Annotated in this window: 206 protein-coding genes, 3 tRNA genes, 7 pseudogenes and 1 other annotated feature (2 of these 217 cut by a window edge); of the genes and pseudogenes, 132 read left to right on the top strand and 84 right to left on the bottom strand. The window is 52.1% G+C overall.

The genetic code is table 11. The features are described 5' to 3' along the window. Both OGV93_RS15515 and OGV93_RS15510 read left to right on the top strand, forming a co-directional pair. Positions 1–460, top strand: the final stretch of a protein-coding gene (locus tag OGV93_RS15515) for a hydroxyacid dehydrogenase (RefSeq protein WP_287109692.1). The gene continues 506 nt to the left of window position 1, outside the view; the window shows 460 of its 966 coding nt (coding positions 507–966); its start codon lies off the left edge, out of view; it ends in the stop codon at positions 458–460. Positions 461–669: 209 nt separating this feature from the next. Further along, a complete protein-coding gene (locus OGV93_RS15510; RefSeq protein ID WP_287109690.1) occupies positions 670–1,368 on the top strand; it encodes an oligogalacturonate-specific porin KdgM family protein in 699 nt (232 codons plus the stop codon). A gap of 39 nt (positions 1,369–1,407) precedes the next feature. Here the strand turns inward: OGV93_RS15510 and OGV93_RS15505 are convergent, their stop codons facing one another. Next, on the bottom strand, positions 1,408–2,919 hold the full coding sequence (locus OGV93_RS15505; RefSeq protein ID WP_287109688.1) for a glycoside hydrolase family 43 protein: 1,512 nt from the start codon (positions 2,917–2,919) through the stop codon (positions 1,408–1,410). Positions 2,920–3,230: 311 nt separating this feature from the next. Further along, positions 3,231–3,809, bottom strand: a complete 579-nt coding sequence (locus OGV93_RS15500; RefSeq protein ID WP_287109686.1) for a DJ-1/PfpI family protein — start codon at positions 3,807–3,809, stop codon at positions 3,231–3,233. A gap of 458 nt (positions 3,810–4,267) precedes the next feature. On the opposite strand from OGV93_RS15500, the pseudogene OGV93_RS15495 reads away from it, so the two are divergent. From OGV93_RS15495 to OGV93_RS15465, 7 genes and pseudogenes are all read left to right on the top strand, one after another. Then, positions 4,268–4,465, top strand: a pseudogene (locus OGV93_RS15495) (GTPase); the annotation flags it as partial. A gap of 201 nt (positions 4,466–4,666) precedes the next feature. Beyond that, positions 4,667–5,131 (top strand): antirestriction protein, encoded by a 465-nt coding sequence (locus OGV93_RS15490; protein ID WP_502873837.1) that lies wholly within the window; start codon positions 4,667–4,669, stop codon positions 5,129–5,131. A gap of 11 nt (positions 5,132–5,142) precedes the next feature. Next, complete coding sequence (radC, locus tag OGV93_RS15485; protein WP_287109685.1) at positions 5,143–5,622, top strand: RadC family protein; 480 nt, start codon at positions 5,143–5,145, stop codon at positions 5,620–5,622. Between the two features lie 8 nt (positions 5,623–5,630). Further along, positions 5,631–5,852: a DUF987 domain-containing protein gene (locus OGV93_RS15480; RefSeq protein WP_000691995.1), complete on the top strand. Its 222-nt coding sequence runs from the start codon at positions 5,631–5,633 to the stop codon at positions 5,850–5,852. 18 nt (positions 5,853–5,870) lie between these two features. Continuing rightward, on the top strand, positions 5,871–6,188 hold the full coding sequence (locus OGV93_RS15475; protein WP_287109683.1) for a type IV toxin-antitoxin system YeeU family antitoxin: 318 nt from the start codon (positions 5,871–5,873) through the stop codon (positions 6,186–6,188). A 20-nt stretch (positions 6,189–6,208) separates the two neighbouring features. Further along, positions 6,209–6,550 carry a TA system toxin CbtA family protein gene (locus OGV93_RS15470; protein WP_024360470.1) on the top strand — a complete coding sequence of 114 codons (342 nt, stop codon included), beginning with the start codon at positions 6,209–6,211 and terminating at the stop codon, positions 6,548–6,550. Between the two features lie 281 nt (positions 6,551–6,831). Beyond that, positions 6,832–7,821, top strand: coding sequence for a restriction endonuclease (locus OGV93_RS15465; protein ID WP_491018513.1), 990 nt, complete (start codon positions 6,832–6,834; stop codon positions 7,819–7,821). A 186-nt stretch (positions 7,822–8,007) separates the two neighbouring features. On the opposite strand, the gene OGV93_RS15460 is transcribed toward OGV93_RS15465, so the two are convergent. Continuing rightward, positions 8,008–8,880 carry a phosphorothioated DNA-binding restriction endonuclease gene (locus OGV93_RS15460; RefSeq protein WP_103928875.1) on the bottom strand — a complete coding sequence of 291 codons (873 nt, stop codon included), beginning with the start codon at positions 8,878–8,880 and terminating at the stop codon, positions 8,008–8,010. A 258-nt stretch (positions 8,881–9,138) separates the two neighbouring features. On the opposite strand from OGV93_RS15460, the gene OGV93_RS15455 reads away from it, so the two are divergent. The 3 genes from OGV93_RS15455 to OGV93_RS15445 are packed head-to-tail and all read left to right on the top strand — an operon-like array spanning position 9,139 to position 10,412. Next, positions 9,139–9,588: an STM2901 family protein gene (locus OGV93_RS15455; RefSeq protein WP_094169251.1), complete on the top strand. Its 450-nt coding sequence runs from the start codon at positions 9,139–9,141 to the stop codon at positions 9,586–9,588. Further along, on the top strand, positions 9,582–9,908 hold the full coding sequence (locus OGV93_RS15450; protein ID WP_016155588.1) for a DUF1493 family protein: 327 nt from the start codon (positions 9,582–9,584) through the stop codon (positions 9,906–9,908). The genes OGV93_RS15455 and OGV93_RS15450 overlap by 7 nt, the downstream gene beginning before the upstream one ends. Before the next feature lie 18 nt (positions 9,909–9,926). Next, the gene (locus OGV93_RS15445) at positions 9,927–10,412 is read left to right on the top strand and encodes an Hcp family type VI secretion system effector (RefSeq protein ID WP_016151545.1); all 486 of its coding nucleotides are present in this window, start codon (positions 9,927–9,929) and stop codon (positions 10,410–10,412) included. A gap of 62 nt (positions 10,413–10,474) precedes the next feature. Here OGV93_RS15445 and symE read toward each other — a convergent pair whose 3' ends face one another. After that, the gene (gene symE, locus OGV93_RS15440; protein ID WP_016155589.1) at positions 10,475–10,837 is read right to left on the bottom strand and encodes an endoribonuclease SymE; all 363 of its coding nucleotides are present in this window, start codon (positions 10,835–10,837) and stop codon (positions 10,475–10,477) included. A 778-nt stretch (positions 10,838–11,615) separates the two neighbouring features. On the opposite strand from symE, the gene OGV93_RS15435 reads away from it, so the two are divergent. The 3 genes from OGV93_RS15435 to pdxY all read left to right on the top strand — a co-directional run bounded on the left by OGV93_RS15435 (position 11,616) and on the right by pdxY (position 15,309). After that, complete coding sequence (locus OGV93_RS15435; RefSeq protein ID WP_016155590.1) at positions 11,616–12,986, top strand: tyrosine phenol-lyase; 1,371 nt, start codon at positions 11,616–11,618, stop codon at positions 12,984–12,986. A 188-nt stretch (positions 12,987–13,174) separates the two neighbouring features. Next, positions 13,175–14,440, top strand: coding sequence for an aromatic amino acid transporter (locus tag OGV93_RS15430; RefSeq protein WP_016151548.1), 1,266 nt, complete (start codon positions 13,175–13,177; stop codon positions 14,438–14,440). 11 nt (positions 14,441–14,451) lie between these two features. Further along, complete coding sequence (gene pdxY, locus OGV93_RS15425) at positions 14,452–15,309, top strand: pyridoxal kinase PdxY (RefSeq protein WP_016151549.1); 858 nt, start codon at positions 14,452–14,454, stop codon at positions 15,307–15,309. Positions 15,310–15,780: 471 nt separating this feature from the next. Here pdxY and OGV93_RS15420 read toward each other — a convergent pair whose 3' ends face one another. Beyond that, positions 15,781–17,334, bottom strand: a complete 1,554-nt coding sequence (locus OGV93_RS15420; RefSeq protein WP_141875865.1) for an L-lactate permease — start codon at positions 17,332–17,334, stop codon at positions 15,781–15,783. A gap of 580 nt (positions 17,335–17,914) precedes the next feature. On the opposite strand from OGV93_RS15420, the gene OGV93_RS15415 reads away from it, so the two are divergent. Genes OGV93_RS15415 through OGV93_RS15405 form a run of 3 tightly spaced genes read left to right on the top strand, consistent with a single transcriptional unit; the run spans position 17,915 to position 20,757 of the window. Beyond that, on the top strand, positions 17,915–18,634 hold the full coding sequence (locus tag OGV93_RS15415; protein WP_016155592.1) for a (Fe-S)-binding protein: 720 nt from the start codon (positions 17,915–17,917) through the stop codon (positions 18,632–18,634). Positions 18,635–18,644: 10 nt separating this feature from the next. Beyond that, positions 18,645–20,072, top strand: coding sequence for a LutB/LldF family L-lactate oxidation iron-sulfur protein (locus OGV93_RS15410; protein ID WP_016151552.1), 1,428 nt, complete (start codon positions 18,645–18,647; stop codon positions 20,070–20,072). Further along, positions 20,065–20,757, top strand: coding sequence for a LutC/YkgG family protein (locus OGV93_RS15405; RefSeq protein ID WP_016151553.1), 693 nt, complete (start codon positions 20,065–20,067; stop codon positions 20,755–20,757). The genes OGV93_RS15410 and OGV93_RS15405 overlap by 8 nt, the downstream gene beginning before the upstream one ends. A 51-nt stretch (positions 20,758–20,808) precedes the next feature. On the opposite strand, the pseudogene gntP reads toward OGV93_RS15405, so the two are convergent. Further along, positions 20,809–22,149, bottom strand: a pseudogene (gene gntP / locus OGV93_RS15400) (gluconate permease GntP); the annotation flags it as partial. Positions 22,150–22,409: 260 nt separating this feature from the next. On the opposite strand from gntP, the gene uxuA reads away from it, so the two are divergent. The 5 genes from uxuA (at position 22,410) to OGV93_RS15375 (ending at position 28,184) form a co-directional block, all read left to right on the top strand. Next, positions 22,410–23,594, top strand: a complete 1,185-nt coding sequence (uxuA, locus tag OGV93_RS15395) for a mannonate dehydratase (RefSeq protein WP_016151555.1) — start codon at positions 22,410–22,412, stop codon at positions 23,592–23,594. A gap of 78 nt (positions 23,595–23,672) precedes the next feature. After that, a complete protein-coding gene (locus tag OGV93_RS15390) occupies positions 23,673–25,148 on the top strand; it encodes a fructuronate reductase (protein WP_200084266.1) in 1,476 nt (491 codons plus the stop codon). 221 nt (positions 25,149–25,369) lie between these two features. Continuing rightward, positions 25,370–26,143 (top strand): Uxu operon transcriptional regulator, encoded by a 774-nt coding sequence (gene uxuR, locus OGV93_RS15385; RefSeq protein WP_029139754.1) that lies wholly within the window; start codon positions 25,370–25,372, stop codon positions 26,141–26,143. 647 nt (positions 26,144–26,790) lie between these two features. Then, the gene (locus OGV93_RS15380; protein ID WP_016151558.1) at positions 26,791–27,000 is read left to right on the top strand and encodes a hypothetical protein; all 210 of its coding nucleotides are present in this window, start codon (positions 26,791–26,793) and stop codon (positions 26,998–27,000) included. A gap of 176 nt (positions 27,001–27,176) precedes the next feature. After that, on the top strand, positions 27,177–28,184 hold the full coding sequence (locus OGV93_RS15375) for a porin (protein ID WP_287109676.1): 1,008 nt from the start codon (positions 27,177–27,179) through the stop codon (positions 28,182–28,184). A gap of 61 nt (positions 28,185–28,245) precedes the next feature. Here the strand turns inward: OGV93_RS15375 and OGV93_RS15370 are convergent, their stop codons facing one another. From OGV93_RS15370 to OGV93_RS15355, 4 genes are all read right to left on the bottom strand, one after another. Further along, positions 28,246–28,647 (bottom strand): hypothetical protein, encoded by a 402-nt coding sequence (locus OGV93_RS15370; protein WP_016155598.1) that lies wholly within the window; start codon positions 28,645–28,647, stop codon positions 28,246–28,248. A gap of 190 nt (positions 28,648–28,837) precedes the next feature. Beyond that, positions 28,838–30,025 carry an MFS transporter gene (locus OGV93_RS15365; protein ID WP_206165042.1) on the bottom strand — a complete coding sequence of 396 codons (1,188 nt, stop codon included), beginning with the start codon at positions 30,023–30,025 and terminating at the stop codon, positions 28,838–28,840. Positions 30,026–30,122: 97 nt separating this feature from the next. Continuing rightward, positions 30,123–31,403 carry a DUF445 domain-containing protein gene (locus OGV93_RS15360; RefSeq protein WP_287109675.1) on the bottom strand — a complete coding sequence of 427 codons (1,281 nt, stop codon included), beginning with the start codon at positions 31,401–31,403 and terminating at the stop codon, positions 30,123–30,125. A gap of 75 nt (positions 31,404–31,478) precedes the next feature. Next, positions 31,479–32,405: a LysR family transcriptional regulator gene (locus OGV93_RS15355; RefSeq protein WP_131405570.1), complete on the bottom strand. Its 927-nt coding sequence runs from the start codon at positions 32,403–32,405 to the stop codon at positions 31,479–31,481. Positions 32,406–32,624: 219 nt separating this feature from the next. On the opposite strand from OGV93_RS15355, the gene OGV93_RS15350 reads away from it, so the two are divergent. Beyond that, on the top strand, positions 32,625–33,857 hold the full coding sequence (locus OGV93_RS15350; protein WP_003019196.1) for a dicarboxylate/amino acid:cation symporter: 1,233 nt from the start codon (positions 32,625–32,627) through the stop codon (positions 33,855–33,857). 30 nt (positions 33,858–33,887) lie between these two features. Next, the gene (gene metC, locus OGV93_RS15345; RefSeq protein ID WP_016155600.1) at positions 33,888–35,078 is read left to right on the top strand and encodes a cystathionine beta-lyase; all 1,191 of its coding nucleotides are present in this window, start codon (positions 33,888–33,890) and stop codon (positions 35,076–35,078) included. Positions 35,079–35,170: 92 nt separating this feature from the next. On the opposite strand, the gene mdtM is transcribed toward metC, so the two are convergent. From mdtM to OGV93_RS15330, 3 genes are all read right to left on the bottom strand, one after another. After that, a complete protein-coding gene (gene mdtM / locus OGV93_RS15340; protein WP_016151565.1) occupies positions 35,171–36,412 on the bottom strand; it encodes a multidrug efflux MFS transporter MdtM in 1,242 nt (413 codons plus the stop codon). Between the two features lie 323 nt (positions 36,413–36,735). Then, positions 36,736–37,386: a LysE family translocator gene (locus tag OGV93_RS15335; protein WP_047358393.1), complete on the bottom strand. Its 651-nt coding sequence runs from the start codon at positions 37,384–37,386 to the stop codon at positions 36,736–36,738. Positions 37,387–37,434: 48 nt separating this feature from the next. Next, positions 37,435–38,250 (bottom strand): helix-turn-helix transcriptional regulator, encoded by an 816-nt coding sequence (locus OGV93_RS15330; RefSeq protein WP_046275091.1) that lies wholly within the window; start codon positions 38,248–38,250, stop codon positions 37,435–37,437. A gap of 230 nt (positions 38,251–38,480) precedes the next feature. Between OGV93_RS15330 and OGV93_RS15325 the strand changes: the two genes are divergently transcribed. Continuing rightward, a complete protein-coding gene (locus tag OGV93_RS15325) occupies positions 38,481–38,972 on the top strand; it encodes an Rpn/YhgA-type helix-turn-helix domain-containing protein (protein WP_103928879.1) in 492 nt (163 codons plus the stop codon). Between the two features lie 51 nt (positions 38,973–39,023). Here the strand turns inward: OGV93_RS15325 and OGV93_RS15320 are convergent, their stop codons facing one another. After that, complete coding sequence (locus tag OGV93_RS15320; protein WP_287109673.1) at positions 39,024–40,436, bottom strand: aminotransferase-like domain-containing protein; 1,413 nt, start codon at positions 40,434–40,436, stop codon at positions 39,024–39,026. Between the two features lie 177 nt (positions 40,437–40,613). Between OGV93_RS15320 and OGV93_RS15315 the strand changes: the two genes are divergently transcribed. The 7 genes and pseudogenes from OGV93_RS15315 to tssD all read left to right on the top strand — a co-directional run bounded on the left by OGV93_RS15315 (position 40,614) and on the right by tssD (position 45,151). Continuing rightward, on the top strand, positions 40,614–40,778 hold the full coding sequence (locus OGV93_RS15315; RefSeq protein WP_064484482.1) for a DUF1127 domain-containing protein: 165 nt from the start codon (positions 40,614–40,616) through the stop codon (positions 40,776–40,778). Between the two features lie 147 nt (positions 40,779–40,925). After that, positions 40,926–41,390, top strand: a complete 465-nt coding sequence (locus OGV93_RS15310; protein ID WP_287109671.1) for a MarR family winged helix-turn-helix transcriptional regulator — start codon at positions 40,926–40,928, stop codon at positions 41,388–41,390. A 5-nt stretch (positions 41,391–41,395) separates the two neighbouring features. Continuing rightward, positions 41,396–42,463, top strand: coding sequence for an HlyD family secretion protein (locus OGV93_RS15305; RefSeq protein ID WP_103928881.1), 1,068 nt, complete (start codon positions 41,396–41,398; stop codon positions 42,461–42,463). Beyond that, a complete protein-coding gene (locus OGV93_RS15300; protein ID WP_049041982.1) occupies positions 42,453–43,517 on the top strand; it encodes a DUF2955 domain-containing protein in 1,065 nt (354 codons plus the stop codon). The genes OGV93_RS15305 and OGV93_RS15300 overlap by 11 nt, the downstream gene beginning before the upstream one ends. A 205-nt stretch (positions 43,518–43,722) precedes the next feature. Beyond that, positions 43,723–44,154, top strand: coding sequence for a tlde1 domain-containing protein (locus OGV93_RS15295; protein WP_223952673.1), 432 nt, complete (start codon positions 43,723–43,725; stop codon positions 44,152–44,154). After that, positions 44,154–44,660: a hypothetical protein gene (locus tag OGV93_RS15290; RefSeq protein WP_046275904.1), complete on the top strand. Its 507-nt coding sequence runs from the start codon at positions 44,154–44,156 to the stop codon at positions 44,658–44,660. The genes OGV93_RS15295 and OGV93_RS15290 overlap by 1 nt, the downstream gene beginning before the upstream one ends. Further along, positions 44,661–45,151, top strand: a pseudogene (tssD, locus tag OGV93_RS15285) (type VI secretion system tube protein TssD). A gap of 94 nt (positions 45,152–45,245) precedes the next feature. Here the strand turns inward: tssD and OGV93_RS15280 are convergent. The 3 genes and pseudogenes from OGV93_RS15280 to OGV93_RS15270 all read right to left on the bottom strand — a co-directional run. Further along, positions 45,246–45,529 (bottom strand): annotated as a pseudogene (locus OGV93_RS15280) (SymE family type I addiction module toxin); the annotation flags it as partial. Then, positions 45,510–45,665, bottom strand: a pseudogene (locus OGV93_RS15275) (type I restriction endonuclease); the annotation flags it as partial. The pseudogenes OGV93_RS15275 and OGV93_RS15280, both read right to left, overlap by 20 nt. Positions 45,666–45,760: 95 nt before the next feature. Next, the gene (locus OGV93_RS15270; RefSeq protein WP_103928883.1) at positions 45,761–46,927 is read right to left on the bottom strand and encodes a restriction endonuclease; all 1,167 of its coding nucleotides are present in this window, start codon (positions 46,925–46,927) and stop codon (positions 45,761–45,763) included. Positions 46,928–47,160: 233 nt separating this feature from the next. On the opposite strand from OGV93_RS15270, the gene OGV93_RS15265 reads away from it, so the two are divergent. Together OGV93_RS15265 and OGV93_RS15260 are read left to right on the top strand one after the other, a co-directional pair. Continuing rightward, positions 47,161–47,448: a BrnT family toxin gene (locus OGV93_RS15265; protein ID WP_047414533.1), complete on the top strand. Its 288-nt coding sequence runs from the start codon at positions 47,161–47,163 to the stop codon at positions 47,446–47,448. Beyond that, positions 47,435–47,737, top strand: a complete 303-nt coding sequence (locus tag OGV93_RS15260) for a BrnA antitoxin family protein (RefSeq protein WP_047414530.1) — start codon at positions 47,435–47,437, stop codon at positions 47,735–47,737. Before OGV93_RS15265 ends, OGV93_RS15260 begins: the two co-directional genes overlap by 14 nt. 307 nt (positions 47,738–48,044) lie before the next feature. On the opposite strand, the gene OGV93_RS15255 is transcribed toward OGV93_RS15260, so the two are convergent. The 4 genes from OGV93_RS15255 to btsT all read right to left on the bottom strand — a co-directional run bounded on the left by OGV93_RS15255 (position 48,045) and on the right by btsT (position 53,442). Then, positions 48,045–49,892: a UvrD-helicase domain-containing protein gene (locus tag OGV93_RS15255; RefSeq protein WP_046275899.1), complete on the bottom strand. Its 1,848-nt coding sequence runs from the start codon at positions 49,890–49,892 to the stop codon at positions 48,045–48,047. A 186-nt stretch (positions 49,893–50,078) separates the two neighbouring features. Beyond that, positions 50,079–51,035: a GTPase gene (yjiA, locus tag OGV93_RS15250; protein WP_206165038.1), complete on the bottom strand. Its 957-nt coding sequence runs from the start codon at positions 51,033–51,035 to the stop codon at positions 50,079–50,081. A gap of 12 nt (positions 51,036–51,047) precedes the next feature. Continuing rightward, the gene (locus tag OGV93_RS15245) at positions 51,048–51,242 is read right to left on the bottom strand and encodes a YbdD/YjiX family protein (RefSeq protein ID WP_003830038.1); all 195 of its coding nucleotides are present in this window, start codon (positions 51,240–51,242) and stop codon (positions 51,048–51,050) included. A gap of 49 nt (positions 51,243–51,291) precedes the next feature. Beyond that, positions 51,292–53,442, bottom strand: coding sequence for a pyruvate/proton symporter BtsT (gene btsT, locus OGV93_RS15240; protein ID WP_003830033.1), 2,151 nt, complete (start codon positions 53,440–53,442; stop codon positions 51,292–51,294). Positions 53,443–53,807: 365 nt separating this feature from the next. On the opposite strand from btsT, the gene tsr reads away from it, so the two are divergent. Continuing rightward, positions 53,808–55,469, top strand: coding sequence for a methyl-accepting chemotaxis protein (gene tsr / locus OGV93_RS15235; RefSeq protein WP_016155617.1), 1,662 nt, complete (start codon positions 53,808–53,810; stop codon positions 55,467–55,469). 39 nt (positions 55,470–55,508) lie between these two features. Here the strand turns inward: tsr and OGV93_RS15230 are convergent, their stop codons facing one another. The 3 genes from OGV93_RS15230 to OGV93_RS15220 form a co-directional block, all read right to left on the bottom strand. Then, complete coding sequence (locus tag OGV93_RS15230; RefSeq protein ID WP_047358387.1) at positions 55,509–56,024, bottom strand: GNAT family N-acetyltransferase; 516 nt, start codon at positions 56,022–56,024, stop codon at positions 55,509–55,511. Between the two features lie 52 nt (positions 56,025–56,076). Further along, positions 56,077–57,438, bottom strand: a complete 1,362-nt coding sequence (locus OGV93_RS15225; protein WP_016155619.1) for an MFS transporter — start codon at positions 57,436–57,438, stop codon at positions 56,077–56,079. A 211-nt stretch (positions 57,439–57,649) separates the two neighbouring features. Then, a complete protein-coding gene (locus OGV93_RS15220) occupies positions 57,650–58,564 on the bottom strand; it encodes a GntR family transcriptional regulator (protein WP_016151582.1) in 915 nt (304 codons plus the stop codon). Positions 58,565–58,701: 137 nt separating this feature from the next. Between OGV93_RS15220 and OGV93_RS15215 the strand changes: the two genes are divergently transcribed. Together OGV93_RS15215 and OGV93_RS15210 are read left to right on the top strand one after the other, a co-directional pair. Further along, positions 58,702–59,724 (top strand): zinc-binding alcohol dehydrogenase family protein, encoded by a 1,023-nt coding sequence (locus OGV93_RS15215; protein ID WP_019078308.1) that lies wholly within the window; start codon positions 58,702–58,704, stop codon positions 59,722–59,724. Positions 59,725–59,737: 13 nt separating this feature from the next. After that, positions 59,738–61,183, top strand: coding sequence for a tagaturonate reductase (locus OGV93_RS15210; protein WP_200084280.1), 1,446 nt, complete (start codon positions 59,738–59,740; stop codon positions 61,181–61,183). A 106-nt stretch (positions 61,184–61,289) separates the two neighbouring features. On the opposite strand, the gene opgB is transcribed toward OGV93_RS15210, so the two are convergent. The 6 genes from opgB to OGV93_RS15180 all read right to left on the bottom strand — a co-directional run bounded on the left by opgB (position 61,290) and on the right by OGV93_RS15180 (position 67,016). Next, on the bottom strand, positions 61,290–63,581 hold the full coding sequence (opgB, locus tag OGV93_RS15205; protein ID WP_287109668.1) for a phosphatidylglycerol--membrane-oligosaccharide glycerophosphotransferase: 2,292 nt from the start codon (positions 63,579–63,581) through the stop codon (positions 61,290–61,292). 229 nt (positions 63,582–63,810) lie between these two features. Further along, on the bottom strand, positions 63,811–64,302 hold the full coding sequence (locus OGV93_RS15200) for a YjjA family protein (RefSeq protein ID WP_287109666.1): 492 nt from the start codon (positions 64,300–64,302) through the stop codon (positions 63,811–63,813). Between the two features lie 70 nt (positions 64,303–64,372). Beyond that, positions 64,373–65,110 (bottom strand): replicative helicase loader DnaC, encoded by a 738-nt coding sequence (gene dnaC, locus OGV93_RS15195; protein ID WP_101700348.1) that lies wholly within the window; start codon positions 65,108–65,110, stop codon positions 64,373–64,375. Positions 65,111–65,112: 2 nt separating this feature from the next. Then, on the bottom strand, positions 65,113–65,652 hold the full coding sequence (gene dnaT / locus OGV93_RS15190; protein ID WP_016151588.1) for a primosomal protein DnaT: 540 nt from the start codon (positions 65,650–65,652) through the stop codon (positions 65,113–65,115). 123 nt (positions 65,653–65,775) lie between these two features. Further along, entirely contained in the window at positions 65,776–66,249 is a 474-nt protein-coding gene (locus tag OGV93_RS15185) for a threonine/serine exporter (RefSeq protein ID WP_016151589.1), read from the bottom strand. After that, positions 66,240–67,016, bottom strand: coding sequence for a threonine/serine exporter family protein (locus tag OGV93_RS15180; RefSeq protein ID WP_016155624.1), 777 nt, complete (start codon positions 67,014–67,016; stop codon positions 66,240–66,242). The genes OGV93_RS15185 and OGV93_RS15180 overlap by 10 nt, the downstream gene beginning before the upstream one ends. 458 nt (positions 67,017–67,474) lie before the next feature. Here OGV93_RS15180 and OGV93_RS15175 point away from each other — a divergent pair, with 458 nt between their 5' ends. Next, positions 67,475–68,200, top strand: coding sequence for a helix-turn-helix transcriptional regulator (locus OGV93_RS15175; protein ID WP_016151591.1), 726 nt, complete (start codon positions 67,475–67,477; stop codon positions 68,198–68,200). Beyond that, positions 68,161–68,838: a DNA-binding transcriptional activator BglJ gene (gene bglJ, locus OGV93_RS15170; protein WP_287109664.1), complete on the top strand. Its 678-nt coding sequence runs from the start codon at positions 68,161–68,163 to the stop codon at positions 68,836–68,838. Before OGV93_RS15175 ends, bglJ begins: the two co-directional genes overlap by 40 nt. 54 nt (positions 68,839–68,892) lie before the next feature. On the opposite strand, the gene OGV93_RS15165 is transcribed toward bglJ, so the two are convergent. Further along, complete coding sequence (locus OGV93_RS15165; RefSeq protein WP_016151593.1) at positions 68,893–69,354, bottom strand: YbaK/EbsC family protein; 462 nt, start codon at positions 69,352–69,354, stop codon at positions 68,893–68,895. Positions 69,355–69,719: 365 nt separating this feature from the next. Here OGV93_RS15165 and OGV93_RS15160 point away from each other — a divergent pair, with 365 nt between their 5' ends. Next, the gene (locus OGV93_RS15160) at positions 69,720–71,063 is read left to right on the top strand and encodes a PTS sugar transporter subunit IIC (RefSeq protein WP_094760803.1); all 1,344 of its coding nucleotides are present in this window, start codon (positions 69,720–69,722) and stop codon (positions 71,061–71,063) included. A 29-nt stretch (positions 71,064–71,092) separates the two neighbouring features. On the opposite strand, the gene fhuF is transcribed toward OGV93_RS15160, so the two are convergent. Together fhuF and OGV93_RS15150 are read right to left on the bottom strand one after the other, a co-directional pair. Continuing rightward, positions 71,093–71,881: a siderophore-iron reductase FhuF gene (fhuF, locus tag OGV93_RS15155; protein ID WP_047414505.1), complete on the bottom strand. Its 789-nt coding sequence runs from the start codon at positions 71,879–71,881 to the stop codon at positions 71,093–71,095. 108 nt (positions 71,882–71,989) lie between these two features. After that, positions 71,990–73,066, bottom strand: a complete 1,077-nt coding sequence (locus OGV93_RS15150; protein ID WP_287109662.1) for a GGDEF domain-containing protein — start codon at positions 73,064–73,066, stop codon at positions 71,990–71,992. A gap of 216 nt (positions 73,067–73,282) precedes the next feature. On the opposite strand from OGV93_RS15150, the gene OGV93_RS15145 reads away from it, so the two are divergent. Then, complete coding sequence (locus OGV93_RS15145; protein ID WP_019078313.1) at positions 73,283–73,558, top strand: DUF1435 domain-containing protein; 276 nt, start codon at positions 73,283–73,285, stop codon at positions 73,556–73,558. A 39-nt stretch (positions 73,559–73,597) separates the two neighbouring features. Here OGV93_RS15145 and OGV93_RS15140 read toward each other — a convergent pair. From OGV93_RS15140 to rsmC, 4 genes are all read right to left on the bottom strand, one after another. Continuing rightward, a tRNA-Leu gene (locus OGV93_RS15140) sits at positions 73,598–73,683 on the bottom strand. Positions 73,684–73,714: 31 nt separating this feature from the next. Further along, positions 73,715–73,800 (bottom strand) — tRNA-Leu (locus OGV93_RS15135). Between the two features lie 28 nt (positions 73,801–73,828). Then, positions 73,829–73,915 (bottom strand) — tRNA-Leu (locus OGV93_RS15130). Between the two features lie 209 nt (positions 73,916–74,124). Then, the gene (gene rsmC, locus OGV93_RS15125) at positions 74,125–75,153 is read right to left on the bottom strand and encodes a 16S rRNA (guanine(1207)-N(2))-methyltransferase RsmC (RefSeq protein ID WP_016151599.1); all 1,029 of its coding nucleotides are present in this window, start codon (positions 75,151–75,153) and stop codon (positions 74,125–74,127) included. A gap of 103 nt (positions 75,154–75,256) precedes the next feature. On the opposite strand from rsmC, the gene holD reads away from it, so the two are divergent. The 8 genes from holD to OGV93_RS15085 all read left to right on the top strand — a co-directional run bounded on the left by holD (position 75,257) and on the right by OGV93_RS15085 (position 81,767). Continuing rightward, the gene (holD, locus tag OGV93_RS15120; RefSeq protein ID WP_003837254.1) at positions 75,257–75,670 is read left to right on the top strand and encodes a DNA polymerase III subunit psi; all 414 of its coding nucleotides are present in this window, start codon (positions 75,257–75,259) and stop codon (positions 75,668–75,670) included. After that, positions 75,639–76,085 (top strand): ribosomal protein S18-alanine N-acetyltransferase, encoded by a 447-nt coding sequence (gene rimI / locus OGV93_RS15115; RefSeq protein WP_005123887.1) that lies wholly within the window; start codon positions 75,639–75,641, stop codon positions 76,083–76,085. The genes holD and rimI overlap by 32 nt, the downstream gene beginning before the upstream one ends. Positions 76,086–76,099: 14 nt before the next feature. Continuing rightward, positions 76,100–76,780, top strand: a complete 681-nt coding sequence (yjjG, locus tag OGV93_RS15110) for a pyrimidine 5'-nucleotidase (protein WP_016151600.1) — start codon at positions 76,100–76,102, stop codon at positions 76,778–76,780. A 92-nt stretch (positions 76,781–76,872) separates the two neighbouring features. Beyond that, positions 76,873–78,462: a peptide chain release factor 3 gene (gene prfC / locus OGV93_RS15105; protein ID WP_287109660.1), complete on the top strand. Its 1,590-nt coding sequence runs from the start codon at positions 76,873–76,875 to the stop codon at positions 78,460–78,462. Between the two features lie 306 nt (positions 78,463–78,768). Continuing rightward, on the top strand, positions 78,769–79,386 hold the full coding sequence (gene osmY, locus OGV93_RS15100) for a molecular chaperone OsmY (protein WP_016151602.1): 618 nt from the start codon (positions 78,769–78,771) through the stop codon (positions 79,384–79,386). A 127-nt stretch (positions 79,387–79,513) separates the two neighbouring features. Then, on the top strand, positions 79,514–79,675 hold the full coding sequence (locus OGV93_RS15095) for a DUF1328 domain-containing protein (protein WP_003019081.1): 162 nt from the start codon (positions 79,514–79,516) through the stop codon (positions 79,673–79,675). Between the two features lie 245 nt (positions 79,676–79,920). Then, positions 79,921–80,994 carry a patatin-like phospholipase family protein gene (locus OGV93_RS15090; protein WP_019078315.1) on the top strand — a complete coding sequence of 358 codons (1,074 nt, stop codon included), beginning with the start codon at positions 79,921–79,923 and terminating at the stop codon, positions 80,992–80,994. Continuing rightward, positions 80,991–81,767, top strand: a complete 777-nt coding sequence (locus OGV93_RS15085; RefSeq protein ID WP_287109658.1) for a metal-dependent hydrolase — start codon at positions 80,991–80,993, stop codon at positions 81,765–81,767. The genes OGV93_RS15090 and OGV93_RS15085 overlap by 4 nt, the downstream gene beginning before the upstream one ends. 32 nt (positions 81,768–81,799) lie before the next feature. Here OGV93_RS15085 and OGV93_RS15080 read toward each other — a convergent pair whose 3' ends face one another. Both OGV93_RS15080 and OGV93_RS15075 read right to left on the bottom strand, forming a co-directional pair. Continuing rightward, positions 81,800–82,663 carry a YjjW family glycine radical enzyme activase gene (locus OGV93_RS15080; protein WP_047358375.1) on the bottom strand — a complete coding sequence of 288 codons (864 nt, stop codon included), beginning with the start codon at positions 82,661–82,663 and terminating at the stop codon, positions 81,800–81,802. Next, on the bottom strand, positions 82,635–84,185 hold the full coding sequence (locus OGV93_RS15075; protein WP_204552689.1) for a YjjI family glycine radical enzyme: 1,551 nt from the start codon (positions 84,183–84,185) through the stop codon (positions 82,635–82,637). Before OGV93_RS15075 ends, OGV93_RS15080 begins: the two co-directional genes overlap by 29 nt. 261 nt (positions 84,186–84,446) lie before the next feature. Here OGV93_RS15075 and deoC point away from each other — a divergent pair, with 261 nt between their 5' ends. The 4 genes from deoC (at position 84,447) to deoD (ending at position 88,921) form a co-directional block, all read left to right on the top strand. Then, positions 84,447–85,226, top strand: a complete 780-nt coding sequence (gene deoC / locus OGV93_RS15070; protein ID WP_016155634.1) for a deoxyribose-phosphate aldolase — start codon at positions 84,447–84,449, stop codon at positions 85,224–85,226. A gap of 179 nt (positions 85,227–85,405) precedes the next feature. Beyond that, complete coding sequence (gene deoA, locus OGV93_RS15065; RefSeq protein ID WP_016151609.1) at positions 85,406–86,728, top strand: thymidine phosphorylase; 1,323 nt, start codon at positions 85,406–85,408, stop codon at positions 86,726–86,728. A 50-nt stretch (positions 86,729–86,778) separates the two neighbouring features. Next, complete coding sequence (gene deoB / locus OGV93_RS15060) at positions 86,779–88,002, top strand: phosphopentomutase (RefSeq protein WP_287109656.1); 1,224 nt, start codon at positions 86,779–86,781, stop codon at positions 88,000–88,002. Positions 88,003–88,201: 199 nt separating this feature from the next. Continuing rightward, the gene (deoD, locus tag OGV93_RS15055) at positions 88,202–88,921 is read left to right on the top strand and encodes a purine-nucleoside phosphorylase (RefSeq protein ID WP_000224864.1); all 720 of its coding nucleotides are present in this window, start codon (positions 88,202–88,204) and stop codon (positions 88,919–88,921) included. Positions 88,922–89,005: 84 nt separating this feature from the next. Here the strand turns inward: deoD and lplA are convergent, their stop codons facing one another. Next, the gene (gene lplA, locus OGV93_RS15050; RefSeq protein WP_287109654.1) at positions 89,006–90,022 is read right to left on the bottom strand and encodes a lipoate--protein ligase; all 1,017 of its coding nucleotides are present in this window, start codon (positions 90,020–90,022) and stop codon (positions 89,006–89,008) included. A gap of 20 nt (positions 90,023–90,042) precedes the next feature. Continuing rightward, complete coding sequence (locus OGV93_RS15045; protein WP_016155636.1) at positions 90,043–90,684, bottom strand: YtjB family periplasmic protein; 642 nt, start codon at positions 90,682–90,684, stop codon at positions 90,043–90,045. Between the two features lie 115 nt (positions 90,685–90,799). Between OGV93_RS15045 and serB the strand changes: the two genes are divergently transcribed. The 3 genes from serB (at position 90,800) to nadR (ending at position 94,529) form a co-directional block, all read left to right on the top strand. Then, positions 90,800–91,768, top strand: a complete 969-nt coding sequence (gene serB / locus OGV93_RS15040; protein ID WP_003829946.1) for a phosphoserine phosphatase — start codon at positions 90,800–90,802, stop codon at positions 91,766–91,768. Between the two features lie 83 nt (positions 91,769–91,851). Continuing rightward, entirely contained in the window at positions 91,852–93,234 is a 1,383-nt protein-coding gene (radA, locus tag OGV93_RS15035; protein WP_053389006.1) for a DNA repair protein RadA, read from the top strand. Positions 93,235–93,299: 65 nt separating this feature from the next. After that, positions 93,300–94,529, top strand: a complete 1,230-nt coding sequence (nadR, locus tag OGV93_RS15030) for a multifunctional transcriptional regulator/nicotinamide-nucleotide adenylyltransferase/ribosylnicotinamide kinase NadR (protein WP_016151614.1) — start codon at positions 93,300–93,302, stop codon at positions 94,527–94,529. Positions 94,530–94,628: 99 nt separating this feature from the next. On the opposite strand, the gene ettA is transcribed toward nadR, so the two are convergent. Further along, complete coding sequence (ettA, locus tag OGV93_RS15025; RefSeq protein WP_003019019.1) at positions 94,629–96,296, bottom strand: energy-dependent translational throttle protein EttA; 1,668 nt, start codon at positions 96,294–96,296, stop codon at positions 94,629–94,631. Between the two features lie 408 nt (positions 96,297–96,704). On the opposite strand from ettA, the gene sltY reads away from it, so the two are divergent. Both sltY and trpR read left to right on the top strand, forming a co-directional pair. Next, entirely contained in the window at positions 96,705–98,642 is a 1,938-nt protein-coding gene (gene sltY, locus OGV93_RS15020) for a murein transglycosylase (RefSeq protein WP_047358370.1), read from the top strand. Between the two features lie 89 nt (positions 98,643–98,731). Next, positions 98,732–99,058 (top strand): trp operon repressor, encoded by a 327-nt coding sequence (trpR, locus tag OGV93_RS15015; protein ID WP_019078321.1) that lies wholly within the window; start codon positions 98,732–98,734, stop codon positions 99,056–99,058. Between the two features lie 76 nt (positions 99,059–99,134). Here the strand turns inward: trpR and yjjX are convergent, their stop codons facing one another. Continuing rightward, on the bottom strand, positions 99,135–99,650 hold the full coding sequence (gene yjjX, locus OGV93_RS15010) for an inosine/xanthosine triphosphatase (RefSeq protein ID WP_016151618.1): 516 nt from the start codon (positions 99,648–99,650) through the stop codon (positions 99,135–99,137). A gap of 52 nt (positions 99,651–99,702) precedes the next feature. Here yjjX and gpmB point away from each other — a divergent pair, with 52 nt between their 5' ends. Then, on the top strand, positions 99,703–100,350 hold the full coding sequence (gene gpmB / locus OGV93_RS15005; protein ID WP_016151619.1) for a 2,3-diphosphoglycerate-dependent phosphoglycerate mutase GpmB: 648 nt from the start codon (positions 99,703–99,705) through the stop codon (positions 100,348–100,350). On the opposite strand, the gene robA is transcribed toward gpmB, so the two are convergent. After that, positions 100,347–101,216: an MDR efflux pump AcrAB transcriptional activator RobA gene (robA, locus tag OGV93_RS15000; protein WP_003837295.1), complete on the bottom strand. Its 870-nt coding sequence runs from the start codon at positions 101,214–101,216 to the stop codon at positions 100,347–100,349. The two genes, gpmB and robA, sit on opposite strands and share 4 nt — an antisense overlap. A 211-nt stretch (positions 101,217–101,427) precedes the next feature. Here robA and creA point away from each other — a divergent pair, with 211 nt between their 5' ends. From creA to creD, 4 genes are read left to right on the top strand one after another with little or no spacing between them, the layout of a single operon-like run. Then, a complete protein-coding gene (gene creA, locus OGV93_RS14995; RefSeq protein ID WP_016151621.1) occupies positions 101,428–101,901 on the top strand; it encodes a protein CreA in 474 nt (157 codons plus the stop codon). Between the two features lie 12 nt (positions 101,902–101,913). Further along, on the top strand, positions 101,914–102,603 hold the full coding sequence (gene creB, locus OGV93_RS14990) for a two-component system response regulator CreB (protein ID WP_016151622.1): 690 nt from the start codon (positions 101,914–101,916) through the stop codon (positions 102,601–102,603). Beyond that, a complete protein-coding gene (gene creC, locus OGV93_RS14985) occupies positions 102,603–104,027 on the top strand; it encodes a two-component system sensor histidine kinase CreC (protein WP_046275504.1) in 1,425 nt (474 codons plus the stop codon). Before creB ends, creC begins: the two co-directional genes overlap by 1 nt. Before the next feature lie 57 nt (positions 104,028–104,084). After that, positions 104,085–105,452, top strand: coding sequence for a cell envelope integrity protein CreD (gene creD, locus OGV93_RS14980; protein WP_103928887.1), 1,368 nt, complete (start codon positions 104,085–104,087; stop codon positions 105,450–105,452). A 61-nt stretch (positions 105,453–105,513) separates the two neighbouring features. Here the strand turns inward: creD and arcA are convergent, their stop codons facing one another. Then, positions 105,514–106,230, bottom strand: a complete 717-nt coding sequence (gene arcA / locus OGV93_RS14975; RefSeq protein ID WP_001194359.1) for a two-component system response regulator ArcA — start codon at positions 106,228–106,230, stop codon at positions 105,514–105,516. A 95-nt stretch (positions 106,231–106,325) separates the two neighbouring features. On the opposite strand from arcA, the gene yjjY reads away from it, so the two are divergent. The 6 genes from yjjY (at position 106,326) to thrC (ending at position 112,592) form a co-directional block, all read left to right on the top strand. Next, positions 106,326–106,466 carry a YjjY family protein gene (gene yjjY, locus OGV93_RS14970; RefSeq protein ID WP_042998021.1) on the top strand — a complete coding sequence of 47 codons (141 nt, stop codon included), beginning with the start codon at positions 106,326–106,328 and terminating at the stop codon, positions 106,464–106,466. A gap of 399 nt (positions 106,467–106,865) precedes the next feature. Continuing rightward, positions 106,866–107,552: a tRNA/rRNA methyltransferase gene (locus OGV93_RS14965; RefSeq protein ID WP_016155643.1), complete on the top strand. Its 687-nt coding sequence runs from the start codon at positions 106,866–106,868 to the stop codon at positions 107,550–107,552. Positions 107,553–107,758: 206 nt separating this feature from the next. Beyond that, positions 107,759–107,885 (top strand) — a sequence feature (Thr leader region). Further along, complete coding sequence (thrL, locus tag OGV93_RS14960) at positions 107,764–107,829, top strand: thr operon leader peptide (protein WP_032337689.1); 66 nt, start codon at positions 107,764–107,766, stop codon at positions 107,827–107,829. It overlaps the preceding feature by 66 nt. A 23-nt stretch (positions 107,886–107,908) precedes the next feature. Next, positions 107,909–110,371: a bifunctional aspartate kinase/homoserine dehydrogenase I gene (gene thrA / locus OGV93_RS14955; protein WP_047414492.1), complete on the top strand. Its 2,463-nt coding sequence runs from the start codon at positions 107,909–107,911 to the stop codon at positions 110,369–110,371. A 1-nt stretch (position 110,372) separates the two neighbouring features. Next, the gene (thrB, locus tag OGV93_RS14950; protein ID WP_016155645.1) at positions 110,373–111,302 is read left to right on the top strand and encodes a homoserine kinase; all 930 of its coding nucleotides are present in this window, start codon (positions 110,373–110,375) and stop codon (positions 111,300–111,302) included. Positions 111,303–111,305: 3 nt separating this feature from the next. After that, entirely contained in the window at positions 111,306–112,592 is a 1,287-nt protein-coding gene (gene thrC / locus OGV93_RS14945; protein ID WP_019078326.1) for a threonine synthase, read from the top strand. 84 nt (positions 112,593–112,676) lie between these two features. On the opposite strand, the gene yaaA is transcribed toward thrC, so the two are convergent. Both yaaA and OGV93_RS14935 read right to left on the bottom strand, forming a co-directional pair. Beyond that, positions 112,677–113,450 (bottom strand): peroxide stress protein YaaA, encoded by a 774-nt coding sequence (gene yaaA / locus OGV93_RS14940; RefSeq protein ID WP_016155647.1) that lies wholly within the window; start codon positions 113,448–113,450, stop codon positions 112,677–112,679. A 77-nt stretch (positions 113,451–113,527) separates the two neighbouring features. After that, the gene (locus tag OGV93_RS14935) at positions 113,528–114,958 is read right to left on the bottom strand and encodes an alanine/glycine:cation symporter family protein (RefSeq protein WP_137379948.1); all 1,431 of its coding nucleotides are present in this window, start codon (positions 114,956–114,958) and stop codon (positions 113,528–113,530) included. 274 nt (positions 114,959–115,232) lie between these two features. Between OGV93_RS14935 and tal the strand changes: the two genes are divergently transcribed. The 3 genes from tal (at position 115,233) to OGV93_RS14920 (ending at position 118,316) form a co-directional block, all read left to right on the top strand. Continuing rightward, entirely contained in the window at positions 115,233–116,186 is a 954-nt protein-coding gene (gene tal, locus OGV93_RS14930) for a transaldolase (RefSeq protein ID WP_016151631.1), read from the top strand. 110 nt (positions 116,187–116,296) lie between these two features. Next, positions 116,297–116,884: a molybdopterin adenylyltransferase gene (gene mog, locus OGV93_RS14925; RefSeq protein ID WP_047414486.1), complete on the top strand. Its 588-nt coding sequence runs from the start codon at positions 116,297–116,299 to the stop codon at positions 116,882–116,884. A 124-nt stretch (positions 116,885–117,008) separates the two neighbouring features. Further along, a complete protein-coding gene (locus tag OGV93_RS14920) occupies positions 117,009–118,316 on the top strand; it encodes an MFS transporter (protein ID WP_047500141.1) in 1,308 nt (435 codons plus the stop codon). A 34-nt stretch (positions 118,317–118,350) separates the two neighbouring features. On the opposite strand, the gene satP is transcribed toward OGV93_RS14920, so the two are convergent. Further along, positions 118,351–118,917: an acetate uptake transporter gene (satP, locus tag OGV93_RS14915; RefSeq protein ID WP_047358362.1), complete on the bottom strand. Its 567-nt coding sequence runs from the start codon at positions 118,915–118,917 to the stop codon at positions 118,351–118,353. A 611-nt stretch (positions 118,918–119,528) separates the two neighbouring features. Here satP and dnaK point away from each other — a divergent pair. From dnaK to OGV93_RS14890, 5 genes are all read left to right on the top strand, one after another. Then, entirely contained in the window at positions 119,529–121,451 is a 1,923-nt protein-coding gene (gene dnaK, locus OGV93_RS14910) for a molecular chaperone DnaK (protein ID WP_016151634.1), read from the top strand. 85 nt (positions 121,452–121,536) lie between these two features. After that, complete coding sequence (gene dnaJ / locus OGV93_RS14905; RefSeq protein ID WP_008786151.1) at positions 121,537–122,670, top strand: molecular chaperone DnaJ; 1,134 nt, start codon at positions 121,537–121,539, stop codon at positions 122,668–122,670. Positions 122,671–122,860: 190 nt separating this feature from the next. Continuing rightward, positions 122,861–123,814, top strand: a complete 954-nt coding sequence (locus tag OGV93_RS14900) for a LysR family transcriptional regulator (RefSeq protein WP_065554595.1) — start codon at positions 122,861–122,863, stop codon at positions 123,812–123,814. After that, positions 123,805–124,128, top strand: coding sequence for a phage holin family protein (locus OGV93_RS14895; protein ID WP_046275510.1), 324 nt, complete (start codon positions 123,805–123,807; stop codon positions 124,126–124,128). Before OGV93_RS14900 ends, OGV93_RS14895 begins: the two co-directional genes overlap by 10 nt. Before the next feature lie 902 nt (positions 124,129–125,030). Then, on the top strand, positions 125,031–126,743 hold the full coding sequence (locus OGV93_RS14890) for an aryl-sulfate sulfotransferase (RefSeq protein WP_287109649.1): 1,713 nt from the start codon (positions 125,031–125,033) through the stop codon (positions 126,741–126,743). Between the two features lie 64 nt (positions 126,744–126,807). Here OGV93_RS14890 and OGV93_RS14885 read toward each other — a convergent pair whose 3' ends face one another. Together OGV93_RS14885 and OGV93_RS14880 are read right to left on the bottom strand one after the other, a co-directional pair. Then, positions 126,808–128,379, bottom strand: coding sequence for a bifunctional metallophosphatase/5'-nucleotidase (locus OGV93_RS14885; protein ID WP_103928890.1), 1,572 nt, complete (start codon positions 128,377–128,379; stop codon positions 126,808–126,810). Positions 128,380–128,489: 110 nt separating this feature from the next. Continuing rightward, positions 128,490–129,248: an outer membrane protein OmpK gene (locus tag OGV93_RS14880; protein ID WP_047414475.1), complete on the bottom strand. Its 759-nt coding sequence runs from the start codon at positions 129,246–129,248 to the stop codon at positions 128,490–128,492. Positions 129,249–129,821: 573 nt separating this feature from the next. Here OGV93_RS14880 and OGV93_RS14875 point away from each other — a divergent pair. The 6 genes from OGV93_RS14875 to nhaR all read left to right on the top strand — a co-directional run bounded on the left by OGV93_RS14875 (position 129,822) and on the right by nhaR (position 137,984). Continuing rightward, the gene (locus OGV93_RS14875) at positions 129,822–131,315 is read left to right on the top strand and encodes a sulfatase family protein (RefSeq protein ID WP_080859392.1); all 1,494 of its coding nucleotides are present in this window, start codon (positions 129,822–129,824) and stop codon (positions 131,313–131,315) included. 98 nt (positions 131,316–131,413) lie between these two features. Then, the gene (locus OGV93_RS14870; protein ID WP_181626537.1) at positions 131,414–132,613 is read left to right on the top strand and encodes an anaerobic sulfatase maturase; all 1,200 of its coding nucleotides are present in this window, start codon (positions 131,414–131,416) and stop codon (positions 132,611–132,613) included. Between the two features lie 24 nt (positions 132,614–132,637). Continuing rightward, entirely contained in the window at positions 132,638–133,888 is a 1,251-nt protein-coding gene (locus OGV93_RS14865; RefSeq protein ID WP_103928891.1) for an IS1/IS1595 family N-terminal zinc-binding domain-containing protein, read from the top strand. Positions 133,889–134,006: 118 nt separating this feature from the next. After that, positions 134,007–135,722, top strand: a complete 1,716-nt coding sequence (locus OGV93_RS14860; RefSeq protein ID WP_046274470.1) for an aryl-sulfate sulfotransferase — start codon at positions 134,007–134,009, stop codon at positions 135,720–135,722. A gap of 157 nt (positions 135,723–135,879) precedes the next feature. After that, positions 135,880–137,046 carry a Na+/H+ antiporter NhaA gene (gene nhaA / locus OGV93_RS14855; protein ID WP_016151635.1) on the top strand — a complete coding sequence of 389 codons (1,167 nt, stop codon included), beginning with the start codon at positions 135,880–135,882 and terminating at the stop codon, positions 137,044–137,046. Between the two features lie 38 nt (positions 137,047–137,084). Next, the gene (gene nhaR, locus OGV93_RS14850; RefSeq protein ID WP_016151636.1) at positions 137,085–137,984 is read left to right on the top strand and encodes a transcriptional activator NhaR; all 900 of its coding nucleotides are present in this window, start codon (positions 137,085–137,087) and stop codon (positions 137,982–137,984) included. Positions 137,985–138,098: 114 nt separating this feature from the next. Here nhaR and OGV93_RS23925 read toward each other — a convergent pair. Together OGV93_RS23925 and rpsT are read right to left on the bottom strand one after the other, a co-directional pair. Next, positions 138,099–138,185: pseudogene (locus OGV93_RS23925) on the bottom strand (hypothetical protein); the annotation flags it as partial. A gap of 91 nt (positions 138,186–138,276) precedes the next feature. Continuing rightward, the gene (gene rpsT / locus OGV93_RS14845; RefSeq protein ID WP_003018940.1) at positions 138,277–138,540 is read right to left on the bottom strand and encodes a 30S ribosomal protein S20; all 264 of its coding nucleotides are present in this window, start codon (positions 138,538–138,540) and stop codon (positions 138,277–138,279) included. Between the two features lie 105 nt (positions 138,541–138,645). On the opposite strand from rpsT, the pseudogene OGV93_RS14840 reads away from it, so the two are divergent. From OGV93_RS14840 to OGV93_RS14800, 9 genes and pseudogenes are all read left to right on the top strand, one after another. Further along, positions 138,646–138,861: pseudogene (locus OGV93_RS14840) on the top strand (DUF2575 domain-containing protein). 7 nt (positions 138,862–138,868) lie between these two features. Continuing rightward, the gene (ribF, locus tag OGV93_RS14835; protein WP_287109648.1) at positions 138,869–139,807 is read left to right on the top strand and encodes a bifunctional riboflavin kinase/FAD synthetase; all 939 of its coding nucleotides are present in this window, start codon (positions 138,869–138,871) and stop codon (positions 139,805–139,807) included. A gap of 37 nt (positions 139,808–139,844) precedes the next feature. Beyond that, on the top strand, positions 139,845–142,661 hold the full coding sequence (ileS, locus tag OGV93_RS14830) for an isoleucine--tRNA ligase (RefSeq protein ID WP_101700363.1): 2,817 nt from the start codon (positions 139,845–139,847) through the stop codon (positions 142,659–142,661). Then, positions 142,661–143,158: a signal peptidase II gene (lspA, locus tag OGV93_RS14825; RefSeq protein WP_003018932.1), complete on the top strand. Its 498-nt coding sequence runs from the start codon at positions 142,661–142,663 to the stop codon at positions 143,156–143,158. Before ileS ends, lspA begins: the two co-directional genes overlap by 1 nt. Positions 143,159–143,275: 117 nt before the next feature. Further along, positions 143,276–143,725: an FKBP-type peptidyl-prolyl cis-trans isomerase gene (fkpB, locus tag OGV93_RS14820; protein WP_003018929.1), complete on the top strand. Its 450-nt coding sequence runs from the start codon at positions 143,276–143,278 to the stop codon at positions 143,723–143,725. Between the two features lies 1 nt (position 143,726). Further along, entirely contained in the window at positions 143,727–144,677 is a 951-nt protein-coding gene (gene ispH, locus OGV93_RS14815; RefSeq protein WP_103928894.1) for a 4-hydroxy-3-methylbut-2-enyl diphosphate reductase, read from the top strand. A gap of 66 nt (positions 144,678–144,743) precedes the next feature. After that, positions 144,744–145,658, top strand: a complete 915-nt coding sequence (gene rihC, locus OGV93_RS14810) for a ribonucleoside hydrolase RihC (protein WP_016155659.1) — start codon at positions 144,744–144,746, stop codon at positions 145,656–145,658. Positions 145,659–145,755: 97 nt separating this feature from the next. Further along, positions 145,756–146,319 (top strand): glucose-6-phosphate isomerase family protein, encoded by a 564-nt coding sequence (locus OGV93_RS14805; protein WP_016155660.1) that lies wholly within the window; start codon positions 145,756–145,758, stop codon positions 146,317–146,319. Then, the gene (locus OGV93_RS14800; protein ID WP_103928895.1) at positions 146,312–147,094 is read left to right on the top strand and encodes a glucose-6-phosphate isomerase family protein; all 783 of its coding nucleotides are present in this window, start codon (positions 146,312–146,314) and stop codon (positions 147,092–147,094) included. The genes OGV93_RS14805 and OGV93_RS14800 overlap by 8 nt, the downstream gene beginning before the upstream one ends. A gap of 755 nt (positions 147,095–147,849) precedes the next feature. On the opposite strand, the gene OGV93_RS14795 is transcribed toward OGV93_RS14800, so the two are convergent. Genes OGV93_RS14795 through OGV93_RS14775 form a run of 5 tightly spaced genes read right to left on the bottom strand, consistent with a single transcriptional unit; the run spans position 147,850 to position 152,163 of the window. Beyond that, positions 147,850–148,668 (bottom strand): PTS system mannose/fructose/sorbose family transporter subunit IID, encoded by an 819-nt coding sequence (locus tag OGV93_RS14795; RefSeq protein ID WP_016151643.1) that lies wholly within the window; start codon positions 148,666–148,668, stop codon positions 147,850–147,852. Continuing rightward, positions 148,668–149,468, bottom strand: coding sequence for a PTS mannose/fructose/sorbose/N-acetylgalactosamine transporter subunit IIC (locus tag OGV93_RS14790; RefSeq protein ID WP_103928896.1), 801 nt, complete (start codon positions 149,466–149,468; stop codon positions 148,668–148,670). The genes OGV93_RS14795 and OGV93_RS14790 overlap by 1 nt, the downstream gene beginning before the upstream one ends. Before the next feature lie 10 nt (positions 149,469–149,478). Then, positions 149,479–149,973: a PTS sugar transporter subunit IIB gene (locus OGV93_RS14785; RefSeq protein ID WP_003837349.1), complete on the bottom strand. Its 495-nt coding sequence runs from the start codon at positions 149,971–149,973 to the stop codon at positions 149,479–149,481. Positions 149,974–149,984: 11 nt separating this feature from the next. Then, entirely contained in the window at positions 149,985–150,413 is a 429-nt protein-coding gene (locus OGV93_RS14780; RefSeq protein WP_047358350.1) for a PTS sugar transporter subunit IIA, read from the bottom strand. A 4-nt stretch (positions 150,414–150,417) separates the two neighbouring features. Next, on the bottom strand, positions 150,418–152,163 hold the full coding sequence (locus tag OGV93_RS14775) for a class I mannose-6-phosphate isomerase (protein WP_016155664.1): 1,746 nt from the start codon (positions 152,161–152,163) through the stop codon (positions 150,418–150,420). Between the two features lie 187 nt (positions 152,164–152,350). Between OGV93_RS14775 and OGV93_RS14770 the strand changes: the two genes are divergently transcribed. The 5 genes from OGV93_RS14770 to caiF all read left to right on the top strand — a co-directional run bounded on the left by OGV93_RS14770 (position 152,351) and on the right by caiF (position 159,832). After that, on the top strand, positions 152,351–153,358 hold the full coding sequence (locus OGV93_RS14770; RefSeq protein WP_046276033.1) for a LacI family DNA-binding transcriptional regulator: 1,008 nt from the start codon (positions 152,351–152,353) through the stop codon (positions 153,356–153,358). A gap of 133 nt (positions 153,359–153,491) precedes the next feature. Further along, the gene (gene dapB / locus OGV93_RS14765; protein WP_287109645.1) at positions 153,492–154,313 is read left to right on the top strand and encodes a 4-hydroxy-tetrahydrodipicolinate reductase; all 822 of its coding nucleotides are present in this window, start codon (positions 153,492–153,494) and stop codon (positions 154,311–154,313) included. 456 nt (positions 154,314–154,769) lie between these two features. Further along, positions 154,770–155,918: a glutamine-hydrolyzing carbamoyl-phosphate synthase small subunit gene (gene carA / locus OGV93_RS14760; protein WP_095715619.1), complete on the top strand. Its 1,149-nt coding sequence runs from the start codon at positions 154,770–154,772 to the stop codon at positions 155,916–155,918. A 17-nt stretch (positions 155,919–155,935) separates the two neighbouring features. Continuing rightward, positions 155,936–159,163, top strand: a complete 3,228-nt coding sequence (carB, locus tag OGV93_RS14755) for a carbamoyl-phosphate synthase large subunit (RefSeq protein WP_016151650.1) — start codon at positions 155,936–155,938, stop codon at positions 159,161–159,163. Between the two features lie 273 nt (positions 159,164–159,436). After that, entirely contained in the window at positions 159,437–159,832 is a 396-nt protein-coding gene (caiF, locus tag OGV93_RS14750; RefSeq protein ID WP_016151651.1) for a carnitine metabolism transcriptional regulator CaiF, read from the top strand. 42 nt (positions 159,833–159,874) lie between these two features. On the opposite strand, the gene caiE is transcribed toward caiF, so the two are convergent. From caiE to caiT, 6 genes are all read right to left on the bottom strand, one after another. Beyond that, positions 159,875–160,471, bottom strand: a complete 597-nt coding sequence (gene caiE, locus OGV93_RS14745) for a carnitine operon protein CaiE (protein ID WP_284201930.1) — start codon at positions 160,469–160,471, stop codon at positions 159,875–159,877. A gap of 60 nt (positions 160,472–160,531) precedes the next feature. Next, positions 160,532–161,317, bottom strand: coding sequence for a crotonobetainyl-CoA hydratase (gene caiD, locus OGV93_RS14740; RefSeq protein WP_000004376.1), 786 nt, complete (start codon positions 161,315–161,317; stop codon positions 160,532–160,534). Between the two features lie 54 nt (positions 161,318–161,371). Continuing rightward, positions 161,372–162,925 carry a crotonobetaine/carnitine-CoA ligase gene (gene caiC, locus OGV93_RS14735; protein WP_094760785.1) on the bottom strand — a complete coding sequence of 518 codons (1,554 nt, stop codon included), beginning with the start codon at positions 162,923–162,925 and terminating at the stop codon, positions 161,372–161,374. A 62-nt stretch (positions 162,926–162,987) separates the two neighbouring features. Then, positions 162,988–164,205: an L-carnitine CoA-transferase gene (caiB, locus tag OGV93_RS14730; protein WP_016155668.1), complete on the bottom strand. Its 1,218-nt coding sequence runs from the start codon at positions 164,203–164,205 to the stop codon at positions 162,988–162,990. A gap of 105 nt (positions 164,206–164,310) precedes the next feature. Continuing rightward, positions 164,311–165,453, bottom strand: a complete 1,143-nt coding sequence (gene caiA, locus OGV93_RS14725) for a crotonobetainyl-CoA dehydrogenase (protein ID WP_003018898.1) — start codon at positions 165,451–165,453, stop codon at positions 164,311–164,313. A gap of 34 nt (positions 165,454–165,487) precedes the next feature. Then, positions 165,488–167,005, bottom strand: a complete 1,518-nt coding sequence (caiT, locus tag OGV93_RS14720; RefSeq protein ID WP_016151655.1) for an L-carnitine/gamma-butyrobetaine antiporter — start codon at positions 167,003–167,005, stop codon at positions 165,488–165,490. Between the two features lie 480 nt (positions 167,006–167,485). Here caiT and OGV93_RS14715 point away from each other — a divergent pair, with 480 nt between their 5' ends. The 9 genes from OGV93_RS14715 to folA all read left to right on the top strand — a co-directional run bounded on the left by OGV93_RS14715 (position 167,486) and on the right by folA (position 175,777). Continuing rightward, positions 167,486–168,256: an electron transfer flavoprotein FixA gene (locus OGV93_RS14715; protein WP_103766841.1), complete on the top strand. Its 771-nt coding sequence runs from the start codon at positions 167,486–167,488 to the stop codon at positions 168,254–168,256. 15 nt (positions 168,257–168,271) lie between these two features. Continuing rightward, positions 168,272–169,213 (top strand): electron transfer flavoprotein subunit alpha/FixB family protein, encoded by a 942-nt coding sequence (locus OGV93_RS14710; RefSeq protein WP_047498330.1) that lies wholly within the window; start codon positions 168,272–168,274, stop codon positions 169,211–169,213. Positions 169,214–169,262: 49 nt separating this feature from the next. Beyond that, positions 169,263–170,549 (top strand): FAD-dependent oxidoreductase, encoded by a 1,287-nt coding sequence (locus OGV93_RS14705; RefSeq protein WP_016151658.1) that lies wholly within the window; start codon positions 169,263–169,265, stop codon positions 170,547–170,549. After that, complete coding sequence (gene fixX, locus OGV93_RS14700; RefSeq protein ID WP_000203736.1) at positions 170,546–170,833, top strand: ferredoxin-like protein FixX; 288 nt, start codon at positions 170,546–170,548, stop codon at positions 170,831–170,833. Before OGV93_RS14705 ends, fixX begins: the two co-directional genes overlap by 4 nt. 109 nt (positions 170,834–170,942) lie before the next feature. Further along, a complete protein-coding gene (locus tag OGV93_RS14695; RefSeq protein ID WP_019078353.1) occupies positions 170,943–172,286 on the top strand; it encodes an MFS transporter in 1,344 nt (447 codons plus the stop codon). A gap of 90 nt (positions 172,287–172,376) precedes the next feature. Next, positions 172,377–172,610 (top strand): YgdI/YgdR family lipoprotein, encoded by a 234-nt coding sequence (locus OGV93_RS14690; protein WP_003018880.1) that lies wholly within the window; start codon positions 172,377–172,379, stop codon positions 172,608–172,610. A 103-nt stretch (positions 172,611–172,713) separates the two neighbouring features. Beyond that, a complete protein-coding gene (gene kefF / locus OGV93_RS14685; RefSeq protein ID WP_016151660.1) occupies positions 172,714–173,244 on the top strand; it encodes a glutathione-regulated potassium-efflux system oxidoreductase KefF in 531 nt (176 codons plus the stop codon). Next, positions 173,237–175,099 carry a glutathione-regulated potassium-efflux system protein KefC gene (gene kefC / locus OGV93_RS14680; protein WP_094760780.1) on the top strand — a complete coding sequence of 621 codons (1,863 nt, stop codon included), beginning with the start codon at positions 173,237–173,239 and terminating at the stop codon, positions 175,097–175,099. The genes kefF and kefC overlap by 8 nt, the downstream gene beginning before the upstream one ends. A gap of 198 nt (positions 175,100–175,297) precedes the next feature. Next, positions 175,298–175,777, top strand: coding sequence for a type 3 dihydrofolate reductase (gene folA / locus OGV93_RS14675; RefSeq protein WP_016151662.1), 480 nt, complete (start codon positions 175,298–175,300; stop codon positions 175,775–175,777). Between the two features lie 94 nt (positions 175,778–175,871). Here folA and apaH read toward each other — a convergent pair whose 3' ends face one another. The 6 genes from apaH to lptD are packed head-to-tail and all read right to left on the bottom strand — an operon-like array spanning position 175,872 to position 182,665. Further along, positions 175,872–176,720, bottom strand: coding sequence for a bis(5'-nucleosyl)-tetraphosphatase (symmetrical) ApaH (gene apaH / locus OGV93_RS14670; protein WP_016151663.1), 849 nt, complete (start codon positions 176,718–176,720; stop codon positions 175,872–175,874). A gap of 10 nt (positions 176,721–176,730) precedes the next feature. Further along, positions 176,731–177,108, bottom strand: coding sequence for a Co2+/Mg2+ efflux facilitator ApaG/CorD (gene apaG / locus OGV93_RS14665; RefSeq protein WP_003018867.1), 378 nt, complete (start codon positions 177,106–177,108; stop codon positions 176,731–176,733). A 2-nt stretch (positions 177,109–177,110) separates the two neighbouring features. Continuing rightward, positions 177,111–177,932, bottom strand: a complete 822-nt coding sequence (gene rsmA, locus OGV93_RS14660; RefSeq protein ID WP_101700370.1) for a 16S rRNA (adenine(1518)-N(6)/adenine(1519)-N(6))-dimethyltransferase RsmA — start codon at positions 177,930–177,932, stop codon at positions 177,111–177,113. Further along, the gene (pdxA, locus tag OGV93_RS14655; protein ID WP_200101199.1) at positions 177,925–178,917 is read right to left on the bottom strand and encodes a 4-hydroxythreonine-4-phosphate dehydrogenase PdxA; all 993 of its coding nucleotides are present in this window, start codon (positions 178,915–178,917) and stop codon (positions 177,925–177,927) included. The genes rsmA and pdxA overlap by 8 nt, the downstream gene beginning before the upstream one ends. Further along, positions 178,917–180,203 (bottom strand): peptidylprolyl isomerase SurA, encoded by a 1,287-nt coding sequence (surA, locus tag OGV93_RS14650; RefSeq protein WP_016155672.1) that lies wholly within the window; start codon positions 180,201–180,203, stop codon positions 178,917–178,919. Before surA ends, pdxA begins: the two co-directional genes overlap by 1 nt. Positions 180,204–180,256: 53 nt before the next feature. After that, on the bottom strand, positions 180,257–182,665 hold the full coding sequence (lptD, locus tag OGV93_RS14645) for an LPS assembly protein LptD (RefSeq protein ID WP_287109642.1): 2,409 nt from the start codon (positions 182,663–182,665) through the stop codon (positions 180,257–180,259). Positions 182,666–183,008: 343 nt separating this feature from the next. Between lptD and djlA the strand changes: the two genes are divergently transcribed. Further along, positions 183,009–183,824, top strand: coding sequence for a co-chaperone DjlA (djlA, locus tag OGV93_RS14640; RefSeq protein ID WP_287109640.1), 816 nt, complete (start codon positions 183,009–183,011; stop codon positions 183,822–183,824). Between the two features lie 94 nt (positions 183,825–183,918). Here djlA and rluA read toward each other — a convergent pair whose 3' ends face one another. The 3 genes from rluA to polB all read right to left on the bottom strand — a co-directional run bounded on the left by rluA (position 183,919) and on the right by polB (position 190,025). Next, positions 183,919–184,578, bottom strand: coding sequence for a bifunctional tRNA pseudouridine(32) synthase/23S rRNA pseudouridine(746) synthase RluA (gene rluA, locus OGV93_RS14635; protein WP_016151668.1), 660 nt, complete (start codon positions 184,576–184,578; stop codon positions 183,919–183,921). An 11-nt stretch (positions 184,579–184,589) separates the two neighbouring features. Beyond that, positions 184,590–187,496: an RNA polymerase-associated protein RapA gene (rapA, locus tag OGV93_RS14630; RefSeq protein ID WP_047498352.1), complete on the bottom strand. Its 2,907-nt coding sequence runs from the start codon at positions 187,494–187,496 to the stop codon at positions 184,590–184,592. A 177-nt stretch (positions 187,497–187,673) separates the two neighbouring features. Beyond that, the gene (gene polB / locus OGV93_RS14625; RefSeq protein WP_049042519.1) at positions 187,674–190,025 is read right to left on the bottom strand and encodes a DNA polymerase II; all 2,352 of its coding nucleotides are present in this window, start codon (positions 190,023–190,025) and stop codon (positions 187,674–187,676) included. 599 nt (positions 190,026–190,624) lie between these two features. Here polB and OGV93_RS14620 point away from each other — a divergent pair. Further along, positions 190,625–191,008 (top strand): DUF4751 family protein, encoded by a 384-nt coding sequence (locus tag OGV93_RS14620; protein WP_016155677.1) that lies wholly within the window; start codon positions 190,625–190,627, stop codon positions 191,006–191,008. Positions 191,009–191,052: 44 nt separating this feature from the next. Here OGV93_RS14620 and araD read toward each other — a convergent pair whose 3' ends face one another. From araD to araB, 3 genes are read right to left on the bottom strand one after another with little or no spacing between them, the layout of a single operon-like run. Beyond that, a complete protein-coding gene (gene araD, locus OGV93_RS14615) occupies positions 191,053–191,748 on the bottom strand; it encodes an L-ribulose-5-phosphate 4-epimerase (RefSeq protein WP_016151673.1) in 696 nt (231 codons plus the stop codon). Between the two features lie 57 nt (positions 191,749–191,805). Then, complete coding sequence (gene araA / locus OGV93_RS14610) at positions 191,806–193,308, bottom strand: L-arabinose isomerase (protein WP_103928900.1); 1,503 nt, start codon at positions 193,306–193,308, stop codon at positions 191,806–191,808. Between the two features lie 10 nt (positions 193,309–193,318). Then, complete coding sequence (gene araB / locus OGV93_RS14605) at positions 193,319–195,028, bottom strand: ribulokinase (RefSeq protein ID WP_287109638.1); 1,710 nt, start codon at positions 195,026–195,028, stop codon at positions 193,319–193,321. Between the two features lie 339 nt (positions 195,029–195,367). On the opposite strand from araB, the gene araC reads away from it, so the two are divergent. Together araC and OGV93_RS14595 are read left to right on the top strand one after the other, a co-directional pair. Further along, positions 195,368–196,213: an arabinose operon transcriptional regulator AraC gene (gene araC / locus OGV93_RS14600; RefSeq protein WP_003018834.1), complete on the top strand. Its 846-nt coding sequence runs from the start codon at positions 195,368–195,370 to the stop codon at positions 196,211–196,213. 119 nt (positions 196,214–196,332) lie between these two features. Beyond that, positions 196,333–197,100, top strand: a complete 768-nt coding sequence (locus OGV93_RS14595) for a DedA family protein (protein ID WP_016151676.1) — start codon at positions 196,333–196,335, stop codon at positions 197,098–197,100. Positions 197,101–197,149: 49 nt separating this feature from the next. Here OGV93_RS14595 and thiQ read toward each other — a convergent pair whose 3' ends face one another. The 4 genes from thiQ to sgrR form a co-directional block, all read right to left on the bottom strand. Then, positions 197,150–197,851, bottom strand: coding sequence for a thiamine ABC transporter ATP-binding protein ThiQ (gene thiQ, locus OGV93_RS14590; RefSeq protein ID WP_016151677.1), 702 nt, complete (start codon positions 197,849–197,851; stop codon positions 197,150–197,152). After that, positions 197,835–199,445 (bottom strand): thiamine/thiamine pyrophosphate ABC transporter permease ThiP, encoded by a 1,611-nt coding sequence (gene thiP / locus OGV93_RS14585; RefSeq protein WP_287109637.1) that lies wholly within the window; start codon positions 199,443–199,445, stop codon positions 197,835–197,837. The genes thiQ and thiP overlap by 17 nt, the downstream gene beginning before the upstream one ends. After that, complete coding sequence (gene thiB, locus OGV93_RS14580) at positions 199,421–200,404, bottom strand: thiamine ABC transporter substrate binding subunit (RefSeq protein WP_287109636.1); 984 nt, start codon at positions 200,402–200,404, stop codon at positions 199,421–199,423. Before thiB ends, thiP begins: the two co-directional genes overlap by 25 nt. A 375-nt stretch (positions 200,405–200,779) precedes the next feature. Then, entirely contained in the window at positions 200,780–202,435 is a 1,656-nt protein-coding gene (gene sgrR / locus OGV93_RS14575) for an HTH-type transcriptional regulator SgrR (protein ID WP_181221200.1), read from the bottom strand. 99 nt (positions 202,436–202,534) lie between these two features. On the opposite strand from sgrR, the gene sgrT reads away from it, so the two are divergent. Then, positions 202,535–202,657: a glucose uptake inhibitor SgrT gene (gene sgrT / locus OGV93_RS14570; protein ID WP_016151681.1), complete on the top strand. Its 123-nt coding sequence runs from the start codon at positions 202,535–202,537 to the stop codon at positions 202,655–202,657. A 115-nt stretch (positions 202,658–202,772) separates the two neighbouring features. Continuing rightward, a complete protein-coding gene (locus OGV93_RS14565) occupies positions 202,773–203,951 on the top strand; it encodes a sugar efflux transporter (RefSeq protein WP_019078362.1) in 1,179 nt (392 codons plus the stop codon). Between the two features lie 45 nt (positions 203,952–203,996). On the opposite strand, the gene leuD is transcribed toward OGV93_RS14565, so the two are convergent. The 5 genes from leuD to leuL form a co-directional block, all read right to left on the bottom strand. After that, complete coding sequence (gene leuD / locus OGV93_RS14560; RefSeq protein ID WP_016155684.1) at positions 203,997–204,602, bottom strand: 3-isopropylmalate dehydratase small subunit; 606 nt, start codon at positions 204,600–204,602, stop codon at positions 203,997–203,999. 10 nt (positions 204,603–204,612) lie between these two features. Further along, complete coding sequence (leuC, locus tag OGV93_RS14555; RefSeq protein ID WP_016155685.1) at positions 204,613–206,013, bottom strand: 3-isopropylmalate dehydratase large subunit; 1,401 nt, start codon at positions 206,011–206,013, stop codon at positions 204,613–204,615. Between the two features lie 2 nt (positions 206,014–206,015). Then, complete coding sequence (gene leuB / locus OGV93_RS14550) at positions 206,016–207,107, bottom strand: 3-isopropylmalate dehydrogenase (protein ID WP_016155686.1); 1,092 nt, start codon at positions 207,105–207,107, stop codon at positions 206,016–206,018. Then, positions 207,107–208,678, bottom strand: coding sequence for a 2-isopropylmalate synthase (gene leuA, locus OGV93_RS14545; protein ID WP_016151686.1), 1,572 nt, complete (start codon positions 208,676–208,678; stop codon positions 207,107–207,109). The genes leuB and leuA overlap by 1 nt, the downstream gene beginning before the upstream one ends. A 90-nt stretch (positions 208,679–208,768) precedes the next feature. Next, positions 208,769–208,855: a leu operon leader peptide gene (gene leuL / locus OGV93_RS23850; RefSeq protein ID WP_049269161.1), complete on the bottom strand. Its 87-nt coding sequence runs from the start codon at positions 208,853–208,855 to the stop codon at positions 208,769–208,771. Between the two features lie 654 nt (positions 208,856–209,509). On the opposite strand from leuL, the gene leuO reads away from it, so the two are divergent. From leuO to ftsZ, 19 genes are all read left to right on the top strand, one after another. Next, entirely contained in the window at positions 209,510–210,457 is a 948-nt protein-coding gene (leuO, locus tag OGV93_RS14540; protein WP_016151687.1) for a transcriptional regulator LeuO, read from the top strand. A gap of 318 nt (positions 210,458–210,775) precedes the next feature. After that, positions 210,776–212,500 carry an acetolactate synthase 3 large subunit gene (ilvI, locus tag OGV93_RS14535; RefSeq protein WP_016151688.1) on the top strand — a complete coding sequence of 575 codons (1,725 nt, stop codon included), beginning with the start codon at positions 210,776–210,778 and terminating at the stop codon, positions 212,498–212,500. Between the two features lie 2 nt (positions 212,501–212,502). Further along, positions 212,503–212,994, top strand: a complete 492-nt coding sequence (gene ilvN, locus OGV93_RS14530) for an acetolactate synthase small subunit (RefSeq protein WP_003829566.1) — start codon at positions 212,503–212,505, stop codon at positions 212,992–212,994. A 175-nt stretch (positions 212,995–213,169) separates the two neighbouring features. Then, positions 213,170–214,174: a catabolite repressor/activator gene (cra, locus tag OGV93_RS14525; RefSeq protein WP_016151689.1), complete on the top strand. Its 1,005-nt coding sequence runs from the start codon at positions 213,170–213,172 to the stop codon at positions 214,172–214,174. A gap of 613 nt (positions 214,175–214,787) precedes the next feature. Continuing rightward, complete coding sequence (mraZ, locus tag OGV93_RS14520; protein ID WP_005124560.1) at positions 214,788–215,246, top strand: division/cell wall cluster transcriptional repressor MraZ; 459 nt, start codon at positions 214,788–214,790, stop codon at positions 215,244–215,246. Between the two features lies 1 nt (position 215,247). Beyond that, the gene (gene rsmH, locus OGV93_RS14515; protein ID WP_016155687.1) at positions 215,248–216,189 is read left to right on the top strand and encodes a 16S rRNA (cytosine(1402)-N(4))-methyltransferase RsmH; all 942 of its coding nucleotides are present in this window, start codon (positions 215,248–215,250) and stop codon (positions 216,187–216,189) included. Further along, positions 216,186–216,551, top strand: a complete 366-nt coding sequence (ftsL, locus tag OGV93_RS14510; RefSeq protein ID WP_006686695.1) for a cell division protein FtsL — start codon at positions 216,186–216,188, stop codon at positions 216,549–216,551. Before rsmH ends, ftsL begins: the two co-directional genes overlap by 4 nt. A gap of 15 nt (positions 216,552–216,566) precedes the next feature. After that, a complete protein-coding gene (ftsI, locus tag OGV93_RS14505) occupies positions 216,567–218,333 on the top strand; it encodes a peptidoglycan glycosyltransferase FtsI (RefSeq protein ID WP_016151691.1) in 1,767 nt (588 codons plus the stop codon). Continuing rightward, positions 218,320–219,807, top strand: coding sequence for a UDP-N-acetylmuramoyl-L-alanyl-D-glutamate--2,6-diaminopimelate ligase (murE, locus tag OGV93_RS14500; RefSeq protein ID WP_287109635.1), 1,488 nt, complete (start codon positions 218,320–218,322; stop codon positions 219,805–219,807). The genes ftsI and murE overlap by 14 nt, the downstream gene beginning before the upstream one ends. Further along, positions 219,804–221,162: a UDP-N-acetylmuramoyl-tripeptide--D-alanyl-D-alanine ligase gene (murF, locus tag OGV93_RS14495; RefSeq protein ID WP_080859372.1), complete on the top strand. Its 1,359-nt coding sequence runs from the start codon at positions 219,804–219,806 to the stop codon at positions 221,160–221,162. Before murE ends, murF begins: the two co-directional genes overlap by 4 nt. Next, positions 221,156–222,238 (top strand): phospho-N-acetylmuramoyl-pentapeptide-transferase, encoded by a 1,083-nt coding sequence (gene mraY, locus OGV93_RS14490; protein WP_016151694.1) that lies wholly within the window; start codon positions 221,156–221,158, stop codon positions 222,236–222,238. Before murF ends, mraY begins: the two co-directional genes overlap by 7 nt. Positions 222,239–222,240: 2 nt before the next feature. After that, complete coding sequence (gene murD, locus OGV93_RS14485) at positions 222,241–223,557, top strand: UDP-N-acetylmuramoyl-L-alanine--D-glutamate ligase (protein WP_016151695.1); 1,317 nt, start codon at positions 222,241–222,243, stop codon at positions 223,555–223,557. Further along, on the top strand, positions 223,557–224,801 hold the full coding sequence (gene ftsW / locus OGV93_RS14480; protein ID WP_016151696.1) for a cell division protein FtsW: 1,245 nt from the start codon (positions 223,557–223,559) through the stop codon (positions 224,799–224,801). Before murD ends, ftsW begins: the two co-directional genes overlap by 1 nt. After that, the gene (gene murG, locus OGV93_RS14475; RefSeq protein WP_019078373.1) at positions 224,798–225,865 is read left to right on the top strand and encodes an undecaprenyldiphospho-muramoylpentapeptide beta-N-acetylglucosaminyltransferase; all 1,068 of its coding nucleotides are present in this window, start codon (positions 224,798–224,800) and stop codon (positions 225,863–225,865) included. Before ftsW ends, murG begins: the two co-directional genes overlap by 4 nt. Before the next feature lie 51 nt (positions 225,866–225,916). Then, positions 225,917–227,392: a UDP-N-acetylmuramate--L-alanine ligase gene (gene murC, locus OGV93_RS14470; RefSeq protein WP_016151698.1), complete on the top strand. Its 1,476-nt coding sequence runs from the start codon at positions 225,917–225,919 to the stop codon at positions 227,390–227,392. Next, positions 227,385–228,305 (top strand): D-alanine--D-alanine ligase, encoded by a 921-nt coding sequence (locus OGV93_RS14465; protein WP_016151699.1) that lies wholly within the window; start codon positions 227,385–227,387, stop codon positions 228,303–228,305. Before murC ends, OGV93_RS14465 begins: the two co-directional genes overlap by 8 nt. Position 228,306: 1 nt before the next feature. Then, positions 228,307–229,140 carry a cell division protein FtsQ gene (gene ftsQ, locus OGV93_RS14460; protein WP_003018758.1) on the top strand — a complete coding sequence of 278 codons (834 nt, stop codon included), beginning with the start codon at positions 228,307–228,309 and terminating at the stop codon, positions 229,138–229,140. Continuing rightward, positions 229,137–230,399, top strand: a complete 1,263-nt coding sequence (ftsA, locus tag OGV93_RS14455) for a cell division protein FtsA (RefSeq protein ID WP_003018755.1) — start codon at positions 229,137–229,139, stop codon at positions 230,397–230,399. The genes ftsQ and ftsA overlap by 4 nt, the downstream gene beginning before the upstream one ends. A gap of 186 nt (positions 230,400–230,585) precedes the next feature. Further along, positions 230,586–230,686, top strand: the beginning of a protein-coding gene (gene ftsZ, locus OGV93_RS14450; protein ID WP_003018753.1) for a cell division protein FtsZ. The gene runs 1,051 nt beyond the window's last position; only the first 101 of its 1,152 coding nucleotides appear in the window; it begins with the start codon at positions 230,586–230,588; the stop codon falls past the right edge of the window.

The raw sequence follows: 230,686 nt of genomic DNA, 5'->3' as shown, positions 1-230,686 counted from the left end.
GCATTTGTTACAACCATTTAATCTTGATGTCATGGTGGTTCCTTCCCGCAGTGCAAAACGTCTTATTTCCCTTGAACAGGAATTTTCCCACGCATATGTTATCAGTAATCATCTTCCTGACCGGGAAGATAATATTGGTATTCTTGATGGTGATCTTTTCCGTCGCATGCGTCCAGGCGCCGTATTTATTAATACAGGAAGAGGGTCACAGGTTAACGAAGAGGAACTTATTACCGTATTACAGGAGCGACCGGATCTAACCGCAGTACTGGACGTCACTAAACCCGAGCCACCAGCAGCCTGTTCGCCGCTGTATACTTTACCGAATGTAAGGTTATCCAGCCATATTGCCGGTGCCCTGAATAATGAAACGCGTCGCCTCGCAGATTGCGTATTTGAAGAATTTCAACGCTGGTCAAGAGGTGAACCGTTAGTGTACGAAATTTCTCGCAAGATGTGATGAATACCCTGAATAGTGTTTATATTAACCTCTCAAACGATATTAATACCAACCTTTCAAGTTAAGTGTCTAAATACTTTTGCACACTTACATATAACTCCATGTAATTATTTGATTTTATTTTTTGGCACAGGAATTGCTTTGTTAATTATGTCTTTTTTCACATCAAAACATTAACAAAAATCATATCAAGATCTACAGGAATAAAAATGAAAAAATTACATGCAATTATTATAGGATTACCATTGTCTTGCTTATCCCTCAATGCACTGGCTGCTGCGACATGGGTTGATAATCGCTATGCTCATACATGGGGTCCTGAAAAAAATCAGTATAAAATTGGTGGGGGGCATATTTTTGATAATGGTGCAGGGGTACTTGTGTCTGCCATGTATGATCTGGGCCATAATTTTGACCAGATGAAAAGTTCCTTTCAGGAGTTCGAGGGCTGGTATCCGGTTCCGCTAAATGACAAATGGAGTATTACCCCAGGAGGATTGAGTGATATTGACTCAGCAGGGACGAAAATTGCCCCCTACATTAGCCTTGATTATAAATTAAACAAGGTACTGAGTTTTAGCACACGTTATCGCTATAATCATATGACGCATAAAGAAACCGATTACAACGGATATATGGATTATAACGACACTCACCAAATTGACTTATTTCTAAACTATCAGGCTACAGATAAATTATGGCTTCAGCTAAACCCAGAATTTTTTGTTAATACGGGTGATTATTATGCATCTAACGGAAAGAAAACACACTGGGAACCCAGTATTGTTGCCCGTTATCGTATGAATAAAAACTGGATGCCCTATACAGAAATCGCATGGTTAGACAAAGATCAGAATAATGATAACCAGGTACGTCTCCGTGTAGGTATCCGTTACTATTTCGATTGATGTTTTACCCAGCAGGGCAGTCTGACTGCCCTGCTGTTATTACTCGGTTATGATACGGAATGATTTGAAAAGGAAAGCCCCTTCACCGCCGGTTAACGCTCCGCGTGCGTAAATCCCCATCCTCGCTCCAATCCATTTACCGGCTCCGGCTGAAAACCCTGGCTCTACCTGCTGCCATGTTCTACCTGGTGAACACCAGGTAAATCTGACCAAACCACCATAATCTACATGATAACTAAGCTCTACCTGCTCCAGCTCCGTAACATCGGCCAATGTCAACGATGTTTCATCAAGATAACCGTTATCATTTATCCAGCCATGACGAAATATGAGTTGCCGACGACCAGTAGAGCACTTTACGCAAAGCGCAGCAAAACGCTGACCGTATATCACCACACCACCTTCATCGCCCTCAAGGCTTAACGACAGGTCTATCAAAGTGCTTACGGTAAACCGTTCTGCAGGAAATTTTTGCAGCAACAGATGTGGTAAATGATAAATACTGAGATCGGCAACGGCAGGAACACTGCGTAAATGCAAACCCTGCGCTCCAGGGCGCAACCAGTTTTGCTGGGGGTTTGACTGCCATTGCCACTGCAACCCTGGGATACCGTCCAGGAAATTGTCGCTGGTCTGTAACTCGCAGGGCGTCAAAGGAAGCGTAGGCAACGATTGTACCAAGACAGGTTGCCCCTTCCCATGTTCATCAAGTTTCTCGCCAATGCATGGCCAGCCATCTTCTGACCAGCACATTGGCTGGAGATGAACGATGCGACCATATACGCCCTTATCCTGAAAGTGGAAAAACCAGCTCTGCCCGTTCATAAGTTCAACCCATGCGCCTTGGTGCGGACCATTTACGATAGAGCTACCCTGATGGAGAGCATCACGATACTGCCACGGCCCTGTCAATTCTTGAGAACGCATGACCGTTTGCCACCCCCTTTTTACTCCACCTGCTGGGGCGAATATCCAGTATTCCCCGTTTCGTTTATACAGCTTAGGGCCCTCCAGCGTGGGATGTGACGGTGTACCATCAAAAATCACGCATCCCTCACCCAACAAACGGGAGGCATCTGGTGCCATTTCAGTGAGTTGTAGTTTGTTTTTGATACCACTTCTGCTAAATGCAAACGCGTTAACCAACCATGCTCTTCCATCATCATCCCAGAGTGGGCAAGGATCAATCCAACCAGGGGCAGCTTTCAGGCAATGGGGTTCACTCCATTCCCCCATAGGATCATAGGCATGAGTCACAAATATTCCATCGTCAGGCAGGCTGTAAAAAACCCAGAACCGATTGTTGTGGAAACGAATAGAAGGTGCCCAGACCCCCTTTCCAGGCTGAGGAATATCGTATTCAGGTGAGGGAAGTCGCTTTACAATATAATTAACAATACGCCAATGAATCAGATCACGAGAATGCAGCAGTGGCAGACCTGGAAGTTGGTTAAAACTGGACGCAACCATCCAGAAATCATCACCAGTACGGATAACATCAGGATCGGCATAATCGGCATGTATAATAGGGTTTTGATAAAGTAATGTCATATTCAGTGCCTTGATTAGTTATCTGAATACATTTATGCAAAAAACAGACCATCAATTAAACCGTAACAATAACAATAACAATAACAATAACAATAACAATGATATGGATAGGTATGGTTTATGATCAATATGTGATTTTATATTCACTTTCGACACTAACTGGTTGTTTGCTCAATCCTCCCTAGACAACTTGCCAAGTTCCTGGTGCTTTAGTCGCTGTTCATGTCCTTCCGAATTTATTTCAGTTGTGAATATAAGGGTAATATGAAGCCGAATACTTTGGTTATTAAATTGGCAGTCTCTATGGTTTGTTAGCTATTTTCAATCAGAGTCAACTTGTAGTTAATATGTTCGGCCTGACGAAAAGTACGCTCATAATCCAGGGTAAGTATACCTGCGAGATTGAATGCGAAATCAAAAGCAGCTCCTAATCCTTGTCCACTTATCAGATTTCCATCCCGAACAACTGGGGCATCGACATAGATTCCGTCTGTAACTCCTTCAGAAAGAGTCCCGGAGCAAACATACCTCCTTCCTTTAAGTAAACCATGAGGTGCGAGCACTTTCGCAGCCGCTGAACATATAGGGCATATTAATTTTCCGAGGCGATCATGTTTTTCTATGAAATCAATAACCAATGTATTTTCTGAAAGGTTTACTGTCCCCTTTGGGCCACCGGGTATGATGACTGCGTCAAAGTAATTATCGAATTGTTCGCGAAGCAAAGTATCTGCCACAATACCTACATCATGATAGCTTTGGATATGCTTCTCATCACTACACGATATTTTCTTTACGCTAATCCCCAGTCGTTCGAGAATATCAAGAACAATAATCGCTTCAGCTTCTTCAAAACCCGGCGCAAGTAACAATGCAGCATTTTTGGTCATATATACACCTGTCTTTTATTTTCTAACCACTAGTTTCAGGGTTAAATATCGGATTTATTTCTACATTCGTAGTTCTTAACCCACTATCGAAAAAGTAAACGAATGTTATAAGTGTTTAATTAGCTTTGATTAATAAAACAAAGCAAATTACATGCCAGGTTTTTATTTACTTTTATTTCAAATGCATACATTAAAAATCAAAACTAAACAGACACTATTTCGTCTATGTGTCTAAAGTAATGGCAGTCGTTGATCTCATGTTTTGCTACCAGCTTTTTACTGGATAGGCCTTGGAGTTAGCCTTGCGGTATAGACATCCTGACCTTGACTCTTGGTCGCATAATCTGACACTTAATCTTAAATAAATTTAGATATATATCATAAGCTTGAACGAACCATCATGACGGCGAATCCATCAAGGATTCGCCGTTTTTGTTTTCTTTGTCTAAGGAGATGTCATGAGAAATCAGGAGGACCAGCAGAACTCACTTACGGAATTACCGCAATGGGCCTCAGAGCGGCTCATGCAGCGAATACGTCAGCTTACAAATTACGAACCGATTGGTATCACGGGCAAAACAGGTGCGGGTAAATCATCACTCTGCAACGCCCTGTTTCAGGGCGAAGTTTCACCCGTCAGCGATGTTATGGTCTGTAAAGAACGCTGCAAACTCTGCGGGGGCTGCGTACGCGACACTCAGTGAGTACCCGTATCAGCGGTAACAGTGCTACTTGCTACAACGGTCAGGCAGTGCCGAAAGCCGCATTCTGATAATTCACCCGCCCCGGCGGCGGGCATCCCATAATCACTTCAGGCCAGCCCTTACCGGCTGGCTTTTTTATTACGGAGCAAAACCATGACCACACAAACTGACACCGCCCACTCACAGATTAGTGATTCACACATGTCTACCCTCATTACAACCAGCCTGGTACCCGATGAACAGCGCCTGGATTTCTGGCCGCTGCACTTCGGGCGTATCCCACAGTGGATTTTTATCGAGACCCGTATCTTTGGCTGGATGGACCGCTTCTGTGAAGACTACAGCGGCGGTATCTGGCAGTTTTACACCCTCAGTAACGGCGGCGCGTTTATGGCCCCCGAAGCTGACATTGATGAGAAATGGGCGCTGTTTAACAACATGAATGGCAACAGTGCGGAAATGAGCGTTGAGGCGGCGGGTATTGCGGTGTGTCTGATTGAGTACAGCCATCACGCCTGTCGTACGGAGTGCGATGCCATGACAGAGCATTATTACCGACTGCGTGATTACGCTCTGCAGCACCCTGAATCCCATGCCATTCTTGCCATCATTGATTAAGGAGTTTTGTCATGGAGAAACAACTGACTCTGTTTGCACCGGAACTGCCGTTGACCTCACAGCGCACCATTAAACGAGCCCTGAGTCTGCTTGACCACCATCTGCATGAACCTGGGGTAGCGTTCACCTCCACACAGGCGGCTCGCGACTGGCTCAGGCTGAAGATGGGAACCCTTGAGCGCGAGGAATTTATCGTGCTGTACCTCAATAACCAGAACCAGCTGCTTGCCCACGAAACGCTCTTTACCGGCACCATCAGTCACACTGAAGTCCATCCCCGCGAAGTGGTGAAACGCGCCCTGTATTTCAATGCAGCAGCAGTGATCCTGGCGCATAACCACCCCTCCGGCGACACCACACCCAGCCAGGCAGATAAGACCATCACGCAGCGTCTGGTGCAGGCGCTTCAGCTCGTTGATATCCGTGTGCCTGACCATCTCATCGTCGGTGGCACGCAGATATTGTCGTTCGCAGAACACGGTCTGCTGTGAGGTATTACATGAAAATTATCAGTAAACGCCGGGCAATGACGATATACCGCCAGCATCCTGAGTCCCGAATCTTTCGCTACTGCACCGGAAAATATCAGTGGCACGGTAGCGTCTGTCATTACACCGGCAGGGATGTTCCGGATATCACAGGAGTCCTGGCTGTGTACGCCGAACGCCGCCAGGACCGCAACGGGCCTTATGCCTGCCTGATGAGCATCACCCTGAACTGACAATAGTGGAGAACTGTAATGAGCAACATCACTTGGGGCCTGCATCGCGATGTCACGCCGCGCCTGGGAACACGTCTGGTGCAGGAGGGCAACCAGCTGCACTACCTGGCTGACCGGGCCAGTATCACAGGTAGGTTCAGCGAAGCAGAATGTCTTAAGCTGGATGTGGCATTCCCGCATTTTATCAGCCAGATGGAATCGATGCTGACTACTGGTGAAATGAATCCTCGCCATGCCCACCGCGCCACCCTGTACCACAATGGTTTCACCTGCGAAGCCGATACCCTTGGCAGTTGCGGCTACGTATACATCGCCGTTTACCCCACTCATCGTTAACTACTTTCACAAGAGCAAATATGAAAACTCTACCTGCAACAAATCCGCAGGCGGCGACGCTATATCTGTCGCCTGTGGCAGTCTGGCAAATGCTGCTTGCACGCCTGCTGGAACAACATTATGGCCTGACACTCAACGACACACCATTCAGTGATGAAACGGTAATTCAGGAGCATATCGATGCCGGTATATCTTTGGCCGATGCCGTTAATTTTCTGGTGGAAAAGTACGGGCTGGTTCGTATTGATCGCAGGGGATTCGACTGGCAAGAACAGTCCCCATATCTGCGGGCAGTCGATATTCTGCGGGCGCGACAGGCAACTGGTTTATTGAAAAGAAATCGTATTAGCGCGGCACGGTGAATATTGGGAATAGCCTTCCTGATTCACACTGCAGCTTTCCTTACTTATTTAATTTACTCATTCCAAAAAGCACCTGCCGATGCTGGTTGGTGCTTTTACTTATATGGACGAAATATCATGCAAATAGAAACTGTAATTTTAACTGGGCACATTATCGCAAGTACAATCCGGGAATGCTGGGCCGTCGTTGTTGATGGTTTTGACGCATGCGGCGAACAAGCTTATGATCCAGCTTAATTTCTTTTCCTCATGAAGGGACGGGTATGGGCAACAGAATGTGGATGATTCGCGGTGACGGCGGCAAGCTCTATGACGATTTTCGCGATAAGCAAATTGTAGGCATCGGTTGGTCTCAGCTGGCTCCATTAGTCAAACCCGGCCTGTCCCGAGCCCAGTTGCTCGCCTTATACCAGGAGGCAGATCCCTTAACAAAGCTGGGAACTGCGCGTTCTGGTGCATCGCAGGTCTGGCGTTTTGTGAATGAGATCCAAAAGGGTGATTGGGTTATTACTTATTCGCCAGCCAACCGTACTTATTTGCTAGGCAAAGTCACATCCGACTTCCAATATCATCCTGAATGGGTGGAAGAGGGGATGGGTATTGCTCGGCAGGTCAAGTGGAATACTCAAGAAATCGATCGCGATCGATTGTCTGTTGCTACCAAAAACACATTGGGCTCTACGCTGACGGTTTTCCAGCTTCCGGAATATGCATCAGAAGAGCTTTTACAGGATAAGAAACCCACTGTAGACGCTATTACTCATAATCCAACAGCGACAGATGAAGATGAGGTCGTTTCTGATCCGCTTCGCGATGTGGAGTCGTTGGCGCGTGAAGGTATTAAAGATCGAGTTAATGGGCTCGATCCGAAGGAGATGGAGTATCTGGTTGCAGGAGTTTTACGCAGCATGGGATATAAAACACAGGTGTCTCCTGTGGGTCCAGATCGTGGGAAGGATATCATCGCATCACCTGATGGATTTGGATTTGAGAATCCACGTATCGTCGTTGAGGTAAAACATCGCAGGGAGCAAATGGGGAGTCAGCAGATTCGCAGCTTTATCGGCGGTCGCCATAAAGACGATCGCGGGCTTTATGTCAGTACGGGGGGCTTTACGAAAGATGCTCGCTATGAAGCCGACCGTTCGACGATACCTCTGACGCTCTGGACGCTTGATGATCTCGTCCGTGCGCTTATTGAGAACTATGAGCAAGTCGATATCGAGACCAAACTTTTGGTGCCTCTGAAGAAAACTTTCCTTCCTGCCTGAATCTTGCTTTGATAGCCATATCGGTGTTCTTCTGGTATGGCTTTATACCCACTTGCAATGTCTATTTTTTGTACGGATTTTAACTTGTGGGTACAAGTTCGGGTATAACTATTCATTCCTGTTTATAAACAATATTGATATCAGTCTATTAGGTGTGAAATTCGAGTCCGGCCTTCGCACTCACCCTCACCCTCTAAACACCTCCTTCCTGTGCCACTCTACAAAACCTTCTTTTGGATAATTCTCGCGCATCATAGGCAGCGCTATCGATTTACCGTCGAAATCCCAGAACAGTCTGCCCACCATGCCGCTGCCATTCACTGCGGGTGACACCTGAACTCGCATACTCTCATCCAGCCCAATCGAACCTTTATCAAAGGCTTTATGGTGGATTGCACACAGCGCCAGTCCGTTTGAAATCTCGCACGGGCCGCCATGCTGTTTCCATTTGATATGGGCCGCTTCAAGCGCAACTGAAGTGCTGTCGTGGCGCATATTGAAGCCACAAATGGCGCATTCATAGTTATAAGCACGCAGAACCTGCTGGCGGAACAACGGGTCCCGCTGTTTGCGGATTTGCAGGATATCAAACCCCAGTTCATCCGCGATTTCTTCCTGAATGCTTTCGGTGAAGTGCGCTTCGAGGATTTGCTGGGCCAGGGCGTTGATGAGGTTCTTGTTCTTTTTCAGCAGGGCAAAATGTTGTTCATCAAAGCCTCCGGCAACGTTATGCGTCACCAGTTCTCCGGCAGGGGGCTGTTTACTGCTGCCGGATGTTGAGCACTGCTCGGCGTTTTGTAGCTCCCAGAACCCATCGCTCTGTAAGCGCCAGAAGGGCATATCCGGGCGGTACTGCGCGCGCTGTGGTCCAAATCGCTCCAGCAGGCTACGCAACGGGTCGCGAACCTCCGAACCGTAGTCAAACAGGCGACCGTGACCCTGCAGATAACCCGCCAGCACATGTAGCAGCAGCAAAGGTTTGTGCGGCGCACGCTGCTCGCCTTTACGCCAGATGGTGATGTCGGCAATTGCCTGCTGCAGGGTTTTACTGGAAGTCATTGATTTCATTATCAGGTAAATAATTGCGATGATGCTCGCAAAATATCACCTGATCAAGCAAAGACGGGTTGATGCGCTATCGACGTCACTTATTGGTATCAATTTGATAAAGCACTATGCGTGGCATGTTGTCTGACATCAACGACATCACTTTTATGTTTTCTGAAAAACACATACGCCACGGCAGTTACCGTTCCCCCACCAGGGTACGCAGGAGTACGATAAGCATGCAAATTATTGCATATCGAAGGATCTCTGATGGACACAGTAGAGGAACTCAACGGAACATACTTTTATAAAGGGGTCTGTAACATTTCTGCAGGTGAGCTATTTTTCTGGATTTTTCTCGACAAAATTGATGAACAATTTGGGGGAATTAAAGATGTGGTAACAATGTCATGTATCATTCTTGGGTTACCATTGCTGAAAACACGGGGTAAACCATATGGGGCAACACAAGGCACATCAATTGCCTCCAAATATTCTCGTGAGTTTCTTAACGTAACATTGTCCGTCAGGCTTCCTACCATCACCAATGCCAGTATCAAATATTTAAAACCAATGATGACTAACAATCTGGGGGCATTCGTTGGACGAACAATTCCTGTGATTGGTTGGGTATTACTCGCAAATGATGTCGCCCAAATTGTTTATAAAACGGTGAATACCTACAACACCATTGCCAGAGAGGAAGATCGCGTATGGTGACGGATAATGAGGTATTAGAATTTTTTCGGGGGGAGTTATCTCTCGCGGTAACGTTTACTTTCAAGCCTATCCCGATTGAACTTGATACGCCGCTGCAAGGTTACGCTGAATGGGATGAATTACCGTATGCCATTGATGATTTTGGAGAGAAATATAACGTTGATGTTTCTGTGATTGATTTCGAGGCCTATTACCCGTGGGAAAGAGAATCGGTCTATCGAAAATGGTTTACCAAAGAACCCATCAAGCAAGTGTCAAAACCGCTTACTGTGCGTATGTTCGCAGAATCAGCCAGAGCAGGCCGCTGGTTATATGATTGATTACAAGGAGTGTTGAAAATGGCTGTACCCGTTCATTTATTTTTAAAAGACGATGGTGGCGCGATGATTCGTGGAGGCTCGGATGTCCAGGGACGTGAAGGCAGTATTGAGTTACGTGGTTTAACACATAACCTTAGCATTCCAACCGATGGTGCCACTGGAAAGCTAACCGGCACACGCCAACATGGCCCATTTCTTTTTGACAAAGAGATCGATTCCTCCAGCCCATACCTTTACAAAGCAGTTGCGACAGGTCAGACACTTCAAAGTGCGGAACTAAAGTTCTATCACATAAACGACGCAGGCCAGGAAGTGGAATACTTTAATACCCTGCTTGAAGGTGTAAAAGTTGTATCAGTGACACCAATCGTGCATGACACACGTACGGTAACGGGAACTGGACATTTGGAAAGCGTACAACTGCGCTATGAAAAAATCACCTGGTGTATTGTAGATGGCAATATTCAATATACCGACGCCTGGAACGAACGCACTACGGCATAAAGCAAAAGTGGCGTAATACCCCAAAAAAGGCGCCCTTCGGCGCCTCAATTACCATCACGCTCTCACCCCTTCGACCCTTTCCCCGCAATCACCCCGATAAACTCCAGCACCTGCTTTTGCTTACGCGCGGAGAGCTTTTCCACGGCGCGCAGGGATTTCATCAGTTCTGACTCTTCGGGTTCGGGCGTGCGGGCGGTTAACACAATGCAGCCTTGCATTACGCGCACATCGACGCGGGTGCCGGTGTCGAATCCGGCGGCTTTAAGCCACTGGCCCTTCATCACGATGGACGGAAACTGGACATACTTCACCGGCAAACGGCTGTAATCAGGATAACCGCTCGCATAACCCACCTTCAGGCAACGGTTATCTGCGACGTACACTTCTGGATCAAATGAAACTGCAATACAATGCGTATCAGTCATGATGGCTATTCTCGTGAAATAGTTACTGTGATTAGCGATGCGGAGGTGTTGGCGCACCTTCGCATCGCGCTAATAAAACCCCTGTAAATTACCCCAGTAATTGGCGGGAAGTCCAGATGTAAATAAGATGAAATAAGCGCGATTAGCACGCTTTCGGAATAAATAGAAATCCTCTCTATCCCAATAAACATAGTATTATTCACCGTATAAATTCATTCCTGTCCCATCCTCCTGATACCTGCCATTTCCAGAAAATAACGCCCATCTGTATCAGACCAAAAATGCGATCTAACTCACTGAAGCAAATAGTAAACTCTGAAACAACGCCGTTTTGTACACTTTGCTTTACACTTTTAGTGATGTGAATCACAAATATAAACCCGTGAAGTGATCCGACTCTCACAAAATGGGGTGTACTCATTCAGCAATACAGTATGAGCACAGACTGGAAAGTTAAGTTTTCAGTATTTCCCCTCTCCACGGGGGCACCATCGCAAATGGCAAATCAACACGCAAAAAAAAACTTGTTGAATATGAACGGGTAAAAAAATGACGTGTGATTTGCATCACCTACATTTACAGCTTTTTAAATTATTGCCAGTGATTAATGTTGACCAGGCTATTTCCATAATCAATTAAATCTTGCATAGTGCCTCCACATTATTTCTCCCCCTGACTCAGGAGGCGAATAGTTATATTTCATCAGACTTTATTGATGAACCAGGTATGCTTTACTTCACATTAATACGTACATGACCACTGTTACTGGAGAAACAAAATGAATTATCCGGCAGAACCCTTCCGTATTAAAAGCGTTGAAACTGTATCTATGATCCCGCGTGATGAACGCCTTAAGAAAATGCAAGAAGCGGGATACAATACTTTCCTGTTAAATTCGAAAGATATTTATATTGACCTGCTGACAGACAGTGGCACCAACGCAATGAGCGACAAGCAGTGGGCCGGCATGATGATGGGTGATGAAGCCTACGCGGGCAGCGAAAACTTCTATCATCTGGAAAGAACCGTGCAGGAACTGTTTGGCTTTAAACATATTGTTCCTACTCACCAGGGGCGCGGCGCAGAAAACCTGTTATCGCAGCTGGCAATTAAACCGGGGCAATATGTTGCCGGGAATATGTATTTCACTACTACCCGTTATCACCAGGAAAAAAATGGTGCGGTGTTTGTCGATATCGTTCGTGACGAAGCGCACGATGCCGGTCTGAATATTGCTTTTAAAGGTGATATCGATCTTAAAAAATTACAAAAACTGATTGATGAAAAAGGCGCCGAGAATATTGCCTATATTTGCCTGGCAGTCACGGTTAACCTCGCAGGCGGGCAGCCGGTCTCCATGGCTAACATGCGCGCGGTGCGTGAACTGACTGCAGCACACGGCATTAAAGTGTTCTACGACGCTACCCGCTGCGTAGAAAACGCCTACTTTATCAAAGAGCAAGAGCAGGGCTTTGAGAACAAGAGCATCGCAGAGATCGTGCATGAGATGTTCAGCTACGCCGACGGTTGTACCATGAGTGGTAAAAAAGATTGTCTGGTGAATATCGGCGGCTTCCTGTGCATGAACGATGACGAAATGTTCTCTTCTGCCAAAGAGTTAGTCGTTGTCTACGAAGGCATGCCATCCTACGGCGGCCTGGCCGGACGCGACATGGAAGCCATGGCGATTGGTCTGCGCGAAGCCATGCAGTATGAGTACATCGAGCACCGCGTGAAGCAGGTTCGCTATCTGGGCGACAAGCTGAAAGCCGCGGGTGTACCGATTGTTGAACCGGTGGGCGGTCACGCGGTATTCCTTGATGCGCGTCGCTTCTGCGAGCATCTGACGCAGGACGAGTTCCCGGCGCAAAGCCTGGCTGCCAGTATCTATGTGGAAACCGGCGTACGTAGTATGGAGCGCGGAATTATCTCTGCGGGCCGTAATAACGTGACCGGTGAACACCACAGGCCGAAACTGGAAACCGTGCGTCTGACTATTCCACGCCGCGTTTATACTTACGCGCATATGGATGTAGTGGCTGACGGTATTATTAAACTTTACCAGCACAAAGAAGATATTCGCGGGCTGAAGTTTATTTACGAGCCGAAGCAGCTCCGTTTCTTTACTGCACGCTTTGACTATATCTAAATAATAATTATGGCCCCATCTCAGGATGGGGCTTTTTTGTATTTCTTTTCCATGAACAGGAAGCCTTTGCGGTGCCCGTTACCGTGACATAACTACAAAAGTAAACCCTGACTCCGACATTTTTATTATCCGCATGATGTACAAATGACAGCTGTAATTATAACGAATAGTCTACAGGAACATTTATCATGGATATTAATGCCATTGAGCGACAGAGTAGTACCCCCGGACTGATTAGCGGAACCATGTTGGTTATCGCGACCGTAGTGGGTGGAGGGATGTTTTCCCTGCCGATTGCGATGGCTGGCGTATGGTTCCCCGGTGCGTCAGTTATTCTTCTGTTTATCGCCATCATGATGTTATTAACCGGTCTGATGCTGGTCGAAGTTAACCTGCATTATGGCGCCGGTGCCAGTTTTAATACCTTTACTCAGGATTTATTAGGCCGAAAGTGGAATATTGTGGTCGGTATCGCTTTCGGCTTTGTGCTGTATATTCTGACCTATGCCTATATCTCTGGTTCGTCGGCGGTGATGGCGCAAACCGTGTTCAAATACAGCGGCGTGCGCTTTCCGGCGAATATCTCGGTGGTGATCGTTAGTATGCTGGTCGGGGCGATTGCCTGGTACAGCTCCTTGTTGGTTGGACGTATTACTACCGTGTTGATCATCGGTAAGTTTATCGCGTTCTTTGCCACCTTTTCTGGCCTGGTGGGTCATATCGAAGTGGCGAAACTCGTCGACAGCGTGGCGGTGGCGCTGCCCAATTCGCAGTACCTGCCGTATATCCTGATGACGCTGCCATTCTGCATTATCTCGTTTGGTTTTCACGGTAACGTGCCGAGCCTGGTGAAGCTGTATGGCACGAGCGGGATCTCAAATATTACGCGTTCGATTATCATCGGCACGCTGTTTGCCCTGCTGCTGTATATCTTCTGGCTGGGCGTCACGATGGGCAACATCAGCCGTTCCTCGTTCCCGCCAATTATCGCCAAAGGCGGCAATATCGACGTGTTTGTCGAGGCTATCAGCGGGCTGTTCACCAGCCGTTATATGGATCTGATCCTGACCTTCTTCGGCAACTTTGCGGTAGCCAGTTCCCTGCTGGCGGCGACGCTTGGCCTGTTCGATTACATCGCCGACCTGTTTCACTTCCCGGATGACGGCATGGGGCGCCTGAAAACCGCGCTGGTGACCTACTTCCCGCCAGCCGCCGTGTGCTTCTTCTTCCCGAACGGGTTTGTCCACGCCATTGGTTACGCCGGTCTGGCCTTTACCATCTGGAGCGTGATCCTGCCGCCGTTCCTGGTGAAAGCGGCGCGGAAACGTTTTCCGACCGCCAGCTATACCGCGCCGTGTAATAACACCGTGCTCAATCTGGTCATTGTCTGTGGGGCGGTTGTCTATCTGACGGTTGTTCTGGACGTATTTGGTCTGCTGCCAACGTTTCGCTAGACGGAGTCAAAATGAAAAACGTGTTGTCTGTTCAGTCGTCAGTCGTTTATGGCTATGCCGGAAATAAAGCCGCCGTGTTGCCGATGCAGCTCTCGGGGATCGATGTCTGGCCGTTTTACACCGTACAGTTTTCCAACCACACCCAGTACGGGATGTGGCAGGGCATGGCGATGCCGCACGGCGAGCTGAGCGCCATCATCAGCGGGCTGGATGATCTGCAAAAACTGGCGCAATGCGATGCCGTGCTGTCCGGGTATCTCGGGGACAAACGCCATTGCGAAGAGGTGAAGCTCGCGGTCACCACCATTCGCCAGCGTAATCCGCAGGCGCTCTATTTTTGCGATCCGGTAATGGGCGACCCGCAAAAAGGCTGCATCGTCGCGCAGGGCGTGGAGTCCTTTTTTGTCGATGACGCCATTCAACTGGCCGATGTGATGGGGCCGAATCTCTATGAGCTGGGCGTGCTGACGGGCAGACAACTACGTAGTTTTGACGAGGTGGTGGAAGCGGCGCAGCAGTTGGTGGCGTGGGGCGTGAAGAAGGTGCTGGTGAAACATCTCGGCGACTGCTCGCGCGACAAACAGGCGTTTGAAATGCTGCTGGTGACGGCGGAACAGACGTTACACATCGCCCGGCCGCTGTATACCTTTGCCAAAATGCCGGTGGGCGTTGGGGATCTGATTTGCAGCGTGATGCTGGCCTCACTGCTCAACGGTTATGAGGACAAGCAGGCGCTGGAGCGGACCACCAGTGTCGTCGACGCGGTGATGCGGCTGACGAAAGAGCACGATTCGTATGAACTGCGGCTGATAGACGCGCGTCACCAGATAATGGAGCCGCAAATTCGCTATCAGGCAACGGTGCTGTAGCGCCGCAAGGAGGCTCTATGTTTCTGACACTGCTACGATTTCAGCATCCGCTGATCTACCGTTTTGCATGGCTTCGTCTGTGGGTCAGGGTGTTAAGAGCGTGCGGGCTGCGTAAGTGAAAGGGGAGAACATTTTTCTCTGCTGCCGGATGCGGCGCTTGCGCCTTATCCGGCCTACAAATGAGCGTGAAACGTAGGCCCGATAAGCGAAGCGCCATCAGGCATTAGCGCCAGGCATTACACGCGGAAGTAGCGTGGTGGGATCAACGCGGAAAAGGCGTCGAACTTCTTCACCATCTTTTTCCAGAACAACATAACAACAATCCTCGATTTGAAACATCGGCGCTATTTTAGTCAGCGCCGACAAATCGTAAAGCCAGTCGCTTCGTTTCGATCCTGAAGCGGTGTAAACCTTTTTGGTCACCGCGTCGTCAAATACGGTTGCCGTGAATTTGACGGGGTTGACAATGGATTACGCCATAAACCAGTAATAAAAGAGACCGACTTTCAGGCCGAGGATCACAATATAGGCGCAGCAGTATTTCATGGTGCCAGACATTATCTGGTTGGCCTGTCCGTCCATTTTGGTGGCTGAAACCGCAATGGCGATACTCTGCGGCGAAATCATTTTCCCCCCCGTTGCACCAGAAGTATTCGCCGCCGCGAGCCAGTTGGGATCGATATGCAGTTTACTGGCGGCAATGGTTTGCAGTTTGCCGAACAAAATATTCGAGTTGGTATCGCTGCCGGTAACAAACGTGCCCAGCGCGCCAATCACCGGGGCGAGGAAGACGTAGGAACTGCCGGTCAGATCGACAATCGACTGGGCCAGCGTGGAGATAATCCCGCTGAGATCCATTACCGTGGCCAGCGCGACAATCGCCATAATCGCCACAATGGAATTTTTAAGCTGGAAAATGGTTTTGATAAACACTTCCAGCATCCCGCGCGCGGACGCTCCCTGAATAAAACCGCCGATAAGGGTCGCAAAGATGATCAGCATCCCCGGCGTGGTCACCCATTCAACTTTCAGCGCCAGCGTGTTGCCGTCGGCGAGCGTGAAATGCAGCACCGAGGCCAGTTGGGACGCCGCGCCTTTGATCGTCGGGAACAGCGGTGAGCACAGTAGGATAAAAACAAAAATAAACAGATAGATAGAGCCTACGCGGAACAACACTTTTGCCGAGCGCGGCGTGGTTTCGCGGGTATGGCTGACCTCAATGCGCCACTCGGGATCGGTTTTCCCTTTGCGCAGGCGGCTGACCATCGCCACGGCAAACAGGCTGACCAGGCTACCGGCAAAGGCGGGCAATTCCGCGCCAAGATGAATGGCGACAAAATATTGCGGAACCAGCGTGGTGATGCCGCAAACCAGCGTGATCAGAAATACGCCACGAATGGCTTTCAGGCCGCCGCCAATAATGCAGACAATGACAAACGGCAGCAGGATATTAAACAGCGCGAGCTGCAGAATAATGGTTCCGCCTAAGGTATACACCGGCAGATTAACCTGTTCCGCCAGAATAGAAACCGGGATCCCGACCGCGCCGAACGCGGTGGGAACGGTATTCGCCACGAGGGAAGCGATCGCCGCCTTCAGCGGGTTGAATCCCAGCGCAATAAGAATGCCGATCGGAATGGCGACCGCAGTGCCATAACCTGCCGCGGCTTCAAGGAATCCGCCGAAGCACCATGAAATCAGTAGCACCTGAATACGCTTATCTTCGCTAATGCTGGCGAGAATATCGCGCAGAATATCCAGCGCCTTGGTCGCCTGCATGACGTTATAACTGAAGATGGCGCCGAGGATCACAATCACAATCGGCCATAATCCCTTCAGGGCGCCATAGCCTATCGCGGCTTTCAGATTCTGTACGGGCATTTCCCAGAATATGGCCGACAACGCGGCAGTGAATACCAAAGAGATCAACACGGAATAATGGATGGGCATTTTCAATTTCAATATTAAAAATACCATCAGTAGTAAAGGAGAGAGTGCCAGGGCAAACATAAAATATTCGTTCATTGCTATTCCTGATTGGTTCATTAAACCTGATTTATATTTATGGTGGGGAGGCTACATTGCTGGGTTAATAAAGTATGTAAACTGAATCGCTTCAGTGAATAAAGTAATTATGATTTGTAGTTTTGTAACTATTGTAATCTTTTAATTAAAATCCAATGCCAGGTAAATATACTTAAGAGTAAGTTGAATACCTATAAATAGTTATATGATAACCTTTTTAATAATGCTGGTGATGAGAATAGTAAGCACCTGAAACTGTTATTAAGGTGTTCATAACGCTGTGGTTTTAAATATAAAAATGTGAGCGAGACCGAAAGAAATAAACCTGGTTGTTGCATATGGGGGTTGATTAGGGGATTATTTGGTTTTGTCATACAAATGAAAATACAGACATATGCGACTGTCCTGACTTAAGAAGCGGAGAGTCGGCATCAAAGGAAAACGACCCGAGCATCACCATGAACCCAGGTATTAGTAAAAACAGCAAACAGAAAAACTGGGCGTGAAATACGGCTGAACCTTTGCTTGATATCGCGATATCAAGCGCAATAAACAGAAATGAAGCAATGGAGTAGTTATTGTGAATGTAAATTTCTTTGTTACCTGCATTGGTGACGCACTGAAATCACGGATGGCACGAGACTCCGTATTGCTGCTGGAAAAACTGGGTTGTCGCGTTAATTTCCCCGAGAAGCAAGGGTGTTGCGGTCAGCCAGCCATCAACAGCGGTTACATCAAAGAGGCGATCCCCGGGATGAAAAACCTGATCGCCGCCCTGGAAGACAACGACGATCCGATTATCTCGCCAGCAGGCTCCTGTACCTACGCGGTAAAAAGCTATCCGACGTATCTGGCCGATGAACCGGAATGGGCGCTGCGTGCCGAAAAAGTCGCCGCGCGTATGCAGGATCTCACCTCCTTTATCGTCAACAAGCTGGGCGTGGTGGACGTCGGCGCGAGCCTGCAGGGCCGCGCTGTCTATCATCCCTCTTGTAGCCTGACTCGAAAGCTGGGGGTGAAGGAAGAGCCGCTCACGCTGCTGAAAAACGTTCGCGGGCTGGAGCTGCTGACGTTTGCCGATCAGGATACCTGCTGCGGCTTTGGCGGGACGTTCTCTGTCAAAATGGCCGAGATATCCGGCGAGATGGTGAAAGAGAAAGTCTTACATTTGATGGATGCGCAGCCGGAATATTTGATTGGCGCAGACGTCAGTTGCCTGCTGAACATTGGCGGTCGACTGCAACGGGAAGGCCAGCCGGTCAAAGTGATGCATATTGCTGAAGTGCTGATGAGCCGCTGAGGGGAAAGAGATGTCGATAAAAACCAGCGATGTAGAATTTAAACTGCGCATTCGTCAGCAGATAGAAGATCCGATCATGCGTAAAGCCGTGGCCAATGCGCAGGAACGTATTGGCGCAAATCGACAAAAAATGGTCGATGAGTTAGGCCACTGGGAAGACTGGCGCGATCGTGCCAGCCAGATCCGCGATCACGTGCTGAGCAACCTCGACGCTTATCTGTATCAACTCTCCGAGAAAGTGACGCAAAACGGCGGCCACGTCTATTTCGCCAAAACCAAAGAAGAGGCCACCGCCTACATTCTGCAGGTCGCGCGAAGCAAAAACGCGAAGAAGGTGGTGAAGTCCAAGTCGATGGTGACCGAGGAGATCGGCGTCAACCATGTCCTGCAGGATGCGGGAATCCAGGTGATCGAAACCGATCTCGGGGAATACATCCTGCAATTGGATCAGGATCCACCTTCGCACGTCGTGGTCCCGGCTATTCATAAAGATCGCTATCAGATCCGCCGCGTGCTGAACGAGCGTCTGGGGTATGACGGCCCGGAAACCCCGGAAGCCATGACCTTGTTCATTCGCCAGAAGATCCGCGAGGATTTCCTGAGTGCCGAAATCGGTATTACCGGCTGTAACTTTGCCGTGGCGGAAACCGGTTCAGTATGCCTGGTGACCAACGAAGGCAACGCGCGCATGTGCACCACGCTGCCGAAAACGCACATTGCGGTGATGGGCATGGAGCGTATCGCGCCGACCTTTGCCGATGTGGATGTGCTGATCACCATGCTGGCGCGCAGCGCCGTGGGCGCTCGTCTGACGGGCTATAACACCTGGCTGACCGGCCCGCGTGAGGCGGATAACGTGGACGGACCGGAAGAGTTCCATCTGGTGATTGTCGATAACGGTCGCTCGCAGGTGCTGGGCTCTGAGTTTCGCGATGTGCTGCGCTGCATCCGCTGCGGGGCCTGTATGAACACCTGCCCGGCGTATCGCCACATCGGCGGACACGGCTATGGCTCGATCTATCCCGGCCCTATTGGCGCGGTGATTTCTCCACTGCTCGGCGGCTATAAAGATTTTAAAGACCTGCCGTACGCCTGTTCCTTATGCACGGCCTGCGACAGCGTCTGCCCGGTGCGTATTCCGCTGTCAAAACTGATCCTGCGTCATCGTCGGGTGATGGCCGAGGAGGGCATTACCCCGAAAGCCGAGCGACGTGCGATCAAAATGTTCGCTTATGCCAATAGCCATCCGGGGCTGTGGAAAGTGGGGATGATGGCGGGCGCGCATGCGGCAAGCTGGTTTATCAATGGCGGGAAAACCCCGCTCAAGGTTGGCGCGATTGGTGACTGGATGGAGGCGCGCGATCTGCCTGATGCTGACGGCGAGAGCTTCCGCAGCTGGTTTAAGAAACATCAGGCGCAGGAGAAAAAGAATGGATAACCGTACCGCGTTTTTAAACACCATCGCCCAGGCGCTGGGTCGCCCGCCGCGTTTCGAACCGCAAGCGGATGCCGCGCCGGTTAACAATTATGCCAACGAGCGCCTGACCGAACTTAGCCCGCAGCAGCGCTGCGATGCGTTTATCCAGTTCGCCAGCGAAGTGATGCTGGCCCGCTGTGAACTGACTCGCGAGGACCAGGCCGCAGAAGCAGCGCTACGTCTGTGTGAAGAATTGGGTCAGCCGGTAGTGCTGAGCGGCGACAGCCGACTGGTGGCGCTGGGCATCACCGAACGCTTGCAGCAGGAATGCAACGCCGTGGTCTGGGATCCGGCGCGAGGCAGCGAAAATATTACCGAGGCCGAGCAGGCGAAAGTCGGCGTGGTGTATGCCGAGTATGGCCTGACTGAGTCCGGCGGCGTGGTGCTGTTTTCCGCGCCGGAGCGCGGGCGTTCTTTGAGCCTGTTGCCGGAGTCCTCGATTTTCGTGCTGCGTAAAAGCACCATCCTGCCGCGAGTGGCGCAACTGGCAGAAAAACTGCATCAGAAAGCGCAGGCCGGTGAGCGTATGCCGTCGTGCATTAACATTATCAGTGGACCCAGCTCGACGGCGGATATTGAGCTTATCAAGGTGGTTGGGGTGCATGGCCCGGTGAAGGCGGTGTATCTGATTATTGAGGATTGTTAAGGCAGGAGAAAGAACCGCTCTGGGCTGTGGGCCAGAGCGGTATCGACGTGATGCAATCATGCTGATGATCAACACGATTACCAGGCCAACCACGGAGTTCACCAGCTCCAGCAGACCCCAGGTTTTCAGCGTATCCTTCACCGACAGGTCAAAGTAGCCTTTGAACAGCCAGAACGAGGCATCGTTGATATGGGTCAGGGTGTTGGAGCCAGCCGCCGTCGCCAGTACCAGCAACGCCGGATCGACGCCCACCAGTTGACCGGTTGCCGGGTCGAGAATGGCTGCGCTGATAATCCCCGCCGCCGTCATGGCTGAGACCACGCCCTGACCGGTTGCCAGACGAATAAGCACGGTTATCAACCACGCCATGATGTACGGAGAAATATTGCCGTGCGACATCAGCATACCGATGGTATCGCCAATGCCGGTATCAATAATGGTCTGCTTCAGTACGCCGCCCGCGCCGATGATCAGGATCACCATGGCGATGCTTTTCACCGCGTTTTCAAAGGCGTTCATCACCCACTGCATGTCGTGACCACGCGCGGTACCAAACAGCACGAAGGCGACAATCATGGCGATAAACATCGCAATTGGCGAGGAGCCTAAGAAGTTGACCACTTCCCACGCCTGCGTTCCTTTCACCAGCCAGATGTTGGCGATGGTGGTGGAGATCATGATGATCGCCGGGATCAGCGGAACCAGAATAGAGATGCCGAAAGACGGTAGATTGTTCTGGTCAACCGGTACGTCGGCCTTCATGAATGACGGCGTCGGGCGATCGAGGTTGCCGAGGAACTTCGGCAGGATAAGCCCGGCGCAGATCACGCTCGGAATAGTCACCAGAATACCGTAGATGTAGACCATACCCATGTCAGCGCCGTAGGCGTTAACCAGCGCGACCGGACCTGGCTGCGGCGGGAACAGAGAGTGGGCGGTGGTGGCGGCGGCAACGGCAGGAATCGCCAGCTTGAGGAACGGGATCTTCGCTTCCGCGGCAATGACGATCACCAGCGGCGCCAGCATAATAAACGCCACTTCATAGAACATCGCCAGGCCAAAAATCAGACCAATAATGATCACCGACAGCTGCACATAGCGCAGCCCAAGTCGAGCCAGCAGCGTATGAGCAATCTGATGCGCCGCTCCGGAATCGACCATCAGCTTACCGATGACTGCCCCGAATACCACGATAATCGCCAACTCACCCAGCGTGCTGCCAAAGCCGGATTTCATGGTGTGTAGCAGCGCCATTAAGTCCATACCCGCCAGCATGCCGACCGAGAGCGCCGCCAGCAGCAGGGCGACCATCGAGTTTATTTTGAATCTTAGATTGAGCACCAGCATCAGACCGATGCCGAATACGACCCACAGAATATTGAGAACATGCATATAACGTCTACCTTTATTGGTTGAGCTATTATGATTTTGGTTGAGATGTTATATGTATTGGTTAACCATTGATGCGATGAATGTCACATTGCGTTACATGTTTACATCTTTACTGCGCTTTATGGCCGTAAAATGGCGATCTAATCAGCAAAAATCGTGATTTGGTTAACCAATTTATTCCTTCAGGTTGACATGTCATACCAAAAGGAGGAATTTATGTGCCATATCGTCGAGTCCATAACGTAAATGAGGAATAAAAGATGGAACAGACATGGCGCTGGTATGGTCCTAACGATCCGGTCACCTTAGCGGATGTACGTCAGGCGGGTGCCACGGGCGTGGTCACCGCCTTGCACCATATCCCGAACGGGGAAGTGTGGACGGTTGATGAGATCCTAAAACGTAAAGCCATTATTGAGCAGGCGGGCCTGGTCTGGTCGGTCGTCGAAAGCGTACCGATCCACGAAGATATTAAAACCCGTTCTGGTAACTATCAGCAGTGGATCGCCAACTACCAGCAAAGCCTGCGTAACCTGGCCCAGTGCGGCATTCGTACCGTGTGCTACAACTTCATGCCGGTTCTCGACTGGACCCGTACCGATCTGGAATACGTCCTGCCGGACGGCTCCAAAGCGCTGCGTTTTGACCAGATTGAATTTGCCGCCTTTGAGCTGCACATCCTCAAACGTTCGGGCGCGGAAGCGGATTACACCGCCGAAGAGATTGCTCAGGCGAATGAACGCTTCGCCACCATGAGCGATGAAGACAAAGCGCGTCTGACCCGCAATATCATCGCCGGTCTGCCGGGCGCGGAAGAGGGCTATACGCTTGACCAGTTCCGCCAGCATCTTGCGCGTTATAAAGATATCGATAAAGCCGCACTGCGCGAGAACTTTGCCGTCTTCCTGAAAGCAATTATTCCTGTGGCGGAAGAAGCAGGCGTGCGGATGGCGGTACACCCGGACGATCCGCCACGCCCAATCCTCGGCCTGCCGCGCATTGTTTCCACCGTGGAAGATATGCAATGGATGGTCGATACGGTTAACAGCATGGCGAACGGTTTTACCATGTGCACCGGCTCCTACGGCGTCCGGGCGGACAACGATCTGGTCGACATGATCAAACAGTTTGGCCCACGCATTTACTTTACCCACCTGCGCTCCACGCTGCGTGAAGATAACCCGAAAACCTTCCATGAAGCGGCGCATCTTAACGGCGACGTCGATATGTACGAAGTCGTGAAAGCGATCGTTGAGGAAGAGCAGCGCCGTAAAGCCGAGGGTAAAGAGGACCTGATCCCAATGCGTCCGGACCACGGCCATCAGATGCTTGACGATCTGAAAAAGAAAACCAACCCAGGCTACTCCGCGATTGGTCGCCTGAAAGGGCTGGCGGAAGTGCGTGGCGTTGAGATGGCTATCCAGCGCGCTTTCTTTAGCCGCTAAAGCGAGTTGCCGGTCACCTGTCTGGCCGGCTTTTTCTTTTCTCTTCCGTTGGTCATTCAACGGGTTCTGGAGTTCACGATGACAACGACAATTGCCAATAGCAACCTGCCGGTAGCTCGACCTGCATGGGACAGCTCGCGCCTGCAATCCCGCATTGTTCACCTGGGATGCGGCGCATTTCACCGCGCGCATCAGGCGCTGTACACCCATCATCTGCTGGAAACCACCGACAGCGACTGGGGGATCTGTGAAGTTAACCTGATGCCGGGTAACGACCGCGTGCTGATTGAAAACCTGCGCAAACAGCAACTGCTGTATACCGTGGCGGAAAAAGGCGCGGACAACACCGTGCTGAAAGTGATTGGCTCGATGAAAGAAGCGTTGCACCCGGAGCTTGACGGCTGTAATGGTATTTTACGGGCTATGGCGCGCCCGCAGACGGCAATTGTCTCGCTGACGGTCACGGAAAAAGGCTACTGCACCGATGCTGCCAGCGGACAGTTAGATCTCAATAACCCGCTGATTAAACACGATCTGGCGAATCCAGGCGCGCCGAAATCGGCGATTGGTTACATCGTACAGGCGCTGCATCTGCGTCGTGAGCAAGGGCTTGCGGCCTTTACCGTGATGTCCTGCGATAACGTGCGTGAAAATGGTCATGTGGCGAAAGTCGCGGTGCTGGGTTTGGCGCAGGCGCGCGACCCGCAGCTGGCGCAGTGGATTGAGGCTAATGCCACTTTCCCGTGCACCATGGTTGACCGCATTGTTCCGGCGGCGACGCCAGAAACGTTGCAAGAGATTGCCGACCAGTTGGGCGTGTACGATCCGTGTGCTATCGCCTGTGAGCCATTCCGTCAGTGGGTTATCGAAGATAACTTTGTCAACGGTCGCCCTGACTGGGATAACGTTGGTGCGCAGTTCGTTGCCGATGTGGTGCCGTTTGAAATGATGAAACTGCGTATGCTCAACGGCAGCCACTCTTTCCTCGCGTATTTGGGCTATCTCGGCGGTTATGAAACTATCGCTGATACCATGACAAATCCGGCGTACCGCAAAGCGGCGTTCGCGCTGATGATGCAGGAGCAAGCGCCGACGCTGTCGATGCCGGAAGGCACCGATCTTAACGCCTATGCGACGCTGCTCATCGAGCGTTTCAGCAACCCATCACTGCATCACCGCACCTGGCAGATTGCGATGGACGGCAGCCAGAAATTGCCGCAGCGCCTGCTGGATCCGGTGCGTCTGCATCTGCAAAACGCCAGCGACTGGCGTCACCTGGCGCTGGGCGTGGCGGGCTGGATGCGCTATACCCGTGGCGTGGATGAACAGGGGCAGGCCATTGATGTTGTCGACCCCTTGCTGGCTGAGTTCCAGCGCATTAACCAACAGTTCCAGGGGGCCGAACGCGTGACGGCGCTGCTGGGGCTGAGCGGCATTTTTGGCCATGATCTGGCGGAAAACGCTGATTTTGTGGAGACAATTATCGCGACGTATCAACAGCTGTGTGAACACGGCGCACGCGAGTGCGTTGCGGCGTTAGGCGCTGACGCATAATCCCCGAAGTATGACGGGTCAATCAAAATGCTGATTTGGTTGACCCGTTTTCTGTTTTTGGCTTCCCGCAAATGCTATAGTTCAGGCGAAAAAACGTTTTTTGTAGGCTTGATAAGATGCGTCAGCGTCGCCATCAGCCAACGGCACAGGTGCCGGATGGCAGCGCATGTGCCTTATCCGGCCTACGGATCTGAATTGACGCATCTGACGGACATAACACGATGAAATCGAACACTTCTCAACAAAGACCCTACCAGGAAGTGGGTGCAATGATCCGCGATCTGATTGTCCAGACGCCGTACCAGCCCGGGGAGCGTTTGCCGCCGGAACGTGAAATTGCTGAGATGCTCAACGTCACTCGCACGGTGGTTCGCGAAGCGTTAATTATGCTGGAAATTAAAGGTCTGGTGGACGTGCGTCGCGGCGCCGGGATCTACGTACTCGACAATGCAGATGCGCAGACCATCGACAGTACGGATGTCAATCATTGCAATGACGCGGGTCCGTTTGAGCTGCTGCAGGCGCGACAGCTGCTGGAAAGCAATATCGCCGAATTCGCCGCGCTGCAGGCTACGCGTGAAGATATCGTTAAAATGCGCCAGGCGTTACAGCTGGAAGAGCGGGAGCTGGCCTCCAGCGAAGCGAACGGTTCTGAAAGCGGCGACATGCAGTTCCATCTCGCCATAGCCGAAGCCACGCATAACAGCATGCTGGTGGAGCTGTTTCGCCAGTCATGGCAGTGGCGTGAAAACAACCCGATGTGGATCCAGCTCCATAGCCACCTCGACGATACCCATTACCGTAAAGAGTGGATGGGTGACCACAAACAGATCCTGGCGGCATTAATCAAAAAGGATGCCCGCGCAGCCAAGCTGGCAATGTGGCAGCATCTGGAAAACGTCAAACAGCGCCTGCTGGAGTTTTCAAATGTTGATGATATCGACTTTGATGGCTATCTGTTTGATTCCTGGCCGCTGGATAAAGTTAACGCCTGATTTTCCTTTCTCTCCCATGCGGGCTGTTGCAGCCCGCGCGACACTTTTCAGCACAAAAGCTTATTGCATAACAACGCTTTTTCCTCGTCATGAACGTCACGTAAAAAAAGCTTTCCATCACCTCAGATGATGATTTTTCCTCCGTCGTTACGCGGTGAAAATTGATTTATATCAATTAAGAACAACTTATTTTTGCATGCGAAAAAATGCATTGTTTACCTTATTTTTACCTTTCCGTGCTTATTTTTAGACAAAATGGGCCTGTGTTAAGTGAGAATCAAACTGATTTCCGCGGTGGTCAGAGCGAGGCAGCCCGGAATAACAGTGCATAAAAACAGGCGCTTCACGGAAATGTAGACATTAATAACGGCACGTAACTTATTGGCTGTAATGATGTTTTGATTTGAGGTCATGCTTATTGTCAATAGTTATGGCTTTTTTAATCAAATGAATAAAAGTGAATATATGTAAAGTTAAAATTACACATTATTCTATAATCAAGTTGTCTTTCATTTGAAATGCTGTTCCAGTTTTTTGTCCGTTATTAACAGTTTCATTACTATTGTCACTGTATTTTGCCGTTGACATGTTTTTACACTGACTGCATATTTCATCGCCATAAGCGTGTTTGCGTTCAGGAGATGATAATGCCCTCTCGAGATTACCCCGATATTAGAAAGGCCAGGGGTACCCGTTCAAAAGATATGGTTCTTTTAAGTGCCCGTGTCGATACCTCTCTGTGGGAATATGTTCGTACGCTGGCATTTGAAACCCGTAAAAGTAAACAAGATATTATTGCCGAAGCAATAATGTTATATCGCTCTGTTAATGAGAGCGTAAACGAAGAATCCAAGTAATTACTCTCTGTTCGGGTTTTATTTAACCCCAAATGATATGTGTCTTGCCACTTTATTATTACCTTCATTGGTGTGTTAGAGGTTTTCCCCTTTTCCATAGGGGGCTTTTTTATGCGGGTATTCTGCCTTCATAACAAAGTTGATAGCAAAATTCACAATTAAAAGTGAGTAATAACATGAAAAAGTCAGCAATGGCATTAGCTGTAATGGTATTAGGGGTAACCTCCGTTCATGCAGCGGAAATTTATAATAAAGATGGCAACAAACTGGATCTGTACGGCAAAGTAAAAGCGGTCCATTCCTGGACTGGCGGCACCGATGCCGACGGTACATACGCGCGTCTGGGTTTTCGCGGTGAGACACAAATCAACGATCAACTGACCGGTTATGGCCAATTTGAAAGTCAGTTTGATGCCTCTAAAGCAGAAGGTTCTCAGAATGGCGTCAATACACGTCTGGCGTTTGCTGGCCTGGATTATGGCCATGACGTTAGCTTTGACTACGGTCGTAACTACGGTATCGCTTACGACGTGGGAGCTTACACTGACACTCTTTCAGAGTTCGGCGGCGACTCCTTTGAAGATGCTGACCGCTTCCTTACTTCACGTACTTCTGGCGTTGCAACACTCCGCACCAAAAATCTCTTTGGAGCCGTTGATGGTCTGAACATTGGTGCGCAATACCAGGGCCAGGATGACACTAACACTAGCCCGGCAAAACAGCATGGCAATGGCTATGGCTTCTCCCTGGGTTATGACAATATTGCGGATTCCGGCGTATCTGCGATTGCGGCCTACACCACCAGTGCGGTGACTACTCTGCAGAAACGAAGCGGCTGGGATGGCGAGAACGCAGAGTTCTGGGGCGCGGGTCTGAAATATGATGCTAATGCCATCTACGTCGCGACCATGTACGGCGAGTCCCACAACCTGATTCAGAAGGCGGATAAAGCTGAGCACTTTGAAGCAATGGCTGCGTATGTGTTTGATTTTGGTCTGCGTCCGAACGTGGGTTACGTTCACGCGCGTGACAACAACAATAATGACCTGACCGAATACGTTGCGTTGGGCACGGATTACTACTTCAACAAAAACATCGTGGCTGATGTGGGTTACAAAATTAACCTGCTCGATGGCAAAGACGACGACAACAAGGTTGTTGCGGGTCTGACCTATCAGTTCTAGGTTTTTGTACTGATATGCAAAAGGCGTCTTAGTTAAGACGCCTTTTTTACCTCTGCCGTGTTTAAACTGGCTGACTCTCTTTCACCTGTCCACCGCTAAACAGCCATTGCCAGATGCCCACTTTTACCCATGCGACCACGCAGAGAATCAGGTAAAAAAGTGGATTATGCGTAATGGTAACGTACATGACCTCCATTAAATCCACATGCAAATTTCCGGCAATTGCCATATTGATAACAAAAATTGAGGCTACCGCGCTGGCCAGTAAAATAAATACGGCCTGAAGCTGGGTTATCTCTGGTAACCTGCCAGAGGCCCATTGCCATAAAAATGTTGTTGTTAACAGGAATATAAGAAACAATCCTAACGCGCCAAACAGGCCAAAGTCTTTATAATCCTTTAGCGTGCCAATTAAACCCACCAAAATAATTAACCCCAGTAGTATTTTTTTAAACCATGACATGTACTTTTCCCGAAGATAGTGTTGATGCTGAGTTAATATGTCCATTTTTACGCATTTTAAATTGAGTTTATAAATGAACAGCCGGGGATTATAAATTGTCTGGCGGGTAATTGCCGATTATTTGTGGTTTATTAAATGTTGACATTTGATTGCGGACTAATCCTAAGATACCTGTTTATAAGGTTGTCGATTATACCCTTTTGGGGGAGGCGAAATGCTGTTTGTATAATTGTGTGAGGCTGATCAGTGCCGCAATAAACAAGGCGACGGCACCGCATAGCGTGGCATTAACGATCGCTTGAGCGCCGCTTCCTAGCAGGCTGGTTAAGAGCGGCCCGAGTATTTGCCCAATACCGTAAGTCAGGGTGACCAGGCCCAGCAGATTAATATTGCGCGGTACGCTAAGTTGACGGGCGAGCGGCATGACCAGCGAAGTGGTCCCCATAAACGTTGCGCCAAAACCCACGCTGCTTATCACCAGCAGCGGCAAGGAGTCGCTGGCGAGCGTCATGACCACGCAGGCACTTTGGATCAGTAAATTCGCCGTCAGGCATTGCAATACCCCCCAGCGTCGGGCAGCCCACAGCCAGGCGAAACAACCCGGAATAATCGATATGCCGACCAACGACCAGAGATGGGCCGTCAGCAGCGGCGACCCGGCACTTTTCGCCATCAGTGGCAGGTATGTAGCGACAATGATGTAGCCAAATCCGGCCAACCCATACAGTAGCGCCAGCAGCCACCAGGACATAGGCTGATGCTCTGTTTTTACCGGTGTGGCGGCGGGAAGCGCATGGTCGCGAGATGGCAGGAGCATAACGAGTAGCACAAAGAACAGCGCGGAGGCTGCCGCTGCCCCCAGCCAGAGCGTGTGTGATGACAGCGCAAAATGCAGACCGCTGATGACATATTCATTGCCCAGCAAAATGCCTGCGCCAACGCCGGAGAACAATGCGGCGATCACGAAGGGATGCCGGGTATGATGCAGGACGATCATCGAACCAAAAATCATCATACCGGCACTGGCGATGCCTGCCAGAAAACGGATCAGCATCACCAGCGTGGGCTGCTTAACGCTTGCCATTGCCAGAATCAACCCTGCGGTAGCGAGCGCAGAAGTTAACAACATCGGGCGTAAACGTGAGGGAAGATGGAAGAGCCCGAAGGAGAAGAGCAGGCTTCCCGCCAGATATCCGGCGTAGTTGGCGCTGGCAATCCAGGAGAGCTGGTCAAACGTAAACTGACCTTCCGACAGCAGTACCGGGAGCATCGGCGTATACAGAAAGCGTCCAATTCCCATGCCCAGCGTTAAGACCAGCATGCCAAAGAGCGCGACGCTGATGGCATGACGATTTGAATCGGGGCTTCCCTGGGACATACGGACTCTCATTTCACGCTGTTAGTTTGATAATTGTTATATTACATGTGCAAATGATAATGAAAAGTAAAATAAAAACAGGGATTTTACTTTCTCCTTAAAAATTCGCCAGCGTCAGCAGGGAAGGAATTTGCGACAACAGATATAACACCAGCCCAATAGAACCGCCGACCAGCGTGCCGTTGATGCGGATAAACTGTAAATCTTTACCGATGTTTAGCTCAATTTGCTGCGACATATCGCGCGCATCCCAGCTTTTCACCGTGTCGCTGATGTGGCGCGTCAGGAAGGTGGCGAACTCCGGCGCAACTTTATACGCGGCCTGCTCCAGATGCCCATTCAGTGAGGCGCGCAGGGCGCTATCGGCAACCAGTGTTTCGCCGAACCACTGTCCGGCGCTGGCGATGCGCTGCTTCACGCGCGAATCGTCAGCGTTAATGTCGGTTTTCACCCACTGGCGCAGGTCTGCCCACAGTTCGCCAAGATAACGGTTGAAGGCTTCGTCTTCCTTCAGATAGTTTTTCATGCTTTCGGCCCGCACGGCCATCTCCGGATCGTGTTTGAGCTTATCGATTAGCTTAAACGTGGCGCGATCGAAGGCGTGGCGGATCTGATGCGCCCGATCGTGGCTGATGTCATCCAGTAAGGAATTAACGGCATCAGACACCAGTTCGGCGCTGTGCTCGCCCAGCCATTCAGTCGGCAGGATCTTCGCTTTCAGCGGATGCTCGGTCTCCAGCCAGTGCACGATCTGTCGGGCGATAAACGCCCGCGAGCTGTCGCGCTGGAGCAGGGCGATAAGTTGGGCGATCAATGTGTCGAGCAACACCTGATGGCGGTTGTTTTTGGTCATGCTTTCCAGCATCAGCGCGCTGGTACCGGAGAGATCGACCTTGTCGATGGCTTTGTGCACCGCCCGCTTGATCAGCCGCTGAATGCGGGCGTCGTCGGTGAGTTCGAGAAAACCGCTCATGATCTGCAGCAGATGCTGGCCAATTCGCTGGGCGTTTTCCGGCTGGCTGAACCAGTTACCGATCAACAATGCCGGTTCATGGCGGCGGATCAGGGCGATCAGGGACTGGGTGTCGAGAAATTTGTCCTGCACAAACTGACCGAGATTCTCCCCGATCCGATCCTTATTGCGCGGGATAATCGCCGTATGTTGCGAGATGAACGGGATTGGTACCCGACGAAAAAGCGCCACCACGGCGAACCAGTCCGCCAGCGCGCCGACCATCGCCGCTTCGGCGATCGCTTTGATCCCGAGCACCCAGAAGTTAGGCGGCAGAAACAGCGTGATGACGAAGGTAGCGGCGGCCATCAGCAGCAATGAGAGCGCCAGTCGCTTGGCGCGTTTGAGTTCAGCAATTTTATTCATAGGCTTAAGGATAGAGCCAGACGGGGGGATCGCGCAAAAAATGTGGAGCGCCTCCCATTTTCAGACGTGCAAAGATTACTCCGGGATCCAGTTATCCCAGGCGGGTAACGGGCCGAGTTCCGCCACCAGAAAATCGATAAACGATCGCACCTTCGGATTGCTGTACTTACTGGGAAAATAGAGCGCATACAGGGCGTGGGTTTCGCAGGTGATGGTGCCGTCGAGCATCAGCGGCGTTATCTCTTCTTTTTGAATATGATCGCCAATCAGATAGGTGGGCAAATACGCTACTCCCTGATCTTCTAACACCGATTTCAGCAATACCAGACTGCTGTTGGCCTGGATAGGCATATGCAGTTTTAACTGATGCAGACGATCCTGTTCATCCGCCACCTTCAGCACCGGCGTGAGACCAGGGTAAACCAGGCAATCATGATCGACCAGATCGCTACGACGCTGGGGCATGCCTTTTTTGGCAAGGTAGCCGGGTGAGGCGCAGTACGCCCAGCGGACAGGCACCAGCTTGCGCATTGCGTAGTTCTGCGGTGGTGCGGTGGAGATTCGCAGGGCGATGTCGAAATCTGTTTCGTTCAGATTCACGAAGTTATCGTTGAGATCGATATACAGATTCACATCTGGGAACTGGGAACGATATTTATCCACCAGGTTCACCAGCCGGGAATAACCAAACGCAATTGAGCAGGTTATGCGTAATTCACCTTGCGGGCTGTGGTAATAACCGGAGGTGGTATTCAGCGTTTCATCGAATTCTTTCAAAAGCTTATTGGCGCGGTTAAAGAGATATTGCCCGGCATCGGTCAGGGTAATACTGCGGGTGGTACGTTTAATTAATGTCGTGCCTAACGTATCTTCCATTGCCGCCAGGCTTTTGCTGACCGCAGATGGCGAGACGTTGAGCTGCGCCGCGGCTTCTGACAATCCTCCGCAGTCGACGATTTTAATGAAAAACTCCAGATGCTTGAGTGAAATCGGCGTACTCATAGTTTCCTTTTATTCACAAGTGATTTGCAAAAACGGTACGAATAGGCCGTTACATTCGCGTTTTAAACATGCAACTATTGAATCACAGGAAACAACTTGCTGGCAAAATGAAAAAATAACAACTTAGGTGAGTTACGTCACAAAATAAAAGGAGGCGAAACGGAAACTCATCACATTGTGAATTTAATCTCATTAAATATTATTCTAAAGGTACTGATTATGTGGTCACGACTCGAACCCTACAGATCGTCGATTATTTTATTAGTTGCTCTGGTGATTGGCGGCTTATTAGGTATTTATGCCCCCTCGTTTGCAAGTAAACTCCAGCCAATCGGCCAGATATTCTTAAATCTGCTATTTATGATTATTGTGCCGCTGGTGGGGATCAGCGTCATGTCTTCGATCGCCAGTATGACCGACCTGAAAAGGCTGGGGCGCATTATGGCGATTATCTTTATTGTTTCGATCGCAATGGCCTTTATTCCGGCCGCCGGGATCGTTGCGCTGGCGCTATGGTATAACCCGGCGCAGGGCGTCACTATCGATCTTTCGCAGTCGGTGCAGGCGGGCAGCGGTAAGATGGATTTTGTCAGCATGATCACGACCAGCGACTTTATCGGGCTGTTTTCTAAGTCCAATATTCTGGCGCTGATTGTGATGGCGATTATTGCTGGTGTGGCGATTGGTCAATCGGATCAGGCCGGTAAGCGTATTGCGTCGTTGCTGGAAGATGCCAATACCGTGATCATGAAGATCGTCTCGATCATTATGAAGGTCGCGCCGATTGGCCTGGGCTGCTATTTCGCTGCCACTATGGCCAGTCAGGACTCTGCACTGCTGCTGACCTTTGCTCGCGCCATCGGCCTGTTCATGGTGGCCACGCTGGTCTACTTTGTTTTTGGCTCGATTCTCTATTCGTATATTGGCGGCGGTATTCCGGCGGTCAAAGCCTTCTGGCGTAATGCGATTGAACCGTCTGCGACTGCGCTGGGGACTTGCTCTTCGCTGGGGACACTCCCGGTGACGCTGCGTGCCGGTAAGGCGATGGGGATTAACCCGGAAATCGTTGATGTCTCCATTCCGCTACTGGTTAACCTGAACAAAGGTGGCGTGGCGATGATTGCCGCACTGAAAATTGTCTTTATCTATTCCGTGCTGGGCATGGAGTTCACCACCGAGACCTTCTTCCTGACCATGCTGATTGCGGTGCTCTCCGCCATTATCGTCGGCGGCGTACCGGGCGGGGCATTCCTCGGTGAAATCTTTATCGTCACTACGCTGGGCCTGCCAATGGAAGCGATCCCGATGTTGGTAGTGCTGGGCACGATTACCGATGCGCCTGCCACACTGATTAACGTTATCCATGATTTGAATGCGGCGCAGATTGTTGAACGGTTCGCTGGAAAAAAGCAGACCAACACTGAAATAAACTCTACTGCTGCGGTGGTATAGGTTTCACACGGATTAAGAACAGGAGATGTTATGAAAGACGCAATGAAGCTTGAGACGCAATTAGTTGTTGCGGGTCGCGACAAACGCTACACCCAGGGAGCGGTGAATCCGGTTATCCAGCGCGCTTCTTCGCTGGTGTTTGATACCGTGAAAGACAAAAAATTTGCCACCGCCAATCGCGCAAATGGCGAGCTGTTTTATGGTCGCCGCGGAACCTACACCCACTTTGCCTTCCAGAAGGCAATGAGCGAACTGGAAGGCGGCGTTGGCTGCGCGCTTTACCCGTGCGGCGCTGCGGCGGTGACCAATGCGATTCTGGCGTTTGTTCAGGGGGGCGATCATATTTTGATGACGGGCGCGGCCTACGAGCCAACCCAGGATTTTTGCAATAAGATCCTGAGTAAATTCAATGTGGAAACAACGTATTACGATCCGTTGATTGGTGCTGGTATCGTTGATCTTCTGCGTCCGGAAACGAAAGTTGTATTCCTCGAATCGCCAAGTTCGATCACCATGGAAGTCCAGGATGTTCCGGGGATGGTGAAAGCTATCCGCGCGGTTAATCCGGAGATTGTCATTATGATCGACAACACCTGGGCGGCGGGTGTGCTGTTCAAAGCGCTGGAATATGGCGTGGATATTTCCATTCAGGCGGGAACGAAGTACACCATCGGTCATTCGGACGGCATGCTGGGCACGGCGGTGTCCAACGCGCGTTGTTGGGATCGTCTGCGCGAGAACTCCTATTTGATGGGGCAAACGCTGGATGCCGATACGGCCTACAACGGCAGCCGTGGATTGCGCACCCTGGCGGTACGTCTTAAGCAGCATCAGGAGAGCAGCATCCATATTGCTCGCTGGCTGTCGGCAAGGCCGGAAGTGGCGCGGGTGAATCATCCGGCATTACCGGAATGCCCGGGGCACGAGTATTTTCAGCGTGACTTTGCCGGAAGCTCAGGCTTGTTCTCGTTTGTGCTGAAAAAGAGACTGACCGACGAGCAGATGGCGAATTTCCTCGATAACTTCTCGCTGTTCCATATGGCCTATTCGTGGGGCGGATTTGAGTCGCTTATTCTGGCGAATCAGCCGGAAGAGCTGAACAGCATTCGCCCAGCCGGAGAGGTGGATTTCAGCGGTACCCTGGTCAGGGTGCATATTGGTCTTGAGGATATTGGCGACCTGATTGCCGATCTGGAAGCAGGGTTTGCGCGCATTGCTTAAGACAATGTGATGGTTGCCGGATGCGGCGCAAGCGCCTTATCCGGCCTATCACTACGACATAGGCCGGATAAGCGTCAGTGCCATCCGGCAGGTTAGTTTTCAGTGGCTAACGTTGTTGTTTCATGCTGGCGAACCCGCTTCAGTAAGCCTGCCAGGGTAAAGACGACAGCAATACCCGCCGCAACCGCCAGCAGATGAAACGAAATCCTGCCGCCGTTAAACCACAGCCAACGTCCGATTTCGACAGAAACCGCCATTACCGTCAGGATGACCATATTCAGCGACGCCGAGACCGTACCCTTCGGTAAGTTGTTGGAAAACAGCGTAAAGCGGAACAGCGTCGGAAAGATCATACCAATGCCAAACGCATACAGGCTGGTTCCCAGCACCGACCACAGCCAGACGTGCGGCCACAGCAAATTGCCGGCAATCAGCACCGCCAGTCCGCTCAGTTGAATGGGTGCCGCCCGCCAGATAAAACGTGGCTGGGTTGGATCCTTCACAAAACGAACAACCACCATATTGGCGACGATCACCGCGCCAAAGACCGGTGCCTGCGCCCAGGCGAACTCTGATGTGCTCATACCGCCAGCGTCGATCAGGATCACCGGCGAGACTGCTACCCAGCTCATCATCGGGATATAGCTTAGCGACAGCGTGGCTGCGCCAAACAAGAACACCCGGTTGCGGAAAACGTCGCGGAAATCACGCAGTACGCCGCGTGCACTGAACGGCACCGCGCCGCGCTTAACGGTTTCCGGCATTGCTAACGCTAGCCCAATCAGGGCGATAAGCCCCATGGCGGCGATAATGGCAAACAGGACTTTCCAGTGTACAAAGTGCATCAGCGCTGCGCCGGAGAGCGGGCCGATAACTGGCGCAACCAGCACAATGGAGGTGATTATCGCCATTAACTTAATGGCCTTCGTTTGCCCAAACGCCTCCTGCACCGTGACATAGCCAACGGTAGCGATAAAGCAGATGCTGGTGCCCTGTACAAATCGGGCGACCAGAAATTGCGTCATTGAGGTGGTCAATAGCGTGGCAGCGCAGGCGAGCGTAAAAATTAACGCCCCCGCAATCAGCACCGGTCGACGGCCAATCCGGTCGGAGAGCGGTCCCAGCAGCCATTGCAGCGCCATACCGCCAGCCAGATAGAGGCTCACCGCAGCGGGGGCCAGGCTGACGTCGGCGTTGAAATCACGCACCACATTGATGATGCCTGGCTGGATCAGGTCCGTCGACAGATAGGCGGCGAAGTCATATAAAATCAACGCGACAGGAAAAAATAGCGTCGTGGTGCGTTGGGAGAAAAACGCGAGAATCCGTTGCATAAAACAGCTCCTTTTCGGGAGAAAACCCTCAACGGGAATAGCGAAATTCAATACCGTCTTTGAGACGTCAGACCGATGACAGAAAAAAGCAGACTGCAAATGTACTGAATTTCATGTAATCAAAAACGCTGCCTGCGCGAGGCGCAAACAGGAGAAACGTTTTCAGACTCGGGTCAGAAAACGTAACGATTACAGGTAACAATCAGCACATCGCACCTCGGGAAGAATTGGTTGAATGGATAATAGCCACCCAAAGTGTAATGCGGATTGGATATTAATTAAACGAGTTTATCCGCTTTATTTGCAGAAAATCGTCACGCTTATCAGAAAGTGACGCTCTGCAGAAAACGCAGCGCGATTGCACAACCGAAGACGATCAATACGCCGCCGGCGATACGCTCGATCCACAATATCCCTCTGGTTAACCGTCGCTGGATCTGCGGTAAGCCGATGAACATCACGATCAGCAGATCCCAGAACAACACCACGCTGGTCATCCAGATCCCGCTCATGGTTTGTTGCAGCAGCGTCACCGACGGGCCGAGCAGGGCGGTCATCAGCGCCAGATAGAACAGCGCATTTTTTGGGTTGAGCAGCGACGAGCCTAATCCCAGCAGTAGCTGTTTACCAAATCCTGGACAGGTAGACTGGGCGTCTGCTCCGGTCAGGGTTTGCGGGCGGCTGCGTATAAGCAGGCTGCCAATCCATAATAAATAGAGCGCGCCCAGCAGCTCAATAACCGTAAACAGCAGGGGAAGCTGGCGCAGGATCCCCCAACCAATAATCGCCAGCAGAATATACAGCCCGTTGCCGATGGCGATCCCCACGCACAGCCCGGCGCTGCCGCGCATTCGGTAACGTACGGCGTAACCGACCAGTAAAAAGAAGTCCGGCCCTGGGCTGAGTAGTGCAACAAAATGCGCCAGCGCCAGCGCGGGAAAAGCAGACGGAAAAAGTTCAGCAAGCAGCGACATAGCGACCTCAGAAAATGAATCAGAGATCAGCGTACGCCTGACGCAACGCTAATTATTGTCTGATATTGATCGTCCCAGTGCGTACTGGCGCGGTGTGGCTGCTGTGTAGCGAACAAAGGTGCGATGGAAATGGCTCTGGTCGGCAAACCCGCTCTGATAGCCGACATCGACAATCTCGTCCCCGGCCCGTAGCCGCTGACGGGCATAGTCAATCCGCATGATGTTCAGATAATTTCCCGGCGTCAGCCCGGTGTCCTGCTTAAAGGTCCGAATCAGCGTCTCTTTACGCATGTGACACTCATCTGCCAGCTCATCCAGCGAGGGTGGGGAGTGCAGACTGGACTGCAACCGCTCGCGCAGATACTGGCTGGTGACGCTTAGGTTTTCCGGTGTTACCGACTGCAATGGCAGCGAGCGCAGCAATGCTTGTGCAGCATCAGTTATCTGCGTCGTTTGCCGTTGCGGCATGAGCGCCACAAGGTGCATGTAGCACTGGAATAATTGCGGGTCGCGGATAACAGGAGTGCGCGTACAAAGCCGTTGATTGCTGTTCAGCGCAGGCAGATGGGCAAGACACCACCGGGTATCAAGATAAAGCATGTGATAGCTGCGAAATTGCCCGTTGACGGGATTACAGCTGTGAGGTGCCAGTGGTGGGATCACAATGAGATCGCCCACCTTCAGATGGTATTCCTTGTCATCGCACAGGCAGCAGGTTCCTCCCTCGAGAATTGCCCCAATCGAGAGCTGAGAGTGGTGATGGCGCTTATAGGCCTGCTGACTTTGCCAGGTGCTGCGAAGCTCCAGCCACGGCAGTTGCTCATCACGCCAGAACGATTGTGGAATATCTCGGGTATGCGTCACATCGTGTCCTCCATGAAAGTGATGATTTGTTATAGCACAGGCCCTGCGGTGAAAAAGCGGGAATGTGCATTGAGGTCGTGATTCTGCGTGATGCGTTCCAGACAAATGCAGACGTTACAAAGGGGCGTTTTTATCCCGGAAATCGCCTCGCAAAGAGAGAAAGTTACAGGTGAGGGTGTGGTTTACCAGCGCTACAGTCACGGCATCTTATTTCCAGGTGATGGATCGCCATGAACAAAGCACCGACTTCCACCCCGCATGATGCGGTCTTTAAAACGTTTTTGCGCCACCCTGAGACAGCTCGGGATTTTCTACATATACATCTTCCCGCTTCGCTGCGCGAACTTATGGGGCTGGTCGAGCAAATTGTTTCCCTGCTACTTACCGGACTGACTAATGACAGCCAGATAAAGACGCTGTTTAATTATATTTTACGAACTGGCGATGCACCTCGATTTAGTGAGTTTATTCGTGAGGTTGCCGAACGTTCACCGCAGTATAAGGAGCATTTGATGACGATCGCCGACAGATTGCATGAGGCAGGGCTACAAAAAGGCAGGCTGGAAGGGTTACAGGAAGGACGACAAGAAGGGCTTATAGAAGGGCGACGTGATGAGGCGCTCCGTATTGCCCACACCATGCTGGCAGACGGTATTGATATCTGCACGGTACAAAAAATTACCCGGCTTTCCGCAGAAGATATTCAGGGTTTAAGTCATTAGATATGACTTAAATCGTATAATCGCCTGCCCGGAATCACCGGGCGGTCCGGTTTACTCTATCGCCATCTTTACCGCCTCGCCGAGCTTTTGCATCACTTGCTGGTGCTTCTCGTTTGGCGGTAACGCGCAGTTGATGCGCACGCAGTTGCGATACTTTCCGGATGCGGAGAACAGCGATCCCGGTGCGACCTGGATTTTCAGGCGACAGAGCTGCTTAGCGACGCAGACCATATCGACCTGGAGCGGCAGCTCGACCCACAGCATAAAGCCGCCTTTCGGTCGAGTGACGCAGATCCCGCAGGGAAAATATTCCCGTACCCAGCAGGTGTAGATCTCCATATTACGCTGATAAATCTGGCGCATACGCCGGATATGCCGATGGTAATGACCTTCGCGCACAAAGGAGGCTGCTGCCAGCTGCGTAGCGGGAACGTTAGTACCAATGACGGCGTACTTCATGTGTAGCAGTTTGTTGTAATAGCGACCGGGAACCACCCAACCCACGCGCAGTCCGGGGGCTACGGATTTGGTAAACGAACTGCAGAGTATTACACGGCCGTCACTGTCCCAGGAGTGGATCGTACGCGGGCGCGGATACTCTGTGGCCAGTTCGCCATACACATCATCTTCAAAAATGACGATGTCGTGACGCTGGGCGAGGGCGAGCACCGCCCGCTTACGCGCATCCGGCATAATGAACCCGAGAGGGTTGTTGCAGTTGGGAACCAGCAGCACGCCTTTAATCGGCCACTGATCCAGCGCCAGCTCCAGCGCTTCAATGCTGAGCCCGGTATCCGGATCGGTTGGGATCTCAATCACCTTGATCCCCAGGCCGCGCAGTAGCTGCATTGTGCCGTAGTAGGTGGGGGATTCAACGGCGACAATGTCCCCTGGCTGACAAACCGCCAGCAGCGCCAGCGACATTCCGCTCTGGCTCCCGTTGGTTATCACAATATCATCGGCGTTGAGGACTGAACCGCTGTCCAGCATCAGACGGGCGATCTGCTGGCGCAGATCCTGGCTGCCGGGAAGCTTGTCGTACCCCAGCACCGCCTTCAGGTTATGCTGCACTACGCGGCTGAGTTCGCGCCAGAGCGGTTTCAGGCTCGGTTGACTGACATCTGGCGCGCCGCTGCTGAAGGGGATCACAGATTTATCGCTATGCCCTTTTAGCATATCCAGCACCAGATCCCACTGCGTTATCTCGACCGGACGCTGCACCGGGCGTGACATCGGCGGTACGGGCGGCAGCGCTTTTTGCGGGGCGACAAAATAACCGGAACGCGGCTGCGGGGTGATCAGTTGCCGCTGTTCCAGCATCTGATACGCCTGCTGGACGGTGCTGATACTGACCCCGTGCTCCTGACTCAGGCTACGTACCGAAGGCAGTTTTTCGCCATGGCGATACAACCCCTGCTCAATGCGTTCGGCCAGCAGATTGGCCAGATGTTGGTAACGCGTCATGCTGTATCCCTCATGGGTATCATACAGATTAAAAAACCAGTACAGATTGGCGTGAAAAAAGCGATGCAGAACTCTTTTTAACCAATCTGTATGTTAAATAAAAGTACTTTGTGAGTCTGTATTGCTTAGGGCCAAATCCGTGAAGATAAAGCCTCAGACAAGGCGGGGAGGCAAGGTATGGAATTTCATGAGAATAAAGCAAAGCAGCCATTTATTGGATTTGTTCTGATCTGGCGGGCATATAAGGCGTGGAGGTTACGGGCGCAAACGCGGCGCGTACTGCAACAGATGAGTAATGAGCGGCTGCGGGACGTCGGGCTGCGACGCGATCAGATAGAGTGATTTTCTTCCATCGACAGAGGCTGGAGGGTTATCACCCGGCCTCTTTTGTATTCACATTATTTATCAATTCATGCTTCTGGATAGCCTGTTTCTTGATACTTATCCTGATAAGCATTATTTTCTTCTCAGCGATGAGGGGAAAGTAAGATGACGGAAGATGAACTGTTTGCCCGCCGTCCGATGGGGATGCGCATGGCAATGGTGGTGCGCCAGTGGCGGGCCATTATTGATGCTGCCATCACCGATACTGGCCTGACGCAGTCAAGCTGGACGGTACTGATGCAACTGTATCAACTGGGAGACAACGTCTCGGTCAGTGAACTGGCACAAATGCAGGGCATTGAACTGCCGCCGCTGATGCGCACCCTTTCGCAGTTGGAAAAGCAGGGCTATCTGCTGCGTTCCACATCGCCTTATGACAAACGCATCCGTCTGCTAACGCTGACCGCGCAAGGCCGCTCAAGGCTTGAAGAACTTAACCGGGTGATTGAGACATATCAACATCGCGTCACCTGCACCATTCCCAAAGCGGAGCTTGCCTCATTCAGCGCGACCTTAAATCAACTCGCCTGCAATTTGCGGACAATCCGCGAAGAAGACAATCAACACTAAAAACTATGATGACCCCAGAACAAAAATTTGCCCGTTGGGTAAGGGTGAGTATTGCCGCTTTCTTGGTAATATTCGCCTGGTTTATCGTTGCCGATATCTGGATCCCGCTGACGCCGGACTCCACGGTGATGCGCGTGGTAACGCCCGTTTCCTCACGCGTATCCGGTTACGTCTCGCAGGTGCATGTACACAATAATAGCCTGGTGAAGAAGGGCGATTTGCTGTACGAACTGGATCCGACGCCGTTTATCAATAAGGTCGAGGCTGCGCAAATCGCCCTTGAGCAGGCGAAGTTGAGCAATCAACAGTTGGATGCGCAGATAGCCTCCGCGCGCGCCAACCTGCGTACCGCGCAATTCAGCGCCCGTAACGATAAGACCACCTTTGACCGCTATCAGCGCCTGGCCACCATGCAGAACGTGTCGCAATCCGATCTCGACAAGGTGCGTACCGCCTGGCAAACCAGCGAGCAGTCGGTGGCGGCGCTTAATGCCAGCATTCAGAACCTGCTGATCCAGCGCGGCGAGCTCGATGACAAGCGTAACGTGACGCTGCAAAAATACCGTAATGTGCTGGAAGAGGCGCAACTGAACGTCAGCTGGAGCAAAGTGTATGCACAGACCGACGGTACGGTGAGTAACCTTCAGCTTAGTCCCGGACTTTACGCTACCGCGGCCACGCCGCTGCTGGCGCTGGTCAGCCATCAGACCGATATCGTGGCCGACTTTCGCGAGAAAAGCCTGCGCCACACTCGGGTAGATACCGATGCCGCCGTGGTGTTCGACGCCTTGCCGGGCAAAGTTTTCTCTGCCCGCGTCACCAGCAGCGATGCCGGTATTCTGGCGGGTCAGGAACAGGTTAACGGTCTGCTGTCGCAACCGGAACAGTCCACCCGCTGGGTGCGCGATGCCCAGCGTATGCGCATTCACGTAGCACTGAACGAACCGCTCGACACGCCGTTACCGACCGGGGCGCGCGCCACGGTGCAACTGTATAACAGCGAGGGGATGTTCGCCCGTACCTTTGCCGGGGCGCAGATCCACCTCGTCAGCTGGCTGCATTATGTCTATTAACACTCTGGCCCACGTCTTTACGCCGCACGGGAACATTGTCTACACCGCCAATGATTTTCGCCAGACCTTGCGTATCTCCGTTGCCGGGACGATAGCACTGAGTATCTCGACCTTCTACAACGTACAGTACGGCGTATTTTTTGTGGTTTATCCGCTGATGCTGCTGTCACTGGTGCCGGTGTTCAACCGCCATGTGGCAAAACAGTTCGTGTTCAGCGCGGCGGTGAACTGTGTCGAAATGGTGCTAATCGTCGGCTATCTCTCACAGTGGCCGCTGATTATGACGCTGGTGGTGTTTGGCCTGTATGTGATGCGTTTTCGCTTGATGAGCAAAGGACCGCTGTTTCTGCTTGGTTCGATGGGCGTGGTGTGCCAGAGCACGATGCTCAACTTTATGAGCTATCCCACCACCAACTGGCACACGCTGATGTTCTCCAATATGGAAGCCTGCATCATGGCGGTGGCGCTGAGTGCGCTGCTGCATTATCTGATCCCGGACGTGGAACCCCGCCAGCTACCGCCGCGCATTGAGAAAGATGCCACCCGGGTGCGCCACGAGTCGCTGCTTTCCGGTACGGTGGCGACGATGATTTTTGTTATCTTCCAGATCTGTGATTTGAGCGATTCGCTGTCGGCACTGATGGCGGGCATTTTGATCCTGTTTCCTATGCACTATCGCGGCGCGGTGTTGAGCTCGCTCTGGCGCGTGGTCGGCGTGGTGCAGGCCTGCCTGTATATTCTGTTGGTGCAACTGCTTATCTATGATTTCAGCAACCATATGCTGCTGATGATGCCGCTGATCGGCCTCGGGCTGGCGTTCAGCGCCCGCCTGCACGTAATGGAAAAAGTCGGCGCGGGGGTGGGTTTTGCCAGTATCACCACCATCGGGATTATGTTCGGCCAGAACCTGCATCCGGACAGCGATCTGGTGTTCAGCGATTTATACCGCATCACCTCTGTTACCGTCGCGCTGGTGGCAACGCTAACGATGGTATTTCTGGTACACCGGGTTTTGAACTGCTTTACCGCGACGCGGTTTGTGATTACCGAGTGAGTGGGGAGTGAATGCCGGATGGCGGCTGCGCCTTATCCGGCCTATGAGACGCAGAATTTGTAGACCCGGTAAGCGTCGTGCCACCGGGTGTTTTCAGATTGCCTGCTGCTTCCCCGTTATCTAATTATTCAGAATACGAGTTATTTGTTCGAGAAATAAAGATGTATGAATTATAAATATTTTGAATTTTAATAATTGTGACTTTATGAACATATTTAATTTTACAATTAAATATGATAAGCATAATTATTATATTTTAAAGGATGTAAATCATATGACATGGGAATATAAAGTATCGACAGGTATACTGAGCCATAACGGTAAATTAATTGCTTATTGCTACAGTGGTGCTGGTGAATCAAAGGATAAACCGAACTGTGAACACATACGTAACAAGGGCCCCATTCCACGAGGCGTTTATTTTATTGCTGGATGGAATAATCATAAAAGTCCCTCCGCTATTATCCTCGAACCTATTGCAGGGACAAATACTTTTGGCAGAGATCATTTCGAAATTCATGGTGATAAAAAAGGGCAGCCACCGGGAACGGCATCTGCAGGATGTATCATTATGAATGGACAAGATAAGCGCCAAACCATTTACGATTCGGGTGACACAATTTTGGTGGTAAGATAATGAAATTTATTTTTATCTCCTTTCTATTTATTCTTTCGGGTGCTCCCTGTGCTGCAGTGCATACTGCAGCACAGCTTCTGCAGATGATAAATGAAAAAGGAGCAAATACCGTTGTACACGAACTTTATGATGACAGTGAGTCAGAATGGTGGAACCATATTATTCCTGAAATTAGCAAAGGTAATAATGACTGGTTAACGGTAGCAAGTGCTCTTGAATTCGGAGTGGATGCCAGTACGGCGGAAGATTTACAGGGGGCGGTCTCTGAAGCCATTCCACATAACCCAGTCGGTGTTCTGGCTATCCTCAACGATAACAGACCATTGCTGAATATTGAGCAGATATGCGCATTTACCTCTTACCCTGAGTCAGAAGAAGAAATGAATAAGCTATTTGTTAATTCCATCAGGGAAATGTATAAGGTCAAAACGACAGAAGGGAAGCGGTGTATTGCGGTTATGATCAATAGTGTTGAGAATTCTATTCCATTTAACAAGGATTTATAAATGGCTATCCCCGGGTATATGTCATTAATCGATGATGCTGGAAATATTATCAAAGGTAGTGTGATGGTAAAAGACCGTGAAAATCAGATCGAGATTTTAGGTCTGTATCATAATGTGAGCTACAACTCTGATTTGCATAATGGGAGGGTGTTGAATAAACGCCAACATCGTCCATTTTTAATTGAAAAGGAAATTGATGCTTCTAGTGTGCTTTTGTACAAATCATTAAGTACCGGAGAAACATTAAGGAAAGCTGTTATTGACCTCTATCGAATAAATTATGCTGGTCAGGAAGAGGTCTATTTTACGATAACCCTGAAAATGTGAAAGTCGTTACGCTTTTTTCACTGATGCACGATGTTAAGGATCCTTATTACGAAAAACAGACCCATCTTGAACTTGCTCAGCTCCGTTACAAGAAGATTACCTGGCACTATCATGATGGGAATATAGTCCACTATGATGATTGGGATTATCGCTTAGGGTCTTGAGTAAACGGCTCCGGATAAAATGATGTTACCCAGAGCTGTAATGCAATCAATACACGGCGCTTATACTCATGAGCGCTGTCTGGCATCCGGGCGGTTATTTCTGCCTGACAGGTTTCGCCGAAATTACGTCGATAAACTCCTGCACCTACTGTTGCTTAGTTGCTTACGTGCGGACAGCTTGCACACCCGACGCAGCGAATGTAATAACGCTAGTTCTTCCGGCTCCGGCAGCTTGGCCGTCAGCACAATGCAGCCGGGTATCACTCTGGCATCGAATTTGCAGCCGGTGGTGAAACCGGCTGCCTCCAGCCACTGGCCTTTCATAATAATTGTCGGAACATGCGTGTAATCCGGATAACGCGACTTTGCCGCGTACGATGACCTTGCCGTCCCGGAGTTTGACCTCTTGTCTGATTTGCGTTGTGTCGTTCCAGCCAGCGTCAAGGATGGCGGGCATTACGCGTTTGGTGATGATGTCTGCTTCCGTCAGGGTACTCAGGTTCAGGTCAGCCATGTCCGTTCTCTACCGATAATGGGATTGCTCTGATTTTACACAATATTGTTATGCAAGCCATGAACAGAAATGGCTGTGCTACAGCGTCTGGCACGTTATTCAATCTCCAGCTCATCAAACAGCTGTAAATCCACATCCAGCAATTCCACTGCGTTGCTGCGTCGAATGCCGACGTTGTTTTCAATCAACAGCTCCAGCAGGCGATCGCCGTCGATTAAGGTAATCGGCGCGGCGCCTGGGAACAGCGCTGCTTCCGCGCATTTGGCGGCAAACTTGCCGGTAGTGATCAGCGTGCCGCGAATGGCTTTGTGGTAAGGCAGTGCGCCGCGTAGCTGGTCGATATACGGGCGCGTGATGGTGTTCTGCATCCGTTTTACCTGCACCACTTCGGTGATGGTAGTAATGCCCACCTGTACCTGACCAATCACATCCACGCCTTTATCGCCGGATGCTTTGGTCACTTCAACCTGCTCGTAGCCCATTGTTTCAAGTAGCTGAGCCACCAGATGTTCAAATTTGTACGGATTCATAGTGGAGAGCTGGTCGCGCAATAGCTCTTTTTGCTGCTGGTTATAGCGTTTTACCGTATCCAGCAACTCCTTACGTGGATCGGTTCGACGTTCAGGCAGTGCCTTACCGAGCCATTTTCGGCCAGCCTCGGTAATTTTGTAGCTCATCCCTTCACGGGCTACCAGATCGCGCTCGACCAGGTTGTACAGCCGGGCGTAGAGCGTAGTTTTGACTGAACTGGGGGAGGCAAATTTTGAGTGCTGATGTAAGAATGCCTGCCACTCGGGTAGCAGATCAGCGCGTCTGGCCTGCTCCCGGCCGGCGAGCAGTTCCAGTAGTTGCAACATGCCTTCTGTATCGTCGAGTTTACGCAGTGTGGCTTCATCGTTATCCAGAAATAATCGCCCCTGTTCGCTGGGGTACCAGCCGCCGTCTTCGTGGGTCTGCATAAGATCGAACAAAGGGTTATTGATAAACATGTAGCAGCCATAGCTGTGGCGAGGGTTGAGAATATGGTTATCCATCTTCCAGATCTGCCAGGCTATTTTGGCATCTTCGCCGCTGAGCCGTTCTTTAATCCAGTTATCCGGCTCTGACCAGTCAACCGGGTTTTGTGGCGTACCCGTTTGCTCCTGAATGGCGGTGATCATATTACGCACCGCTTTGACTGAACATCCAGCCACGGCATTCATCATGGCTCGGGTCTGATCATAAGTTGGAAAAAGCGGGGTAATCACTTTGTACTTTTTCACGTTGGTCCCTTAACGAGTGCAATGGCAATAGCTTGCCATACCAGATGAAAAATTCCATGGGATGAATCACTTATCGGAATGAAAACTGCCAGTGCCGGATGGCGGCTGCGCCTTATCGGGCCTACTAACTTCACTCTATTAAAAGCAAAATGTGATGTTATTTCCAACAATTTCGCTATAATCATAAGATAATTGTAGATACATTTTTGTATATACAATTAGGGATGAAATACATGCCAATGGAGTTTGAGTGGGATGCAAACAAGGCACAAAGTAACCACCGTAAACATGGTGTTCGCTTTGAGGACGCTATATTGGTTTTCGACGATCCCCAACACCTGTCGCGGCAGGATAGGTATGAGAACGGTGAGTATCGCTGGCAGACCATCGGTCTTGTTCATGGCATTGTGGTTATTCTGGTTGCCCATAGCGTTAGGTTTGAAAGTGGCTTTGAAGTCATTCGTATCATCAGTGCCAGAAAGGCAGACAGTAAAGAGAGGAATCGTTATGAGCATAGTTAAACATAAACGCGGCAGCGTATCCGCGCTGAGTGCTCAGCATGAGGCTGAACTGAAGGCGCTGGCGAATAAACCGGACGATGATATTGATTACAGCGACATTCCCGTGACCGAGGATGAGCTGTGGTCAGAAGCTCATCGCGGTAAGTTTTTCCGTCCGTTGAAAACGCAGGCGTCGGTGCGCATTGATGCCGATGTGATGGAATGGCTGAAGCGCCCCGGGAAGGGTTACCAGACGCGTCTCAATGCCATTTTGCGCGAAGCGATGCTGCGCGAGCAAAATAAGAAATAGTCAGAATATGCAGGGACTGTGAGTGCCGGATGGCGGCTGTGCCTGATCCGGTCTACGGGAAGCGGAATTTCCTGGCCCGATAAGTGTAGCGCCACCGGGCATCTGCGAGGTTATTTCTGCTGCGGTTCTCCGCTAAAATAACCGCAGCTGTCAAATTAGTGGAACACCTGCGGCATCATGCCGAGATGACAAACCGATTACCACCAGTGAACAGTGGGTTGTAACGCAGCAGGGCGTGTTGAAATAGGATTCGCCCCTCTCCGCTGTAGGGAGAGGGGAATGTTTACGGATTCCTGGCGTGGCTCCGTTAGATCACCTTTGCGCTATTTTCGTAGGTGTTGATAAGATGGTCGCGCAAGCTCCCTGTTCCGTGCATTGTCACCAAAAGATTCTGGCGCGCGCGGGTAAATCCGACATACAGACGCTTGATGTCGTCACTCAGATCTTCCTCATCCCTTTCCTTTGCGGCATCCATAATAGCCACTGAGTGAAATTCAAGCCCCTTACTGCTTGGTAAAGGCATTACACAAAGGAGATCATTTTGCGGCGACCAGTGCTTTTTGTCATCGCTGGTCACAATCATTTGGTAGGGGATGCTACGCGCCGCGAGACGTGGCCCCAGCATCCCCGAAATGCTGTATGTTGAAGGGCACAGTATGGCGATCTCTGACCATGCAATACCTTGTTGTCGCTGCTTTGTCACCCAATCGAGCACGTGAGTAATCTCCTCGTCCTGATTATCAAAGCTGGCCAGTGCCGGGTAAGTGCCGGACAAGCCTCCAGCATCGGGTTGCTGGTATTTGAGCGCCTCTTCAATGTGATTATTGAGATAATTAAAGGCAATGTTGCTGGCAAAATGGAGTATTTGCCGGGTATTACGATAGTTGGTATTCAGGATCGTAGTGCGGCCGAGGGCCTTAATATTGACACTAGAGAGTGTGAAGTCGAGGGCTTTCTTTTTCTGGTAGATAGACTGGGCGTCATCGTAGAGGAAAAGAAGGGAGTTATCTTTGTTGTCTGGCATACGTGCGAGTATTCTCAGCCACTCCGGTTTAAAATCGTGTCCCTCGTCTATTAGGACTGCGCTGTATTGCTCCGGTTTTATAATCCCCTCTTCAAATGCCACCGTCAGTGCATTTTCCATCAGCTCAATAAAGTTTTTGCTTTTCGGCGGAAGACAATGATGTGTATTTAACTGTTGATAACACCAGGCATGAAAATGGATGACTTCGACGGGAAGTCTTAAAGTGTGCTGCTCAAGCTGTGATTTGAGTTTTTTGGCCAGCGTGATGTTGTAGCAAATCACCAGGATCGGCTTGGTGTTTTCAATATTGTTGGCAAGCTCAATACAACGGTGGTGCAAAATGAGCGTTTTACCGGATCCTGCCACGCCATGAATAACACGGTGTCCTGCACCCATGCTTCTGGCGAGTTGTTCCTGGTTCCTGTCCATCATGCAAACCACATCGGGGGTGTGGAACGTAAAATTGTTCAGATCAACCTGCGTAACGGATGCGTTAATGCGTACATCGGGATATAGATGCCATCGGATACGGTCGAGTTGCTGTGGTGTAGTGTGATGAGCGTAGTTATGTCTGAGAAGGGATTCGAGCCGGGCAGAGATTTGTTCCTTGGTCATAAACTCGCTGAGTTCGTCTTTGCAAATAACCTGGCTGGCTGGGAATAGTTCATTTATCGCTTCGGGTGGAAAACTCTTTTCTAGCTGTGCTCGGGTGATATTGCTCAAATAAACACCAAATCCATACGGCATAATAAAGCTGCCTTCATAATCACCTTGTTGCTGGCGAAGCAGCGGATCTTTTTTTAGGCTATTGATAGTGTGAAAGGTATATTGACGAACCTGTTCGAGTGGATTCTTGAACGGTTGAATGCCGTCTTTAGTTTCATAATGAATATGTGATTTGTTGGCAGATTTAATTTTTGTAATAAACCAGTCTTTTACTTCTATAAATAACAAACCTTTTTCGGGGGTTAGAATTACAAAATCCGGATGCTCTTGCTTGTCTCCCATTCGGGTGTCATACCAGCAGGTACACTGTTCGCTGAGTCCCCCCTCAAGAAGTCTTGCCAGTCTTTTTTCGCCGGCAGTAATTTTCTCGCTACAACTGCTTATTGTGGGAATAATGATTGCCATGTTACGCCTACCAATTCATGAAAATTATATAAATATGTTAAATTAATATTCCGAGAGATATTAATAAAAACATGAATTCATCATGGGTAATGACATTAACAGACAATATTACAAACAGAAAGCGTGATGCGAGATATTTGTTTCAGAGATATTTGCTCCCTTTCACAAATAAAAGGGAGCGGCTGTTTACTTCTTCAACCCCGCAAACGCGGCTCGAATCTCGTCTTCCGGCAGATTAATGCCGATAAACACCAGCAGGCTGTGCGGTTGTTCGTCGCTCCACGGGCGGTCCCAGTCGGCGCTGTACAGACGCTGAACGCCCTGGAACAGCAGGCGGTTTGGCTCGTCTTCAATCCACAGCATGCCTTTGTAGCGCAGCAGCTTCTCGGCGGATTCCAGCAGCAGATTTTCCATTACCCGCGACACGTCACTGATGTTTACCGGGTAATCCAGCTCGACGACGATCGAGGAGATATCGTTTTGCTTGTCGGCGATAAAGTGGAAGCGTGGTTTGGCGCTGACCACGTTCTCCTCGAGCATGAAACCGTTGGTATCGAACAGCAGGGAGAGGTCGATATCACCATGCGTGACGGTATACACCGGGGCGCGGGCGTTGATGCGCGCCAGGCGCTCGCGCAGTTTCTCGCTTTCACCCGCCACGTCGGTTTTGGTCAGCAGGATGCGGTCAGCGTAGCCCACCTGCGACTGGGCTATGGTGAACTGGTTCATCTGCTCGTCGGCATGTACCGCGTCAACCAGCGCAATCACACCGTCCAACAGGTAGCGTTCGCAAATCACTTCATGGGAGAAAAAGGTCTGGATAATCGGGCCGGGGTCGGCCATGCCGGTGCACTCGATCACCAAACGGTCGAAATGGATGGCGCCTTTGTCGAGGTTGTCGAGCAGATCTAACAGTGCGTCTTCCAGCTCACTGGAGCGGGTACAGCAAATGCAGCCGTTGGTCAGGGTTTTGATCTGCGTGGCGCGGTCGCCAATTAGCTGATCGTCCACCGAGACTTCGCCGAATTCGTTTTCGATAACGGCAATCTTATAGCCGTGCTGCTCGTTGAGAATATGGCGCAGCAGGGTGGTTTTACCCGCGCCAAGAAAACCGGTGAGTAGGGTAACTGCAATCGGGGTCATTCATTTCTCCTTCTAACAGCAACTGCTTCCGCCGCTACCGTAGCGGGCTTCCTGGCGCTCGCGGAAGAATTCTTCGTAGGTCATGTACGGCTTATCGGGATGGTTGGTCTTCATGTGCTCGACGTAGTTGTCGTAGTCCGGAATGCCAATCAGCATCTTTGCCGCCTGACCGAGGTATTTTTTTGCCTGACCTAAAGTACCAAACATAAACAATCCTGATAAGCGAAAAGCCCCGCCGAAGCGGGGCTGAATACGGTTAGTGATGTGAAGAGGTCTTCACGCCGCCTTCCGGCACCGGTACATACGGCGTCTCTTTATCAGAGCGACCGTTGATGGCGCGGGCTTTCTGCCAGGTACGGAACCCGTAGAAAATGATGCTGTACACCACCACCAGGAACAGAATACTCAGGCCTGCGTTGGTGTAGTTGTTGACGACGATGTGGTTCATGTTGGCAATCTGCTGAGCGGTCAGTTCGCCGCCGTTAGCAATCTTCTCTTTGTACTGATTCGCCATGAAGAAGAAGCCTTCCATCTGCGGGTTGGTGCTGAACAGTTTCAGACCCAGCGCCCAGGTGGTGCAGATAAGCAGCCATACAGCCGGAACAACGGTAACCCAGATGTATTTGGTACGCTGCATTTTAACCAGTACCACGGTGCCCAGAACCAGTGCCACGGCAGCCAGCATCTGGTTAGAGATACCGAACAGCGGCCACAGGCTCTTAACGCCGCCCAGCGGGTCAACAACGCCCTGATACAGCAGGTAACCCCACAGGCCTACGCAGCCCGCAGTACCGATGATACCCGCAACCAGAGAGTCGGTTTTTTTCAGGAACGGAACGAAGTTCCCCAGTAAATCCTGCAGCATAAAGCGGCCAGAACGGGTACCGGCATCCAGTGCAGTCAGGATGAACAGCGCTTCAAACAGAATACCGAAGTGGTACCAGAAGCCCATATCAGCCATCGGCAGCACTTTGTGGAACACGTGAGCGATACCAACGGCCAGCGTCGGCGCGCCACCTGCGCGGTTCAGAACGGACGGTTCACCGATGTCTTTCGCGGTCTGCAGGATCTGCTCAGGCGAAATGACGAAGCCCCAGGAGCTGACGGTCGCCGCCGCATGTGCGGTTACGTCTTTCAACTGCGCCATAATCAGCGGGGCGTTCTCGCCGCTCATTTCATGCAGGTTCGGCATGGTGATGCCAAGGCCTGCTGGCGGGGTGTTCATTGCGAAGTACAGACCCGGTTCGATAATGGACGCGGCAACCAGCGCCATAATCGCCACGAAGGATTCCATCAGCATGGCGCCGTAACCGATAAAGCGCGCGTCGGTTTCACAGGCCAGCAGCTTCGGTGTGGTACCAGAAGCGATCAGCGCGTGGAAGCCAGAGACCGCACCACACGCGATGGTGATGAACAGGAACGGGAACAGAGCGCCTTTCCACAGCGGGCCAGTACCATCAACGTACTGAGTCATCGCCGGCATTTTCAGTTCCGGGTTGAGGATAACGATCCCCACCGCCAGACCGACGATAACGCCGATTTTCAGGAAGGTAGCCAGATAGTCGCGCGGCGCGAGGATCAGCCATACCGGCAGCAGCGCAGAGATAAACGCGTAGCCGATCAGGGTAAAGGTAATGGTGGTGTCTTTAAAGGTCAGCGCCGGGCCCCAGTACGGGTCGTGAGCAATCACGCCGCCGAAGTAGATAGACGCAACCAGCAGCACAATACCAATCACCGACACTTCGCCCACACGACCCGGTCGCAGGAATCGCATGTAGATCCCCATGAATAGCGCGATAGGTACGGTTGAGCAGACGGTGAACACACCCCACGGGCTTTCAGCCAGTGCTTTCACCACGATCAGCGCCAGTACCGCAAGGATGATGATCATGATTAAGAAGCAGCCGAACAGCGCAATGGTTCCCGGGATCGGGCCCATCTCTTCTTTGATCATCTCACCCAGCGATGCGCCGTTACGGCGTGAAGAGATAAACAGCACCATGAAGTCCTGCACCGCACCGGCCAGCACGACACCCGCCAGCAGCCACAGCGTACCGGGCAGATAGCCCATCTGCGCGGCCAGTACCGGCCCAACCAGCGGACCTGCACCTGCGATAGCGGCAAAGTGGTGACCAAACAATACGTTACGGTTGGTTGGAACGTAGTTCAGACCGTCATTGTTGATGACCGCCGGCGTGGCACGCGTCGGGTCAAGTTTCATCACCTTTTGGGCGATGTACAGACTGTAGTAACGATAGGCCACCAAATAAACAGAAACTGAGGCGACCACGATCCACAGGGCACTGATGTGCTCACCCCGACGTAATGCCACTACCGAGAGGCAGAATGCACCGATGATTCCGAGAATCACCCAGGGTATGTGCTTGAATATCTTTTTCGTATCCATAGTAAAACCTGGTATCTAATTAATAATTGGCCGAAGCCGCGTGGGTTTGATCTTGTGTTTGAGGAGGTAAATTGACTGCTATGTTGGGGGGATCTTGCCAGAGAAATACGCGCGTAAAGTAAGGTAAATAAGTGAGCGGTTGTATGTCAGCTTAAGCGGTCCCAAGTGTCAGTGAGCGGTAAGCAATGGGGACTAACGGGTATATTTATGTGATTGAGATCACTAATAAACCCGCTTAGCGCTTTGGCAGACGGCGTGGATCGACGAATCGTCGATGCTGAGATCGATTCAACTAGCACAAATTTCATAAAGTTTTCCCTTTCCAGGCCGAAAATTCTGACATCTGTCTAGCGGAAAGAGAAAACATGTTAAAACGAATGAAGATTGTTACCAGCTTACTGCTGGTATTGGCGCTATTTGGTCTTTTACAGCTCGCCTCCGGCGGCTTGTTTTTTAACTCACTTAAGAATGACAAAGAGAACTTTACCGTTCTGCAAACCATTCGCCAGCAGCAGTCTGCGCTGAACGCCACCTGGGTTGAGCTGCTGCAAACGCGTAATACCCTGAACCGGGCGGGTATTCGCTACATGATGGATCAGAGCAATATCGGCAGCGGTGCGACCGTGGCTGAGCTGATGCAGGTAGCCAGCACGGCGCTGAAACTGACGGAAAAAAACTGGGCGATTTACGAGTCGCTCCCGCGCGATCCGCGTCAAAGTGAAGCCGCGTTCCAGGAGATCAACCGCACCTATGACATCTATCACGGCGCGCTGGCGGAGCTGATCCAGTTACTGGGAGACGGGAAGATCAACGCGTTCTTTGATCAACCCACGCAGAGCTATCAGGATGGTTTTGAGAAGACATACATCAACTACATGCAGCAGAACGATCGCCTGTATGACATTGCGGTAGCAGATAACAACAGCTCTTACAGTCAGGCGATGTGGGTACTGGTCTGTGTGCTGATTACCGTACTGGCGGCAATTATTGCAGTCTGGTTCGGCATCAAACTGACTCTTATCTCCCCAATGAACCGTCTGATCGACAGCATTCGTCATATCGCCAGCGGCGACCTGGTGAAGCGTATTGAGGTGGAAGGTTCCAACGAGATTGGCCAACTGGCGGAAAGTCTGCGTCACATGCAGGGTGAGCTGATGAACACCGTGGGTGATGTGCGTAACGGTGCCAACGCGATTTACAGCGGGGCCAGCGAGATTGCGATGGGCAACAACGATCTCTCCTCGCGTACCGAGCAGCAGGCTGCATCTCTGGAAGAAACCGCAGCCAGCATGGAACAGCTGACGGCGACCGTGAAGCAGAACGCCGAAAACGCGCGTCAGGCCAGCCATCTGGCCCTAAGCGCTTCTGAAACCGCGCAAAAAGGCGGCAAAGTGGTGGATAACGTGGTGCAAACCATGCGCGACATCGCTTCCAGTTCGCAGAAAATCGCCGACATTATCAGCGTCATCGACGGCATTGCCTTCCAGACCAACATTCTGGCGCTCAACGCCGCGGTAGAAGCTGCGCGTGCGGGCGAGCAGGGCCGTGGTTTTGCAGTGGTTGCGGGTGAAGTTCGTAACCTGGCCCAGCGTAGTGCGCAGGCCGCGCGCGAGATCAAGAGCCTGATTGAAGACTCGGTCAGCCGTGTGGATGTGGGTTCAACGCTGGTAGAAAGCGCTGGTGAAACCATGGATGAGATCGTCAATGCGGTAACCCGCGTGACCGATATCATGGGTGAAATCGCCTCTGCTTCTGATGAACAGAGCCGCGGTATCGACCAGGTCGGTCTGGCCGTTGCTGAGATGGATCGTGTGACACAGCAGAACGCCTCGCTGGTGGAAGAATCCGCCGCCGCCGCTGCGGCGCTGGAAGAGCAGGCCAGCCGCCTGACCCAGGCCGTTGCCGTGTTCCGTATTCAGCATGACCAACAGCGCGCGCGTGACGTTGCTGCCGCTAAACCGGTTTCAACGGTCCAGCCGCGAAAAGCTGCGGTAACGGATGCCGGGGATAACTGGGAAACGTTCTAAGTTGGTAATGCCCGATAAGGCGTAGTCGCCCGCGGGCAATTAACGCAGCATCAGGCGCATGGCGCAGCGTAGTTCGTACGTCTGCCCGTGCGCCGCTTCGTCTTCTCTTTTCTGGCGCAGCAGTGCAGGAAGCGTCTCGTCAGCCAGCATTTCGAACCCCAGTCGAGCGTACAATGGCGCATTCCACGGCACATCACGGAAGGTGGTCAGCGTGAGCGATGTATAACCTTTCTCGCGCGCCTGTTCGGCAACATAGCCAATCAATCTGCGACCAATACCTTTTCCCTGCCACTCCAGATGCAATGAAAGTTCAGCAATAAACAGCGATGACCCCAGCGTTTCGGCAACTAAAAAACCGACCGGATGCTCGTCGACCTGCGCCAGCCAGCTCATGCCAGCAGCGGCAAATGCCCGATGCTGGTCAACCGATATAATCTGGTCGTCAGCAATCCACGCCAGTTCGGGGATGAGTAAAAAACGTTGCCCCGCAGATCGTTCGATGGCGGGAAGAGCGGCAGTTTCTGCCAGAGTGGTGGAGCGTAAGGTGATGTTCATTTGTCGAGCATAACATGCCCGATAAGCGCGGTGTTATCGGGCATCATGAGGATTAATCTTTACGCGGATCGCTGATGGGTTGGCGCACCAGGAAGATGTAGGCGAGGGCTCCCACCATGGTGACGCAGCCACAAATGATCAGCGCCAGACGGAAAGAGTTGGTGGTATCAACAATAAATCCGGTGACGATTGGTGCAAACGACGCGCAGATAAAGCTGGCAAAGTTCTGGATACTGCCCACGGAGGCGGTCATGCGTGAGGCGACGGCTACGTGGATCAGGCCCCAGCACGAGGTGCCGGCGAAGTGGATACAGAACAGCGCCATACCGATCAGTAAGACGGCGGCCATCGACGTTGTGGCCTGCGGCACGATGAAAGTGAAGGCCGCAGAACAGAACATCCCGGCGATAATACAAATCTTACGGCTCTTAATCGGTGCCATACCGCCTTTCACCAGCCAGTCGGTGACAAAACCGTTAATTAACATGCCGGCTGCGCCAAACAGGAATGGGATCGCCGCCATTAATCCGGTGCTTTTTAAATCCAGGTTGTAGGAGGTTTGCAGGTAGCCTGGCAGCCACGCCAGATATAACCACGCGGTGTAGTTGATGCCGCTAAAGCCCAGCATCATGCCCCACATAGTGCGGTTGCGGAACAGGCTGCGCCATTCGGCAAAGCTCAGCGGATCGCGGCGGGCATTGACGCTACCGGCGTTCAGATACGCTTGTTCAGTAGCGCTCAGCGCAATCTGCTCGCGGTTGCGATACAACATGTACCAGCCGATGGCGAGGAAAATACCCAGCACGCCGATGGTAATAAACATCCAACGCCAGCCCATCACCAGCATCATGGCAGCCAGAATCGGCGGGCTAATGGCAACACCGATGGTGGAAGCGGCGTTGAATAACCCCATTGGGCGACCGCGCTCTTTGATGTTAAACCAGTCGTTGATGACCTTTACGCCGCACGGGTTCATGGGCGCTTCGCCGATCCCCATCCCGATACGCACGAGAACAAACTGAGTGAAGCTGTGAACCATGCCAGACATCGCCTGAAACAGCGACCAGAAGAACATCCCCAGCCCCAGCATAATGCGCGGACCTTTGCGATCCAGCAGCGGGCCGCAGGGCAGCTGTGCAATACCGTAAGCGAGAGAAAACACTGACAGCAGTACGCCGATTTGCGTGGCGCTCAGCCCCAGTTCTTCACGAATCGTTAAGTTGGCGACCGACAGTGAACTGCGGTCGAGATAATTAATCACCGCAGCAAAAAATAATAAAATCATTGCTGTGGTCTGAATACGTTTTATTCGGCTACTGCGTTGCACCATGCCCTCAGGCGGAACGTTAATATCCGCAGATGACGACGTGCCAAACGAAGAACTCGGGTCGAGGGTAATATTATTTTTTTCCACGCCGGACTCCTGAACCTCAATAATTTATTTTCACACAGCCGGGCTGTGCAGTATTGAAAAATACCAGTGATGAATCAATTTGCTCATCACCGCTCACAAAAGTTTTTAATGCAGTCGACTTAGCGTGAGCATAGGCAAGCGGTATTTTTCCGGCGTTTTTATTTTTATAAAATCGTGCTCCCGGTAATGGTTTGCTGTTTTTTATCGGTACTTAATGAGCGGCGCTATGGCTTTGGTTGATGGAGCGAATCATCGATTGTTTGGCTGAATTCAAATGGTTACAGAGCGCCAGGGTGGCATCCAGGTCGCTGCGGCAAATCAGTGCGCTGAGGATGGTCATATGCTCATCAATGGCAATGATATTGCGCTGCTTGAGGTCGCTTTCATCCCACTGATAATGAAAATGGAAAATCACGGAGATGATTTCAAGTGATTGATTAAAAAATATATTATCTGCTGCGGAGAGCAGTAAAGCATGAAACTCACGGTCTAACTGCGAGAACATACGAAAGCTGCTGCCGATGCTGTCGCGCAGGACCCGGTGGCGCTCAAGCAGTGTTTTAGCCTGCAACCAGCGCGGGTCATCGTCGGGCAGATTGAGAAAATGCTGCAGGGAATGGGTTTCCAGCATCTCTCTGAGTTCAAACAGCTGTTCCGCATAGGCCTGATCGAACTGCTTCATGCTCCAATGGCCGCGTTTTTCGTTTTTGATCAGATTGTAACGTTCGAATTTTAAAAGATATTCTCTCACCACCACCGGGCTGACCCCCGCAGCTCTGGCAAGCTGTAGTTCGGAGAAACTCTCCCCTGCGCGTAGCTGACGCTGGTTGATCATGGTGAAAAAAGCCTGCTCAAAAATCCGGTTTTGCTCAGTCATGGAGGCGGTTGTACAGGCAAAACCGTCGTCATGGTCGGGTTTACGTACGATGACATAGTGGCTGCCGACCTGGGTCAGCACGCCGCACTCGCCTAAGTGGCTCAGCATATGGCGCACGGTGGTGCGGCTGATGTTGTACATCTCCGCCAGCGCGCTTTGCGACGGGAGGGGGGAAGGGATATGACCACGCGCCATATCATCGATTATCTGGTTAATCACATTGTGGCGTAAGTTCTGTGAACGGCTCATGGCTTCTCCTTTTTGCGTATTAAAACCCGATTTAAAACATTTTTATGCGCTGGGATTCACAGATTGTGTTTCTGCTTTCTCCGGCTTTTTTATTTTCGTTGATATCTGAGGCAACAAAAAAACAGGAGAGCAGAATCATGTCTACGATGAATACGTTGATTTGCCAGGAACCTAAAAAATTAGTCTGGAAAGAGCGTGAAATACCTATTCCGGGTGAGGGTGAAGCATTAATAAAAATTAAATCAGTCGGGATTTGCGGTACCGATATTCATGCCTGGGGTGGCAATCAGCCATTTTTCAGCTATCCACGTGTACTGGGTCATGAAATATGTGGGGAAATTGTCGGGCTGGGCAAAAATATACAGAATCTGAAAAATGGTCAGCAGGTGGCGGTTATTCCTTACGTGGCCTGCCAGCAGTGTCCGGCCTGTCTGAGCGGGCGCACTAACTGCTGCGAGAAGATTTCGGTGATTGGCGTGCATCAGGATGGCGGCTTCAGCGAATACCTGTCCGTACCGGTCACCAACCTGTTGGATGCGCAGGGAATTGATCCGCAGGCGGCGGCGCTGATTGAGCCTTATGCCATTAGCGCGCATGCGGTACGCCGGGCGGCAGTGGCTCCGGGTGAGCAGGTGCTGGTGGTCGGTGCCGGTCCGATTGGTCTGGGCGCGGCGGCGATTGCCAAAGCCGATGGCGCACAGGTGGTGGTCGCCGATACCAGTCCGGCTCGCCGGGAGCATGTGGTTTCCCGGTTGGGGCTCCCGGTTATCGATCCGTCTGCTGAAGATTTTGATGCGCAACTGCGTGACCAGTTTGGTGGTTCGCTGGCGCAAAAGGTCATTGATGCCACGGGCAATCAGCATGCGATGAACAACACGGTGAATTTGATTCGCCATGGCGGCAGCATTGTTTTCGTTGGGCTATTCAAAGGCGATTTGCAGTTCTCCGATCCGGAGTTCCACAAAAAAGAGACCACCATGATGGGCAGTCGCAACGCCACACCGGAAGATTTCGCCAAGGTGGGCCGCCTGATGTCGGAAGGCAAACTGACCGCCGACATGATGCTCACGCACCGTTACGCGTTTGCCACACTGGCAGAAATCTACGAACGGGATGTGATTAACAACCGTGAGCTGATTAAAGGCGTGATCACGTTCTGAGAGGGGAAATGCGATGAAGACATTGAATCGACGTGATTTTCCGGGAACCAGTTACCCAACGCGCGTGATCCAGTTTGGTGAAGGGAATTTCCTGCGGGCGTTTGTCGACTGGCAACTGGATATCCTCAACGAGCAAACCTTTTTGAACGCTGGCGTGACCATCGTTCGCCCGATCAATAGCGATTTTCCACCGTCGCTGAATACCCAGGACGGGCTGTATACCACGCTTATTCGCGGGCTAAACGCGCAGGGCGAAGCGGTGAGCGAGGCGCGGCTGATCCGTTCGGTGAATAACGAAATCAATCCGTATCAGGACTTCGCGGCGTATCTGGCGCTGGCCCACAATGCGGATATTCGCTTTGTGTTTTCAAATACCACCGAAGCCGGAATTAGCTATCACGCGGCAGACCGGGTCGATGATGTGCCGCCGGTAAGCTTTCCGGCTAAACTGACGCGTCTGCTGCTGGAACGTTTTAATCATTTTGAGGGCGCAGTGGATAAGGGCTGGGTCATTATCCCGTGCGAGCTTATCGACTATAACGGTGAGGCGCTCAAAACGCTGGTACTGCGGTATGCACAGGAGTGGCAGCTTCCCCCGGCGTTTGCCGACTGGGTGGCGACGGCAAACACCTTCTGTTCCACGCTGGTCGACCGCATTGTCACCGGCTACCCGCGAGAAGAAGCCGCCGCGCTGGAGGCTACGCTTGGCTATCACGATGCGTTTCTCGATACCGCGGAGCATTTTTACCTGTTTGTGATTCAGGGGCCGCAGTGGCTGGCCGAGGAGCTGAATCTGGCGCGGTGCCCGCTGAACATTCGGGTAGTGAGCGATATTAAACCGTACAAAGAGCGTAAGGTCGCCATTCTCAATGGCGCGCATACGGCGTTGGTGCCGGTGGCCTGGCTGTGTGGTCTGGAGACCGTCGGCGAAGCGATGCAGGATGCCGATGTCCGTCACTTTGTCGAGCGGGCGATTAGCGAGGAAATTATACCGGTATTGGATCTCCCGGCGGATGAACTGCGTGAATTTGCCGACGCGGTGAGCGGGCGTTTTCAAAACCCCTACATTCGTCACCAGTTGCTTTCCATTGCGCTTAACGGGATGACCAAATTCCGTACCCGAATTTTGCCGCAACTGCTGGCGGGCCAGCAAAATGGGCGCTGGCCCGTGCGGTTAACGTTCGCCCTCGCGGCGCTGCTGGCGTTTTATCGCGCAGAGCGGGAGGGAGAACGCTATCCGATACAGGATGATGAGCAGTGGGTTAGCCTGTATGCCAGTCTGTGGCCGCGAGTTGGCTGTGATTTAACGCTGCGTGAACTGGTGGATACTGTGCTCGGCGATGCGGCGCACTGGGGTGAAGATTTGACGTTGCTGCCCGGGCTTGCCGGGCAGGTGACGGCAAACCTGGAAATGATTCTGGTGCAGGGTATGCGCCAGGCAGTGAAAAGTCTGGAATAAGGTTGCCATGCAGCGCCCGGTGTGGTGTTGGGCGCTGTTTTTTTTTCAGACAATAAATGCGGCTAGCTGTAAGACTGATAAGCGAAGCGCCATCAGCCATTTCATGTTACGAGCCCTGAGCGACCACTTTGATTTCAACCATCCCGATCCCCAGCTTACGCGGCGAGTGGCCGAGAATATTGCCCTCGTTGGTGGCGACCGGATCGGGTGGGACAATCACCAGCGTATCGGCATCTGCCGGGTTATCAAAATGCAAGGTAGTGGTAGTGACATCATGGCCTAACACCAGCGTCTGTTCCTCGTGGCCAACGCGCACGGGAATAGGACGATTGGCATTGTCGCCGAAGGCTTTCGCGGTGATGACCAGATCGAATTTCTTCGGCAGCGGGGCCTTGTACTCGATGGTCACCTCTTTGCTGAGCTGCGCATTGGACCAGCGCCCCCAGGATTCGGGGCGTGATATGCCGCTAAACTGTTTAACCTCTTCCGGCGCGCCCGCCACGTTGAAGACGAAGCTGTCGGCTTTGTAGCGAATGTCGTTATCGACAATTTTCAGCGTATCAACGTTACCTTTGTAGCGCTCCATGTCGATCACCGTGTCTTTAAACACGGTTTTACTTTTCCATATGGCTTTGTCGACGTGCTGCACGATTTGCTGTCCGCCTAACTGGCCTTGCGATACGCACCAGTCGGTGGAGAGCGCCAGCTCCGGGGCCCATAGCTGCGCCATTTTGTAGCAGCGATCAACCCAGACAAAGTTATCTCGCGGCGCGAAATCTGCCAGTTGGAAGCGCAGCGGGGCCGAGTATTCGCTTTCCGGCAGCGGCTCGACGCGTTTGTCCGATACGCGCAGCAACAACGGCAGGCGGAAATGGCTGCCGGAGAAAGAGATCATGTTTTTGTCCTGGTCGACGGTGAACTCTTTCATCTCTTTCGGGAAATTCCACAGGCGGATGATATCGGGCTTCCACGCCAGCATTTTTTCTTTGATGTTCAGGAACACTTCAGACACGGATTCGCTCGACAAACTGCTGCGGCCAAGACCGATAAAGTTATCGCCACCGAGAATATCCAGTACCGTTGCCCCGTTATCCATCGTGTTACGCTTCACCGCCAGCGTGTCCTGCTGTGGCTGGTCGCCGCGCAGCACGAAGAACAGGTTGTTGCGATCCTGCTTGTTCAGATACTTCCATGCGGTGTTGTTCATCGCCAGATGATCGGAAGAAACCACGATAACGGTATCTTTGAACCACGGTGAGGCTTTGATCTTATTGATAAATTCGGCAATGTTTTCCTGGCTGCAGCTGACCGCGCTGAAGGATTGGTTGGCCTTCCCGTCGATGTCATAACGTTTACGGTTGCAGCTACGTGAGATAAATCCATCTGGATGATGGGTATCCACGGTCAGCGTAAATAGTGAAAAGCGCTGGCCCGAACGTGAAAGCTCTTCGAATTTTTTCCACGCTTCATCCAGCACGGTATCGTCGTAGAAGCCCCAGTCGTTGCGATAGGCCGGGTCCGCAACCACGCTTTTTAACTCTTCCGCACCGTACAGATGATCAAACCCGTGAGATTTCAGGAACACGTCTTTGCCGGCAAAGCGCAGGTTGGCTCCCTGCACAAAGTAGTTTTGATAGCCGGAGTTTTTCAGGATATCGCCCAGACAGATATTGTTGGGGAAGAAGCTGGAGACCGACGCCGAGGCGTTGCCTTCAAACGGCGCAAACAGCGGAATACCGCACTGGGAGGCGACCATGCCAGCGATGGTGTAATCGGTACCCGGCAGTTGCATGGTATTGCTGAAATCCAGACCTTCGTTTTTCAACGCACCGAGTTCCGGGGTCAGATCCGGGAACGCGTCGTTGTTAAAATAGGTGCGCTCGAGGCTTTCGCCATAGATATAAACCAGATTCAGCTTCGGGTTGGGAATCGTTTTTGACGGCTCTTTATAATAGGTTGGGAAATCCGGATCGCCATCGCGCGACTGCGACTTTACCAGTTCGGTTATCTGGTGAAACGCCGGGCTGGCATCTACGGAGGCCAGCGCCAGCAGCAGGGCCAGCAGACTGTAACCCACATGATGCGGATGATGGCGACGGCGGCGCAGAATCCAGCCGAGAGCGACAAAAACGGTCGTCAGGACCAGCGCAATCCCGACACCAGGTAAGATATATTTTCCAATTCCCGCGCCGGTCAGGCTGTTGGTCAGCGTGTACAGAACCGCGTCATTGATACCGTCGCCGGTGAAATAGTCACTGGCATACAGCGTGATATTCAAGACAATAAAAATCCCCAGCACCGTTAACGTGGCAGCAAACCACCAGGTATTGCGACCCGCTTTCCAGGCGTAAATCAGCACTGAAGCGAGAAACAGAGTGATGGAGATGAGTTCTGACAACGATCGATCCTCAGTAAACCGGGCAAACGCCTGGCAGGCTAATGATTTGGGGAAAGCACAATGTAATAGCGATGTTGCATTGCTGCAATTGTAGTGACATTAAATTACGTTGTTATTCAGAATTGGTTTAGATATGCGTGTTTTTTGCGGGGATTTACTGATTATTTGACGTGTGAATTTTATGGGGAGCAGGTTGATGCCGCGCAGGATATACGCGGCATGTCGTGCGTCAGGAAATGAAGTTCATACCCTGTTTTAACACCAGATCGCAGGCCTTGGTTTTTACCTGCTTCGCCAGCGAGCTGTTGCCAATTGTGTTCAGGTCCAGTTGTTGACCATCTTTGGCGTTGAGCAGCCCCTGAATGCCGTCCATATAGTTGGTGTCTTGTTTCTGCTCCGGAGCACTGAGGCCCAGTTTATCCAGCACCTGGTTTTTGACGTTTTGCATGTCGGTGACCGAGGCCAGTTTCTGTTTCGCGCAATATTCCAGGATCCCGGCGGCGTTATTCATGCTGCTGGAGGTCAGCGACTGATTGCTGCCATTCAGTAGACTGGTCAGGGAAGAGAGTGACGAGCCGCCCTGCGAGCCGGAGCTTTGTTTGCTCAGTTCGCTGGCCGCGCTGGAGAGCGAATCCTGCCAGGAGGCGGCGAAAACGCTGGTCGAGATGAGCGTGCTGGCGGCAAGCGCACAGCACAGCAGACGTTTGGTTGTTTTCATCATTATATGCAACTCGTGTTATGCCTTTTCAGCGCAGTATAGCGCCAGCAGTCTTAGGAGTGGTCCTAATACGTTAATACTCTTTACCGGTTACCCGACTACGGTAGCTTTCCCAGTTGAAGTTTACCCATAAGCTATTGCCTAAGCGCATACGATCCATGACCCGTTCGCCGAGAAGTTTATTCATTTCATCCATGGTCAGGTTGGTCAGCATACCGGTTGGCCGTTTAGAGGACGAGCGACGATCGACGATCTGGTTGATGATCACCTTTTCATAGCGGGATTCGGTCTGCACGCCGATTTCGTCGATCACCAGCAAATCGACATTGCTGAGATCGTTCAGCAGCTGTTCTTCGCTGGTTTCACGGTTGCTGAAGGTATCTTTCATGGCTGACATAATGTCCGCAACGGTGATAATCAGCACCGACTTGCCGCGCAGCAGCAGTTCGTTGCAGATAGCAGCGGCCAGATGGTTTTTGCCGGTGCCGGGCTTGCCAGAGAAAATAAAGCTGGCGATGTTGCCGTCAAACTCTTCAACGTACTGGCGAGCTTTGCTCAGGGCGTTCATCTGACCTTCGCATTCCACCCGATAGTTATCGAACGAACAGTTCTGATGCAGTGGACGAATACCGGAACGGTTGAATGTGCGCTGCATTTTCATGGCTCGGTTTTCACGGGCCAGCGCTGCGGCGCGAATTTCACCTTGCTCTTTTTGCCATGCCAGCAGCTCCTCGCCCGTTTTAAAGGCTGGCTCGACATTAGCCGGCATCATTTTTTGCAGACGTTTCATCAGGTCGCCAACGTTTTTCATCGTTATCCTCTAAAACCCGGTGGAATATGGTTGTCAGGCTCGCTGACACTGTTCACATCGCGCTTCGGCATTCCGCCATTGCTGGCCCGGCCAATCTGGATGCTGCGTGCCAGTTTTTGCTGCCACTGAATATGGTGAAAGACTTTGCCTTCGGCCTGCCAGTAGGCGACAAATGAGGCCAGTTCCTCGGCGGTGACCGGTTCTCTTAACGCCACGCCCCACAGGGCGGCCTGGCGCTGAAAGTCGGCATCGGGCTGCCAGTCAGCGTACATCGCAAATTTCCCCATTGGCACGACAACAGGAGCGGTTTGCGGCTCTTCATAAAATTGTGCATCCAGCGTCACATCGCTTCCCGGGCGTGACAGCTTCTCTTCAAGCGCTAACAACTCGGCCAGTCGTGCAGGCGTCACCGCGTAAAATGCTGGCGCGTTATTGGCGAATACGGCTACGGCGCCGCCCGCAGACCTGGCCAGCACCGTGTGGTGATCGTGTAGTAAGGCGTCAATGCTAGTGACGTCCGGCGTCAAAATTTTGCTGGGCATAATGTTTCTCAATACTGAACAACAACCGAGAAGGGGACTGCTTTTATAGTAACACAGAGAAGAAGGAGAGCAGCAGATGAGGGGGCGATTCCCCTCTCTGCGAGGAGCTAACAAAGCGTGCCGCTAAACACGCGGGCGTTTGCGATACAGCCATAATCCCGGTACGGATAGCCCGATAGAGAGCGCTCCGACAATCGATGAGGCTTTCAGGAAATTGGTCAACAGCGTGATCATCAGCGCTTCGCTGTAACCAAAATGGCCGATTTTTACCGCCGAGATCATGGCGGTATAGGCCGAGATCCCAGGGAACATGGGGATTACTGCCGCAACGGTGAAGACTTTCGGATGCGCCAGATACCAGCGTGACCACTGGATCCCAATGCAGCCCACCAGTAGCGACGCCATAAAAGTTGACCATTCGATATTAAATCCAGCGCTCATCATCACCATTCGTGAACCGTGGCCGAGTGCGCCGAGTAACGCGCACCAGGGGAGCGCCCGATGTGGTACGTTAAATACCATGGCAAAACCAAGCGCCGGAATCGCCGACAGGATCATGTCCTGCATTAGCGCCAAAATGAAATCGATCACGCCCATCCGCGCAGCCCCCATAAGGTCATCGACATGACTACGCCAATGCAGGTCGCCAGCGTCAGCAGACTGGCAATAGCCCAGCGAGCGAGCCCAGTATTAATGTGTCCCTTAAACATATCCGCGACGGAGTTGATCAACGGAAAACCCGGAACCAACAGCAGCACGCTGGCGGCCATGGCGATGGTTGGAGTGTGGTTAAACGTCGGCAACGTCAGCAGCAGACCAGAAATCGAGGTTGCCACAAACGCAGTAATGCAGAAGTTGATTTGCGGGTGCAAATGCCGGGACGCCAGAATCTGGCGAATATACATCGCCACCATACTGGCGAAAAAGGTGATCACCGCGCCATCCCATCCGCCATTATTGAGTTTACAAAAGCAGGCGCAGGACAAGCCGACCATAAAGGCGACCAACCATCTTGGATAGCGCAGCGGTTTAATCTGGCTAAAGCGTTTCTCAACGCCTTTAACATCCAGCAGTTTGTGTTCCGCCAGAATAACGATGTGCTGCACCTCCGTCACGACGTGCATGTTAATTCCGCGATCCTGATTTTTTCGCGTTGAAGTCAGGCACTGCCCGTCTTTAATGGTGGTCAGGACGATGGCGTTAGAGGAGATAGCGCTTTCTACGCTATCCATGCCAAGCGCCAGCCCGAGGCGGGTGGATAGCTCGTCAACCAGCGCACTTTCTGCCCCATGCTGAAGTAAAAAAAGACCGCATTGAATACATAACCGTGTAACCGTTCGCTGTGACGACTGCTCTGTTTGCATGACTCGCTCTGACTGAAAAGGATCTCTTTGCGTGGCGGATGTCTTCTTTTTATCATGAAGCATGATCCTGTTGGCTCTGGCTAAGATCAATCTTTGCGTCGAAAAAAGATGCAGATCGTACGTCTGATGCGTTTGCACACCTCACTTGCTTATCAATAAAGACAGCGCTTATGAAAATGTAATATTATTTATCAGGATGGAAAATACGTAAGCAACGCTAACGATCTATTGTAGTTCTTTTAATTGTACAAAGAGTGTATTCATGAGTAATTATTGGCATGATGGTTCAATAGTTTGATGCTACTGGGATTGTAGCGGTATAACTTTGTTTATAAATAAAAGCCAAGGATAAACAATTCACCTCGTCTATTGTTTAGGATTTCCTGTTAATTAATACTTTTAATTTATCAGGGGATTTTTAATAAGTGCGAATACGGACTGGTGAGTGTGGAGGAGATATGTTGCCAGGACGCTGCAAAAACGCAATTATTATTAGTAAATTACCGATCGTACAAACCGGACTTAAAGGTGTAATGCAGGGGCAGTTCGCTGATTATGAACTTACCTACTGCCGCTCCGTCGAAGAATTGACGTTGCTGCAGCTGCGTTGTGCCGATTTGGTGATTGCTGATTTATCCGGAGACTGTAATCATCCACGTTCAGTCTGCGAACAGTATTATTCTTTATTATCTCAATACCGCGATATTCACTGGGTATTTCTCGTTTCTCGTGTTTTTTATCCGCTGGCCATTGAATTGCTGATGTGCCCTGTCAGTTCGCTGTTATCTGATGCCGAGACGATTGAAAGTTTGGTGAATGTTATTCACGCAGGAAATAGCCGAGCCGAGAGAATTAGCAAGTCGCTGCTTTCTCCGCCCGTGATGCCAGAATTAGCAGACCATAGCGCCCGCTCAATTGTACTTACCCTCTCGGAGAGGAAAGTGCTGAGACTCCTGGGAAAAGGTTGGGGAATTAATCAGATTGCGACATTGCTGAAGAAAAGCAATAAAACGATCAGCGCCCAAAAGAACAGTGCTATGCGTCGCTTGTCGATACATAGCAATGCAGAAATGTACGCCTGGATAAACAGTTCTCAAGGATCGCGAGAATTGAATTTACCTTCAGTTTATGGAGAAACCACGGAATGGAAAGCCGAAGCATCAAAAGAAACGTTGCGCTGGTAGAGAAGTGCGCGATGAGTAGCGTCGGTATTAAGAGCCTGTTTAATACCATGCCGGATAACCAATACGAACTACATATCTTTTCGAGCCAGCCTGCATTTAGTCAGGTTATGTTAAAAACGTCGTTTTCGGCGGTTATTTTCTCCCTCTCTGCAATCAGAACCGATCGCAGGGCCGGGTTAGCTTATCTGACGGAACTGGCTGTAAATTTTCCGCGTATTCGCCGGGTGGTTATTGCTGATGATGACGCTGAAGCGCGATTAATCGGCTCTTTGTCACCGTTGCCGTTAGATGGCGTTGTGAGCAAATCTTCTTCATTAACGCTACTGCAGGACGCGTTATTTACGGTATTGAACGGCCCCAACCGGGGAACCGAAGGTTCTAAAAACCATTGGTATATCAATCAAAGCCGTATGCTCAGTCCAACAGAACGAGAAATACTGCGCTTTATGTCGAATGGCTATTCAATGCCGCAGATCGCTGCTCAGTTAGAGCGGAATATTAAAACCATTCGGGCACATAAATTTAATGTGATGTCCAAGCTGGGCGTGAGCTCAGATGCCGGACTGCTGGATGCTGCAGATATCCTGCTGTACCTGCGTGCAGGTGAACCTGCACCTTTTCTACAGGCGGCTTCTTAGCGGGTAATGTTAGATCGTTTCGTGCCGGGTTTCGTTATCGGCACGGAACGTGAATCATCCCTGACACACATCCACCCAGGTGGCGGAAGTCAGCTCAGCCATCCTTTCTGGCGTGATACGAACGGCGCTGTGGATGGCGCCTGCGGCGGGAAGCACTTCAGCGTAATGCTTCAACGAAACGTCGCAGTATACCGAAATCGGCGTTTCCAGTCCGAAAGGGCAAACACCGCCAACGGGATGGCCCGTCGCGTTCACTACTTCATCGCTACTCAACATACGGGCTTTGGCACCGAAAGTGCTCTTTAGCTTTTTGTTATCCAGTCGGGCATCACCTTTGGCGACGACCAGAATAATGTCGTTCTTGACCTTAAGCGAAAGCGTTTTCGCGATCTGGCCTGGTTCGACGTTATGGGCTTTCGCTGCCAGATCGACGGTAGCTGTGCTCTGATCTAATTCGATAATCTCAATATCTGGTGCATATTGCGCTAAAAATTGGCGTACTGATTGCAAACTCATTCTTCTCTCCAAATCGCCTACAGGCAGCTCCATCCAGCAGAAAACCGCATGGCGTAATTTGTCATAGGGGCAAGCTCGCTGTAAATATTTTAATGTAACAACATGGCAACATTGGCAGTTTTTCGATCGTCTTCACAATCAAAGAAACCGGTTACAGTAACCGGTTGCAGAATGCTCAAATGGCGATTAATACTGAAGTTGTCACTTCCTCTGTATTACATAATAAGAGCCATCTATGAAACTGAACTCAAAATGCAGTAGCGCTGGCGTTCCTCCCGGCACGGTTGCGAAAAGTAGTAATGGGCTTTACGTGGTGGTGTTGATACCAGCACGGTTGCAGGGTTTTGCACAACGGGAGAACGGCTATGTCTACTAATCATGCTGTATTTAATGTGATTTTCCGCTTCGTTGAAAATTACGTCAGCCCTGTTGCCGGGCGCATCTCTTCACAACGTCATGTGATGGCTATCCGTGATGGGTTTATTTCGGCGATGCCCTTTATGATCGTAGGCTCGTTTCTGCTGGTTTTCGCCTATCCACCTTTCTCTCCGGATACCACCTGGGGGTTTGCACGTGCGTGGCTGGATATGGCGAAACAGTTTGAAGGCCAAATCCTCACACCGTTTGATATGACGATGGGGATCATGTCAGTCTACATATGTGCGGCTATCGCTTATAACCTGGGCAAGCACTATGTGAAGTCACATCAGCTAGATCCCTTCATGTGCGCGATGCTATCGATCATGGCTTTTTTGCTGATTGCTGCACCGAAAACCAAAGGCACTATGCCGGTTGATAGCCTGGGCGGTACGGGGATTTTCACTGCCATCCTGGTGGCTATTTACTGCGTTGAAATGATGCGCTTCCTGAAGGCGCACAACATCGGCATTCGTTTACCCGATCAGGTGCCGCCGATGATCAAAAACTCCTTCGATCTGCTGATCCCTGTGCTGGTGGTGGTACTGACGCTGTACCCGCTGAGTCTGGTGATTCAGTCGCAGTTTGACATGCTGATCCCGCAGGCCATCATGGCCATCTTTAAACCACTGGTGTCTGCAGCGGATTCTCTGCCAGCGATACTGCTGGCGGTGCTGATCGGCCATCTGCTGTGGTTTGCGGGTATTCATGGCGCGGCAATTGTGTCGGGAATGCTGCAAATGTTCTGGCTCACCAATCTCGGGATGAACCAGTCGGCGCTGGCGCAGGGCGCGCCTTTACCGCATATCTTTATGGAAGCGTTCTGGACGTTCTTTATTGTGGTTGGAGGTTCCGGCGCGACGATGGGGCTGGTGATTTGCTATCTGCGTAGCCGTTCGGCACATCTACGATCGATCGGGCGTTTGAGCATTGTCCCGAGCATTTTTAATATTAACGAACCGGTGATTTTCGGTACGCCGATTGTCATGAACCCAGTGTTCTTTATTCCCTTCCTGCTGGCCCCGATGGTGAACGCAGTGCTGGCCTGGGCGGCGATGAAGCTGGATTTAATTGGGCGGGTGATTTCAGTGGTTCCCTGGACGGCCCCGGCACCGGTTGGCGCGGCATGGGCGTTAGGCTGGGATTATCGTGCGGCCATTCTGGTTGTCCTGCTGGCACTGGTGTCTGCCGTCATCTACTTCCCATTCTTTAAGGTTTACGAAAAGCAGCTATTAGCGCAGGAAAAAGAAGAAGCACAGCGTATAGAAGAAGAAAATCAGCAGGTTGCATAACTGACGGGCGAGGGGCTACGGCTCCTCGCTTACTTCAGCGTGCAGTCACCGCATTGCTGGACATCGGGCAGGCGATAGCGCTGGCAGCAGGTTCTGCGCACTAACAGTCCCTCGCGCGGAACAACGGTACGCCACAGGGGATTATCCTGACCGCAGGAGAGTTGCTTCTCAAAAAAACAGGTCTGGCGCAGTGTGGTCAGCAGTTCTTCACCTAATAACGGCTTCATTTCCGTTAAATACCAGTGAATTAAATATCCGGTGTTGCTCCAGATAAGCTTCGCATTGATCTCGCCTGTCGCTTCCAGCGCCTGCACAACCGGCGTCAGCGCCGAGAGAATCAGCGTTTCCATGCGTTGCTGAGGAGACTGGGCCGTGACCTGGTGATCCTGATGCACGTCGATCCAGAAGCAGGCAGCACGGCCTGTTTCGTGGAATTCTACGTGCATGTGTTCAGGAGAGACATCGATGGCCTCTTTTTGCGTCAGCAGGGCCACCATGAGCGGAGGCATCATCAGGCCGATATACCACTGCGCCCAGAGAGATATCAGCGGCTTATTTTCGCGTGGCAGCGTGGGCTGATTGCGATAAATATGGTCTGAATAGACAGCCAGCAATGAACTTAGCGTCGTTGATTGCGTCCATTCATGTAGCGTCATCGCACCTGGCACGGGCGTTTCGTCAAGACGAATGAAGTCCAGCAGGTGCTCACGGGTGTTGGCTATCGTTGCGCGTACGGCAGCAGCCAGCGAGGGCATCTTTGCAGGCAGAGGGCTACGCCAGATGACATCTTCAACGATCGGTGCGGAACGATAAGCCATGTCGATATAAGGATGTTAATCTTAATGATAATGATTGCTAATCCTATAATTGACATTGAGCGATGGCAAGATCTTTGTCGCCATCCCGGGCCACACCGCACAGATAGCTCAGGCAGAAGGGCAGTTTACCCGCAGGTCATCGCAGACCAGCGTACTGTTGCGCCCAAGGCTCTTGGCCTCATAAAGGGCTTTATCCGCTCGGGCAACAGCGGCATCAATATCCTGCTCGACCAGAGGCGCAATACCAATACTCACGGTTACGTTGGTTGCCACGCTCTCGTTAAACATGTGAGGAATTTTAAGGTCGTACACCTTCTGGCGAATACGTTCGGCGGCAGCCTGGGCCTGCTGGGGATCGACCGCGGTCAGCAAAACCATAAACTCTTCCCCACCAAAGCGCGCCACCACGTCCCGGGAGCGCACGGAGTCACGAATCGCGGCAGAGACGCGGATCAGCGCCTGATCTCCCATCATATGACCGTAGTGATCGTTATAGGCTTTGAAGTGGTCGATATCCAGCAGCAAGACGTAGTGCTTCGCGTTGCTCAAGGCCAACAGCGTATCGAGTCGGTGTTGCAGCCCCCGACGATTGTACAAACCGGTTAGCGGGTCGAGCATGCTGAGCCCGTTCAGGGTCTCCCGTTCTTCCAGCAGTTTATACATCAGCTGCTGGGCGAAGCCATCGTAGCGCTTTTGTATCACATGCTGGATGGCGATCCCGGCCATGGGCAGCGCCATAAAATAGATAATTCGCAAACCATGCTCGCTGCCATTCAGCCATAAACAGACGGCGACGGAAGGCAATGAGTGAAGCGTAAACGCGATGATATTATTGGCAAAAGCGATAGAACCAATAAACAGCACGCTGAGAAGCGCGATTAATAGAAAATAATAATCATTATGACCCAGAGCGTTATATTTCAGGAAAATATGTAATGCCCATAGCAAACCAAAAACGATTGAAATAAAAGGAAGATTAATTCTTTTATCCACATATTTCCTATGCCATGCCAGCAACAATGTACTCATCACGAGAATCAGCAATGCCGGTACTGACAACGCTTTGACGGCAAACAGGGGAAAAAAAAGCGTAAACAGTGCGGAGACTGCGTTGAGCAGCAGAAATAATCGTAAAGAGAGTTGGTATTTTTTGGTGCGCAGAGCTCGCCAGGATTGTACTGTCATAGGTAAATATTGTTAGTTATCTGCAATGTACGAAGCTGTGTTGGTAAATAAAACAAATAACGAACGGGGTATCATTCGCAGAGGTTTTTATTGTTTTTAGTTGAAAAGCTAACCGGCGAGCAATTTATCACCTTAAATTATTCATGTCATCAATCGTTAAGTAAAACTCATATAATTGATAGTGCCTCCCAGCTGACAAATGAGAAAATTTATCATATGATATTGGTTATCATTATCAATGTCATAGGTGGTACCATGTTGCAACGTACGCTGGGCAGTGGATGGGGTGTTCTGCTGCCGGGAATACTGATTGCCGGGATGGCATTTAGCGACCTGTCGGTCTACGTATGGAAGGCGATGATTGTATTAGGATTACTGTTGACTTCACTCATGCTGTACCACAAGCGTTTGCGGCATTTTGTCCTGTTGCCTTCATGTGCGGCGCTGATCGGCGGCATTGTTCTGGTGATGATGAACGGGAATCAGGGATGAACAAAACAGGGAAGAAAATCAAGAGGGAAATAAGATAATTGGTGCGAGGGGGGGGACTCGAACCCCCACATCCTAAGGACACTAACACCTGAAGCTAGCGCGTCTACCAATTCCGCCACCTTCGCACAGTCATCTTATTTTTTGATATCGCCTCGTTGGTGCGAGGGGGGGGACTCGAACCCCCACATCCTAAGGACACTAACACCTGAAGCTAGCGCGTCTACCAATTCCGCCACCTTCGCCCAGTGCGAGCAATATCAACGTGGATTATGGTGCGAGGGGGGGGACTTGAACCCCCACGTCCGAAAGGACACTAACACCTGAAGCTAGCGCGTCTACCAATTCCGCCACCTTCGCATACCATCGACACTCAAAAAAGTATCGTTACCACGGAGGCGCATTCTAGTGGTTTTCAACTTTTCGTCAATAGTTAATTGCCCAGGACGCGCTTAATTGATGTAAAAATGGGCGCTAAACGCAGGCCGTGTAAACGAAGTGCCACCCCGCATTTAGCAAACCCTGCCGGATGGCGGTGCAGGCACCTTATCCGGCATGGGATGGCCGTTCTACTTCTTCGCCTGACGCGTCATGATGGTGCGATAGACCTTGAAGCGACCGGTCTGCGCGATAACTTCGTGGAAGCCAAACACTTCATCCAGTACCTTCGGATAAGGCAGGAAGGCGTTCGCCACGATACGCAGTTCACCGCCGCTGTTGAGGTGGCGCACTGCGCCGCGAATCAGCGTTTGCGCGGCGTCGAGGCTGGTCTGCATCCCGTCGTGGAACGGTGGGTTGGAGATGATCATATCAAAGCGACCCGTCACGTCAGAAAAGACGTTACTGGCGATTACGTCTCCTTCAATACCGTTGGCAGCAAGCGTTGCGCGGCTGGCTTCAACGGCGGCGGCACTAACATCGCACAGGGTTAAGCGCACTTTTGGCGAGTGGCTGGCTAAGGCGACGGAGAGTACACCTGCACCGCAGCCGACATCCAGAACTTTGCCTTTGGTGTGCGGCGTCAGCGTGGAGAGCAGCAGTTGGCTGCCAACATCCAGACCGTCACGGCTGAATACGCCCGGCAGCGTTTTGATGGTCAGATTTTCGGTCTGGTATTCATCCCAGTATTTTTCTGCATCAAAGACCGGCTGTTTTTCCAGACGACCATGGTACAGGCCACAGCGACGCGCGCTGTCGACTTTGTTCAGCGGCGCGTATTCGGCCAGCATCTGCTCTGCGCTACGAACGCCGCTGCGGTTCTCACCAACAACAAAAATATCGGTGCCCACCGGTAACAGCGACAGAATGTTCATCAACTGGAACTGGGCTTCCGGCTTATTCTTCGGCCAGTAGTAGATCAGCGTATCGCTATCGGCAACGTCATCGGCCTGCGCGACGAGGCTAAAGCGAACGTTGTCACCCATCTGGCGGTTAAGCACCTGCCAGTGGTGAAGCTGCTGAGTGTGCGCACGGCTGGCGGCGCATTCAAAATGGGCAGGCAGGTCATCCTGCAAATCACCGGCAAAAAGAATACGGCTTTGTTCGAAATCATCACTGTGGCGCAGCAAGACTTCACTTGCCGGGGTAAAAGCAGACATGGAGTGCTCCTTAAATTGTACAGCGGGGGATTATAGTTGTTTGATGGCACGGATTCGACAAATTTGCTATATTTGCGCCCCTGATAGACAGGAGTGTTTCGCTATGACATCCCGACGAGACTGGCAGTTACAGCAATTGGGCATTACGCAGTGGTCATTGCGTCGTCCCGGCGCACTGCAGGGCGAGATCGCGATTTCAATTCCTGCGCACGTCCGTTTGGTGATGGTTGCTGCACAATTACCCGCACTAACTGAACCGTTGATGAGCGATATTTTACGCGCATTAACCGTCAGCCCGGATCAGGTTTTACAACTGACGCCTGACCGCGTCGCCATGCTGCCGCAGGGCAGTCGCTGTAATAGCTGGCGGCTGGGAACCGAAGAGCCGCTGCTGCTGGAGGGCGCTCAGGTCGAGAGTCCTGCGTTTAATGAATTACGGGAAAACCCCGCGGCCCGCGCCGCGTTATGGCAACAAATCTGCGCATATGAACACGATTTCTTCCCTCGAACCGACTGATTTACCTGCAGCATTTCAGATTGAAAAACGCGCTCACGCTTTTCCGTGGAGTGAAAAAACATTTGCCAGCAACCAGGGCGATCGCTACCTCAATTTTCAGTTGAGGGTTGACGACGTAATGGCCGCCTTTGCGATTACACAGGTCGTGCTGGATGAAGCTACGCTGTTCAATATTGCCGTCGATCCTGACTTTCAGCGCCGGGGCCTGGGGCGTGAGCTACTGGAATACCTGATCGATGAGCTGGAAAAACGTGGCATTTTGACACTGTGGCTTGAAGTGCGCGCCTCAAATGCTGCCGCTATCGCGCTGTACGAAAGCCTGGGCTTTAACGAGGCGACGATCCGGCGCAATTACTATCCGACGGCCGATGGTCATGAAGACGCCATTATAATGGCATTGCCAATCAGCATGTAAGACAAGGTGTAATGATGAAGAAGTGGGACTGGATTTTCTTTGATGCCGACGAAACGCTGTTTACGTTTGACTCGTTTACCGGCTTACAGCGGATGTTTCTCGACTATAGCATTACCTTTACCGCTGAAGATTTTCAGGACTACCAGGCCGTAAATAAACCGCTGTGGGTGGATTATCAAAACGGTGCGATTACCTCATTACAACTCCAGCACGCTCGTTTTCAGAGCTGGGCTGAACGCCTGAAGGTTGAGCCAGGCCAGCTTAATGACGCCTTTATCAATGCGATGGCGGAGATTTGCTCGCCGTTGCCAGGGGCGGTTTCTCTGCTCAATGCGATTCGTGATAAAACAAAAATCGGTATTATTACTAACGGCTTTACGGCGTTGCAGCAAATCCGCCTTGAGCGGACGGGGCTGCGCGACTATTTTGACCTGCTGGTGATTTCTGAGCAGGTTGGCGTGGCAAAACCCGATCCCCGTATTTTTGACCATGCGCTGGAGCAGGCGGGCAATCCTGAGCGTTCTCGCGTACTGATGGTGGGCGACACCGCAGAGTCCGATATTCTTGGCGGCATTAACGCCGGGCTATCCACCTGCTGGCTAAATACGCACCACCGCGAGCAGCCAGCGGGCATTCAGCCGACCTGGACCGTAGCGTCATTAAGTGAACTGGAGCGGCTCCTGTGTAAACACTGATTGCCTCCCCCCCGTTGATGGGTAAAATAGCCGCAATTTTTCGTATTCAACTTGCACGGCCTGTTGCCGTGCTTACCTAAGAAGATTTGACTATGACGTTGTCTCCTTATTTGCAAGAGGTGGCCAAACGCCGCACTTTTGCCATTATTTCTCACCCGGATGCCGGTAAAACGACAATTACTGAAAAGGTACTGTTATTCGGACAGGCGATTCAGACCGCCGGTACGGTAAAAGGCCGTGGCTCCAGCCAGCATGCGAAATCTGACTGGATGGAAATGGAAAAACAGCGTGGTATCTCCATTACCACCTCTGTGATGCAGTTTCCATATCATGACTGCCTGGTAAACCTGCTGGACACCCCAGGGCACGAAGACTTCTCTGAAGATACATACCGTACTCTGACGGCGGTGGACTGCTGCCTGATGGTCATCGACGCCGCAAAAGGTGTTGAAGACCGGACCCGTAAGCTGATGGAAGTTACCCGTCTGCGTGATACCCCGATCCTGACCTTTATGAACAAACTCGACCGTGACATCCGCGATCCGATGGAGCTGCTGGATGAAGTCGAGAATGAACTGAAAATCGGCTGTGCGCCGATCACCTGGCCGATTGGCTGCGGTAAGTTGTTCAAAGGCGTCTATCACCTATATAAAGACGAAACTTACCTGTACCAGACGGGTAAAGGCCACACCATTCAGGAAGTGCGCATTGTTAAAGGTCTGAACAACCCGGAACTCGATGCCGCCGTGGGGGAAGACCTGGCGCAGCAGCTGCGCGACGAGCTGGAGCTGGTGCAGGGCGCGTCTAACGAGTTCGATCATGAGCTGTTCCTCGCGGGCGAAATCACCCCGGTATTCTTCGGTACCGCGCTCGGTAACTTCGGCGTTGATCATATGCTGGATGGCTTAGTGGAGTGGGCGCCTGCGCCGATGCCGCGTAAAACCGACACCCGTGTCGTTGAAGCCTCAGAAGAGAAGTTCACCGGCTTCGTGTTTAAAATTCAGGCCAACATGGACCCGAAACACCGTGACCGCGTGGCGTTTATGCGCGTGGTGTCCGGCAAGTACGAGAAAGGTATGAAAATGCGCCAGGTGCGCATTGGTAAAGACGTGGTTATCTCCGATGCGCTGACTTTTATGGCCGGTGACCGTTCTCACGTGGAAGAGGCGTATCCGGGCGATATTCTGGGTCTGCACAACCACGGTACTATCCAGATTGGCGATACCTTTACCCAAGGCGAAATGATGAAGTTCACTGGTATTCCGAACTTCGCGCCGGAGCTGTTCCGTCGCATTCGTCTGAAGGATCCGTTGAAGCAGAAACAGCTGCTGAAAGGGCTGGTTCAGCTGTCCGAAGAGGGCGCAGTGCAGGTTTTCCGTCCGCTCGCTAATAACGATCTGATCGTGGGCGCTGTTGGTGTGCTGCAGTTCGACGTGGTGGTTTCACGCCTGAAGAGCGAATACAACGTTGAAGCGATTTATGAGTCGGTCAACGTAGCGACAGCACGCTGGGTAGAGTGTTCTGACGTGAAGAAATTCGAAGAATTCAAGCGTAAAAACGAAATTCAGCTGGCGCTGGATGGCGGCGATAACCTCACCTATATCGCGCCGACCATGGTTAACCTGAATCTCACCCAGGAACGTTACCCTGACGTTCAGTTCCGCAAAACGCGCGAACACTAATCGACCTTCAGGGCACGGTATCCGCCGTGCCCTACAACTTTTCCTGTCTTTTAAATCCCTTGCGGAATGTTCTTAAAACCTCTCGTTTTTCTTTTGTTTGCACGTTTTTTAGTCAATCTGGACTGCGATCACGAAATCCTGAACTATATTTAACAATGTGATGACATAAATGTCGGCGTTAAATGCTTTTTAGGCTGCCTGTTGCAGCTTCTATTGCTGATATTTATTCCACTTACAAGATTAGTTGCTGGCTCAAGCCGTTTTACGGCAGAGCGCAGCTTTTAGCAAACATACAGGAATACATCGATGACAATGACAGGACTTAAGATTTCTAAAACGCTGCTGGCCGTGATGCTGACCTCCGCTGTTGCAACGGGTTCTGCTTATGCAGAAAACTCCACGACGGATAAAACGCAATCCGGCGTCGAAAGTGCGGGGCAGAAAGTCGATAGCTCCATGAACAAAGTCGGTAATTTCATGGATGACAGCACCATCACTGCGAAAGTAAAAGCCGCGCTGGTGGATCACGATAGCATTAAGAGCACCGACATTTCCGTTAAAACCGACCAGAAGGTGGTGACGCTAAGCGGGTTTGTTGAAAGCCAGGCACAGGCCGAAGAGGCAGTTAAAGTCGCCAAAGGCGTTGAGGGTGTGACCTCCGTTAGCGACAAACTGCACGTACGTGATAGCAAAGACACTTCTGTAAAAGGCTATGCGGGCGATACGGCAATCACCAGTGAGGTAAAAGCCAAGCTGCTGGCCGATGATATTGTCCCTTCCCGCAAAGTGAAAGTTGAAACCACCGATGGCGTGGTACAGCTTTCAGGAACCGTTGAATCACAGGCTCAAAGCGATCGCGCTGAGAGCATCGCCAAAGCGATTGATGGCGTGAAAAGCGTCAAAAACGATCTTAAAACTCACTAATTAGACTTAATTCGTCCTCCCGACGTTTGTCGGGAGGCGTGTTGTGCACCACACTGAAAATATCGCCGATGGGCAGCCTGAGTGCTCATATCAAGCGGTGACATTAACTATGGTAAAGGAGAAGCGCATGTTTCGATGGGGCATCATATTTCTGGTTATCGCGTTAATTGCCGCTGCACTGGGTTTTGGTGGACTGGCGGGTACCGCTGCTGGCGCAGCGAAAATTGTTTTTGTGGTGGGGATCATTCTGTTTCTGGTCAGCCTGTTTACAGGTCGTAAACGGCCCTAGCGACATCCCCTTTATTCTTCAAGTTAAAGGTGCGTGGGCTACGCGTGCTCGCCCGTATCACTTACCAGAGTAAGCTGGTCGGGATTCACGCCCTTGCCGCCTTCTTGTGACTCGAATTATTTTGGGGATTAACCGTAAAGATAACTTGCTACTAAGCCAGTCCACCGGACTGGCTTTTACGGTTTTAGCATCAGGCAATTTGCGTTACTTTGTTGTTCTATTACAAAAACAACAGGAAGGCAGAGGTGGGGCAGAGAATACCCGTCACGCTCGGTAATATTGCGCCGTTATCGTTACGTCCGTTTCAACCAGGCAGTATGGCGCTGGTGTGTGAGGGCGGCGGACAAAGAGGCATCTTCACCGCTGGCGTATTGGATGAATTCATGCGCGCGCAGTTCAATCCTTTTGATCTCTTCTACGGGACCTCCGCTGGTGCGCAAAACCTTTCAGCCTATCTTTGTAACCAGCCGGGTTACGGTCGTAAAGTCATCATGCGTTACACTACCCGACGTGAATTTTTTGACCCGGTGCGCTTTGTGCGCGGGGGAAATTTAATCGATCTCGATTGGCTAGTGGATTCGACCGCGTCCCAGATGCCGCTGGCGATGGATAACGCCGAGCGCCTGTTTGCCGCAGGGAAATCGTTTTATATGTGCGCCTGTCGGGGCGATGACTACACGCCAGGCTATTTTTCGCCGAACCGGCAAAACTGGCTCGATCTTATTCGTGCCTCCAGCGCGATTCCCGGGTTCTACCGCGCCGGGGTTGCGCTGGATGGTGTGAATTATCTCGATGGAGGAGTCAGCGACGCCATTCCCGTGCAGGAAGCGGCGAAGCAGGGGGCAAAAACGCTGGTGGTTATCCGCACCGTGCCTTCGCAAATGTATTACACCCCGCAGTGGTTCAAGCGTATGGAACGCTGGCTGGGCGAAAGCAGCCTGCAACCGCTGCTGAATCTGGTCCAGCACCATGAAGCCAGCTATCGCGCGATTCAGAGTTTTATTGAGAAACCGCCGGGCAAGCTGCGTATCTTTGAGATCTACCCGCCCAAACCGCTCCATAGCATGGCATTAGGAAGCCGTATTCCGGCGCTGCGGGAAGATTACAAGACCGGACGCCTGTGTGGTCGTTACTTCCTGGCAACCGTCGGCAAGCTGTTGGCGAAAAATGCGCCGTTGCCTCGTCAGACGCCGAAGATTATGGTGCCGGGACCGGTCGTGGTTCCACCTGCGCCGGTGGCTAACGACGCTCACGCCCCCGTGGTGACCAATGCGCCTCAGGCTAACGACACGACGTTTAATAATGAGGATTTGGCGTGAGTTATCGTTTTATTGATACGCATTGTCACTTTGATTTTCCGCCGTTTACGGGCGATGAATCTGCCAGTATTCAGGGCGCGACTGACGTCGGCGTGCAAAGCATTATCGTTCCGGCCACCCAGGCGGCAAATTTTTCCCGTGTACTGGCGTTAGCGGAAAATTACCCTCCATTGTTTGCCGCCCTGGGGCTGCACCCCATTGTTATTGAGCAACATAGCGATGACTGCCTGGAGCAGTTGCAGCAGGCGCTGGATAAGCGTCCGCAAAAGCTGGTGGCGGTAGGTGAGATTGGGCTGGATCTTTATCGGGACGATCCGCAATTCGATAAGCAAGAGCGGCTGCTGGAAGCGCAGCTTAAGCTGGCGAAGCGTTACGAATTGCCGGTGATCCTGCATTCGCGGCGCACTCATGACAAGCTGGCGATGCACCTGAAACGCCATGCTTTACCGCGAACCGGCGTGGTGCATGGATTTTCCGGGAGCGTGCAGCAGGCCGAACGTTTTGTGCAACTGGGCTACAAAATTGGCGTGGGCGGCACCATTACCTATCCGCGCGCCAGTAAAACCCGCGAGGTAATGGCGCAACTGCCGCTGGACTCACTGCTGCTGGAAACTGACGCGCCGGATATGCCGCTCAACGGCTTTCAGGGACAGCCGAATCGCCCGGAGCAGGTGGTCAGAGTCTTTGATGTCCTCTGCGAGCTGCGCCCGGAACCTGCGGATGTTATCGCTGATTCGCTGTATCGCAATACGACGGCGTTATTTGATTTTTAATTGCCGGACTACGGATACGTCGCATCCGGCAATTACAGGTACAGCGCCGGGAAGATCAAATTATCCACTCCGCGCTCGCGCAATCCTTGCGCCAGTTGCTCCACATCCTCAGGCGTGGCGCTCGGCCAGTCCTTCGCTTCGCCGTACACCCCGTGCGCATGAAAGGCATTTAGCCGCACTGGTACATCACCTGAACGTTTGATAAACGCCGCCAGTGCATCGATATGCTGTAGATAATCCACGTGGCCAGGAATAACCAGCAGGCGCAGTTCCGCAAGTTTTCCCTGCCCGGACAAAAAGGTAATGCTTTGTTTAATCAGCGTGTTATCGCGGCCAGTCAACTGTCGATGACACGCGCTATCCCAGGCTTTTAAATCGAGCATTACGCCGTCGCATACCGGCAGCAGTTTTTGCCAGCCGGTTTCGCTCAGCATGCCGTTGCTGTCTACCATGCAGGTCAGGTGTTGCAGTTGCGGATCGGTTTTGATCGCGTTAAACAGCGCCACGATAAACGGCAACTGGGTGGTCGCTTCGCCGCCGCTGACCGTAATTCCTTCAATAAACAGCACCGCCTTGCGAATATGCTGCAGCACTTCATCAACGCTCAGGGTTTGCGCCATCGGCGTGGCCTGCTGTGGGCACATGTGCAGGCAGGTATCGCACTGCTGACATACGTCGGATTGCCATCTCACTTTCCCCGCACTCAGGCTCAGCGCCTCATGCGGGCAATGCAGGACACATTCCCCGCAGTCGTTGCAGCGTCCCATCGTCCACGGATTGTGGCAATTTTTACAGCGCAGGTTACATCCTTGCAGAAACAGAGCCAGGCGACTGCCCGGCCCGTCGACGCAGGAGAAAGGAATGATCTTACTTACTGAAGCGCATCTGCTGTTCATGGCTAATCACGCGAGGTTGTCGTTCCAGAATGCGGGTATTGCGCGCGGCTTCTTCGCCCAGCCAGGTGGTGTTGGTGCGTGAACCTTCGGCGCGATATTTTTCCAGATCCGACAGGCGTACCATATAGCCGGTGACGCGGACCAGATCGTTACCACTCACGTTGGCGGTAAACTCACGCATCCCAGCTTTAAACGCCCCGAGGCACAATTGCACCAGCGCCTGAGGATTGCGCTTGATGGTTTCATCCAGCGTGAGAATGTCGCTGATCCCAGCGTGATAATACGCATGATGCGGCGCGACGGTTTGCAGGTGAGTGATCGGATCCGGCTCATCGCCGTAGGGCAGACGCGCGCCCGGCGTGGTGCCGATGTCAGAACTGATCCCTGACTGTGCGTGCAGCATTGCGCGCTGCTTCCAGCCAAATTTCACCGGGGTACTTTCTACAAACTCCGCCAGTTGGGCGCTGATGCGATAGCCGAGCTGATTGGCGACCTCGTCTTTTCCGTAGCGAGCATTCTGCCCCGCCTTATCGCACAGCAGGTTCACCGCCTCCGCCAGGCCATACATGCCGAACATAGGGACAAAACGTTCGGGATCAATCAACCCTTCCTGCACCAGGAAGCTATTCTCAAAGAAATGTGATTTTTCATAGAGGAATTCACATCGTGAATCAATGATGGCGATTTGCTGCTGGCAATAGTGCGGTAGGGTGCGCGTAAAGAAGTCATCGACAGAGGTGCTGCGCTCTGCGATGGCTTTCAGATTGAGCCTGACCAGCGTGCTTCCACCCCCGGCGAGCGGCAACGAGTTGTAACAGCTGACGACGCCATACTGACCTTTTGTGAAAATTTTATCATTTTCGGGGCCGTTGGAAATGTGCGGCTTACTGCACTCGCAGATATTTTGCGCCACGTTGAGCAGCAGGTCGTCAGGTGTAATTTGCGGATCATAAATGAACGTCAGATTAGGCGAAACCTGCTTTAACTCTGCGTCTGCGCGTAAAATTGCACGAGTGACAGGCGTATCTGCGGGGCCGATATTGGCATGCATAAATGCGTCTGGCAGGGTTCTGTCGAGATAACGCCAGAAACGTTTTATTCGAATATCGATCTCATATTGTGTTAGAATTCTAACATACGGTTGCAACAGAACGTCGAGCTGGCCGAGATAGACCGGCATCGAGGTGACTGACGGAACGTGGTGATACAGGATGGTGAGTAAGGATAACGCGTCATCAAGATCCCTGGCTCCTTCCAGTTCCAGCCATGAGGAACCGTTGGCCAGAAAACGCGCGTAGTCGGGTAAAACATAGCGCGGTTTGAACGGGGCATGACCTTCATACATATCGCAGATCACCCCGTCATCCAGCGCCTGGCGAGCCTCAGCAGGTAGTTGCGGGTAAGGCAGCGCGTTTTCAGCCTCCAGTGCCAGGAAGTGGCGTTTCTGCTCAGGGCTGAGCACCGGACTGGTCACGATTTGTTGGCAACGCTGTTGCAGCGCGAGTTCGCTTGAAGTGGGCATCGTTGATTCCTTTTTATCCCGAAGGTGTAACGCCATTGTAGAAAGCAACGCCGCCACAACCTTTGATCCGGATGCGCCTGATGCCACCGCATCCCTTCTTGAAAGGTGATTTATTTGAAGTAGATCTCATTAGAGTAATGCAAATCTGTATGTGGTTTTCATTAACTGTGATGTATATCGAAGTGTAATAGCGAGCGGATGTTAGAATACTAACAAACTCGCAAGGTGAAATTTTATACGGCGATGCCGTTGGAGAATGTTATGACCGATTTAACAGCAAGCAGCCTGCGTGCACTGAAACTGATGGACCTGACCACCCTGAATGACGACGACACCAATGAAAAAGTGATCGCGCTGTGTCATCAGGCGAAGACCCCGGTAGGCAACACTGCCGCTATTTGCATCTATCCGCGTTTCATCCCTATCGCGCGTAAGACGCTGAAAGAGCAAGGCACTCCGGACATCCGTATTGCAACCGTGACCAACTTCCCGCACGGCAACGACGACATCGAGATTGCGCTGGCTGAAACCCGCGCGGCGATTGCCTACGGCGCGGATGAAGTTGACGTGGTGTTCCCTTACCGTGCCCTGATCGCCGGTAACGAGCAGGTTGGTTTTGATCTGGTTAAAGCATGTAAAGATGCGTGTGCGGCGGCAAACGTGCTGCTGAAAGTGATCATCGAAACCGGTGAGCTGAAAGAAGAGAGTCTTATCCGTAAAGCGTCTGAAATCTCCATCAAAGCGGGTGCTGATTTCATCAAAACCTCTACCGGTAAAGTGCCGGTAAATGCGACGCCGGAAAGCGCACGTATCATGATGGAAGTGATCCGCGACATGGGCGTTTCTAAAACTGTAGGTTTCAAACCGGCAGGCGGCGTGCGTACCGCAGAAGATGCACAGCAGTTCCTGGCGATTGCCGACGAACTGTTTGGCGCTGACTGGGCCGATTCCCGTCACTATCGTTTTGGGGCATCCAGCCTGCTGGCGAGCCTGCTGAAAGCGCTGGGGCACGGCGATGGTAAGAGCGCAAGCAGCTACTAATTACTCGTCATACTTCAAGCCGCAGGTGCGTTAGCTGCACTCCCTCACCCCAGTCACTTACTGTAGTAAGCGCCTGGGGATGAGCTTCCTTGCCGCTTCCTGCGACTCGAATTGTTTAGAGTAATCATTCATTGCAGTGGGTTTTCCGCTGCATTTAACCTGATTTATCGGGGGTTACCATGTTTCTCGCACAAGAAATTATTCGTAAAAAACGTGATGGTCATGCGCTGAGCGATGAAGAGATTCGTTTCTTTATCAATGGGATTCGCGACAACACCATCTCTGAAGGGCAAATCGCCGCCCTGGCGATGACCATTTTCTTCCACGATATGACAATGCCTGAGCGTGTTTCGCTGACCATGGCAATGCGTGATTCAGGAACCGTGCTGGACTGGAAAAGCCTGCAGCTGAACGGCCCGATTGTGGATAAACACTCTACCGGCGGCGTGGGTGACGTAACGTCACTGATGTTAGGCCCGATGGTCGCTGCATGTGGCGGCTATATTCCGATGATCTCCGGACGTGGTCTGGGTCATACCGGCGGTACGCTCGATAAACTGGAAGCCATCCCAGGGTTTGACATCTTCCCGGACGATGCGCGTTTCCGTGAAATTATTAAAGACGTGGGTGTGGCGATTATTGGGCAAACCAGCTCGCTCGCACCGGCGGACAAACGTTTTTATGCCACCCGCGATATTACCGCGACGGTGGATTCCATCCCGCTGATTACCGGCTCTATCCTGGCGAAAAAGCTGGCGGAAGGGCTGGATGCGCTGGTGATGGATGTGAAAGTAGGCAGCGGCGCCTTTATGCCGACCTATGAGCTTTCTGAAGCGCTTGCCGAAGCGATTGTCGGCGTGGCGAACGGAGCGGGTGTACGTACCACCGCGCTGTTAACCGATATGAACCAGGTACTGGCATCCAGCGCAGGTAACGCGGTAGAAGTCCGCGAAGCGGTGCAGTTCCTGACAGGTGAATACCGCAATCCACGTCTGTTAGACGTCACGATGGCGCTGTGCGTGGAAATGCTGATCTCCGGCAATCTGGCGAAAGACGATGCCGAAGCCCGTGCGAAATTGCAGGCGGTGCTGGATAACGGCAAAGCGGCAGAGATTTTTGGTCGCATGGTTGCAGCGCAGAAAGGCCCGACCGATTTCGTCGAAAATTATGCGAAGTACCTGCCGACGGCAATGCTCAGCAAAGCGGTATATGCTGATACCGAAGGTTTTGTCAGCGCTATGGATACCCGTGCGCTGGGAATGGCGGTTGTTTCCATGGGCGGCGGTCGTCGTCAGGCTTCGGACACCATTGATTACAGCGTTGGCTTTAGCGACATGGCGCGTCTGGGCGACAGCGTAGACGGACAGCGTCCGCTGGCGGTGATCCACGCCAAAGACGAAGCCAGCTGGCAGGAAGCGGCGAAAGCGGTCAAAGCGGCAATTAGCCTTGACGATAAAGCGCCAGAAATTACACCGACAGTCTATCGTCGTATTACCGAATAACTGTATACTGATCTGATCGCTTTTTTGCGGCGCAGATGTTGGAGAACAAGATGAAACGTGCATTTATTATGGTGCTGGACTCCTTTGGTATTGGTGCGACTGAAGATGCGGATCGCTTTGGCGACGTAGGCTCAGACACTATGGGACACATTGCAGAAGCCTGTGTGAAAGGCGAAGCTGACAAGGGTCGCAAAGGTCCACTGAATCTGCCTAACCTGACCCGTCTGGGCCTGGTGAAAGCTCACGAAGGTTCTACCGGTAAAATTGCTGCTGGTATGGACGGTAACGCGGAAGTGATTGGTGCCTACGCCTGGGCGCATGAACTCTCTTCCGGGAAAGACACGCCGTCTGGCCACTGGGAAATCGCGGGTGTTCCGGTTCTGTTTGACTGGGGTTATTTCTCCGATCATGACAACAGCTTCCCGCAGGAACTGCTGGATAAACTGGTCAAACGTGCCAACCTGCCGGGCTACCTCGGCAACTGCCACTCTTCCGGTACCGTGATCCTGGATCAACTGGGTGAAGAGCATATGAAAACCGGCAAGCCGATTTTCTATACTTCCGCAGACTCCGTGTTCCAGATTGCCTGTCACGAAGAGACTTTTGGCCTGGATAAACTCTACGAACTGTGTGAAATCGCTCGTGAAGAACTGACCGAAGGTGGTTACAACATCGGTCGTGTTATCGCGCGTCCGTTTATCGGTGATAAAGCGGGTAATTTCCAGCGTACCGGTAACCGTCACGATCTGGCCGTTGAGCCGCCAGCACCGACCGTGCTGCAGAAACTGGTCGACGAGAAAGACGGTCACGTGGTTTCCGTCGGTAAAATCGCGGATATCTACGCTAACTGCGGCATCACCAAAAAAGTGAAAGCTACCGGCCTGGACGCGCTGTTCGACGCCACCATCAAAGAGATGAAAGAAGCGGGTGATAAGACCATCGTCTTCACTAACTTCGTTGATTTCGACTCTTCCTGGGGACATCGTCGCGATATCGCTGGTTACGCTGCAGGTCTGGAACTGTTCGACCGCCGTTTGCCTGAACTGATGGAACTGGTGGGTGAAGATGACATTCTGATCCTGACCGCTGACCACGGCTGTGACCCGAGCTGGACCGGCACTGACCACACCCGTGAGCACATTCCGGTGCTGGTTTACGGCCCGAAAGTGAAACCAGGTTCTTTAGGCCACCGTGAAACTTTCGCGGATATTGGCCAGACGCTGGCGAGCTACTTTGGTACATCGCCGATGGACTACGGTAAAAACATGCTGTGATACCCGTTGTCTTTCGCGCTGTAGATGCGTTGACTTCATTCGCTCACCCCGGTCACATAGGTAATCTATGCTCCCGGGGGTTCCGAATTCGTCGCCTTCCTACAACGCGAAATCCTTAGGGTATTTGAATTCGTTTTGTCGGTTGGGTAAGGCAGTGCTACCCCCCCGACAAAAACAATAAATCAAAAGGGAACTGAAGATGGCAACTCCACATATTAATGCAGAAATGGGTGATTTCGCTGACGTCGTATTGATGCCGGGCGACCCGCTGCGCGCAAAGCATATTGCTGAAACTTTCCTCGAAGATGTTCGTGAAGTGAACAACGTTCGCGGCATGTTAGGTTTCACCGGTACTTACAAAGGCCGTAAGATCTCCGTTATGGGTCACGGGATGGGTATCCCGTCCTGCTCTATCTACACCAAAGAGCTGATCACCGATTTTGGCGTGAAGAAAATCATTCGCGTAGGTTCCTGCGGCGCTGTGCGTATGGACGTTAAACTGCGTGACGTGGTTATCGGTATGGGCGCCTGCACCGACTCCAAAGTAAACCGTATCCGTTTTAAAGATCATGACTTCGCAGCTATCGCTGACTTCGACATGGTGCGTAATGCAGTTGATGCGGCAAAAGCGCTGGGCGTAGACGCGCGCGTGGGCAACCTGTTCTCCGCTGACCTGTTCTACTCTCCGGACGGCGAAATGTTCGACGTAATGGAAAAATACGGCGTGCTGGGCGTGGAAATGGAAGCGGCGGGTATCTACGGCGTTGCGGCTGAGTTTGGTGCGAAAGCGCTGACCATCTGCACCGTGTCCGACCATATCCGTACTCACGAGCAGACCACTGCCGCTGAACGTCAGACGACCTTCAACGACATGATCAAAATCGCACTGGAATCCGTTCTGCTGGGCGATAAAGAGTAAGTGTTGTGATGCCCGGTAGCGCTGCGCTTACCGGGCTACAATCGATGTATGCCGGACCGCCATCCGGCATTTTCAGGCCAGCGTTTAGCTCACTGCACTGGCAATCCACGCTGATAGCTCGCGTAACTCTTTCTCCTGCCCTGGGAAATCAACCAGCAGCGCTTCGCACTCCTGTTGCAGCATATCAGCACGGTACAAACACCCCTGCAGACGACCCGCCAGCGCTTCTAACGGCGCGGGATTGAGGCTGTCGGTAAAGACCTGCGTACGGGTGATATGACCTTTTTCCACGTCGAAATGCAGCTCAACGCCGCCCCAGGTGAAACGCTCGTCCAGGAGATGCGAGAACGCAGGCGCCTGACCAAAATTCCACTCCCAACTGCTCTGACGGGCAAAGGTTTCGGCAAAGTTCGGCAGATCCGGGGTTTTGTCCGGCGAGATAATTTCCGCTTCGACACGTTCGCCGTAGTGGGCAAAAAAGGCTTCCGTGATGGCCTGACAGACCTGTTGATGGGTGATGCCCGGCAACAGCTCCGTTAGATTCGCTACGCGTGAGCGAACCGAGGTGATGCCTTTGGCGGCGAGTTTCTTTTTATCCGGATTGAGATAGTTTGCCAGGCGGCTGAGATCGGCGTTCAACAACAGCGTGCCGTGGTGGAATCCGCGGTCTTTCGTTTCCCGATAAGCAGAGCCGGAAACTTTGCGATCGCCGTCTGGCGTTTTCACGACCAGATCGTTACGCCCGGAGGCGTCGGCGTCTACGCCCAGCGCGTTCAGGGCATGGAGGACAATAGCGGTAGAGATGGTTTTGTCGTACTCCGGTTTACCGGCCATAAAGGTAAAGCAGGTATTGCCTAAGTCATGGAACACCGCGCCGCCGCCGCTGCTGCGACGGGCGAGCCGCACGCTGTCTTCTTCCATACGGCGGGTATTACACTCTTTCCACGGGTTTTGCGCCCGGCCAATCACCACCGTATCGGCGTTACGCCACAAGAACAGGACGCGCTGCGTGGCGGGCATCTGGCGAAAAATGCACTCTTCGACCGCGAGGTTAAACCACGGATCGTAAGAGTCTGAGATAAGCAGGCGTAGTGTCGTCATGGTCGATTTCCTTTCTGTTATTACTCTTTCTTCTCGTTGTCTTCTTCCTGTACCGGTTTGTTGGCGGTCAGCAGGAAAGGGGATTGCTGCCAGCGGGTGCGCTTGCCTTGCAATAAGGTACGGGTGAGCACCACGCCAATTGCCAGTGACAGAAGCAGCATTAGGCGTAAGATGTTGGTGGTGTTATCCACCTGCTTGGCTTCGGTGGCGAGCGTGTGGGTATCCAGCGTCAGGCGTAGATAGCCCAGTGGACCATTTCTTCCCTGAATGGGCTCGACAATCTGCTGGTTAAAATAGCCCCCGGCTTTTTTGCCGTCCAACGCCAGTCGGTCTCGAACGTTGACGCTCTCACCGGTGCGTGTAATCAGGTCTCCCTTTTCATCGTAGACGCCCGCATCCAGAATACGGCTACTTTCCGTGAGCTGCGAGAGTACCGCTTTAATGCGCTTTTCATCCGGCGTTTCGGTACGCATCAGCGGGGCGACGTTCAAGGAGACCTGGCGAGCCAGCGTGCGCGCCAGCTCTTCGAGCTGCGGATTACGCTGCTGTTGGTGGCTTTGACTAAACCAGGACGCGCCCTGCATCAGAGCAACGAGCAGCGCAAGGCAGGACAATACAATCACTGCACGATGAAGTCGGAATTTCAGTTTTGTGCGAGCCATATTCCACCTGCTGAAAATTTGAGACTTAATGTTGCCAGAAGCGCTGGTTACAGGGTAGCCTCATGCGTTATTTTCCCCTGATGATTCCGACCCGAACGATTTTACAGGAGCTTTAATGCCTAACATTACCTGGTGCGATCTACCTGAAGATGTTTCTCTGTGGCCAGGTCTGCCTCTCTCTTTAAGCGGTGATGAAGTCATGCCGCTGGATTACCACGCGGGCCGCAGTGGCTGGCTGCTGTACGGTCGTGGGTTGGATAAACAACGGTTAACGCAATACCAGAGCAAACTGGGTGCGGCGATGGTGATCGTGGCGGCGTGGTGCGTTGAGGATTATCAGGTGATTCGTCTGGCGGGCTCGTTAACGCCGCGTGCGGCAAAACTGGCGCATGATGCCAAACTGGATGTTGCGCCACTGGGTAAAATTCCGCATTTGCGCACGCCGGGTTTGCTGGTGATGGACATGGATTCAACGGCTATCCAGATCGAGTGTATTGATGAAATTGCCAAACTGGCGGGAACCGGCGAAATGGTTGCGGAAGTCACCGAACGCGCGATGCGCGGCGAGCTGGACTTTACCGCCAGCTTGCGCAGCCGCGTGGCGACGCTGAAGGGCGCTGATGCCAATATTTTGCACCAGGTGCGCGAAACGCTACCACTGATGCCTGGCCTGACTCAACTGGTGTTAAAACTGGAAACGCTCGGCTGGAAAGTGGCAATTGCCTCCGGCGGTTTTACCTTCTTTGCCGATTATCTGCGTAACAAACTACGTCTGACGGCGGCTGTGGCAAACGAGCTGGAGATCATGGACGGTAAATTCACCGGCAACGTGATCGGCGATATCGTCGATGCGCAGTACAAAGCCAACACCCTGACCCGCCTGGCGCAGGAGTATGAGATCCCGATGGCGCAGACGGTGGCGATCGGCGATGGCGCCAACGATCTGCCGATGATCAAAACGGCTGGACTGGGTATAGCGTATCATGCCAAACCCAAAGTGAATGAAAAGACGGAGATTACGATCCGTCACGCTGACCTGATGGGCGTGTTCTGCATTCTCTCTGGCAGCATGAACCAGAAATGATTTAATTGCCTGATGGCAAAGTGACCGTAGGCCGGATAAGCGCCCACGCTGTCCGGTAAACGCGCTAACGAAAGAGGTAAAACGTGGCCAAAGCTCCAAAACGCGCCTTTGTTTGTAACGAATGCGGGGCCGATTACCCGCGCTGGCAAGGGCAATGCAGCGCCTGTCAGGCCTGGAACACTATTACCGAGGTACGCCTTGCCGCGTCACCAACGGTGGCGCGTAACGAGCGGCTCAGCGGCTATGCCGGGAATGCGGGCGTCGCAAAAGTGCAGAAGCTGTCTGATATCAGCCTTGAAGAGTTGCCGCGTTTTTCCACCGGATTTAAAGAGTTTGACCGCGTGCTGGGCGGCGGTGTGGTGCCCGGCAGCGCCATCCTGATTGGCGGTAACCCCGGCGCAGGGAAATCAACGCTGCTGCTGCAAACGCTGTGCAAGCTCGCTGAGCAGATGAAAACCCTGTACGTCACCGGCGAAGAGTCTTTGCAACAGGTGGCGATGCGCGCGCATCGACTCGGTCTGCCGACGGCGAATCTGAATATGCTGTCGGAAACCAGTATCGAACAAATTTGCCTGATTGCCGAAGAAGAACAGCCGAGGCTGATGGTTATCGACTCCATTCAGGTGATGCACATGGCGGACATTCAGTCTTCGCCGGGCAGCGTGGCACAGGTGCGCGAAACCGCGGCTTACCTGACCCGCTTTGCCAAAACGCGAGGCGTGGCGATTGTCATGGTCGGCCACGTCACCAAAGACGGCTCGCTGGCCGGTCCAAAGGTGCTGGAGCACTGTATTGACTGCTCGGTGCTGCTCGACGGCGACGCCGATTCTCGTTTCCGTACTCTGCGTAGCCATAAAAACCGCTTTGGCGCGGTGAATGAGCTGGGCGTCTTTGCCATGACCGAACAGGGGCTGCGTGAAGTTAGCAACCCTTCCGCTATCTTCTTAAGCCGTGGCGATGAAGTCACCTCCGGCAGTTCGGTGATGGTGGTCTGGGAAGGCACGCGCCCGTTGCTGGTGGAGATTCAGGCGCTGGTCGACCATTCGATGATGGCGAATCCGCGTCGTGTGGCGGTCGGTCTGGAGCAGAACCGTCTGGCGATTCTGCTGGCCGTGCTGCATCGTCACGGCGGCTTGCAGATGGCGGATCAGGACGTGTTCGTCAACGTGGTTGGCGGCGTGAAGGTTACCGAAACCAGCGCCGATCTGGCACTGCTACTGGCAATGGTTTCCAGCCTGCGCGACCGACCGCTGCCGCAGGACTTAGTGGTCTTTGGCGAAGTGGGACTGGCGGGCGAAATCCGTCCGGTACCCAGCGGCCAGGAGCGTATTTCCGAAGCGGCGAAGCACGGCTTTCGTCGGGCGATTGTTCCTGCCGCCAACGTGCCGAAAAAAGTGCCGGAAGGGATGCAGGTCTTTGGCGTTAAGAAGCTTACGGATGCTTTAAGCGTGTTTGACGACCTATAATAAAATACCCGCCGTCTTTCCGGCGGTATTGGGTATTACGTTTATTTTTACAGCAGGAGGCTCTTGTGTCATTTGATTATCTGAAAACTGCCATTAAGCAAAAGGGCTGTACCCTGCAACAGGTGGCAGATGCCAGTGGCATGACCAAGGGATATTTAAGTCAACTGCTGAATGCCAAAATTAAAAGTCCCAGCGCGCAAAAGCTGGAGGCGTTGCACCGGTTTCTCGGGCTGGAGTTTCCGCGCCAGCAGAAGAATATCGGTGTGGTATTCGGTAAGTTTTATCCGCTGCATACCGGCCATATCTATCTTATCCAGCGCGCGTGTAGTCAGGTCGATGAACTGCATATCATCATGGGGTATGACGACACGCGCGATCGCAGCCTGTTTGAAGACAGCGCTATGTCGCAACAGCCCACGGTGCCCGATCGTCTACGCTGGCTGCTGCAAACCTTTAAGTATCAGAAAAATATCCGTATTCACGCCTTCAACGAAGAGGGTATGGAGCCGTATCCACACGGTTGGGATGTGTGGAGCAACGGGATCAAAACGTTTATGCAGGAGAAAGGGATCCAGCCTAACTGGATTTACACCTCTGAAGAGTCAGATGCCCCGCAGTATCTGGAACATCTGGGGATCGAAACCGTGCTGGTGGATCCCAAACGAACGTTTATGAACATCAGCGGCGGGCAAATCCGTGAGAACCCGTTTCGCTACTGGGAGTATATTCCTACAGAAGTGAAGCCGTTTTTCGTGCGCACCGTGGCGATCCTCGGCGGAGAGTCGAGCGGAAAATCGACGCTGGTGAACAAGCTCGCCAATATCTTTAACACTACCAGTGCGTGGGAATATGGGCGTGATTACGTCTTCTCCCATTTGGGCGGTGATGAGATGGCGTTGCAGTATTCCGACTACGATAAAATCGCCCTGGGACAAGCCCAATACATTGATTTTGCTGTCAAGTATGCCAATAAAGTGGCGTTTATCGACACCGATTTCGTTACCACTCAGGCCTTCTGCAAAAAGTATGAAGGGCGTGAACACCCGTTTGTGCAGGCCCTGATTGACGAGTATCGCTTTGACCTGGTGATCCTGCTGGAGAATAACACTCCATGGGTGGCAGATGGCTTACGCAGTCTCGGCAGTTCGGTTGACAGAAAAGCGTTTCAGTCGCTGCTGGTCGAGATGCTGCAGGAAAACAATATCAATTTTGTGCACGTTCAGGAGCCCGACTATGACGGTCGATTTCTGCGCTGCGTGGAGTTGGTGAAAGAGTTGATGGGCGAGCAGAGATAGCGTAAATGCCGGATGGCGTTGCGCTTATCCGGCCTACAAGTCGGACTCACCTCGTAGGCCGGATGAGGCGTAACGCCGCCATCCGGCGCTTAACGGTAATTACTTCGAAATACGCTTGTACTTAATACGCTTCGGCTCCAGCGCATCTGCGCCCAGCGTGCGTTTCTTGTACTCTTCGTATTCGGTAAAGTTACCTTCGAAGAACTCAACCTTACCTTCATCCTGGTAATCCAGGATGTGGGTCGCGATACGGTCGAGGAACCAACGGTCGTGCGAGATGACCATCGCGCAGCCCGGGAACTCCAGCAGGGCGTTTTCCAGCGCGCGCAGGGTTTCGATATCCAGGTCGTTGGTTGGTTCATCAAGCAGCAGCATGTTGCCGCCAACCTGCAGCAGCTTCGCCAGGTGCAGACGACCGCGCTCACCGCCGGAGAGTTCGCCTACGCGTTTACCCTGATCAACACCTTTAAAGTTGAAGCGGCCTACGTAGGCGCGGCTTGGCATCTCGGTGTTGCCGATCTTCATGATATCCAGCCCGCCGGAAACTTCTTCCCACACGGTTTTGCTGTTGTCCATGGCGTCACGGAACTGGTCAACGGAAGCCAGCTTGACGGTTTCACCCAGTGTGATGGTGCCGCTGTCTGGCTGTTCCTGACCGGACATCATACGGAACAGGGTAGATTTACCCGCGCCGTTCGGACCGATGATGCCGACGATGGCGCCTTTCGGTACGGAGAAGCTCAGGTCGTCAATCAGAACGCGATCGCCGTAGGATTTACGCAGATTGGTGACTTCAACGACTTTATCACCCAGACGTGCTCCAGGTGGGATAAACAGTTCGTTGGTTTCGTTACGCTTCTGATATTCGGTGTTGTTCAGCTCTTCAAAGCGTGCCAGACGGGCTTTACCCTTAGACTGACGGCCTTTAGCGCCCTGACGCACCCACTCCAGCTCTTTCTCAATGGATTTACGGCGAGCCGCTTCCTGAGACGCTTCCTGCGCCAGACGCTGATCTTTCTGCTCCAGCCAGGAGGAGTAGTTGCCTTCCCATGGAATACCTTCGCCGCGGTCAAGCTCCAGAATCCAGCCCGCAACGTTGTCGAGGAAGTAACGGTCGTGGGTAATCGCCACCACGGTGCCTTCGAAGTCGTGCAGGAAGCGTTCCAGCCACGCAACGGATTCGGCGTCCAGGTGGTTAGTCGGTTCGTCGAGCAGCAGCATGTCTGGTTTTTCCAGCAGCAGGCGGCACAGCGCGACGCGGCGGCGTTCACCACCGGAGAGATTCTCAATTTTAGCGTCCCAGTCCGGCAGACGCAGGGCGTCAGCGGCACGCTCAAGCTGCACGTTCAGGTTATGACCGTCGTGCGCCTGAATGATCTCTTCAAACTTGCCCTGTTGCGCAGCGAGTTTATCGAAGTCGGCGTCCGGCTCGGCGTACTTTGCGTACACTTCATCCAGACCTTTCAGCGCGTTAACCACTTCGGCAACCGCTTCTTCCACGGATTCACGAACGGTATGTTCCGGGTTCAGTTTTGGTTCCTGCGGCAGGTAACCGATTTTAATGCCAGGCTGTGGGCGAGCTTCACCTTCGATATCGGTATCAATGCCGGCCATGATGCGCAGCAGGGTCGATTTACCCGCGCCGTTCAGACCAAGAACACCGATTTTGGCGCCAGGGAAGAAGCTCAGTGAGATGTTTTTAAGAATATGACGTTTCGGCGGAACGACTTTGCCGACACGATGCATGGTATAAACAAATTGGGCCACGTTGGACTCGCCTCTTTATTTATCCCGTCATACTTCAAGCCGCAGATGCGTTGGCTGTGAGTTACTCGGCTCATCCATGAGCCTCGCCCTTGCGGGCCGCTGCTCCGCAGCGTTCAAATCTGTTCCTGACAGATTTGTCGTTCCCCCCAGTCACGCACTATGTACGCTCAGGGGATTTACTCCCTCGCCGCCTTGCTGCAACTTGAATTATTTAGGGCTAATTATTGGTAAATAGTTATCAAAGGCGAAGTGTAGCCTTTTTCATTGCCCAATCCCAGCCAGCAGATCTCACTCGCAACAAAAGTAAAAAAGTGTCCGTGACGTGGCGCATTCTGCAATGTCTGGTTAGCATGAACTAATTAAGCGGCATGATGCCGCACAGACGTAACATGAGAAGAGGAAGAGCTTGTGGACAAAGCCAATCAATTTACCTGGCGCCTGCTGGCGGCCAGCGTATGTCTGCTGACGGTCAGTCAAGTGGCGCGAGCCGATTCCCTGGATGAGCAGCGCAGTCGCTATGCGCAAATTAAACAGGCCTGGGATAACCGACAGATGGATGTCGTAGAGCAGATGATGCCCGGCCTGAAGAATTATCCTCTGTATCCTTATCTGGAATATCGTCAGATTACTGACGATCTGATGAATCAGCCCACCATTACCGTTACCAATTTTGTGCGCGCCAACCCGACGCTGCCCCCCGCGCGTACTCTGCAATCACGTTTCGTGAATGAACTGGCGCGACGGGAGGACTGGCGTGGACTACTAGCATTCAGCCCAGAAAAACCGGGTACCACGGAAGCGCAATGCAACTATTACTTTGCGAAATGGAGCACCGGGCAAACCGAAGAGGCCTGGCAGGGCGCGAAAGAACTGTGGTTGAGCGGGAAAAGCCAGCCGAACGCCTGTGACAAATTATTCGGCGTATGGCGCGCCTCAGGAACTCAGGATCCGCTGGCGTATCTGGAGCGTATTCGTCTGGCGATGAAAGCCGGGAATACCGGTCTGGTCACGGCGTTGGCTGGACAAATGCCCGCGCAATACCAAACTATCGCTTCGGCGATCATCGCGCTGGCCAACGATCCGAATTCGGTGATGACCTTTGCACGCACCACTGGCGCGACGGATTTCACCCGACAGATGGCGGCGGTGGCTTTTTCCAGCGTGGCGCGTCAGGACGCGGAAAATGCCCGCCTGATGATCCCGTCTCTGGCGCAGGCGCAACAGCTGAATGACGAGCAAACCCAGGAGCTGCGCGACATCGTCGCCTGGCGTCTGATGGGTAATGACGTTACCGATGAGCAGGCCAAATGGCGCGATGACGCCATTATGCGCTCGAATTCCACCTCGCTTGTGGAGCGCCGTGTGCGCATGGCGCTGGGAACCGGCGATCGTCGTGGTCTGAATACCTGGCTGGCGCGTCTGCCAATGGAAGCAAAAGAGAAAGATGAGTGGCGTTACTGGCAGGCGGATCTGCTGCTTGAGCGCGGGCGCGAGGCGGAAGCCAAAGAGATCCTGCACCAGCTCATGCAGCAGCGCGGTTTCTATCCGATGGTGGCGGCACAGCGTCTGGGTGAAGAGTACGAGCTGAAAGTGGATAAAGCCCCGGCAAACGTTGACTCTGCGCTGACTCAGGGACCGGAAATGGCACGTGTGCGCGAGCTAATGTACTGGAACCTGGACAATACCGCGCGCAGTGAATGGGCGAATCTGGTCACCAGTCGCACGAAGTCTGAGCAGGCTCAACTGGCGCGTTATGCGTTCAACAATCACTGGTGGGATCTGAGCGTACAAGCGACGATCGCCGGTAAGCTGTGGGATCATCTGGAAGAGCGTTTCCCACTGGCCTACAAGGATCTGTTTACACGCTACACCAGCGGCAAGGATATTCCGCCAAGCTATGCGATGGCGATAGCGCGTCAGGAAAGCGCCTGGAACCCGAAAGTAAAATCGCCGGTTGGTGCCAGCGGGCTGATGCAGATTATGCCGGGCACGGCGACGCATACGGTGAAAATGTTCTCGATTCCAGGTTACAGCAGCCCGAGCCAACTACTGGATCCTGATACCAACATCAACATTGGTACCAGCTATTTACAGTATGTCTATCAGCAATTCGGTAATAACCGCATTTTCGCGTCGGCGGCCTATAACGCCGGACCGGGGCGCGTTCGCACCTGGCTTGGCAATAGCGCGGGTCGTATCGATGCTGTCGCGTTTGTCGAAAGCATTCCATTCTCTGAGACGCGTGGCTACGTGAAGAACGTGCTGGCTTACGATGCGTACTATCGCTATTTCCTTGGTGATAAGCCGGAGTTGATGAGCGACGCAGAATGGCAACGTCGTTACTGATCGTGTCGGTTGTGTTATGCTATCGTACTCGTTAAAGAGTACAAAAGGGGGAGGCAAGCACGCTTCCCCCGCAACGATGGCGATAACTTATGACTCAGCAATCACCCTATTCGGCAGAGATGGCAGAACAGCGTCACCAGGAGTGGTTACGTTTTGTCGATCTGCTTAAACACGCCTATGAACAAGACTTACACCTGCCCCTGCTCAATTTGATGTTAACGCCGGATGAGCGCGAAGCGTTGGGCACGCGCGTGCGTATCATTGAAGAGCTGCTGCGCGGCGAGATGAGTCAGCGCGAGCTTAAAAACGAGCTCGGGGCGGGGATCGCCACCATTACACGGGGGTCGAACAGCCTCAAATCTGCACCGGTGGATCTGCGTCATTGGCTGGAGCAGGTGCTGCTAAAAAATGCCTGATGGCACTTCGCTTATCAGGCCTAAGGATGTGGCGCGGTTGTGGCCGGATAAGGCGAAGCCGCCATCCGGCACAACGCTATAAATACACTGCGTTATGAAATGGGCTGAGCGCCAGAATCACCGCCTGGTGGTATACGCTTGAGCGCGTCAGCTTGCCCGCGGTAAAGACGCCGATTGCGCCTTCTTTACGGCCAATCTCATCAATACCCGTGTAGTCCGACATCACCGGACCGAGCGCTTCGCCTTGACGGACTCTGTCGAGAATGACAGCTGGCAATGGCAGCGTGGCTGAACGGGCTTCGCCGCGCTGGACGCCATTATCAATCACCACCCAACTGAAGGTCGCATCGTCGTCAATTCCCGCTTCAATAGCGACCCAGAAATCAGCCTGCGGGTGCAGACGGCGCGCATTATCAACGCGATTTCGTGCGCCAGTGCGCGTTTCCTGGTTTCCGAAAGGTTGTTCCGGCACGCCACTCTCGACGGCGACGGGTTCAATATGGCAGGATCCTTCCCCGAAAATCTCTTCAAATGCCCGCAGAATTGCCTGAATTTTGGCAGGATTGGTGGTCGCAGAGATAACCTTGTGCATAATTAAGCTCAGTTTGAAAATTCATCGCATCGCAGTATAACGGAAAAAAAGCATGTTACAGGTATACCTTGTTCGCCATGGCGAAACGCAGTGGAACGCCGAGCGACGTATTCAAGGCCAGTCAGACAGCCCACTGACCGCTAAAGGTGAACAGCAAGCCATGCAGGTGGGCGAACGCGCCCGCACGTTTGGTATTACGCATGTCATCAGTAGCGATTTAGGTCGTACACGACGCACCGCAGAAATCATCGCCCAGGCCTGTGGCTGTGATATCACCTATGACTCACGTTTGCGCGAGCTGAATATGGGCGTGCTGGAGCAACGTCATATCGATACGCTGACGTCGGAAGAAGAGGGCTGGCGTCGCCAGTTGGTGAACGGTACGGTGGAGGGTCGTATTCCGGAAGGGGAATCGATGCAGGAACTGAGCGATCGCGTCCACGCGGCGCTGGCATCCTGTCTGGAGTTGCCGCCGGGGAGTCGTCCGCTGCTGGTCAGTCACGGTATTGCACTGGGTTGTCTGGTGAGTACGATTCTGGGATTACCGGCATGGGCTGAACGTCGCCTGCGTCTGCGCAACTGTTCTATTTCTCGCGTCGATTACCAGGAAAGTTTGTGGCTTGCGCCGGGATGGGTAGTTGAAACGGCAGGGGACATCTCACATCTGGACGCCCCTGCGTTAGACGAACTGCAGCGCTAGCGGCGAATCGGAATCAGGAATTCGCAGCGCAGGTTGATCGGGCGATCTCCCGCTTTGGCATCTTCTGCCGGGTAGTATCGCTCGATATCCTGCCCTTTACGGCGCGTCAGGTTCAGCATTGGCATGCATGTGCCGTAAACCGTCAGAATAAACTCCTGTACACCGGTCCCCAGCCCTTCATAGGTAAACATCACATACTCGCCGCCCTGTAGCAGGATAGGCTGTGCCGACGGCACATAACCATTGGCCTGTTCCGGCGTCAGTGCTGTGGTGTAAAACACTTCCTGCTCGTCATCTTTTTCAATGCTCGGACGCGTTTCGTTCAGCCCGTACAGCACCGGTGGGATCGCAGGAGCCTGGCTAAGGAAGTCGCGCCAGAACTGAATTCGCATTTCATGACGGAAATCTGAAATCTGCTCCAGCGAGCAGGAATAGCTTTGCGTGGTGCCAAGCAGTTGCGTATCTTCCAGCGTAACAAACTCGTGCGCAGGCATGGCAAATTCACCCAGTCGCATAGGCGGGCGAATACCAAACGCGCTCCATTCCGGCGAACGGCGATACAGCGCAGGCGTCTGGGAAAACTGTTTCTTGAACGCGCGGGTAAAGGTTTGTTGAGAGTCAAAGCGATATTGCAGCGCAATATCCAGAATTGGGCGTGCAGTCAGGCGCAGCGCCACTGCGGATTTCGATAAACGACGGGCGCGGATATAGGCGCCAATAGCATGGCCCGTCACGTCCTTAAACATTCTCTGCAGGTGCCACTTGGAATAGCCTGCTTTTGCCGCCACATTGTCAAGCGACAAAGGCTGATCCAGATGACCTTCCAGCCAGATTAATAGGTCGCGAATAATGCCAGCCTGATCCATAAAATATCCTCATCCTTTCAACAACGAGTACCTGACGTCAGGTATGAGGATAATAGCATTTTTTGCTGTTTTAGCATTCAGTGTTTTTTTTGCTCATAAATGCTTTTTTCGATCATTCGAAAGCGTGATTATTGTAATCCTGTGATCTGTATACGTTTTATCTTAGAATGTCGAATAATTACACAGAGTAACTTTTAAAAATGGTAACAATATGAAATATAAGAGCTTAATCATTTCCTCAATTCTGCTGATGTTAGCGCAGGTCGCCCATGCGGAGCAGATTGGATCTGTCGATACGGTGTTCAAAATGTTTGGGCCGGATCATAAAATTGTGGTCGAAGCGTTTGACGATCCAGATGTTACCAACGTGACCTGCTACGTGAGCCGGGCGAAGACCGGCGGCATCAAAGGTGGGCTGGGGCTGGCGGAAGATACCTCCGATGCCGCCATTTCCTGTCAGCAGGTGGGGCCGGTAGAACTGAGCGACAGAATCAAGAACGGCAAAGCGCAGGGCGAAGTGGTATTTAAAAAACGTACCTCGCTGGTGTTTAAATCCTTACAGGTCGTGCGTTTTTACGACGCGAAACGTAATGCACTCGCCTATCTGGCCTATTCAGATAAAGTGGTCGATGGATCGCCCAAAAATGCCATCAGCGCGGTGCCCATCATGCCGTGGCGGGAATAACAAGGAAGCAAAATGCAACAACCGTTGATCTGGTTGGTTGAGGATGAGCAGGGCATCGCCGATACGCTCATCTACATGCTGCAGCAGGAAGGTTTTAGCGTGGAAGCGTTTGAGCGCGGGTTACCTGCGCTGGAGAAATCTCGCCAGCGTTGTCCTGATGCAATTATTCTGGATGTCGGACTACCAGATATCAGCGGTTTTGAACTGTGTCGACGCCTGCTGGAGCGGCATCCAGCGTTGCCGATCCTGTTTCTGACCGCGCGTAGCGATGAGGTGGATCGCCTGCTGGGGCTGGAAATTGGCGCGGATGACTATGTTGCCAAGCCTTTCTCACCGCGCGAGGTGTGCGCCCGCGTGCGTACGCTGCTGCGGCGGGTGCAGAAATTCTCTGCTCCTTCATCGACGACGCGCTGCGGCGATTTTGAACTTAATGAGCTGGCCGCGCAGATTACCTGGTTCGGCAAGCCGTTAAACCTGACGCGCTATGAATTTCTGTTGCTGAAAACGCTGCTGTTGTCGCCGGGGCGCATTTACTCACGCCAGCAGTTGATGGATTTAGTCTGGGCCGATGCACAGGACACCTTTGACAGAACGGTCGATACCCACATTAAAACGCTGCGCGCCAAGCTGCGGGCTATCAACCCTGAGCTTTCCCCCATCAATACGCATCGCGGTATGGGATATAGCCTGAGGAGCGTCTGATGCGCATTGGCATGCGTTTGTTGCTCGGCTATTTTCTGATTGTTGCCGTCGCCGCCTGGTTCGTTTTGTCGATCTTTGTACAGGAAATTAAACCAGGCGTCCGCCGGGCAACCGAAGGCACTTTGATTGATACCGCCACGCTGCTGGCTGCGCTGGCGCGCGATGACTTGCTCTCTGACTCTCCCGCCAACGGCAAGCTGGCGCAGGCATTTTCGCAACTGCATAACCGCCCATTCAGCGCCAATATCAGCGGCATTAACAAAGTCCGTAATGAATACCATGTCTACATGACGGACGCGCAGGGTAAAGTGTTGTTTGATTCCGCAAACCAGGCTGTCGGTCAGGATTATTCTCGCTGGAACGACGTGTGGTTAACCCTGCGTGGGCAATATGGCGCCCGCAGTACGCCGCAAAACCCGAACGATCCGGAAAGTTCAGTGATGTACGTGGCCGCGCCGATCGTAGACGGCGGACGTATTATCGGAGTGCTTAGCGTCGGTAAACCGAATGCGGCGATGGCGCCGGTGATTAAACGCAGTGAACGGCGGATGTTGTGGGCCAGCGCCGTATTGCTGGGCATTGCCTTAGTGATTGGCATCGGGATGGTATGGTGGATAAACCGCTCCATCGCCCGGCTGGCGCGCTATGCCGACTCCGTTACCGAGAATCGCCCCGTCCCACTGCCTGATTTAGGTAGCAGCGAGCTACGTAAACTGGCGCAGGCGCTGGAAAGTATGCGACTGAAGCTGGAGGGCAAAAACTACATTGAGCAGTATGTTTATGCGTTAACGCATGAACTGAAAAGTCCGCTGGCGGCCATTCGCGGCGCGGCTGAGATTTTGCGCGAAGGTCCGCCGCCGAACGTGGTTGCGCGCTTTACCGATAATATCCTGACGCAAAATGCGCGCATGCAGGCGCTGGTCGAAACCCTGTTACGCCAGGCGCGGCTGGAGAATCGACAGGACATTACGTTGACGCCAGTGGCGGTAGATGCGCTGTTTGCTCAGCTCAAAGAGGCGCGTAGCGTGCAACTGGCGGCAAAAAACATCACGCTTACCATTATGCCTTCATCGCTTAGCGTCGCCGCCGATCCTGCGTTACTGGAGCAGGCATTGGGGAATTTGCTCGACAACGCTATCGACTTCACGCCACAGGACGGGACGATTACGCTGAGCGCGCATCAGCAGGATGAACTGGTCACGTTGCAGATAATCGACAGCGGCAGCGGGATCCCCGACTTCGCGTTGCCGCGTATTTTTGAGCGTTTCTATTCGCTGCCCCGTGAAAATGGGCATAAGAGCAGCGGTTTAGGGCTGGCGTTTGTCAGTGAGGTTGCGCGACTGCACGAGGGGACGGTGACATTGTGCAACCGACCACAAGGCGGCGCACAGGCCTCGTTTACGCTTCACGGTTACTTCACATAACTTCAAATTCTCCGCACATAGCTGTTCTACCTTGCTGATATTGCAAAGGAGAACGCTATGTTTAAATCACCCCTGTTTTGGAAAATAGTCACCTTAGGTGGCGCAATACTGCTGCTGTTAATTCCGCTGACGATGGTCAGGCAGATCATCGTGGAGCGATCGGATTACCGCGATGAAGTCGAAGATGCTATCCGACAGAGCACCAGCGGGCCGCAAAAGATGGTAGGACCGTTGATAGCCATTCCGCTAACGGAACTTTACACCTCACTGGAGGATGGCAAAGAAATCCAGCGTAAGCGTAGCTATATCCATTTCTGGCTGCCGGAGTCGTTGGTAGTTGAGGGGAATCAGAACGTTGAAGCGCGTAAAATCGGTATTTATGAGGGCCAGGTCTGGCACAATGATGTTTCGGTGAAGGCTGAGTTTAACGCCGAACGGTTGGGTGATTTAAATCATCCTAATATCAGCATTGGCAAACCGTTTATTGTGGTTGGCGTGGGGGACGCGCGCGGGATTGGCGTGGTAAAAGCGCCGCAGGTCAATGGAACGTCGCTGGCCGTTGAGCCTGGGACGGGGCTGGATGGACGTGCGCAGGGGATCCACATTCCGCTACCCGATGCGAGCTGGGCTGAGCAAAATCTGAGCATGGCGTTGTCGCTTAATTTGAGCGGAACCGGCGATTTCTCCGTCGTTCCGGTTGGACGTAACAGTGAAATGACCTTAACCAGCAACTGGCCACATCCCAACTTTCTTGGGGACTTTCTCCCGGCTAAGCGCGAAATTAGCGAATCAGGATTCAAGGCTCAGTGGCAAAGCAGCTGGTTTGCGAACAACCTCGGCGAGCGCTTTAACGACGAAAAGATTGGTTGGCTGGGCATGCCAGCGTTTAGCGTCGCCGTCGCCACGCCTGCAGATCAGTATCAGTTAACGGACAGGGCAACAAAGTATGCCATCCTGCTGATTGTGCTGACCTTTATGTCTTTCTTCGTCCTTGAAAGTATGACCAATCTGCGCCTGCACCCGATGCAGTATCTGCTGGTGGGGCTATCGCTGGTAATGTTTTATCTGCTGCTGCTGGCACTGTCGGAACACATTGGTTTTACGGCGGCGTGGATAACGGCAAGTCTGGTGGGGGCGTTGATGAACGGTGTGTATCTGCAGGCGATATTGCAGGGCTGGCGGAACAGTATTTTGTTCACCGTGGCGCTGCTGGGGCTGGATGGTGTGATGTGGGTGCTGCTACGTTCACAGGATAGCTCTTTACTGCTGGGAACCGGCGTGCTGTTGTTCGCGCTGTGTGGGGTAATGTTCCTGACGCGTCATCTTGACTGGCACTCGCTGGCACAGCCAAAAGCAAAGCCAAAATCTCCAGAACTTCCAGAGCTTCAGCCTGCGCAGAGCGACGAATTTCGCTTGTGGAAATAGGGCAGTAGGGGAAATGAAAAACGGCGCATAAAGCGCCGTTTTTATACCAGTGAGGATTGAATTAATCCTGCAGGTCGCCGCAGAAACGGTAGCCTTCACCGTGAATGGTGGCGATGATTTCTGGCGTATCCGGCGTTGATTCGAAATGTTTACGAATGCGGCGGATCGTCACGTCAACGGTACGGTCATGCGGCTTCAGTTCGCGACCGGTCATTTTTTTCAACAGTTCTGCGCGAGACTGGATTTTGCCCGGATTCTCACAGAAGTGAAGCATGGCGCGGAATTCGCTGCGTGGCAGTTTATACTGCTCACCGTCAGGACCAATCAGAGAGCGGCTGTTGATGTCCAGCTCCCAGCCATTGAACTTGTAGCTTTCGACGCTACGGCGTTCTTCGCTGACAGTACCCAGGTTCATGGTACGGGACAGCAGGTTACGAGCACGGATAGTCAGTTCGCGCGGGTTAAACGGCTTGGTGATGTAATCGTCTGCGCCGATTTCGAGGCCGAGAATTTTATCGACTTCGTTATCACGGCCCGTCAGGAACATCAGCGCAACGTTAGCTTGTTCGCGAAGTTCGCGCGCTAACAGCAGGCCATTTTTCCCAGGCAGATTGATATCCATAATCACAAGGTTGATATCATATTCAGAGAGAATCTGATGCATTTCCGCGCCATCTGTCGCTTCGAATACATCATAGCCTTCTGCTTCGAAAATGCTTTTCAACGTGTTGCGTGTTACTAACTCGTCTTCAACGATAAGAATGTGCGGGGTCTGCATGTTTGCTACCTAAATTGCCAACTAAATCGAAACAGGAAGTACAAAAGTCCCTGACCTGCCTGATGCATGCCGTAAATTAACATGATCGGCGTAACATGACTAAAGTACGTAATTGCGTTCTTGATGCACTTTCCATCAACGTCAACAACATCATTAGCTTGGTCGTGGGTAGTTTCCCTCTGGACCCGACAGTGTCAAAAACGGCTGTCATCCTAACCATTTTAACAGCAACATAACAGGCTAAGACATGCCGGACACCCAATAAAACTACGCTTCGTTGACATATATCAAGTTCAATTGTAGCACGTTAACAGTTTGATGAAATCAACGTATCCAAATGTTTGCTTTCATCACAAAATTGCAATATTACAACTAGTTGCACGAGCAAATTAATAAATGTAATGAATCCAACCGGTGCGATCCATTTTAAATTAAATTATCATGGATAAACAGAGGGATATGCAACTTTTGTTAACATAAAAAGCAATAGTACACCCGGGAAATAGTTTAGCATTTTTTAATGGATGCGAAATGCTTTTTCAGTGATTTCTGTTAAAAATATGTAAATTCGCACTGCGTAATATGTTGAAGCACGTCACATTATTCCTTGCAGACTGGCCAAAAAGAGTATCGAAATGCGTTTAACAATTATTCTGGTTGCCCCCGCCAGAGCGGAAAATATTGGTGCGGCTGCCCGCGCTATGAAGACCATGGGGTTCACCCAATTACGCATCGTTGACAGCGAAGCCCACCTGGAACCCGCCACGCGATGGGTCGCGCATGGTTCTGGCGATATTATTGATAATATTAGCGTTTTTTCAACGTTAGCGGAGGCGCTGCACGACGTAGATTTTACCGTCGCGACCACTGCGCGTAGTCGGGCGAAGTTCCATTACTACGCTACGCCGGTCGAACTGGTTCCTCTGCTGCAGGAAAAATCAACGTGGATGGATCACGCCGCGCTGGTTTTTGGTCGTGAAGATTCAGGGCTGACCAACGAAGAATTGGCCCTGGCGGATGTACTCACCGGTGTACCTATGGTGGCTGACTATCCTTCACTCAATTTGGGGCAGGCGGTGATGGTGTATTGCTATCAATTAGCAGGTTTAATACAACAACCCGTCAAAAACATTGAGGTGACGGATGAGCTTCAGCTACAGGCATTGCGCGCGCGCGTTTTGCGTTTATTAGCCACGCTGAACGTTTCTGACGACATCAAGTTGACGGACTGGCTGCAACAGCGAATGGGTCTGTTAGGGCAGCGAGATACGGCAATGTTGCACCGTTTTTTACATGATATAGAAAAAAGCATCACGAAATAAAATATCGACCTACATTTGTTGCGTGGTGTTTTGCTCTGGATTCAAGTAGGGGTGACATACTGTATTGGTCGAAACTAAAAGGGCAAGCAGTCGCTCGTGAACAAGTTTCGGAATGTGACCAATTTAAAAATTTATTGACTTAGGTCAGCAGATACTTTAACCCTAAAAGAATACAGGACAGATAATAAATAATTACAGAGCACACAACATCATGAAACGCATCAGCATCACTATTACCACAACCATCACCATTACCACAGGTAACGGTGCGGGCTGACGCGTACAGGAAACACAAGAAAAAGCCCGCACCTAAACAGTGCGGGCTTTTTTTTCGACCAAAGGCAATGAGGTAAACCATGCGAGTGTTGAAGTTCGGCGGTACATCAGTGGCAAATGCAGAGCGCTTTCTGCGGGTTGCCGATATTCTGGAAAGCAATGCCAGACAGGGGCAGGTCGCGACCGTTCTCTCTGCCCCCGCAAAAATTACCAACCATCTGGTGGCGATGATTGAGAAGACCATCGGTGGTCAGGATGCTTTAGCCAATATCAGCGACGCCGAACGCATTTTCTCTGAGCTGTTGGTGGGTCTTGCCGCCGCGCAACCGGGTTTCCCGCAGGCTCCGCTCAAAGCCTTTGTTGAACAAGAGTTTGCACAGATTAAGCACGTCCTGCACGGTATCAGCCTGCTGGGTCAGTGCCCGGACAGCATCAATGCCGCGCTTATTTGCCGTGGTGAAAAAATGTCGATCGCCATCATGGCTGGCCTGCTGGAAGCGCGCGGGCACAACGTGACGGTCATCGACCCGGTAGAGAAATTGCTGGCGGTAGGCCATTACCTCGAATCTACCGTTGATATTGCCGAATCTACGCGCCGCATTGCCGCCAGCCGTATTCCTGCGGACCATATGATTCTGATGGCAGGATTTACCGCCGGGAATGAGAAAGGTGAGTTAGTGGTGCTGGGGCGTAATGGCTCTGACTACTCTGCCGCCGTACTGGCCGCCTGTTTGCGCGCCGATTGTTGTGAGATCTGGACCGATGTCGATGGCGTATATACCTGCGATCCGCGCCAGGTACCCGACGCCCGACTGCTGAAGTCGATGTCTTATCAGGAAGCGATGGAGCTTTCTTACTTCGGCGCTAAAGTGCTGCACCCGCGCACCATTACCCCTATTGCCCAGTTCCAGATCCCGTGCCTGATTAAAAATACCGGCAATCCACAAGCGCCCGGCACGCTTATCGGTGCCAGCAGTGATGATGACGATTTGCCGGTAAAAGGGATTTCTAACCTCAATAACATGGCGATGTTTAGCGTCTCCGGCCCTGGGATGAAAGGCATGGTGGGGATGGCGGCGCGTGTTTTTGCCGTGATGTCGCGCGCAGGCATCTCGGTGGTGCTGATCACCCAATCCTCTTCTGAATACAGCATCAGCTTCTGCGTCCCGCAGGGCGACTGCGCGCGTGCGCAACGCGCCATGCAGGATGAATTCTATCTCGAATTGAAAGAAGGCTTGCTGGAGCCGCTGGCGGTGACTGAGCGTCTGGCGATCATCTCGGTCGTTGGCGATGGTATGCGCACGTTGCGTGGCATCTCGGCGAAATTTTTTGCCGCGCTGGCTCGCGCGAACATTAATATCGTGGCAATCGCCCAGGGCTCGTCTGAGCGTTCCATTTCGGTAGTGGTGAATAACGACGACGCGACCACTGGCGTGCGTGTGACCCATCAGATGCTGTTCAACACCGATCAGGTGATTGAAGTATTTGTCATTGGTGTTGGCGGCGTGGGCGGTGCGCTGCTGGAGCAGCTTAAACGTCAGCAAACCTGGCTTAAAAAGAAGCATATCGATCTGCGCGTGTGCGGTGTGGCGAACTCGAAGGCCCTGCTGACCAACGTCCATGGTCTGAATCTGGAAAACTGGCAGTCGGAGCTGGAAAGCGCGAAAGAGCCTTTCAACCTGGGGCGCTTAATTCGTCTGGTGAAAGAATATCATCTGCTCAATCCGGTGATTGTCGACTGTACTTCAAGTCAGGCGGTCGCGGATCAGTATGCGGATTTCCTGCGCGAAGGCTTCCATGTGGTCACGCCGAACAAAAAGGCCAACACGTCGTCGATGGATTACTACCATCAGCTGCGTTTTGCAGCGGCGAAGTCTCGTCGTAAATTCCTGTACGACACCAACGTAGGCGCGGGCTTGCCGGTAATTGAGAACCTGCAAAATCTGCTCAGCGCGGGCGATGAACTGCAACGTTTCTCCGGTATTCTTTCTGGTTCGCTGTCGTTTATTTTCGGCAAGCTGGATGAAGGAATGAGCTTCTCCGAGGCCACCACCATGGCGCGTGAGCTGGGCTATACCGAACCCGATCCGCGTGACGATCTATCCGGTACGGACGTGGCGCGTAAGCTGTTGATCCTGGCCCGTGAAACCGGTCGTGAGCTGGAGCTTTCTGACATTGTTATTGAGCCGGTCCTGCCAAAAGAGTTTGATGATTCCGGTGATGTTTCCGCGTTTATGGCTAAATTGTCGCAGCTGGATGACGCCTTTGCCGCGCGTGTGGCGAAAGCCCGTGATGAGGGGAAAGTATTACGCTATGTTGGCAATATTGAAGAGGATGGCGTCTGTCGCGTAAAAATAGAAGCAGTAGACGGCAACGATCCGCTGTTCAAAGTGAAAAACGGTGAAAACGCGTTGGCGTTTTACAGCCACTATTATCAGCCGCTACCGTTGGTTCTGCGCGGATACGGCGCGGGTAACGACGTGACGGCAGCGGGCGTATTTGCTGACCTGCTACGCACCCTTTCATGGAAGTTAGGAGTCTGACATGGTGAGAGTTTATGCCCCGGCTTCCAGCGCCAATATGAGCGTCGGGTTCGATGTGCTCGGAGCAGCGGTAACTCCGGTGGACGGTTCGCTGTTAGGCGATGTGGTATCCGTTGAGGCGGCTGACCATTTCAGCCTCAACAACCTCGGTCGCTTTGCCAATAAGCTGCCGCCTGAGCCGCGAGAAAATATTGTCTACCAGTGCTGGGAGCGATTCTGTCAGGAGCTGGGTAAAAGCGTTCCGGTGGCGATGACGCTGGAAAAAAATATGCCGATTGGCTCCGGGTTAGGCTCCAGCGCTTGTTCCGTTGTAGCGGCGCTGGTCGCCATGAACGAGCATTGCGGTAAACCGCTCAACGATACGCGCCTGTTGGCGATAATGGGTGAGCTGGAAGGGCGTATCTCCGGCAGTATTCATTACGATAACGTCGCCCCGTGCTTTTTGGGCGGCATGCAGTTAATGATCGAAGAAAACGGCATTATCAGCCAGCAGGTGCCAGGCTTTGATGAGTGGCTGTGGGTCCTCGCGTATCCGGGGATTAAAGTGTCGACGGCAGAAGCGCGGGCGATTTTACCTGCGCAGTATCGCCGTCAGGACTGTATCGCCCACGGGCGGCATCTGGCTGGGTTTATCCATGCCTGCTATTCCCGTCAGCCAGGGCTTGCCGCGAAGCTGATGAAAGATGTCATTGCTGAGCCGTACCGTACCCGCCTACTGCCAGGCTTTAGCCAGGCGCGTCAGGCGGTAGCGGAAATCGGGGCGCTGGCCAGCGGCATCTCCGGTTCGGGGCCGACGCTGTTCGCTTTGTGCGACAAGCCGGATACGGCGCAGCGTGTAGCAGACTGGCTGGGTAAAAATTATCTGCAAAATCAGGAAGGCTTTGTTCATATTTGCCGGTTGGACACGGCGGGTGCACGGGTACTGGGATAATCAATGAAACTGTATAATCTGAAAGATCATAACGAACAGGTCAGCTTTGCACAGGCCGTCACGCAAGGGCTTGGCAAGAATCAGGGATTGTTTTTTCCGCACGATTTGCCGGAATTCAATCTGTCAGAAGTCGATGAGATGTTGAACCAGGATTTCGTTAGCCGCAGCGCGAAGATCCTTTCCGCATTTATCGGTGATGAAATCCCACAGGAGATTCTGGAACAGCGCGTGCGTGCGGCGTTTGCCTTCCCGGCGCCGGTTGCTCAGGTTGCCGCGGATATCGGCTGTCTGGAGCTGTTCCACGGCCCAACGCTTGCATTTAAAGACTTTGGCGGGCGCTTTATGGCGCAGATGCTGACGCATATCAGCGGCGACAAACCGGTCACCATTCTGACGGCGACCTCTGGAGACACTGGTGCGGCAGTCGCACATGCCTTTTATGGTCTGAAAAATGTGCGCGTGGTGATCCTTTATCCGAACGGCAAGATTAGCCCATTACAGGAAAAACTGTTCTGTACACTGGGTGGCAATATTGAAACCGTGGCGATTGATGGCGATTTTGATGCCTGTCAGGCGCTGGTGAAACAGGCGTTTGATGACGAAGAGCTGAAGGTAGCTTTGGGGCTGAATTCGGCTAACTCAATCAACATTAGCCGTCTGCTGGCGCAAATCTGTTACTACTTTGAGGCCGTGGCTCAACTGCCGCAAGAGGCGCGTAATCAGCTGGTTATTTCCGTTCCCAGCGGCAACTTTGGCGATCTGACTGCCGGGCTGCTGGCAAAATCACTGGGCTTGCCGGTGAAGCGTTTTATCGCGGCGACCAACGTCAACGATACGGTTCCACGCTTTCTTGCACAAGGTGAGTGGGCGCCGAAAGCGACACAGGCGACGTTGTCGAATGCGATGGATGTCAGCCAGCCAAATAACTGGCCGCGGGTGGAAGAACTGTTCCGCCGTAAAATCTGGCGTCTGAATGAGCTGGGTTATGCCGCTGTTGACGATGCCACTACTCAGGACACGATGCGTGAGCTGCATGAGATGGGGTACACCTCAGAACCGCATGCGGCGGTGGCTTACCGTGCGCTGCGTGACCAACTGAACCCTGGCGAGTACGGCCTGTTCCTCGGCACTGCGCATCCGGCCAAGTTTAAAGAAAGCGTTGAAGAGATTCTTGACCTGACGCTGGCTCTGCCAAAAGCGCTGGCGGAACGCGCGGACCTGCCGCTGCTTTCTCATCACCTGCCTGCTGATTTTGCTGAATTGCGCAAGCTGATGATGACCCGCGGTTAACGGTTGTGCCCGCTGGCGCTTTGCTTAGCGGGCCTACAAAACCTGTCGGCCGGATGGGGCGTTCGCCGCCATCCGGCCTTTTTACTACTGCTCCTGGCGCTTAAACACCAGTTCGCCATTTCCTGACGCTTCTTCATCAAAGAAATAGCCTTCGCTGTTAAAGGCGGTCAGCTGTTCTGGCTGCGTTAAGCGGTTCTCAATAATGTAGCGACTCATCAGGCCGCGCGCTTTTTTGGCATAGAAGCTGATGACTTTGAACTTGCCGTTCTTCTCGTCGAGGAAGACCGGTTTGATAAGCTCCGCATTGAGCTTTTTCGGCTTCACGGATTTAAAATACTCATCCGAGGCGAGGTTAATCACTACGCTGTCGCCTTGCGCTTCCAGCGCTTCGTTAAGTTTATCGGTGATGGTATCTCCCCAGAACTGGTAGAGATCTTTACCTTTCGCATTGGCCAGACGAATACCCATCTCCAGACGGTAAGGCTGCATCAAATCCAGCGGACGCAAAACGCCGTACAGCCCGGACAACATCCGTAAGTGTTGCTGAGCGAAGTCGAAATCCGCTTCGCTGAAGGTTTCAGCCTGCAGTCCGGTATACACGTCGCCTTTAAACGCCAGAATGGCCTGGCGCGCGTTTTCCGGCGTGAAATCAGGCTGCCAGTCATGGAAACGCGTGGCGTTCAGATCCGCCAGCTTGTCGCTAATTCCCATCAGCTTGCCAATTTGCGGAGCAGAGAGTTGGCGCGCCACGTGAATAAGCTGCTGAGAGTGATCCAGCAGTTCGGGCAATGTATGACGTGTCGTTGCCAGCGGACTTTGGTAGTCGAGCGTTTTTGCAGGTGAAATCAGAATCAGCATATCCAGTCCTTGCAGGAAATTTACTGCGACTTTAGCAAAAAAAACGACAGAATTGATCGATGGTTGCGATTGCCGCGCTATCCGCGCGGCGGCTCATCCCAGCTTTCGGGCGCAAGTTGTTGTCTGATATCAGGATAACGGCGCGGATCGAATTCTGGGCGCACCCCGAGTTTGCGTTGGCGTAGATAGTCGCAGGCGATAGTCTGCACAACCGGTGAAAGCAGCAGAATCGCCGTCAGGTTAGTGATGGCCATACACGCCATAATGATGTCCGCCAACTGCCAGATCAGCGGAACGCTGACTAACGTTCCGCCGATAACGGTGCTAACGGTGGCGATCCGTAATAGCCAGATGACGCGGATATTGTCCAGCTTCAGGAAAACGAGGTTGTTTTCCGCATAGATATAGTTGGCCACGATAGAGCTAAAGGCAAACAGAATCACAATTAACGCCACGAATCCGGCACCCCATTCTCCCGTCACTGAAACCATCGCTTTCTGGAGTAACTGGATGCCTTCCATCGGTACATAGCTGGCGTCATTACCAGCCAACAGAACAATCATCGCGCTGGCCGTACAGAGAATCAGCGTATCAACTAATACTCCGATCATTTGCACAATGCCTTGTGCCGCAGGATGCGGAGGCCAGGATGCTGCTGACGCGGCCGCGTTCGGAGTTGATCCCATTCCGGCCTCATTAGAAAACATACCGCGTTGAAAGCCGCTGGCAATGGCCTGGCTTAGTGTATACCCGGCGGCACCGGCTGCGGCTTCCTGCCAGCCAAAGGCACTTTTTATAATGGTCATGATAATGCCGGGGAGCTGCCCGAAATGCCAAAGACAGATGACGATGCTGCAACCGACCCACAACAGCGCCATCATCGGAACGAACCATTGCATCAGGCGGGCAACGCCTTTAATGCCGCCAATGATTGCCAATAATGACACTATTGCCAGTGCGATACCGGTAAAGAGGGGAGGGATATCAAAAGCAAAGGTCAGCGCATGAGAGACCGAATTTGCCTGAACGCTGTTAAAAATCAGACCATAAGCAATGAGTAAAAAGATGGCAAAAAGAACGCCCATCCAGCGCATGCCCAGCCCACGCTCCATATACCACGCAGGACCGCCGCGAAACTGTCCCTTGCTGTCGCGCTCTTTATACAATTGGGCAAGAGAGCTCTCGGCAAATGACGTCGCCATACCAATGATCGCCGAGACCCACATCCAGAACACGGCTCCCGCGCCGCCAGCGGCAATCGCCAACGCCACGCCCGCCAGATTTCCGCTACCGATACGTGCGGCAAGACTGGTGCATAAAGCCTGAAAGGAAGTTAAACCGCCCGGCTGCGGGCTGATGCTGTTTTTAAGACTTTTGCCAAACTGGCGAATATAGCGAAACTGAATAAACCCTGTACGCCAGGTGAACCAACATCCTGCGCCAAGCAGGAGGTAGATCATCACCGATCCCCAGAGTATTTCATTAATAAATGAGAAAAAATCAGGCATTAACATCCCTCTTGTTGATGCCGGTAAGCGCGAATATTCCCATGTAAGCGCTACCAATAATCGACCAGTATATACCTTATAGGGTGATTGATTGCGGGAGTTTATCATAACAATCGTTATATCCCTTAATTGCGCATCACAGGCTTGGCGATGCGTAATCAGGGCTGAGCGGCTGGTCGGACAATCCAGGCGGTTGCGCTGAGAGTGCGTCGTGCTATCATCAGGGAAGATCGGTTACATCCCCCTAACAAGCTGTTTAAAGAGAATCGCTATCATGACGGACAAATTGACCTCCCTTCGTCAGTTCACCACAGTAGTGGCCGACACCGGAGACATCGCGGCAATGAAGCTGTATCAGCCTCAGGATGCCACAACTAACCCTTCTCTCATTCTTAACGCAGCGCAGATCCCGGAATACCGCAAGCTGATTGATGACGCTGTAGCCTGGGCTAAGCAGCAGAGCAACGACCGTGCGCAGCAGGTCGTCGACGCGACCGACAAGCTGGCAGTAAATATCGGTCTGGAGATCCTGAAACTGGTCCCAGGTCGTATCTCCACTGAAGTTGACGCTCGTCTGTCCTACGACACCGACGCGTCCATCGCTAAAGCAAAACGCCTGATCAAAATGTACAACGATGCTGGCATCAGCAACGATCGCATCCTGATTAAACTGGCTTCAACCTGGCAGGGCATCCGTGCCGCTGAGCAGCTGGAAAAAGAAGGCATCAACTGTAACCTGACTCTGCTGTTCTCCTTCGCGCAGGCACGTGCATGTGCAGAAGCTGGCGTATATCTGATTTCTCCGTTCGTTGGCCGTATTCTTGACTGGTACAAAGCCAATACCGACAAGAAAGAGTATGCACCGGCAGAAGATCCGGGTGTGGTTTCCGTAACGGAAATTTACGAGTATTACAAACAGCACGGTTACGAAACCGTAGTTATGGGTGCGAGCTTCCGTAACATCGGCGAAATCATTGAGCTGGCAGGCTGCGATCGTCTGACGATTGCTCCGGCACTGCTGAAAGAACTGGCGGAAAGCGAAGGTGCTATCGAACGTAAACTGTCTTTCTCCGGCGAAGTGAAAGCGCGCCCTGCACGCATCACCGAAGCTGAGTTCCTGTGGCAGCATAACCAGGATCCGATGGCTGTAGACAAACTGGCGGACGGTATCCGTAAGTTTGCTGTAGACCAGGGTAAACTGGAAAAAATGATCGGCGATCTGCTGTAATCGTTAGTGCGTGGCCCTGATATGGGTCACGCTACCTCTTCTGAAACCTGTCTGTCCTTCCCTTCGCAGTGTATCATTCTGTTTAACGAGACTGTTTAAACGGAATAATCATGAATACTTTACGCATTGGCCTGGTTTCCATTTCTGACCGTGCTTCCAGCGGCGTTTACCAGGATAAAGGTATCCCGGCCCTTGAAGAGTGGCTGGCGTCTGCCCTTACCACCCCTTTTGAGCTGCAAACGCGGTTGATCCCGGATGAACAGGCGATCATCGAACAGACCTTATGCGAGCTGGTAGACGAAATGAGTTGTCATCTGGTGCTGACTACCGGCGGAACGGGTCCGGCCCGTCGTGACGTAACGCCTGATGCAACGCTTGCCGTAGCCGACCGTCAGATGCCGGGCTTTGGTGAGCAGATGCGCCAGATAAGCCTGCACTTTGTGCCAACGGCGATTCTTTCCCGTCAGGTTGGCGTGATTCGCAAGCAGGCGTTGATCCTGAATCTGCCTGGGCAGCCAAAATCGATCAAAGAGACGCTGGAAGGCGTGAAAGATGCCGACGGTAAGGTTATCGTGCCGGGTATTTTTGCAAGTGTACCGTATTGTATACAGCTATTGGATGGGCCGTATGTGGAAACCGCACCGACTGTTGTAGCATCTTTTCGTCCTAAAAGCGCAATACGCGAAACAAATACCTGAAAGTAGCCCGATCGTGGCATAAGTACCAATGACAGTGGAGTATTGAATTGTTTACGATATAGTAATTTTTGCTTTACATATATCAACGAACAGATTCAATTACTTCACTGACTCATGGTTTGCTATGTCACAACACACTCGACCGCTGAATCGCCAGGATTATAAAACCCTTACGCTTGCTGCCCTTGGTGGTGCGCTTGAGTTTTATGATTTCATTATCTTTGTCTTCTTTGCCGCTGTTGTTGGCGAGCTCTTCTTCCCCGCAGACATCCCTGAATGGCTACGTCAGGTGCAAACCTTCGGCATTTTTGCCGCCGGCTATCTGGCGCGTCCGCTGGGGGGCATCATCATGGCGCACTTTGGCGATCTGGTCGGGCGCAAGAAAATGTTCACCCTGAGCATTTTGCTGATGGCGATACCGACGCTGGCGATTGGTCTGTTGCCTACTTACGCCTCAATGGGGATCCTCGCGCCGCTGCTGTTACTGCTGATGCGTATTTTGCAAGGCGCTGCCATCGGCGGAGAAGTTCCGGGCGCGTGGGTGTTCGTGGCGGAGCATGTACCGGAGCGTCGCATCGGCATTGCCTGCGGAACGCTGACTGCCGGCCTGACGGTGGGAATTCTGCTGGGGTCAGTGGTTGCGACGCTGGTGAACACCAGCCTGACGCAGCAGGCGGTGCATGATTACGGCTGGCGTATTCCTTTCCTGCTGGGGGGCGTGTTTGGGCTGGTGGCGATGTACCTGCGTCGCTGGCTGCAGGAGACGCCCATATTTCTCGAAATGCAGCAACGTAAAGCGTTGGCGCAAGAGCTACCGGTGAAGTCAGTGGTGAGCAAACATAAAAAAGCGGTGGTTATTTCAATGCTGCTGACCTGGCTGCTTTCCGCCGGGATTGTGGTGGTGATCCTGATGTCACCAGTCTGGTTGCAGAAGCAGTATGGCTTTGCGCCGGCGCTAACGTTGCAAGCCAACAGTGTCGCTACCATTATGCTGTGCGTCGGTTGTCTGCTGGCCGGGTTTATTGTCGATCGGGTCGGCGCCAGCAAAACCTTTATTGTCGGCAGCCTGATGCTGGCCTGTTCAAGCTGGTTTTTCTATCACCTGACCGGCAGCCATCCCCAGCATTTGTTCCTGTTATACGGGCTGGTGGGGTTATGCGTTGGCGTGGTGGGGGCTGTGCCTTATGTGATGGTGCGCGCGTTTCCGGCGGAAGTCCGCTTTACCGGAATATCCTTTTCTTACAACGTGTCGTACGCCATTTTTGGTGGTCTGACGCCAATCGCCGTCACGATGTTAATGAGCGTGTCGCCGATGGCTCCGGCCTGGTATGTGCTGGCGTTATCGCTGGTAGGGCTAGGTTTGGGGATTTGGCTGCGACAGGATCTTTATCATCGCGATTCGAGCGTACAGGCAGAGTTACAGCGCTTGTAAGGAATATCCCCCCGTCAGGGGGGATAGCGTCAGATTAGTGCGCTTCACCAATTGGCAGGATGGTACGGCCAAACTGTTCGTTCAGCACTTCACCCATCGCCAGGTAAATGGCGCTTGCGCCACACACTAAGCCTACCCAGCCAGCAACGTGAATGATCGCTTCGTTACCCGCAATGTTGCCCACGGCCAGCAGGGCGAACAGCACTGTCAGGCTCAGGAACACGAACTGCAGCATGCGCGCCGCTTTCAGCGTACCGAAGAACATGAACAGAGTGAACACGCCCCACAGACCGAGGTAAGCGCCCAGGAACTGACTATTGGTTGCATCCGCCAGGCCCATTTTCGGCATCAGCAGGATCGCAACCAGCGTCAGCCAGAACGAACCGTAGGAGGTAAAGGCGGTTAAACCGAAGGTGTTGCCTTTTTTATATTCCAGCAGTCCGGCAAAAATTTGCGCGATACCGCCGTAGAAAATGCCCATCGCCAGAATAATAACGTCCAGAGCGAAGAAACCCGCGTTGTGCAGGTTAAGCAGAATGGTGGTCATGCCAAAGCCCATCAGGCCCAGCGGTGCCGGATTAGCCAACTTAGTGTTGCCCATAATTCCTCAAAATCATCATTGATTGAATGGTGAAATAGTTTCCCCGAATAACGATCGCTGTCTTCGGGGCGCGGCATGATAATCAGGGGAGAGGGCACTGTCTATGATCTAACGAAGGGTAAATGAATTATTTTCCCTGTGATGGGCATCACGCTAGCCAGTTACGGCGGTGCTGCTCAGCAGAAGGCCCATAAGCAGGCTGGCGGAAAGGGTTAACACGGATTTCATGGAGTTTCTCTTTGACGGCTGCAAAAGTGTGTGACTTCAGACCATATTACCGTCGTCATAAAAACGATTCATGCTCGTAATCTTTTCTTTTTATTGCAATTTTCATGTGAATGGCTTTCCTGATTTAATTGGTTGTATGAATTAATTCTGGTTGGCGACTATTCATTTTTATCTCTTTTTGCCTTTTTTCTGCGAATTTATTGCCACAAGGCTAAAAAAATTTTTCATGCCCCCCTTGATGACGTGGGTTACGACCCCATCTTGTAGACAACCGCAGTGGTGAGTCTGAAAAAAAACGATTCAGGGTAGTTGAAACCGCACGTTTCGCCCTTATTACAGATTCACAACCACATGATGACCGAATTTTTAGTGGAGACGTTTAGATGGGTAAAATTATTGGTATCGACCTGGGTACTACCAACTCTTGTGTAGCGATTATGGATGGCACTACTGCACGTGTGCTGGAGAACGCCGAGGGCGATCGCACCACGCCTTCTATCATTGCTTATACCCAGGATGGTGAAACTCTGGTTGGTCAGCCGGCTAAACGTCAGGCAGTGACAAACCCGCAAAACACCCTGTTTGCGATTAAACGCCTGATTGGCCGCCGCTTCCAGGACGAAGAAGTGCAGCGTGATGAAGCCATCATGCCGTACAAAATCATCGGTGCTGACAACGGTGATGCATGGATTGACGTAAAAGGTCAGAAAATGGCACCGCCGCAGATTTCTGCTGAAGTGCTGAAAAAAATGAAGAAAACGGCTGAAGATTACTTGGGTGAACCGGTAACTGAAGCAGTTATCACCGTACCTGCATATTTTAACGATGCTCAGCGTCAGGCAACCAAAGACGCCGGCCGTATCGCAGGTCTGGAAGTAAAACGTATCATCAACGAACCAACCGCAGCTGCACTGGCTTACGGTCTGGATAAAGAAGTCGGCAACCGTACTATCGCGGTTTATGACCTGGGTGGTGGTACTTTCGATATCTCTATTATCGAAATCGACGAAGTTGACGGTGAAAAAACCTTCGAAGTTCTGGCAACCAACGGTGATACCCACCTGGGTGGTGAAGACTTCGATAGCCGTATGATCAACTACCTGGTTGACGAATTTAAGAAAGATCAGGGTATCGACCTGCGTAACGACCCGCTGGCGATGCAGCGTCTGAAAGAAGCCGCTGAGAAAGCGAAGATCGAACTGTCTTCCGCTCAGCAGACCGACGTGAACCTGCCGTATATCACTGCAGACGCGACTGGTCCGAAACACATGAACATCAAGGTGACCCGTGCGAAACTGGAAAGCCTGGTTGAAGACCTGGTTAACCGTTCTATCGAGCCGCTGAAAGTTGCTCTGCAGGATGCTGGTCTGTCTGTTTCCGACGTTCAGGACGTTATCCTGGTCGGTGGTCAGACTCGTATGCCGATGGTACAGAAGAAAGTTGCTGAGTTCTTCGGTAAAGAGCCGCGTAAAGACGTTAACCCGGACGAAGCTGTGGCAATCGGTGCTGCCGTTCAGGGTGGTGTATTGACCGGTGATGTGAAAGACGTGCTGCTGCTGGACGTTACCCCGCTGTCTCTGGGTATCGAAACCATGGGTGGCGTGATGACTGCACTGATCGCGAAAAACACCACTATCCCGACCAAGCACAGCCAGGTGTTCTCTACCGCTGAAGACAACCAGTCTGCGGTAACCATCCACGTGCTGCAGGGTGAACGTAAACGTGCGGCTGATAACAAAGATCTGGGTCAATTTAACCTGGATGGCATCAGCCCGGCTCCGCGCGGTATGCCGCAGATCGAAGTTACTTTTGACATCGATGCCGACGGTATCCTGCACGTTTCCGCGAAAGACAAAAATAGCGGTAAAGAGCAGAAGATTACCATCAAGGCTTCTTCTGGTCTGAACGAAGAAGAAATTCAGAAAATGGTTCGTGAAGCAGAAGCGAACGCAGAATCTGACCGTAAGTTTGAAGAGCTGGTTCAGACCCGTAACCAGGGTGACCATCTGCTGCACAGCACTCGCAAGCAGGTTGAAGAAGCAGGCGACAAACTGCCGGCTGATGACAAAACTGCCATCGAGTCTGCACTGACCGCGCTGGAAACTTCTCTGAAAGGCGAAGACAAAGCGGATATCGAAGCGAAAATGCAGGCGCTGGCACAGGTTTCCCAGAAACTGATGGAAATCGCTCAGCAGCAGCACGCACAGCAGCAGGCTGGCGCAGCAGGTGCTGATGCTTCTGCAAACAACGCGAAAGATGACGACGTTGTCGACGCTGAGTTTGAAGAAGTGAAAGACAAAAAATAATCGCCCTTTGAACGGGTAATTACTGGCACGGGCGAAGAGGTTTCCTCTCCGCCCGTGCACGCATGTTAGGGGCAGATAAAAAGAGATGGCTAAGCAAGACTATTACGAGATTTTAGGCGTTTCCAAATCAGCGGAAGAGCGTGAAATCAAAAAGGCCTACAAGCGCCTGGCCATGAAATATCACCCGGACCGCAACCAGGGTGATAAAGAGGCCGAAGCCAAGTTTAAAGAGATCAAAGAAGCGTACGAGATCCTCACCGATGCGCAAAAACGTGCGGCTTATGATCAGTACGGCCATGCAGCGTTTGAGCAAGGCGGTATGGGCGGCGGCGGCGGTTTTGGCGGCGGGGCCGACTTCAGCGATATCTTTGGTGACGTGTTTGGCGATATCTTTGGCGGCGGTCGCGGTCGTCAGCGCGCCTCACGTGGTGCTGATTTACGTTACAACATGGATCTCACTCTGGAAGAAGCCGTGCGTGGCGTCACCAAAGAGATCCGTATTCCGACTCTGGAAGAGTGTGATGTTTGCCACGGCAGCGGTGCGAAGGCGGGCACGCAACCCCAGACCTGTCCAACCTGTCACGGTTCTGGTCAGGTGCAGATGCGTCAGGGCTTTTTTGCCGTACAGCAGACCTGTCCACACTGTCAGGGCCGCGGTACGTTGATTAAAGACCCGTGCAACAAATGCCATGGTCATGGTCGCGTTGAGAAGAGCAAAACGCTGTCTGTTAAGATCCCGGCAGGGGTTGATACTGGCGACCGTATTCGTTTAGCGGGTGAAGGTGAAGCCGGTGAACATGGCGCGCCAGCAGGCGATTTGTACGTTCAGGTGCAGGTAAAACAGCACCCAATTTTCGAACGTGAAGGCAATAACCTGTACTGCGAAGTGCCGATTAACTTTGCGATGGCAGCGCTGGGCGGCGAGATTGAAGTGCCGACGCTGGATGGTCGCGTGAAGTTAAAAATCCCGGGCGAAACGCAAACCGGCAAGCTGTTCCGCATGCGTGGTAAAGGCGTTAAGTCAGTACGCGGCGGCGCACAGGGCGATCTGCTGTGCCGTGTGGTGGTTGAAACCCCGGTAGGCCTCAACGACAAGCAGAAGCAGTTGCTGAAAGATCTGCAGGACAGCTTTGGCGGCCCGACCGGCGAGCAAAACAGTCCGCGCTCTAAAAGCTTCTTCGACGGTGTGAAGAAATTTTTTGACGATTTGACGCGCTAATTTACAGCTGTCTTATTAATTAAAAGGCCTTGGATTGAAGAATCCTGGGCTTTTTATTTTTGTATCGAATACAAAAATAATGAGTTAGATATCAAGAATAAATCTTCAGGAAAAATGATGAGAAATGATTTTTTAAAATAAAGATTTTCTTCTATTTTTTGCTCAGTTAATAGAAGAAAAGGTGAGTGAAATGCTTGTGCGCGAAAATGATTTTGACTTCAATTTAATTAAGATATTTAATGCCGTTGTGGAATCCGGAAACGCTTCTCGAGCTTCCGAGAGATTATCCATAACACCAGCTGCTGTTTCTCAGGCGTTAAGTCGATTACAGAATATTTATTCATTTAAGCTCTTTGAACGAACCCGAAAAGGGTTGACGCCTACGAAAAAAGGATTGGAACTCCATAAGGCCTATAGCCATGTTGTGAATGTAATCAACGCTACATATTCACTTTCAAAGATTAACTACGATCCTCCAGCAATAACTTTATTAGGGAGTGATATTGTAGAGAATTATTATCTCCATCATTTTATTAGGAATGATGAATTAATTGAAAAGTATGAAATAAATCATTATGCAGTAAATAAAAATAGCGAAGATACTTTGGCTGAAATGTTACTTTCTGGAGTGGGTGATATTTTAATTAATCTTTCACCACCAAAAAACTTTGATATTGAAGTCCATCTTATTGACGTTTTTAGGCAATATGTTTGTATTTGTGGCAACGACAATCCACTATCAATCTTAGAGCAAATCTCACTACACCATTTTTATACTTTTTCACATGCGGTATATCAATCTGATATGTTCTCTCCGGAAGTAATGGTTTATACCAATAGCGTTGATCATAGAACAGAACGTAAAATAGGTTATCGCAGCGATTCTATGTTAGGGGTAGTCAATATAGTAGAAACAACAAATATGATCTGCATTGTACCTCTTGAGTTGGCTTCATTTTTTAAATATACCAGAGGGTATAATATTAAAATATTATCACTGCCTGATGAAATATTTTTTAAAACAATCCCTGTTTATGCATCTTTATATAAAAAAAGCAAATATTATGTTGTGCTTAGAGAGTGGATAGTGATACTGCAATCTAAATATTCATCTATAAATGATCGGGATAATTTATGTCAGTGATAATAAGTTCAGAACCTGCCTTAAAATATATTATAGAGCTAGAGACTATTCTTGCGATTATTATCGTGAGTGCTTGGGGGGGAGTCGTTAGCTATCTCATGAGAGAAGCCCGGGGACGAAAGAAAAAAAATATAGCAGGATGTTTAAAACAAGTCATTATTTCATGTTTTACAGGTTTTTTACTCTCTGGCATTGCTCTTGATAAAGGTGCTGGTATAAATATGATACTCATATTGTCAGGGCTGGGAGGGGTTTTTGCTGGGCCCGTACTGAAAATGTTGAAAGATAAACTGGCACAGGTTTTTGCTAAGTGAGCTGTATTGCCCGTCCATGGGCATTACCATACTTAAAGCAAGTAAAATCTTAGTGTGATATATAGAATTATTGTAATAAATAAAATCATTGCATAATAATACAGAAACGGTTTCTGCAGGAAATGATGTTTGCTATTTAAGCATTTTATTTCTATGTTTTCATTAATCTGTACTCCTTGACGTGGAATTGTAATGAACAAATTGTCAATGCCAAAAATTCTCAGGTCTTTTCTGACCAGATAGAGTAGTTGAGTCAGATTAGCATCACTTATAAATGTACTCCTGTCCTCCCATAATGCTTCCGCAATATGATTTTTCCTTATCACCAGTTCTTGCGCATGAGTTAGGATGAAATTTAAACATTTAGAACGCATATGAGTAAGTTTTATAGTTCGCTTCCCATCTTTACTTTTTAATTCATGGCTGGCGTTATCATACATACAACTATTTTTAATAATGTAAATGGTCATTTATATACCATGGTTAGTTTAATGTGTTCAGAAATATTAAATACAAATTTTCTGTTATTCAATACATATGCATACCTGTTGCATGTAAAAACGATACGTGTCACATAAGTTATGATATTTTTAGTTTGTATTAATTTTAAATTAAATAGGAGTTATTTATTTAATTGGCCATTAGGGGGGTAGGGAGGCATTATTGAGTTTTTTGACATAGGCTGAATGGCAATTTATAGACTTTTATTTGGGGATATATGGCATAGCATATTAATAGATGGTTTTATAGTCACATAAATTTTTTGTTTCTTCATAAAGATGTTTTTTTAGATTATTTTATTACTAGTTATTTGTACGAATACTACGGTTCTGTTTATCTTACCAGCTATCGGGATTATATAGCCGATTGGAAATGAAAACTTTTTGTGAAAGGATAGAGATATGCAAATTAATAAATTACAAATTAGTCAACCAGAACCTCGTATGCCAGTTAACCAGAAAATTGATGTTGATAACGCAACGGTGCTTTCGCATAATGCAATCTATCAAACACTCCTCTCTGCAGTGATGGAAACTAATGATTATGATAATGCCATAGTTACGTTAGATCCTTATAGTACGGCACCTTTAAGCCTGTATCTGGGTATTTGGGGGAAATTGAATGAAGATATCAAAATTAATGTGCAGGATAGCAAGGGGATAACGGTAGCTGTATCCTGGACCTACAGCATGCAGACCGGTGCAAACCTGATTCCAGTTTCGGGTCTGGTTGCCGGGGAGGATAACGTCGTTACCTTAATCTCAGGTGCGCAGATTGTTGGGCAATACACGGTAACCCCATCAGCATTGCCGCCATCGGATTCTGCTGATATCAGTCTTGGCTTCCCTGTCATCACTGTGACAAAGTCAGTTGACGATTCCTCATTAGTTGCAGATGGCCTTTATTTTTCAACATATTTTGATCGCTATAATCTTGCCTTTGATCAAAATGGCCTCGTTCGTTGGTATGTCTCTCAGGCAATTCCTTCTTATAACTTTGTCCGAACAGACAGCGGGCATTTCCTGGCTACGTCACAAGGAATTAATCACTGCCTGGATATGTACGAATTTGACGTAATGGGCAGAGTATATGCAGTCTATCTCCTTGATAATGAGTTTCATCACTCCATTCTGCCATTAGAGAACAATCTGACTATTGCCCCCTCGGAATATACTAATGGACGTCCAGATGATTACTCAACAGGTAAAGATGGTGTTTCCATTATCGATCTCACTTCAGGGCTTGAGGTTGCTTATTATGACATGTTAAAAGTGATGGACTATTCTCGTTCGCCACGTCCATCAGGAAGTGCACCGGGTCAATCGGCTACGATGGATGACTGGCTGCATATCAACCAGAGCTATATTAATACAACCAATAATGTGCTGGTTTCATCAGGGCGTCACCAAAGTGCCATCTTCGGTGTTGATGTCGACTCGGGCCAACTGCGTTTTATTATGGCTGATCATGAAGACTGGGCCTCCGACTTTGAGGAATACTTGCTGACACCTGTCGATGAGTCAGGTAATCCGCTGTTTGATTTTTCTACTCAAGATGGAATTGATTTAGCGAACAGTAATTTCTGGACATGGGGGCAGCATAATATCGTAGAGATTCCAAATGCTGAGATCGGTATTCTGGAGTTTTTAGTTTTTGACAATGGAAATTATCGTTCTCGAGACGATGCAAGGAGCTTGTTGCCAAAGGATAACTTTAGCCGGGTAGTTCAGTTTAGAATAGATCTAAACACGATGACGGTAACACGCTCGTATGAATATGGGAAAGATGAGGTTGGTAGCAGGGGCTACAGCAGCTTCGTAAGTGCCAAGCATTTATTGAGCAATGGTAATCTGGTCATCCATTTTGGTGCAAGCACCATGGATGAAAATGGTCGTCCTCTATCTGCCCAACCGGGATACAGTGATATTGTGGATCCGCAAGATGGAAGTCAGGCGCTGGGGATGTTGGTATTACAAGAGATCAATAAGCAGACGAAACAGCTTCTTTTTGAGGCGACGGTAACGTCAGGTTATTATAAAAATGCTGAAGTAAATGGTGATGATTATCGTTATGATATTTCTGCTTTCAGAGTTTATAAACTGCCATTATTTTGATAAGTAAAAATGAATGCGGCCATGATTGTGGCCGCATTATGTATTAAATGATCTTACTAAAAAATCATTTGCTAATATCGTCAACACGCATTGTGTGATCAGGAACAATGTTCTTCACATGTTCCATGTAATCGATTATTGCCTGAGCGGTTTGTAATCCCTTAATGTATTTAACATTTTTACTATTGGTGAAACTAAATCCACCACCGCCTTTCCCGATAAAAGAATCCAGAGCAATAGTATAAAATTGACTGTCTTCTACCGGTTTTCCTTTAATATTAAACGAAACAATACGCTGCCCCAACGGTTTTGTGCTGTCGTATTTAAACTGTACCGTTTTTGACGCGTGTAGCGTCCCATTTTTCAAATCTGCGGCATGAGACATAATTGACCTGAGATCTTTACCGCTGATCTCCACACTCATTACATCATTAGTGAATGGATACATGCTCAATACATCACCATATGTAATGTTGCCTTTGGGTAATTCGGAACGAATACCGCCAGCATTATAGAATGAGGCATCGGCGTAAGGTACCTTATACATCAAAGCATCAGTAATTAAATTACCTGTAGTAGCAGATTCACCATAAGAACGGGTCAAAATCTCAGGTGAGTAGGCGACGACTCTGTCGGTAATTTTCTTAACTTTATTGTTCCACTCATCGATTTTTGCCTGTGTTTGCGGATCAGGCTTATAGGTATCTGCGTACATCGTGATTAGCTTACCATTGTAGCTATCCACTTTTTTGGTTTCAGGGTTCCAGTCGAGGACTAACTTGCCTAACTCAATCGTGTAGGCATTAGTTGAAACCACCAACGTATCGCCGACTTTAATGGGTTCTGGAGTACCTTTATGGGCATGGCCGGTGATCAGTACGTTCAACCCGTAGCCTTCAAGCGTTTTAGCCATTTCAACGTCAGCTTTCAGCGCACGGGCAACGTCTTCATCACCACCGCTGGATTGACGACCCGGTACACCTTCATGCGCGAGCAGTACTGTCAGGTCAACTTTCCCTTTCAATTCTTCCAGTTGTTTCTTCACATACGGTACGGGATCCTGGCAGTCAACACCTTCACGGACGCCTGCGGCAATTGCTTCATAAAATGCCGAAACGCCGTGCATCCCAATAACACCAATTTTCAAACCATTTTTTTCGACGATGGTATAAGGTGTTTTAATTAATGGTTTATCACTATTGCTGTAAAACACGTTGTTGAGCAGTACCGGAAATTTAAGTTTACTCAGTTGTGTGACTAGATTTTCATGTCCATGGTCAAACTCATGATTTCCTACCGAAACGGCATCATAGGGCATGGTATTCAAAATATCGATAATTGCTTCACCTTTGGTTAAGGTGCTGATATAAGGGCCAGTAAAATAGTCACCTGCATCAAAGAAAAAAACATCTTTATCTTTTTCTTTGGCATCCTTAACTATTTTAGAGATAGGAGCAAATCCTCCTACCTCACGTGTCTTCGACACAGAAGGAATAATCCCTGGTGTAACGTGAGCATGCAAATCATTTGTGTAGTAAATGGTAATGTCTCTGGCATCTGCAGTAAAGGTTATAGCAGATGATAAACCAATACATAAAGACAAGAGGGACAGCGAGAATTTATTCTTCACATTCATATTCATATTCCATTTATTCGATATATTGACAATTACACCTCACCGCATCTGATATATCGGATGCAGAGTTTCAAACTGGGTTATTTCTTTTTTATTTATTTTGATAGTAATCAGAACTCGAAGCCAATCATATAATTCATACGGTCACCATAATCTTTATAACCTAATTTATTATTAAAGTAACGATAGGATACCGATGCAGTCCAGCTAGGTATAAATTTCCATGTGAAAGTCACTGCGCCATTCAGACCAGTATGTCCACCTTGTTGCTCTGCATAGGCATCATTACGATCCATTTCAATTTCATTCCAGTTGGAAACAGCAAATTTTTCGTTAAACATTTCAAAATTATATGCCGCAACCCAACCAAGTACATATCCGTTAAGGCCAGTAGCCTGACCGTATTTTTTTGACGTATAGTCGTTGGATAAATTGTGTATAGCCACATAGGGTTTAATGAACCATGATTTTTCTACCAGACCAAGGTAGCCGACCCCATACATCATATTCAATTCATCACCAAACGTGTTCTCCATCGACATATAGAGTTTGGTCATCAACGTAAAATCAGAACCTTCTATCGGACGATAATGTCCGAGAAACTGAGTAACGTGGTTCCGTCCTTCGACTGGATGGTTGAGAACGTTCATTTCGTAAAATGAAGCAAATTCACCTCTGTCGAAAACGGCGCCAAAATCAGCCACCGCTTTCCACACTTCACCACGATCGACGTTTACGAAACCTTTATTCCAGTCACCATACCCGAGACTAATTTTCCCATATACGCGTTTTAGTTCAGCTGAATGACCATTAAAACAGGCTAAGATAAGGCATGCACCAAGTAGACTATTAATGTATTTTTTGTTCATGCTCAGCTCCGTGAGGTAAAGAAAATAATAAAGTGTAATGCTTTTGAAAAAAAGGAAGTCTATTGGTTGATGTTTTGTTTGTGAGTGATAGGTGTCGCAAAAATACCAGTGTTCGAATATTAATTTGAGAAAGTGTCGGGAGGTGTTGTTTTTTTTATGCTAACTTTATGTTTTTTTGAATATAAGGCGTGTTACCGGAGTAACGCGAATATTTTTTATCGATGCTTTTGATATTCTTTTTGTATGACTTATTCGCTATTAGCAACTTAGTGCCGAGAAAACAACATATGCTGACATTAACGAGATATAGAGAGGGTGAGGGAGGTGTTTGGGATCTTCGTCACTTGTTATTGTGCAGTTTTTTAATAGAATTTTCTGGTAAGTTTATATAAATAAAAATGATACTTTAATTATTAATATAGCGCCTGCGAATGTATTTGTTTCTTTATTTTTTTTCAATCACTCTTTATTGCATGCTGATGTAATAGTGAGTGCCAGAAATCAACCGAAAATATTAAGCCTTTTGGCAAGTTTATTGCGTAATTGGTGATGTGATAATTCAAAGGAGTTGAAATGAAAAGAACTGTTGTTGCCAGTATGATCGGACTGGCCTTATGTGCCGGAAGCGTATCGTCAACCGCGCAGGCTGCTACGGATAAACGTCCTAACTTAGTCATCATTCTTGCTGACGATTTAGGCTATGGCGATCTCGCGACTTATGGCCATCAAATCGTCAAAACCCCTAATATCGACAAGCTGGCGCAGGAAGGGGTGAAATTTACCGACTACTATGCACCTGCGCCGCTGTGTTCTCCTTCTCGTGCTGGTTTATTAACGGGGCGTATGCCGTTTCGTACCGGGATACGCTCATGGATCCCTGAAGGGAAAGACGTCGCATTAGGACGCAATGAATTGACGATTGCCAATCTGCTGAAAGAGCAGGGCTACGACACGGCGATAATGGGCAAATTACACCTGAATGCCGGAGGAGATCGCACCGATCAGCCGCAAGCGAACGATATGGGATTCGATTACACCCTGGTGAATGCTGCCGGGTTCGTAACGGACTCAACTTTAGATACCGCAACAGAGCGCCCGCGTCATGGCATGGTACATCCAACCGGTTTTGTGCGTAATGGCAAGCCGATTGGTAGAGCAGAGACCTTCAGTGGAGAATTAGTAAGCTCTGAAGTTGTGAACTGGTTGGACAATAAGAAAGATGATAAGCCGTTTTTCTTATACGTCGCCTTCACAGAAGTTCATAGCCCACTGGCATCGCCGAAAAAGTATCTCGATATGTATTCACAAAACATGAGCGACTACCAGAAACAGCATCCGGATCTGTTCTACGGAGATTGGGCTGATAAACCGTGGCGCGGCACGGGAGAATATTACGCCAATATCAGCTATATGGATGCCCAGGTCGGTAAAGTAATGGACAAGATTAAGGCAATGGGTGAAGAAGATAACACCATTGTCATTTTTACCAGCGATAACGGACCGGTCACACGCGAGGCTCGTAAAGTGTATGAACTGAACCTGGCGGGCGAAACGGATGGGCTTCGCGGTCGTAAAGACAATTTGTGGGAAGGCGGCATCCGTGTTCCGGCAATCATCAAGTATGGTAAACATATTCCGCAGGGGATGGTAACGGATACGCCGGTTTATGGTCTCGACTGGATGCCGACGCTGGCAAATATGATGGATTTTAAACTGCCAACAGATCGTACCTACGATGGGCAGTCTCTGGTGCCATTACTGGAACAGAAAACGTTAGCGCGTCAGAAGCCACTCATTTTTGGTATTGATATGCCATTCCAGGATGATCCAACGGATGAGTGGGCTATTCGCGATGGTGACTGGAAAATGATCATCAATCGCGAAAATAAACCTAAATACCTCTACAACCTGAAAAAAGATCGTTTTGAAACCCTTAATCAGATTGGCAAGCAGCCTGATATCGAAAAACAGCTGTACGGTAAGTTCCTGAAGTACAAAAAGGATATTGATAACGATTCCTTAATGAAAGCCCGAGGTGAAAAACCGACGCCAGTAACCTGGGGTTAATCGGATAACAACAAAAAAATAGAGTATGCCACTTAGGGCTATGCCCGCCTGGCTCAGTATTTTTATGCTGAGCCGGGTTCTTTTATTTATGGACCTCCGTGATGCAAAGGAAAAGTTGTCAGGTAATGGTTAAGCCGACAGGATCAGTATGCAATCTGGACTGCAAATACTGTTTTTACCTGGAAAAAGAGAAGCTCTATCCAGACAGAAAAGCAAATTTCAAAATGTCAGATGAAATGCTTGAATTATTCATCAAGCAACACATTGCCGCACAGGATGTGGATGACGTCATTTTTGCATGGCAAGGTGGAGAACCGACTCTGATGGGGCGCGCGTTTTATCAGCGGGCGATTGAACTTCAGCAGCGTTACGCTGAGGGCAGAACCATAGTAAATACCTTTCAGACTAATGGCGTTTTGATCGACGAAGAATGGGCTGAGTTTTTCAAGAAGAATGATTTTCTGGTGGGGATTTCTGTTGACGGTGACGCTGCGCTACATGATGAATGGCGTGTTACTCGTTCGGGTAAACCAACACATGAGAAAGTGGAGCAGGCCATTAAACGCCTGGTACGTCACGGCGTTGAGTTTAATACGCTGACGGTGGTTAACCACACTAATATGTCTCATCCACTGCAGGTTTACCAATATCTGAAAAGCATTGGTAGCCAGTATATGCAGTTTATTCCATTAGTGGAGAGGCGTAGTGACAGCAGCGATGCCGAGTTGGCTGCACCCTGTGATAAACAAACGAAAATGATGCCGTGGTCCGTTGACTCACTTGAATTCGGCCATTTTCTCAATGCTATTTTTGATATCTGGATCCGTGAGGATATTGGTAATATTGGCATACAGATATTTGAGCAGACGCTGGCTGCCTGGTGCGGATTACCTCCGCATGTGTGCGTGTTTTCTCCAACGTGCGGCAGTGCATTCGCAATGGAAATGAATGGTGATGTTTATAACTGCGATCACTTTGTCTATCCGCAGTACAAACTAGGGAATATTCAGCATACAACGGTGCGTGCGATGAACAATAGTGAGCAAAATCGGCAATTCGGCAATGATAAAAGCCGTACCATGGCGCAAGAATGTTACTCCTGTCAGTGGCGGTTTGCTTGCAATGGGGGATGTCCTAAACACCGATTTCTCCCCTCAGTCTCAGGAGTATCGAATCAGAACTTTTTATGTGCTGGTTATCAGTTGTTTTTTTCCCATACTGCACTAGCGATGGGGGCGATGAAAACGCTCTATGAAAATAATATTTCGCCAGCAGAGATAAAAACAATATTTGTGTGATAGTAATATTCGCAGGGAGTGAATATGTTTTCTCGAATCAATGTTGATGCCTGTAAAACACCTACTTGTAAAAATATGGGTATATTAAATAGTCCGGATTATTTAACCCAAGGGAAGGAGATTCTGTGTAGAGAATGTGGATTTTTGTTCCCCATCATTTCTGAGTACTCGCTCAATCTCTTCCGTCAGTCGGCAAACCAGGCCTGGAAGGGATTGATTAAAGCTTGTCCTGGCTGCGGTAGTTCATCACTGAAAAAATATGGATTTTCCGCTCAAAGAGAGGCGCGACTTTACTGCCTTGAGTGCCACAAAACGTTTGTTTCCCCGGGAGAACATAAGGCAGATATCCGTCAGGAAAACCTTGCCAGACTTATCCAGGAAGGCGCTTCGTTGTCTGATATTAGAGCGACACTTTCATTAGACAGCACGGGTCTAAACCGTGCGCTACAAAAATTATCCCGCAAGGTAAATGAGGCTGAACGAGAGTTCGTTTTTCCTGCGTTTGATCTGGCGATGAGTACGTGCGCTTTTCGGGTTAAATTTAATGGCGGCGACAACAGTTTGTATGTTCTGGTTACGGCAGAAGAGAGCAGTGGCAGGGTTATCGCTGTGACAACTAATTATTCCACGCAGCCTGTCGAAAACGAATATCAGTACATTTCTGAATACGAGGAACGTCTGCCGCCTGGGACGTTAGCGCATCTTGTCCAACGCAAAGAACTCATGACGATGCGGCGAAATACCCTATTTGATATCGACTATGGTCCCGCCACGCTTTACAAAAACGATCCCGGGATGTTGGTAAAACCAGTTCTTCCCGCGTACCGGCATTTTGAGCTGGTCAAAGAGCTTACGGATGAGCACTCCCTCAATGTTCAGCACGACATCGATCATGAGTGTTTTATATTAGGAGGATGTATGATGGCTAATCTGCAATCTGTGCGGCAAGGTCGTTGTCATATATCATTTGTAAGAGAAATGGGGGTTTCACCTCCGGATAAAGACTTTCCTTATCGAGTGTTCTTTAGTGGCGGAATACGCAATAATGTCTGGCGAGCCTTCTCAACACGCGGTTACTCTAAAGCCGTATGTAACCTCACAGGAAATAAAAAAACGAGTATGCTACGCTACGCTACCTTAACGGGCAGCACTAAATTTATTCAGTTTTTGCATACGCATCCGTTTTTCTTTCAGCTTAGTCGCCTGTCTCCTGCCAATGTTACGGTTGTACTGAATTATTTAAAATTTGAATATAATAAAAATATAATGCGATAACGGAATGTTTTTATTGATATTAATTGATGTTTTTTGATTGCCTAATTGATATATCCCCAGTGTATTTATTTTGTTGTTCCGCTGTGGAACGATGAAATGAATACATTGGACACGCATAATGAAAAAGATTATTTCCCCCGATATTAAGTTGCCTACACCTCGTCCCGCTGTTAATCAGGAGATTGACAGCAATAATGAGATGGTTCTCAGTCATACAGCTGTTTATCAAGATTGTCTGGCTCGGATCACTGATGAGAATACGTTGGAAAATGCGGTCATTGTTCTAAACCCTTATGGTACAGCCCCTTTAAGTGCATATGCCGGTGTTTGGAGTGCTGAAGAACGTACTGTAACGCTGAAAATTCAGGATCTGGCGCAAAGCGCGATACAAGTCGTGCAAGATTTTACGTTGAATGTGGGGGCGAATCTGCTGCCTGTACTTGGCCTAGTGGCAGATGTCGATAACCAACTGGCTATTTTGGTTGATGAAGTCGTTATCGCCACTTATACGATAGCAACCCAACCTTTACCTGCAACGGATTCTGCAGATGTGCAGTTAGGGTTTCCTGTTATCAATGTGACTCAACCAGTGACTGACGCCGACCTGATTGCGCCGGGCTGCTATTTCATTACGCATTTCGACCGCTATAACTATGCTCTGGATCAGGATGGTGTGGTGCGTTGGTACGTGACACAGGACTTCCCGTCATTCAATTTGGTGCGCATTGATAACGGTCATTTCTTGGCTACATCAGAAGCTAAAAACACCTACCTTGAGATGTATGAGTTCGACATGATGGGACGGCTGTATACTTTTTATATTCTGGATAACCAATTCCACCACTCAATTTGGCAATGGGACAGTAATACCATCGTCGCGCCTTCCGAATATACCTCGGGCAGACCAGATTCACTGAAGACTAATGAAGATGGCGTCTCAGTTGTGGATTTATCTACCGGGCTGGAAATTGCCTATTACGACATGGCCGCTATTCTTGATACCTCACGTACAGCGAGACCAACGGGGACGGCACCTGGTGAAGATCCGACCGCTCAGGACTGGCTGCATATCAACCAAAGCTATGTTAATGAAACGAATAGTTTGCTGATCGCTTCAGGGCGTCATCAGAGCGCTGTTTTTGGCATCAGCCTCGAGACTGAATCGCTGCAGTTTATTATGTCCACGCATGAAGATTGGAGCGAGGAGTATAAGCCTTACCTTCTGACTCCGGTCGACAGTGATGGTGTCCCTCTTTATGACTTCAGCAATCAGGATGATGTGGATGCGGCAAACCGTGATTTTTGGTCGTGGGGACAACACAATGTGACTGAAGTGGCTAATGACGAACCAGGAATGGTCGAATTTATGGTATTCGACAATGGTAACTATCGCTCTCGTGTTGATAGTAAAAGCCTGCTTCCACCAGATAATTACAGCCGGGTTGTACACTTTATCGTTGATTTGAACGCAATGACGGTAATGCGCCCTTTTGAATACGGTAAGGAGTTGGGAGCTCGCGGTTATAGTAGTTGTGTAAGCGCCAAAGAGGTGTTGCAGAATGGCAACATCGTTGTGCATTTCGGCGATTGCACATTTGACGAAAATGGCCGAGCTATCTCTTGCCAGCCGGGGGATAGCGACATTATTGACCCGCAGGAAGGAAATGAAGCATTGGGGAATTTGCTTCTGCAAGAAATTGAACCGGTAACCAAGTCGGTGCTTTTTGAGGCGACAATGACCTCTGGTTACTATAAAAACGAGGAAGTGAATGGCGTAGGCTATCGCTATGACATCACCAGTTTCCGCGTTTATAAAATGGGACTGTATGCCTGATTAGGTCTCAGTGTTTTGCGCTCTATGCCCGACATCTGTTCGGGCTTTTTTTATTCGTAAAAACCGATCTATTCATCATGAATAATCTAATTTTAACGAGCTTTCTGAAGGTGTAAGATAGTATTTACGAAGTATTCACCCAATAGAGAGAATAAAAGTGAAACATCTGCATCGTTTTTTTAGTAGTGACGCCTCGGGGGGCATCATTCTGATCATCGCTGCCGTGGTTGCTATGCTGATGGCAAATATCGGGGTTACCAGTGGATGGTACCACGCCTTTCTGGAAACGCCCGTTCAACTGCGGGTTGGCGCGCTTGAGATCAACAAAAATATGCTGCTGTGGATCAATGACGCGTTGATGGCGGTGTTCTTCCTGTTGATCGGTTTGGAAGTGAAGCGTGAGTTAATGCAAGGTTCGCTGGCCAGTCTGCGCCAGGCGGCGTTTCCGATCATTGCCGCTATCGGGGGCATGATTGTCCCGGCGCTGCTGTATCTGGCATTCAACTATGCTGACCCTATCACCCGTGAGGGGTGGGCGATCCCGGCGGCAACGGATATCGCTTTTGCATTAGGCGTGCTGGCGCTGTTGGGCAGCCGTGTCCCACTGGCGTTGAAAATCTTCCTGATGGCGCTGGCGATAATCGATGACCTCGGCGCTATTGTGATCATCGCGTTGTTCTACACCAGCGATCTCTCGCTGTTGTCGCTGGGCGTTGCCGCGTGTGCGATCCTTGTCCTGGCAGCATTGAATCTGTGCGGTGTAAGACGTACCGGTATTTATATTCTGGTTGGCGTAGTGCTGTGGACGGCCGTACTGAAGTCTGGCGTGCATGCAACTCTGGCGGGCGTGATCGTCGGTTTCTTCATTCCGTTGAAGGAAAAACACGGGCGTTCACCGGCGAAGCGTCTGGAGCATGTTCTGCACCCGTGGGTGGCATACCTGATCCTACCGTTGTTTGCCTTCGCTAACGCGGGTGTCTCACTGCAGGGCGTCACCATTGATGGACTGACCTCGGTGTTACCGCTGGGGATCATTGCTGGCCTGTTAATCGGGAAACCACTGGGTATCAGCCTCTTTTGCTGGCTGGCGTTACGCTTCAGGATGGCGCAATTGCCGGAGGGAACGAATTTCCAGCAAATTATGGCGGTCGGCATTCTGTGCGGCATTGGCTTTACGATGTCGATTTTCATCGCCAGCCTGGCGTTTGGGACCGTCGATCCTGAGCTGATTAACTGGGCGAAACTGGGGATCCTGATCGGTTCTTTGCTGTCGGCGGTAATAGGTTACTGCTGGTTACGCACCCGGTTGAACGCAGCAGCCTGACGGGATAACCCTTTCGTGACAATTTTCAGGGAGAGTGTATGTCTCATATAAACTACAACCACCTGTACTACTTTTGGCATGTATATAAAGAAGGATCGGTGGTTGGTGCAGCAGAGGCGCTTTATCTGACACCGCAGACCATTACCGGGCAGATTAAAGCGCTTGAGGAACGCTTACAGGGAAAGTTGTTCAAGCGGAAGGGGCGTGGACTGGAGCCCAGCGAATTAGGTGAATTGGTTTTTCGTTATGCGGATAAGATGTTCACGTTAAGCCAGGAAATGCTGGATATCGTGAACTATCGCAAAGAGTCGAATTTACTGTTCGATGTCGGCGTGGCGGATGCGTTGTCCAAACAGCTGGTCAGCAGCGTGCTGAATGCTGCAGTCGTTGAAGATGAACAAATCCATCTGCGTTGTTTTGAATCAACGCACGAGATGCTGCTTGATCAGCTCAGCCAGCATAAACTGGATATGATTATCTCCGACTGCCCGATCGATTCTACGCAGCAGGAAGGGTTGTTCTCAGTGCGGATTGGCGAATGCAGCGTGAGCTTTTGGTGCACCCAGCCATTGCCTGAGAAACCATTTCCGGCCTGCCTAGAAGAGCGTCGATTGCTGATCCCTGGACGCCGTTCGATGCTCGGGCGTAAGCTGTTGAACTGGATTAACTCACAAGGGCTGAACGTTGAAATCCTTGGCGAGTTTGATGATGCCGCGCTGATGAAAGCGTTCGGCGCAACGCATAACGCTATTTTTGTTGCGCCTACGCTTTACTCCCACAATTTCTATGCCGATGATTCAATTGTTGAAATTGGACGCGTAGAGAATGTGATGGAGGAGTATCACGCCATATTTGCGGAAAGAATGATCCAGCATCCAGCGGTGCAGCGTATTTGCAATGCGGACTACTCGGCATTATTTAAGCTGCAATCAGCCTGATCGTCGTAATGCTTCCGGCTGCGGTGGTTGCCTACAGCCGGAAGGATTCTACTGCTTTAATAAATTCCGGTACTGACCACCTTCGCGGATAAATACCGGAATTCTGTTCCGTGGCCAGCCGTTTTCACGCATCTCTCGATATCTCTTGGGGCGGTTATCCACCTTCGGCCAGACAGAGACTATCAGCTCAATGCCTAGTGAATGACGGTTGCTGTCGAATCCGGCTGCAAACGACGGGCATAAAAAAACCCGCTTACGCGGGTTTTTTCACAAAGCGACAACAAGCAGGCGATTAAGCCAGTTTGTTGATCTGTGCAGTCAGGTTTGCTTTATGACGTGCAGCTTTGTTTTTGTGGATCAGACCTTTAGCAGCCTGACGGTCCACGATCGGTTGCATTTCGTTAAATGCTTTCAGTGCAGTAGCTTTGTCGCCAGCTTCGATAGCTGCGTATACTTTCTTGATGAAAGTACGCATCATAGAGCGACGGCTAGCGTTGTGCTTGCGGGCCTTTTCAGACTGAACGGCGCGCTTCTTAGCTGATTTGATATTAGCCAAGGTCCAACTCCCAAATGTGTTCTATATGGACAATTCAAAGGCCGAGGAATATGCCCTTTTAGCCTTCTTTTGTCAATGGATTTGTGCAAATAAGCGCCGTTTAAATTGCAGCACTCGTTGCGTAGTGATGGCGCAGGATTCTACCAGCTTGCGGGGCGTGAATACAGCCTTTCCACGAGAAAAATTGCATTGGTGTGCCCGTGAAGGGCGTCAATTTGTTTCATAACGATGAAAACCATCCTCTTTCTGTTTCGTAGAAACAATCGCCGGTTAACGTTGAACGCGGTACAGGGTATACTTTCACGATTTTCACTGTTTTGAGCCAGACATGAAGCTGATACGAGGCATACATAATCTCAGTCAGGCCCCGCATGGGTGTGTGCTGACTATTGGTAATTTCGACGGCGTGCACCGTGGCCATCGTGCGTTGCTGCAGGGCTTACGGGAAGAAGGGCGCAAACGCAATTTACCGGTGATGGTGATGATTTTCGAGCCGCAGCCGTTGGAGCTGTTTGCGACGGACAAGTCACCTGCGCGCCTCACCCGCCTGCGGGAAAAACTGCGTTATCTGGCGGAGTGCGGCGTTGATTACGTGCTGTGCGTGCGTTTTGACAGGCGCTTCGCGGCATTAACGGCGCAGACCTTTATCGGCGAACTGCTGGTGAAGCGCCTTGGTGTACAATTTCTTGCCGTTGGTGATGATTTCCGCTTTGGCGCTAGCCGTGCGGGCGATTTCTTGTTATTACAGGAAGCGGGCGCTGAGTATGGTTTTGATATCACCAGCACTCAAACCTTCTGTGAAGGCGGTGTGCGCATCAGCAGTACCGCGGTACGTCAGGCGCTGGCGGAAGATAACCTGCAACTGGCCGAAAGCCTGCTTGGGCATCCTTTTACTATCTCAGGACGCGTAGTTCACGGTGACGAGTTAGGGCGCACTATCGGTTTTCCGACGGCAAACTTACCGCTTCGTCGCCAGGTTTCTCCGGTGAAAGGGGTTTATGCGGTTGAAGTAATGGGGCTGGGTGACAAACCTTTCCCCGGCGTCGCCAACATCGGCACACGCCCGACGGTAGCAGGCGTACGCCAACAGTTGGAAGTGCATCTATTGGACGTTGTAATGGACCTGTATGGTCGCCATATAGATGTAGTACTGCGTAAAAAAATACGCAGCGAACAGCGATTTGCCTCGCTGGATGAACTAAAAGCGCAGATTGCGCGTGATGAGTTGACTGCCCGTGAATTTTTTGGGCTAACAAAACCGGCTTAATGCCTATACGAGTTTTAAATACGGAACCGAGAATCTGATGAGTGACTATAAATCAACCCTGAATTTGCCGGAAACAGGGTTCCCGATGCGCGGCGATCTCGCCAAGCGTGAACCGGGAATGCTGGCGCGTTGGACTGATGATGACCTGTACGGCATCATTCGTGCGGCCAAAAAAGGCAAAAAAACCTTCATTCTGCATGATGGCCCTCCTTATGCGAATGGCAGCATTCATATTGGTCACTCGGTTAACAAGATTCTGAAAGACATTATCGTGAAGTCCAAAGGACTCACGGGATTCGACTCGCCTTACGTTCCGGGCTGGGACTGCCACGGCCTGCCTATCGAGCTGAAAGTAGAGCAGGAATACGGCAAGCCGGGCGAGAAGTTCACCGCCGCTGAGTTCCGCGCCAAATGCCGTGAATACGCAGCGACGCAGGTTGACGGTCAGCGTAAAGACTTTATCCGTCTTGGCGTGCTGGGCGACTGGTCGCATCCGTACCTGACCATGGACTTCAAAACTGAAGCCAACATCATTCGTGCGCTGGGTAAAATCATCGGCAACGGTCACCTGCACAAAGGTGCGAAGCCGGTGCACTGGTGCGTTGATTGCCGTTCCGCGCTGGCGGAAGCGGAAGTTGAGTATTATGACAAAACCTCCCCGTCCATCGACGTTGCGTTCCACGCCGCCGATCAGGACGCGGTAAAAGCGAAATTTAGCGTTTCTGACGTCAATGGCCCGATCTCACTGGTTATCTGGACTACCACCCCGTGGACGTTACCGGCGAACCGCGCAATCTCTCTGGCGCCTGATTTTGACTATGCGCTGGTGCAGATTGACGGGCAGGCTGTGATTCTGGCGAAGGATCTGGTTGAAAGCGTCATGCAGCGTATTGGTGCGGCTGAATACACTATTCTGGGCACCGTAAAAGGCGCCGAGCTGGAACTGCTGCGCTTTACCCATCCGTTTATGGGCTTTGACGTGCCGGCTATTCTTGGCGATCACGTTACGCTGGATGCGGGTACCGGTGCGGTCCATACCGCCGGCGGCCACGGTCCGGATGACTACGTCATTAGCCAGAAATACGGTCTGGAAATCGCTAACCCGGTTGGCCCGGACGGCGCATATCTGGCGGGTACCTATCCGGATCTGGACGGTGTGAACGTCTTTAAAGCCAACGACAAAATCGTTGCGCTGCTGAGCGATAAAGGCGCTCTGCTGCACGTTGAGAAGATGCAGCACAGCTACCCGTGCTGCTGGCGCCACAAATCGCCGATCATCTTCCGTGCGACTCCGCAGTGGTTCGTCAGCATGGATCAGAAAGGTCTGCGCGCACAGTCGCTAAAAGAGATCAAAGGCGTGCAATGGATCCCGGATTGGGGCCAGGCACGTATTGAATCGATGGTTGCCAACCGTCCTGACTGGTGTATCTCCCGTCAGCGTACGTGGGGGGTGCCGATGTCTCTGTTTGTTCACAAAGACACCGAAGAGCTGCATCCGCGTGCTATCGAACTGATGGAAGAAGTGGCCAAACGCGTTGAAGTTGACGGCATCCAGGCGTGGTGGGATCTCGATCCGAAAGATATCCTCGGCGATGAAGCTGACCAGTATGTCAAAGTCCCGGATACGCTGGACGTGTGGTTCGACTCCGGTTCAACCCACTCATCCGTTGTGGACGTGCGTCCTGAGTTTGCAGGCCATGCGGCAGATATGTATCTGGAAGGTTCTGACCAGCACCGCGGCTGGTTCATGTCTTCTCTGATGATCTCCACTGCAATGAAGGGCAAAGCGCCATACCGTCAGGTACTGACCCACGGTTTCACCGTTGATGGTCAGGGTCGTAAAATGTCCAAGTCTATCGGTAACACCGTAAGCCCGCAGGACGTAATGAACAAACTGGGCGCGGATATTCTGCGTCTGTGGGTCGCTTCTACCGACTATACCGGCGAAATGGCCGTTTCTGACGAAATCCTGAAACGTGCTGCCGACAGCTATCGTCGTATCCGTAACACCGCGCGCTTCCTGCTGGCGAACCTGAACGGGTTCGATCCGGTAAAAGATATGGTGAAACCGGAAGAGATGGTGGTGCTGGATCGCTGGGCGGTAGGTTGTGCGCAAGCGGCGCAGGAAGAGATCCTGAAAGCTTATGAAGCCTATGACTTCCACGAAGTAGTACAGCGCCTGATGCGCTTCTGCTCTGTAGAAATGGGTTCGTTCTACCTCGACATCATCAAAGACCGTCAGTACACCGCGAAAGCGGACAGCGTGGCGCGTCGTAGTTGCCAGACTGCGCTGTTCCATATTGCAGAAGCGCTGGTACGCTGGATGGCGCCGATCATGTCCTTCACCGCTGATGAAATCTGGGGTTACCTGCCGGGCGAGCGTGAGAAGTACGTCTTTACCGGTGAATGGTACGAAGGTCTGTTTGGCTTAGGCGAAACCGAAGCGATGAATGACGCCTACTGGGACGAGTTGCTGAAAGTGCGCGGCGAAGTGAACAAGGTCATCGAGCAGGCGCGTGCGGATAAGAAAGTCGGTGGTTCGCTGGAAGCGGCGGTTACTCTGTACGCTGAACCAGAGCTGGCGGCGAAACTGACCGCGCTGGGCGAAGAGTTGCGCTTTGTTTTGCTGACCTCCGGTGCGACGGTTGCGGATTATGCAGCGGCTCCTGCTGACGCTCAGCAGAGCGAACTGCTTAAAGGTCTGAAAATCGTACTGAGCAAAGCCGAAGGTGAGAAATGTCCGCGCTGCTGGCATTACACTACCGATGTCGGCCAGGTGGCGGAACATGCAGATATCTGCGGACGCTGTGTCAGCAACATCGCCGGTGATGGCGAACAACGTAAGTTTGCCTGATGAGTAAGCCTCTATGTTCAACAGGACTACGCTGGCTGTGGCTGGTGGTAGTCGTGCTGATTATCGATTTAGGCAGCAAATACCTGATCCTCCAGAACTTTGCTCTGGGGGATACGGTGTCGCTGTTCCCGTCGCTTAATCTGCACTATGCGCGTAACTATGGTGCGGCGTTTAGCTTCTTAGCCGACAGCGGTGGCTGGCAACGTTGGTTCTTTGCCGGTATCGCCATTGGTATCTGCGTTATCCTGATGGTGATGATGTATCGCTCGAAGGCGACGCAGAAGCTAAACAACATCGCGTATGCGTTAATCATTGGCGGTGCGCTGGGCAACCTGTTCGACCGCCTGTGGCACGGCTTCGTGGTTGATATGATTGACTTTTACGTCGGTGACTGGCATTTCGCGACATTCAATCTTGCCGATACGGCGATCTGTATCGGTGCGGCATTGATTGTCCTCGAAGGCTTCTTACCGTCGAAAGAGAAAAAAGCCGCATAAAAAAATGCCGGATGGCGCTATGCTAATCCGGCTTACAATATACTGCGATTCTTGTGGGCCCGGTAAGCGTAGCGCTATCGGGCAAACAGGCGGCAGCAATTTTAAAGAGCAACCTGCATGTCTAAATCAGTACAGAGTAACAGTGCGGTGCTGGTGCACTTCACCCTTAAGCTCGACGATGGCTCCACCGCAGAGTCAACCCGCAATAACGGCAAGCCTGCGCTGTTTCGCCTGGGCGACGGTTCTCTGTCTGAAGGACTGGAACAACACCTGCTGGGGTTAAAAGAAGGTGATAAAACCACTTTTGCTCTGGAGCCGGATGCCGCCTTCGGCGTGTCCAGCCCGGACTTAATTCAGTATTTCTCGCGTCGGGAATTTATGGACGCGGGCGAGCCAGAAATTGGCGCTATCATGCTCTTTACCGCAATGGACGGCAGTGAGATGCCTGGTGTGATCCGCGAAATCAATGGTGACTCGATCACGGTTGATTTCAACCATCCGCTGGCCGGGCATACCGTTCATTTTGATATTGAAGTGCTGGAAGTCGAACCGGCACTGGAGGCGTAAAATGCAGATCCTGTTGGCCAACCCGCGCGGTTTTTGCGCTGGCGTAGACCGCGCTATCAGCATTGTGGAAAACGCGCTGGCTATTTACGGCGCACCGATTTATGTCCGTCATGAAGTGGTGCATAACCGCTATGTGGTGGATAGCCTGCGCGAGCGCGGCGCTATTTTTATTGAGCAAATCAGCGAAGTACCGGATGGCGCGATCCTGATTTTCTCCGCTCATGGCGTGTCTCAGGCGGTGCGTAACGAAGCCAAAGGCCGCGACCTCACGGTTTTTGATGCGACCTGCCCGCTGGTAACGAAAGTGCATATGGAAGTTGCCCGCGCCAGCCGTCGCGGTGAAGAGTCAATTTTAATTGGTCACGGCGGGCATCCGGAAGTTGAAGGCACGATGGGCCAGTACAGTAACCCGCAGGGGGGAATGTATCTGGTCGAATCACCTGAAGATGTGCTGAAACTGAATGTAAAAAATGAAGGTAAATTGTCCTTCATGACGCAGACCACTCTCTCCGTTGATGACACCTCTGACGTTATTGACGCGCTGCGAAGCCGTTTCCCGAAAATTGTCGGGCCGCGCAAAGACGATATCTGTTATGCCACGACCAACCGTCAGGAAGCGGTCCGTGCGCTGGCGGAGCAGGCCGATGTTGTGCTGGTGGTCGGCTCGAAAAACTCTTCTAACTCCAACCGTCTGGCTGAACTGGCCCAACGAATGGGGAAAGCGGCGTATCTGATTGACGATGCGACCGATATCCAGGAAGCGTGGGTGAAAGAAGCCAGGTGCGTGGGCGTGACGGCCGGTGCCTCGGCGCCTGATATCCTGGTGCAAAACGTGATTGCTCGCCTGCAGGAGCTTGGCGGTGGGGAAGCTATTCCGCTGGCAGGGCGTGAAGAAAACATTGTTTTCGAAGTACCGAAAGAGCTGCGTGTGGATGTTCGTGAAGTAGAGTAAGTCTTTCCGGTTACGATTATGAGAAGATGCCAGACTTAACGTCTGGCATTTTTTTATGGAGAAACCATGCGCTTACCGATCATTCTTGATACCGATCCCGGCATTGATGATGCTGCCGCTATTGCCGCCGCGCTGTTTGCCCCTGAGCTGGATCTGCAACTGATGACCACGGTAGCAGGTAATGTGTCGGTGGAAAAAACCACCCGTAATGCATTGCAACTGCTGCACTTCTGGAATGCGGATATTCCACTGGCGCAGGGGGCATCGATGCCGCTGGTGAGACCGCTGCGAGATGCCGCTTCCGTACACGGTGAATCAGGTATGGAAGGGTATGAATTTGTCGAACACGACCGCCAGGTGATGGCAAAACCCGCCTTCCAGGCCATTCGCGATGCGTTGATGCATGCCCCGCAGCCTGTGACGCTGGTGGCAATTGGCCCCCTGACCAACATTGCGCTGCTGCTGACTCATTATCCTGAATGCATATTCAACATTCACCGTCTGGTGATTATGGGCGGTTCTGCCGGGCGCGGGAACTTCACGCCAAACGCCGAGTTTAATATTGCTATTGATCCCGAGGCAGCCGCAAAAGTCTTCCAGAGCGGGCTGGAGATTGTGATGTGCGGGCTGGATGTCACTAATCAGGCCATGCTCACCCCTGACTACCTGGCGACGTTGCCGCAGCTTAACCAGACGGGAAAAATGCTGCACGCGCTGTTTAGCCATTACCGTAGCGGCAGTATGAATACGGGGCTACGAATGCACGACCTGTGCGCTATTGCCTGGCTGGTGCGCCCGGAACTGTTTACCCTGCAGCCGTGCTTCGTGGCGGTTGAAACCCAGGGGGAATATACCTCGGGTACGACGGTGGTGGACATTGAAGGACGTTTAGGGCATCCGGCAAATGCCCAGGTCGCGCTGGGGCTGGACGTTGAGGGGTTCCAGCAGTGGGTGGCAGAGGTACTGACGCTGGCACCTTGAGGCTGTGATCCGGTCCGCAATATGCAGATAGCGATAGCAGGTTAATCGATTAATCTGCTAATCTGATCCTGTTGTTCTCCTCGGGCCGGAGACACATATGAACCTTTCTTTTATCCAGCCACCGCAGGTGGCGTGGGCAAGCGGCGCTTTAGCTGATGGCCTGTTATTGCGTAAATCCACCCGTATTGAGGATCTTCCAGACGTTTTTGCCGATGAACACGCCCGTCAACAGCTGACTGGCGAGCAGGTCGTGTATGACGTTGAGATGCTGGATACGTCTCCCGCTGAAGGTGAACTCTACACCGGCGTTACCCATCTTTATCCTGGCCGGGTCGGCTGTGAGTATTTTATGACCCGCGGGCATTTCCATGCGCGCCGCGAACAGGGGGAAGTCTATTTTGGTCTGCGTGGCACCGGTTTGCTGCTGTTGCAAACTGAGCAGGGCGACGCGAGGCTGGAAAAAGTATTCGCGGGATCTGTCCACATTATCCCCGGCTTTACCGCGCATCGGTTAATCAACACCGGGGAAGAGGTTCTGTCGGCGCTCGCCGTATGGCCAGGGATTGCGGGTCATGATTATGCAGCGCTTGCCAGCGGCTTCAGAATAAGGGTCTTTGAGGAAAATAAGACGGTTCAGGCGAAGGAGGTACAGAATGGCTGACTTAGCGCATTCTTACGGCCTGGATATGACGGTCCATCATCATCCGCTTGGTTTTAGCTATGGGGATGAGGTTACCGGGCCGATGCCGGAGATTCGTCAACTCGACCAGATTCGCGCCTCGCTGCGCGATCCGCACTGTGAAGGGCCGCAAGAGGTGTATGCCATAGCGATGGATGTGGCGCGAATGCAGGATCGCGAAGAGTTGAAAAAGCGGATGCTGTTGTTTGGCGTGGTCACCTATGCGGCGGGACGGCTGGGAGAAGAGCCGGTGCGTAGTCAGGGACATATTCATCGTATTAGTCAGCACAGCGGCTGGTCTCCGCCGGAGCTTTATGAAATCTGGCAGGGAAAAGCGATCATTTATATGCAGGAATATGTTGAGGACGACCCAGGCCGCTGTTTTGCTGTAATTGCCGGACCCGGTGAGAAAGTGTTGGTACCACCCGGTTGGGGGCATGCGACTATATCCGCAGACCCGGATGTACCGTTAACCTTTGGCGCGTGGTGCGATCGTGAATATGGTTTTGAGTACGACGCTGTGCGTGCGCATAAAGGACTGGCATGGTATCCGCTGCTGCAGGGCAACAACGTTATCTGGCAGCATAATCCGCGTTACATCCCTGGACGACTGCAGGCCGTTACGCCCAGACAATATACGGAATTCTCGATTACCTCCGCACCTGTTTATCAGCAATTCATCGAGGACCCGGCGCGTTTCCAATTTATCTCACGCCCGGACAAGCACCCCGAGCTATGGCAAAACTTTCATCCATAAAAAAACCGGGGCATAGCCCTAATGCTTGTCAGTTAACGATGATGAGTGGCCCTACGGAGGTAATGAATCTGTTGCCTCCGGCGTATTGCTACGTTCACCTTAGTGATATCACTTCTCTGAGACAATACGAGCTGTGAACGTGTTAAGGGTACTATCGCCGTACCCTTAACAATCCCGGCTCCCGGCGGGAAAATTGCCGCTCCGCGGTCCCCTCCGTTTATTCCTCCAGGCTACCGGGCCGGGCGCGAGGTAGCGTCCCTGCAAAACGCGCCCTGAACCCGCATCCCTGCGGGTTCTCCCGGCCTTACGGAAACACGTCGGCAATTTTCAGCCGGACCAGCCCACACCTGACCCCCTGCGTTTTTTATCTGAACAGCAAAACAGATTTAACTGGAAGTCAGTGCGTTGCAGCGATGACCCCGGTCCGGCTGAAAATCGATGAGGCGTTGACGGCTGACCGGGTTTGCCCGCAGGGATGCGGGCAGAGGGGACGGCCTGCAGGGACGCAGGCTCGGCCCCGGCCCGACAGGCAGACGGCATAAGACGAATGAATCGCGTAGCGACGATTTTCCCGCCGGGAGCCTGGGATGCAAGGGAGGCGGCGGTGAGCCTCTCTTGCACGTTCACGGGTATCTGCGCTTCAGAAAAGTGATACCACTGAGGTGAACGGAACCCTGAGCCGAAATCACATGTTCTCCATAATGCTTAACTGACTGACATTAGGGCATAGCCCCGGTTGTACCGTTTTCTGTGTGTTATCCCGCAAACAGGCCCGTGGCAACGCCGAGGGCGGCCAGTATCAACAGTAAAATCATCGCTTTCACTGGTGACACACCGCGCTTGGCCATCAGATACCAGGTACCAAGCACCACAATCAGCGGCAGTAACTGCGGGAAGATACCGTCCAGCATCTGTTGAACATGGATATTCACCCCATCTTTGGTAATAAACTCCAGCCCGGTGCCAAGCTTAACGTAGCTGGCCGCCACGCCCCCCATGACAAACACACCCAGCAGCGATAACGCTTCACGCAGACGGGCAGACTTGCTGCTCACCAGCATTTCCACCGAGCCAGAACCCATTTTGTAGCCTTTCAGGAACAAGAACCACGAGCCGGGAATGATGATGGCCAGCCAGGCAACGGTATAAAACAGCGGCCCGAGAATGTTACCGCCGGCCGCCAGGGCCATGCCGATGCTGAGCAGGATAGGGATCAGCATGCCAGGGATCATTGAATCGCCGATCCCGGCAATAGGGCCCATCAGGCCAACCTTCAGGGTATTGATGGTCTCCCCATCGATCGGTTCACCGTTCGCTTTTTTCTCCTCCAGCCCCAGCACCATACCGTTTACGATCGCGCCTATCTGGGGCTCCGTATTATAGAATGAGGCATGACGGCGCAGCATTTCAGTACGTTGGGCTGCGTCGGGATAGAGCTTTTTCGCCACCGGAAGCATACTCAGACAAAAGCCAAAAGATTCCAGACGTTCAAAACTCATCGATGACAAGTTGTGCATCATCCATGCGCGCCAGCAGCGGCGAAGATCTTTACGCGTAAGTGTACGTTCTTCCATCAGAATTCATCCTCATCATCATCGGCTACCGACTTTGCATTCGCGGCCTGCGGCGGTTCCGGTTTGTAGTTGTAATGGATCAACGCCAACAGCGAACCGACGATCACCAGCGCGACCATGTTGAGTTTTAAAAATACGATGCAGACAAAACCGACGAGGAAGTAGATCAGCATGGTGTAGTTTTTGATGATCTGCTTCAGCAAAATCGCGATCCCGACGGCGGGTAAAATGCCGCCCAGTACGTTCATCGTTGACAGAACTATTATCGGCAAGCTATCCATAAAACCGCTGATGTATTGCGCGCCGAAGTAAACCGCAATAAAAGTTGGTACAAAACGAAGGACAAAGTTTGTCACCTGTGGCCAGATGGCGCTGTTCAGGTAAATACCGCGTTCGTCGCCCCGTTCCAGCGCCACATCTGCCCGGTGATTCCAGAAAGAGTTCAGTACCATCATCGCGTTAAACAAAATGGTTCCGGCGATACCGATGGTCGCCGCCAGCGCGACCGCGACCTCGGGGCCTTTTCCTGAAAGGATCCCTAAGGCGATTGCGGGGTAAGCGACAAAGTTGAGATCGGCCGGCATCGAACCGCCTGGCGTTACCATTGCGATATACACCGCCTGAACCGCGACGCCAATCATGATCCCGGTTTTAATGTCGCCGAGAATAATCCCGACCAGCATTCCAGAAATCAGCGGGCGGGTGATCAGATACCAGCCGCCGGTCAGCCCCAGAAGCCAGGGACTGCTGAGGGCGCCGAGATAGCAAAGTATGCCAATCAACGTAGCTTCGATAATCATCGTGCGCTCCTTATTTCAGCTTCTGACGTGCGTCCTGCCAGCTGTAGCAACTGGCATCAGGAACCAGGCGAAACTCAACCAGGTGCCCATGTTGCGTCAGCCAGTCAAAGGCGGCAATTTCATCCCCGTTGACCGACTGATTCGGGCCGATGGTGGTGGTATCAGCACGCGCGCTCATCGGACCTACATTAATCTTGCCGTTGGCATTTTTCAGGCTGATACCTGCTTCTTCAATGCGTTTGAGCGTGACGGGTGATTTGCCAATGACGAAATAACGTTTCTCGCTGGCAATGACTTTTGGCAATTTTTCAATCGCGGTGGCCGTATCAAACAACCAAACTTTGGTGTCCTGTACGGCGCCTTTCATCACCGAAGAGAGCAAAGGGTCGGCCGCGACGGCGTCGTCTATAGCGACGATCCCATCACAGGGCAGCTCTTTGGCCCAACGTGTCACGAGCTGCCCATGGATTACGCGGTCATCGATACGTACAAAAGAAATACTCATAGTGTTTTCCTTTAAAAATCGTCGGACTGAACGGATAAAACCGGGGCGGCTTTAATCAGCGTGGGTATCGTCAGCGCCAACAGCTCGACGGCTGCGGCGTGAACATCCGTTAAATGGCAAATCTCCTCGCTTTGTAACAGCATCGGGAAATTGACCCCCGCTACGACGGCAACGGGAGGAACCGTTTGTGAAGAAAAAGCATGATGACAGGCGACATTCCACGGCGTACCGCTTTGCATGTCACACAGCACCAGTACGCCGTCAGCGTCTTTTCCGGCACTGGTGAGAACCTGTGAGAACGTCGCTTTAAACCCTTCGATACCTGCCTGTTCACTCAGCGTGACGGGGTAAATATGCGGTAATTCTCCATAAACCATACGACCGCTGGCGAGAAGCGCGTCCGCCAGGGGACCATGGGTGGCAACAATTACGTTAATCATGCGCTTATCCTCTAACCCAGGCTTTAATCGTGGCGAGCTGTTGACCGACGCCTTTGCCAAACGGCGAAATACGATATTCTCCGACGGCGGCAGGGATGATAAAGGTCTCTGCATAGTTGACGACAAACGGGGGAAACGCGCCGCTCGGGCTTTCAACAACGGCCTGCGCACCTTCGACCAGGTTCAGGACGTTGACGCCGCCATGGGTATGGTGAGTGACCGGTGCCGTAAACCAATGGCGACGCGTTTCGATAAATTCGCGTTCGTGCATTCCGGTTCTTTCTTCCCGCCAACCCTCTCCTTCAGCCAGGGGTTCAATACGGTTGACGAGGTTGTCGTGCACCCATTGCGTGTCGCGCTGCCAGTCAATAACCTGCTGACCGTGATCCAGATGCACCGGACGCGGTAAGCCGTCTAACCCTAAGCGGCCCCAATCCCACAGCTTGAAGGTGAAGATATAGGGCGTTGCGCTGATCTCCAGCACCATGGTTCCTGCACCCGAGCAGTGTACGGTTCCGGCAGGGATCAGGAAGTGATCGTGTTTATGTGCAGGGATCTGGTTAACGAATCGTTCATCATCAAAGGTTTTTTCGCCACGACCCGCGGCCCGGAGGTCGTCGAGCATATCCTGCGGTGCGATCCCGGTTTTGGTCCCGAGATACACCACGGCGTCCGGCTCGGCTTCGAGAATGTAATAGCTCTCATCCTGGGTATAGTGCATACCAAACTGCTGTTGAATGTACTCCGTGAGAGGATGAACCTGAAAACTCAAATTCTGGCCACCAATAGTGTCGAGGAAGTCAAAACGGATCGGGAATTCCGCGCCAAAGCGCGCGTGAACTTTTTCACCCAGCAGGGGGCGGGGACAGGTCAGCACCAGATCCTGAGAGGGGATCTCGATCCGCACGTTGCCAAAACGCAGTAACAGGCTGTTTTCCTCGGGCACGCAATCAAAACACCACGCGTAATTGGGGGCTGAGGGATCGAGATCGAAGCGTTGTTTCATCCATTGCCCGCCCCAGACGCCTGGGTCAAAGAAAGGGGCAACGCGAAACGGTTGTTCGGTGGTTTGTTGCAGACCGGCGCGTAACGCGTCGCCGCTGACCATCGCGGGACTATTTTCTACCGTGGTATCGAGCAAATAATCGGCGCGTTTGAGTAACGGCGTTTTATGTTTGTCGAATACCCGCCATTCAATGAAAAAAGCACGTTTGTAACGACGAAGAATATCTTCATCCTGGTTTTCTGCACCCCAGTTACCCAGCCCGTTATGACGCATACGCTGTTGAATTTCCCAGCGCGGAAGATCGGCATAAACCAGTACGTCACCAGGGTGTGCCAGCGCAGCGCCCGAGCCGTACACGACAACCAGCCCTGTGGTAACGGCATCAATCTGTTGGCGGAGTTGGCTGAGTTTGTCGCTATCAAAAAATTCATCCAGGTGATGACAGGAGAGAACGCCGAATACGCGATCGTCGGTAAGGTTACGCGCCAGTAAATCATGCAGGGCCTGCTCATCGCGGCGGGCGGATTCAATATTTAGCACCAGTGCGGTATCTAATGTCGTAACAAGCTGTTGCTCCAGCTCGTCAAGCCGCACGCCCGGATAGCAATCCACGATCAATACGGTTTTGGCGGCGGTAGAAACCCTGGTGTTAAGCACTGAATGAATTGACGACCAACCCTGCCAGGCGTGGTTGTCATAGCCCTGAACGTTAACCTCAGGGAATTTATTATAGGTTGTACGCATATTCTGTCTCCGTGTTGGCTTATTTAAGATTAATCGATTAACCTTATTTTCATAGTGTGGTTAACGCGATTAACCCGCCATAATCAGAATCCAGTGCGGTGAAAAGCACGTTAGCGTGATGTGAATCACACGTAAAAAGGCAAAATTTCGGTTATTCGATTAACCTTCGAAATAAACAGGAGAGGTCATGACTACAGTCACGCTGGCGCAGGTTGCTGAACGCGCGGGAGTCTCCACGGCAACCGTTTCAATGGTGTTGCGTAACCGGGGGCGCATTTCTCAGGCCACACGTGACAGGGTGCTCAAAGCGCTGGACGATGCCGGCTACGTTTATAATCAAACCGCCGCTAACCTGCGTAACCGGAGCAGTAATCAGGTCGGATTGTTGTTACACGATATCACTAACCCTTTTTACGGTGAGATGACTGCAGGGTTAAGCCATGAGATGGAGCGGCATGACCTGCTTCTGTTTCTGGCAAACAGTGAAGAGTCAGGGGAGCGGCAGCAAAAATTTGTCGACTCGTTGATGCGCAATAATGCCTGCGGCATGGTGCTCTGCGCGGCGCGCGAAACACCGACCTCCTTCTTCGAGGCGCTGAAAAGGCGCAATATTCCCGCCATCATGGTGGTCCGCCCTCTTAGCGACCCTGATTTTGATTTTGTGGGAACCGACAACTTTCTCGGTACGCAAATGGCCACCACCCATTTAGTCAAAATGGGGCATAAGAATATTGCGTTTATCGGTGGTAGCCCAAGTTCCGGGAGCCGGGCACAGCGTATCGGTGGATTCACCAGCACGTTGCTGGAGCAGGGAATATCGCCGAATCCGCAATGGATAGTGGCGACGCAGGCCAGCCAGATTGACGGCGCAAAAGTGGCAGAGTCGCTTCTTATGCGGTTCCCGGAAATTACCGCCGCCGTTTGTTATCAGGATATTGTGGCGCTTGGGGTTATGCAGGCATTACGTAAAATGGGGCGTGAACCAGGGCGCGATTTTGCGCTGGTGGGGTTCGATGACATCACCGAAGCGGCGCTGGTACAACCTGCGCTCACCACCGTGTCGGTGGCCGCAAAAGAGATAGGTCGCAAGGCTGGGGAGCTACTTTATAGTCGCATTCAGGGAAATGACGAACCTCCGAAACGCATTATTCTGCCACCTGCGCTGGTGGTCAGAGAATCATGTGGTTTTTGCTGATCGTCATGCCTTTTACTGATATCTCTCCCTGTTTATCATTAAATTCTAATTATCGACGTTTTCGGCTGGCGGCGCAGCGATGTGCTGGTTAATCTGAAAACGATTTACGTAAAATTAACAAAAGAGAATAGCTATGCATGATGCACAAATCCGCGTTGCCATCGCGGGAGCCGGAGGGCGCATGGGGCGTCAGTTGATTCAGGCCACTCTTGGCATGGATGGCGTACAGCTCGGCGCGGCGCTGGAGCGCGAAGGTTCTTCTTTGCTGGGAAGCGATGCCGGAGAGTTAGCGGGAGCCGGTAAAACGGGCGTTACCGTGCAAAGTAGTCTTGAGGCGGTGAAAGATGATTTTGATGTTTTCATCGATTTTACTCGCCCCGAAGGCACGCTGGCGCATCTGGCGTTTTGCCGCCAGCACGGTAAAGGGATGGTGATTGGTACCACCGGCTTTGATGACGCGGGCAAAGAGGCTATTCGTGATGCTGCGCAGGACATTGCTATCGTTTTCGCGGCGAACTTTAGCGTTGGCGTTAACGTCATGCTTAAGCTGCTGGAGAAGGCGGCGAAAGTGATGGGTGATTACACCGATATTGAGATTATTGAAGCCCATCACCGTCATAAAGTGGATGCGCCGTCAGGCACTGCGCTGGCGATGGGGGAGGCGATTGCCGGGGCGCTGGATAAAGATTTAAAAGAGTGTGCCGTCTATTCGCGTGAAGGTTACACCGGTGAGCGCGTACCCGGTACGATCGGTTTTGCCACGGTGCGGGCGGGAGATATCGTTGGTGAGCATACCGCGATGTTTGCCGATATTGGCGAGCGCATTGAGATCACGCATAAAGCCTCCAGCCGCATGACCTTTGCCAATGGCGCAGTACGATCGGCAATTTGGCTGAAATCAAAGTCAAATGGTCTTTTTGATATGAAAGATGTGCTTGATTTACGCAGTTTATAACTTTTATTACCCTTCGTGATGTGGTTATTGTAATCATAAATATTTGATTACATAGGGCAATATTTTATTGCCCTTTTATTTTTTCGCTTTTTAATTTGATTTTTTATTTAATGGCCTGTTTGTTGGTGTTTTTCAGGGTTATTTTGTTATTTCAATGTAAATTTTGACCAAATGGTCCACTTTTATCTATCGCGCTTCCTGTTTTTACACTCTTTATCTTCCGCAAGCGTTTTCTACCCCAAGTTAGCTGATCTTTTTGCCTGTTAAATCGTGTGTTTTATCCCAGTGGCGTAAAATAATAATAAAAAATGCCCTTTTGGGTAGACTTTTACGTGGGCTATCTCTAGAATGCCGCCGTTTGCCAGAAATCCATAGGTAAGCAAATTTGCATTGATTCATGAGGTGTTAATGAATTAATATGCAAATAAAGTGAGTGAATATTCTCTGGAGGGTGTTTTGATTAAGTCAGCGCTATTGGTTCTGGAAGACGGAACCCAGTTTCACGGTCGGGCCATAGGGGCAACAGGTTCGGCGGTTGGGGAAGTCGTTTTCAATACTTCAATGACCGGTTATCAAGAAATCCTCACTGATCCTTCCTATTCCCGCCAAATCGTCACTCTTACTTATCCTCATATCGGTAATGTCGGCACCAATGAAGCCGATGCAGAATCTTCTCAAGTACATGCGCAAGGCCTGGTCATCCGCGACCTGCCGCTGATTGCCAGCAACTTCCGCGATACCGAAGACCTCTCTTCTTACCTCAAACGCAATAATATTGTGGCAATTGCCGATATCGATACCCGTAAGCTGACGCGTTTGCTGCGTGAAAAGGGCGCACAGAACGGCTGCATTATCGCGGGTGATAACCCGGATGCGGCGCTGGCGCTGGAAAAAGCGAAAGCCTTCCCGGGTCTGAACGGCATGGATCTGGCGAAAGAAGTGACCACCGCGGAGCCTTATAGCTGGACGCAAGGTAGCTGGACGCTGGCCGGTGACCTGCCGGAAGCTAAATCTGCCGATGAACTGCCGTTCCACGTAGTGGCCTACGATTTCGGCGCTAAACGTAACATTCTGCGTATGTTAGCGGATCGCGGCTGCCGCCTGACGGTTGTGCCGGCGAAAACCTCTGCTGAAGATGTTCTGAAGATGAATCCGGACGGTATCTTCCTGTCCAACGGCCCTGGCGATCCGGCGCCGTGCGACTACGCGATTACCGCGATTCAGAAATTCCTCGAAACCGATATTCCGGTATTTGGCATCTGCCTCGGCCATCAACTGCTGGCGCTGGCAAGCGGTGCGAAGACCATTAAGATGAAGTTTGGCCACCATGGCGGCAACCATCCGGTAAAAGATATTGATAACAACACCGTGATGATCACCGCTCAGAACCACGGTTTTGCGGTCGATGAGGCCTCCATGCCTGCCAACCTGCGCGTGACCCACAAGTCGCTGTTCGACGGCACCCTGCAGGGGATTCATCGTACCGACAAACCGGCGTTCAGCTTCCAGGGGCACCCTGAAGCAAGCCCAGGTCCACACGACGCTGCGCCGCTGTTCGACCACTTTATCGAGTTAATTGAGCAATACCGTCAGTCCGCGAAATAATCAGGAGTAAAAGAGCCATGCCAAAACGTACAGACATAAAAAGTATCCTGATTCTGGGCGCGGGTCCGATCGTTATCGGTCAGGCGTGTGAGTTTGACTATTCCGGCGCGCAGGCGTGTAAAGCCCTGCGTGAAGAGGGTTACCGCGTTATTCTGGTGAACTCCAACCCGGCGACCATCATGACCGACCCGGAAATGGCCGATGCCACCTACATCGAGCCGATTCACTGGGAAGTGGTACGCAAAATCATTGAGAAAGAGCGCCCGGATGCGGTGCTGCCAACCATGGGCGGTCAGACGGCGCTGAACTGTGCGCTGGAGCTGGAACGTCAGGGCGTACTGGCTGAGTTCGGTGTGACCATGATTGGCGCGACGGCGGATGCCATTGATAAAGCGGAAGACCGTCGTCGCTTCGACATTGCGATGAAAAAAATCGGTCTCGATACCGCACGTTCAGGCATCGCTCACACCATGGAAGAAGCGCTGGCGGTTGCCGCTGACGTCGGCTTCCCGTGCATTATCCGTCCGTCTTTCACCATGGGTGGCACCGGCGGCGGTATCGCCTACAACCGCGAAGAGTTTGAAGAAATTTGCGAACGCGGTCTGGATCTTTCCCCAACCAACGAACTGCTGATTGATGAATCGCTGATTGGCTGGAAAGAGTACGAGATGGAAGTGGTACGTGATAAAAACGACAACTGCATCATCGTCTGCTCCATCGAAAACTTCGACGCGATGGGCATCCATACCGGTGACTCCATCACCGTTGCGCCAGCCCAGACGCTGACCGACAAAGAATATCAAATCATGCGTAACGCCTCGATGGCGGTACTGCGTGAAATCGGCGTTGAAACCGGTGGTTCTAACGTCCAGTTTGCGGTAAACCCGAAAAACGGTCGTCTGATTGTTATCGAGATGAACCCGCGCGTCTCACGCTCCTCGGCTCTGGCGTCCAAAGCAACCGGCTTCCCGATTGCTAAAGTCGCAGCCAAGCTGGCGGTAGGTTACACCCTCGACGAACTGATGAACGACATCACCGGCGGGCGGACTCCGGCTTCGTTTGAGCCGTCCATCGACTACGTTGTGACGAAAATTCCACGCTTCAACTTCGAGAAATTTGTTGGCGCTAACGACCGTCTGACCACCCAGATGAAATCTGTCGGTGAAGTGATGGCGATTGGCCGCACCCAGCAGGAGTCTCTGCAAAAAGCGCTGCGCGGTCTGGAAGTGGGCGCGACCGGCTTCGACCCGAAAGTAAGTCTGGATGACCCGGAAGCGCTGACCAAAATCCGCCGCGAGCTGAAAGACGCAGGCGCCGAGCGTATCTGGTACATCGCCGATGCTTTCCGTGCTGGCCTGTCCGTCGATGGCGTGTTCAACCTGACCAACATCGACCGCTGGTTCCTGGTGCAGATTGAAGAACTGGTGCGCCTGGAAGAAAAAGTCACAGACCTTGGCATCAACGGCCTCGACGCTGACTTCTTGCGCGTACTGAAGCGCAAAGGTTTCGCCGATGCGCGTCTGGCGAAACTGGCCGGCGTACGCGAAGCGGAAATCCGCAAGCTGCGTGACCAATATAACCTGCACCCGGTCTACAAGCGCGTGGATACCTGCGCGGCAGAATTTGCCACCGACACCGCTTACATGTACTCCACTTATGAAGACGAGTGCGAAGCGAATCCAACTCAGGATCGTGACAAGATTATGGTGCTGGGCGGTGGTCCAAACCGTATCGGTCAGGGCATTGAATTTGACTACTGCTGCGTACACGCCTCGCTGGCGCTGCGCGAAGACGGTTACGAGACCATCATGGTCAACTGTAACCCAGAAACCGTTTCTACCGACTACGATACCTCCGACCGTCTGTACTTCGAGCCGGTAACGCTGGAAGACGTGCTGGAAATCGTGCGCATCGAGAAGCCGAAAGGCGTTATCGTGCAGTACGGCGGCCAGACTCCGCTGAAGCTGGCGCGCGCGCTGGAAGCGGCAGGCGTGCCGGTTATCGGCACCAGCCCGGATGCTATCGACCGTGCGGAAGACCGTGAACGCTTCCAGCAGGCGGTTGACCGTCTGAAGCTGAAACAACCGGCGAACGCCACCGTGACCGCCATTGAAATGGCGGTTGAGAAGGCGAAAGAGATTGGTTACCCGCTGGTGGTGCGTCCGTCCTACGTTCTCGGCGGCCGCGCGATGGAAATCGTCTACGACGAAGCCGACCTGCGTCGCTACTTCCAGACCGCGGTCAGCGTTTCTAACGATGCGCCGGTACTGCTGGACCGTTTCCTTGATGACGCGGTTGAAGTGGACGTGGACGCCATCTGCGACGGCGAAATGGTGCTGATTGGCGGTATTATGGAGCACATCGAACAGGCGGGCGTGCACTCCGGTGACTCCGCATGTTCTCTGCCTGCGTATACCCTGAGCCAGGAAATTCAGGATGTGATGCGCCAGCAGGTGCAGAAACTGGCCTTCGAACTGCAGGTTCGCGGTCTGATGAACGTCCAGTTTGCGGTGAAGAATAACGAAGTTTACCTGATTGAAGTGAACCCGCGTGCGGCGCGTACCGTTCCGTTCGTCTCCAAGGCAACGGGCGTACCGTTGGCGAAAGTTGCAGCGCGCGTGATGGTCGGGAAAACGCTGGCACAGCAGGGCGTCACCAAAGAAGTTATCCCGCCGTACTACTCGGTAAAAGAAGTGGTGCTGCCGTTCAACAAGTTCCCGGGCGTTGATCCGCTGTTAGGGCCAGAAATGCGCTCTACTGGTGAGGTGATGGGCGTGGGCCGTACCTTCGCGGAAGCGTTCGCCAAGGCACAGCTCGGCAGCAGCTCCACCATGAAAAAACAGGGGCGTGCGCTGCTCTCCGTTCGCGAAGGCGATAAAGAGCGCGTGGTTGACCTGGCGGCGAAGCTGCTGAAGTTTGGTTTCGAGTTGGATGCGACGCACGGCACCGCGATTGTGCTGGGCGAAGCCGGTATCAATCCACGTCTGGTGAACAAGGTGCATGAAGGCCGTCCGCACATTCAGGACCGTATCAAGAATGGCGAGTACACTTACATCATCAACACTACCGAAGGCCGTCAGGCTATTGAAGACTCCAAGCTGATTCGCCGCAGCGCACTGCAGTACAAAGTGCATTATGACACCACCCTGAACGGCGGTTTCGCAACGGCGATGGCGCTGAATGCCGATGCTACCGAGAAGGTGACCTCGGTTCAGGAAATGCACGCGCAGATCAAAAAGTCATAAAAAAAAGGCCCGGTGATAATTGCGCTAACCGGGCCTGCAATATAATTGGGAAAGGGTTTCTGTAAAGAAATCCTTTTTTTATCTCTCATAAGGTCATTCCTGGCCAACCGTGCTTTCATAACCACATTTTCAATGTAATAAGCACGATGTTGCTCACACTAATCAACATTCAAGTCGCATACTATCCATTATATCCACAATTTTAATATGGCTTAGTTTTTATTAATTTGGACAGGCCGTAGCCAGATTTTTAATTTGTGAAATGGTGTGCTTATGTGTGAAAAATATGTTGAAAGACCGCTTTATTTGTTAATTGCTGACTGGATGATGGCTGAAGATCGTTGGATCACAGCAAAGGAAATTTCCCGCCATTTTGATATTGAACACTGCAAAGCAATTAATACGCTCTCTTATATTCTGTCGGAAGTGGGAGAAATTGTTTGTGAAGTTAAGATGATCCCTAATCAAATTGCAGGCCGCGGCTGCCAGTGCCAGCGTTTGGTGAAAGTCATCAGTATTGATTCTCATCTCTACAGACGCTTGAATCACAATTTGCAGGAAAAAAAGGTGAGTGTGGCGAAAACGCCGCGACTGCCAGCGGTTCCCCCAACAGAGCTTAACCGTGAGCAGAAATGGCAGATGATGCTCTCCAAGAGCATGCGTCGATAATGGTGATTTGCCGGATAGGCGTGAGCGCTTCTCCGGCATAAGTTACCGTGCTGATTTTGGCTTTACGTCCGTCGTGCCTTTCAGGCGCGGTCGGTTTTTTTCGACCTGCGTTAATGGCAAGGTTTCGTGTAGTCCTGTTTGGCAGCGGATTGCAAGGTCCTGATACTCTTTGGTGTTCAGCCGTTTCCAGTCCAGCTCCTGGTCCGTGACTTCACGCAGCACGCGAACCGGTGAACCAACCAGCATCTGCCTTGCCTCTCCCTGAAATCCGGCTTTGACAAAGCTCATGGCAGCGACAATGCTCTCTTCGCCAATCACCGCACCGTCCATAATCACGCTGTTCATGCCAATCAGTGCATCTCTGCCCACCACGCAGCCGTGCAGGATTGCGCCATGGCCGATGTGTCCATTCTCATGCACGATAGTGTCGGTGTCGCAGTAGCCGTGCATAATGCAGCTATCCTGCAGGTTAGAACCGGCTTCCAGAATCAGGCGACCATAGTCACCGCGCAATGAGGCGTGTGGACCAATATAAACCCCGGCCCTTACAATGACATCGCCAATCAGCACAGCGCTGGGATGGACATAGGCATCCGGATGAACCACCGGAATCAGGCCCTCAAAGGCGTAATAGCTCATTGTCTTATCTCGGTTTTAATGCCGGATTGCGGGGTAAATACCTTATCCGGCATAGGCACATTAACGACCTTTCCATACCGGATCGCGTTTTTCCGCAAATGCCTGTGGTCCTTCGAGCGCATCTTCCGAGTGCAGCACCGATGGATAGTGCTTCAGCACACCGCTGCGGATGTACCGGTAGCCTTCTTCCACCGGCATTTCGCTGGTTGCACGGTAAATCTCTTTCAGCGCGGCGATAGCCAGCGGGGCGCTATTCACCAACTGCTGCGCCAGTTCGCGCGCGCTATCCATCAGTTCGCTCTGGCTGACAACGCGGTTGACGATGCCCCAGCGCAGTGCTTCTTCGGCGCTCATTCGTCTGCCGGTCATCACCATTTCGTTAACGATTGCCGGTGGCAGCAGTTTAGGTAAACGCAGTACGCCGCCGCTGTCAGGCACGATCCCGAGTTTTGCTTCCGGCAGCGCGAAGCTGGCATTTTCCGCACAGACGATAAAATCCGCCGCCAGCGCCAGCTCAAAACCGCCGCCAAACGCGTAGCCGTTTACCGCGGCGATGACCGGCTTATCGAGGTCGAAAATTTCGGTTAAACCGGCGAAGCCGCCTGGGCCAAAATCGGCATCTGGCGCTTCACCTTCGGCCGCCGCTTTTAAGTCCCAGCCCGCAGAAAAGAATTTCTCTCCGCCGCCGGTGATAATTGCTACGCGTAATTCCGGGTCATCACGAAAATTAAGAAAAGCTTCCCCCATTGCAAAGCTGGTTTTAGCGTCAATGGCATTGGCTTTAGGCCGGTCAAGGGTAATTTCCAGGATCGGGCCGTTACGGGTCAGATGTAATGATTCACTCATAGTTCATCTCCAGATAATTAGGTTTCCCGGCCGGAGGAATTCCGACCGGAAGGGTTATTTCAGATTTTTTTTGATTATTTTTCCTGAACAATTGCGCGGCAGGTCGGTTCTTATCTCCATAAAAGAAGGAACCTTGAATTTCGCCATATTGTTTTCGCAGAAGCTGAAGAACTCAGCTTCGCTTAATGTTTCACCCTCATTAAGGACGATAAAAGCTTTAATGGCTTCATCACGGATCGAGTCTTTAATACCGACAACCACAATGTCCTGAATTTTCGGATGCGCAGAAATAATATTTTCCAGCTCGACGCAGGAGACATTTTCCCCACCGCGTTTAATCATGTTGCAGCGTCTGTCGACGAAATAAAAAAAACCGTCCGCATCCTGGTAACCCGAATCACCGGTATGTAACCACCCTTCAGGTTCCAGCGCTTTGGCAGTAGCGTCGGGTTGCGCGTAGTACTCTTTGAAGATTGTTTTTCCCGGCACGCCTTTAATGCAGATTTCGCCAATTTCTCCGGCGGGTAGGGGACGGTTGTGATCGTCACGGATTTCAGCTTCATAGCTAAAACCCACGCGACCAATAGAGGGCCAGCGCCGTTTGTCTCCGGGGCGATCGCCAATAATGCCCACGATGGTTTCGGTCATACCGTAGGAGGTCAGCAGTCTGACGCCAAAGCGGTCGATAAAGGCATCTTTTTCCTGTTCGGATAAATTGAGATAGAACATCACTTCGCGTAGGTGATGCTGTCTGTCCGTTGGGGCTGCGGGTTGGACCATCAGCGTTCTGATCATCATCGGGATGCATTCGGTGACCGTCGCCTGATATCTACGCACCTGATCCCAGAACGCCCTGGCGCTGTACTTCTCCACCAGCACAAAGGTGCTGCCTGCGGAGAAGGCAGCCATGGCAGCCGTACACTGACAGTCGATATGAAAAGCGGGCATCACCGTCATATAGACGTCATCATCGCGCAGAGCGATTTGCCAGGAGGTGTAGTAGCCCGCAAAGCGCAGGTTGTAGTGGGTAATCACCACCCCTTTAGGCCGCGAGGTGGTGCCTGAGGTAAACAGAATTTCCGCCGTATCGTCAGTGGATAACGCAGGCGTATAGCACAGATTAGTCGACTGGCGGGCTTGCAGTTGGGTAAAGTGGCTCACGCCGTCGTCAACCGGAAGCTGCTCGCCAATCAGACAGATATGATTTAGCGGAGTGGTATTTTCCAGCCGTATCTGGCGGTACATAGGATAAAACTCGGCACTGGTGACCAGCAGGCTCACCTGGCTGTTTTGCAGGATCCAGGCGCTCTCTTCGCCCAGCAAGCGGGCATTAATCGGCACCATAATGGCGCCAATTTTTGCCAGTCCAAACCAGCAAAAGATAAATTCCGGACAGTTATCCAGATGCAATGCGACCTTGTCGCCCTTGCGGATCCCTAAGGAATGGAAAAGGTTCGCCGTGCGGTTTATCTCTTCATTGAGCGAGGCATAGCTATACTGCCGAACGATTCCTTCGCAGGATTCGAAAATTAACGCCGTTTTATCTCCGTACACCCCGGCCAGGTCGTCCCACATCTGACGTAAGTTTTGTCCGCCAACGATATCCATAATGCTTTATCCACTGAAATCAGGCGTGAGCGCTAACCAACCAGCGGGTTAGCGCGTCGCGTTTATTCCTCAACTCTGGCCAGGCCTTTGCCGACCAGCTCATTTATGTCTGCTTCGCTATAACCAATGTTTTTCAGAATGGCGGCGGTATCCATGCCGTGTGACGGCATGCCACGCCAGATTTTCCCCGGGTTGTTTTTAAATTTCGGCATGATGTTCGGCCCTTTGCAGGTGCGGCCGTCCATCGTTTGCCACTGAGTAATGGATTCACGGGCAACGTACTGCGGGTTGCCTTCCAGTTCAGGAATAGTCAGTACCTTCGCGCAGGCGATATTCAGCTCAGCAAAGCGCGCCTGGACTTCGGCGATGGTGTGCGTTGCCAGCCAGGCGTCCAGTTTCTCTTCCACGAGCGGGCCGTAAGGGCATTCCACGCGATGGATAAGCTGGGTACCTTCCGGGACTTCCGGTGTGCCAAGAATGTGGGCGAGGCCAATATCATTGAAGCACTCGTTGATTTGCGTGATGCCGACCAGCTCCATGACGATATAGCCATCGGCGCATTTATAGAGACCGCAGCCAGCGTAATACGGGTCTTTGCCTTTGGTCATGCGTGGACAAATTTCGCCGCCGTTGAAGTAGTCCATCATGAAGTACTGACCCATACGCAGCATCACTTCGTACATGGCGATATCAATGCTTTCACCCTTACCCGTTTCGCGTACTTTGTGCAGGGCTGCCAGCGCTGCTGTCGTTGCGGTCATCCCGGAGAAGTAATCGGCGGTGTACGGGAAGGCCGGCATCGGCTGATCAACATCACCGTTTTGGATCAAATAGCCGCTGAACGCCTGTGCGATGGTGTTATATGCCGGAAGATTGGTGTACTCCTCGGTACCAAACTGGCCGAAGCCGGAAAGGTGGGCGATAACCAGTTTTGGGTTATGTTCCCACAGCACGTCATCGGTAATGCCGCGGCGAGCAAAGGCCGGGCCTTTACTGGCTTCAATGAAAATATCGGTGGTTTCCATGAGCTTCAGAAACGCTTCCCGGCCTTCATCTTTGAAAATATTCAGCGACAGGGCGTGCAGGTTGCGGCGTGAGAGCTGTGGATAGTTAGGTTGCACGCGGATGGTATCGGCCCATGCGACGTTTTCAATCCAGATAACCTCAGCACCCCATTCGGCGAACATTTGTCCGGCGAACGGGCCGGCAATTTCGATCCCTGAAAAAACCACGCGTACCCCGGCAAGTGGGCCAAAGGTTGGCATTGGTAAATGATTCATAATTTTGCTCCTGGCATTTTTTGTAGGCCCGGTAGGCGCAGCGCCACCGGGCATGTTGCCGGATGGCGGCGTAAACGCCTTATCCGGCCTACGAATCGTGCTGAATTAGCGGTATTGCTTGAGTACCGCACGACCCAACGTCAGGATCTGCATTTCATCAGAGCCACCAGAAACACGGTCAACGCGCAGATCGCGCCAGAAACGCGTGATGCGATGGTTACCCGCGATACCTACACCGCCCAGCACCTGCATGGCGGTATCGACCACTTCAAACGCGGCGTTGGCGCAGAAGTATTTGCACATTGCCGCATCGCCCGAAGTGATGGTGCCGTTATCCGCTTTCCATGCCGCTTCAAGCAGCATGTTTTTCATGGAATTCAGTTTGATCGCCATATGCGCGAACTTCTCCTGAATCAGCTGGAAGCGGCCGATCGTTTCGCCAAACTGCACGCGCTGATTGGCGTAGCGCGCGGCGTCTTCAAAAGCGCACATTGCCGTACCGTAGTTGGTCAGCGCGACGAGGAAACGTTCATGATCGAACTCTTCTTTCACGCGGTTGAAACCATTACCTTCCCGACCGAACATGTCTTTCTCGTCCAGTTCAACGTCGTCAAAGGTGATTTCACAGCAGCTATCCATGCGCAGACCGAGTTTCTCCAGCTTGTTGACCTTGATACCCGCTTTGCTCATGTCAACGAACCACTCGGTGTAAACAGGTTTATCCGGCGATGCACCATCTCTCGCCATAACCACGATGTACGGGGTATAGGCGCTACTGGTGATAAAGCACTTACTGCCATTAAGATAAACCTTACCATTTTTACGTGTATAAGTGGTTTTCAGGCTGCCAACATCCGATCCCGCTCCCGGTTCGGTGATGGCAGAGTTCCACATCTGCTTACCGGTTCCCTGGAACGCCATGATTTTATCGATTTGTTCCTGAGTCCCTTCACGCAGGAACGTGTTAAAACCGCCCGGTAACTGGTACAGCACATAGGTTGGTGCGCCCAGGCGTCCGAGTTCCATCCAGACTGCAGCGACGGTAACAAAACCCGCTTCCAGTCCACCGTGTTCTTCCGGAATCAACAGGCTATCGATGCCCATATCCGCCAGTGCTTTAACAAAACGCTCAGGGTAGACGCTGTCACGATCGCACTCGGCAAAATAAGCTTCCCAGTTCTCACTGGCCATCAGTTCACGAATACCGGCGACAAACAGTTCCTGCTCGTCATTTAAGTTGAAATCCATCTTTCAGCCTCTTGATCAATTGGGTTAATAAGAATTACTTGTCTTTCCAGTGCACTTTGGCGTCTTTAATAAAGGACAGCGTCACCATGATGTTGACGAAGAACAGCGGACATCCTCCGGCGATAATCGCGGTCTGAATCGGCTTCAGCCCACCCAGCGCCAGCAGAACGATACCGATGATGCCGACCAGAACGGACCAGCCGATACGCACTAACAGCGGCGGTTCTTCACCATCGCGGACTTCACGACAGGTGGACATCGCCAGGGTGTAAGAGCAGGCGTTAATCAGCGTCACGGTGGCAATAAAGCAGAGGATGAAGAAGCCCCACATGGTGGCGGTGCTGAGCGGTAGAGCAGCCCAGGTTTCGATAATGGCGCGCGCCACACCGTGTTGTTCAATCAGTTGCGGGATATTGAGAACGTTTTTATCCATCAGCAGCAGCGTGTTGCTGCCAAGGACTGTCCACAGGATCCAGGTCGATGCGGTCAGGCCCAGCACCATCCCGAAGCACAGTTCACGGACGGTACGACCACGAGAAATACGGGCCAGGAAGATACTCATCTGGATGGCGTAAATGACCCACCACGCCCAGTAGAAGACGGTCCAGCCCTGTGGGAAGCCGCCTTTACCGATTGCATCGGTATAGAACAGCATGCGCGGCAGATACATCAACAGCATGCCGACGGAGTCGGTGAAGTAGTTCATGATGAAGCTGGCGCCGCTGACGATAAATACCCAGCCCAGCATCAGGAAGCTCAGATAGCTACGCACGTCGCTGGCGATCTTAACCCCTTTTTGCAGGCCGCAGGCCACGCAAATGGCGTTCAATATGATCCAGCAGGTAATGATGATTGCGTCGAGTTGCAGCGTATGCGGAATACCGAACAGATACTGCATGCACTCGGTTACCAGCGGAGTGGCCAGACCGAGGCTGGTACCCATCGCGAAGATCAGCGCCACCAGATAGAAGTTATCGACGATGGTGCCGAACAGCCCTTTCGCATGCTTCTCGCCCACTAACGGTACCAGCGTGGAGCTTGGACGGATGACGTCCATCTTGCGCACAAAGAAGAAGTAGGCGAAAGCCACAGAAAGGAAACTGTAGGTTGCCCACGGCAACGGTCCCCAGTGGAACAGGCTGTACGCCAGGCCCAGCTCTTTCGCGCCCGTAGAGTTAGGCGCGAGAGCAAACGGCGGGGTGGAGATGTAGTAGTAGATCTCGATGGAACCCCAGAACAGCACCGCGGCGGATGTACAGGAAGCGAACATCATAAAAATCCAGCTGGTGGTACTAAACTCTGGTTTTTCGTCGCCTAATTTCTTTTTGGCATACGGGCCAAAGACCAACCAGAACCAACCGAAGAGCATGACGACCATATACCATTCAAATGCCCAGCCCCAGACATTGGTGACATAACTGAATACCGCATTAATAACGACGTTAGCGGCATCGAGATCTCTTACAGTTAGCCAACAAAGTATCCCAACTATTATTAATGGCGGAAAAAAAACCTTCGGTTCAATTCCAGACTTTCTCTTTTCATTTTTCATAAGTGAATTCCAGTGTGAAAACGAAACTTATTTAGCGTGCCCGTGCATGATCTTTTGTTTATTTATTATTAATGATTTGTTGATAACTTTTAACCTCTGGGAGCGCCTCAGTGAGTAACCCATAATGAGTATTCATATCGGGTGGTTCTGTTATCTCTGTCACACTTTTTTATGCTGAGTAATTCGCTTAAAAATTTGATTTTTTTTGTTTTTAATCAATTGGTTGGTTGTGGTTTTTTAACTTTTTTAAGTGACTGGCGTTCAATATTGTTGAACCCGCAGACAATATTGAAAATTTTCATATTTGACGTGATTCTTTCAATATTGGTGAGGTGCATAACACTATTGAAAGTTACGAATTTCAATGTGTGACATTTTCAATATTGGTGATTAAGGTTTTATTTCCGAATTAAAGAGCGTGATATCTGTATTTAACACTGCCGATATAAATACGTTTCCTTCATGATTTCTGGAGATGCAATGAAGATAATTACTTGCTACAAATGCGTACCTGATGAACAGGATATTGCGATTAATAATGCTGATGGCTCACTCGATTTCAGCAAAGCGGATGGCAAAATAAGCCAGTATGATCTGAATGCGATCGAAGCGGCTTGTCAGTTGAAACAACAGTCAGGAGAGGCCCAGGTTGTGGCCATGAGCGTCGGCGGCAAAGCGCTGACCAATGCAAAAGGGCGAAAAGATGTGCTTTCCCGTGGCCCAGATGAACTGATTGTTGTTATTGACGATCAATTTGAGCAGGCGCTGCCGCAACAAACTGCCAGCGCGCTGGCTGCCGCCGCGCAAAAAGCAGGTTTCGATCTGCTTATTTGCGGTGACGGTTCTTCCGATCTTTATGCTCAGCAGGTTGGTCTGCTGGTGGGCGAAGCGCTGAACATTCCGGCGATTAACGGCGTGAGTAAAATCCTCTCTCTTACCGACAGCACTCTGACGGTAGAGCGTGAACTGGAAGATGAAGTCGAAACTCTGAGCATTCCGCTTCCGGCGGTGATCGCGGTCTCAACAGACATCAACACCCCACAAATCCCTTCCATGAAAGCCATTCTTGGCGCGGCGAAAAAACCGGTTCAGGTCTGGTCGCCGGCAGACATTGGCCTGAGCAGCGCGCAGGTATATTCCGAACAACACGTTGCTGCACCGAAGCAGCGCGAGCGTCAGCGCGTTGTAATTGAAGGTGACGGTGAAGAACAGATTGCCGCGTTTGTCGAGAATCTTCGCAAAATCATTTAATTATCAGGGGATGTTATGAACAAATTTTCCAGTATCTGGGTATTCAGCGATACCCCTTCTCGTCTGCCGGAACTGATGAATGGTGCGCAGGCTTTAGGTGAAAAAGTTAACACGTTTGTGCTGAGTGAAGCGGACTGCGCGACGGCATGCCATTTAGGCGCAGATGATGTCTGGTTACTCAGCGGTAAACCAGAAGACCGTATGGTCGAAGACTATGCTGATGTGATGGCCGAAACTATTCGTCAGCACAGCGAGGGCGGGGCGGTGCTGCTGCCAAATACGCGTCGCGGCAAGCTGTTAGCGGCAAAACTGGGTTTTCGCTTGTCGGCAGCGGTCTCCAACGACGCCAGTGCAGTCGCCGTGCAGGATGGAAAAGCGGCGGTAAAACATATGGTCTACGGCGGCCTGGCGATGGGGGCAGAAACAATCGCTTCGCCGTTCGCCGTGATAACGCTCAGCAGTGGAACGTTTGACGCACAGCAACCGGATACCGCCCGCAGCGGCGAGGTGCACACCGTATCATGGCAGGCTCCGGCTGTAGCCGTTACTCGTACGGCAACTCAGGCACGTCAGAGCAACAGCGTCGACCTCGACAAAGCCCGTCTGGTGGTTAGCGTGGGACGCGGGATCGGCAGCAAAGAAAATATCTCGCTGGCGGAGGCGCTGTGCCAGACGATTGGTGCCGAGCTGGCGTGCTCCCGTCCGGTGGCGGAAAACGAGAAGTGGATGGAACACGAACGCTACGTCGGCATCTCCAACCTGATGCTCAAGCCGGAACTGTATCTGGCCGTGGGGATCTCCGGGCAGATCCAACATATGGTCGGCGCCAACGGCGCGCAGACGATTTTCGCCATCAACAAAGATAAAAATGCGCCGATTTTCCAGTATGCGGATTTTGGCATCGTTGGCGATGCACTGAAGATCCTGCCTGCGCTGACGGCTGCTTTAGCGCGTTAAACCATTTCGGGCAGGATGCGAAGGTGTCCTGCCGCTGACAGGAGTACGTATGTCCGAAGATATCTTTGATGCCATCATCGTGGGTGCAGGTCTGGCGGGTTCGGTTGCGGCGCTGGTGCTGGCTCGGGAGGGCGCACAGGTGCTGGTTATCGAGCGCGGCAATTCTGCTGGCGCGAAGAATGTCACCGGTGGGCGCATGTATGCGCATAGCCTGGAGAATATCATTCCCGGTTTTGCTGAGCAGGCCCCCATTGAACGCATCATCACCCACGAAAAACTCGCCTTTATGACCGACAAAGGGGCGATGACCATCGACTATTGCAACGGCGAAGACGCCAAATCGTCGCAGGTTTCTTACTCTGTCTTACGCAGTAAATTTGACGCCTGGCTGATGGAACAGGCCGAAGAGGCGGGCGCTCAGCTCATCACCGGTATCCGCGTGGATAACGTTGTGCAGCGCGAGGGCAAAGTCGTGGGCGTGGAAGCCGATGGCGATATTCTGGAAGCCAAAGTGGTGATCCTTGCCGACGGAGTGAATTCTCTGTTGGCTGAAAAGTTGGGTATGGCAAAGCGCGTCGAGGCATCGCATGTTGCCGTCGGCGTAAAAGAGCTGATCGAGTTGCCGAAATCGGTAATTGAAGATCGTTTCCAGTTACAAGGGAACGAAGGGGCTGCCTGTCTGTTTGCCGGATCGCCCACCGATGGGTTGATGGGTGGTGGCTTTCTCTATACGAATGAAACGACCCTTTCTCTGGGACTGGTCTGCGGCCTTCATCATCTGAAAGATGCGAAAAAATCGGTTCCGCAAATGCTGGAAGATTTCAAACAACATCCGGCGGTTGCTCCGCTGATCGCCGGTGGCAAGCTGGTGGAATATGCCGCGCACGTCGTACCGGAAGCCGGTATCAACATGCAGCCAGAACTGGTGGGGGACGGCGTATTGATTGCTGGTGACGCTGCCGGAATGTGTATGAACCTCGGCTTTACCATTCGCGGTATGGATCTCGCCATATCCGCAGGTGAAGCGGCGGCGAAAACGGTACTTTCCGCAATGAAGCGCGACGATTTTAGCAAGCAGTCGCTGGAGGAATACCGTCAGCATCTGGACGAAGGCCCGATGCGCGATATGCGCATGTATCAAAAGCTACCCGCTTTTCTTGATAACCCACGCATGTTTACCGCTTATCCGGAAATGGCGGTCAGTATTGCGCGCGACCTGTTCACCGTGGATGGTTCGGCACCGGTGCCAATGCGTAAAAAAATCCTACGCCATGCGAAGAAAGTGGGCTTCATCAACCTGATGAAAGATGGCCTGAAAGGAGTGACCGTATTATGACATCTCCCGTCAACGTGGACGTCAAACTGGGCGTCAATAAGTTCAATGTGGATGAAGACAGTCCGCATATCATTCTCAAAACCGATCCTGATAAACAGGCGCTGGAGGTGCTGATTAAGGCCTGTCCGGCTGGCCTGTATAAAAAGCAGGATGACGGTAGCGTACGTTTTGATTATGCCGGATGCCTGGAATGCGGAACGTGCCGCATTCTAGGACTGGATACAGCGCTGGAAAAATGGGAATACCCGCGTGGGACGTTTGGCGTGGAGTTCCGCTACGGCTAAACCTGGTGCCGGATGGCGGCTTCGCCTTATCCGGCCTACAGGAACAATGCGTAGGCCTGATAAGCGTAACGTCATCAGGCATTAAGTTAAAATAAAACAGGACATAACCATGCAGCAGCCCAGGAACTTTGATGACATCAAATTCACCTCTATTCACCGCCGGATAATGCTGTGGGGAAGCGGTGGGCCGTTTCTGGATGGTTATGTGCTGGTGATGATTGGCGTGGCACTGGAACAGCTCACGCCAGCATTGAAACTGGATGCGCAGTGGATTGGTCTGCTGGGCGCCGGTACGCTCGCGGGTCTGTTTGTGGGGACGTCGCTGTTTGGCTACATTTCCGACAAGGTCGGGCGGCGCAAAATGTTCATTATCGATATTATCGCCATTGGCGTGATATCGGCGGCAACCATGTTTGTCTCCTCGCCCGTTGAGTTGTTGGTAATGCGCGTGCTGATCGGCATTGTGATTGGTGCCGACTACCCGATCGCCACCTCGATGATCACCGAGTTCTCCAATACCCGCCAGCGCGCTTTCTCCATCGGTTTTATCGCCGCTATGTGGTATGTCGGCGCCACCTGTGCCGATCTGGTCGGCTACTGGTTGTATGATGTTGAGGGCGGATGGCGCTGGATGTTGGGCAGCGCGGTGATCCCCTGCATTTTGATCCTGATTGGGCGTTTCGATCTTCCTGAATCGCCGCGCTGGCTGCTGCGTAAAGGTCGGGTGAAAGAGTGTGAGGAGATGATGATCAAACTGTTCGGCGAACCGGTGGTGTTCGACGAAGAAGCGCCGCAGGAGACGCGCTTTCTTCAGCTATTTAATCGCCGTCATTTCCCGTTTGTACTGTTTGTCGCCGCTATCTGGACTTGTCAGGTGATCCCGATGTTTGCCATTTATACCTTTGGTCCGCAGATTGTGGGGCTACTGGGGCTTGGTGCCGGGAAAAGCGCCGCGTTGGGAAATGTGGTAATCAGCTTGTGCTTTATGTTGGGATGCATTCCTCCCATGTTCTGGCTTAATAGCGCGGGCCGACGACCGCTGTTAATTGGCAGCTTCATTATGATGACGCTGGCGCTGGCCGTGCTGGGGTTAATCCCTGATATGGGCGCGTGGCTGGTGGTGCTGGCGTTTGCCGTATACGCATTTTTCTCTGGGGGACCAGGAAACCTGCAATGGCTATACCCTAACGAACTGTTTCCCACCGATATTCGTGCGTCTGCCGTCGGGGTGATTATGTCCTTAAGCCGTATCGGCACCATTGTTTCAACCTGGGCGCTGCCGGTGTTCATCACCAAATACGGGATCAGTAATGTCATGCTGATGGGGGCGGGCATTTCGCTGATCGGCCTGCTCGTGTCCATCGCTTTCGCCCCGGAAACGCGAGGTCTGACGCTGGCGCAAACCAGCCAAATGACGATCCGCAGTAAACCCGTGACCAGGGCGGGTTATTAGGAGTGTTCTGTATTTTCCCTGCAACTCAGTCAGTTAGCCTACAGTTAACGGGTATATCACTGAAAACGACTGAAAAGCAGGGAGAACACCATGCAAAAACATATTCTGATCACCTCTATTTTTACCGCAGCAGCACTGTTCACCGTTGCCGGTTGCTCCTCGAACCAGGCGGTTAAAACGACCGATGGCAAAACAATCGTGACCGACGGCAAACCGCAAGTCGATGATGATACAGGCCTGGTGTCGTACAAAAATGCGCAAACGGGTAAGACGGAACAAATTAACCGCGATCAGGTTAAAGATATGAGCGAACTGGATAACTAGTTCAGTTTTCTCCATTCAACCACTCAATAATATTGACTGTTAGCCTGCGGATTAACTGACTAAACTCACTGTTATTACAATAATGCAGTGAAACAGGCTAATCATGATCCTCATCATTTATGCGCATCCCTATCCGCAGCACTCGCATGCGAATAAGCGGATGCTTGAACAGGCAAGGATGCTGGAGGGCGTGGAGATCCGCTCGCTCTACCAGCTCTACCCCGACTTCAATATCGATATTGCCGCTGAACAGGATGCGCTGGCGCGCGCTGATTTGATTATCTGGCAGCATCCCATGCAATGGTATAGCACACCTCCCTTACTCAAGCTGTGGATGGATAAGGTCCTTTCGCACGGTTGGGCATATGGCCACGGCGGGACTGCGCTCCACGGTAAACATCTGCTGTGGGCAGTGACGACCGGCGGCGGCGAAAACCACTTTGATATTGGCTCCCATCCCGGATTTGATGTGCTTTCCCAGCCCTTACAGGCAACGGCGCTCTACTGTGGCCTCAAATGGCTGCCGCCGTTTGCGATGCACTGTACGTTTATCTGTGATGATGAAACTCTGCAGGCGCAGGCGCGTCATTACAAACAGCGTCTGTTGGAGTGGCAGGAGGTTCATCATGGATAACCATACGCTAATACAGGCGCTGATTTATCTCGGATCGGCGGCGCTGATTGTCCCCATTGCCGTGCGACTGGGGCTAGGGTCAGTGCTGGGGTATCTCATCGCAGGGTGCATTATTGGACCCTGGGGGCTGAGGATGGTGACCGACGCTGAATCAATCCTGCATTTTGCCGAGATTGGCGTGGTGTTGATGCTGTTTGTCATCGGTCTGGAGCTGGATCCGCAACGTTTGTGGAAACTGCGGGCCTCGGTGTTCGGTGGTGGTGCGCTGCAGATGGTGGTATGCGGCGGTCTGATTGGTTTGTTCTGTATGTTCCTCGGCCTGCGCTGGCAGGTAGCGGAACTGATCGGCATGACGCTGGCGCTTTCCTCCACGGCTATTGCTATGCAGGCGATGAATGAACGGAACCTGATGGTTTCGCAAATGGGACGCAGCGCGTTTGCCGTGCTGTTGTTCCAGGATATCGCCGCTATTCCTCTGGTGGCGATGATCCCATTACTTGCGGCGAGCGGCGCATCGACAACGCTTGGGGCGTTTGCGCTCTCCGCCCTTAAGGTGGCGAGCGCCCTGGTGCTGGTGGTGTTGCTGGGGCGTTATGTGACGCGTCCGGCCTTGCGTTTTGTCGCTCGTTCTGGCCTGCGGGAAGTATTCAGTGCCGTTGCGCTGTTCCTCGTTTTTGGCTTCGGTCTGCTGTTGGAAGAGGTTGGACTGTCGATGGCGATGGGGGCGTTCCTGGCCGGTGTGCTGCTGGCAAGCTCTGAGTATCGTCACGCGCTGGAAAGCGATATCGAGCCATTTAAAGGGCTGCTGCTGGGACTGTTTTTCATCGGCGTCGGGATGTCTATCGACTTTGGTACGCTGATTGATAATCCCTTGCGCATTATCATTCTGTTGGTCGGTTTCCTGGTTATCAAAACCGTCATGCTGTGGCTGATAGCGAAACCCTTACAGGTGCCGAACAAGCAGCGCAGATGGTTTGCCGTGTTATTAGGGCAGGGCAGTGAGTTTGCCTTCGTGGTGTTTGGCGCGGCGCAAATGGCAAACGTGCTTGATCCTGATTGGGCGAAATCTCTGACGCTGGCGGTGGCGCTGTCGATGGCGGCGACGCCGATTTTACTGGTAATTCTGACGCGTCTGGAAAAATCGGCGACCGGTGAAGAGCGGGAAGCAGATGAAATCGACGAGGAACAACCTCGGGTGATCATCGCCGGGTTTGGGCGATTTGGTCAGATAACCGGTCGTCTGTTGTTGTCGAGCGGGGTCAAAATGGTGGTTCTTGATCATGACCCGGACCATATCGAAACGCTGCGTAAATTCGGCATGAAGGTTTTCTATGGCGATGCGACGCGGATGGATCTGCTGGAGTCTGCCGGGGCGGCTAAAGCTGAAGTTATTATTAACGCCATTGATGATCCGCAAACCAGCCTGCAACTGACCGAAATGGTGAAACAGTATTTCCCGCATCTGCAAATTATTGCCCGTGCGCGCGACGTGGATCATTACATCCGCCTGCGCCAAGCTGGCGTGGAGATGCCGGAACGTGAAACCTTTGAGGGCGCGCTGAAGACCGGACGTCTGGCACTGGAAGGTCTTGGGCTTGGACGCTATGAAGCGCGTGAGCGGGCCGATGTATTCCGCCGCTTCAACACGCTGATGGTTGAGGAGATGGTGAAAGGGGAAAATGACGCAACGTCCCGCGCGGCGGTATATAAACGCACCAGCGAAATGCTGAGTGAAATTATTGCGGAAGATCGTCAGCACTTATCATTAATTCAACGCCATGGCTGGCAAGGCACGGATGAAGGTAAGCATACGGGCGACGTCGCCGATGAGCCGGAAGTGAAACCGTCAGTATAGGGTAAAAAATGTGATGTTCTGCAAACTTTACTGCTAATTGGCTGTTTTTGAACTACTGTAATGCTGGCGTACCACCTTAAATAGGTCGGTTCGCCAGCAGAACGGAAAATTTTCATGCTCATCCTCTTTCCGCCAGTCGACGAAAGATTGCGCTTTCCGTATAGTGGCGACAATTTTTTTGTATCCGGGAAACATTCAATGATCAGTCTGATTGCGGCGTTAGCGGTAGATCGCGTCATCGGTATGGAAAATGCCATGCCATGGAACCTACCTGCCGATCTCGCCTGGTTTAAACGTAATACCTTAAACAAGCCGGTTGTCATGGGACGCCACACGTGGGAATCCATCGGGCGACCGTTGCCAGGGCGTAAAAATATCGTCATCAGCAGCAAGCCTGGCACCGACGATCGCGTGCAGTGGGTGAAGTCTGTTGAGGAAGCGATCGCGGCCTGTGGCGATGAACCTGAAATCATGGTTATTGGCGGTGGGCGTGTGTATGAGCAGTTCCTGCCGAAAGCGCAGAAACTGTATCTGACACACATTGATGCGGAAGTTGAAGGGGATACGCATTTCCCGGACTACGAACCGGATGACTGGGAATCGGTGTTCAGTGAATTCCACGATGCTGACGCGCAAAACTCCCACAGCTACTGCTTCGAGATTTTGGAACGTCGTTAATGTGGATGCCTGATGGCGTTGCGCTAATCAGGCCTACAGATTGCACATTCGTTTGCCGGATTAGGTGTAAGCACCGCCATCCGGCAGACGGCTATCAGGCGTTGACGGCCTCGCCGGGATCCAGATTCAGATGGCGATTTGATGGCTGTACAAAGTACTGTTTGTCTTCCCAGCGCAGACAGGTGAGATCCCCGCCCCAGCAACACCCCGTATCTAACGCGTAAATACCTTCTGGCGTGCCTTTGCCCTCCAGCGATGCCCAGTGCCCGAATGCAATGCTATAGGCTTCACTGACCGGTCCAGGAATGGCAAACCACGGCTTCAGCGGGGCAGGCGCATCTTCTGGCGACTCTTTGCTGTACATGTCCAACTGACCATTGGGGAAGCAGTAACGCATGCGGGTAAACGCGTTGGTAATAAAACGCAGGCGCGCCAGCCCCGTCAGCTCCGGGGTCCAGTTATTTGGCATGTCGCCGTACATGGCATCAAGGAAGAATGGATAAGAGTCGCTCGACAGCACGGCTTCAACATCGCGAGCACAGTCCTTCGCCGTCTGCAGATCCCACTGTGGGGTAATCCCTGCATGCGCCATGACCAGTTTCTTCTCTTCATCAACCTGCAACAGCGGCTGACGACGTAGCCAGTTAAGCAGCGTGTCAGCATCCGGTGCCTCAAGCAGCGGCGTGAGCCGGTCTTTCGGTTTATTACGGCTGATGCCAGCAAACACGGCCAACAGGTGTAAATCGTGATTACCGAGGACTAACCGCACGCTGTCGCCCAGCGATTTAACGTAGCGCAAAACGTCTAACGACCCTGGCCCACGCGCGACCAGATCGCCGGTGAGCCATAAGGTGTCTTGTTCTGGATTAAAGTCAACCTGGTGCAGCAAGGCTACCAGTTCATCGTAACAACCGTGAACGTCGCCAATGAGGTATGTTGCCATAGCTATTGTTTTAATGAATGAGTGTAGGAACGGCGAGTCGGAACACGGGAATGTCGATGGTAAAGGCGATCCCTTGCTCATCGATCATTTCGTAATGACCCTGCATGGTGCCCAGCGGTGTTTCAATCACCGCACCGCTGGTGTACTGGTACTCTTCGCCAGGTTCGATGTGGGGCTGAACGCCAACCACGCCTTCGCCCTGAACTTCGGTTTCACGGCCATGACCATTGGTGATCAACCAATAACGCCCCAACAACTGCACAGGCGCTCGCCCCAAATTGCGGATAGTCACGGTATAAGCAAAAACGTAACGTTCATCATCAGGTGAGGATTGCGCCTCAATGTAGACGCTTTGTACCTGAATGCACACTCGGGGCGAATTGATCATGTTTAACTCTCCTTCGATGGCGCGTTTTCTGACAGATAGTTAGCCATCCGGCAGTATTGCGCGACAGAGATATTTTCCGCTCGCATCGCCGGATCAACGCCCAGCTCTGTCAGTACTTCAACGCTAAACAGGTTACCGAGACTATTACGTACCGTTTTGCGACGCTGATTAAACGCTTCAGTGGTAATACGGCTCAGCACACGAACATCTTTAACGGGGTACGGCATTGTCGTGTGAGGGACCAGACGTACCACGGCGGAATCGACTTTAGGCGCAGGCGTAAATGCGGATGGCGGCACTTCAAGTACCGGGATCACATTGCAGTAATACTGCGCCATGACGCTTAATCGACCATACGCTTTACTGTTTGGCCCTGCAACCAGACGGTTAACCACCTCTTTTTGCAACATGAAATGCATGTCGGCGATGGCATCAGTATAGGAAAAAAGATGGAACATGAGCGGCGTGGAGATGTTGTACGGCAGGTTGCCGAATACGCGCAGCGGCTGACCCATCGTTTGTGCGAGTTCGCCGAAGTTCATGGTCATGGCATCTTGCTGATAAATCGTCAGCTTCGGCCCTAAAAACGGGTGTGTTTGCAGGCGGGCGGCGAGATCGCGGTCCAGCTCAATGACCGTGAGCTTGTCCAGGCGTTCGCCTACAGGTTCGGTCAACGCTGCCAGGCCCGGGCCGATTTCGACCATAGCCTGACCTTTCTGCGGGTTGATAGCAGAGACAATACTTTCGATCACAAACTGATCGTTGAGGAAGTTTTGCCCGAAACGTTTACGGGCTAAGTGGCCCTGATGGACTCGATTATTCATTGGTATTAACAATCATTTTGATGGCGAGATTAAGCGCCGTAATAAAACTGCCGACATCTGCTTGCCCACGACCCGCAAGTTCAAGCGCGGTGCCGTGATCGACGGATGTGCGAATAAAGGGCAGGCCCAGCGTGATATTCACACCGCGACCAAATCCCTGGTATTTTAGCACGGGGAGACCCTGATCGTGGTACATTGCCAGCACGGCATCCGCGTGGTCGAGATATTTGGGCTGAAACAGCGTATCTGCGGGCAGCGGGCCGTTTAATTTCATCCCCTGCGCACGCAGTTCATCAAGGACCGGAATGAGGGTGTCTATCTCTTCCGTTCCCATATGACCACCTTCACCGGCATGCGGGTTAAGACCGCACACCAGAATATGCGGATCGGCAATGCCAAACTTGGTGCGCAAATCATGATGCAAAATACCGATCACTTCTTTAAGCAGAGCAGGCGTAATGGCGTCGGCAACGGCTCTGAGCGGCAAATGAGTGGTTGCCAGGGCAACGCGCAGCGCTTCAGTCGCCAGCATCATGACGACTTTCTTCGCCTGTGAGCGCTCTTCAAAAAACTCGGTATGTCCGGTAAACGGGACGCCTGCGTCATTGATTACGCCCTTGTGCACCGGGCCGGTAATCAGCGCCGCAAACTCACCTTGCAGACAACCATCGCAGGCGCGAGCCAGCGTATCCACCACATATTGTCCGTTCTCTACCGCCAACTGACCCGCGATAACAGGCGCCCGCAGAGCAATCGGCAACAGCGTCAACGTACCTGCTGATTGCGGTCTGGCTGGGGTATCTGAAGAATATGGGAGGAGTGAAAGCGGTAAACCGAGCATTGCTGCCCGGTCACTGAGGAGTGCGGCATCCGCACAGACAACGAGTTCTACAGGCCACTCACGCTGGGCGAGCTGAACCACCAGGTCCGGGCCAATCCCGGCGGGTTCGCCGGGAGTGATCACAACGCGTTGAATACGAGTCATTAGTTGCTCAGAACTTTAACGTAGGCGCTGGCGCGCTGTTCCTGCATCCAGGTCGCAGCTTCTTCCGAGAATTTACGGTTCATCAGCATACGATAAGCTCTGTCTTTCTGCGCCGCGTCAGTTTTATCAACGTTACGCGTGTCCAGCAGCTCGATCAGATGCCACCCGAAAGAGGAGTGCACCGGGGTACTCATCTGGCCTTTGTGAAGTTTGGTCAGCGCATCGCGGAAAGCGGGATCGAAAATATCCGCTGCAGCCCAGCCCAGATCGCCGCCCTGGTTGGCAGAACCCGGATCCTGAGAAAATTCTTTAGCCGCTGCCGCGAAGGTTGTTTTACCGCTCTTAATATCAGCTGCGATTTGTTCCAGCTTCAGACGCGCCTGTTGATCGGTCATGATCGGCGATGGCTTGAGCAGAATATGGCGGGCATGAACTTCAGTCACGGAGATGCTCTGGCTTTGACCACGCATATCGTTAACTTTCAGGATGTGGAAGCCGACACCAGAACGAATTGGGCCGATGATATCGCCTTTTTTCGCGGTGCTTAGCGCCTGGGCAAAGATGCCCGGCAGCTCCTGAATACGTCCCCAACCCATCTGGCCGCCTTTCAGCGCCTGCTGGTCAGCGGAATAGGTGATAGCCAGTTTGCCGAAATCGCTACCGTTACGCGCTTCATCAACAACAGAGCGCGCCTGACTTTCAGCCGCGTTAACCTGGTCAGAAGTTGGGTTTTCCGGTAATGGGATCAGAATGTGGCTCAGGTTCAGCTCGGTGCTGGCATCGTTTTGGTTGCCGACCTGCTGCGCCAGGGCATCCACTTCCTGAGGCAGGATAGTAACGCGACGGCGAACTTCGTTGTTCCGCACTTCAGAGATGGTCATCTCTTTGCGGATCTGGCTACGATAGGTCGAATAGCTTAAGCCATCCTGTGCCAGACGGCTGCGCATCTGATCCAGCGTCATGTTGTTTTGCTTGGCGATGTTGGCAATTGCCTGATCCAGTTGCTCGTCAGAGATTTTAACACCCATCTTCTGACCCATCTGCAGGAGGATTTGATCCATGATCAAACGTTCCAGGATCTGATGACGCAGCGTGGCGTCGTCCGGTAATTGTTGACCAGCCTGACCCGCATTAAGTTTTACTGACTGCATTAAGCCATCGACGTCGCTTTCCAGAACGACGCCGTTATTGACGACGGCTGCGACTTTATCGACTACCTGCGGGGCAGCGAAACTGGTATTCGCGATCATGGCGATACCGAGAAGCAGCGTTTTCCAGTTCTTCATACTTTTTCCATTTCAATTAACCGCAAAGCGGATTACGTTGTAAATCAATCAGATCATAAAGAGCTTTGATACGGCAAAATGTTAGAACGTAACATTTGGTTGGTGCCGAGACCGTAGTTAGAACTCAGGCCGCGTAGTTCGATATTAAAGCCGATCGTGTTGTCATAAACTGCATGTTTCTGAGTGTCATCCCAGCCGTTCAGCTTACGTTCGTAGCCGAAGCGAATGGCGTAACAGCAGGAGTTGTACTGCAGACCCAGCATGGAATCCGCTTCTTTGTTCACGTTGGTATCAAAGTAGTAAGCCCCGACAATCGACCAGCGGTCGGCGATCGGGAAGCTTGCCACCGCGCCCACTTGTGAAATCCCGTTTTTATACTGCTCTGCTGTAGAGTAGTAAGACGGCAGGGTTGCCTGGATATATTCAGAGCTGGCATAACGGTAGTTCAGCTGCAGCATACGGTTTTCGTCGCGGCGGTATTCGATACTGCTGCTGCTGGTTGCAACGCTGTCCAGACGCGTGTCGTACTGGATCCCACTGCGTAAACCCCAGCGATCGGAGATGCGCCAGTAGGTGTCGCCAGCCCATACCAGTGAGCCCGTTTTGTCGTCATTCTCCCATTTAATGTTGTCATCGCCAGTGCGAGACTCGGTGAAATAGTAGATTTGACCCACAGAAATATTAAAACGTTCAACGGCCGCGTCATCATAAACGCGAGATGTGACCCCGGTCGTTACCTGGTTGGCAGACGCGATGCGGTCCAGACCGCCATAGGTACGATCGCGGAACAGGCCGCTGTAGTCAGCTTGCAGAAGGGACGAGTCATAGTTAAAAATATTACTTTGATCGCGATACGGTACATACAGGTACTGCGCACGGGGCTCCAGCGTTTGGGTATAACCCGGCGCCAGCATCTGCATGTCACGCTCGAACACCATTTTGCCGTCAACTTTAAACTGAGGCATTACGCGGTTCACGGACTCTTCCAGAGAATTGGCCGCGTTAAGGGTATTTAAATTATCCGGATTAGGATTGTTACGATAATTATTTCTTGCGAATGATTGATACTCGCTGATGTTGTTTTGCTGATAGTGCGTTGCCATCAGCTTCAGCTCAGTGTTGATACTTCCCCAATTATTCGACAATGGCAGGTTAATGGTCGGTTCAAGGTGTAAACGAGTTGCTTCCGGCCTGTTGTCGTTGGAATTAACGAAATGGACTGCCTGACCATAAATCCGGGTGTCAAACGGGCCCACATCATTCTGGTAGTAGTTGACGTCTAACTGCGGCTGCGCAGAGTAACTGTTACTGTTTTGTGCGTCGAAGACCTGGAACTGCTTGGTCGAAACCGTCGCGTCAAAGTTTTGTACTGCGTAGCCGACGCTAAATTTTTGCGTGGCGTAGCCGTCGGTACTGGAACCGTATTTATTATCAAAATCATTAAAGTAGCTGGTGTCGCTGACCTTGGTGTAGTCGACGTTGAAACGCCACACCTGATCCATCACACCAGAGTGTTGCCAGTAGAACAGCCAGCGGCGGGAATTGTCATCCTTCGGGTGTTCATCCTCGTACACTTTATCGGAATTCAGATAGTCGAACTCCATCAGACCTGCGCCCGCCTGGGTGAGGTAGCGGAATTCGTTCTCCCACATGATACCGCCACGACGGTGTATATAATGCGGCGTGATGGTGGCGTCCATATTGGGCGCAATGTTCCAATAATACGGGAGATAGAACTCAAAATAGTTATTGGTAGAGTATTTTGCGTTCGGGATCAGGAAACCAGAGCGACGCTTATCGCCGACGGGTAACTGTAAATAAGGACTGTAAAAGACCGGAACCGGACCCAGTTTAAAACGGGCGTTCCAGATCTCTGCGACCTGTTCTTCACGGTCGTGAATGACTTCGCTACCGACGACGCTCCAGGTATTGGAACCTGGCAGACAGGAGGTGAAGCTACCGTTTTCCAGAATGGTATAGCGGTTTTCCCCACGCTGTTTCATCAGATCGGCTTTTCCGCGCCCCTGACGACCTACCATCTGATAATCACCTTCCCAGATGTTGGTATCTTTGGTATTCAGATTAGACCAGCCCTTCGGCCCCTTCAGAATAACCTGATTGTCATCATAATGGACATTGCCCAGCGCATCGACGGTACGAACTGGCTCCGGCTGGCCTTCTGCCTGCTTCTGATGAAGCTGCACTTCGTCGGCCTGCAGGCGGCTGTTACCCTGTGCGATGTCCACATTGCCGGTAAACACCGCGTCATCCGGGTAATTCCCTTTCGCGTTGTCAGCAGTGATGGTGACGGGTAATTCATTAGTCTCGCCCTGTACCAGAGGACGGTCATAGCTTGGCACGCCCAGCATACACTGTGAGGCGAGATCGGCTGCCAGACCCTGATGGCTATAGAGGGCGCTGGCAATCATGGTGGCCAGAAGAGTGGGAATACGTTTTTTCATACGTTGTATTTATTGTTCCATCATCAGTAGCGTCGCGCGTGACAAACGGTCACAGCCTAACTTATCTCATCTTCACTTCGCTAGTATTAATCCTGCCCATTTTATCCCGCCACCTTTCAAGCTGCATCTTCGTTCCAGACGAATTGGTCACTGCGTTGCCGCCTTGTTGCAACTCGAAATCCAACGGGTATAGCGTTTGTGGTGTTAGGCACGGCATAGAATGACAGGTATGATAATGCAAATTATAGGCGATGTCCCACAATTGACCGCAGCCGTAAATCGGTAAAAGCACCTTATATTGTGGGACATATCCTGGCTGAGAGCAGAAAGATTTGGGGAGTCTATGCAGTATTGGGGAAAGATAATTGGTGTCGCCGTGGCCTTAATGATGGGCGGCGGCTTCTGGGGTGTGGTTCTGGGCCTGTTAGTTGGCCACATGTTCGACAAAGCCCGCATGCGCAAAATGGCGTGGTTTGCCAACCAGCGTGAACGCCAGGTGCTGTTTTTTGCCACCACTTTTGAGGTGATGGGGCATCTGACCAAATCCAAAGGTCGCGTCACGGAAGCCGATATCCATATCGCCAGTCAATTGATGGATCGAATGAATTTGCACGGCGACTCGCGTACCGCCGCGCAACATGCCTTCCGGGTGGGAAAATCGGACAATTACCCATTACGTGAAAAAATGCGTCAGTTTCGCAGCGTCTGTTTTGGTCGCTTCGATCTGATCCGCATGTTTCTGGAGATTCAGATCCAGGCAGCTTTTGCCGATGGGTCGTTGCATCCGAACGAGCGTGAAGTGCTGTATGTGATTGCTGAAGAGTTGGGGATCTCACGTACCCAATTTGATCAGTTTCTGCGCATGATGCAGGGCGGCGCCCAGTTTGGCGGCGGATATCAGCAGCAGTCCGGCGGCGGTGGCTGGCAGCAGGCGCAACGCGGTCCGACGCTGGAAGACGCCTGCAATGTGCTGGGTGTGAAAGCGACCGATGATGCGACCACCATTAAGCGCGCATACCGTAAGCTGATGAGCGAGCACCATCCGGACAAACTGGTGGCGAAAGGCCTGCCGCCAGAAATGATGGAAATGGCGAAGCAAAAAGCGCAGGAAATTCAAAAAGCTTACGAGCTAATTAAAGAACAGAAAGGCTTTAAATAATCGTTATGCCGGATGGCAGCTAGCGCCTTATCCGGCCCACGTTAATGAATGTAGGCCGGGCAAGCGAAGCACCCGGCCTAAATGGGGCCTGCGTTTAAAAATCTGCCGGAACTTTAAACGTCATACTGTTGCCGTATTCGGGATGCGTGATAGTTAACATCTCTGCGTGCAGCAGCAGGCGCGGCGCTAACGCCAGGGCCTGTGGCGGGGCGTAGAAGCGGTCGCCCAGAATCGGATGCCCTAATGCCAGCATATGCACACGCAACTGGTGGGAGCGTCCGGTAATGGGTTTGAGCACGACCCGGGCGGTGTTATCTTCCGCGAACTCCACCACTTCATACTCGGTCTGCGCCGATTTTCCGGTCTCATAACACACTTTCTGCTTTGGCCGATTCGGCCAGTCGCAAATCAGCGGTAAATCAACCAGCCCCTCGGCCGGAGCGGGATGTCCCCAGACGCGTGCGACATACTGTTTCTTCGGCTCGCGTTCGCGAAACTGGCGCTTTAGCTCGCGCTCTGCCGCTTTAGTTAGCGCCACTACAATCACGCCGCTGGTTGCCATATCCAGACGATGTACGGATTCAGCCTGAGGATAATCGCGCTGAATACGCGTCATCACGCTGTCTTTGTGTTCATCCAGACGACCCGGCACGGACAACAAGCCGCTCGGCTTGTTGACCACCATAATGTGCTCATCCTGATACAGGATAACCAGCCAGGGTTCCTGCGGCGGATTATAGTTTTCCATCCCCATGTCAGGCTCCGTTACTGATGCGTCACGACGATCAGGCGCAGGGCATCCAGACGCCATCCCGCCTGATCCAGGCTTTCCATCACCAGCTGACGATTGCTTTCAATGGCGCTGAGTTCGTCATCACGGATGTTCGGGTTAACGGCACGCAGCGCTTCCAGACGGGAGAGTTCAGCCGTCAGCTTCTCGTCCGCCTCTTTGCGCGCCGCGTCGATCAGCGCGCGGGCCGATTTTTCTACCTGCGCTTCACCGAGTTGCAGAATGGCATGCACATCCTGCTGTACGGCGTTGACCAGTTTACTGCCGGTGTGGCGGTTAACGGCGCTGAGCTGACGGTTAAAGGTTTCGAATTCAACCTGCGCGGCAAGGTTGTTGCCGTTTTTGTCCAGCAGCATGCGTACCGGCGTTGGCGGCAGGAAGCGGTTTAACTGCAGCTGTTTTGGCGCTTGCGCTTCAACGACGTAGACCAGTTCAACCAGCAGAGTACCGACCGGTAATGCTTTGTTTTTCAGCAAAGAAATGGTGCTGCTTCCGGTGTCGCCGGAGAGGATCAGATCCAGACCATTACGGATCAGCGGATGCTCCCAGGTAATAAACTGCGCGTCTTCACGCGACAGGGCAACATCACGCTCAAACGTAATGGTACAGCCATCTTCCGGCAGCCCAGGGAAATCCGGCACCAGCATATGATCGGACGGTGTCAGCACGATCAAATTGTCGCCACGGTCATCCTGATTAATACCAACGATATCAAACAGGTTCATGGCGAAGGCGATCAGGCTGGTATCGTCGTCCTGTTCTTCAATACTCTCAGCCAGCGCCAGCGCTTTTTCGCCGCCGTTAGAGTGAATCTCCAGCAGGCGATCGCGACCTTGCTCCAGCTGCGCTTTCAGCGCGTCATGCTGTTCGCGACAGGTTTTGATCAGATCGTCAAAGCCATCGGTGTTTTCTGGCTCAGCCAGGTAGCCGATCAGATTGTTATATACCGTGTCATAGATGGTACGTCCGGTCGGGCAAGTGTGTTCGAACGCATCCAGACCTTCGTGGTACCAACGCACCAGCACGGATTGCGCGGTTTTTTCCAGGTATGGAACGTGGATCTGGATATCATGCACCTGACCAATACGGTCCAGACGGCCAATACGCTGTTCCAGCAGGTCCGGATTGAAAGGCAGATCAAACATCACCAGATGGCTGGCGAACTGGAAGTTACGCCCTTCGGAGCCGATTTCAGAGCACAGCATCACCTGGGCGCCGCTATCTTCTTCGCTAAACCAGGCCGCAGCGCGGTCACGTTCAATGATCGACATCCCTTCATGGAATACGGCGGCGCGGATACCTTCGCGCTCGCGCAGAACCTGCTCCAGTTGAAGCGCAGTGGTGGCTTTCGCGCAGATAACCAGTACTTTTTGCGAGCGGTGGCTGGTCAGGTAGCCCATCAGCCATTCCACGCGCGGGTCAAAGTTCCACCAGGTGCCGGTGTCGCCTTCGAATTCCTGATAAATCTGCTCCGGGTAGAGCATGTCGCGCGCGCGGTCTTCCGCACTCTTACGCGCGCCCATAATGCCGGAGACTTTAATGGCCGTCTGGTATTGGGTTGGCAACGGCAATTTGATGGTATGCAGCTCGCGTTTAGGGAAGCCTTTCACACCGTTACGGGTATTTCGGAACAGCACGCGGCTGGTGCCGTGGCGGTCCATCAGCATCGAAACCAGCTCCTGACGCGCGCTCTGGGCGTCTTCGCTGTCGCTGTTTGCCGCTTGCAGTAACGGCTCAATGTCCTGTTCGCCAATCATGTCACCTAACATGTTCAGCTCATTGTTACTCAGCTTGTTGCCAGCCAGTAACATGGCGACGGCGTCGGCGACCGGACGGTAATTTTTCTGTTCTTCAACAAACTGGGCGAAATCGTGGAAGCGGCTTGGATCCAGTAGACGCAGGCGCGCAAAGTGGCTTTCCAGGCCCAGCTGTTCCGGCGTTGCGGTCAGCAGCAGGATGCCTGGTACGCGCTCTGCCAGCTGTTCAACGGCCATATATTCACGGCTGGGCGCGTCTTCGCTCCACACCAGGTGATGGGCTTCATCGACAATCAGCAGATCCCACTCGGCATCACACAGGTGCTCCAGACGCTGTTTACTGCGACGGGCAAAGTCCAGCGAACAGATAACCAACTGTTCGGTTTCAAACGGGTTGTAGGCATCGTGCTGCGCTTCTGCATAACGCTCATCATCAAACAGCGCAAAGCGCAGGTTGAAACGACGCAGCATTTCGACCAGCCACTGGTGCTGTAACGTCTCCGGGACGATGATCAGCACGCGCTCCGCGGCGCCTGACAGCAGCTGTTGATGCAGGATCATCCCAGCTTCAATGGTTTTACCTAAACCCACTTCGTCTGCCAGCAGCACGCGAGGGGCATGACGACGGCCGACATCATGGGCAATGTTGAGCTGGTGGGGGATCAGGCTGGTACGTTGACCACGCAAACCACTCCACGGCATACGGTACTGTTCGCTCTGAAATTTACGTGCGCGATAGCGCAGCGCAAAGCGGTCCATACGGTCAATCTGGCCGGCAAACAGGCGATCCTGGGGTTTACTGAAAACCAGTTTGCTGTCGAGCAGCACTTCACGCAGCGTTACACCGGTTTCTTCGGTATCAAGGCGGGTTCCGATATAGGCAAGCAGGCCGTTTTCTTCTTTTACTTCATCGACATGCAGTTGCCAGCCTTCATGGCTCGTGATCGTGTCACCAGGATTGAACATCACGCGGGTCACGGGGGAATCACTGCGCGCATACAGACGGTTTTCACCCGTCGATGAGAAAAGTAAAGTGACGGTTCGCGCATCCATGGCGACAACAGTACCAAGTCCCAATTCGCTTTCTGTATCGCTGATCCAGCGTTGACCAAGTGTAAAAGGCATATATGTTCGGCTCTATATCTTTAATTGCAGGCAATACTCGTCATTTTCCGGGCTAGTCCCCGTTATTGAGAGCATACGACCCCGCTACCAGGCTAATAAATCAGTGGTAGGGGTGTTAAATGGGTCCAGGAATGGAAAGGGCGCTATGGTACTGGATGGCGGCGGTTTCGTCACGCGTCAAAATAACCCCAGTTGTCCTGTGAGTAGTGTAGCAAAATTATCGTCAATAAAGGGAAGAATTCCCTCGGCAACCGGCTGGATCTGGCGGGTCAGATAATGCTCGTAATCAAGTGCAGATAGCTGATAATCAACAGGTTCAGGTCCATTTATCGTCCAGACATATTTAATCGTGCCACGATTCTGATACTGCTGAGGACGCCCCAGTTTGACGTTCTGCTCATCGGCGAGCCGCGCGGCGCGAACGTGCGGCGGAACATTCCGCTGGTATTCGCTCAACGGGCGGCGCAGGCGTTTGCGGTACACCAGGTGTTCATCCAGTTCACCCGCCATCAGACGGTCGATAGTCTCGCGAACAAACTCTTGATAAGGCTCGTTACGAAAAATTCGCAGGTACAGCTCCTGCTGAAACTGCTGGGCCAGCGGCGTCCAGTCGGTTCGTACCGTTTCCAGACCTTTAAAGACCATGCGTTGCTCAGCGCCCGACTGAATCATTCCGGCGTAGCGTTTTTTGCTGCCGGTATCTGCACCGCGAATGGTCGGCATCAGAAAGCGACAAAAGTGGGTTTCAAATTCCAGCTCCAGCGCGCTGGTCAGGTTTTGCTGCTTCAGCGATTGCGTCCACCAGTTGTTGACATAGCTCACCAGCTCCCGACCAATCCGGGCCGCATCGTCTTCCGAGTGCGCCTTTTTAAGCCAGACAAAGGTGGAGTCGGTGTCGCCATAGATGACGTCGTAACCCTGAGCCTCAATCAGCGCTTTGGTCTGACGCATGATCGCGTGACCGCGCATGGTGATAGACGAAGCCAGCCTCGGGTCGAAAAAGCGGCAGGCGGTGGTGCCAAGCACGCCGTAAAACGCGTTCATGATGATTTTCAGCGCCTGTGAGAGCGGCTTATTGCCGCGGCGTTTGGCTTCATCGCGCCCATGCCAGATCTGGGTAACAATTTCCGGCAGACAGTGCTTTTCGCGTGAGAACCAGGCGTCAAGGAACCCCTCGGTACTGTGTTCCCGATCCGGCTGTGCCATCCCTTCGATAAGTCCCACTGGATCGATCAAAAAAGTACGAATAATTGACGGGTACAGGCTTTTGTAATCCAGCACCAGCACGGAGTCGTACAAACCCGGGCGCGAGTCCATCACGTAGCCACCGGGGCTGGCGTGCGCGGGAACTTCCCCCAGATTCGGTGCCACATAGCCCGCCCGGTGCATTCGCGGTAGGTAGAGATGGCCGAAGGCGGCAACGGAACCGCCGTGCCGGTCGACCGGCAGGCCGTTTACCGTCGATCGTTCCAGCAAAAATGGCATGATCTCGGTTTTATGAAAAATACGCGTGACCAGCTCACAGTCTTTGAGATTGTAGGTGGCGAGTGCGGGCTTATCCTGGGCAAACCGGCGATCTATTTCGTCCATCCTGTCCCAGGGATTATCTATCGACTTCCCTTCGCCCAGCAGCTCCTGTGACACCGTTTCCAGCGAAAAGGATGAGAAATTCCAGAATGCGGATTTAAGCGCCTCAATGCCGTCGATAATCAGGCGACCTTTAGCCTGCGCGAAGAATACGCCGTTTTTGAAGCCATGTTCGCGCCACTCCAGCTCGCTATTGTCACGGCCAAAACGCAGGGGAATGCGGTAACGTTCAGCATGCTTTTGCAGGACGCGTAAATCGAATTGCACGACGTTCCAGCCGATTACCACATCAGGATCGTGACGGGCAATCCAGTCGTTGAGCTTTTCCAGTAACTGCGGGCGGCTTGCGACGTATTCAAGTTCAAAATCCAGCGCTGAGGCATCGCCGTTTGCCGGGCCGAGCATGTAGACAATACGCTGCCCACAGCCTTCAAGGCCGATACAGTAGAGTTCGCCGTGGCGCGTGGTTTCGATATCCAGCGAGACCCATTTCAGCGGCGGTCGATAGTCAGGGTTCGGCTTCAACCGGGCATTAACCAGCGTACCGTTATGTCTGTCGCCTTCAACCCAAACTGGTGAGGTGATAAAACGCTCCATCAGATACCGTTCCGGCGGACGCACGTCGGCCTCGTAGACGGTAATTGCGTTTTCACGCAGCAGCTTTTCCAGCCGCATGAGCTGGCGATGTGAGCGGCAATACAGGCCGGAAACGGGCTGGCGGTGGAAGTCTTGCAATTGCAGCGGCGTCAGACGATAGCCGTTTTCATTGCGTAATAATGACGCTACGCGAGGAACCTGACTGACAGGAATAAACGCGACCGACTCCTGAGGCGCGAGCGTGACCTGTAGCGGCCCGTCGTCTGTAGCCAGCCAGAATGTGACCTCAGTTCCCTGCGGGGTGTCCCGCCAGTGCCGGGTTAAAATAAAGCCTGCCTGCGCCACGCTGCGTATCCATTAAAAAACCAGGCATTATTATAGCCTGGTTTACACGATTGCACTGTTATTTTGTACAGTGAAAAATGAGAGCTGCGGGAAGTTATTGTGACAATAAAAGTAAAATGCCCTCCGCAGTAAAAGTGTTACTGGATAGGGTTTGATATTTAATAAATGAATGCCTTAATTGAAAACTCTTCCTTGAATTATTTTATTGGCCTGTCATGGCTATTTGTATTTATTATTGTTTTGTAATTATATTTGTTTCATAAATTGGAAGTCCGTTTCAGGATTTTTATGTCATTTTCGGAATCGTGCTCGTATGGTTTTGTTACTCATCCCTCGGTTCAGGAAAAATGGTTATTTTTTTATTTGTTTTTATTCATGGTTAGTGTAACTATTTTAATCAAACACTCGGGTTACCAGGTTGAATATAATATATTTTTATGGCTTGCTATTGTCTGGATAAAAACGGATTTTCGGTTCGATTTCGTCGGGAATATCTCTCTGTATAATTTGATTTTTATCGCTGAATATAATTTTATTCATCTGATAGCTCGGGTGTTTTATATCAATAGCTTGGGTGCGTAGTGTTATGGAGGCCTATTATGGATATTTATACTCAGGCGTTACAGGTAGGATATGATCACTATTTATTTGTTAATACTCAGTTATCTAACCCTACAATTAAATCAGTAAGTCAATATATTGAGTATAGAACGTGGTCAGGTCAAATTTGGCGTACTGAGGTTATTGAACGTGGGAATGCTTTCTTTCACTGGCAAGGGCATGACAGAATAAATGGTCATCGTGATACGGTGATTAATTATCTGTTGAATGGACAGCGCTGGCAGTCAACGATTACAGATTACATTTTCTTTCATTCACTGGATGGTGAAGAGGCGCAGGGACATTATGACAACGTGATTAAATACGTTTGTGCTAATAACTGTGTGTATCGAAGTGCGTTTGCGGAATATATAAAGGAATAACCAGAGAGCGCGCCACCGAGATTTCGGGCGCGCTCAGATTGTTTTCACTGGCCGTAGTAGGCTTTTGCGCCGTGTTTACGCAGGTAGTGTTTATCTAACAGGGTTTGCTGCATATCCGGCAATTGCGGCGCGAGCTGGCGACAGAAGATCCCCATGTAGGCGACTTCTTCCAACACGATGGCGTTGTGTACCGCATCTTCGGCGTTTTTTCCCCACGCAAACGGACCGTGAGAGTGCACCAGCACGCCAGGCATCTGCGAAGCGTCAATGCCTTGTTTCTCAAAGGTTTCAACGATCACGTTACCGGTTTCCCACTCATATTCGCCGTTGATTTCTTCCTCGGTCATTTTCCGTGTGCAGGGAATCGATCCGTAGAAATAGTCCGCATGGGTGGTACCCGTGGCTGGAATCGACTGGCCCGCCTGCGCCCAGATGGTTGCATGACGCGAATGGGTATGAACAATGCCGCCAATGGTCGGGAATGCCTGATACAGCAGACGGTGCGTTGGGGTATCGGAGGAGGGTTTCTTCGTACCTTCTACAACCTCACCGGTGGCGATACTGACTACGACCATATCTTCTGCGGTCATAACGCTGTAATCGACCCCGGATGGTTTAATCACAAACACGCCGCGCTCGCGATCGACGGCACTCACGTTCCCCCAGGTCAAGGTGACCAGGTGGTGCTTAGGCAACGCCAGATTGGCTTCCAGCACCTGACGTTTGAGATCTTCTAACATGTTGATTCCTCTGTGCCGGATGGCGGGCAAACGCAGAGCCATCCGGCAACAACATAATTAACGTTTAAAACCGTAATAGACGTCGTTCCAGCGCAGCGCGTCCTTAAAGGCCGGCAGGCGGGTATCGTTGTCGATCACGGCGATCTCGATATCGTGCATTTCAGCGAACTGGCGCATATCGTTCAGATCCAGCGCGTGGCTGAAGACGGTGTGGTGCGCGCCACCGGCCAGGATCCAGGCTTCAGATGCGGTTGGCAGATCAGGCTGGGCTTTCCACAATGCGTTAGCCACCGGCAGTTTCGGCAGGGAGTGCGGTGTTTGAACCGTGTCGATGCAGTTAACCAGCAGGCGATAGCGATCGCCAAGATCGATCAGGCTGGCAACGACTGCCGGACCAGTTTTGGTGTTGAAGATCAGACGAGCGGGATCGTCTTTACCACCAATGCCGAGATGCTGAACGTCGAGGATCGGTTTATCTTCCACCGCGATGGACGGGCACACTTCCAGCATGTGCGAGCCGAGCACCAGATCGTTGCCTTTCTCGAAGTGGTAGGTGTAATCCTCCATAAATGAGGTGCCGCCCTGCAGACCGGTTGACATCACCTTCATGATGCGAAGCAGAGCGGCGGTTTTCCAGTCGCCTTCGCCCGCAAAGCCGTAGCCTTGCTGCATCAGACGCTGTACGGCCAGACCCGGGAGCTGTTTCAGGCCGTGTAAATCTTCAAATGTCGTGGTAAAGGCGTGGAATCCGCCCTGTTCCAGGAAGCGCTTCATCCCCAGTTCAATACGGGCCGCTTCCAGTACGTTTTGACGTTTCTCTCCGTGGACTTGCGTTGCCGCCGTCATGGTGTAGGTGCCTTCATACTCATCGATTAGCGCGTTGATTTCGCCGTCGCTAATGGAGTTCACTACCTGCACCAGATCGCCTACGGCCCAGGTATTTACCGAGAAGCCGAATTTGATCTGCGCAGCGACTTTATCGCCATCGGTGACCGCGACTTCACGCATGTTGTCGCCAAAACGGCAGACTTTCAGATGGCGGGTATCCTGTTTGGACACGGCCTGGCGCATCCAGGAGCCGATGCGTTCGTGCGCTTGTTTGTCCTGCCAGTGACCGGTGACCACGGCGTGCTGTTGACGCATACGTGCGCCGATGAAGCCGAACTCACGGCCGCCGTGCGCGGTCTGGTTCAGGTTCATAAAGTCCATATCAATGCTGTCCCACGGCAGGGCGGCGTTGAACTGGGTATGGAATTGCATCAGCGGCTTGTTGAGGATAGTCAGACCGTTAATCCACATTTTGGCCGGAGAGAAAGTGTGCAGCCAGACCACCAGACCTGCGCAGCGATCGTCGTAGTTAGCGTCACGACAAATAGCGGTAATCTCGTCAGGTGAAGTACCCAGCGGTTTTAAAACCAGTTTGCAGGGCAGTTTAGCTTCAGTATTCAGCGCGTTAACGACGTGCTCGGCATGTTGGGTTACCTGACGCAGGGTTTCAGGGCCATACAGATGCTGGCTACCAATCACAAACCACACTTCATAGTTATCAAAAATCGTCATTGTCGTGTCCTTAATGTGTCAGGGTTGCCTGGTCTACCGGGGTTTGTTGCGCCGGAGCGGCAGCCGGAAGGTATTGTTGTTCAGCGCTAACCGCCCACTGCTGGTAGCGGCGGTAAAGCTGTTCAAAACGTTGAGCCTGCTCTGGTCGAGGTTGCAGCGTGTTTTCCACGGCGCTTGCCATCTGTTGCTGAGCGGCTGGGATATCGGTGTGTACTTTCGCGGCAACGGCGGCAAAGATAGCCGCACCGAGTGCGCAGCACTGGTCTGAAGCGACAATCTGTAGCGGACGGTTGAGCACGTCACAACAGGCCTGCATGATTACCGGGTTTTTACGGGCGATGCCGCCTAGCGCCATTACGTTGTTAACCGCAATGCCTTGTTCGGTGAAGCATTCCATGATGGCGCGTGCACCAAAGGCGGTGGCGGCAATCAGACCGCCGAACAGCGCTGGCGCGTCGGTTGCCAGATTCAGATCGGTAATCACTCCTTTCAAACGCTGGTTGGCATTGGGCGTACGGCGACCGTTGAACCAGTCGAGCACCACCGGCAGGTGATCCAGCGACGGATTTCTCGCCCAGGCTTCGGTTAGCGCTGGTAGCAGCTGTTTTTGGCTGGCTTTAATCTGGGTCTTCAGCTCTGGGTGCTGCGTGGCAAGCTGCTCCAGCGGCCAGCTCAGCACACGGCTAAACCAGGCATAGATATCGCCGAACGCGGACTGGCCTGCCTCTAGGCCAATAAAATGCGGTACCACGCTGCCATCAACCTGGCCGCAAATGCCTTTCACCGCGCGCTCGCCGACGCTGTGTTTGTCAGCAATCAGAATGTCGCAGGTCGACGTGCCAATGACTTTCACCAGCGTATTGGGCTGTGCGCCCGCGCCGACCGCGCCCATATGGCAGTCAAAAGCGCCGCCTGCAATCACCACGCTTTCCGGTAGTCCCAGACGCTGCGCCCACTCGGCGCACAGGGTGCCAACCGGCAGGTCGGCAGTGAAGGTATCGGTAAACATCGGGTATTGCAGATGGCGGTTGAGGATGGGATCGAGTTCGTCAAAGAAACTGGCTGGCGGTAGACCACCCCAGCTTTCATGCCACAGGGATTTATGCCCGGCGCTGCAGCGACCGCGATGAATATCCTGTGGACGTACGGTATTAGAGAGCAGGGCCGGAACCCAGTCGCACAGTTCAATCCACGAAACCGCGGCCTCGGCAACCGCGTGGTCCTGACGGGTCACATGCAGGATTTTGGCCCAGAACCATTCGCTGGAATAAATACCGCCGATATAGCGGGAGTAATCGATCTTGCCCGGTGTGTGGCACAGACGGGTAATTTCTTCAGCTTCTTCTACTGAGGTGTGATCTTTCCACAGGACAAACATTGCATTTGGGTTTTCAGCGAACTCCGGACGCAACGCCAGTACGTTGCCGTCGGCATCGATGGGGGCCGGGGTTGAACCGGTGCTGTCAACACCAATCCCGACCACTTCCGCACGCTGTTTAACGCTCAGTTCGGCCAGCACGGTTTTCAGCGCCGCTTCCATCGATTCAATGTAGTCGCGTGGATGATGCCGAAACTGGTTGTTTGGGCCATCGCAATACTGCCCTTCCTGCCAACGTGGGTACCACTCTACGCTGGTGGCGATTTCTTCACCGGTGGCACATTCCACTGCCAAAGCGCGTACTGAATCACTGCCAAAATCGAGGCCAATTGCAATCGCCATCGTCTTACTCCATCCAAAAATACGGGTATGGATAAACAGTAGTTAGTAGGGATAAAAACCGTCAGGCAGGATTCGCTAATCTTATGGACTAAAATGCTGTGGCATCACAAAGTGTGACGCCGTGCAAATAATCAATGTGGACATTTCTGCCGTAGTTATAGACACTTTTGTTAGCCGATTTTAACGTTGGCGCAGTACATATTTTTTACAAAGTGCTTTTCACAAGCGGGGTTGATGGTCCATTACCGCAAACACAGCGGCCCGCAGGGGCGACGGCAATGATGTCTGGCGTAATATGGACAAATTGTTTCTTAGCAGAACATAGGGAGTATTGAAATTATGGCTGAAACGCAAAACGATCCCCTGCTGCCAGGCTATTCGTTTAACGCGCATTTGGTGGCTGGATTAACCCCCATCGAGGCGAACGGATACCTGGATTTTTTTATCGACAGGCCGCTGGGTATGAAGGGCTATATCCTCAATCTCACTATCCGTGGCGAAGGGGTTATCAATAATCAGGGCAAACAATTTGTCTGTCGGCCTGGCGATATTTTGCTGTTTCCGCCCGGAGAAATTCACCACTACGGACGCCATCCTGATGCCAGTGAGTGGTATCACCAGTGGGTTTACTTTCGCCCACGCGCCTACTGGCAGGAGTGGCTGACCTGGCCGGCCATTTTTGCCCAGACCGGATTCTTTCGTCCGGATGAAGCACATCAGCCGCATTTTAACGAACTGTTTGGGCAGATAATCAACGCCGGGCAGGGAGAAGGTCGCTATTCCGAACTGCTGGCGATTAATTTACTGGAACAGTTATTGCTCCGCCGTATGGAAGCCATTAATGAATCGCTGCATCCCCCCATGGACAACCGCGTGCGCGACGCCTGCCAGTACATCAGCGATCACCTGGCGGACAGTAATTTTGATATTGCCAGCGTCGCACAGCACGTCTGCCTGTCACCTTCCCGTTTGTCGCATCTGTTCCGTCAGCAGTTGGGTATCAGCGTATTAAGCTGGCGCGAGGATCAGCGTATCAGCCAGGCCAAGCTATTGCTGAGTACCACTCGTATGCCCATTGCTACGGTGGGGCGCAATGTTGGCTTTGACGATCAGCTCTATTTTTCTCGCGTTTTCAAAAAATGTACTGGCGCCAGTCCGAGCGAGTTTCGCGCCGGATGTGAATAAAAAGTGAATGATGTGTCCTGAAAGTTGTCATAACTCGCAATCTATTCAGACAATTGATGGCTTGACGAAGTTGAGACGGGTTATCAAAATCCCTGCTTCGTAAATCTGACGGACACATTATGCAAGCATTGCTGGAACACTTTATTCTTCAGTCCGCCCTGTACTCCCTGATCGCCGTACTGCTGGTGGCCTTTCTGGAGTCGCTGGCGCTGGTTGGTCTGATTCTGCCCGGTACCGTGATGATGGCGGGGCTGGGGGCGCTGATTGGCAGTGGCGAACTGAACTTCTGGCATGCCTGGCTTGCGGGCATCATTGGTTGCCTGTTGGGGGACTGGATCTCTTTCTGGTTGGGCTGGCGCTTTAAAAAGCCGCTGCACCGTTGGTCGTTCATGAAAAAGAACAAGGCGTTGCTGGATAAAACCGAGCACGCGCTGCATCAGCACAGCATGTTTACCATTCTGGTGGGGCGTTTTGTGGGACCGACGCGTCCGCTGGTGCCAATGGTGGCGGGCATGCTGGATCTGCCTGTCGCTAAATTTATCGTCCCGAATATTATTGGTTGCGTACTGTGGCCGCCGTTCTACTTCCTGCCGGGGATCCTGGCGGGGGCGGCAATTGATATTCCTTCTGAGATGCAGAGCGGGGATTTCAAATGGTTGCTGCTGGCGACGGCGCTGTTGCTATGGGTAGGGGGCTGGTTTTGCTGGCGACTGTGGCGTAGCGGCAAAGCGGCAGTCGATCGCTTAACCGCGTATTTCCCCCGCAGCCGTTTACTGTATCTGGCGCCGTTGACGCTTGGGATCGGCGTGGTTGCGCTGGTGGCGTTACTGCGCCATCCGCTGATGCCGGTGTATATTGATATTCTGCGTAAAGTCGTGGGTTTCTGAGGATTCTTTTGCCGGATGGCGCTGACGCTTATCCGGCCTGGGAAATCAATCACTCGGCTTTGATGCCCAAGAGCGTCGAGGCGCTGGCCTGACCGCTTAATAACTCATCCGTTTTGCCCTGCCAGGCGATGCGCCCGTCGGCGACCACAATCGAACGGGACGCAATTCGCGCCGCATCTTCTACGCTGTGGGACACCATCAGCAACGTAAGCTGTTTATCGCGACAGACCTCGGCAACCAGCGTTAACATCTCCTGGCGCAGGGCGGGATCGAGCGCAGAGAACGGTTCATCAAGCAGCAAAATGGGTTGTTCCCGCACCAGGCAACGCGCCAGCGCTACGCGCTGTCGCTGACCGCCGGAAAGCTCACCGGGGAGGCGCTCCAGCAGTGAGTCGATCCCCATTTGCTGGGCGATGTGATGCATTTTCTCCCGCTGCGATGCGTTCAGCTTCAATCCCGGGTTAAGGCCCAGGCCGATGTTTTGCTGCACGCTCAGGTGGCTGAACAGGTTATTTTCCTGAAACAGCATCGAAACGGGGCGACGTGAGGGAGGCGTGGCGGTGTGATCTTCACCTTCAATCAACATAGTACCGCTGGCAGGCGTGAGGAAGCCGGCGATCAGATTCAGAAGCGTACTTTTCCCGGCGCCGCTGGGCCCGAGGATCGCGACCTGCTCACCGCGTGCGATCGACAGCGTAAAGCGCATCGGCAAATGGTGATAAAGCCATGTGATATCAATCAGTTTTAACATTTCGACCCGGCAATTTCTCAATAACGGTAAACAGCGTAAAGCACAGGATCAGCAGCAATAACGCCGTAACTGCGCCATCCTGACTGCGATAAGAGCCAATCTGCTGATATAAATAAAACGGCAGGGTGCGGAAATCCTCATTACCAAATAGCGCGACCACGCCAAAATCGCCAATCGACAGCACGCAGGCAAAAGCCATCGCCTGCGCCAGCGGGCGCTTCAGGGCACGCAGTTCAACCACTTTCAGGCGCGACCATCCCTCAATTCCCAACGACTGGCACAACATACTGTAGCGGGTGGTGACGTCCCGCATTGGGTTTTCCAGTACCTTCAGCGCGTAAGGGATCGCCATCAGCGCATTGGTAAAAATGACAATCCCGTCGGCTGATTCGGGGAGTCCAATGGTGTTATTGAGCAGCAGAAAGAAGCCGGTTGCCAGCACGATGCCCGGCATGGCGAGGATCATCATGCCGCTAAGTTCCAGCATCTGACCCGCCAGCACCTGCTGTCGGGCACGCAGTTCACGACTGCTCCATAACAGCATCATGGTGAGAACTACGCACAACGCACCTGCCGCCAGCGCAATGCGCAGCGAGGTTCCCAGTGCGTGCCACAGTACAGGTTGCTTAAGAACATCCAGCATATGGCGGTTAATACCATCGACAATTACCGCCAGCAGCGGCGGCAGCAGTAGCAGCAGGGCCAGAATAATCAGCAGTGCGTCTGCCAGGCGGCTGTGCAGATGATCGTCGGGATCGCGCCAGCCCTGAACCAACGTGGTACCGGGGGCGATGGCGCGGCTCAGACGTTGGCTGAAGAGCACCAGCGCTAAACAACAAACCATCTGGATCAACGCCAGCATGGCGGCGCGGGCGGGATCGTAATCAAAGTTCAGCGCCTGATAAATCGCCAGCTCGATGGTTGTGGCCTGCGGTCCACCGCCCAGTGACAAAACAGTGGCGAAGCTGGCGAAACAGAGCATAAAGATGAGCGCCGCGACGGGAAGAATTTGCCGACGCAGCCACGGCCATTCAACAAAGCGGAAGAAATGCCAGCCGCGCAGACCCAACTGAGCGGCTAACTGTCGCTGTTCGCCGGGAATATTCTCCAGCGACTGCAACAGCAGACGACTGGCCATCGGCAGATTGAAAAAGACGTGCGCCAGCAGAATGCCCTGCAGACCGTACGGCGAAAACGTCCATTCCAGCCCGAATGTATGCCAGATCGAGGCCAGCCAGCCCTGACGACCGTACACGCTAAGAATACCGAAGACCGCGACCAGCACTGGCAGGATTAACGTCATCGCGCACAGGCGCAGCAGCGCCAGTCGTCCTGGAAAACGGCGGCGATAGAGCGCTCTGGCAAGGAAAATCGCCGGGATGACCGACAACACTGCGGATAAAAAAGCCTGCCAGAAAGAAAAGCGCACCACGTGCCACAGGTAGTCGTCTTGCCACAGTGAGAGCCACTCCCCCCGTGGGGCGTTAAACCACAGCGCCAGAAACGCGGCCAGGGCAACGGCCACCATCAGCGTGGCGGCGGTAAGCCCTGGAACCAGCCAGCCGGGAATTAACGGCTGACGGCGCGTTGCCATTCGCTAATCCATGCCTGGCGTTGAGCCGCAACCTGCTGCGGCGTAAATTCCAGCGCGGTGGCTGGCTTATTCAGTTGCTCGAATCCAGACGGCAGGGCGACCTGGGTTACCGGATACATCCAGTTACCGGTCGGAATCGCGTTCTGGAAGGCCGGAGACACCATAAACTTGAGGAATTTCTCGGCCAGTTCCGGCTGTTTGCTGGCCGCAGTACGGGCGGCGACTTCTACCTGCAAATAGTGGCCTTCGCTAAAGTTGGCTGCGACGTAGTTGTCTTTTTTCTCGGCGATGATGTGATAGGCCGGAGAGGTGGTGTAGCTGAGTACCAGGTCGCTTTCGCCTTTCAGGAACAGGCCGTAGGCTTCACTCCAGCCCTTGGTGACCGTGACGGTTTTTGCCGAAAGCGCGCGCCAGGCCTCCGGCGCATTATCGCCATAGACTTTTTGCATCCATAGCAGCAGGCCCAGCCCCGGCGTGCTGGTACGCGGGTCCTGATAAATGACGCGCCATTTTTGATCGCTCTCTACCAGTTCTTTCAGGCTTTTGGGCGGATTCTTCAGCTTGTTCTTATCATAAACGAAGGCGAAATAGCCGTAATCAAACGGAACGAAGGTATCGTTTTTCCAGCCGCCGGGCACGTTTACGGCTTCACTTGCTACACCGCTTTTGGCAAACAGTTTGGTTTGGGTGGCGGCTTCCAGAAGGTTGTTATCGAGGCCCAGTACGACGTCAGCTTTACTGTTTTTTCCTTCCATGCGCAGGCGGTTAAGCAGCGAGACACCATCTTCCAGCGCGACCAGTTTCAGTTCACAGTTGCAGTCAGCTTCAAAGGTTTTTTTTATTGTCGGGCCCGGGCCCCAGTCAGCTGCGAACGAGTCGTAGGTATAAACGGTCAGTACAGGTTTGGCGAAAGCAGGCGCTGCGCACAGCAGTAAAAGCGGAAGACATTTTTTAAACACTTTGCACCTCATAAAGTTGGGTGGCAAAGGACTTGAGTTGCAGCCTCAAATCCCTTCGCCGGCATTATCCGGATCAGGTTCGACGGGTATCTCTCAGCCCATACACTTCATCATTCACGCTGCCTCTGTGTTGGCTGCGTTACTCGGCCCATCTCCGGGCCTCGCCCCTTCGGGGCCGCTGCAAGCAGCGTTCAAATCTGCTCCCGGCAGATTTGTCGCTCACCCCAGTCACATAGTTATCTATGCTCCTGGGGACTCACTCGCTTGCCGCCTTGATGCAGCATGAATGATTTTGTGTATGTTTTTATTTAGCACCCCGTTGAGAACGGCGTTAGTGTAATGATTTTGTTGCTATGCGGCAATCAAGAGCCGGATCTAAGGATCCGGTGGTGCAAACCACGCTGATTTAAAATCAAACCAGCCGAGGGTATTCATGCGTAACCCGCGCATACTGCGCTGTCCTTGAATGATGAGCCAGTGGTGGATCAGCGGCACAATGGCCTTTGTGGCGAGCAGCTGTTGGCACCATGCCGCCAGGCTCATTTCGCCCGTTCGCCAGCGGGCCGCATCGTTTTTCCAGTCCCGCGAGATACAGTTTTGCAGCAACGGGACTTCGCACAAATGGGCGAACAGCGAGAAATCCAGCGGTAGGGTAAAGTTGGCGCTGTTGAGCCAGATATCGCTGACAATTTCACCCGCATGCCATTGATCGTAGTCGATCTCCTGAATATTTAACTGTACCTGATGCTCTGCCAGCAACGTCTTCATGATCTGCGCGATAATCCGATGTTCGATGTGATCGCGATAGTAGGTGATCGTCAGCGTTTCCAGTCCGGCGGGTTTTTCACCATGGCCGGGTTTGGCATGGTGCCAGCGGGGGAGCAAACCGTAGGCGGGAAACCACAGTCGCTGGAACTGTTCGTCGGCGTGGCAGATGAGATGGGTTGGCGAAAGAACGCGGCTAACCCAATCGCGAACCTCCTGATTAGCGCCACGGTGGGTGCGCGCATCAAACAGCAGGTAGTAGCAACCTTCTTCGAGGCGGCTTTCGATCGCCTTTTCATCCTCCGTGGGGCCTTTTAGCGTCAACCCACCGCCAGGCTCTTCGCCGATATCGGGTAACACCCAAACGTTAACTTCGTCGATCAGCGCCCGGTAGCCAAAGTAATCATCAAATGCATGAATTTTCAGTTGGTTATTGGTATTGCGCATCACCGCATAGGGACCAGTGCCAATTGGGTGGCTGGAGAAGTTGCTGAGCGTCTCCCATTCTCGCGGCAGGATCATGGCGGGGACTTGCCCCAATAGCCAGGGAAGCCAGCGGTCGGGTTGGGCGAGATGGATATCCAGCGTCCAGGCCGTGGGAGAAACGATCTGTGTGATGTGCGAGTACAGCGGCAGAGCGTTAATGCGTATCAGCGAGGTGATGACATCTTCCATTTCCAGTTCGCGGCCATGATGAAAATGAATCCCCGGACGCAGGAAGAATCGCCAGTGTAAAGGTGAAATCTGCTGCCAGTGATGGGCGATGTCCGCTTCCAGTTCCCCATTTTCCTCATTTACCCGAATTAAGGCGCTGAAGATTTGCCGGGCGATATGAGTTTCTGAACGGCGTAGCGCCGTACCGGGAAGCAGGTTGTGCATGGGACGATAATAGAGAACGCGCATGATGTGCCGCCCCTGGCGAAAACTGCGTCCCAGGTGCGAAACCAGCATCTGTCGTACGGCCGTTTTGTCACCGACCAGCTGCACCAGTTGATCGATGCGATCCTGTTCCAGCAGGTCTTCTGCCCGCTGCTGCTGGAGTGCCAGCCCGGTATAGAGGAAAGTCAGGCGCGAGCGTTTACCTCGCCCAACTTCGGCTTCCCACGTTAACCAACCGCGTTCTTGCATGGTATTGAGCAGGGTACGCATATGGCGGCGCGAACAACTCAGCAGCTCCGCCAGCTCGTTCAGCGTCGTGTCTTGCGTTTTGCCGTCACAGCATTGCCACAGACGGATGAACTGTTGTTGCAGACGACCAGAAGACATAAAAGGGGAACTCCTGCGAAAAACTCAGCAATTTTATTATCCCTATATTAAGCCAATAATAGATTCCGATGAAGCGATGAGACAACGAAGGGGTCATCTATGCGTCAGTTCTGGTTGAAATACTTTACCGCGACAGAAAAATCGTCCTGGTTGGCTTGCCTGAGCGCACCGCAGCGCTTAAAGATGCTCGAAGAACTGATGCAGTGGGAGGTGACAGCCTGACTCCTGAATTGGGAATTGCAGACATCATGTGTGACTGAGTATTGGTGTTAATCGCCGCGCCAGCAGATAATCACTGCTGGCTTTTTTTGTTTCTGCAGCGCTAAAAGGAACTGTAATGCTCTGGATTATGACCATGGGACGGCGCCTCAACGGCGTTTACGCGGCATTTATGCTGGTCGCTTTTATGATGGGCGTAGCAGGTGCATTGCAGGCACCCACGCTGAGCTTGTTCCTGAGCCGTGAAGTCGGGGCGCAGCCGTTTTGGGTCGGGCTGTTTTATACCGTCAATGCGATTGTCGGGATTGTTGTCAGCCTTGGCCTCGCGAAACGATCCGACAGCCAGGGCGACAGGCGCAAGCTGATCATGTTTTGCTGCCTGATGGCAATTGGAAACGCGCTGCTGTTTGCGTTTAATCGCCACTATCTCACGCTTATCACCTGCGGTGTACTGCTGGCCTCGCTGGCGAATACCGCCATGCCGCAGCTGTTTGCGCTGGCGCGGGAATACGCTGATAACTCCGCGCGTGAAGTGGTGATGTTTAGCTCGGTGATGCGTGCGCAGCTTTCGCTGGCCTGGGTAATTGGACCGCCGCTGGCCTTCATGCTGGCGCTGAATTACGGCTTTACGGCGATGTTTTCCATTGCCGCGGGGATTTTCGCCATTAGCCTGGTGCTGATTGCGCTGATACTGCCGTCAGTCACACGGGTGGAGCAACCTGTTGACGTACCGCTGGAACAGACCGGCGGTTGGCAGGACAAAAATGTGCGCATGTTGTTTATTGCCTCCACGTTGATGTGGACCTGCAATACCATGTACATCATCGATATGCCGCTGTGGATAAGCCTTGAGCTGGGGTTACCGGACAAGTTGGCCGGGATCCTGATGGGGACGGCGGCTGGGCTGGAAATTCCGGCGATGATCCTGGCGGGCTACTATGTGAAACGCTTTGGTAAACGGCGAATGATGATCGCGGCCGTCGCGGCTGGCGTCCTGTTTTATCTTGGTTTGATCTTCTTTCACAGCCGCACGGCGCTGCTGGTGCTGCAACTGTTTAATGCAGTATTTATCGGTATCATCGCCGGGATAGGAATGCTGTGGTTTCAGGATCTTATGCCCGGGCGTGCGGGGTCAGCGACCACATTATTTACCAACAGTATTTCAACGGGGGTCATTCTCGCGGGAGTGATTCAGGGGGCTGTTGCGCAAAGCTACGGTCACTTTGCCGTCTATTGGGTGATTGCGGCGATTTCTGTGGTCACGCTGGTGATGACCGGGCGGGTAAAGGACGTTTGATTTTTGTAGTGCCGGATGCGCTGCGCTTATCCGGCACCACAAGGACTAGCGCATAAACGCTGGCTGCTTGTCTTCGTACTCGGTGATGGCTGCTTCATGCTGCAGCGTCAGCCCGATGCTGTCCAGACCGTTCAGCATGCAGTGGCGGCGGAAGTCGTCGATTTTAAAGCTGTAGGACTTATCGCCCGCTTTCACCACCTGCGCTTGCAGATCCACTTCAAATTTAATGCCCGGATTGGCTTTCACCAGGGCGAACATTTCATCTACCTGCGCGTCGCTCAAGGTCACCGGCAGCAGTTGGTTATTGAAGCTGTTGCCGTAGAAGATGTCAGCGAAGCTTGGCGCGATCACTACTTTAAAGCCGTAATCGGTCAGCGCCCATGGCGCATGTTCACGGGAAGAGCCGCAGCCAAAGTTTTCCCGCGCCAGCAGAATTGACGCGCCTTTATATTCCGGGAAGTTCAGTACGAACTCTGGGTTAGGCTGTTGCCCTTTTTCATCCAGAAAACGCCAGTCGTTAAACAGATGAGCGCCAAAACCGGTGCGCGTAACCTTCTGCAAAAACTGTTTGGGAATAATCGCGTCGGTATCCACGTTGGCGGCATCCAGTGGGACAACCAGGCCGGTATGTTGGGTAAATTTCTCTGCCATGGTAGTTTCCTTATTTGATGCTGCGAATGTCGGCAAAATGACCGGTAACGGCGGCAGCGGCGGCCATGGCCGGGCTGACTAAGTGCGTGCGACCACCGCGGCCCTGGCGGCCTTCAAAGTTACGGTTGCTGGTGGATGCACAGCGCTCGCCTGGGTTCAGGCGGTCATTGTTCATGGCCAGACACATGGAACAGCCCGGTAAACGCCATTCAAACCCGGCTTCGATGAAGATCTTGTCCAGACCTTCCGCTTCAGCCTGCGCTTTCACCGGACCAGAACCCGGCACAACCAGCGCCTGTACGCCTGGCGCAACTTTGCGCCCTTTGGCGATTTGGGCCGCAGCGCGTAAATCTTCAATACGCGAGTTGGTACAGGAACCGATAAACACTTTATCGATGGCCACTTCTGTTAACGGAATGCCCGGTTTCAGCCCCATATATGCCAGCGCTTTTTCAGCCGATGCGCGCTCAACGGGATCGGAAAATGACGCCGGGTCGGGAATATTATCGTTCACCGAGATGACCTGACCCGGGTTCGTACCCCAAGTGACCTGCGGTGCGATTTCTTCTGCCTGCAGGGTAACGACGGTATCAAACGTCGCGTTGTCGTCGGTTTTCAGCGTTTTCCAGTACGCAACCGCGTTGGTAAAATCCTCACCCTTCGGTGCGTGTAAACGACCCTGCACATAGTTAAAGGTGGTTTCATCCGGTGCGACCAGACCTGCTTTGGCGCCCATTTCAATGGCCATGTTGCACAGGGTCATACGGCCTTCCATGCTCAGCGCACGGATGGCTTCGCCACAAAATTCAACGACGTGTCCGGTACCGCCTGCACTACCGGTTTTACCGATAATCGCCAGCACGATATCTTTGGCGGTAATGCCAGGTGCTGCTGTGCCGTTAACTTCAATCTTCATGGTTTTGGCACGCCCCTGTTTCAGGGTCTGCGTCGCCAGAACGTGTTCAACTTCAGAGGTGCCAATACCAAAGGCCAGCGCGCCAAACGCGCCGTGTGTGGCGGTGTGGGAGTCGCCGCAAACGATGGTCATACCCGGCAACGTTACGCCTTGCTCAGGCCCCATCACGTGAACGATCCCCTGATACGGGTGGTTCAGGTCGTACAGTTCGACGCCAAATTCATTGCAGTTTTTGATCAATTCCTGCATCTGAATGCGCGCCATTTCGCCGGAAGCGTTAATGTCTTTGGTTTGCGTGGAGACGTTATGGTCCATGGTGGCAAAGGTTTTACCCGGCTGGCGCACCTGACGGCCATGCGCACGCAGGCCATCAAACGCCTGCGGAGAGGTCACTTCATGCACCAGATGTCTGTCGATATACAACAGCGGGGTTTCGTTTTGCGCTTCGTAGACGACGTGCGCATCGAACAATTTTTCGTATAACGTTTTGGCCATGATTACACCCCTTCTGCGACGTAACGGGCAATAATGTCACCCATTTCATCGGTACCGACTGCGGCAGCGCCACGGGCTAAGTCACCGGTGCGAATGCCTTCTTCTAATGCGCGGTTGATGGCGCTCTCAATTGCGGTTGCCGCATCATTGGCGTCCAGGCTGTAGCGCAGCAGCAGCGCCAGCGAAAGGATTTGGGCGATAGGGTTAGCAATGTTTTTCCCGGCGATATCCGGAGCGGACCCGCCAGCGGGCTCGTACAGACCAAAGCCCTGCTCATTCAGGCTGGCGGACGGTAACATCCCCATTGATCCGGTGATCATGGCGCATTCGTCAGACAGAATGTCGCCAAACAAGTTGGAGCACAGCAGCACGTCGAACTGGGATGGATCTTTGATCAACTGCATCGTCGCGTTGTCGATGTACATATGCGCCAGCTCAACATCCGGATATTCATTAGCAATTTCATTGACGATTTGGCGCCACAGAATAGACGTTTGCAGTACGTTGGCTTTATCAATCGACGTGACTTTGCGGCGACGCTGGCGAGCAGATTCAAACGCGATACGTGCGATACGCTCGATCTCGAAACGGTGATAAACCTCGGTATCAAAGGCTTTTTCATGTTGTCCGCTGCCTTCGCGGCCTTTTGGCTGACCGAAGTAGATACCGCCGGTCAGTTCGCGCACGCACAGGATGTCGAAACCGTTCGCGGCAATATCTGCGCGCAGAGGGCAAAATGCTTCCAGCCCCTGGTACAGCTTAGCCGGGCGCAGGTTGCTGAATAATTTGAAGTGTTTACGCAACGGCAGCAGCGCGCCGCGTTCAGGCTGCTGGTTTGGCGGCAGATTTTCCCATTTCGGACCGCCAACGGAGCCAAACAGAATGGCGTCAGCTTGCTCACATCCTTCAACCGTCGCTGGCGGCAGCGGCTGACCATGGTTATCGATAGCTGCCCCCCCCACGTCGTAGTGGCTGGTGGTAATGCGCATGTTAAAACGGTTGCGGATTGCGTCCAGTACCTTCAGGGCTTGCGCCATCACTTCCGGACCAATACCGTCGCCCGGCAAAACAGCAATATGATAATTCTTCGACATCACACGGTTTCCTTGTTGTTCTCGTTGTTCTGAGCTTTGCGTTGCAATTCTTTTTCGACTTCTTCGGCGCGCCAAATGTTGTTCAGCACATGAACCATCGCTTTCGCGGACGATTCGACGATATCTGTTGCCAGACCGACGCCGTGGAAGCGGCGACCGTTATAATTAGCAACGATATCCACCTGGCCCAGCGCATCTTTACCGTGCCCTTTGGCGGTCAGGCTGTATTTCACCAGTTCGATGTTGTACTCGGTCACACGGTTGATGGCCTGATAAATGGCATCGACCGGACCGTTACCGTTCGCCGCTTCGGCTTTGACTTCTTCACCGCAGGCCAGCTTGACGGAGGCGGTGGCGATGTCATTTGAGCCGGACTGCACGCTGAAGTAATCCAGACGGAAATGCTCCGGCTCTTCCTGCTGTTTATTAATAAAGGCCAGCGCTTCCAGGTCGTAATCAAATACCTGACCTTTTTTATCCGCCAGCTTCAGGAATGCGTCGTACAGGTTGTCCAGGTTGTATTCATTCTCTTTATATCCCATCTCGTCCATACGGTGTTTCACCGCGGCGCGTCCGGAACGGGAAGTCAGGTTCAACTGCACCTGGTTCAGACCGATGGATTCAGGCGTCATGATTTCGTAGTTTTCACGATTTTTCAGTACGCCGTCCTGATGGATGCCAGAGGAGTGGGCAAAGGCGCCGCTACCGACAATGGCTTTGTTGGCCGGAATGGGCATGTTGCAGATTTGGCTGACTAACTGACTGGTACGCCAGATTTCCTGGTGATTAATGCGGGTCTGTACGTTCAGGATATCTTTGCGCACTTTGATCGCCATGATCACTTCTTCCAGTGAGCAGTTACCGGCGCGTTCGCCGATACCGTTCATCGCGCCTTCCACCTGGCGAGCACCGGCGTGGACGGCCGCCAACGCGTTGCCAACGCCCAGACCTAAATCATCATGGGTGTGCACGGAGATGATGGCTTTATCGATATTCGGTACGCGTTCATACAGACCAGAAATGATTGCTCCGAATTCGAAAGGCATGGTGTAGCCAACGGTATCGGGGATATTGATAGTTTTGGCACCCGCATTAATCGCGGCTTCGACCACGCGGGCCAGATCGGCAATAGGGGTACGGCCAGCATCCTCGCATGAGAACTCCACGTCATCTGTATAATTACGCGCACGCTTCACCATGTAGACTGCTCGCTCGATCACTTCATCCAACGTGCTGCGCAATTTCGTCGCGATATGCATCGGCGAGGTGGCGATGAACGTATGAATGCGGAAAGCCTCAGCGACCTTCAGAGATTCTGCGGCAACGTCGATATCTTTTTCTACGCAGCGGGCTAAGGCGCAAACGCGGCTGTTCTTCACCTGACGAGCGATGGTTTGTACGGACTCAAAGTCACCCGGTGAAGAGACCGGAAAACCGACCTCCATCACGTCAACGCCCATACGCTCGAGGGCCAGCGCAATCTGCAGTTTTTCTTTCACACTCAGGCTCGCCTGTAACGCCTGTTCACCGTCACGTAAGGTGGTATCGAAAATAATGACTTGCTGGCTCATGGTTTAGGTCCTTGGTCTTTAGGGCGCCTTGCTTCGAGCATAAAAAAACCCGCGCAACGGCGCGGGTTTTTTGTCTTAACTGGAGCTGACTTAATGCTGAATGTCGTCCACCAGTCTACCGCGCAATGAGAATGCGTTTAGTAGTAGTAGACCGATAAAACGAGCAATGTAAGTCATCAATCAAGCTCCAGGCGAATGCGATATGCTTTTAGTGGTACTGGATATGAAGACTGATGTCAACCCCATTCCCTGCAAATGCTCCCGTTAAGGGGGAAAGTTTCTGATAAACTTAAGCGAATTGTGCTGAATTTCTCAGGGTATATAAAATTAATCATCTGATCGTTGAACATATTTTTCACGGTTTGACATATTTAAGCATATTTATTTGCATTTATGGTAACGAAGAACTAAAGATAACGCCTCATTTGGGATTTCATATCTTTATGATTTATCAGCTTTTATAGTCATTCTGAATGGATGAAACCAATGTGTTACCCAATAATTGATAAATTAATGTTAACTTTTAATGTGTTAATAATAGAAATGTTTAATTAAAACTTAAATACGTATTCACTGTGCGTATGATTGTGTATTCGCCACGCTTATGGTTATATTGTTTTCGAAATTTAAACATATGAATCATCGCGCAGTGACATCTGCCGCACTACGCTTGTGGTGTTCTTTTGTACATTTAGATTTGTGCCTTTATGTTTTCCTAATTTTAATGTTTTTCCTTTTTCTTATTTTATATGCATGGTAAATCATATTAACGGAGATTATTTCTGCACTCCGTCTGGGAAAAGGGAGTTTAGAGTGACAGTGGAGTTAAATATGCCAGAAGTAAAAATAATAGATAAATCTAATCTCATAGAGATGGGGAAGCCACAGCTTCGCATGGTTGATCTTAATTTATTAACTGTTTTTGATGCGGTGATGCAGGAACAAAATATTACGCGTGCTGCACATACGCTGGGGATGTCGCAACCCGCTGTCAGTAATGCGGTCGCACGCCTGAAAGTCATGTTTAACGATGAGCTTTTTGTTCGTTATGGCCGTGGAATCCAGCCGACAGCAAGAGCCTTCCAGCTGTTTGGCTCCGTTCGTCAGGCATTGCAATTAGTGCAGAATGAACTGCCTGGTTCCGGCTTTGAACCTACCAGCAGCGAGCGTGTATTCAATCTTTGCGTATGCAGTCCATTGGATAATATTCTTACTTCGTTGATTTATAATCGAGTTGAACAAGTCGCGCCGAACATTAATGTCGTTTTTAAATCTTCACTAAATCTAAATACCGAGCACCAATTACGTTATCAGGAAACTGAGTTTGTTATTAGCTATGAAGAATTCCGTCGTCCGGAATTTACCAGTGTTCCGTTATTCAATGACGAAATGGTGTTAGTGGCAAGCAAAAAACATCCGCGCATTAGTGGCCCATTGCTGGAAAGCAATCTCTATCATGAACAGCATGCCGTGGTTTCGCTCGATCGCTTCGCCTCATTCAGCCAGCCGTGGTATGACACACCGGATAAACAATCCTGCGTGGCTTATCAGGGAATGGCATTAATCAGCGTGCTTAATATTGTGTCGCAAACGCACCTGGTCTCTATTGCGCCGCGTTGGTTGGCGGAAGAGTTCGCCGATTCTTTAGAACTGCAGATATTGCCTTTACCTTTAAAATTGAATAGCCGCACATGTTATCTTTCCTGGCATGAGGCTGCGGGGCGCGATAAAGGACATCAATGGATGGAAGAACTGTTGGTCTCCGTCTGTAAGAAGTAGCCGCTGGCAGAATAAATCGGGGAATACATCTGGTTTATTCTGCTTTTATCTTTATATCTAAAATTTTGTGCTGAACTCGACTTTTTACGTATGTCCGAAAGTGTAAAAAAATAGACTAATTGCTGTAAGTCCCCCTTTTTAAGCGATTATTTATCATATCAATTGCTTATGCTGGTTTAATTCTCCATTTATTCAATTCTTACCTCCGTTTTATTCTTATTTACTCCAGTGCCACCCCTTCGGAGTCAATTGCCATGCGTCATCGTCAGCGGTTAATGTGTTGTTAAACCGTAATTCATTATAAGAGTGAGGCAAGCCATGGAGATGTTGTCTGGAGCCGAGATGGTCGTCCGATCGCTTATCGATCAGGGTGTGAAGCAGGTATTCGGTTATCCCGGGGGGGCCGTCCTCGATATTTATGATGCATTGCATACGGTCGGCGGTATTGATCATGTGTTAGTCCGTCATGAGCAAGCCGCGGTACATATGGCTGATGGCCTGGCGCGTGCCACGGGAGAAGTGGGCGTCGTTTTGGTCACTTCCGGACCAGGGGCAACCAATGCGATCACCGGGATTGCAACGGCATATATGGATTCCATTCCGCTGGTGATCCTCTCCGGCCAGGTCGCCACCTCCCTGATTGGCTACGATGCCTTTCAGGAGTGCGACATGGTGGGTATATCCCGCCCGGTGGTAAAACACAGTTTTCTGGTTAAACAAACGGAAGATATCCCGCAGGTGCTGAAAAAAGCCTTCTGGTTGGCGGCAAGCGGTCGTCCGGGGCCGGTGGTGGTGGATTTGCCGAAAGATATTCTGAATCCGGCGAAAAAACTGCCTTATAGCTGGCCGGAGTCGGTGAGTATGCGTTCGTATAACCCGACAACGACCGGGCACAAAGGACAGATAAAACGTGCTTTGCAGACGCTGGTCGCGGCGAAGAAACCGGTTGTCTATGTTGGTGGTGGCGCGGTGAATGCCGCCTGTCACGAACAACTGGGGCAAATTGCCGAAGCACTTAATCTGCCGGTTGTCTCCTCGCTGATGGGGTTAGGCGCGTTTCCGGCCACGCATCGCCAGGCGCTGGGAATGTTGGGCATGCATGGTACTTACGAAGCGAATATGACCATGCATCATTCTGATGTGATCTTTGCCGTCGGCGTTCGTTTTGACGATCGAACGACCAATAATCTGGCAAAATATTGCCCGAATGCGACCGTGCTGCATATTGACATCGATCCGACCTCTATTTCAAAAACCGTCACTGCGGATATTCCGATTGTGGGCGATGCTCGCCTGGTGCTGGATCAGATGCTTGAACTGCTGCCGCAGGAGAAATCGCAGCAGCCGCTGGATGATAACCGTGACTGGTGGCAACAGATCGAACACTGGCGCGCTCGTCAGTGCCTGAAATACGACACGCAAAGTGAAAGTATTAAACCGCAGGCGGTGATTGAAACCATCTGGCGTCTGACGAAAGGGGATGCATACGTGACCTCTGACGTTGGCCAGCATCAAATGTTTGCCGCACTTTACTATCCGTTCGATAAACCACGCCGCTGGATTAACTCAGGCGGCCTCGGCACCATGGGATTCGGTTTACCCGCGGCGTTAGGGGTGAAAATGGCGCTGCCGGATGAAACGGTGGTGTGCGTTACCGGGGATGGCAGCATTCAGATGAACATCCAGGAACTGTCGACGGCGCTGCAATATGAGCTACCGGTACTGGTGCTCAACCTTAACAACCGCTATCTCGGCATGGTCAAACAGTGGCAGGACATGATTTACTCCGGGCGTCACTCCCAGTCTTACATGCAGTCGCTACCCGATTTTGTGCGCCTTGCTGAAGCTTATGGGCATATCGGTATCCAGATTAATCATCCAGGCGAACTGGAGAGCAAGCTGGGCGAAGCGCTGGAACATGTGCGTAACCATCGCCTGGTGTTTGTTGATGTCACCGTCGACGGCAGTGAGCATGTCTACCCGATGCAGATTCGTGGGGGCGGGATGGACGAAATGTGGTTAAGTAAAACGGAGAGGACCTGATTATGCGCCGGATATTATCAGTATTGCTGGAAAACGAGTCGGGTGCATTGTCACGTGTGATTGGCCTCTTCGCCCAGCGCGGATACAACATTGAAAGCCTGACCGTCGCGCCGACTGACGACCCGACCTTATCGCGGATGACGATTCAAACGGTAGGGGATGAGAAAGTCCTGGAGCAGATCGAAAAGCAGCTACACAAACTGGTGGATGTTCTGCGCGTCAGCGAACTGGGGCAGGGCGCCCACGTTGAACGAGAAATCATGCTGGTGAAAATCCAGGCCAGCGGCTATGGCCGGGAAGAGGTGAAACGCAACACGGAGATATTCCGTGGGCAAATCATCGATGTTACGCCGTCGATCTACACCGTACAGCTGGCGGGCACCAGCGATAAGCTGGATGCGTTTCTGGCAACGCTACGGGAAGTCGCCAAAATCGTGGAAGTTGCACGTTCCGGTGTGGTGGGGCTTTCCCGCGGCGATAAAATTATGCGCTAACGCTTACCTGACCTACGCGAGATGCATTGGCTATCGGTTGCTTTTTTTTGCGAAATCAGCAGTAACCAGAGACAAAAGCGGTTGCCGCAGTCATTATTCTGCGCTTAGATGTTAAGAAGTTTAACCCATGCCATCTCAAAGGTTATGGTTTGTACATTTTACGCAAGGGGCAATTGTGAAACTGGATGAAATCGCTCGGTTGGCCGGCGTTTCGCGAACGACTGCAAGCTACGTTATTAACGGCAAAGCAAAGCAATACCGCGTAAGCGACAAAACGGTTGAAAAAGTCATGGCGGTGGTGCGTGAGCATAATTACCACCCGAATGCCGTGGCGGCCGGGCTGCGTGCTGGACGCACACGTTCTATCGGGCTGGTGATCCCGGATCTCGAAAACACGAGCTATACCCGGATCGCAAACTATCTGGAGCGCCAGGCGCGTCAGCGCGGGTATCAACTACTGATTGCCTGCTCTGAAGATCAGCCTGATAACGAAATGCGCTGTATTGAGCATCTTTTACAACGTCAGGTTGATGCCATTATCGTTTCGACTTCCTTGCCGCCTGAACATCCGTTTTATCAGCGCTGGGCGAACAGTTCATTCCCGATTGTGGCGCTGGATCGCGCGCTGGATCGTGAACATTTCACCAGCGTGGTGGGCGCAGACCAGGATGATGCGCAGATGCTGGCGGAGGAGTTACGTAAATTCCCTGCTGAAACCGTGCTCTATCTGGGGGCGCTTCCTGAATTGTCCGTCAGTTTCCTGCGCGAACAGGGTTTCCGTACCGCGTGGAAGGACGATCCGCGTGAAGTGCATTTTCTCTATGCCAACAGCTATGAGCGGGAGGCGGCCGCGCAGTTATTTGATAAATGGCTGGAAACGCATCCAATGCCTCAGGCGCTGTTTACCACGTCGTTTGCCCTGTTGCAGGGGGTGATGGATGTGACCCTGCGCCGCGACGGGCAGTTACCGTCTGATTTAGCGATTGCGACTTTTGGCGACCACGAGCTGCTCGACTTCCTGCAGTGCCCGGTACTGGCGGTGGCGCAGCGCCATCGAGATGTTGCGGAACGCGTGCTGGAGATTGTGTTGGCAAGCCTGGATGAGCCGCGTAAACCCAAACCAGGTTTAACGCGTATACGGCGTAATCTGTACCGTCGCGGTATTCTAAGCCGTAACTAAGTTGCCTCAATTGATGATGTCGGCGGATAAGCCTCTGACATCATCAATTATCCCGTTCTCGGAAATAACCGCATTATAATTAAGAATATTCTTTAGAATTATCTGAAATTGATTCTTCTATTATGCCGAATTAAAAATGCAACTATCCATTTTTGGGTAATTGAGACGTAACGATGCGTTACGGTTGTATTATTTTGTTACAAGCATGTAGGGATTTGCCGAATTAACAAACACTTTACTGGTGTGTTGCGACAATCTCGCCCTTATCTCGCTCCTGTGCGGCGTACAGACTGATTAACTGGTACTGTTATCTCGCTGCATATTGTCCTAAAATGCCGCTCGCGTCGCAAACTGACACTTTATATTTTTCTTTTGATGATATTCAGTTGTTTTAAACAATCATGAGTTGTTGGATTTTTTTCTTACAAATATTCATGACGTTAATTTGCTTCGTTTGCTGTACGGAATTTGTTCAACGCTGATATTAGCCGTAAACAATGGGTTTTTTGCTCCGCTAAGCGCCGTGACTTGCTTGACAAGGTTTTCCTCCGCTCCGTAAACTCCTTTAAGTGGGAATTTGTGGGATAAAGTGGTAATCGGGGGTGAGGCTGGCATGTTCCGGGGAGCAACGTTAGTTAATCTCGACAGTAAAGGGCGCTTATCTGTGCCTACCCGTTATCGGGATCAACTGCTCGAGAGCGCTACCGGTCAAATGGTTTGCACCATTGACATCCATCACCCGTGCCTGCTGCTGTACCCCCTGCCTGAATGGGAAATTATCGAGCAGAAGTTATCGCGTCTGTCGAGCATGAATCCAGTTGAGCGTCGCGTACAGCGCCTGTTGTTGGGTCATGCTAGCGAATGTCAGATGGATAGCGCTGGCCGATTATTGATAGCGCCCATTCTGCGGCAACACGCAGGGCTAACGAAAGAAGTGATGCTGGTTGGGCAGTTCAATAAGTTTGAGCTGTGGGATGAAACGACCTGGTATCAACAGGTCAAGGAAGATATCGACGCTGAGCAGTCTGTTACCGGCGCGCTGTCGGAACGATTGCAGGATTTGTCTCTATAAAATGATGGAAAATTATAAACATACAACGGTGTTGCTGGATGAAGCCGTAAACGGCCTGAATATTCGTCCAGACGGCATCTACATTGACGGGACATTTGGTCGCGGTGGTCACTCACGTCTGATCCTCTCGCAACTTGGCGAAGCGGGGCGTTTACTGGCCATCGATCGCGATCCGCAGGCGATTGCCGTTGCAAAGACGATTACCGATCCCCGTTTTTCCATCGTCCATGGTCCTTTTTCTGCGCTGGCTGATTATGTCGCCGAGCGCGGACTTACCGGTAAGATCGACGGGATTCTTCTCGATCTTGGGGTTTCTTCTCCACAGCTTGATGATGCTGAGCGCGGATTCTCATTTATGCGTGACGGTCCGTTAGATATGCGTATGGACCCTACACGCGGTCAGTCAGCGGCCGAATGGCTGCAAACCGCCGATGAAGCAGACATTGCCTGGGTGATTAAAACCTTTGGCGAAGAGCGCTTCGGCAAACGCATTGCTCGCGCCATCGTAGAGCGCAATCGCATCGAACCGATGACCCGCACTAAAGAGCTGGCGGAAGTGATTGCGGCGGCAATGCCGGTGAAAGACAAATTCAAACATCCCGCGACCCGTACCTTCCAGGCGGTGCGCATTTGGGTGAACAGTGAACTGGAGGAGATAGAGCAGGCGCTAAAAAGCTCGCTCAGCGTGCTGGCACCAGGTGGTCGCCTTTCGGTAATCAGTTTCCATTCGCTTGAAGATCGCATTGTGAAACGCTTTATGCGCGAACAAAGCCGTGGTCCTCAGGTTCCGGCTGGAATACCGATGACCGAAGCGCAGATCAAAAAGCTGGGCGGCCGTGAGTTAAGAGCACTAGGCAAGATGATGCCGGGTGAAGAAGAGGTAGCTGAAAATCCTCGTGCCCGTAGTTCAGTTCTGCGTATTGCAGAGAGGACGAACGCATGATCAGCAGAGTGACAGAAGCCCTCAGCAAAGTTAAAGGATCGATAGGAAGCAACGAGCGCCATGCCTTGCCTGGCGTGATCGGTGACGATCTTTTGCGGTATGGGAAGCTGCCACTCTGCCTGTTCATTTGCATTATTTTGACGGCGGTTACCGTCGTGACAACAGCACACCATACGCGGTTACTGACCGCGCAGCGTGAGCAGCTGGTTCTGGAGCGAGATGCGCTGGATATCGAATGGCGCAACTTGATCCTTGAGGAGAACGCGCTCGGCGACCATAGCCGTGTTGAACGGATCGCAACGGAAAAGCTGCAAATGCAGCATGTTGATCCCTCGCAAGAAAATATCGTTGTACAAAAATAAGGATAAACGCGACGCATGAAAGCAGCGGCAAAAACGCACAAGCCAAAACGCCAGGAAGAACAAGCCAACTTTATCAGTTGGCGTTTTGCGTTACTGTGCGGCTGTATTTTGCTGGCACTGGGTTTTCTGCTGGGGCGCGTTGCCTGGCTGCAAATCATCGCGCCAGACATGCTGGTGCGTCAGGGCGACATGCGCTCTCTGCGCGTACAGGAAGTGTCCACATCGCGCGGGATGATTACCGACCGTTCAGGTCGTCCGCTGGCGGTGAGCGTTCCGGTTAAGGCGATTTGGGCCGACCCCAAAGAGGTGCATGACGCAGGCGGCGTAAGCGTTGGTGAACGCTGGAGAGCGCTGTCGACCGCGCTGAATCTCCCGCTCGATCAACTGGCTTCCCGCATTAACGCCAACCCGAAAGGGCGCTTTATCTATCTGGCGCGTCAGGTAAACCCTGACATGGCTGACTACATCAAAAAACTGAAGCTGCCAGGCATTCACCTGCGCGAAGAATCCCGCCGTTACTATCCTTCCGGAGAAGTGACCGCTCACCTTATCGGCTTTACTAACGTCGACAGCCAGGGGATTGAAGGCGTTGAGAAGAGCTTCGACAAATGGCTCACCGGGCAACCGGGCGAACGTATTGTACGTAAAGACCGTTATGGCCGCGTCATTGAGGATATTTCCTCAACCGACAGCCAGGCGGCGCATAACCTTGCGCTAAGTATCGATGAGCGTTTACAGGCGCTGGTCTACCGCGAACTGAATAACGCCGTGGCGTTTAACAAGGCGGAGTCAGGCAGTGCGGTACTGGTGGATGTGAACACCGGTGAAGTGCTGGCGATGGCCAACAGCCCGTCCTACAACCCGAACAATCTCACCGGTACGCCGAAGGATGCGATGCGTAACCGTACGATTACCGACGTGTTTGAACCGGGTTCCACTGTCAAACCGATGGTGGTGATGACGGCGCTGCAGCGTGGCGTGGTTCGCGAAAATACCGTACTTAACACTATCCCTTACCGAATTAATGGCCACGAAATTAAAGACGTGGCGCGTTATAGCGAATTGACCCTCACCGGGGTTTTGCAGAAGTCGAGTAACGTCGGTGTTTCCAAGCTGGCGTTAGCGATGCCGTCCTCAGCGTTAGTAGACACTTACTCACGTTTTGGGCTGGGAAAAGCGACCAATTTGGGGTTGGTCGGAGAACGCAGTGGCTTATATCCTCAAAAACAACGGTGGTCTGACATAGAGAGGGCCACCTTCTCTTTCGGCTATGGGCTAATGGTAACGCCGTTACAGTTAGCGCGAGTCTATGCAACGATCGGCAGCTATGGCGTTTATCGGCCACTGTCGATCACCAAGGTTGACCCTCCTGTTCCGGGCGAGCGTATCTTCCCGGAATCAACCGTGCGTACCGTAGTGCACATGATGGAAAGCGTGGCGCTGCCCGGCGGCGGCGGCGTGAAGGCGGCGATTAAAGGCTATCGTATCGCCATTAAAACCGGTACGGCGAAGAAAGTAGGGCCGGATGGCCGCTACATCAACAAATACATTGCTTATACCGCAGGCGTTGCGCCTGCGAGTCAGCCGCGCTTCGCGCTGGTTGTTGTTATCAACGATCCGCAGGCGGGTAAATACTACGGTGGCGCCGTTTCCGCGCCGGTCTTTGGTGCCATCATGGGCGGCGTACTGCGCACCATGAACATCGAGCCGGATGCGCTGACAACGGGCGATAAAAATGAATTTGTGAATAATCAAGGCGAGGCAACAGGTGGCAGATCGTAATTTGCGCGACCTTCTTGCTCCATGGGTGCCGGGTGCACCGGAGCGAGCACTGCGGGAGATGACGCTCGACAGCCGTATGGCTGCATCGGGCGATCTCTTTGTCGCAGTATTGGGTCATCAGGCGGACGGGCGTCGGTATATCCCGCAGGCGATAGCGCAAGGTGTGGCTGCCATTATTGCAGAAGCAAAAGATGAAGCTACTGACGGTGAAATCCGTGAAATGCACGGCGTTCCAGTTATCTATCTCAGTCAGCTTAACGAACGTTTATCTGCACTGGCGGGCCGCTTTTACCACGAGCCTTCTGAAAAAATGCGACTGGTCGGCGTGACCGGGACCAACGGTAAAACCACCACCACCCAATTGCTGGCACAGTGGAGCCAACTGCTTGGTGAAACCAGCGCGGTGATGGGAACAGTCGGCAATGGCCTGCTGGGCAAAGTGATCCCGACGGAAAATACCACCGGTTCAGCCGTAGATGTCCAGCATGTGCTGGCAGGGCTGGTTGCACAAGGCGCAACGGTTGGCGCGATGGAAGTGTCTTCACACGGTCTGGTTCAGCATCGCGTGGCGGCGCTGAAGTTTGCCGCATCAGTATTTACTAACTTAAGTCGTGACCATCTTGATTACCACGGCGACATGGAACATTACGAAGCCGCAAAATGGCTGCTGTATTCCACGCACCATTGCGGCCAGGCCATCGTTAATGCGGATGATGAAGTCGGTCGTCGCTGGTTGGCCAAACTTCCGGATGCGGTTGCCGTATCGATGGAAGACCACATCAACCCGAACTGTCACGGTCGTTGGTTAAAGGCGATTGACGTGAATTATCACGACAGCGGGGCAACGATTCGTTTTACCTCCTCATGGGGTGACGGCAAAATTGAAAGTCGCCTGATGGGCGCGTTTAACGTCAGCAATCTGCTGTTGGCGCTGGCAACGCTGCTGGCGTTGGGATATCCGTTAGCTGATTTACTGAAAACGGCGACACAATTACAGCCGGTTTGTGGGCGCATGGAAGTGTTCAGCGCGCCGGGTAAAACCACCGTTGTGGTTGATTATGCCCATACGCCAGATGCGCTGGAAAAAGCGCTGCAGGCGGCACGTCTGCACTGTACTGGCAAACTGTGGTGCGTCTTTGGCTGCGGCGGCGATCGCGACAAAGGCAAACGTCCGTTGATGGGCGCGATTGCCGAGCAGTTTGCTGATGTTGTCGTGGTGACCGATGACAACCCGCGTACCGAAGAGCCGCGCGCCATTATTAACGACATTCTGGCGGGTATGCTGGATGCCGGACAGGCGAAAGTGATGGAAGGTCGCGCAGAGGCTGTGACAAACGCCATTATGCAGGCGAAAGAAAACGACGTGGTGCTGGTGGCCGGGAAAGGTCACGAAGACTACCAGATCGTTGGCTCGCAGCGCCTCGACTATTCTGACCGCGTTACGGCAGCGCGTCTGCTGGGAGTAATCGCATGATTAGCGTAACGCTCAGCCAACTGGCGGAGATCCTCCGTGGCGAACTGAAAGGAGCCGATCTGACTCTTGATGCGGTGACAACCGATACGCGTAAAGTTACGCCGGGCTGCCTGTTTGTCGCGCTGAAAGGCGAACGCTTTGATGCCCACGATTTCGCAGACAAGGCGCAAGAGAGCGGGGCGGGTGCGCTGCTGGTCAGCCGTCCGTTGGACACCAACCTGCCGCAGCTGATTGTTAAAGATACACGTCTGGCGTTTGGTGAACTGGCGGCATGGGTACGCGCTCAGGTTCCGGCGCGCGTTGTCGCGCTGACCGGCTCTTCCGGTAAAACGTCTGTCAAAGAGATGACCGCATCCATTCTGAGTCAGTGTGGCAACACCTTATATACCGCGGGCAACCTGAATAACGACATCGGCGTACCGATGACGCTGTTGCGCTTAAACAACGATTACGACTATGCCGTGATTGAGCTTGGCGCTAATCATCAGGGCGAAATCGCCTGGACCGTTGGCCTGACGCGTCCGGAAGCGGCGCTGGTGAACAACCTGGCAGCCGCGCATCTGGAAGGCTTTGGTTCACTGGCGGGTGTTGCGAAGGCAAAAGGTGAGATTTTTACCGGCCTGCCAGCGAACGGAATCGCCATTATGAATGCCGACAATAACGACTGGCTGAACTGGCAGAGCATTATCGGCGATCGCAAAGTCTGGCGCTTCTCCCCGAATGCGGCCAACAGCGACTTTTCGGCGGCCAATGTTCATGTGACTTCACACGGCACAGAGTTTTCTCTGCAAACGCCAACCGGAAGCATTGATGTTCTGCTGCCGCTGCCGGGTCGTCACAACATTGCTAACGCCCTGGCGGCGGCTGCGCTCTCTATGGCGGTAGGCGCGACGCACGAAGCGATTAAAGCGGGTCTGAAGGAGCTGCAAGCGGTACCGGGGCGTCTGTTCCCGATTCAACTGGCAGAAAATCAGCTACTGCTGGATGACTCCTATAACGCAAATGTCGGGTCAATGACCGCAGCGGTAAACGTGCTGTCCGAGATGCCGGGCTACCGCGTGCTGGTCGTTGGCGATATGGCAGAGCTTGGCGCGGAAAGCGAAGCATGCCACGTGCAGGTGGGTGACGCTGCGAAGGCTGCAGGTATCGACCGTGTGCTGAGTACAGGGAAACTGAGTCAGGCAATTAGCCATGCCAGCGGTGCGGGTGAGCATTTTGCGGATAAAACCGCGTTGACCGCGCATCTTAAGGCGCTGATTGCAGAACATCAGATTATGACGATTTTAGTGAAGGGTTCACGTAGTGCCGCCATGGAAGAGGTAGTACGCGCATTACAGGAGAATGGGACATGTTAGTTTGGCTGGCCGAACATTTGGTCAAATATTATTCCGGCTTTAACGTCTTTTCCTATCTGACGTTTCGCGCCATCGTCAGCCTGCTGACCGCGCTGTTCATCTCTTTGTGGATGGGCCCGCGCATGATCGCCCGCTTGCAAAAAATGTCCTTTGGACAGGTCGTGCGTAACGACGGTCCGGAATCACACTTCAGTAAACGCGGTACGCCGACCATGGGCGGGATTATGATCCTCACCGCGATTGTTATCTCCGTACTGCTGTGGGCATACCCGTCGAACCCGTACGTATGGTGCGTGCTGGTGGTATTGGTCGGTTACGGCATTATCGGTTTTGTCGATGACTACCGCAAAGTGGTACGCAAAGACACCAAGGGCCTGATCGCGCGCTGGAAATACTTCTGGATGTCGGTGATTGCGCTGGGCGTGGCCTTTGCCCTGTATCTGGCTGGTAAAGATACCCCGGCCACTGAGCTGGTGGTGCCGTTCTTTAAAGACGTGATGCCGCAGTTGGGGCTGTTCTACGTGCTGCTGGCGTACTTCGTGATTGTGGGTACTGGCAACGCGGTCAACCTCACCGATGGTCTGGATGGTCTGGCGATTATGCCGACCGTGTTTGTGGCCGCAGGTTTTGCGTTGGTAGCGTGGGCGACCGGTAACATGAACTTCGCCAACTATCTGCATATTCCCTATTTACGTCATGCCGGCGAATTGGTGATCGTCTGTACGGCAATTGTCGGTGCGGGGTTAGGCTTCTTGTGGTTTAACACCTATCCGGCGCAGGTCTTTATGGGCGACGTCGGATCGCTGGCGCTGGGCGGCGCGCTGGGCATTATTGCCGTGCTCCTGCGTCAGGAGTTCCTGCTGGTGATCATGGGCGGTGTATTCGTCGTAGAAACACTGTCGGTCATTTTGCAGGTTGGCTCCTTTAAGCTGCGCGGACAGCGCATCTTCCGTATGGCGCCGATCCACCATCACTATGAACTGAAAGGCTGGCCGGAACCGCGCGTAATTGTACGCTTCTGGATTATTTCGCTGATGCTGGTGCTGATTGGCCTGGCAACGCTGAAGGTACGTTAATCATGGCTGATTACCAGGGTAAAAAAGTCGTCATTATCGGTCTGGGTTTGACCGGGCTGTCCTGCGTGGATTTCTTCCTGGCGCGTGGCGTGACGCCGCGCGTAATGGATACCCGCGCGACGCCGCCGGGCCTGGACAAATTACCGGAAGCGGTTGAGCGTCATGTTGGCAGCCTGAATGATGACTGGCTGCTGGCCGCTGATCTTATTGTCGCCAGCCCTGGTATTGCCCTGGCGCATCCTTCGTTGAGCGCTGCCGCCGATGCGGGAATTGAAATTGTCGGCGACATTGAGCTGTTCTGTCGCGAAGCACAGGCACCGATCGTCGCGATCACCGGTTCCAACGGGAAAAGCACAGTCACTACGCTGGTAGGTGAGATGGCGAAAGCGGCCGGTGTGAACGTGGGGGTTGGCGGTAATATTGGCCTGCCCGCGCTGATGCTGCTGGATGACGAACGTGAGCTGTATGTTCTGGAACTGTCGAGCTTCCAACTGGAAACGACCTCCAGCTTACAAGCCGTAGCCGCTACCATTTTGAACGTCACCGAAGACCATATGGACAGATATCCGTTTGGCTTGCAGCAGTACCGTGCGGCCAAACTGCGCGTCTATGAAAACGCGAAAGTGTGTGTGGTCAACGCTGATGATGCGCTGACCATGCCGGTCCGCGGGGCGGATGAGCGTTGCGTGAGCTTTGGCATCAACATGGGTGACTATCACCTGAACCGTCAGCAGGGCGAAACCTGGCTGCGAGTGAAGGGTGAAAAAGTCCTTAACGTGAAAGAGATGACGCTTTCCGGTCAGCATAACTATACCAACGCCCTGGCTGCGCTGGCGCTGGCTGATGCCGCAGGTCTGCCGCGGGCGTCGAGCCTTAAAGCGCTGACCACGTTTACCGGTCTGGCGCATCGTTTCCAGACTGTGCTTGAGCACAACGGCGTGCGCTGGATTAACGATTCTAAAGCCACCAACGTCGGCAGCACTGAAGCCGCGCTGAATGGCCTGCACGTTGACGGTACGTTGCACCTGTTGCTGGGGGGAGACGGGAAATCCGCTGACTTTACGCCGCTGCAACGATACCTGACCGGCGACAACATTCGTCTGTATTGCTTTGGTCGCGATGGCGCGCAGCTTGCCGCTCTGCGACCTGACGTTACGGAACAAACTGAAACCATGGAGCAGGCAATGCGTCTGCTCGCACCGCGCGTGAAGTCGGGCGATATGGTGCTGCTGTCGCCCGCCTGCGCCAGCCTCGACCAGTTCAAGAACTTTGAGCAACGTGGTGACGTCTTTACCCGCCTGGCGAAGGAGTTGGGTTGATGCGCTTATCTCTCCCTCGTCTGAGAATGCCGCGCTTACCGGGACTGGGTATCCTGGCGTGGGTCTTCGCGGCACTTAAAGGCTGGGTGATGGCTTCGCGTGATAAAGACGCGGACAGCCTGATCATGTATGACCGCATGCTGCTGTGGTTGACCTTTGGTCTGGCAGCGATCGGTTTTGTGATGGTGACATCGGCATCGATGCCCGTTGGACAACGTCTGGCGGGCGATCCTTTCCTGTTTGCTAAGCGTGATGCACTGTACATCTTCCTCGCCTTCTGCCTGGCGATGGTGACGCTGCGTCTGCCGATGGAGTTCTGGCAAAAGTACAGTACGACGATGCTGATAGCCTCGATCATCATGCTGCTGATTGTGCTGGTGGTGGGTAGCTCCGTTAACGGGGCGTCGCGCTGGATTGCGCTGGGGCCGCTGCGTATTCAGCCTGCGGAATTTACCAAGCTGTCGCTGTTCTGTTACCTCGCCAACTACCTGGTGCGTAAAGTTGATGAAGTGCGTAACAACTTGCGCGGTTTCTTAAAACCGATGGGCGTAATTCTGGTGCTGGCTATTTTACTGCTGGCACAGCCTGACCTTGGTACGGTGGTGGTGCTGTTCGTCACTACCCTGGCGATGCTGTTTCTCGCCGGAGCGAAACTGTGGCAGTTCATCGCCATCATCGGCATGGGGATTTCGGCGGTCGTGCTGCTGATCCTTGCCGAACCGTATCGTATTCGCCGCGTAACCTCCTTCTGGAACCCATGGGAAGATCCGTTCGGCAGTGGCTACCAGCTGACGCAATCCCTGATGGCCTTTGGTCGCGGTGAGGTTTGGGGGCAGGGCTTAGGTAATTCAGTCCAAAAACTGGAGTATTTACCAGAAGCGCACACCGACTTCATCTTCGCCATCATTGGGGAAGAGCTGGGTTATATCGGTGTGGTATTGGCACTTTTAATGGTATTCTTCGTCGCTTTTCGCGCGATGTCGATTGGCCGTAAGGCGTTGGAAATTGACCACCGTTTTTCAGGCTTTTTAGCCTGCTCAATCGGGATCTGGTTTAGCTTCCAGGCACTGGTAAACGTCGGTGCGGCGGCGGGTATGCTGCCAACCAAAGGTCTGACGCTGCCGCTGATCAGTTATGGTGGTTCAAGTTTGTTGATTATGTCGACGGCCATCATGTTTTTGTTACGTATTGATTATGAAACGCGTCTGGAAAAAGCCCAGGCGTTTACACGAGGTGCACGATGAGTGGTCAACCGAAGCGGTTAATGGTGATGGCAGGCGGTACCGGCGGGCATGTGTTCCCGGGGCTGGCGGTCGCGCACCATTTAATGGCCCAGGGCTGGCAGGTTCGTTGGCTGGGCACCGCCGATCGTATGGAAGCGGACTTAGTGCCGAAACACGGCATTGAAATTGACTTTATTCGTATCTCCGGTTTGCGTGGTAAAGGCGTCAATGCGCTGCTTGCCGCACCTGTGCGTATTTTTAATGCCTGGCGTCAGGCGCGCGCCATCATGAAGCAGTTTAAACCCGATGTGGTGCTGGGTATGGGCGGCTACGTGTCTGGCCCTGGCGGTCTGGCGGCCTGGTCATTAGGTATTCCGGTTGTACTGCATGAGCAGAACGGCATTGCGGGATTAACTAACAAATGGCTGGCGAAGATTGCTACTACGGTGATGCAGGCTTTTCCTGGCGCTTTCCCGAATGCGGAAGTGGTGGGCAACCCGGTGCGCACTGACGTGCTGGCGCTGCCGTTGCCAAAAGTGCGTCTGGCCGGGCGTGAAGGTCCGGTTCGTGTATTGGTCGTCGGGGGATCTCAGGGCGCACGCGTACTGAACCAGACGATGCCGCAGGTTGCCGCAAAGCTTGGCGGCGCGGTGACTATCTGGCATCAGAGCGGCAAAGGCGCGCAGCAGACCGTTGAACAGGCGTATGCCGACGCGGGACAACCGCAGCACAAGGTCACTGAGTTTATTGATGATATGGCAGCGGCCTACGCGTGGGCTGATGTCGTGGTTTGTCGCTCAGGCGCGCTGACGGTGAGCGAAATTGCCGCCGCAGGTTTGCCTGCGCTGTTTGTGCCGTTCCAGCACAAAGACAGACAGCAGTATTGGAATGCGCTGCCGCTGGAGAAAGCGGGCGCCGCCAAAATTCTGGAGCAGCCGCAGTTTACTGTGGATGCCGTCGCCAGCACCCTTGCCGGGTGGTCGCGAGAAACGTTATTAACCATGGCAGAACGTGCGCGCGCCGCATCCATACCGGATGCCACAGAGCGCGTTGCAAATGAAGTGAGCCGGGCTGCCCGGGCGTAATTGTGGTGATGCCTTTTGCATCGCATGAACTAAGAAGTTAATGGCTAAAGAATGAATACACAACAACTGGCAAAACTGCGTTCCATCGTGCCCGAAATGCGTCGCGTTCGGCACATTCACTTTGTCGGCATCGGTGGTGCTGGTATGGGCGGTATTGCCGAAGTTTTGGCCAATGAAGGTTATCAGATCAGCGGTTCTGACTTAGCGCCGAATCCTGTGACGCAGCAGTTGACGAATCTGGGTGCCACGATTTTCTTCAACCATCGCCCGGAAAACGTGCGCGATGCGAGCGTGGTGGTGGTATCCAGCGCTATTTCTGCGGATAACCCGGAAATTGTTGCAGCGCATGAAGCACGTATTCCGGTGATTCGTCGTGCTGAAATGCTGGCGGAGTTAATGCGTTTTCGTCACGGTATCGCTATTGCCGGGACGCACGGTAAAACCACGACCACGGCAATGGTCTCCAGCATCTACGCAGAAGCGGGTCTGGATCCCACTTTTGTCAACGGCGGTCTGGTGAAGGCCGCAGGCGTGCATGCACGCCTGGGTCATAGCCGTTATTTGATTGCCGAAGCAGACGAGAGCGACGCGTCGTTCCTGCATTTGCAGCCGATGGTGGCGATTGTCACCAATATCGAAGCTGACCACATGGATACCTACCATGGCGACTTCGAAAATTTAAAGCAGACGTTTATTAATTTCCTGCATAACTTGCCGTTTTATGGCCGTGCGGTGATGTGCGTTGACGATCCGGTGATCCGCGAACTGTTACCGCGAGTTGGCCGTCAAACCACAACCTATGGTTTCAGTGATGATGCCGATGTGCGCGTTGAAGATTACCAGCAGATTGGTCCACAAGGGCACTTCACGCTGGTGCGTCAGGGGATGGCCGATTTACGTGTTACGTTAAACGCGCCGGGTCGTCACAATGCACTGAACGCGGCGGCGGCAGTGGCGGTCGCGACGGAAGAAGGTATTGAAGACGACGCTATTCTGCGCGCGCTGGAAAGTTTCCAGGGTACCGGACGTCGTTTTGACTTCCTCGGCGAATTCCCGCTTGAGCCGGTGAACGGTAAAGCCGGGACCGCGATGCTGGTTGATGATTATGGCCACCACCCAACGGAAGTGGACGCTACGATTAAAGCCGCGCGCGCGGGGTGGCCGGACAAAAACCTGGTGATGCTGTTCCAGCCGCACCGGTTTACGCGTACTCGCGATCTGTACGACGACTTTGCCAACGTGCTGACCCAGGTCGATGCGCTGTTGATGCTGGATGTGTATGCCGCGGGCGAAGCTGCGATTCCGGGTGCCGACAGCCGCTCGTTGTGCCGTACGATTCGTGGCCGCGGTAAGATCGATCCGATTCTGGTATCCGACCCGGCCCAGGTGGCAGAAATGCTGGCACCCGTATTAACCGGCAACGATCTGATTTTGGTGCAGGGCGCTGGAAATATCGGCAAAATCGCGCGTTCCTTAGCTGAAATCAAACTGAAGCCGCAAAACCCGGAGGAAGAACAACATGGCTGATAAAATCGCGGTCCTGTTAGGGGGAACCTCCGCTGAGCGTGAAGTATCGCTGAATTCAGGCGCGGCCGTATTGGCAGGGTTACGCGAAGGTGGTGTAGATGCCCATCCGGTTGACCCTAAAGAGGTCGATGTCACTCTTCTGAAATCTATGGGGTTTCAGAAGGTGTTTATTGCGCTGCATGGTCGTGGCGGTGAAGATGGCACATTGCAGGGCATGCTGGAGCTGATTGGCCTGCCGTATACCGGCAGCGGCGTCATGGCTTCCGCGATTTCCATGGACAAACTGCGCAGCAAGCTGCTGTGGCAGGGCGCAGGTTTACCCGTCGCCCCATGGGTTGCGCTGACCCGCGCTGAGTTCGAAAAAGGTCTTAGCGATGAAGCAGTTACAAAAATTTCTGCGTTAGGCTTGCCGCTGATTGTAAAGCCAAGCCGTGAAGGTTCCAGCGTAGGGATGTCAAAAGTTGAAGAAGAAAATGCTTTGCAGGGTGCATTAGCATTGGCTTTTCAGCATGATGAAGAAGTACTGATTGAAAAATGGCTCAGTGGCCCGGAATTTACAGTTGCGATACTTGGCGAAGAAATTTTACCGTCAATACGTATCCAACCCGCGGGAACCTTCTATGATTATGAGGCGAAGTATCTCTCTGATGAGACACAATATTTCTGCCCTGCTGGTCTGGAAGTCGAACAAGAAGCCTTTTTACAGGAATTAGTCCTGAAAGCGTGGACTGCATTGGGCTGTAAAGGTTGGGGTCGCATTGACGTCATGCTTGACAGCGATGGCCAGTTTTATCTGCTGGAAGCGAATACCTCTCCGGGTATGACCAGCCACAGTCTGGTGCCGATGGCGGCGCGTCAGGCGGGCCTGAGCTTCTCGCAGTTGGTGGTAAGAATTCTGGAGTTGGCGGACTGATATGTCGCAGGCTGCGCTGAACACGCGAAACGGTGATGAAGAAGAAGTAAACTCCTCACGCCGCAATAATGGAACGCGTCTTGCAGGAATACTGTTCCTGCTGACAGTGCTGTGCACCGTGTTTGTCAGCGGCTGGGTAGTGTTGGGATGGATGGAAGATGCGCAGCGCCTGCCATTGTCAAAACTGGTGTTAACCGGTGAACGGCATTACACGCGCAATGATGATATCCGTCAGTCCATCCTGGCGCTGGGCGCTCCGGGAACATTTATGACTCAGGATGTGAACATCATCCAGAGCCAGATTGAACGCCTCCCCTGGATCAAACAGGCGAGCGTCAGAAAGCAATGGCCTGATGAATTGAAGATTCATCTGGTTGAATATGTGCCAATAGCGCGTTGGAATGACCAACATATGGTGGATGCTGAAGGAAATACCTTCAGTGTCCCAACCGGTCGGGCTAATAAGCAGGTATTACCTATGTTGTACGGACCGGAAGGCAGCGCAAGTGAAGTGCTGCAAGGGTTCCGCGATATGGGGCAGGTGCTGGCTAAGGACAGATTCACCCTGAAGGAAGCGGCAATGACCGCTCGTCGTTCCTGGCAGTTGACGCTGAATAACGATATTAAGCTGAATCTGGGCAGGGGCGATACGATAAAACGTTTGGCTCGCTTTGTGGAACTCTACCCGGTTTTACAGCAGCAGGCGCAAACCGATGGCAAACGGATTAGCTACGTTGATTTGCGTTATGACTCAGGAGCGGCAGTAGGCTGGGTTCCCTTGCCTCCTGAGGAATCTAATCAGCAACAGAATCAGGCACAGGCAGAACAACAATGATCAAGGCGACGGACAGAAAACTGGTAGTTGGACTGGAGATTGGCACCGCGAAGGTAGCCGCTTTAGTAGGGGAAGTTCTGCCCGACGGTATGGTCAATATCATTGGCGTGGGCAGTTGCCCATCGCGAGGTATGGATAAAGGCGGGGTGAATGACCTTGAGTCAGTGGTGAAGTGCGTACAGCGCGCCATTGACCAGGCTGAACTGATGGCAGATTGCCAGATCTCTTCAGTGTATCTGGCGCTTTCCGGTAAACATATTAGCTGTCAGAATGAAATTGGTATGGTGCCCATTTCCGAAGAGGAAGTGACGCAGGAAGATGTGGAAAACGTGGTACATACGGCAAAATCCGTACGCGTTCGCGATGAACATCGTGTTCTGCACGTCATCCCGCAGGAATACGCCATCGACTACCAGGAAGGTATCAAAAATCCGGTCGGTCTTTCCGGTGTGCGTATGCAGGCAAAAGTCCACCTTATTACCTGCCACAACGACATGGCGAAGAATATTGTCAAAGCCGTTGAACGTTGTGGTCTGAAAGTTGACCAACTGATTTTTGCCGGGTTGGCAGCCAGTTATTCCGTATTGACGGAAGATGAACGTGAACTGGGTGTCTGCGTGGTGGATATTGGTGGTGGTACAATGGACATCGCCGTTTATACTGGCGGGGCGTTGCGCCACACTAAAGTTATCCCTTATGCAGGGAATGTCGTGACCAGCGATATCGCGTATGCCTTTGGTACGCCGCCGAGCGATGCTGAAGCCATCAAAGTGCGTCATGGCTGCGCACTGGGTTCCATCGTGGGTAAAGACGAGAGCGTTGAAGTGCCAAGCGTTGGTGGTCGTCCGCCGCGTAGCCTGCAACGTCAGACTCTGGCAGAGGTCATTGAGCCGCGTTATACCGAGCTGCTCAACCTGGTAAACGAAGAAATTTTGCAATTACAAGAACAGCTTCGCCAACAGGGTGTGAAACATCATCTGGCGGCGGGGATTGTGTTAACCGGCGGTGCTGCGCAAATTGAAGGTCTTGCGGCCTGCGCACAGCGCGTGTTCCATACACAAGTACGTATTGGCGCACCGCTGAATATTACCGGTCTGACGGATTATGCCCAGGAGCCGTATTATTCAACGGCGGTGGGGCTGCTGCACTACGGGAAAGAATCCCATTTAAGTGGTGAGGCTGAAGTGGAAAAGCGCGTAACTGCCTCGGTCGGATCGTGGATCAAGCGACTGAATAGCTGGTTACGTAAAGAGTTTTAATTTTTAAAGAGACCGACGCAAATTAACGGTCTCAGGCGACAGGCACTACACAAAGTCATTCAAGTTGCATCGCGGCGGCAACTGAGCGAATCTCCTGGAGCATAGTTTACTATGTCACGGGAGTGAGTGAAGGCAGCCAACAAAGAGGCGGCTTGAAGGATGAAGTGTAAAACGGAGAGAGAAACTATGTTTGAACCTATGGAACTAACCAACGACGCGGTGATTAAAGTCATCGGCGTCGGTGGCGGCGGCGGTAATGCCGTTGAACACATGGTGCGTGAGCGCAT

The organism is Citrobacter sp. Cb031 (genome assembly GCF_030336725.1).
Classification (GTDB): Bacteria; Pseudomonadota; Gammaproteobacteria; order Enterobacterales; family Enterobacteriaceae; genus Citrobacter; species Citrobacter braakii.
The sequence above is the reverse complement of the archived record's forward strand: the minus strand, read 5'-3'. Positions and strand labels throughout refer to the sequence as shown.

What these genes read in the sequence shown, in the direction of transcription:
- yjjY (WP_042998021.1), top strand. Translation starts at nt 106,326, where the DNA reads ATGACTAAAGTACGTAATTGCGTTCTTGATGCACTTTCCATCAACGTC.
- OGV93_RS14865 (WP_103928891.1), top strand. Translation starts at nt 132,638, where the DNA reads ATGTTTTCTCGAATCAATGTTGATGCCTGTAAAACACCTACTTGTAAA.
- mog (WP_047414486.1), top strand. Translation starts at nt 116,297, where the DNA reads ATGAATACTTTACGCATTGGCCTGGTTTCCATTTCTGACCGTGCTTCC.
- lplA (WP_287109654.1), bottom strand. Translation starts at nt 90,022, where the DNA reads ATGACGACACTACGCCTGCTTATCTCAGACTCTTACGATCCGTGGTTT.
- OGV93_RS14800 (WP_103928895.1), top strand. Translation starts at nt 146,312, where the DNA reads ATGGCTGACTTAGCGCATTCTTACGGCCTGGATATGACGGTCCATCAT.
- OGV93_RS15180 (WP_016155624.1), bottom strand. Translation starts at nt 67,016, where the DNA reads ATGCAAACAGAGCAGTCGTCACAGCGAACGGTTACACGGTTATGTATT.
- serB (WP_003829946.1), top strand. Translation starts at nt 90,800, where the DNA reads ATGCCTAACATTACCTGGTGCGATCTACCTGAAGATGTTTCTCTGTGG.
- symE (WP_016155589.1), bottom strand. Translation starts at nt 10,837, where the DNA reads ATGACTGATACGCATTGTATTGCAGTTTCATTTGATCCAGAAGTGTAC.
- OGV93_RS15315 (WP_064484482.1), top strand. Translation starts at nt 40,614, where the DNA reads ATGGAATTTCATGAGAATAAAGCAAAGCAGCCATTTATTGGATTTGTT.
- OGV93_RS15245 (WP_003830038.1), bottom strand. Translation starts at nt 51,242, where the DNA reads ATGTTTGGTACTTTAGGTCAGGCAAAAAAATACCTCGGTCAGGCGGCA.
- mdtM (WP_016151565.1), bottom strand. Translation starts at nt 36,412, where the DNA reads ATGCAACGGATTCTCGCGTTTTTCTCCCAACGCACCACGACGCTATTT.
- OGV93_RS15350 (WP_003019196.1), top strand. Translation starts at nt 32,625, where the DNA reads ATGTGGTCACGACTCGAACCCTACAGATCGTCGATTATTTTATTAGTT.
- OGV93_RS15095 (WP_003019081.1), top strand. Translation starts at nt 79,514, where the DNA reads ATGTTTCGATGGGGCATCATATTTCTGGTTATCGCGTTAATTGCCGCT.
- OGV93_RS14715 (WP_103766841.1), top strand. Translation starts at nt 167,486, where the DNA reads ATGAAGATAATTACTTGCTACAAATGCGTACCTGATGAACAGGATATT.
- OGV93_RS15185 (WP_016151589.1), bottom strand. Translation starts at nt 66,249, where the DNA reads ATGGGCGTGATCGATTTCATTTTGGCGCTAATGCAGGACATGATCCTG.
- rsmC (WP_016151599.1), bottom strand. Translation starts at nt 75,153, where the DNA reads ATGTCTGCTTTTACCCCGGCAAGTGAAGTCTTGCTGCGCCACAGTGAT.
- OGV93_RS15295 (WP_223952673.1), top strand. Translation starts at nt 43,723, where the DNA reads ATGAACATATTTAATTTTACAATTAAATATGATAAGCATAATTATTAT.
- carB (WP_016151650.1), top strand. Translation starts at nt 155,936, where the DNA reads ATGCCAAAACGTACAGACATAAAAAGTATCCTGATTCTGGGCGCGGGT.
- OGV93_RS15220 (WP_016151582.1), bottom strand. Translation starts at nt 58,564, where the DNA reads ATGAGCCGTTCACAGAACTTACGCCACAATGTGATTAACCAGATAATC.
- OGV93_RS15420 (WP_141875865.1), bottom strand. Translation starts at nt 17,334, where the DNA reads ATGAACGAATATTTTATGTTTGCCCTGGCACTCTCTCCTTTACTACTG.
- dapB (WP_287109645.1), top strand. Translation starts at nt 153,492, where the DNA reads ATGCATGATGCACAAATCCGCGTTGCCATCGCGGGAGCCGGAGGGCGC.
- leuB (WP_016155686.1), bottom strand. Translation starts at nt 207,107, where the DNA reads ATGTCGAAGAATTATCATATTGCTGTTTTGCCGGGCGACGGTATTGGT.
- OGV93_RS14785 (WP_003837349.1), bottom strand. Translation starts at nt 149,973, where the DNA reads ATGAGTATTTCTTTTGTACGTATCGATGACCGCGTAATCCATGGGCAG.
- thrA (WP_047414492.1), top strand. Translation starts at nt 107,909, where the DNA reads ATGCGAGTGTTGAAGTTCGGCGGTACATCAGTGGCAAATGCAGAGCGC.
- thiP (WP_287109637.1), bottom strand. Translation starts at nt 199,445, where the DNA reads ATGGCAACGCGCCGTCAGCCGTTAATTCCCGGCTGGCTGGTTCCAGGG.
- ilvI (WP_016151688.1), top strand. Translation starts at nt 210,776, where the DNA reads ATGGAGATGTTGTCTGGAGCCGAGATGGTCGTCCGATCGCTTATCGAT.
- OGV93_RS15370 (WP_016155598.1), bottom strand. Translation starts at nt 28,647, where the DNA reads ATGTCATGGTTTAAAAAAATACTACTGGGGTTAATTATTTTGGTGGGT.
- OGV93_RS15500 (WP_287109686.1), bottom strand. Translation starts at nt 3,809, where the DNA reads ATGACCAAAAATGCTGCATTGTTACTTGCGCCGGGTTTTGAAGAAGCT.
- OGV93_RS14565 (WP_019078362.1), top strand. Translation starts at nt 202,773, where the DNA reads ATGCTCTGGATTATGACCATGGGACGGCGCCTCAACGGCGTTTACGCG.
- OGV93_RS14780 (WP_047358350.1), bottom strand. Translation starts at nt 150,413, where the DNA reads ATGATTAACGTAATTGTTGCCACCCATGGTCCCCTGGCGGACGCGCTT.
- OGV93_RS15410 (WP_016151552.1), top strand. Translation starts at nt 18,645, where the DNA reads ATGTCGATAAAAACCAGCGATGTAGAATTTAAACTGCGCATTCGTCAG.
- creD (WP_103928887.1), top strand. Translation starts at nt 104,085, where the DNA reads ATGTTTAAATCACCCCTGTTTTGGAAAATAGTCACCTTAGGTGGCGCA.
- OGV93_RS14890 (WP_287109649.1), top strand. Translation starts at nt 125,031, where the DNA reads ATGCAAATTAATAAATTACAAATTAGTCAACCAGAACCTCGTATGCCA.
- OGV93_RS15325 (WP_103928879.1), top strand. Translation starts at nt 38,481, where the DNA reads ATGAACAAAGCACCGACTTCCACCCCGCATGATGCGGTCTTTAAAACG.
- OGV93_RS15390 (WP_200084266.1), top strand. Translation starts at nt 23,673, where the DNA reads ATGACAACGACAATTGCCAATAGCAACCTGCCGGTAGCTCGACCTGCA.
- yjiA (WP_206165038.1), bottom strand. Translation starts at nt 51,035, where the DNA reads ATGACCCCGATTGCAGTTACCCTACTCACCGGTTTTCTTGGCGCGGGT.
- osmY (WP_016151602.1), top strand. Translation starts at nt 78,769, where the DNA reads ATGACAATGACAGGACTTAAGATTTCTAAAACGCTGCTGGCCGTGATG.
- ftsI (WP_016151691.1), top strand. Translation starts at nt 216,567, where the DNA reads ATGAAAGCAGCGGCAAAAACGCACAAGCCAAAACGCCAGGAAGAACAA.
- kefF (WP_016151660.1), top strand. Translation starts at nt 172,714, where the DNA reads ATGATCCTCATCATTTATGCGCATCCCTATCCGCAGCACTCGCATGCG.
- murD (WP_016151695.1), top strand. Translation starts at nt 222,241, where the DNA reads ATGGCTGATTACCAGGGTAAAAAAGTCGTCATTATCGGTCTGGGTTTG.
- OGV93_RS15290 (WP_046275904.1), top strand. Translation starts at nt 44,154, where the DNA reads ATGAAATTTATTTTTATCTCCTTTCTATTTATTCTTTCGGGTGCTCCC.
- OGV93_RS15480 (WP_000691995.1), top strand. Translation starts at nt 5,631, where the DNA reads ATGAAAATTATCAGTAAACGCCGGGCAATGACGATATACCGCCAGCAT.
- leuA (WP_016151686.1), bottom strand. Translation starts at nt 208,678, where the DNA reads ATGAGCCAGCAAGTCATTATTTTCGATACCACCTTACGTGACGGTGAA.
- bglJ (WP_287109664.1), top strand. Translation starts at nt 68,161, where the DNA reads ATGGAAAGCCGAAGCATCAAAAGAAACGTTGCGCTGGTAGAGAAGTGC.
- dnaT (WP_016151588.1), bottom strand. Translation starts at nt 65,652, where the DNA reads ATGCCCAGCAAAATTTTGACGCCGGACGTCACTAGCATTGACGCCTTA.
- araA (WP_103928900.1), bottom strand. Translation starts at nt 193,308, where the DNA reads ATGACGATTTTTGATAACTATGAAGTGTGGTTTGTGATTGGTAGCCAG.
- ftsW (WP_016151696.1), top strand. Translation starts at nt 223,557, where the DNA reads ATGCGCTTATCTCTCCCTCGTCTGAGAATGCCGCGCTTACCGGGACTG.
- caiF (WP_016151651.1), top strand. Translation starts at nt 159,437, where the DNA reads ATGTGTGAAAAATATGTTGAAAGACCGCTTTATTTGTTAATTGCTGAC.
- tsr (WP_016155617.1), top strand. Translation starts at nt 53,808, where the DNA reads ATGTTAAAACGAATGAAGATTGTTACCAGCTTACTGCTGGTATTGGCG.
- leuD (WP_016155684.1), bottom strand. Translation starts at nt 204,602, where the DNA reads ATGGCAGAGAAATTTACCCAACATACCGGCCTGGTTGTCCCACTGGAT.
- leuC (WP_016155685.1), bottom strand. Translation starts at nt 206,013, where the DNA reads ATGGCCAAAACGTTATACGAAAAATTGTTCGATGCGCACGTCGTCTAC.
- OGV93_RS14710 (WP_047498330.1), top strand. Translation starts at nt 168,272, where the DNA reads ATGAACAAATTTTCCAGTATCTGGGTATTCAGCGATACCCCTTCTCGT.
- OGV93_RS14705 (WP_016151658.1), top strand. Translation starts at nt 169,263, where the DNA reads ATGTCCGAAGATATCTTTGATGCCATCATCGTGGGTGCAGGTCTGGCG.
- OGV93_RS15165 (WP_016151593.1), bottom strand. Translation starts at nt 69,354, where the DNA reads ATGAGTTTGCAATCAGTACGCCAATTTTTAGCGCAATATGCACCAGAT.
- satP (WP_047358362.1), bottom strand. Translation starts at nt 118,917, where the DNA reads ATGGGCAACACTAAGTTGGCTAATCCGGCACCGCTGGGCCTGATGGGC.
- caiE (WP_284201930.1), bottom strand. Translation starts at nt 160,471, where the DNA reads ATGAGCTATTACGCCTTTGAGGGCCTGATTCCGGTGGTTCATCCGGAT.
- pdxA (WP_200101199.1), bottom strand. Translation starts at nt 178,917, where the DNA reads ATGACTCGTATTCAACGCGTTGTGATCACTCCCGGCGAACCCGCCGGG.
- kefC (WP_094760780.1), top strand. Translation starts at nt 173,237, where the DNA reads ATGGATAACCATACGCTAATACAGGCGCTGATTTATCTCGGATCGGCG.
- OGV93_RS15210 (WP_200084280.1), top strand. Translation starts at nt 59,738, where the DNA reads ATGAAGACATTGAATCGACGTGATTTTCCGGGAACCAGTTACCCAACG.
- rsmH (WP_016155687.1), top strand. Translation starts at nt 215,248, where the DNA reads ATGATGGAAAATTATAAACATACAACGGTGTTGCTGGATGAAGCCGTA.
- rsmA (WP_101700370.1), bottom strand. Translation starts at nt 177,932, where the DNA reads ATGAATAATCGAGTCCATCAGGGCCACTTAGCCCGTAAACGTTTCGGG.
- murG (WP_019078373.1), top strand. Translation starts at nt 224,798, where the DNA reads ATGAGTGGTCAACCGAAGCGGTTAATGGTGATGGCAGGCGGTACCGGC.
- OGV93_RS15380 (WP_016151558.1), top strand. Translation starts at nt 26,791, where the DNA reads ATGCCCTCTCGAGATTACCCCGATATTAGAAAGGCCAGGGGTACCCGT.
- OGV93_RS14620 (WP_016155677.1), top strand. Translation starts at nt 190,625, where the DNA reads ATGGATATTTATACTCAGGCGTTACAGGTAGGATATGATCACTATTTA.
- OGV93_RS15260 (WP_047414530.1), top strand. Translation starts at nt 47,435, where the DNA reads ATGAGCATAGTTAAACATAAACGCGGCAGCGTATCCGCGCTGAGTGCT.
- ispH (WP_103928894.1), top strand. Translation starts at nt 143,727, where the DNA reads ATGCAGATCCTGTTGGCCAACCCGCGCGGTTTTTGCGCTGGCGTAGAC.
- caiC (WP_094760785.1), bottom strand. Translation starts at nt 162,925, where the DNA reads ATGGATATCGTTGGCGGACAAAACTTACGTCAGATGTGGGACGACCTG.
- thrB (WP_016155645.1), top strand. Translation starts at nt 110,373, where the DNA reads ATGGTGAGAGTTTATGCCCCGGCTTCCAGCGCCAATATGAGCGTCGGG.
- btsT (WP_003830033.1), bottom strand. Translation starts at nt 53,442, where the DNA reads ATGGATACGAAAAAGATATTCAAGCACATACCCTGGGTGATTCTCGGA.
- OGV93_RS15455 (WP_094169251.1), top strand. Translation starts at nt 9,139, where the DNA reads ATGGACACAGTAGAGGAACTCAACGGAACATACTTTTATAAAGGGGTC.
- araC (WP_003018834.1), top strand. Translation starts at nt 195,368, where the DNA reads ATGGCTGAAACGCAAAACGATCCCCTGCTGCCAGGCTATTCGTTTAAC.
- OGV93_RS15150 (WP_287109662.1), bottom strand. Translation starts at nt 73,066, where the DNA reads ATGACAGTACAATCCTGGCGAGCTCTGCGCACCAAAAAATACCAACTC.
- OGV93_RS15490 (WP_502873837.1), top strand. Translation starts at nt 4,667, where the DNA reads ATGACCACACAAACTGACACCGCCCACTCACAGATTAGTGATTCACAC.
- creC (WP_046275504.1), top strand. Translation starts at nt 102,603, where the DNA reads ATGCGCATTGGCATGCGTTTGTTGCTCGGCTATTTTCTGATTGTTGCC.
- OGV93_RS15300 (WP_049041982.1), top strand. Translation starts at nt 42,453, where the DNA reads ATGTCTATTAACACTCTGGCCCACGTCTTTACGCCGCACGGGAACATT.
- lspA (WP_003018932.1), top strand. Translation starts at nt 142,661, where the DNA reads ATGAGTAAGCCTCTATGTTCAACAGGACTACGCTGGCTGTGGCTGGTG.
- OGV93_RS15355 (WP_131405570.1), bottom strand. Translation starts at nt 32,405, where the DNA reads ATGAGTACGCCGATTTCACTCAAGCATCTGGAGTTTTTCATTAAAATC.
- fhuF (WP_047414505.1), bottom strand. Translation starts at nt 71,881, where the DNA reads ATGGCTTATCGTTCCGCACCGATCGTTGAAGATGTCATCTGGCGTAGC.
- OGV93_RS14775 (WP_016155664.1), bottom strand. Translation starts at nt 152,163, where the DNA reads ATGCGTACAACCTATAATAAATTCCCTGAGGTTAACGTTCAGGGCTAT.
- OGV93_RS14885 (WP_103928890.1), bottom strand. Translation starts at nt 128,379, where the DNA reads ATGAATGTGAAGAATAAATTCTCGCTGTCCCTCTTGTCTTTATGTATT.
- prfC (WP_287109660.1), top strand. Translation starts at nt 76,873, where the DNA reads ATGACGTTGTCTCCTTATTTGCAAGAGGTGGCCAAACGCCGCACTTTT.
- OGV93_RS15475 (WP_287109683.1), top strand. Translation starts at nt 5,871, where the DNA reads ATGAGCAACATCACTTGGGGCCTGCATCGCGATGTCACGCCGCGCCTG.
- deoB (WP_287109656.1), top strand. Translation starts at nt 86,779, where the DNA reads ATGAAACGTGCATTTATTATGGTGCTGGACTCCTTTGGTATTGGTGCG.
- surA (WP_016155672.1), bottom strand. Translation starts at nt 180,203, where the DNA reads ATGAAGAACTGGAAAACGCTGCTTCTCGGTATCGCCATGATCGCGAAT.
- pdxY (WP_016151549.1), top strand. Translation starts at nt 14,452, where the DNA reads ATGAAAAACGTGTTGTCTGTTCAGTCGTCAGTCGTTTATGGCTATGCC.
- OGV93_RS14880 (WP_047414475.1), bottom strand. Translation starts at nt 129,248, where the DNA reads ATGAACAAAAAATACATTAATAGTCTACTTGGTGCATGCCTTATCTTA.
- yjjG (WP_016151600.1), top strand. Translation starts at nt 76,100, where the DNA reads ATGAAGAAGTGGGACTGGATTTTCTTTGATGCCGACGAAACGCTGTTT.
- OGV93_RS15505 (WP_287109688.1), bottom strand. Translation starts at nt 2,919, where the DNA reads ATGACATTACTTTATCAAAACCCTATTATACATGCCGATTATGCCGAT.
- sgrT (WP_016151681.1), top strand. Translation starts at nt 202,535, where the DNA reads ATGCGTCAGTTCTGGTTGAAATACTTTACCGCGACAGAAAAATCGTCC.
- OGV93_RS15080 (WP_047358375.1), bottom strand. Translation starts at nt 82,663, where the DNA reads ATGAACAGCAGATGCGCTTCAGTAAGTAAGATCATTCCTTTCTCCTGC.
- ftsA (WP_003018755.1), top strand. Translation starts at nt 229,137, where the DNA reads ATGATCAAGGCGACGGACAGAAAACTGGTAGTTGGACTGGAGATTGGC.
- creA (WP_016151621.1), top strand. Translation starts at nt 101,428, where the DNA reads ATGAAATATAAGAGCTTAATCATTTCCTCAATTCTGCTGATGTTAGCG.
- fkpB (WP_003018929.1), top strand. Translation starts at nt 143,276, where the DNA reads ATGTCTAAATCAGTACAGAGTAACAGTGCGGTGCTGGTGCACTTCACC.
- araD (WP_016151673.1), bottom strand. Translation starts at nt 191,748, where the DNA reads ATGTTAGAAGATCTCAAACGTCAGGTGCTGGAAGCCAATCTGGCGTTG.
- OGV93_RS14875 (WP_080859392.1), top strand. Translation starts at nt 129,822, where the DNA reads ATGAAAAGAACTGTTGTTGCCAGTATGATCGGACTGGCCTTATGTGCC.
- OGV93_RS15435 (WP_016155590.1), top strand. Translation starts at nt 11,616, where the DNA reads ATGAATTATCCGGCAGAACCCTTCCGTATTAAAAGCGTTGAAACTGTA.
- caiD (WP_000004376.1), bottom strand. Translation starts at nt 161,317, where the DNA reads ATGAGTGAATCATTACATCTGACCCGTAACGGCCCGATCCTGGAAATT.
- ilvN (WP_003829566.1), top strand. Translation starts at nt 212,503, where the DNA reads ATGCGCCGGATATTATCAGTATTGCTGGAAAACGAGTCGGGTGCATTG.
- OGV93_RS15360 (WP_287109675.1), bottom strand. Translation starts at nt 31,403, where the DNA reads ATGAATAAAATTGCTGAACTCAAACGCGCCAAGCGACTGGCGCTCTCA.
- djlA (WP_287109640.1), top strand. Translation starts at nt 183,009, where the DNA reads ATGCAGTATTGGGGAAAGATAATTGGTGTCGCCGTGGCCTTAATGATG.
- sgrR (WP_181221200.1), bottom strand. Translation starts at nt 202,435, where the DNA reads ATGTCTTCTGGTCGTCTGCAACAACAGTTCATCCGTCTGTGGCAATGC.
- OGV93_RS15430 (WP_016151548.1), top strand. Translation starts at nt 13,175, where the DNA reads ATGGATATTAATGCCATTGAGCGACAGAGTAGTACCCCCGGACTGATT.
- deoD (WP_000224864.1), top strand. Translation starts at nt 88,202, where the DNA reads ATGGCAACTCCACATATTAATGCAGAAATGGGTGATTTCGCTGACGTC.
- lptD (WP_287109642.1), bottom strand. Translation starts at nt 182,665, where the DNA reads ATGAAAAAACGTATTCCCACTCTTCTGGCCACCATGATTGCCAGCGCC.
- radC (WP_287109685.1), top strand. Translation starts at nt 5,143, where the DNA reads ATGGAGAAACAACTGACTCTGTTTGCACCGGAACTGCCGTTGACCTCA.
- caiT (WP_016151655.1), bottom strand. Translation starts at nt 167,005, where the DNA reads ATGAAAAATGAAAAGAGAAAGTCTGGAATTGAACCGAAGGTTTTTTTT.
- OGV93_RS15365 (WP_206165042.1), bottom strand. Translation starts at nt 30,025, where the DNA reads ATGTCCCAGGGAAGCCCCGATTCAAATCGTCATGCCATCAGCGTCGCG.
- OGV93_RS15230 (WP_047358387.1), bottom strand. Translation starts at nt 56,024, where the DNA reads ATGAACATCACCTTACGCTCCACCACTCTGGCAGAAACTGCCGCTCTT.
- uxuR (WP_029139754.1), top strand. Translation starts at nt 25,370, where the DNA reads ATGAAATCGAACACTTCTCAACAAAGACCCTACCAGGAAGTGGGTGCA.
- OGV93_RS15405 (WP_016151553.1), top strand. Translation starts at nt 20,065, where the DNA reads ATGGATAACCGTACCGCGTTTTTAAACACCATCGCCCAGGCGCTGGGT.
- yaaA (WP_016155647.1), bottom strand. Translation starts at nt 113,450, where the DNA reads ATGCTGATTCTGATTTCACCTGCAAAAACGCTCGACTACCAAAGTCCG.
- mraY (WP_016151694.1), top strand. Translation starts at nt 221,156, where the DNA reads ATGTTAGTTTGGCTGGCCGAACATTTGGTCAAATATTATTCCGGCTTT.
- OGV93_RS14790 (WP_103928896.1), bottom strand. Translation starts at nt 149,468, where the DNA reads ATGATTATCGAAGCTACGTTGATTGGCATACTTTGCTATCTCGGCGCC.
- OGV93_RS15320 (WP_287109673.1), bottom strand. Translation starts at nt 40,436, where the DNA reads ATGACGCGTTACCAACATCTGGCCAATCTGCTGGCCGAACGCATTGAG.
- leuO (WP_016151687.1), top strand. Translation starts at nt 209,510, where the DNA reads ATGCCAGAAGTAAAAATAATAGATAAATCTAATCTCATAGAGATGGGG.
- OGV93_RS14695 (WP_019078353.1), top strand. Translation starts at nt 170,943, where the DNA reads ATGCAGCAGCCCAGGAACTTTGATGACATCAAATTCACCTCTATTCAC.
- OGV93_RS14690 (WP_003018880.1), top strand. Translation starts at nt 172,377, where the DNA reads ATGCAAAAACATATTCTGATCACCTCTATTTTTACCGCAGCAGCACTG.
- ileS (WP_101700363.1), top strand. Translation starts at nt 139,845, where the DNA reads ATGAGTGACTATAAATCAACCCTGAATTTGCCGGAAACAGGGTTCCCG.
- trpR (WP_019078321.1), top strand. Translation starts at nt 98,732, where the DNA reads ATGACTCAGCAATCACCCTATTCGGCAGAGATGGCAGAACAGCGTCAC.
- OGV93_RS14965 (WP_016155643.1), top strand. Translation starts at nt 106,866, where the DNA reads ATGCGTTTAACAATTATTCTGGTTGCCCCCGCCAGAGCGGAAAATATT.
- OGV93_RS15450 (WP_016155588.1), top strand. Translation starts at nt 9,582, where the DNA reads ATGGTGACGGATAATGAGGTATTAGAATTTTTTCGGGGGGAGTTATCT.
- OGV93_RS14595 (WP_016151676.1), top strand. Translation starts at nt 196,333, where the DNA reads ATGCAAGCATTGCTGGAACACTTTATTCTTCAGTCCGCCCTGTACTCC.
- dnaK (WP_016151634.1), top strand. Translation starts at nt 119,529, where the DNA reads ATGGGTAAAATTATTGGTATCGACCTGGGTACTACCAACTCTTGTGTA.
- OGV93_RS15310 (WP_287109671.1), top strand. Translation starts at nt 40,926, where the DNA reads ATGACGGAAGATGAACTGTTTGCCCGCCGTCCGATGGGGATGCGCATG.
- OGV93_RS15145 (WP_019078313.1), top strand. Translation starts at nt 73,283, where the DNA reads ATGATATTGGTTATCATTATCAATGTCATAGGTGGTACCATGTTGCAA.
- OGV93_RS14770 (WP_046276033.1), top strand. Translation starts at nt 152,351, where the DNA reads ATGACTACAGTCACGCTGGCGCAGGTTGCTGAACGCGCGGGAGTCTCC.
- apaG (WP_003018867.1), bottom strand. Translation starts at nt 177,108, where the DNA reads ATGATCAATTCGCCCCGAGTGTGCATTCAGGTACAAAGCGTCTACATT.
- rapA (WP_047498352.1), bottom strand. Translation starts at nt 187,496, where the DNA reads ATGCCTTTTACACTTGGTCAACGCTGGATCAGCGATACAGAAAGCGAA.
- rihC (WP_016155659.1), top strand. Translation starts at nt 144,744, where the DNA reads ATGCGCTTACCGATCATTCTTGATACCGATCCCGGCATTGATGATGCT.
- OGV93_RS14895 (WP_046275510.1), top strand. Translation starts at nt 123,805, where the DNA reads ATGTCAGTGATAATAAGTTCAGAACCTGCCTTAAAATATATTATAGAG.
- OGV93_RS14920 (WP_047500141.1), top strand. Translation starts at nt 117,009, where the DNA reads ATGTCACAACACACTCGACCGCTGAATCGCCAGGATTATAAAACCCTT.
- metC (WP_016155600.1), top strand. Translation starts at nt 33,888, where the DNA reads ATGAAAGACGCAATGAAGCTTGAGACGCAATTAGTTGTTGCGGGTCGC.
- thiQ (WP_016151677.1), bottom strand. Translation starts at nt 197,851, where the DNA reads ATGTTAAAACTGATTGATATCACATGGCTTTATCACCATTTGCCGATG.
- murF (WP_080859372.1), top strand. Translation starts at nt 219,804, where the DNA reads ATGATTAGCGTAACGCTCAGCCAACTGGCGGAGATCCTCCGTGGCGAA.
- OGV93_RS15265 (WP_047414533.1), top strand. Translation starts at nt 47,161, where the DNA reads ATGCCAATGGAGTTTGAGTGGGATGCAAACAAGGCACAAAGTAACCAC.
- thrC (WP_019078326.1), top strand. Translation starts at nt 111,306, where the DNA reads ATGAAACTGTATAATCTGAAAGATCATAACGAACAGGTCAGCTTTGCA.
- OGV93_RS15160 (WP_094760803.1), top strand. Translation starts at nt 69,720, where the DNA reads ATGTCTACTAATCATGCTGTATTTAATGTGATTTTCCGCTTCGTTGAA.
- caiA (WP_003018898.1), bottom strand. Translation starts at nt 165,453, where the DNA reads ATGGATTTCAACTTAAATGACGAGCAGGAACTGTTTGTCGCCGGTATT.
- robA (WP_003837295.1), bottom strand. Translation starts at nt 101,216, where the DNA reads ATGGATCAGGCTGGCATTATTCGCGACCTATTAATCTGGCTGGAAGGT.
- OGV93_RS15445 (WP_016151545.1), top strand. Translation starts at nt 9,927, where the DNA reads ATGGCTGTACCCGTTCATTTATTTTTAAAAGACGATGGTGGCGCGATG.
- araB (WP_287109638.1), bottom strand. Translation starts at nt 195,028, where the DNA reads ATGGCGATTGCAATTGGCCTCGATTTTGGCAGTGATTCAGTACGCGCT.
- OGV93_RS14935 (WP_137379948.1), bottom strand. Translation starts at nt 114,958, where the DNA reads ATGCCTGATTTTTTCTCATTTATTAATGAAATACTCTGGGGATCGGTG.
- OGV93_RS14860 (WP_046274470.1), top strand. Translation starts at nt 134,007, where the DNA reads ATGAAAAAGATTATTTCCCCCGATATTAAGTTGCCTACACCTCGTCCC.
- ribF (WP_287109648.1), top strand. Translation starts at nt 138,869, where the DNA reads ATGAAGCTGATACGAGGCATACATAATCTCAGTCAGGCCCCGCATGGG.
- murC (WP_016151698.1), top strand. Translation starts at nt 225,917, where the DNA reads ATGAATACACAACAACTGGCAAAACTGCGTTCCATCGTGCCCGAAATG.
- OGV93_RS15460 (WP_103928875.1), bottom strand. Translation starts at nt 8,880, where the DNA reads ATGACTTCCAGTAAAACCCTGCAGCAGGCAATTGCCGACATCACCATC.
- gpmB (WP_016151619.1), top strand. Translation starts at nt 99,703, where the DNA reads ATGTTACAGGTATACCTTGTTCGCCATGGCGAAACGCAGTGGAACGCC.
- dnaC (WP_101700348.1), bottom strand. Translation starts at nt 65,110, where the DNA reads ATGAAAAACGTTGGCGACCTGATGAAACGTCTGCAAAAAATGATGCCG.
- OGV93_RS15335 (WP_047358393.1), bottom strand. Translation starts at nt 37,386, where the DNA reads ATGTCGCTGCTTGCTGAACTTTTTCCGTCTGCTTTTCCCGCGCTGGCG.
- dnaJ (WP_008786151.1), top strand. Translation starts at nt 121,537, where the DNA reads ATGGCTAAGCAAGACTATTACGAGATTTTAGGCGTTTCCAAATCAGCG.
- deoA (WP_016151609.1), top strand. Translation starts at nt 85,406, where the DNA reads ATGTTTCTCGCACAAGAAATTATTCGTAAAAAACGTGATGGTCATGCG.
- OGV93_RS15045 (WP_016155636.1), bottom strand. Translation starts at nt 90,684, where the DNA reads ATGGCTCGCACAAAACTGAAATTCCGACTTCATCGTGCAGTGATTGTA.
- holD (WP_003837254.1), top strand. Translation starts at nt 75,257, where the DNA reads ATGACATCCCGACGAGACTGGCAGTTACAGCAATTGGGCATTACGCAG.
- fixX (WP_000203736.1), top strand. Translation starts at nt 170,546, where the DNA reads ATGACATCTCCCGTCAACGTGGACGTCAAACTGGGCGTCAATAAGTTC.
- arcA (WP_001194359.1), bottom strand. Translation starts at nt 106,230, where the DNA reads ATGCAGACCCCGCACATTCTTATCGTTGAAGACGAGTTAGTAACACGC.
- OGV93_RS15510 (WP_287109690.1), top strand. Translation starts at nt 670, where the DNA reads ATGAAAAAATTACATGCAATTATTATAGGATTACCATTGTCTTGCTTA.
- caiB (WP_016155668.1), bottom strand. Translation starts at nt 164,205, where the DNA reads ATGAATCATTTACCAATGCCAACCTTTGGCCCACTTGCCGGGGTACGC.
- apaH (WP_016151663.1), bottom strand. Translation starts at nt 176,720, where the DNA reads ATGGCAACATACCTCATTGGCGACGTTCACGGTTGTTACGATGAACTG.
- OGV93_RS15465 (WP_491018513.1), top strand. Translation starts at nt 6,832, where the DNA reads ATGATTCGCGGTGACGGCGGCAAGCTCTATGACGATTTTCGCGATAAG.
- creB (WP_016151622.1), top strand. Translation starts at nt 101,914, where the DNA reads ATGCAACAACCGTTGATCTGGTTGGTTGAGGATGAGCAGGGCATCGCC.
- ftsL (WP_006686695.1), top strand. Translation starts at nt 216,186, where the DNA reads ATGATCAGCAGAGTGACAGAAGCCCTCAGCAAAGTTAAAGGATCGATA.
- OGV93_RS14900 (WP_065554595.1), top strand. Translation starts at nt 122,861, where the DNA reads ATGCTTGTGCGCGAAAATGATTTTGACTTCAATTTAATTAAGATATTT.
- ftsQ (WP_003018758.1), top strand. Translation starts at nt 228,307, where the DNA reads ATGTCGCAGGCTGCGCTGAACACGCGAAACGGTGATGAAGAAGAAGTA.
- OGV93_RS15255 (WP_046275899.1), bottom strand. Translation starts at nt 49,892, where the DNA reads ATGGCAATCATTATTCCCACAATAAGCAGTTGTAGCGAGAAAATTACT.
- leuL (WP_049269161.1), bottom strand. Translation starts at nt 208,855, where the DNA reads ATGACTTACATTGCTCGTTTTATCGGTCTACTACTACTAAACGCATTC.
- rluA (WP_016151668.1), bottom strand. Translation starts at nt 184,578, where the DNA reads ATGGGGATGGAAAACTATAATCCGCCGCAGGAACCCTGGCTGGTTATC.
- uxuA (WP_016151555.1), top strand. Translation starts at nt 22,410, where the DNA reads ATGGAACAGACATGGCGCTGGTATGGTCCTAACGATCCGGTCACCTTA.
- deoC (WP_016155634.1), top strand. Translation starts at nt 84,447, where the DNA reads ATGACCGATTTAACAGCAAGCAGCCTGCGTGCACTGAAACTGATGGAC.
- OGV93_RS15215 (WP_019078308.1), top strand. Translation starts at nt 58,702, where the DNA reads ATGTCTACGATGAATACGTTGATTTGCCAGGAACCTAAAAAATTAGTC.
- OGV93_RS15305 (WP_103928881.1), top strand. Translation starts at nt 41,396, where the DNA reads ATGATGACCCCAGAACAAAAATTTGCCCGTTGGGTAAGGGTGAGTATT.
- nhaR (WP_016151636.1), top strand. Translation starts at nt 137,085, where the DNA reads ATGTCTCATATAAACTACAACCACCTGTACTACTTTTGGCATGTATAT.
- OGV93_RS15200 (WP_287109666.1), bottom strand. Translation starts at nt 64,302, where the DNA reads ATGATGAAAACAACCAAACGTCTGCTGTGCTGTGCGCTTGCCGCCAGC.
- tal (WP_016151631.1), top strand. Translation starts at nt 115,233, where the DNA reads ATGACGGACAAATTGACCTCCCTTCGTCAGTTCACCACAGTAGTGGCC.
- OGV93_RS14805 (WP_016155660.1), top strand. Translation starts at nt 145,756, where the DNA reads ATGAACCTTTCTTTTATCCAGCCACCGCAGGTGGCGTGGGCAAGCGGC.
- OGV93_RS15175 (WP_016151591.1), top strand. Translation starts at nt 67,475, where the DNA reads ATGTTGCCAGGACGCTGCAAAAACGCAATTATTATTAGTAAATTACCG.
- mraZ (WP_005124560.1), top strand. Translation starts at nt 214,788, where the DNA reads ATGTTCCGGGGAGCAACGTTAGTTAATCTCGACAGTAAAGGGCGCTTA.
- yjjX (WP_016151618.1), bottom strand. Translation starts at nt 99,650, where the DNA reads ATGCACAAGGTTATCTCTGCGACCACCAATCCTGCCAAAATTCAGGCA.
- OGV93_RS15375 (WP_287109676.1), top strand. Translation starts at nt 27,177, where the DNA reads ATGAAAAAGTCAGCAATGGCATTAGCTGTAATGGTATTAGGGGTAACC.
- OGV93_RS15470 (WP_024360470.1), top strand. Translation starts at nt 6,209, where the DNA reads ATGAAAACTCTACCTGCAACAAATCCGCAGGCGGCGACGCTATATCTG.
- OGV93_RS14465 (WP_016151699.1), top strand. Translation starts at nt 227,385, where the DNA reads ATGGCTGATAAAATCGCGGTCCTGTTAGGGGGAACCTCCGCTGAGCGT.
- rimI (WP_005123887.1), top strand. Translation starts at nt 75,639, where the DNA reads ATGAACACGATTTCTTCCCTCGAACCGACTGATTTACCTGCAGCATTT.
- folA (WP_016151662.1), top strand. Translation starts at nt 175,298, where the DNA reads ATGATCAGTCTGATTGCGGCGTTAGCGGTAGATCGCGTCATCGGTATG.
- OGV93_RS14795 (WP_016151643.1), bottom strand. Translation starts at nt 148,668, where the DNA reads ATGGAAGAACGTACACTTACGCGTAAAGATCTTCGCCGCTGCTGGCGC.
- OGV93_RS15075 (WP_204552689.1), bottom strand. Translation starts at nt 84,185, where the DNA reads ATGCCCACTTCAAGCGAACTCGCGCTGCAACAGCGTTGCCAACAAATC.